This is a genomic window from Bacillus sp. D7-8 (assembly GCF_052055895.1).
In the GTDB taxonomy this organism is placed as follows: Bacteria; Bacillota; Bacilli; order Bacillales; family Bacillaceae; genus Bacillus; species Bacillus velezensis.
Genome location: NZ_CP179922.1, coordinates 3,277,183 through 3,507,868, shown reverse-complemented (window position 1 = coordinate 3,507,868; position 230,686 = coordinate 3,277,183). Strand labels below are relative to the sequence as shown.

Genomic DNA, 230,686 nt, shown 5'->3' with positions numbered 1-230,686 from the left:
CGTCTTGTGGGACGCATTGAAGAAGTCATTGAGAATGCAAAAGAGATGGGTGTAGAAGTTTAATCTGGTCCTAGGAGGGTAAAAGCATGAAGACCGTTAAAGTCAATATCGTTACTCCCGACGGCCCAGTATATGATGCTGATATTGAAATGGTAAGTGTAAGAGCCGAGAGCGGTGATCTCGGTATCTTGCCTGGCCATATTCCGACCGTGGCTCCGCTTAAAATCGGCGCTGTCCGCCTTAAAAAAGACGGACAGACCGAATTGGCGGCTGTCAGCGGCGGATTTTTAGAAGTCCGTCCTGATCAGGTCACTATCCTTGCACAAGCCGCTGAAACAGCGGAAAGCATTGATAAAGAGCGCGCCCTTGCTGCGAAAAAGCGGGCGGAAGACCGTTTGAACAAACGATCAGATGATACTGACATTCGTCGGGCTGAGCTTGCGCTACAGCGGGCTGTAAACAGATTGGATGTTGCAGGAAACTAAAAAAGAATCCTTCTCGGCTGTCTGAGAAGGATTCTTTTTCTATATTAACGCATAAGAGATTCATAGACGCCGATAAGCGGATGATCCTCTTCTTTTTGCAGATATAAATGTTCGCAGCAGTTGTCGGTGTGCCACGTTTTGTTTCCTCTCCGCACACCCGTCGTATAGGCGCCGTCCGTATACGGATAAGGTTTGACGACCCATTCGGCATCGTCATGGTGTCTGATGGCGCAATCGATGACATACACACTGAGCATTTTCTCAAATTCGTCAATCGGCAGGTTCCAATCCGCCAAAAGCAGCTCTTGTATGCTGCGGAAGTAAAGAGCTTCCACTTCCAGCAGGCTGCCGCGTGAATAATCAAGAGAAATGTTGAAAAACTGACATAATTCTTTCAGTTCCTCTGTTTGAGACTGTCTATAATCATAGTAGAATGCTATCGCTTCCCACTCGTGGTCAAATACGGGAAGTGTTTCTCCATACTGCTTTTCCGGATGAAAAAAGGAATGATTCATATTCCCATCTCCTTTCCAAAAAAGTATATCATGCCGGAGAACGGACATTTAAGCGGGGATTGCCCCTAATTTTGGATAAAAATTCTGATGTAAAAATGATCATCTTTCTCTCTTCTTCTTATATAATAAGAGAGGATATGAGGGGCGGAAAAAATGAAAGGAGATGGAATTTGTGAATGTATTGGGGCAGCAGGCCGCAATCAGCATCCTGGTTCACCTGGTATGCATTGCGGTGACATGGTGGGCGCTTCAGGCCGTCAACTTTGATCCGCTGATCCGAAAAGGAAAAATAGTGCAGGCGAGGCTGCTGATCATTCTTCTTACCATTGCGATCGGTACGGCAGTCGCTGACTTCTTTTTAGATTATCTTACCTATTCGAAACAGCTTCCATACTTATTTTAAGATGTTTCGTCTGTTGAAATGAAGGGAATCGCTGGGTGAGAAACCAATTTTTCTTCACCCGCTTGGCGAGTTTTGACGAAGTTTTCCATGTATTGCTTTCCCCGGCTCCGGCAAAAATGGGAGTAAGGGGGAGAGATCGATATGAAGAAAAAAAGAGCTGGCCGCATCATCTTGTTTTTTGTTTTTTTAAGCACCTTAATAGCGGTATTTCATTCCATTCATGCAAGTGAGCTGTCTCCGCTTGCCCAGATTGCCGAAGGAATGGAGCGGCAACAGGTCACTGTAGATGAATGGACGCTTCATGCGAAAAAAAATCTGAACCTGTCACTGAGTGAATTTGATGACAAGGTAAAAGAACTGAAGACGCAGTATCCGCAATATCATTGGGAATCCGCGCGGGAAGATAAAATTGTAAAGGCCGTCGGCACGTATTCTGACAAAAAAAATCACACAACTTTTAAACTGCAGCTCGTCACTACCCTCAAAAACCAGAACCCAACTTCGTATTTATTATATGAGCAAATGAGCCCGGAGCAACCGGAAAACTGGAATGATACATATGAACAGTTTGAACGGCAGGCACATGACATATTTCAAAATAAAGTATTTATTTTTACTTGTCTAAAGGGTCATTTAAATGATAATATGAGTATTGTTTTGCAAAAAAAAGCAGAACAGCTCATGAAAGAATTTGAAGCAAGTCCAGTTGAACATGTAGTTGAGCCTCATTTCGTTTCTGTTTCTGCATTTACATATAAGTGGACAGATTACATCATGACATCGAAACATAAGATGAATGTGCAAGTTGCGCTTAGAAGTGCGGGAATGGGCGAAAAACATACCGTTACGGTTGGCACACCAATCGTGACGACTGAATATTAATATAGAGAATATAGGGACGCGGAGGGGAATACCTTGGAAAAAATCATCGTCCGCGGCGGTCAGAAGTTAAACGGCACAGTGAAAGTTGAAGGAGCAAAAAATGCCGTTTTACCAGTTATCGCTGCATCTTTATTAGCAAGTGAAGAAAAAAGCGTAATATGTGATGTACCTACGCTCTCCGATGTATATACAATTAATGAAGTGTTGCGTCATTTAGGAGCAGATGTGCATTTTGAGAATAATGAAGTTACCGTAAACGCTTCTTACGCTTTAGAAACAGAAGCACCTTTTGAATATGTGCGCAAAATGCGCGCGTCAGTGCTTGTTATGGGCCCTCTGTTAGCCCGTACGGGTCATTCAAGAGTAGCGCTTCCGGGCGGCTGCGCAATCGGCTCAAGACCGATTGATCAGCATTTAAAAGGCTTTGAAGCAATGGGTGCAAAAATCAAAGTAGGCAACGGCTTTATTGAAGCAGAAGTGGAGGGCCGTCTGCAGGGCGCAAAAATCTATTTAGATTTCCCAAGTGTGGGTGCGACAGAAAACTTGATTATGGCAGCTGCTTTAGCTGAAGGAACAACAACGCTTGAAAACGTGGCAAAAGAGCCTGAAATCGTTGACTTAGCGAACTATATCAATGCGATGGGCGGAAAAATCCGCGGAGCCGGCACAGGCACCATTAAAATTGAAGGTGTCGAGAAGCTTCACGGCGTAAGACACAACATCATTCCTGACCGTATTGAAGCGGGTACTTTCATGGTGGCTGCGGCTATCACGGAAGGAAATGTATTAGTCAAAGGTGCGGTTCCTGAGCATCTTACGTCTTTAATTGCGAAGATGGAAGAAATGGGAGTCAAAATTACGGATGAAGGAGAAGGCCTTCGTGTCATCGGTCCTGCCCAGCTGAAGCCGATCGACATTAAAACGATGCCTCACCCAGGATTCCCGACTGATATGCAGTCGCAAATGATGGCGCTGCTTCTCCGTGCGAGCGGAACAAGCATGATTACTGAAACTGTGTTTGAAAACCGTTTTATGCATGCTGAAGAATTCCGCCGGATGAATGGCGACATTAAAATTGAAGGACGTTCTGTGATCATTAACGGTCCTGTACAGCTGCAAGGCGCAGAAGTTGCCGCTACGGACCTGCGTGCGGGCGCGGCGCTGATTCTTGCGGGATTAGTGGCTGAAGGTCATACACGCGTCACGGAACTGAAGCACTTGGATCGCGGTTATGTGAATTTCCATCAAAAACTTGCGGCTCTCGGCGCTGACATCGAGCGTGTCGTTGATGAAACGGCCGCTGAACAAGAAAGTAAAGAAGTCGTAACTGACCTAAACGCATAATGGCTGTAAAAACAGTATGTCAATCTGGCATACTGTTTTTTTATGGTTTATCATCATTATTATGCTCTGATTTCCAAAAAAGAATACGTTTTTCGCGTGAAAAATGGAATAAAGATTCTGTCCAAAAGGAAGTCATATTAGCTTGTCCCTGCCCATAAGATGAAGTAGAGTCGAATCCCAAGCAGGAGGCAGCTGATATATGAAACCGATTGTATTTCTACTATCCGGGCTGTGTATACTTATTCTTCTAGTCCCCACCATTCTCGTCCTTCCGTTTCAGGCAGAAAAAGGAGCAGCCGTAAACAGAGAGCCCGGACACAAAACAGCACACACCACACGAGAAACAAAAGGAGCAGAAACATTGAAAGAATCACCTGTATCCATTCCGGTTTATCGGACATCCAATCATTCTGTAGAAAACATTCCGCTTGAAGAGTACGTGATCGGTGTCGTGGCTTCCGAAATGCCCGCAAACTTTAAACCGGAGGCCTTAAAAGCCCAGGCGCTGGCCGCCCGGACATTCATCGTCAGACTGATGGTCGCTGACTCAGCCGTCCAGGCGCCGAAAGGATCACTGGTGGATGATACGCAAATGTTCCAAGTCTATCAAAGCAAAAGCCAGCTGAAAAAAGAATGGGGTTCTAAGTACGCACACAACCTCAAGAAAATCACAAACGCGGTGGCCGGCACGCAAGGAAAGATTTTAACGTACGATAACAAGCCGATTGAGGCATCTTTCTTCTCTACGAGCAACGGGTATACGGAAAATGCGGAAGCCTATTGGACAAGCGCCATTCCTTATTTAAAAAGCGTGAAAAGTCCGTGGGATAAGCAATCGCCGAAATATCTTGCCACCCAGACCTTCAGTGTGCCGGAGTTTCAGCAAAAGCTCGGCGTACAGCTCTCGGGACAAAACACGGTGGGACAGATTACAGCCAGAACGCCGGGCCATCAAGTGGCAACGGCCGTCATCAACGGCAAAAAGCTGAAGGGAAGAGACATCCGGGAAAAACTCGGACTCCGTTCTGCCGACTTTGAATGGAAACGAAACGGCGGCAGCATCACCATTACGACAAAAGGATTCGGCCACGGCGTCGGCATGAGCCAGTACGGGGCCAATTACATGGCGGAGCAGGGAAAATCAGTGGCGGACATCGTCAAGCATTATTATCAGGGAGTAGACATTTCCGAAGCAGATTCATTTTTAAACAAATATATGGCGAAAAAATAGACGCTTTCATGAGCGTCTTTTTTTTTGAAAACTATTCCATAAACGGTAAAGCAACCAACAGACTCATATAACGAAAGCCTAAAGGCTGACAAATGTCGATTGAAGGCTGAGCGCCGGGTGTAAATCACTGATAAAAATGCCGCTTCTATGTGAATATACGCAAAAATAATGAGGAACGCCGTCCTATTTATTTCCCTTTTCATCTCATTTACGATAAATATTGTTCGGCGTTGAACGTAAATCTATTGAAAAGGGGAAAAAGCAATGAAAAAAACATTTTCACTCATACTCATGCTCGGATTGATGCTGACTGCTGCATCTCCTGCTTTTGCTGCCGAGAATGCAAACGAGAAGACTCTTTCATTTAAAAACAATACCGCCATTTTACTTGATGCGAGCGGCAGTATGGCAAAACGGATTGACGGTGTTTCTAAATACAACATGGCAAAAGAAGAAATTGTCCGTTTTGCGGATCAAATTAAATCTAAATCACAGGTCAGAATGACGGTTTTCGGTTCGGAAGGCAATAATAAAAACTCCGGAAAGGTTCAATCTTGTGAATCCATTCGCGGTGTGTACGGATTCCAAAGGTTTGACAGACAGAGCTTCCTTAACTCTCTTAACGGAATCGGGCCTACGGGCTGGACACCGATTGCAAAAGCATTAGAGGATGCGAAGGCTTCCTTTACCGGTTTGCACAAACTTGGCAGTAAATCCGTTTTCCTGTTGACGGACGGCGAGGAGACATGCGGAGGAGATCCTGTTAAGACAGCGAAAGAACTTCGCAAACAGCATATTAAAGTCAACGTGATCGGCTTTGACTTTAAGGAAGGCTTCAACGGCCAGCTTCACGAGATTGCCAAAGCGGGCGGAGGAAAATATTACGAAGCTCACAGCCAAAAGGATATGAACCGCATCTTTACAATGGCAGCGAGTTCATTAGCGGAATAAGAAAAGGTGCCGTTTATCGGCCCTTTTTTTTATTTTTATTTAACAAAAATTTCAAGAAAAGATGAAGAGAAAACTGTAAAAAGAATCAGATTCCGGACTTATATTACAAAAAGGGCGAAAAAGGCATTAAATCTGTCATCATTTATCCAATCTTTTTAGGATGATGCGCATAATTCTGTTCATTTTTAACGGCGTACCGCCGCTTATACAAAAGGAATCCCGCCCTATATCTTTTTGCATACTCGTCATCTAGCATAGAGAAGAGCCGGGGGCCCATCGGCCAAAAACAAACGGAGAGGAATGAAGGAAATGAAAAAAATGTTCACTGCGGGGATTGTCGGACTTTTGACGCTTTCACTCGGATCACCTGTTTTTGCAGCTGAGAAAAAGCACGAAGAAACAAACGTTGCCGTGCTGTTTGACGCAAGCGGAAGCATGATACAAAAAACAGGGGGAGAGCGTAAAATAGATGTCGCGAAAGAGTCTGTCACTTCTTTTGCGGAAGTTCTTCCTGAAGACACGAATCTGATGCTTCGGGTATTCGGGCATAAGGGCAATAATAAAAACTCAGGCAAAGCCGTATCATGTAATGCGACAGAAACGTTATACGGCCTTCAGCCGTACGCCGTGACTCCATTTGAGCAATCACTCAGCAAGATTAAACCGACCGGCTGGACACCGATTGCGAAAGCGCTCTCTGATACGCGTGAAGAATTTGAGCGGGCCGGCGCCACGGGGAAAAACGTCGTATATCTGATCACAGACGGTGAAGAAACATGCGGCGGTAATCCTCAGGCCGAAATTCAAAAGCTCCGTAAAGCGAACGTCAACACGATCGTCAATATCATCGGCTTCAACTTCGGCATGAAAGGAAGCGAAAGCCTTGAAAAAGCGGCGGAAGCGGGAGGCGGCACATATGTCTCAGCTGACAGCGCGGACGAGTTCAAACAGGCTTGGGAAGACGCTGCAAAGGATTTAGCAAAAGAATAGGTTAAAAAAGGACGCCCGCGCGGCGTCTTTTTTGTTTAGAAAACGGAACCGCGGGAATGATACGGATAAAAGGAGATGAACGCTGTTGTTAAAAGGAGCAGGCATTATATTAGTGCTGGCGGCAGTCGTTTTTGTTCTGATGGGAATTTTTCTGAAGCTTGCCGCCTTCATATTCGTCAGTATATTGGCCATTATCGCCGCAGTTATTTTATTCACCATTCTGAGCAGACATCATCGCAATGAAACATAGAGTCCTAAGAGGGCTCTTTTTTTAAACCGCAAATTCGACAAAATACAGGGATTGTGGAAGAATAAAAGAGAAGGATACTGCGGAGGGGAAAACAGTGGATAAAAGAACAACAGCGGTAAGGGACATATACCGCTATGAAAAAGGGGTATTAACAAAGACGGCGGATCGGATGGTTTCAGAGTATCCGCTGACCGTCATGGTGAACGGACAGGAATTTGTTACGCTCGTCTGCACGCCTGACCATTTAGAGGAACTCGTCATCGGATTTCTCGCATCAGAAGGCGTCATTCGTTTTGAAAAAGAAATCAAAAGCTTTACTATAGATGAAAGTCTCGGGTTTGCATATGTTGAACTGACGAATCCCGGAGTGCTTGAGCAAAAAGACTATACGAAGAGGGTCATCGGTTCATGCTGCGGGAAAGGCCGCCATTTTTACTTTCAGCAGGATGTGAAAACGGCCAAAACCGCCGTCAGCCGTATCACCATAACTCCTGAGACGTGCCTTCGCCTGATGAAGGAGATGCAAAGCGGGAGCGGCACCTTCCAGGAAACGGGCGGCGTCCATAATGCGGCGCTGTGCGATACGGAAAAGCTGCTCTTCATGAGGACGGACATCGGGCGCCACAACGCGCTGGATAAGCTGTACGGCTGCTGTTTGAAAAACGGAATGCCGGTCCGTGACAAGCTGATCGTCTTCAGCGGCCGGATTTCCTCAGAGGTTTTATTAAAAGCCGCAAAAATCGGCGTGTCGATTGTCATTTCAAAATCGGCGCCGACGGAGCTCGCGCTGCAAATGGCGGAAGAGCTGAACATAACCGCGATAGGTTTTGTCAGAAACGGATCATTTAACGTATACACACATCCTGAACGGGTTGAACAATAGAAAGGGGTCTTGGGCTTATGAATACAGAAACGCGCCGGGTGACAGACAAAAGGGAAAGGCCGCTCAGGGATCTTCGTATCTCTGTAACCGACCGCTGCAACTTCAGATGCACGTACTGTATGCCAGCCGAATTATTCGGACCGGATTATCCATTTTTACAAAAGACGGAATTGCTCTCCTTCGAGGAGCTTGAGCGGCTTGCGAAGCTGTTTGTCGGCCGCTTCGGCGTTGAAAAAATCAGGCTGACGGGCGGAGAGCCGCTCATGAGAAAAGATATGCCTGAATTGATCAAAAAACTTGCGCGCATCCCCGGACTTAAAGATATCGCGATGACGACAAACGGCTCTCTTCTTCCCGTGTATGCGGAAAAACTGAAGCAGGCGGGGCTGCATCGCGTGACAGTCAGCCTCGATTCTTTAGAGGATGAGCGGTTTAAGGCCATTAACGGCCGCGGGGTTTCGGTGAACAAGGTGCTTGAGGGCATTGAGGCGGCAAAAGCGGCCGGACTCGGTGTGAAAATCAACATGGTTGTTCAAAAGGGCGTCAATGAAAAAGATATCCTTCCGATGGCCCGCTATTTTAAAGAAAAGGGTCATATTCTCCGGTTTATTGAATTTATGGATGTAGGCAATACGAATCAATGGAATAAAAAAGACGTGATCACGAAGGCCGAGATTATTGATCTGATCAACCAGCACATGCCGACGGAGCCGATAGAAGCGAATTATAAGGGAGAGGTCGCTTCCAGGTTCCGCTATCTTGACGGTTCCGGCGAAATTGGCGTGATTTCTTCCGTCTCGGATGCATTCTGCGCCTCCTGCAACAGAGCGCGCCTGTCGGCGAGAGGCGAGCTGTTTACGTGCCTGTTTGCGTCAAGCGGCTATGATGTTCGGAAACTCGTGCGCGGCGGTCTGACCGATGATGAATTGACGGAATCCATCGCTTCTGTCTGGAGAAATCGCACGGATCAGTATTCAATTGACCGCGCGCTTTCTAAAACGGATGGGAAAAAGAAAGTGGAAATGTCTTATATAGGCGGATGAAGAAAAGCTTGCCCGGACAAGGGCAGGCTTTTTTATTCACAATATGAGAGCGGTCTGTTCAAAAAATACCGGTGACAGCCGAAATATATGATAGGAATTTTGATGCAGGACAATCAAGTTATGCAATTCCAAAGCCATACAATATGTTAAAATATAACCAATAGAAATTAGAAAAGGTTGTGAAAGGGGCATGACCGCATACGAGATTCCGTCATCTCAAGTTGGAGTCAAGATCAACAAATGGTACAAGCACATTTTAGCGTTTCAAGCGGCTGATGCCATAAAGCTGAAAGAGGAAATTGATGAGGATATACAACGTATGGAGGAAGACCAGCTGCTGCTGTTATATTATCAGCTGATCAGCTACCGCCATCATATTATGCTTGATTACGTCAAGCCGGAATGCACCGAACAATCACAGATTCAGTACAGCGAGCTGCAAAAGACGATCGAAAGCACGGACAGCATATCGGGACTGTCTGAGTATTATTTCCATTTGTTCAGAGGGATGTATGAATTCGATCACAATAACTATGTTGCGGCTATTTCTTTTTACCGGAAAGCGGAAAAACTCCTTTCATTTGTCGAGGATGATATAGAGAGGGCGGAATTCCATTTCAAGATGTCTGAAGTGTTTTATGTCATGAAGCAGACTCATTTTTCCATGAATCACGGGATTCAGGCGCTGGATACGTATATGAAACACGATTTCTACAGAGTGCGGAGAATTCAATGCCATTTCGTCATCTCAGGAAACTACATCGACTGCAAAAACTACGACAAAGCGCTTGAGCATTTAGACGAAGCCCTCCGCCTTTCTTTGCTTGAAGGACAGCCCCGCCTGATCGGGTCTTCGCTTTACAATCTGGGGAATTGTTATTCTGAAAAGCGCGATCTGGATGAAGCGGCCCGGTACTTTAGAAAAGCGGTTCCCGTTTTTGAAGAGCATCAGCTTGAACAGCTTCCGAAGGCGCTGTTCAGCTTAACGCACACCCTTTTCAGGCTTCATGATGACCAAGCGGCCCTTACCTATTATGAAAGAGGGGTCATGATCGCGAAAGAACGGGGCGATCGATTCAGTTTAGAGAAGTATAAGTTTTTACAAGCGCTTTATTTGGAGTCACTCAATATGGATTTAATCCATGAAGTGTTTGACTATATGAATGAAAAATCGCTGTATGTGTATATTGAAGATTTCGCCTTGGAGGCCGCCGTTTACACAAGCGCACATGAGCAATATAAAGAAGCGGCGTATTTTTATGAAAAAGCGATTCGCATGAGAGAAAACATTCAAAAAGAACAGTGTTTATACGATATATAATTTTCTTAACCATCTGATCAGCAGATGGTTATTTTTTTATGCACATCATAACGTTTGACCATAGAAAAAAACGGAAAAATCGCAAAAGAGAGAAAAAAGTACGATGGGAAGGAGGGATTTGTTGTTCGGATTCAATGATATGATAAAGTTTTTTGTATCATTTCTCATCATTCTGCCGATGGTGTCTGTCATCCATGTGGCGGGACACAGCTTTATGGCCATGCTGTTCGGAGGCAAGGCATCATTGGATATCGGAATGGGGAAACGTCTTTTAAAAGTAGGGCCGATTCAGGTTCGGCGTATCTACTTCATAGATTCTTTCTGCAAGTTCGGCGAATTGCGGATAGATAACCGTCTGACGAGCGCGCTCGTCTATTCCGGAGGCTGTCTGTTTAATCTCGCTTCTATCTTTTTAATAAATCTGCTGATCATAAAAGATGTCCTCGAGCCAAACTTATTTTTTTACCAATTTGTCTATTTTTCAACTTATTATGTTTTCTTTGCCCTTCTGCCGGTGCAATACGGGGATAATAAGCTGTCAGACGGATTGGCTGTTTACAAAGTGCTCCGCTACGGGGAACGCTGTGAAATCAATAATTGAGAGTTGAAATGTTTGCTATCAGGCTGAAAGGGAAGAAAACAAGTACACAGAACAAAAAAGGAGCTGAAGAGATCATGAGTCAAGATAACGGTTTAAAAGACAAAGTAAAAGGCGGCATGAACAAAATGAAAGGGGAAGCAAAGGACAAAGCAGGCGACATGGCAAACAAGTCCGACTTAAAAGCGGAAGGTAAAAAAGACAAAGCGAAAGGCAGCCTGCAAAAGGGTGTCGGCAAAACGAAAGATAAACTCAGTGATGATTAATTTGATAGTGAAACACAGCAAAAGCCCAAAATATTTTGGGCTTTTTGTTATGAGAAATGACAAAAATTCCAGTTCATTTGGTTAATATTCACTAAATTTTTAAATATTCTATAAATTCCCCGGCGATTTCTTTATAATATTCACATAGAATGTAACCTTTCTTCACATTTGATTAAACGTTTGTTGAAGAAAAAAATGAGAAATCGGTAATTTCTGCAAAAGGAATCGGGTCGTTCACCGTCGAATAACTTTTATCACTTAACATTTCATGAGGTGAAGGGGGTGACGGCCGCCTGCATCGTTTCGGTATGACCATGCGGATTGTGTTTGACTATCACTAAGGGGGAATACAGATGAAACTGACACCGGTTGAACAAGAAAAATTGCTTATTTTTACGGCGGGAGAGCTCGCTAAGCAGCGGAAGGCGCGCGGCGTTCTGCTGAATTATCCCGAAGCCGCCGCATATTTGACCTGCTATCTGATGGAAGGCGCGAGAGACGGAAAAAGCGTTGCTGAGCTGATGGAATCCGGCCGCAATGTATTGACGGAAAAAGATGTTATGGAAGGCGTTCCGGAAATGCTGGACAGCATTCAGGTGGAAGCGACGTTCCCGGACGGGGTTAAGCTTGTCACCGTTCATCAGCCGATCAAAGCGGAGGTGAAGTCATGAAGCCGGGAGCGATTCAAGTCGCAAAGGGGATCATCACCATTAACGAAGGCCGGAAGACGCTGGAGGTGTCAGTCACCAATAACGGAACACGGTCAGTGCAGGTAGGATCGCATTTTCATTTTGCCGAAGCCAACGGCGCCCTTTCCTTCAATCGGGACAAAGCAATCGGCATGCGCCTTGATATCCCGTCAGGCACATCTGTCCGTTTTGAACCGGGAGAAGAGAAAACCGTCACGCTCGTGGAAATCGGAGGGCGAAAAACGGTCAGAGGTCTCAACGGCATGGCCGATACGTATATGGATGAGCGGGGAAAAGAGAAGACTCTGTCAAATCTTAAAAAAGCCGGATGGATGGAGGAGGCGATCCGATGAAAATGTCACGTGAGCAATACGCAGAACTGTTCGGACCGACAACGGGAGACAAAGTCAGACTCGGAGATACGGATTTATGGATTGAAGTCGAAAAAGATTTCACGAATTACGGTGAAGAAATGATTTTCGGCGGAGGGAAAACAATCCGGGACGGCATGGGGCAGAACGGGCGTATCACCGGGAAAGACGGAGCGCTTGATCTGGTCATTACAAACGCCGTTATCCTGGATTATACCGGAATCGTCAAGGCGGATATCGGGGTGAAGGACGGCCGGATTGTCGGCGTCGGAAAAAGCGGCAATCCTGATATCATGGATGGGGTGGACCCGTACATGATTATCGGTGCCGGAACAGAAGTCATTTCCGGCGAAGGGAAAATCGTAACGGCCGGCGGGGTGGATACGCATATCCACTTTATCTGCCCGCAGCAGATGGAAGTCGCGCTTTCTTCAGGCGTGACCACGCTTCTCGGCGGCGGAACGGGTCCTGCGACGGGAAGTAAAGCGACGACTTGTACATCCGGTGCATGGTACATGTCGAGAATGCTGGAAGCGGCCGAGGAGTTTCCGATCAACGTCGGTTTCTTAGGAAAAGGGAATGCATCCGATAAAGCGCCGCTGATCGAGCAGGTGGAAGCAGGCGCGATCGGCCTGAAGCTGCATGAAGATTGGGGATCAACGCCAAGCGCCATTAAAGCTTGCATGGAAGCAGCGGATGAGGCGGACATTCAGGTGGCGATCCACACAGACACGATAAATGAAGCGGGCTTTTTAGAAAATACGCTTGATGCGATCGGCGACCGGGTTATTCATACATATCACATAGAGGGAGCCGGCGGAGGCCACGCACCGGATATTATGAAACTCGCATCTTACGCCAATATCCTGCCGTCCTCTACGACGCCGACGATCCCGTATACCGTCAACACGATGGACGAGCATCTTGATATGATGATGGTCTGCCATCATTTAGATTCAAAAGTGCCTGAAGACGTGGCGTTCAGTCATTCACGCATCAGAGCGGCCACCATTGCGGCGGAGGATATTCTGCACGATATCGGCGCGATCAGCATGACGTCATCTGACTCGCAGGCGATGGGCAGGGTGGGGGAAGTGATTATCCGGACATGGCAGGTGGCCGATAAAATGAAAAAACAGCGCGGCGCTCTATCAGGAGAAAACGGCAATGACAATGTGCGCGCCAAACGCTATATCGCCAAATACACGATCAACCCGGCCGTCACTCACGGCCTGAGCCATGAAGTCGGTTCCGTTGAAAAAGGAAAGCTCGCCGACCTTGTACTATGGGACCCGGTTTTCTTCGGCGTCAAACCTGAACTTGTGCTCAAAGGCGGCATGATCGCCCGCGCCCAGATGGGAGATCCGAATGCTTCCATTCCGACGCCTGAGCCCGTGTTTATGCGGCAGATGTACGCATCATACGGTAAAGCAAACCGAAATACCTCTATTACATTTATGTCCCAGGCCGGTATCGCAAACGGTGTGCCGGAAAAGCTCGGCCTTGAAAAAATGATTTCTCCCGTACGGAATATCCGTAAGCTGAGTAAGCTCGACATGAAGCTGAATGACGCGATGCCGAATATACAAGTCGATCCGAAAACCTATCAGGTGTTCGCCGACGGAGAAGAGCTGGCATGCCAGCCCGTCAGCTATGTTCCGCTCGGACAGCGTTATTTCTTATTTTAATCCCTCTTCGGCCGGTTTCCCGCCGGCCTGTTTACCCTCTATTGCCAACTTGATTTCATCCTGCCGCCCGTTTTAGTGTATATTAGTAGTTGACAAACAAATGAAATGTAACTATTACGGTTACAACGGTGGTGAAAAACATGATTAACAGCCGTCTTGCTGTGGCCATTCACATTCTATCGCTGATCTCAACGGATGAACGGGCGTCATCGGACATGATTGCGGGCAGCGTAAACACCAATCCCGTCGTCGTGCGGAGAACGATCAGCCAGCTGAAAAAAGCGGGTATTCTGACTTCCCGGGCGGGTGTTCCGGGAGCCAGCCTGAAAAAAGATCCGTCGGAGATCACCCTCTTAGAGGTTTACAGGGCGGTGCAGAATAGGGAAGAGCTTTTTGCGGTTCACGACAATCCGAACCCCGACTGTCCGGTCGGCAAAAATATTCAGCGCGCGCTCGATGAGACGTTCGGAAGCGTACAGCGGGCAATGGAGAATGAACTTGCGAGCAAGTCCCTTTATGATGTAATGAATCATCTCTTTTGTTAAAAAGAGATGGGTTCATGCCGCTAGCGGTGTAACAAAAATGGTTACAAGGGATAATGAGGAAATCACGGTTTTGACCCCATATTCAGACAAGCCTGGATGCGGGATTGCGATCTGTTTAATGAAGAAATCCTCCGAAACTAAAGGAGGTGGTTACCGGGATATTTTTATTTTGCTTAAGACTTATGTGAAGGTGTCAGCTGTGAGCAAGTTAAACAAAAAATGATACCCTGCCTCCGGTAATGCCAAAACCGTTCGCCTCTTAACAATCATTATAAAATTTCTCTAGGAACGATCAGCAGCCCGTTAGCTGCCCCTAATTAAAGATGAGCTGTTACCACACTGTTACATTAGAACTTCCGCTGCTTTTATATCCTTCTGTCGCTAAGACTTGATAAGCCCAATTACTGCCTAGATTCATTCCATGGCTCTTCCAGGCGTTAACATGATTGCTGAAAGTGATTGCAGCGTTGCTTCCGGTTGGTCTCTTCGACTGGCGAACACTCCAGTACTGCGTAAAAGTAGTGTTATCGCCATCGATGGAAGGTGCGTTATAACGTGTTGTTGTATATATGTCATATGTACCTCCATCACTCTTTACAGTACCTTTATACGTTCCGGTAGGTCTGTAAGTACCCCATGAATCCACTACATAATATTCGATGAGAGGTGCTCTCGTCCAGCCATATAAAGTCAAATATCCATTGCCATTCGGCGCCCAGACTCCGGCATTATAGTTTATTGTTCTAAATGCCGAGCCTGTAGTCCAGCCTTTACCAACAACGAAATTTCCGGTATTAGACCAATTAACACTGTAATTCCCGCCAGATCCATTGACAGCGTTGACTGTTCCGCCCCCATCAGTCCAATTTTGCCAGTAATCTGTGCCAGCTGCAGAGGCGGTTGCCGAAAACATGCTGATACTCATGAAAGCAGCCGTTAATCCAACTAAGAATTTCTTTTTAAACTTAAACATATGTTACCTCCTATACTATTTTTTCTGACTTTGACATGAGGCAGCACTCGTAAATATTTAACGAACGCCAACGCTTTTGATCGTTCCTTTCAATATAATAGCATGAATACATGAGTGAATATTAAGAACAATTGTAATTTAATTACAAAGACCCAAAAAACTGTATGATAAGTGGTCTTGTTCCGCCATGGCTTTTATCCTTATTTTGCAGAATCACAATTCTTGCTTCTAAACCTGATCAGGAACAGTCGAACAATTGAGTGATTTCAGTTGAAACTCTGAGGAAAAGTTTTTTTGATGTGATGGCGACACGTCTGGCTGAAGCCGAAATGTCCGAAAGAATATTTGCAGACAGCGTCTCAGCTGCGCTATTATGCCATCGCCGTATTGGCAAATCCAGAGCAGAAAAACTTTCCCGTTGTCGAAGAAGCGGAATAAAAAAATCCCGGGCGGATGCGCCGGGATTTTCCTTTTTAATATGTATTGGCATCAATATTATTAAACACGCCGTCCACGATGCCGAGCGTCATGAGGACAATGAAGAGAACAATACCGAGAACGGACAAGCCGATCGTCACAATCAGGTAGATCCCCTGCATTTTCACGAACTTTGCATAATTCTCCAGCATATGTTCCTCTGTCAGTTCATTGAACTGCTCCGCCATCTGTCCCGCTTCATTTGCCGAGCGCATCAGAAAAATGCCGGCAATGATCTGCAAAACGCCGGGAATGGCTCCGATTAAAAAGAAAAACGCGCCCGACAGCGCCGCAAACGCACCCATAATAATAAATAAAATACCTGTCGCTTTTCCCCATTTCGAAATAGAAATAAGCGAACGATTCACTGATTCAGGTTTCAAACTTTGGCACTCCTTTACAAAAAAATACTCACTTTTCATTTATACACTATTCGGTCATTCTTTTGAATATAAAATGTGTTTTTTCATGCCGTGTCCGTTTTTATATCAGAAAATTCCCGAGAAACACCTCGGGAATTACAAAATCGGCGAAAGAAGTCTTGAAATCGATTCTTTAATGCGGATCCACAGCGAACGCTCCTGATATTCTTCATACGTATATTTTCTGGAGACGAGCAGATCTTCTTTAAATGAGGAAATGAGTTTTTTCGCAATGGTGACGTCATAAATAAAGGCGTTGACTTCAAAATTAAGTCTGAAGCTTCTGACGTCGATATTCGCCGTACCGACTGAAGCCGTCTCATCATCGACGACAATCGTTTTTGCATGAATAAAGCCGTTATCGTAAATGTAGACTGAGGCTCCGGCTTTCAAAAGATCGCCGATGTAAGATAAAGTCGCCCAGTAAACGAAAGCGTGATCCGGCTTGTTCGGAATCATGATTTTGACGTCGATGCCTGACAGACAGGCGATCCTGAGGGCATCTAAAAGACTTGAGTCAGGAATAAAGTAAGGCGTCTGAATCAGGATTGACCGTTTGGCCGTTGAGATCATCTTGATATAGCCGTTTTTAATTTGTTCCCATTCTGAGTCCGGTCCGCTCGTGACAATCTGCATCCCGACATTGCCCTTCGGCTCGCATTCCGGAAAATGATTCGGAACGTATGTGAGCGTATGATGATGGGAGGCTTGGTTCCAATCGAGGATAAACCGTGTCTGAATGGCGTGTACCGCCGTGCCTTGAAGCCTGAGGTGCGTATCGCGCCAGTAGCCGAATTTCGGATTCAGGCCGAGATATTCATCTCCGACGTTAAAGCCGCCGACATAGCCGGTTTCGCCGTCAATGATGACGAGCTTGCGGTGATTCCGATAATTGAGCCGCAAATTAATCGGACGAAGCCTGGAAGGAAAAAAGACTTCCACATGGCCGCCGGCGTCCCGCAGCGGTTTGAAGAATTTTTTTCTGAGTGATCTTGAACCGAGTTCATCATATAACACTCTGACTTTTACGCCTTCGCGTGCTTTTTTCACTAAGGCATCGCGCAATTTTTTTCCCAGTTCATCACCTTTATAAATATAGTATTGAAGGTGAATGTGATCTTTTGCGTTGGAAATGTCCTTCATTAAGCGTTTGAACTTATCGCGCCCGTCCGTCAAAATCTCCACCGAATTATCCTCTGTAAAGACTGCGTGGTTGTTCATGACAAGCATATAGATGAGGTCTTTATTATCCACAGTCGCTCTGTTGTTAAATTGGAATTGCCTCGACTTCAGATCCTTCAGCTGAGACTTCAGCAGCTTTTCAATCCCGATTTTTTTACGGTCTTCCCATTGAAACAGATGCTTGCGTCTCAGGTTATGGCCGAATAACAGGTATAAAATAAACCCTAAAATGGGAATAAAAAAAAGAACCAAGAGCCAAGCCCATGAAGCGCTGGCATCGCGTCTTTCTTTGAAAATCATGATGACGGCCAAAAGTATATTTAAAACGAAAAAAAATCCGAATAAAATAAATGAAATGCTCACTTTGCAACCCCGCTATATCATATTTATCAAGACTGTGCCCATTAGTATTCCGACAAGTGCAGCAATCTGATTCCCATTTCAAATTATAACATTGACATTTTGAAAGAATAAAGAGCCGGAATCAAAGATGAATGCAGTTTTCTTTCAAAGAAAGTTCCGGGTGCGGTAAAATATGCATATATGAAAAAGAAGACAAAAATGACAGCAAAGGGGAGAGGGCATGAAGCTGGAGCATGCGGAACAATTGCCGGGATTCATAAAAAAAGAAATTCAGAAAATACAAATCGCCATCGCGCCGCTGATGAAAAAAAGCATCATTTACCGTTTTCTTGCTTTCCCGCTCGCCGCTTTTAGTCTGTTTCATCTGGCATCGCTTTTGATTCAGGCCCCTTCCGGGAGAGGAGCTCTCGTATCGGCCGGCATTTTTGCCCTCCTTGCGGCTCTGGGTCTTGCGTTTTTTAAGGAAGCCGGCTATCAGCGGAAACAGGTGCAAAAAACGATCCGCCTTTATATGCTGAACAGAATCAGAAAAAGCGATATTCTGTCCGAGGAACGGAAAAGCGCCTATACCCGGCTGATTGCCGAGGAGCCGTCTGCGATGAAGAGCTTTATTGAATTTTTAACGGAAGAAGACCGGAAAAAAGAAATGCTTTATTAAAAAAGAGCTGACGCGCGATCAGCTCTTTTTGTCATTCAAACACCGGGTCGTTCTCATAGTAATATGAATCAGGCGTGTCATACGTATCAGTGCTGTGATAAGCGATAATTCCGATGACAGCGAAGATGACGACTAAAATAAAAGCGAGAATGCCCAATACCACACTGGATGCCGCGTAAAAAAACTGCATTTTGATAAATGACGCGTAATGTGCAAGCATATTTTCTTCCGCGTTTTCTTCTAGTCCTTCCTGAAGGGCGGCAGCCGCTTTTGCCGAGCGCATCAGCATGACGCCGGAAATGATGAGCAGAACCCCCGGAATGGCTCCGAGCAGCGTCACAATGGCTGACAGAGCGGAAAGAGAGCCCGTGATGATCAGAAACACGGCGGTGATCTTTCCCCATTTGGCGATGTCGGCAAGGGAACGGGCTTTTTTATTGAGCGGCTGGTTTTCGTCTTTGTCTTTATCGATGGTGATCATGACAGTTCTCTCCCTAAAATGTTCAAGTCATATCGTTTTCCGTCCATTTCGGCGATACCCGGGAATACGCCCCATTCGGTAAAACCGAATTTTTCAAACAGCTTAATGCTCGGCACATTATGTCCGAAGATAAAAGCCATCAGGCTGCGGATGCCGATTGTCGGAGCGAGTGCCAGGGCTTCTTTCAGCAGAAAGCTTCCTGCTCCTTTGCCGCGGCAATCCTGATGCAGATAGATGCTGATCTCCGCCGTTTTGTCATAGGCCGGACGGCCGTAAAACGTTTCAAAGCTGATCCAGGCCGCCACTTTGCCGGTTTCATCTTCCGCGACCATCAGCGGGCGCCGGTCCGTGTGCCGCAAAAACCAATCCATCCGGTCTGCGGGCGTCACTTCTTCCGTATCAGCCGTTACCATCCGTGAGGCAATCGTCGAGTTGTATATGGCCACCACCGCATCTAAATCTTCCAATACGGCTTTGCGCAGGGTCAAATTCATATTCCGGGATCTCCCTTCACATTTCATTACATAATTAAGTGCAATCTGCACATACTATTTCCAAAAAAGTTTTTTATGGATGTGTATATATTTTCAGAAAAGTGTTCAGAATGTTGCTGAGGTGATGAACAAATGAGAGAGGAAGAAAAGAAAACTTCTCAAGTCAAAAAACTTCAGCGGTTTTTTCGCAAACGCTGGATATTCCCTGCAATCTACTTAGTCAGTGCGGCCGTCATTTTAACAGCTGTCCTTTGGTATCAATCCGTTTCGAATGATGTGAAGGACAATCTGACGAACAACGGCGGAAACTCCGCGTATGACAGCGGCAAAGACGATGCCGTCGAAGTAGGCAAGTCAATGGAAAACGTCGCAATGCCGGCTGCTCATTCTGAAAATGTTTCTGTTGTGAAAAAGTTTTATGAAACTGATGCCGCAAAAAAAGAGAAAGAAGCAGCACTTGTTAACTATAATAACACGTACAGCCTCAGTAAAGGAATTGACTTAGCTGAGAAAGACGGAAAATCATTTGATGTTTCTGCTTCTCTGAGCGGTACGGTTGTTAAAGCTGCTAAAGACCCGGTACTGGGATATGTGGTTGAAATTGAACACTCAGACGGCCTGTCTACTGTCTATCAGTCTTTATCTGAAGTCAGCGTGGATCAGGGCGACAAAGTAAAGCAGAACCAGGTCATCGGTAAATCCGGAAAAAACCTTTACAGTGAAGAAAGCGGAAATCACGTGCACTTTGAAATCCGCAAGGACGGCGTAGCGATGAACCCGCTCAATTTTATGGACAAGCCGGTAACATCTATTGAAAAAGCGGCGGCTGAAGAGAAAAACGCTGTGACAGAAGAAACGGAAGGGTCAATTCAGCAGTCTTCCGAGAAAAAAGATGTGACGCCTAAAAAAGAAACCGAAGAAAAACCAGGTGACAAAGAGGACGGCACAAAAGACAAGACAGATGGTAAAGATGACGGCTCAATGAAAGATTCGGGCAAGTAATCTTGATCCCAAAGCGCCTATCAGCTCTGATAGGCGCTTTTCATATTGCCGCATGTGCCTTTATACTAGTAGAAAACGAAGGAGATGCTGAATGAATAAATGTCTGGCGGCCGGGTGGCTCGTCTTTGTTTTCGTTTCGGCTTTGACTGAAAGCTTTCACGATATGATTGTGTCGCAGACGGTGTCCTTCCGTTTCACGCCGCATCCGGATGTGTCCGGTTTCTTTGTGTTCGATATGGCGGAGCTCGCCATACCGGAAGCGGTGATTCAAAAGCTCGGGCACGCGTTTTCATTTTTTGTGCTCGCCTATTTGTTTTTCAGGGAGCGCAGGCGCATGAAGAGGGCGGTGCTGTATGCATTGGCCGCCGCTTTCCTGACAGAAATCGTCCAGCTCTTTTTCGGCAGAAACGGATGCCTCCGCGATGTGCTGATTGACAGTCTCGGCATTGCCGCATTCTGTGCTTTACAAAGGAAAAAGCATACAGCCAAACATACAAAAACCGGCAGTCTGTGACAGACGCCGGCTTTTTTTTATATATTATGGTTTGTCGATTTGCTTTTATGAACGATACTTTCATAGATTCGCACGATCAGATCGACAATCGGACGAAGCACATTTGAAAATCTGAACAGCAGGAATCCGACAATGAGGGAAACGATAATGCTTCCGAGCACATCGATCGGATAATGGTGGCCGACCCAAATTCTTGAGAAGCCGGTCAAAAGGCCGAAAATCACAAGCGGCCAGCCGAGTTTTTTGTTGCGGAACAGAATCGCAATTGAAATCGCCAAAGCGCCTGTCGTATGGTCACTTGGAAATGAAGCATCCGCGGCATGAGGGATCAGCGTATGAACCGTATGCTCGACAAAGGGGCGCGGCTCGATATAGACCTTCGTGATGAGGTAGTTGACGATAAGCGCTGCAACACCCGTGAAGCCCGCGTACAGGGCGTTTTGTCTGCCTTTTGTGCTTCCGAACAGCCACATGGCAAGCAGGAAAAGGGCGTAGGCGTAAATGGCGTATTCCGTAATAAATACCATGATAGAGTCGAGAATGGCACTATGGTGCGACAAACCATTGATCGCTTTAAATAGTTCGTAATTCACAAATATCACCTTTTATCTTTATTTTATATGAACAGTGTAATGCTTTTTTCTATGAGACACAATTGGTATTAAAAATAATCATAAAAAAGTAAACAGAATGAAACGTGACTGTATTACTGTGCGTCAAGTATGCGGGAAAAGAATAGCCGAAGGAGTTTTGTCCGTTGCTGAAACGTTTGAAAAACGCCGATCTGCCGCTTGTGTTTGTCATTATGCTGCTTTGCGGATTCGGCTTGTTAATGGTGTACAGCGCCAGTGATGTGATGGGGTCTCAGCGGTATGGAGATCCATCCTATTTCTTCCATAAACAAAGTACCTCTTTACTGATCGGATTATGCTTATTTCTATTTGCCGCCTGTCTGCCGTATAAGCGGTATGCGCGGCTTGTACCGCTGTTTGTGGTCGGTTCGCTGGTATTGCTGCTGCTCGTATTGATACCGGGAATCGGGCTGGAGCGGAATTTTTCCCGCAGGTGGCTGGGAGCGGGCCCGCTTGTCGTACAGCCGTCTGAATTGGCGAAGATCGCGATGATTTTGTATTTCGCTTCGATTTATACGAAAAAGCAGCCGTACATTCATCAATTTGTGAAAGGGGTTCTGCCGCCTTTAGTGATTTTGGGAACTGCTTTTCTGCTGACATTGGTGGAGCCTGATTTAGGGACGGCTTCCTTAATCCTGGCGGCGTGCGGGTCGATTTTATTATGTGCCGGCTTGAAAAAACGCCATCTGTTCGTGCTCGGCGCGACGGCGGTGTCGGGGGTTGTTTATCTCGCATTTTCCGCTTCCTATCGTGTGAAGCGCCTCGTTTCCTTTACCAACCCGTTTGGTGACGCGAACGGGGACGGCTATCAGCTGATTCAATCCTATTTTGCTATTTCCGGAGGCGGGTTTTTCGGAAGAGGGCTTGGAAACAGTGTTGAAAAAATGAACTATCTGCCTGAGGCGCATACCGATTTCATTATGGCCGTGATCAGCGAAGAACTGGGGATATTCGGTGTTCTGATCGTTTTGGGATTATATTTTGCGTTAATGCTTCTCGGCGTAAAAACGGCCGTGCGGGCTGATGACCCGTTCGGGAAGCTTCTTGCCATCGGAATTACGTTTCAATTAATGTTTCAGGTTGTATTGAATTTGGGAGCGATGAGCGGACTTCTCCCGGTTACGGGTGTGCCGCTTCCGTTTATCAGCTACGGCGGTTCTTCATTAATTATGACGCTGTTTTTGTGCGGCATACTGGTCAATATCAGTACATATGCGAAAAAACAACCCGTACGGCATAAGCGGCCTGTCCCGCATGAAAAAAAGGTTTCTTCTTTTTAATGAAGCTGAAAAAACGCCCGGGACATTTCTGTCTCCGGGCGTTCTGCCTGTTTATAAAGCTCCTGGTCCTTCTTCTCCGGTGCGGATATTAATCGTGTTTCCGATTTCATAGACGAATATTTTGCCGTCTCCGGGCTCTCCCGTTTTCAGCACTTTTTTCGCCGTTTCCACGACTTGATCAACGGGGACCTTGCTGACAACGATTTCCACTTTCAGCCGTTCATACACATTGCTTTCAATTTTGACTCCGCGGTACAGTTCGGTGTGGGCTTTTTGAAGGCCGCAGCCGTGTACGTTGGAGAAGGTCAGCGATGTGACTCCGATTTTACCGAGTTCCTGTTTCAATGTTTCAAACTTAGCCGGACGCGTAACGATTTCTACCTTGAACATTTGACCGCTCATCTAAGCCACTCCTCACTTTATAAGTCCTGATATGCTTTTTCCCCGTGCATCGTTAAATCAAGCCCAAGTGACTCTTCTTCTTCACTGGCGCGAAGGGGAATGAACAGACCTACAATTTTAATGATAACGAAAGTGACAATAAATACAAATACATAGGTTGCCGCAATGGCCGCAATCTGCTTCCAGAGCAGTCCCGGATCGCCGTAAAACAGCCCGTTTGCCCCGCCGTCATTGACGGAAGTGGTGGCGAATAAACCGGTCGCGATGCCGCCCCATGTGCCGCCGATCCCATGCAGGCCGAAAGCGTCAAGCGCATCATCATAACCGAAAGTCTTTTTGAGCCAATAAACGCCCCAAAAGCAGACAAGCCCGCCGATGAAACCGATTACGATGGAAGAGAACGGCGTAACGAACCCGGCAGCCGGCGTAATGGCGACAAGCCCGGCGATAGCGCCTGATACAGCGCCCAGCATAGTCGGTTTTTTATTCAGCATCCATTCGATTAAAATCCAGCCGATAATTCCGGCTGCAGCCGCGGTGTTTGTGTTAATGAAGGCAAACATCGCGATACTGTCAAGCGTGAGGGCGCTTCCGACATTGAAGCCGAACCATCCGAACCAGATGAGCGCTCCGCCCAAGAACGTGTAAATTAAGTTGTGAGGCGAAGCCGCCGTGCCGTCCTTGCGTTTCCCGAGCACAATCGCCAGCACAAGCCCGGCGACTCCGGAAGAAATGTGGACGACGTTTCCGCCTGCGAAGTCAAGAGCGCCCATTTGGCCGATCCAGCCGCCGCCCCATACCCAGTGCGCAACGGGCGTATATACGAGGGAAGCCCACAAAAAGGAAAATACAAGAAAAGCACTGAATCTCATGCGTTCAGCAAATGCTCCGGAAATAATGGCCGTTGTCAGTACGGCAAACGTCATTTGGAACATCATGAACAAGGAATGCGGGATCGTATCACTGTAACTTCCGGGTTCAAAGCCGACCCCCTTCAGCCCGGCCCATTCAATCCCGCCAAGCCATGTATTGCCGGGGGCAAAAGCAAGTGAATATCCGTACAAAACCCAAACGACGGATACGATGGCGAGAGAAGAAAAACTATGCATCGCCGTGCTGAGCACATTTTTGCTTTTTACCATTCCGCCGTAAAACAAAGCCAGCCCGGGGGTCATCAGCCACACGAGTAAAGCGCAAAAGAACATAAATACTGTATCGCCCATCTGCATGTTGTATTCCTCCGTCTCATTCAGAATGTAATTGTGATTAATTCATTATTATAGAGAAAAAAGAACGATAAAACATTTTCATGTAAGGTTATCTGACATGGTTTTTTGCGTTCATAATGCTGCTTTTTCAAATGGGTGTCGTGCGACTTTATATCCATAAAAAGAGCGCCGGAGCACGGCGGAAGAAATCCTGTCCGGGAAAGAGTAAAATAAACGGGGTGAGAAACACTAACTGCATCAGGAGGAATCATTATGACAACATCATTAAATCTGCAATTTGAAAAAACGGCTTTGGTCCTTATTGATTTACAAAAAGGCATTGTGCCGATTGATAAAAGCGGTACCGTTGTGCCGAACGCGAAAAAATTAATTGATGTGTTCAGGGAAAAAGGCGGATTTATCAGCTTTGTGAACGTGGATTTTCATGACGGAGCGGATGCGCTGAAGCCGCTGACGGATGAAGAGGCGGCGGGCCATTCGGCTCCGCCGGCGGACTGGGCTGAATTTGTGCCTGACATCGGAGTGAAAGAAAACGATTATACGGTAACAAAACGGCAGTGGGGCGCGTTTTTCGGCACGGACCTGGACCTTCAGCTCAGAAGACGGGGAATCGACACGATTGTGTTATGCGGGATTGCGACAAACATCGGTGTGGAAAGCACGGCGCGAGAAGCTTTTCAGCTCGGGTATCAGCAAGTTTTCGTAACTGACGCGATGGCGACATTCAGCGATGAACAGCACGAAGCGACACTCAAGTTTATCTTCCCGAAAATCGGCAGAAGCCGGACGACGGAAGAATTTATCGCACAGACAAAATGACAATCTCCAAAAAAAGCCGCGTCCTGTTCTTGACGGCCGTGGCTTCGGGGACGATGCTGAACCCATTGAACTCGTCGATGATTTCTCTTGCGCTTCACAGTATTCAGCATGAATTTCACCTGTCGTTTACAACGGTGTCCTGGCTGATATCGTCCTTTTATCTGGCCAGCGCGGTGGCGCAGCCTGTTACCGGGAAGCTCGGTGATATGCTCGGCAGGAAGAAGCTGTTTTTGATCGGGCTTCTGCTTGTTGCTGTCTCGGCGGTCGGCGCGCCGTTTGCGCCGACTTTTATGACTTTGCTGATCATGCGGCTTTTTCAATCGATCGGAAGCAGCGCGATATATCCGTCCGGCGTCGGATTGATCCGTTCAAATATACAGGAGAAGCAGGCTTCGGCGCTGGCCGTCCTGTCAATCTTTGCATCAGCCATGACGGCGCTCGGTCCGACTCTCGGCGGTTTTCTGATCGTTTGGGGAGGGTGGCCGGCGATCTTTTTCGTCAATCTGCCGTTTATCATTCTCAGCTTTTTTCTCGGAATGTATATGTTTCCGAAAGATGAAAAACGCGAGATCGGCGGCTTGAAAGGCGTGCTCCGCCAGCTTGATACGATCGGGATACTCCTGTTTGCCGGAGCGATTATCCTTCTCCTGTCGTTTTTATTGTCCTTCAGTACGAAGCCTCACTATACAGAAGGCGTATTCGGGCTTTTGTTTGTCGGGCTGTTTATCTGGCGCGAGCTGAAAACAGAGAAGCCGTTTATTGATGTCAGGCTGTTTAAAACGCATCGGAAACTATCGTCGGTGTATATTCAATTTATTTTGCTGAATATATTCTTTTACTGCATCTTTTTCGGGCTTCCGAGCTATTTTCAGGATGAAATGCATTTGTCCGTTCAGACAAGCGGGTTGATTATGCTGTTTATGTCGGGCATGAGTATTCTGGTGTCGCCTCTGACCGGAAAATGGATAGATAAGAAAGGGCTTCTTCAGCCGATTGTTGCCGGAACCTGCCTGACTGCGATCGGGGCGGTGCTGTTAACGTTTTTCTTTCTTCAGGCGCCTATGATAGGAAAAGGGCTGATCCTGTCCGTGCTGGGTGTCGGCTACGGCCTCGGAAATGTCACGTTTCAGGCGGCCATGCTGAAAACGAGCCCTGCCGACATGGTCGGAACAACGTCCGGCCTGTTTCAGACCTGCCGGTATCTCGGTTCGATTTTGTCTTCTGTCATTTTGGGCATTCTTTTCGGAAAAGAAATTACCGCCGGCCATTTTCATATGCTTGGGACGATTCTTATCGTTGTCGGCGCTGTAAGCCTTTTGATGGCGTTCCGGTTTTCGGTTCTCCTCAAAAAAGCCTCTTAACAGGCGCGAAAAAAAGAGACGGGCTCTCCCCGTCTCTTTTTTTGTGTAATGTGCTCAAAAATTAAAACGATTATTGTCGACAGCGACCAATGTTATTTACGGAATTTTCAGTTATATTTTTTTCACATGTGATGTAAGGAAAACGTACATGCGGGAGGGAGAAAATGAAAAAAACAACGAATGATCGGCTAAGCAACAAAGATTTACTGCCTTTAGGAGACGGCGAACGGACATGGAAAGCGGTGAATTTTGCATCCATCTGGATGGGCTGTATTCATAATATCCCGACCTACGCGACTGTGGGCGGGCTCATTGCGATCGGCCTTTCTCCGTGGCAGGTGCTCGCCATTATCGTGACGGCGTCACTGATTTTGTTCGCCGCTTTGGCCTTGAACGGCCATGCCGGAACGAAATACGGCCTGCCGTTTCCGGTCATTATCAGGGCTTCTTACGGAATATACGGGGCTAACATTCCGGCGCTTCTCAGGGCGTTTACAGCCATCATGTGGCTCGGAATTCAAACATTTGCCGGGAGCACGGCTTTACACATTCTGCTTTTGAACATATGGCCGGGCTGGGGGAATCTCGGCGGAGATTGGAATATACTCGGGCTTCATCTGCCGGGTTTTCTGTCGTTCATTTTCTTTTGGAGCATTCATCTGCTTGTACTGCGGCACGGCATGGAATCAATCAAAAAATTTGAAGTGTGGGCGGGCCCGCTTGTTTATCTCGTCTTCGGCGGCATGGTCTGGTGGGCGATAGATATTGCCGGCGGGCTCGGACCGATTTACTCACAGCCGGGAAAGTTCCGCACCTTTTCTGAAACGTTTTGGCCGTTTGCAGCAGGGGTGACGGGCATTATCGGAATATGGGCGACGCTGATCCTGAATATCCCTGACTTCACCCGGTTCGCCGCGTCGCAAAAAGAACAGATTCGCGGCCAGTTTTACGGGCTGCCGGGAACGTTTGCGCTGTTCGCGTTTGCAAGCATCACGGTGACATCCGGATCACAAGTAGCATTCGGAGAACCGATTTGGGATGTGGTGGAGATTTTGGCCCGGTTTGATAATCCTTTTGTTATCGCTCTTTCGGTCATCACACTTTGCATCGCCGCCGTCTCGGTTAACGTGGCGGCAAACATCGTGTCACCGGCCTATGACTTGGCGAATGTCCTGCCGAAGTATATTACATTCAGGAGGGGAGGGTATTTGGCCGCCGTTTTGGCTCTGTTCACAATACCGTGGAAGCTGATGGAGAGCGCCACGAATGTTTATGCGTTTCTCGGGCTCATCGGCGGGATGCTCGGACCGGTGGCCGGGGTGATGATGGCTGATTATTTTATCATCAGAAAAAGGCAGCTCTCAGTTGAAGACCTTTATTCGGAAACCGGACAGTACACTTATTACAAAGGCTATAATTACCGGGCCTTTGCCGCGACTTTTCTCGGCGCGTTTATTTCTTTAATCGGGATGTACGTCCCGGCGTTCGCCGGCATCTATGATATCTCCTGGTTTGCGGGTGTCATTTTGTCATGTCTCGGTTATACGGCGCTTATGTATATTCATCCTCCTTATGTAAAAGCGGCGGGACGAATCGTGCGGGAAAGAGCGGCCGAATAAAAAAAGCCGGGGGCTGCCCCCGGCTTTTTGTCATATCAGTCTGCGATTGAAACGTTTCCGTCCGCTTCAAGCGGCGTTCTTTTTTTCTGGCTCCAGCCATACAGGAGCAAAGCAATCAGGACGAACAGCCCCGCTGCCAGATAAATCGAATGGAATCCGGCCGAAGCGACAAAGAGGCCGAATACATAGGATCCGCCGGCAATCCCGCTGTCAAAGAAAGTGAAGAAGGTAGCCGTCGCAAAGCCTGAACGGTGTCCGGGCGAGTTCTGAATCGCCAGCGTCTGCATGCACGGTACGATAGAGCCGTATCCGAGACCGATTACGGCACCGGACAAGAGAAGCATGAGGGCGCTGTTTGTCATCGCCAGCATGCAAAGCCCCGCGGAGAACACGATAATCGACGGATAGATGACGATTCCCGGCCCCACTCTGTCAAACAGCTTTCCTGTGAAAGGACGGGCGGCCATCATCGTCACTGCGAAACAGACGAAGAAATAGCCGCTGACATCCAACAGGTGGATCGTCTTTGCATAAACGGATAAATATGAAGTCACACTTGAATAACAGAAAGAAATGGACAACCCGACAATCGCGATTTTAAGCGCGCCTTTTTCAAACATGTCGGAGAAAGAAAAACGGAAGACAGTCGTTCCGCTGTTGTTTTGATCCGGCACACGAATCATAAAAGCAATCAGCAAGCCTAAAGAAACAAATACGGCAAAAATCGTAAAGAAAACCGGGAACGAAATGACTTTCACAAGACTCAGCCCGAGAAAAGGACCGATCGCCATGGCAAGGTTCATAGACATCGCAAAATAACCGAGCCCCTCGCCGCGCCGCTTGGCGGGAATAATGTCAGCGGCAATTGCGCCCGTAACCGTCGTTAAAATGCTGAACCAGATGCCTTGGAAAAAACGCAGTCCGAGCAGCAGATAGAAATTGTGTAGCGGCAAATACAAATAAGAAGACAGGGCGAACAGCGCCAAGGATACAATCGTCATTCTTTTCTTGCCGAACCGTTCAATAATCGCCCCTGAAAAAGGACGGGTGATAATAGCAGATAACAGGAACAGGCTGATCAAAAGCCCTCCTTGCGATTCACTGCCGCCAAGCTCCTGAATCATATAGATAGGCAGCACGGCCAAAAATGTATAAAAGAACACAAAGACAAATAAATTCACGAGTACGACCATAATAAAATCTTTGGTCCAGATCGAGTCAGATTTACTCAAAAGTACAGCACTTCCCTTTCTTTTCTATTTCGTTAAAAACACATTCAGAAACTCAGAAAAAGCTTCCTTATCTCCATCTTGGAAATCCGCAAGCATGTCTTCCTCGAACTTCAGCATCTCTTGATTGATGCTGTCGTATTTCAATTCAGCTTCCTTCGTCAGGACGACGAGCTTTTCCCGCTTGTCTTCTCCCTGTTCCCGCTGAATCCAGCCGTTTTCTTCAAGGCGTTTGATCGTTCTGGTAACGGTCGGCGCCTCTACATTCAGATAGGACCAGATTTCTTTTTGGGTCATCGGTCCGATCGTTTTTAAGCAATATAGGATTGACCATTGAGAGGAGTACAGGCCGAATGGTTCCAGCCGTTCATTGGCTTTCTTCGTAATCAGGCGGGCGCATTGATTGATTTGGTGAATGAGGCGTCTGTTGACGTGGATCATTTCCGTTCTCCTTTTCAAAAAACTTACCTAAGTAACTAATTGTGCTGTTTCATTCTACAGCAGGATCGCGCGGATGTAAACCCCCCGATCAAAAAGCAGAAAATTATGACCCGCCCCTTGTCCTTATTGAGTTTTTAGCATATTCCCAATTCATTGCTAATACACTGTTACAAACCTATCAAAGAGAGTGTTTGAGGTGAGGGATCGTGGGCATATTTCTAAAACCTTCTTATATAATCGGACAACGAAGAAGCTGCATCATCAGTGAATCTGTTACAGAATACGGATCTCATTTCACACTTCTCACATCCAACTGGGGAGGTCGAGTGGTGTGCACGATTACATCAAAGAGCGAACAATCAAGATTGGCAAGTATATCGTGGAGACGAAAAAAACCGTTCGTGTCATTGCGAAAGAGTTTGGTGTTTCCAAAAGTACCGTACACAAAGATCTGACAGAGCGCCTGCCTGAAATCAATCCTGACTTGGCGAATGAAGTAAAAGAAATACTCGATTATCATAAATCCATCAGACATTTAAGAGGGGGAGAGGCGACGAAACTAAAGTACAAGAAGGATGAAATTCTTGAAGGGGAGCCCGTTCAGCAGCCGTAGCGCCTGACGTCTGCCGGGCCCTTTTTTCTCCTCCCGGGCGGTTTCGCGAATATCCGCAAAATTTTGTCAAGAACTTATATCGTTCAGCAGCTTTTTTTTGATAAATTATGATAATATATATAATTAGGGCACAATGTGGATATTTTACTGTGAAACAGATATCAAGGAGGATATAAATAGATGTTTGCAAGGGATATTGGAATTGACCTCGGTACTGCAAATGTACTGATCCATGTAAAAGGAAAAGGAATTGTTCTGAATGAGCCTTCCGTTGTGGCACTTGATAAAAACAGCGGCAAAGTGCTGGCTGTCGGTGAAGAAGCCAGACGAATGGTTGGACGTACACCTGGGAATATTGTTGCGATCCGTCCGCTGAAAGACGGCGTAATCGCAGACTTCGAAGTAACAGAAGCCATGCTGAAACATTTCATTAATAAGCTGAATGTAAAAGGACTTTTCTCAAAACCGCGCATGCTGATCTGCTGCCCGACGAATATTACATCCGTTGAGCAAAAAGCGATTAAAGAAGCAGCTGAAAAAAGCGGCGGAAAGCATGTGTACCTTGAAGAAGAACCGAAAGTTGCCGCTATCGGCGCGGGTATGGAAATCTTCCAGCCGAGCGGTAACATGGTTGTTGACATCGGAGGCGGTACGACAGATATCGCAGTTATTTCTATGGGCGATATTGTCACCTCCTCTTCTATTAAGATGGCTGGGGACAAGTTTGACATGGAAATCTTAAATTATATCAAACGCGAGTATAAGCTGCTGATCGGTGAACGTACCGCTGAAGATATTAAGGTGAAGGTCGCAACGGTTTTCCCAGACGCACGTCATGAAGAAATCACCATCCGCGGCCGTGACATGGTTTCCGGTCTGCCGAGAACGATTACAGTAAACAGCAAAGAAGTAGAAGAAGCCCTTCGTGAATCAGTTGCCGTCATTGTGCAGGCCGCCAAGCAGGTTCTTGAAAGAACACCGCCTGAATTGTCCGCTGACATCATCGACCGCGGCGTTATCATTACCGGCGGGGGAGCGCTGTTAAACGGGCTTGATCAGCTTCTTGCCGAAGAGCTGAGGGTGCCTGTTCTTGTTGCTGAGAACCCGATGGATTGTGTTGCGGTCGGAACCGGCGTCATGCTGGATAACATGGACAAGCTTCCAAAACGCAAACTGAGCTGATGATAAAACCTCATTCTGAAAAAGAATGGGGTTTTTTTCTGTCAAACCCTTCACGAACGGGAATGTAAATCCGATAATAAGAAAAAATGCTGATTTTCATTATAGAACAAATGTTCCGGTGAGGCAACTGGAAATAATGCTATTTCAGAGGTGGAAGACTTGTTAAAAGGATTATATACCGCAACGTCCGCAATGATTACACAGCAGAGAAGAACGGAAATGCTGTCAAATAACATCGCAAACGCGAATACATCAGGGTACAAAGAGGATCAAGGTTCAATCCGCGCCTTTCCCGAGATGCTTCTGAGCCGAATAGAAGGCGATAAAAAAACGAAAATCGGTTCCGTCAACACAGGCGTATACATGCAGGAGCTGAAACCGTTGTTTACGCAGGGAAGCCTGAAAACGACCGATCAGCCGACGGATATCGCGCTGATGGAGAATCAGGTTCCCAAGAATGCCGAAACGAATGAAAACGCCGAGCTGTTTTATCCCGTGCAGACCGCAGGCGGCGTCCGCTATTCAAAAAGCAGCACTTTCTCATTAAATGAAAACAATCAGCTTACGATAAACGGAAACCTTGTGTTATCAACAAACGGACAGCCGATTACAGTCGACAATGAAAAATTCACCGTATCAGAAAACGGAACGGTCACGACAAACGGCCGGCCGGCGGGGCAGATTGATATCAGAATGGAAGAAGACGTGCGCAATCTGAAACGGGACGGCAATGACCTATACAGCACGGCCGACGGCTCTGAACTGCCGAGCGCGGCGGCGAATCCCCAAGTCTCGTATTCATTAAAGCAAGGCGTCTCGGAGCTTTCGAACGTGGACGTGACGAGCACGTATACAGAAATGACGGAAGCATACAGATCATTTGAAGCCAATCAAAAAGTCATTCAGGCTTACGATAAAAGCATGGATAAAGCCGCAAATGAAATCGGCAAAGTGTAACAAAATGGGGGACATTCAATTATGATGCTCAGATCAATGCTGACGGCTTCAACAGCCTTACATCAGCTTCAGCAGCAGATGGATACAGTCAGCAGCAACCTTTCAAACAGTGATACGACAGGCTATAAAGCGAGGGACTCCCGCTTTTCCGAGCTGATCAGACAGCAGTATGACCATATAGATGACAAAAAGGAAAATTCGCCGAACATGCGGAAAACGCCGCCCGGTCTGCGTCTCGGCGCCGGAACGGTCATGACTCCGCAGCTGGACTCAGGGCAGGGAAGCATCAAAAAAACCGACCGTGACCTTGATATCGCGTTCACATCACCTTATCAATATCTTCAGGCAGAAGCGGACGGACGGCGGGTGTATACAAGGGACGGCTCACTTTCCCTCAAGCCGGCCGGCGGAAATGACCGGCTGCTTCAGCTGATGACAGCGGGAGGCAATCCCATTCTCGATGAGAACGGTCAGCCCATACAAATTGACAGTTCGCTGACTCAGCTGAAAATCAGCAAAACCGGAACGCTGACTGCTTCAGACCAGGCGGGAACCCGTTCGCAGACGTTTAATCTCGGCATCGTCAATGTCAATAATCCGCAGGCGCTTCATGCGGAAGGGGATAATCTGTTTTCCGTAAACGGCGCGGGGGCTTCAGCGATTGAAGAGCTTACCGGCGCAAACCGGCAGGCAATCGGCATGGAGCAGGGCGCGCTTGAAGGTTCAAATGTCGATATGTCAAAAGAAATGACCGGCTTAATCGTGTCTCAGCGTTCCTATCAGCTGAACAGCCGCACGATTACATTGGGAGACCAAATGCTGGGCTTAATCAACTCAGTCAGATAAAAGAAGGGGCGTTTTGATCAGCCGCGCATGATAAAAAATGCGGCTTTCTCAAAATCGCCCTTTTTTTTGTAGTAATCAGTAATATCCTGAAGCAGCACTTCCAAATCCACCCACGCTTCAATTTTCTGCAGCTCCAGCACAAGCTTCTGCAATCGGTCGTACGGGTCCTCCTGAGCGGTGTACAATATGTTGAGCGCGGTCAGCTTCAATTTCATAATCTTGTTCTGCACTTTTTCAGATATGTATAAACCTTTCTGCAGCACGGTTTGTCCTTCGGCGGCAGATCCGGTTTTAAAAAGTGCTCTGACCGCTTCGTATACACAATGCAGGTAGGAAACGGGAGACTCTTTCTCGAAACGCTGATTGCCCAATACCTTTTTGTAAAAAGGGAGGGCCTCTTTATCTTTTTTCTGGGCGGTCTTTAAAAAACCAAAATTATAATAGGCGTGGCACAGCAGGTTATTGTCATTGATCCGGTCCGTTATCTTTATGGATTCATTGAAGAGCTGTTCTGCGTCGTCATAGCGTGCCTCGTCTATATAATTCACGGCGAGAAGCAGCCGGCAGCTGAGCGTTTTTTTGATGTAGCCGGCTTCATCTTGATAGATTTCCAGCGCTTTATTGACATATTGAATGGAGAGCGCAGGCGACTTCATCATGTAATATGCACCCGCTGTTTTATAATAAAATTCAGCGGCTTCGAAACGGTCCTGAATGGCCGGCAGGTACTGTTCAGCTTCTTTAAAGCGGCAGACAGCACGGTTCGGAGCGCCATTCACCATATGGAATAACCCTTTGAAAAAATAGAAATAATAAGTTAATTCATGATCCATCTCATCTTTGCGCCGCTTCAGCTCGCAGAACAGCTTATTCAGACCGTCTTTTTTCTCAAACAGCAGCTGAAACCGTGCGAAAAACAGCTGATATCTGAGTTTGAGCTTTGCATTCTTTTGTAATTTGGGGAGATGCTGATTGATTTGTTCGTGAAGGGAACGGGCTAGATCGAATTGGCGTTTTCCCATGGCATCATACCACTCATTCAGCATCATCAGCGTACGTTTTTCAGTAAACTTAGCAATCATCTTCCAACCTCTTTGCATAGGGTAAAAATCTTTATTTATCATAACACATTAATGGACGAGGCTCATTGCCAGCTGGTTACAGTTTACAGCGCGGTTGAAAAAGAAATTGATTCATAATATACTTCCAAATGTACAGATTGGTTGCCACATATACCTTCTATACATACTATTGTCGATGAAGGAGATGTCAAGAGAATGCTTGATACTCAGCAAATTAAAGAAATTATTCCCCATCGCTATCCGTTTCTTCTGGTAGACAGAATTACGGAAGTCGAAGAAGGAAAACGGGCGGCGGGATATAAAAATGTGACGGCGAATGAAGATTTTTTCAACGGCCATTTTCCCGAATACCCTGTTATGCCGGGCGTATTAATCGTAGAGGCTTTGGCGCAGGTCGGAGCAGTTGCGATGCTGATTAAAGAAGAAAACCGGGGCAGACTCGCATTTTTTGCGGGGATTGATAACTGCCGTTTCAAAAAGCAGGTAAAACCGGGTGACAAGCTGGAGCTTGAGGTTGATATTACCCGCGCGCGCGGTACGATCGGACGCGGCAAAGGCGTTGCCAAAGTTGACGGCGAGCTCGTGTGTGAAGCTGAATTAACCTTTGCGCTCGGAGAATAAAAGCAAACAAATGGGCTTATAAAAAGCCCATTTTGTATAGAAAGGGGTGAATGTGATGTGGTCAGAATTTAAAAGCTTTGCGATGCGGGGCAATATCATGGATCTGGCTATCGGTGTCGTCATCGGCGGCGCTTTCGGCAAAATCGTGACGTCGCTCGTTGAAGACATCATCATGCCGCTGGTCGGACTGCTTCTTGGCGGTCTTGACTTTTCAGGGCTGGCCGTGACATTCGGTGATGCTCATATCAAGTACGGAAGCTTCATTCAAACGATTGTGAACTTCTTCATTATTTCATTTTCTATTTTTATCGTGATCCGCACAATAGGCAAGCTGAGACGTAAAAAAGAAGCAGAAGAAGAGGCTGAAGAAGCCGAGGAAACAGATCAGCAGACAGAACTGCTGACTGAAATCAGAGATCTGCTGAAACAGCGGGCTCCTCACAATGACTAGGGCACAAAAAAAGGCTGGATGATTAACGTCCGGCCTTTTTCATATGATTATAATTTTTGTTTAAACGCTTCAATCAGCCGGCTGCCCGAGTAGCCTTCTTTCACGAGCGACTCCAGAATGCTTTCTGATCCGGGGTGATTTCTTGACACCATTTGACCGTAAATTAAAACTTGTATACTTCTTTCCAGCTCGACGATATTTTTGATGCTTCCCGTCAGCTGGGCGGGACGGTTGCTTTTTTTCGTAATCGTTACAAACACCTTCGCTTCTTTCTGGCTTTTCATCAGCATGTCAAAAAAAGACAAGTGTTCGGCCGGGACCAGTGCTTCAATTAACCAATGATTTTCTCCGTCCTCTTTGTTGATAATCAATCCGTCTAAAAGGGGAAACTGCTCAATCGGCTGATCGTCTTTATCTAAACGTTCCACATTCAGATCAACCAGTTTAAAGGTTTTCATCTCTTATTTTCACCCCTGTTGTCCATGTTTTTCGTTCATTTATTATAACACATATCATTTTTCCCGGGAAAATGCTGTAAGACATGCTTCATCATTTTTGTAGGCGGTCAACATTTAATCATTTCTATTTTTTCATTATAATGTAAAAGAATATGGTCATGGAGAGATGCTTATGAATCAATTGCGCCTGAAGGAAATCTATATAGAAGACGGTTCAAGGCGAAAAGACGATCATTCCTACTTGGTATGCAAAAAGGAAGATTGTGAGGTGCATCTTAACAGAAGGGGAAATGTCGTCTTTTTATATGAAACAAAAGACCGCATGGAACAGTATAAAATTCAGCTTTCACTGACTGATAAAAAGCTGAGTTTTTACTGGTTCGCATGGGACGGCGGAAAGTTTGTCCGCATGTTTGAGAAAGACTGGCTCAAAACGAAACTTTTCTCGCGGCTGCTCAAAAATACATATTACATAAGCGGTCAAAAACAAAAGTTTTTTTTATCAGAAAGAAAAACGAAAACATAAGAGCAGCCTGAACGAATAACGGCTTTATCCGCTTTTTGCTTTCACGAGCCCTTGTACTACAATGAAGCCAGCCTCGAAAAAGAGAGGAGGATACGGCTTGTTTAACCACGTTATGCTTGTCGGCCGGCTGACGAAAGACCCGGAGCTCCGTTTTACAGCAGCGGGCATTCCCGTCGCACATATTACGTTGGCGGTAAACCGCAATTTTAAAAGCGCGTCGGGTGAAACCGGAACCGACTTCGTCAACTGTACCATCTGGAGAAAAAACGCTGAAAACACGGCATTGTACTGCCAAAAAGGGTCAATGGTCGGTGTAAGCGGCAGAATCCAGACGAGAAGCTATGAAAAGACAGACGGCGTAAAAGTTTATGTGACCGAGGTCATGGCTGATACCGTTCGGTTTATGGATCAAAAACAGAAAGAGCCGCTGGCTGAATAGCATTCTTTTTTCCTCGATTTCCCGCCTTTCAGCGGGCCCCGCAATACCTCCTTCCCACTCGCCAGTCGAAAGACTGGTTTTTTTGTGCGGGAGCTAAAAAATGGTTAAAAAGAAGTGATTTCGCTTATGAATACTTAAAAACATTGAATATATTGGGATAAAAACTTATAATTACTTACAGATAAGTGACGAAAAAGGGAATGAGGACGTGTATCAAGAAGAAAGACTGATTGCGATAATGGAATATTTGAAACAGCATCGGCGGATCACCGCTGAACAGATATGTTCGCTGCTTCATATTTCAAGAGATACCGCAAGAAGGGACCTTGTAAAGCTGAAAGAGCGCGGGGCCATTATCAGAACACGGGGCGGCGCGATTCTGCCGTCGGTGAATCAGGAGGTTCCTGGCTATTCGGGCCGGCTGAAAACTGTTTCTGAAGAGAAAAACAAAATCGGCAAGCTGGCCGCATCCCTGATCCATAAAGGAGACCGGATCATTCTGGACACCTCGACAACCGTGCAGGCCTGCGCGGAGCATTTAAATGTCACCGGCTGCACTGTTATTACAAATTCGATCAATCAGGCCGATATCCTTTCCGCAAAAGAGGGAATTGATATTCACCTGCTCGGCGGAAAGCTCCAGAAGGAACACCGGTTTTTATACGGGGCTTCCGTCGTAGAAAAACTGGGGGATTATCACGCCGATAAGGTGCTGATCGGCGTTGTCGGCATCTCGGAAAACGGCCTGACGATTCCGCATGAAGAAGATGGCATGGTAAAGCGTAAAATGATCCGACAGGCGGAACAGGTGATTGCGCTGAGCGATCACTCCAAGCTTGGCCGTACGAGTTTTTATCAGTATGCAGACCTGCACGAGGTTGACCTGCTGATTACCGATCGGCTGCCTGATCAGGATTTTTGCGATCTGCTCGACCGGCACGGCGTAGAATTGCTTGTAACTGAATCTGAAGAAGAGGATGAGGACATGTGAAACTGATTGCCATAGATCTGGACGGCACACTGCTGAACAGCAGTCATCAAGTAAGCGATGAAAATGAGCGGGCTTTAAGGGAAGCCTGGCAAGCGGGAATTGAAATCGTGGTTTCCACGGGACGCGCGCATTTTGACGTGCACTCCATATTCGAACCGCTCGGCATAAAAACATGGATTATCAGCGCAAACGGAGCCGCCATTCATGCTCCTGACGGCAGCCTGTACCACTGTGATGCGATTGAAGAAACAAGAGCCCGCGGCATTTTGTCCTGGCTTGAAGAGAATCAATATTACTATGAGGTGTTTACAAACAAAGCCATCTATACGCCTGAAACCGGCAGGCAGCTGCTCGATATCGAAATGGACCGGGTGAAAAGCGCAAATCCGGAAACCGATCTTTCCGTTTTGGAACAGGCGGCTTCAGTGCAGTACAGCCAGTCCGGCTTTGCTTACATTCATTCATACCGTGAACTCTTTGAGAAAGAAGAGCATCTGGATTTTTATAATATTCTCGGATTTTCGTTTGATGAGCGGAAGCTGAAAGCGGGCTGGGACCGATTCAGCGGTCAGAAAGATCTCACCCTTGTCAGCTCTGCCGATCACAACTTTGAACTGGCGTCTCGAAACGCCTCTAAAGGGCAGGCGCTCAAACGGCTGGCGCAAAAGCTCGGCATTCCGATGGCTGAAACCGCCGCGGTCGGTGACAGCTTAAATGACTATTCAATGCTTCAGGCGGCCGGAAAAGGCATAGCGATGGGGAATGCGAGAGAAGATATTAAAGAGATCGCTGATGCCGTTACATTGACAAATGATCAAAACGGCGTTGCGCATATGATCAGGAATTTACTGTGAAAGGTATGGCGATACTGTTCATGACTGGCGTGACGCATTCATGGCAAATGCGGCGTAACAGTAAGGACGACATAAAAGACCGGCTCTTCTGAGAGAGCCGGTCTTTTTGCGTTTAATGTGATTGCGCCGATGCGCTGAGGGTGAATAATTCTTCAAGCTCAGCGGATGACAGCTCGGTAATCCAATTTTCACTTTGGATAATCTGATCGTTCAGCGTTTGTTTCGTTTCGAGCATGGCATCAATTTTTTCTTCAATCGTTCCCGTCGTAATGAGTTTGTGAACGTGGACGAACCGTTCCTGGCCGATTCGGTAGGCGCGGTCGGTCGCCTGGTTTTCCACCGCCGGATTCCACCACCTGTCATAGTGAATGACATGATTGGCAGCCGTCAGGTTCAAGCCGGTTCCGCCCGCTTTCAGTGACAAAATCAGCGTCGGGTATTCTTTCTTCTGGAACCGTTCGACGAGAGAATCGCGTTCCTGCTTGGACAGGCTTCCGTTTAAAAACTGAACCGGTTCTCCGAATGTTTTTTCCAGGAGGCGCTTCATCATGTTGCCCATCTGAATGTATTGGGTGAAAATGAGGCAGCTTTCCCCTTGTCCGCGGATCACCGCCATTAAATCAAGCAGCTTTTCCAGTTTGACGGATCTCCCGTTTAACAGCTCTGTCTGTTCTTCCTTCAAATAGAGCGCAGGATGGTCGCAAATTTGCTTCAAGCGGCCGAGCATGCTCAGAATCAGCGCTTTCCGCTGCATCCCGGTCAGAGAAGCCATATGTTCAAATGTATCTTTGACAAGCTGTTCATAAAGGGATGCCTGTTCGGCTGAGAGCGGGATAAACTCTTTTTGTTCCAGCTTGTCAGGAAGATTAAGCGCCACTTCTTCATCCCGTTTTGTCCGGCGCAGTAAAAACGGCCGGATTAACTGCTGAAGCTGGTTGATTCTTTTTTCGTCACGGTCTTTTTCAATCGGCAGCACATAGCGTTTATGAAAGCCGGTCAGACTGCCGAGATAGCCTTTGTTCATAAAATCAAAGATCGACCAAAGCTCTGTCAGGCGGTTTTCCATCGGTGTTCCGCTCAGCGCGATATGATGGACGCCTTTCAGCTTTCTGATCGCGCGGGACTGCTTCGTATGCGCGTTTTTAATATTTTGCGCTTCATCAAGGCAGATGGTGCTCCATGTCACGGAAGAAAGCTCTTCCTGATCGGCGTGCGACAGGCCGTAAGAAGTAAGAACGACATCCGCGTCCTGATAGGCCGGGACAAATGCTTCCCCCTTCGGCCGGCGGGGGCCGTAATGAAGCACGGCCTTCAGCTGCGGCGCGAAGGTCTGGAGCTCACGCTGCCAGTTGCCGAGCACCGATGTCGGCGCAATGATTAAGGCAGGCGCTTTTTGCCGGCCGCTTTCCTTCACATGGAGAAAATAAGCGATCATCTGAATCGTCTTTCCCAGTCCCATGTCATCTGCGAGACAGGCGCCGAAGCCGTTTTCCCGTAAAAACAGAAGCCAGTTCATGCCGTACATCTGATAAGGGCGGAGCTGGCCCTGAAACGCGGCGCTGACTTCATGCTCCGGCAGATCCCGGGCATCCGTCAGTTTGCGGATCAGGCTTCTGAGCTGCTTTGATAATTCGATCTTGATCCCGGCAAATGCCGATGAGTCAATGATGTCTGTGTCCTCGGCTCCGTTTTCCCCGTGATCCATCAGTTCGCGCGCCAGCACGTCGGACATGTGGAGGCCCTCAGATTCCGCTTTTTCCATCAGTTTTTTCATCTGTTTAATAAATTGCGGATCAATTTTCACCCATTGGCCGCGGATGTTGACGAGACGTCTGTTGTTTGCGACAAGCTCATTGAATTCATCCTCTGTCAGCTCAATTCCGTTTGTGGCGAATCTCCAGTTGAAATCAAGCAGAGCGTTCATGCCGACGAAGGACTCGCCCCGCGGGGAGGATGACACTTTCGCCTTGAGCATCATATTGCTGTCCCGGACAATCTGCCACCATGATGGGAGAAGAATCTCCACACCCATATCGACAAGCGTCTCACTCGCTTCCGATAAGAAGATCCAAGCCTCTTCTTCAGAAATCAGCGTCGTTCCTGAATCAAACGAAAGCCAGGGAACCGTTCTGCGGAAGCGGTCCTGTTCGCGCGCGATTTTTCCGCTGTATGCCTGCCACGCTTTTTTCAGTCCCTTCAGTCCGTCAAAAAAGGTGATGGAGCCGGTTTTTTTCTCACGTAAAAACATTTCGATTTTCCAGTCGTCACCGTCGAAATCAGGCTCGTTTAATCGGAGCCCGACGGTAAACGGCGTCAGATCGTCATGCCAGCCGATTCCCTCCAGAAAATCATCTTCATCCAAAAAGGAGCCTTTAAACGTATGAACGGCCGGTGAGCGGGTTTCGATCCGCCGCCATTTTTCCAGCAGGTCATCATTGTACTGAATGTAGTCCTGGACCGCGGCTGAGAACCAGTCTGCCGTAAAGCCTTCCAGCAAAAGCTCGCGGTCTTTGAAGCGCAGGACACCATTTTGCCAAGCCTCATAATCCGGAAGAAAATCGCCGTCGGCAATAAATTCGTATATCGTCGAAGCCGCTTCGATTAACGGTTCCGTTTCCTTTGTCAGCTGCACGGTGCTGAATGAATTGAACGAGTTTTTTCCGAGCAGCTCGACGGTCATCCACGGGCTGAGCAGAACGGCCGGGGTGCCGATGAAGCTGACGTCTTCAAGAAACGTTCCGTAAAAGGTGGACTCATGCCATTGGAACAAATGAGTCTTCATCTGACTGAGAGTAAGCGGCTGCTCCTTCTCATCATGGCTTGACAGCGTAAATGTCCAATCTTCCATTTGTTCTACATGAATGAAAATTTCCTTAAGACTCGCCATCAATCAACTTTCCTTTCTGCAATTCTTCTTGAAGGGCGCGCAGCCTCTTGTAGCTTGCGCTCAGCCGGCTGATATACCGCTCCCATACCTGCTGTTTTTTTGCCTTTTTATAAAGCGTCCGCAGTTTTTTCAGATGGCGCGCAGCCTCTTTATAGGCGCTGCGGTTTTTTTGGTCGATAAAAAAGGCCGCCGCCCGGTGATAGGAGGGGATGAGCGCTTCCGGATCACTGGCGGCAATTTCCTTCAGGATGTCCTTTTCGATTTCCCAGACGGAAAAACCGACGAGGCTGTGAATCTCCACCCACTCCGCGTACCGTCGTTTTTCGTACAGGTACTGGCTGTATTCGGTAAAGGTATAGGGAAGGCAGCCGGAAGCAAACCGTTCAAACAGCTGATCATCCCGTGAGTGCCGCGCATAATCCGCCAATAGCGCAAACAGCTCTCCGATAATGTCGCGCATTTCTTTAAACGGCTTATCAAGCTTCGTATAGTTGACGGCAAGCGGTTCGATCCGGCCATACCATGCTTTCAGCCGTTTCCAGTCTTTTTTCGCGGTGAGTTCACCGAGCCATTGAAAGGTATACGGCAGCGCTTCAGGAGGGAAGCGGGACATATCTTGGAAGACCGCTTCATCATCTTTTTGCAAAAAGGCCAGATGAAGCCGTCCGAACCGCAATTCCGGCGAAAAACGGCGCCCGCTTTCCTGTTCGAGAATCTCCTGTTCACGCGCGACCCATTTCGGCCGGTTCAAAAGCGCGCTCCACATTTCACCGAATACCCGGAGGCGTTCGTATTGAAAAAGCTCTTCTTTCACAAGCAGTCTGCGGAGCACCGGGGGCGTCCGGTCTAAAAAGGGATCGAGTGAAAAAGACAAAGCGTACGTTTTCAGTCTGTCAATGGAGGAATAAATCGTATCCATCAGCTGTTCCACGTATGGATTGATGCTGTAATAATCTTTTTCGGCATCCAATCTGCCTGACTCAATCAAAGTGAACATGTGAAGCCAGACGGCAAGCGCCGAATGAATCTGATACAAGCTTTTAAGCTCGGGTTTTTTCGGGGTGTGTTTTTTGAGCGCTGACAGATAGCCGTAATAAAGGCCCTGCATCGTCTGGCTTCCGGCCGGCGTCCGCGCCTCCCACAGCGAGAATTCCGAATCAAAAAAAGCGAGCCAGCTTGACAGCGACTCTTCATTCGGCAGCACTTTTTCCTGAAACTGCCGGCGGACAAGCTCCCTGCTTTCCTCAAGCTTTTCTCTTTCCAGCCAATGTTCGGTAAAGGTACCGACCCGCTCGAATTGGGCATATACGTAAAGAAAAACGGCCAGCACGTGGCGGCAGATCGCCTCAGACGGGCATGCGCAGCCGCTTTTCACCATGAAAAATAAGTTCAGCGTGACCCTTACAGGCACAACATCCTGCACATATGCGGAAATCTCTGTCGGGGTTTGAACCTGTATACGATAGACGGAATCCTGCCGATATAAAATGAGTGCTTTCTTCATCAGCTGAACATTGTCTTCATTGTAAGGAAGAAGTTCTTTAAGCTGTTCAGCCGCTGCGAGCACATCTTCTTTAGCAATCATATCCTGAAGCATGATTATCGCTCCTAACGAGTCACAAAATAAAAAGATTCCAATTCCTCTATTATATCGCAACACATGGCCCGGAAAAAGTTTTTCCTAAAAAAGGACATAAAAACCCGAATGTGTCGAATGATGTATTAGAGATTGCAAAACAGCACCCGACAGCATATAATAATCTTGTTTTCAATTTAATGGAAGCCGAAAGGAAACGAATGATGAAGAAAACGAAGTTAGATCAAGAGGAGTTTCTGAAGATTTTAATGCATGCGCACGACATTGGTGAGCAGTCCTCTGAGATGACCACAAAAGAAATGCTTGAGAATTTGATTTCTTATATTAAAAATGGATATGCAACATAAAATCCCGCAGGCTCTTGGCCGCGGGATTTTTTAATCTTCCTGTGACACCAGTATTTAAAGCGCTTACAAAGATAAAACAGATTGAAGTGATCGTCTATTTTTGTCGAATTTTGTCATTTGAAAAGGTTAGAAATGACAGTTTAAAACTGTATAATCGTAATTGGAAAAGATCATTGGAGGGAATGGGAATACGCGGAAAGTGATATGGAGGTTATATGGGAGAATCTACAAGCATAAAGGAAATATTCGCAATACTGAGAAAGCGTCTGCTGTTTATACTTATTATTACCGCGGCGGCATCTGCCGCAGGCGGACTCATCAGTTTCTTCGCTCTTACGCCGGTCTATGAAAACTCAACTCAAATTTTGGTCAGCCAATCCAAAAACAATCAAAAAGAAGTCCAATTCAATGATGTTCAAACCAACCTCCAATTAATCAACACGTATAATGTCATCATCAAAAGTCCGGTCATCCTCGATGAGGTGATTAAACAGCTGCATCTGTCCATGACTTCGAAAGAACTTGAATCGAAAATCACGGTGTCCAGCGAGCAGGATTCACAAGTCGTGACGATCGCCGTGCGGGATACGGATGCTAAGCGGGCGGCCGTTATGGCAAATGCGGTTGCAGCCGTTTTTCAGGACAAGATCACCGCCATTATGAACGTGGATAATGTCAGCATCCTTTCAAAGGCCGAAGCGGCGGACAGCCAGTCACCGGCAGAGCCTAACCGTAAGCTGAACATCGCGATTGCGTTTGCCGCCGGACTTTTGGGCGGAATCGGTCTCGCCTTTTTGCTGGAACATCTGGATAATACGATCAAATCGGAAGAACAGCTGGAATCGCTGCTCGGCATCCCGATCCTGGGAACGGTTACTTCAATCAGTACTAAAGACAGCGTTGCCAAAAACTTGAGGATGGCGGAAACCAAACAAGCGGGGGGCGGACATGTTGACGCGTAAAAAAGACAAACCCGGAAAACGAAGCGTGATTGCGATGTCTGAGCCGAAATCCATCAACTCAGAACAATATCGCACGATCCGCACAAACATTGAATTTTCTTCCGTTGATACGGAGGTGAAGTCCCTTTTGATCACATCCGCCGGTCCGGAAGAAGGAAAATCGACAACCGCGGCCAACCTTGCCGTCGTATTTGCACAGCAGGGGAAAAAAGTGCTTTTAATTGATGCGGATCTGCGCAAACCGACGGTTCATTTCACCTTCAAATTGGATAACGGAACCGGATTAACGTCACTGCTGTTAAAACAGATGCCGTTTCAGAAAGCCGTCCTGCCGGCTGATGAAGCAAACCTGGATATTTTAACGAGCGGGCCGATCCCGCCCAATCCGGCGGAGCTTTTATCGACGGGTGCCATGAAAGATCTTCTGTCAGAAGCCGCCGAAGTTTATGATAAGGTGATTTTGGATACGCCTCCCGTTTTGGCCGTAGCCGATACGAAAATATTAGGCAGCTACACTGACGGGGCCATTATGGTGATCTCAAGCGGGAAAACGGACAAGGAAAAAGCGGCCAAGGCGAAAGAAGCGCTCGATTACTGCCCGTGCAAGCTCCTTGGGGCCGTGATGAACGGGAAGAAACAAACGAAACACTCGGACTACGCCTATTACGGACAATAATGTCATAATGGGCGCGGTCCATTCTTTTTAAGGAGGGATTGAAATATGATAGATATCCATTGTCACATCCTTCCTTCCATAGACGACGGCGCGGCGGATGATACAGAAAGCCTGAAGATGGCGAGAGAAGCGGTCAGACAGGGGATTGATACGATCATCGCGACGCCGCATCATGTGAAATACCGCTATGACACGGACCGGCATACGGTCAACGAAGCGGTAAGCCTGTTAAACAAACGTTTGAATAAGGAAGGCATTCCGCTGACTGTTCTGCCCGGCCAGGAAATCAGAACAGACGGAGATCTGCTGGCAGGTCTTCAAAGCGGCTCGCTTGTCCCGCTCCATAATACAAAGTATGTGCTGGCGGAATTTCCGGCGGATCATGTCCCGGCCTACGCTGAAAGGCTGTTTTATGAACTGCAGCTGAACGGATATGTCCCCGTCATCGCCCATCCGGAGCGGAACAGGGAAATTCGCGAAAACCCTTCCGTCCTATACAGTCTTGTGAAGAAAGGCGCGGTCGCCCAAGTGACGGCCGGCTGCATTGCCGGAGCATTCGGGCGGAAAGCGAAATCCTTTTCGCTGCAGCTGATTGAAGCGAATTTGATCCACTTTCTCGCATCTGACGCCCATAATCTCGGACCGAGAAATTTTTATTATCAGGAGGCGCTCGGCGTTCTGAAAAAAGAAGCAGGGGCGGAGCTGATTTACATGCTCACGGAAAATGCGGCGCTTCTCGCTGAAAACAAAGCCGTTTATAAGGAACCTCCGCTGCCTGTGGCCCGCCGTAAGCGCTGGGGTCTTTTTTAATCGTCGTCTCCATCCCGTTTAAATGAAGCGTAAGCGGCTGTTTTGCAAGATGATTCTTTTATGCTTATGCTATTATCAGCGGCCGGCGCCGTTTTTTCCTATCATGACCTCAGGCTTCCGGCATTCAGCCGGCGCCGGGATCATATGATAATAACGGTAAGCTGCCCAGCAGCAATTTCTAAACGGTTGGGGGAACACGATGAAAATAACAGTGATCGGAACAGGCTACGTCGGTCTTGTGACAGGAGTGTCTCTTTCAGAAATCGGCCATGACGTAACATGCATAGACATTGACGAACGTAAGGTTGAGCAGATGAGAAAGGGCTTGTCCCCTATCTTTGAACCGGGCCTTGAAGATATGATGAAACGAAATATCGGCCGGCATCGGCTGGCATTTGAAACGAGCTACGAAAAAGGGCTTGCGGAAGCTGACGTTATTTTTATAGCGGTCGGAACGCCGCAAAAAGAAGACGGGCACGCAAACCTTACTTATATTGAAAATGTCGCCGAACGGATTGCCGAACATATTTGTAAAGATGCGATCGTCGTGACAAAAAGCACGGTTCCCGTGGGAACGAATGACAGGATCAGCGAAGTTATTCATTCACGGCTGAAAGCGGACGTGAACATTTCAATCGCCTCGAATCCGGAATTTCTCCGTGAAGGTTCGGCAATTCACGATACCTTTCACGGCGACCGCATCGTGATCGGGGCTGAAGACCGGCAGACGCGGGAAACGCTTGACCGGGTTTTCGCGCCGCTTGCGATTCCGGTATATCATACGGACATCAGAAGCGCTGAGATGATCAAATATGCGTCAAACGCATTTTTAGCGGCAAAAATCAGTTTTATTAATGAAATTTCTCATATATGTGAAAAAGTCGGTGCGGATGTGGAATCAGTCGCACACGGAATGGGATTGGATAAACGGATCGGCAATCAATTCTTAAGAGCCGGCATCGGTTACGGCGGTTCCTGTTTTCCGAAGGATACAAACGCCCTCGTGCAGATCGCGGGACATGTGGAGCATGATTTTGAATTGCTGAAGTCCGTCATTAAAGTCAACAATAACCAGCAGTCCATGCTGGTTGATAAAGTGCTGAACAGGCTCGGCGGTGTGACAGGGAAGACCATCGCGTTATTAGGGCTGTCTTTTAAGCCGAATACAGATGATATGCGGGATGCCCCGTCCATTGTCATTGCAGATCGTCTGGCGGCTCTTGACGCCCGGATGACAGCGTACGATCCGATCGCTTCATTCCGGGCTTCCGGGCTGCTTCCGGCTGAAGTTTCCTATCGGGAGTCCATAGAAGAAGCCGTCAGGGGAGCGGATGCCGTCCTGATTCTGACAGATTGGGAACAAATTAAACACTTCCCGCTTGAAGCGTACAAAGAGCTGATGGAAACCCCGGTTATTTTCGACGGGAGAAACTGCCACTCGCTTGAGGAAGCGGAACAGGCGGGCGTGGAATATATCTCAATCGGAAGAAGAGCCGTCGTGCCTCAGACTGATTCTGTCACTTGAAAGGCCGGCGGACCGCGCCGGCCTTTTATCATACAATCATTAGAGACGAAGGAGATATTTATCGTGGAAAAAACATGGAAATTGCCGAAGCAAATGGAATCATCCCGCGGTCTGCTGGAAACGTCAGCACGGCGCTTTATCAAACTGCACGTCAAAAAAGCTGAAACGGGGCGGTATGACAGTAAAATTGCCGGAGACCCCTATTTTCCGAAACATGAACCATATCCTAAAGATGAAAGCGGCAGGCCGATGAAGCTTCTCGCTCAAATCAATTTTGCGGATATGCCCGGACTCCCTGATTTTCCGGACACCGGCATTCTTCAGTTTTACATATCGGTCAGTGATGACGTATACGGTCTGAATTTTGACGACGGGTGCGCGCAAACGGGTTTCTGCGTCAAATATTTTGAACATGTGACAGCAGAAGAAGCGGAGCTCATGGATGATTTTTCTTTCGTTCATGTTGAAGAGGCGTACGATTTTCCGATTCAATCAGAAGCGCTGATCACCCCTGAGCTGTCTGCTGAATGGGTGCTCCCGTCTGATTTTCAATTCAGGCAGTATGCCGGGATGGATGCCTTTGACTATTTCGAGCAGTTTGACGATGAGGTGTATGACGAATATACGGCGAACGCATTCGGCCATAAAATCGGCGGCTATGCGTCCTTCACCCAGGAAGATCCGCGGTCTTACTCCCATCAAAACCATACGATTCTGCTTTTGCAAATTGATTCAGATGATGACATTGATTCGATGTGGGGAGATGTGGGAATCGCCAATTTCTTTATCAGACCGGAAGATTTGAAGAGAAAAGATTTCTCAAACGTTTTGTACAACTGGGACTGCAGTTAACGACATTATGATGATCATGATACAAGGCAAAGGAGACGGTTAATCACTGTCTCCTTTTTTTTAGGGAATTTATCATGGATACATAGAGGAGATCGATGAATGGATATGCCGTTTATGTGAGTCTTTTGGCGTTAATGATGAGCATCTCGGCTGTTGAAAATAAGTCATTTAACCTATTTAAGCTGCTTTCTGTCTATTTTAAAATATAATATATGGAAATATAGTATGGAAAAGTCTGTGCTTTTTGTACGACTTTTTGCGTAAGACGAGGTGAAAACAGATGAGCCATTCAAGCACATTAAGCCATATTAACAGCACAATCAGCCATAAACTGGGCGAGGTTGAACACCAAATTGATAAATTAAAAGAAGCGAAAAGAGAGATAGAATCTCTGCAGGAAGAGGGCGTATCTGAAATCAGGGACATCCTCAGGCCGCACCTGGACCATCATTGGACCGGCACTTTTGCTGAAGAATTTGATGACCGGCGCGATCAGGCCCATACAGAAGCATACAGAATCGTCACAGACAAATACGACGGTTATATTTACCGAATCGGCTTAAAGATGACACAGCTTGAAATTGAAAAAGGAGGGCTCCTTGCCGCCAGAAGCATCGCGAGAGAGGCAGAGCACCTGCTGACGCTGGGAGAAGAAGCCCTTGACACGGTCGGAGAAAAAATACAATCAATCAAAAGAAGCTGGAGTTGGTTTTAATGGCAGAAATAAAACTCAAATACGGAGCCGTCATGAAGCAGCTTGAATCCGTCAGCAGCGCTTTGGAGGCTGTTTCGATCGGGAACGCCGGTTCAAACGGAAAAAACAAGCTCGACTATACCTCCAAGTACCAATCCCGCGAGGCAAAGCTTGTATCGATGATCAGCGAATACAAGCAGGCCGTTCATAAGAATATCGCGGACGTTAAAGACAACGTAGATTCTTTGAAAGAACAGGACGAGGCGATCGCCGTAAAATAACGAAAGAAAGGACTTGCCGATGAGCAAAGTGTTTGAATCACAATCGTTAACGGACGAAGCAGATAAGAGAAAGAAACAATACGAAGCCCTTGAAGAGCAGCTGCGTGCGCTCAAACAAGCCTTTCAAGGCGTGGCCGATCTGGGTGATGCTTTGAAAGGGAAAGGCGCAGACAATATAAAAGATTTTTTTCAGGGACAAGCGGAAATCGCCGACAGCTGGCTGACGCTTGTCTCTGCTCAAATTGCGTTTTTAAATGGCATTTCAGGTGACATTAAAGATCAAGAACTCAGCGATACATATGTGGAGACTTCATTTTTGGAGCATGAGCTGCCCAACGCGGATTTGAAAGCTTCAGAGATTGTCTCCGCTCATAAAGCAGAAATCGATTCAATTTTGTCAGGCATCAGCGATATTATTCATCTCGACACATATACGCTGGATGATTACGCTGATAAAATGGGCGATGCCCAGAAAACCAGACGTGACACGATCACGGCAGTCGATACGCTTGATGAATCCCTGACTGCTGAATATCAAAACTTAGAATCTCTGGACAACGCCGTGCTCAGCAAATATTCTGTTCTCATGCAGGCCACCAGCAACGGGAAAAGCGCATCCCCTATGTACTATGACAAAAAAGCCTTCCACAGCAATGAAATCTACAAAAGCGTCACGGCGACAGAAAAACAGGGAACGGACTATATTGACGCAAAAGCCCAGCAGGCCGAAGCAAGACGGCTTCAGGAAAAGGCTGAAGAAGAAGCCAATAAACCATGGTACGAAAAAACATGGGACGGCATCTGCAACTTTACCGGCGAAGTCACCGGCTATTATGATTATAAAAGAGCAGCCGAAGGTGTTGATCCGGTGACCGGAGAAAAGCTCTCCACCGCAGAACGCGTCACAGCAGGAGCGATGGCCGCCGCCGGATTCATACCGGTCGTCGGCTGGGCGGGCCGCGCTTTCAAAGGCGGAAAAGCCATTTACAAAACCGGAAAAACCGTCATTGCCGCAGAACATGCTTTAGATGCCTATAAAACCGGAAAATCCTTAGACATTCTCAAAATGACAGAAATGGGCGCATACGGCCTTGTCGCCTCAAACGGATTCACCGAAGCCGTCACAGGCCGGGATATGTTCGGAAACAAAGTGTCCGAGGAGAAGCGGAAGCAAGGGGCACTGGAAGCTGCGCTGAGTTTGGTTGGAGCCGGGGCGCTGGCGAAGCATGTAAACAAAGGCATACCGCTTGCAAAATCGCCACAAGCATCAAAAGTTGAAAAAGGGAAAAAGATTCTAGACCAAGTAAAAGAATTCAAAGTACCGACGAATGTAAAAATTCGTGTCCACAAGACTGTCACACCGGATGGCGCATCTTTCCCAATCATTTATGCTGATGTGAAAACGACTGCTGTGAAAGATCTTGGGGTTGTGAAGATGGCTAGTGGTGGTAAAGGTATTAAGGGTATTGTTAAACCTGTTTCAAATATGAATGAGTTTTTTGATATGGAATTTGGAAAAAAAATAAGTAACTCCTTATCAAAATCAAAAGTAAAGTACGATGGACAATCAATTTATAAGGTGGAAAAGAAAACTGATAACCAATATCTGAAAAAGGGTTATGGAGTTTATCTTGACGCATTACACAAAGACCATTTAGAAGTAATAGATAAGACGGGAAATGTGAAATACGTATTGAATTTAGATGGTACTTTAAACCCTGACAAGACTAAGAAAGCACTTGGACGAGTAGTTAAGGGGTGGAAATAATAGTGGAGGAATTTATATGGATAAAAAGTTAGAAGGAATATTGGACATACTAGATAAACTTAATTCAAGTATTAATATTGTAAATAAAGAAGATTTAGATGAACAGTACGAGAACCTTGAGGATTTTAGGGTGTTAACTAGAGATTTAGATATTATACTAAACAATTTTGGTTCATTGGATAAGAACGATGGTGATGAAATAGAGAAAATGTTATTTGAACTTCATAGAATTCTAACGACGTTTGAATGGCATTTCTCAGAAATCAGTGATTTAAACACAACAATTTTAAAAGTTTATAAAGACAAAATCAATAACCTCTAGTAATGAAAAGCCTTAAAAGATTTTTATTTTCTTTTAAGGCTTTTTTAGTGGGGGTGAGTGCCGAATAAACTGTTTTCTATTTAGAGAGTAGAGGTGATCCTTATAAGCCTTATATGATGTTTTACCAAATTATAAAGTGCGTACAAATAACTTTAAAATGTATGCCCTATCGTATGAATCAAGGATTAATCAAACACCTGCACAGATCAATCCAAAGATTGAATTTTAAGGAATTAGGGGAGAATCTTTAAGTACGCTTAAACCTCCACCAGACCCTAAATTGAAAAGCATATTAGATGAGGCTGGTGTAAAAGGGATTCAATATAAAAATGGAGTTCCTGATTTTTCACCAATTGCAAAAGCACAAGTTGAAATCAACTATATGCTTGGAGGAAAAGGAACTTATGGGGGGAAAGCAAGACGAGCTAATTTTGTTCAATCAGATCAAAAATTAGCTGACCAAATTAATGGCTCACCTGAGTTAGCAAGTCAATTTGGGATGGAATCTGGTAAAATTAGTGCAAGAGATATAAAAAAATATCGAGAAAAAAATAAATTAACATGGCATGAATTAAATGATGTTAAAACAATGCAACTTGTGCCAACAAAAATAAATAGTGAATTCGGACACCTTGGTGGTGTAGGAGAAATAAACGCAGGAGCTTTTAAACCTGAAACAAAGGCATACCGCTTGCAAAATCGCCACAAGCATCAAAAGTTGAAAAAGGGAAAAAGATTCTAGACCAAGTAAAAGAATTCAAAGTACCGACGAATGTAAAGATTCGTGTCCACAAGACTGTCACACCGGATGGCGCAACTTTCCCAATCATTCATGCTGATGTAAAAACGACTGCTGTGAAAGATCTTGGGGTTGTGAAGGTGGCTGGTAGTGGTAGCGGGAATAGTAAGAAACTTTTCGGTCAATATGGAACTCAAATTGCAAGTAAGACAACATGGCAAAATGGGAAGACAGAAAGAATAGACATTGAAAACCCAAATCCAGGGCAAAGAGAAGGTCAAATTCACTATCACGAGCCAAGTAATAAAAAATGGTATTTTGATGTAGAAACAAAAAAGTTTTATGACCAAAAAACAGGTGAAGATGCACCTAGCAAAATTCAAAAAGTACTTAAAGACAAGAGTGTTCAGAAAGCTATAAATAAGGGATTGAAATTTTTAGGTGAGGATCCTGTATTTTAGTATAGGAGTGAAGATTATATATGGAATATACAAATAAAAATATGAAAAGACTAAAAGAACGACTTGAAGATCGGAGTAATGCAAATAAAGTTGACCTATCTAAATTAAAGGATATTATTTCACCTAATATAGTTAAAGTAGACGATTGCTATATTCTAGATCTAGAGTATGAGTTAACTGATAATACAACGATAAATTGGAATAGAATTTTGAAAATGTACGGGGATAAAACGGGGTATGAAGCATCGTGTAATGAGCTCCGCATAAACGATTATTTAGACAACAGTGATTTGTCTGATGAAGAGATTTCACTTTATGCGTTTCAGGTAGTAGACGGTTGGGAACAACATTTAAAAGAAAAATTTCCTGAGCATAAATTTGTTGTGATTATAAGTATTGATGAAGGTTTTGCGACACTTAGATTTCATAAATATAGAGAAGAGGAAAGCGGTTGGCTAAAGGCCGACATTGAAGAGTACGGAAACGAAGCTATCCTTGTAAAAGAAATTAACTTTAGTAATAAATTTAACTAAAAAAGCAGGTAGTTATATTGGGACTGACCCCTGTTTTTGAGACAGGGATCAAAACACCTTCATACAGCCAATTGCCGATATTGTATCGGCGATTGGCTGTTTAGTTTCGTTTGAATACGAATATTGTTATAATAATGAATGTATTCTATGGCAGTGCGTTCTACGATGGCCGTCGTAGTTCGATCAATGTTAAGATAGAACGTTTAGACTTTAGTGAGGAATGAAACGATTCGATGGAGGCATTATCAGCGGGCGTCCCTTTGCGGGACATGCTCATGGTAATGCCTTTTGTTTTAACAGCTTTCTGATACTCATAAGATGTATAAACAGAACCTTGGTCACTATGTAACAGGCAGTTCTCTGGCAGTGCGGGCAGCTGATCAAGTGTGTGTAAGACAAAGTCTGTGTCCTGTCTATCGCCAATCGTAAAAGCAATCACTTCTCCATTGTATAAATCCAATATACTGGAAAGGTACAATTGTTTCTGCCCATAAGGCAAATATGTGATATCCGTTACTAGCTTTTCCAGAGGGCGATCATACTGAAAGTTTCGATCTAATATATTCTCGGCCACGGCATATGGCTGCCCATTCTTCTTGCGCTTTTTCACCTTAACCCGGCATTGCCACTGATTCTTCTGCATAATGCGCTGAACCGTTTTATGATTCATGCTGATGTGAAAACCAAAGCTGTGAAAGATCTTGGGATTGTGAAGATGGCGGGTAGTGGTAAAGGCACCAAGGGTACGGGTAATGTAAGGCATTTAGATGATGTACCTAGAATAAGTGAAATTGAAGTGAACTTTAAGAGAAATATAAAACATGATCCTGAAGAATTTGCAAGACAACTAAAAAATCAAGAAAAAGGAATGAACGAATTAACAGTTAACGAATATTTGAAAAATAGAGAAAGATATATTGCTAAAGGTAGAGCGATAGAAGGAAATTCTGCTCAAAAAATGGCTAGACAAGAAGCGCTTAAAGATAAAATTGCTGAACTACGAAAGCAAGGACTCTCAAGAGCTGATGCGACTAAACAAGCTTCAGATTGGATGGACACACAAGCAGCGCTTCACAATCCAGATCAAATAGCTGGAGGAAGGGCAGACAGTATTGGTGGTTTAGGGGATAAAAGAGTTAATTCCTCCTTAGGATCACAATGGAAATATAGAATTGATATTGTTGATGAGCAAATTAGGAAAACGGCAGAGAATATGTCACCTGCAGAAATAAAGAATACTTATTTGAATGTAAAGTTGACCCAATATCAAAAGGGGGCATTTTAATTGGATACCTTTGAGAACTATATTAAATACGATACAGTTGATGAAAGAATTACTTTAAGATATAAAGACAAACTTCCTGCAGAACTGATAGAAGTATGGGATAAATATGGTTTGGGAACATTATTAAACGGTTTTTTAAAAGTTATTAACCCAGACGAGTATTTAGATATCTTAGAAAGATGTTATATGAGGTACGAGCAAGCGATTCCTATTTTCACCACCTCAATGGGTGATATTATAGTATGGGAAAAAGATAAATACGTTAATTTATTAAATTTTAGAAAAGGGCATGTTCATGTTGTTTCATCTGGATTTGATTTCTTTTTTGATGATTTAAAAGATAATGATTTTATGAATGATGAATTAATGTGGGAACCTTATCCTGAAGCTAGTAGAATATACGGTAAACCTGATTATGACGAATGTTTCGGATACACTCCTTTACTAGGTTTAGGTGGATCTGAAAAAGTAAAGAATCTAGAAAAGGTAAAATTAAGAGAACATATTCTTATTATTACTGAATTTATGGGCCCAATTGAATAGGATTGGTGTTAAGACAAGCACTTGATTTGCACTTAAGGCATCAAGTGCTTCTTTGTATGTAACAGGAATAGCTGAACGAAAAATGAATGTTTGCTTTCCAAGGAGGTAAAAATAGTTCATGGCTGAATTTGAATTTATAAATCATTTAGAAAATAAAACATATAAGGTACCTGAAGAGGATATATTAAAAGCTGAACAAAGAATGAAAGTAGATATTCCAAATGATTTAAAACAATTATATTTAGAAGTCGGTTATGGTTTTATTAAAGGTGAAAGTGATAATGCAATTAATAGGATATTGGGGCCAGGGGCAGTAGCCGACATTAGACTAAGAGAAGGAATTTTTGAGTTTGACCCAGATTTAGATGAACTTTATGATGATGAAAATAAACTTATTTTTTTGAAGTAAACGAGGGTGTTTATATTTCTATAGATTTACAATTAGAAAACAATCCAATATTTTATTTTGACACTCAAATAGCTGAGTCGTTAGAGGATTTTTTTTAAAAGTTCCTCAATGATAACGAATATTATATTGATTTAATTGAGGATTAGACTTATAAGAGGGAATGGTTAGAAAAATTAATTAAACTTGATGGCTGCTGAAGCCTTTCAAGGTTTTTTTATAGGTGAATTGTTGTTTTCTGTTTTGTAAATTCTGAATAATTTATTTGGCTTTAGGCTGCGTTCCGGTTACCGGAGAGTTGGTAACCCTACGGTTGTACTTAGGAAAGGTGTATAAAGTAATGAAATACGGACATTATCATAATCAGGTAAAAGAAGTTATTGATTTTTCCAAAACCTTTAAAGCAGTTGCATCACATGATATCTCTTATTTTACTAAAATTATTAATGATGAAGAAAAAGCTAAGTACTATGCTTACGAAGATGTAATTGGTGAAGATGAATATGCGTGGAAAGATATAAAAGAAAACGAGATGAGTGAGGTATGGGGAAAATTTTATGAATTAAACGATGATCAAAAACCACAAAACCTAGACATGCTTCTGAAAATTTTTTCGGAAAATGTCAGAAGTGCTACGACTGAATTTAATACTTTTCTTGAAGAGATCGTAGCAGATCTGAATAATTGTGCAATAAATAGAGCAGTAAACGGGAAAACAGACAATTTTTTTGAAAAACTTTTCAAAATTTATAAAGCGGGCTATTTTCCATGTGGCTGGGATGGAGATTATCCTTATGGAAGTTTTATTGCGTTGTATATCGAAATGAAGAACTTGAACTGAAAAGACGATTTTAGAAATGAAAATGAGGAAAACCAATGAAATGAAAATACATCAAATTCACGATTTTGATCTAAATGATGAATCGGATTTTATTCGAACACAACAATCCCTAATACATAAAATCAACCTATCCCCCGTCATCCATCCAGACTCCGTCAACACATGCGCAGGCGTCGACCTCGCTTATTGGGAGCAGGACGGGGAACCGTACGGCGTATGCAGTATCATCGTGATTGACGCTGATACAAAAGAAGTGATTGAAAAAGTGCACAGCATGGGGAAAATCAGCGTGCCGTATGTTTCCGGTTTTCTTGCGTTTCGCGAGCTGCCGCTGATCATTGAAGCGGCCGAAAAGCTGGAGGCGGAGCCGGATGTGTTTTTGTTTGATGGCAACGGGTATCTGCATTACAATCATATGGGCGTTGCCACCCATGCGGCTTTTTTTCTGGGTAAGCCTACAATTGGGATTGCGAAAACCTATCTCAAAATCAAAGGCTGCGATTTTGAGATGCCCGAAAATGAAGTCGGCGCCTACACCGATATTCTCATTGACGGCGAGGTATATGGCCGGGCGCTTCGGACACGGCGGGACGTGAAGCCTATCTTCTTGTCTTGCGGACATAACATTGATTTAGAAAGCAGCTATCAGATCACAATGAAAATGATCAATCGAGACAGCAGGCTGCCGATCCCTGTCCGTCTGGCTGACCTTGAAACGCATGTTTTGCGAACGTTTTATCGGAAAAATCACGTGTAACACTTGCAGTCCGGGAGGCTGCAAATGTTTTTTATTGATCAGGCCATCTGGGAGGATGACAGGAATCACATGTAAGAAGCATAGACGAAGAAACAGTTATCTATATCGAACAACATATCGGGACTGAAACAAAAAGCACCTGTCCAGGTGCTTTTCTTTATAAATGAGGAACCACAAGCCCTCCATACAAAAACGCCGCGATAATCAGGAAGGCCGGATGCATCTTGAATTTTGTCAAGGCAAGGAGGGAAATCCCCGCAATCACTATCGCTTGAACCCAGCCGATCGCTTTGATGCTGTCTGCGCCGATTTGCCAGGTAAGAATGAGCATCATGACGGCGATGACAGGCTGGACGGACAGCGTCATACCTTTGATGACGGGAGATTGGCGGAAGCGCTGAATGATGCGCAAGAGGACGATCAATGCGAGCGCCGACGGTACGACGGTGGCGATCAGCGCAATCAGGAACCCGGGCCACCCGCCTGCGCTGTAGCCGACATACGCCGCGATTTTGGTGGCGATCGGGCCTGGCAATGCGTTCGCAAGCGCGAGCATATTTGAGAATTGATCGTTTGAGAGCCAGCTGTATCTGTTGACGACTTCTTCAAACATCAGCGGGATTGACGCCGGTCCGCCTCCATATCCGAGTGCGTTTGCGACAAAAAACGCCATAAATACATAAATCATGATCATGAGGCCGACATTCCTTTATCTTTTGAACGTTTATTTGTGATTTTGTCTTTCAATTTAAAATGAAACGCGCCGTATGCTAAGAAAATAATAATGACAAAGCCGGGATTGATCTGTAACGTTTGCAGGCCGATAAAAGCGATGATAAAAAACAGAATGCCCGTGACCCAGCCGAAACCTTTAAGCGCTTTTTGGCCAAACTCGTACGCCATAATGCCGAGCATGACGGCGATTACCGGTGTTACGGCGCCAATCATGCCGGCAACAATTGCTGAGTGGCTTAAGACATTGACAGCCGCAAACAAGCCCGCCATAGCAAGGCATGTAGGCAGAATATGGGTAAGGGTTGCCACGATTGCGCCTAACGTGCCTTTCAGCTTAAAGCCCAGATACGCGGCCATTTTTGTGGCAATCGGTCCGGGAAGCGCATTTGCGATCGCTAATATTTCTCCGAATTCATCATCATCTATCCATTTGTATTTATTGACGGCTTCATGGCGGATGAGCGGGATCACGGAAGGTCCGCCTCCGAATCCGAAAATGCCCGTTCGGACCATCGCCGCCGTAATGTCCCAATAGGGATGTTTCATGGCTATGTCCTCCTTACAGCTTCATGCCCGTTCTGCTTTTATACCGTTTAATCAGCATTTGGCAGTCGACGCTGACGACGCCTTTTTGCGTATAGAGCCGTTTTGTCAAAAACTCTTCCATCTCCTGATCATTTGCGAAAATACCGTGCATATGCAGCTTGCTCGGTCCGGTCATATGATAAAGGCTTGTCACGGCCGGCTCCTTTTCAAGCTTTAATGCGGTTTCCTCCAAATACTGCGGCTCCACCTCCACATTAAAAAACACGGACACATGGCGGCCGATTTTCGCCGGGTTGATGACAGCGGTGAATTTTTCAATCACACCGGCATCGAGTAAATGCTGAATGCGGTGCTGAACCGCCACTCGCGACAGGTTAACCCGCTTTCCTACGTCTGTATAGGAAATCCTCCCTTCCTCGTGCAAAATCGAAAGAATCTGTTTATCCGTTTCATCAAGGACAAGATTCGGAATGCTGTATTCATGTTCCAACCCGCTTCACCTTCCTTCATTTGGTAGACATTATTGTATCATGAAACGTTACGGTATGAAGGGAGAAATTTTTTATTGTTTTCGATACGTAATAACTTAGAATTATTTCTTATCGAAAAGTAAATAGTGTGTGAGATTTTCTTTCAGGAATGTGGATGGCCGCGAAGCCGCTTTTTATAATTGAGAAAATTTGTAAAGGGGCTTGCCATGAATACTTCAACCATCGGAACGAAACAAATGGTCGTCAGTCCGCATTATCTCGCTTCTCAGGCAGGGGCCGGCATTCTGGAAAAGGGCGGAAACGCGTTTGATGCGGCAGTGGCGGTCAGCGCCTGTCTGGCAGTCGTGTATCCGCATATGACGGGCCTTGGCGGGGATTCATTTTGGCTCACTTACCATAAAGAAACGGGACGAATCAAAGCTTATAACGGAAGCGGCCGTTCAGGGAAGCATGTGACGAGAGACTTGTATCGGGGCAGAGAAGCGATCCCTCTGCGCGGGACAGAAAGCGCCATTACCGTTCCGGGAATGGCGGACAGCTGGGATGCCGTGCTTTCGGCGTACGGGCGTCTTTCGCTCGCTGAGGTGCTGAAGCCAGCTCTTGATTATGCGGCAAACGGATTTCCGGTGTCCGCCGACCAGTGCGCCCACACAGAACGCAATCTCGCTCTTTTAGCCTCGATGCCTTACACCTCGGCCATTTTTACGAGAAACAAAAAAGCGCCCATGCCCGGTGAACGGTTTGTCCAAAAGGATCTGGCGGCCAGCTTGGAGCAGCTTGCCGAGAAAGGCAGAAGCGCTTTTTATGAAGGAGACCTCGCTCAACGCATCACATCCTTTTTGCAAAACAACGGCAGCCGTCTGACACTTGATGACTTTAAAGCCCACCGCGGCGAGTGGACGAACCCGGTATCCTCCGATTACCGCGGGTGCAAAATCTATCAGGCTCCGCCGAATTCACAGGGCTTTACAGGCTTAATGACGCTCAATATATTGGAAAACTATGATTTTTCTCAGATCGAACACGGTTCCTTTGACTATTATCATCTGCTGATCGAGGCGCTGAAGAAGAGTTTTCTGCACCGGAATGAAGTGTTGACTGATCCGGCATTTTCTCATATTCCGCTGGATCGGCTGCTTGATAAACGGTATGCAAAGCAGCTTGCGGAAGAAATCGGTAACGTGGCTGCGCCGGCGGTAAGCCGGCCGGTCGGAAGCGACACAGCTTATGCCGCCGTCGCCGATGCGGAAGGAAATGCCGTTTCCTTTATTCAGAGCCTCTATTTCGAGTTCGGATCTGCCGTTACAGCGGGGGAGACGGGCATTCTGCTGCAAAACCGCGGGTCATTTTTTTCGTTGGACGAATCCCATGTCAATACACTTGAACCCGGCAAGCGGACGTTCCACACCCTCATGCCGGCGATGGCCTGTAAAGAAGGAAAGCCTCACATCCTGTACGGAACCCAGGGAGGGGAAGGCCAGCCGCAAACTCAGACAGCGATGATTACGCGCATCATTGATTACAAAATGGACCCCCAGCAGGCGATCAATGAGCCGCGCTGGGTCTGGGGACGGACATGGGGAGAGGAGTATGAAGGGCTGAGGGTTGAAAGCAGAATCAGCCCTGAAACGAGAGAAGCCCTAAGGCAGAGCGGCCACCGCGTCGAGACCGTTGGTGATTTTGACGGGCTTATGGGCCATGCGGCAGCGATCGTCATTGATGAAGAAGGCTTTCTCCAAGGCGGGACCGACCCGCGCGGCGACGGAGCGGCCGCAGGAGTATAGAGCTACGCTGACTGATGAAAAAAATAAGCACGCCAAGCGCGGCAGAAAGACCCGCGTAAAACGAATCGTACACATATTGCTTTTCCTCCCGCCGGTGCCGCCATTCCATTATGCCGCTGCAGCAAAATAGAAACAACTCCCGCAAATACGTACATTTCATTGAAAAAAGTCACCGCTGCGATGCCCGTAATAAGCAGTGTGATTTCGATTAATCGATATTGAGAACTTTGACGGCAAATACTTGAAACATAAGGCTGAGCAAAATAAATACGGCTGAAAAAATCAGTAACTGAATGAAATCCATCGTCTGCCTCCTAAAAATGTGTCACTCGTTTCATACGGGTAAGTTTCGGCATTCTATAAGACATTAGGCTGAGTTACATGGTAAAAGACTCAAAAAAGACCCCTTTCGAAAGGGGTCTTTTTGACTAGTTTCTTCTATTATAATGGTCCCTGCTTCAGGTCGGGCGGACAAGCGTATATGTCTTCCCGAGTCTGGCGTATTCATTCCCCGCGAGCCTTGCCGCAGGCTTCAGCTCATCTGTCCGTATGTAGCCTTTATCGGCGTCATATACTTGGTCATTCAAATGAAAACAAACGACTCTGCCGATGATGAGGTCTGTCGTCGTTTCTCCGCTGTCATTTTGGAACGGAAGATGGCGTTCGAGTATACATTCAAACCTCACTTTTGCTTCTTTTATACCGGGAACGCTGATGCAAGCGCTGTCTGTCACAGAAAGGTCTGTCATGCCAAGTTCACTGACATCAGGATCAAGCCTTGCCGCCGTTTTGTTAATGTCTTCAATAATGGACTCATCACTGACGTGCACAACGAATTCCCGATGAGCGAGTGCGTTTCTCGCGGTGTCTTTCTGCCGACCGTCCGCGCGGCTGACTGAGATGGCCAGAAGCGGCGGTTCTGCGGAGACAACGTTATAGAAACTGAAGGGCGCCGCGTTTACGGCGCCGTTGATGGATGACCGCGTCGTGACAAATGCGATCGGCCGGGGAACGACTGTGCCCGAAAGCAATTTGTAAGTGTCTTTTGCGTTCAGTTCGTCTGCTCGTAAGATATGCATGATTTCGGCCGCCTTTCTTTATCGTATGACCTGATTATACAGAAAGAAAATTCGGAAACACAACAAAAGAAAACCGGCTGCATATCTTATCACGTGGCATATATCTGATTGAGGAAAAAGGCTTCCGTTTAGCCGGCAGCCTATTTACGAATGGTGTTACTTGTAGTTTTTCTTTACAACCCAGATGTTCCCGTCTTTCCAGTACTCTGTTTTGCTGCAGTAATCGTCTTTTTTGCAAGGGTCTTTTTTCTGAGGACGATAAGGTTTTTTCTGCGTGCGTTTTTTCTTGCGGCGGCATGATTTCTTGTGGCTGCGAGATTTTTTGTGAGAGCGGCATGATTTTTTACGGCTGCGAGATTTTTTGTGAGAGCGGGATTTTTTATGGCTGCGAGATTTTTTGTGAGAACGGGACTTTTTATGGCTGCGAGATTTTTTGTGAGAACGGGATTTTTTATGGCTGCGAGATCTTTTGTGAGAGCGGCACGATTTTTTATGACTGCGAGATTTTTTGTGAGAGCGGCATGATTTTTTATGACTGCGAGATTTTTTGTGAGAACGGGATTTTTTATGCTTGCGAGATTTTCTCTTCTTACTGCTTTTTGGTTCTTGGTACAAATAATCTTCCAATCCCTCGGTGCTTGCGGACTTTACTGCTTCTTCGATATCAGAATGGGAATAGTGGCCCATTTTGAAACCTCCTCATGATATATGTTTTAAGGATGCGATCCTTACTACCACATAGTACGCATGAATGAAAAAAGTGTATGTGTGATTCGCTGAGTTTTATATAAAAAGCACAGCCTAAATTAATACAGGGAGGTTTACCGATGAAAGACCAATCAACATTGCCTCTATACCAGCTGTTTATTCACCCGAAAGACTTAATGGAGCTGAAAAAAGACATTTGGGATGATGATCCGGTGCCCGCGGTGCTGAGAGTGAATCAAAAACGGCTTGACATTGATCTGGCGTACCGCGGCTCGCATATAAGAGATTTTAAGAAAAAATCGTATCATATCGCTTTTTATTCGCCGAAAACATTTCGCAGGGCGAAAGAGATACATTTAAACGCTGAATACAAAGATCCGTCGATGATGCGGAATAAGCTGTCTCTCGATTTCTTCGCGGAGCTTGGGACGCTGTCACCAAAGGCGAATTTCGTAACCCTGCAAATCAATGGCAGACATGAGGGGGTGTATCTTGAGCTGGAGTCAGTGGATGAATATTTTCTGGCGAAACGGAATTTGGCGGACGGCGCTGTTTTTTACGCGGTTGATGACGACGCCAATTTCTCCCTCGTCAGTGATCTGGAGCGGGATACGAAAACATCGCTCGAACTTGGTTATGAAAAGAAAACGGGAACGAAAGAAGACGATTTATACTTGCAGGATATGATCTATAAAATTAATACCGTGCCGAAGTCAGAGTTCAAGGGGGAGATCGTCAAACACTTGGACGCCGATAAGTATTTGCGGTGGCTTGCGGGCATCGTGTTTACCTCAAACTACGATGGATTTGTCCATAATTACGCTTTGTACCGGAATCATGAAACGGGACTTTTTGAAGTCATTCCGTGGGATTACGATGCGACGTGGGGAAGAGACATTCATGGTGATCGGATGGAGGCCGATTATGTCAGAATACAAGGGTTTAATACCTTGACTGCAAGGCTTCTGGATGAACCGTATTTCCGCAAAGCGTACAAACGGCTTTTGGAAGAGACGCTTCAGACCCGGTTTACCATTGAACATATGAAGCCGAAGGTCATGTCACTGTATGAGCATATCAGGCCGCATGTCGCGAAGGATCCATATAAGAAAGAAGAGATGGATTGCTTTGACCGGGAGCCTGAAGTGATTTGCGAATACATTAAGGAGCGGTCCGCCTTCATCAGCAGTGAGTTAGAGCGGTGGAATATCTGATTTGGAGATGAAGAAAGATTTTTTACAAATAGGCTGGTGAATCAGTTCCCGAAAATAATCGTGATACGTATATATGCATTATGCTTTTTACATTATGAGAAAAATGACTAGGAGGACAATAGATGAAACGCAATACGAAGCGGCAGCGGTCTGATGACAACTTTTTGCATGCAATGGAAGGAAAAGTAATTACTGTCTACCGGGGAGGCCCGGAGTCCAAGACAGGGAGATTAGCAGACATTCAATCGGATTATATCGCTCTTCAGGTTGATAATAAAATCGTTTATTATCAATGGAAACATGTGAAAAGTGTGACGGAAAATACGAGTGAAACCGTATCGCCGGCCGAAGCGGCAGAATGTGAAAAAGCTGATGATTTTCAAGACCTGATCAGCCGGATGACCAATCGCACGGTGCAATTGAATCAGGGAGGTCCGGAATCGAAAAGAGGAAAGCTTCACGAAACAGGGGATGATTTTCTCGTGCTGGAAACGGAAGATGACGGAATTGTATATTTTAACGCCGACCATGTCAAAAGCATCAGCGCGGAACAAGAAGAGGACGGCCAAGAGGAGGAGCGCCCGGAATTTGAAATGGCTGATGATTTTCACGGCATATTTAAACGCCTGATCCACAAATGGGTATCCATCAACCGCGGAGGTCCTGAAGCCGTTGAAGGTATACTTGTGGATAATTCCGACGGCCACTACACTCTTGTGAAAGATAAAGAAGTGCTGCGGATTTATCCTTTTCATATCAAGAGCATCAGCGAAGGGGCAAAAGGAGCAGCTAAAAAAGAGGAGAATAAAGACGAAGAGAATAAAGGTGAGAAAGAGAGCGCCGAAGAAGAAAAGCCGCATGAAGAATCACGCGAAGAGCAGCGTACTTCCTCTAAAAAGTCGAAAAGATCATCAAGATCCGTTCGATCCTCAAAACGGGAGAAAGAGGTCTCTTATAGCTACGCCACTGTATTAAGGACAATAGATTATCGGTGGAAACACGGCCGTAAATGATTGGAAAGATTGTCCGTAAACGCGGGAGAGGGGGGAATGAAATGGCTGGATTAAGCAGATTTCTGGATAAACAAGTCGATATTGAGATATCGGGGAATACGACATTTTCAGGAACTCTTTTGGATATCGGTCAGGATATCATTGTGATTCATGACGGCCGGACGTTTCTTTATATTCCGCTGCTGCATCTTCAGAGGATGACATTGACGCTCCCGGACGAAGAGAATAAAGAACCGTACGCAAGAAAAAAAAGTCCGCATCCCGAAAAACAGGAACATTCCTTTTCTTATCGGAATACCCTCCAGCATATAAAAGGCAGATTCACAGAAATATTTGTTACGGGAGACCGTTCCATTCATGGGTATGTGACAAGTGTTTTAAATGATTATTTTGTTTTCTTCTCTCCGGTTTATAAGACTCTTTTCATCTCGATGCATCATTTGAAATGGCTGACACCCTATTCCGATGAGCAGACGCCGTATACATTAAACAGTTCAGAGCTGCCGGTTGTTCCCGCTAATGTGCCCCTTGTCCGGAATTTTGAGGAGCAATTAAAAAGATATATCGGGAAGCTGATTATTCTGGATTTAGGAGATATACCGAATAAAGTGGGGCTGTTGCAGGATGTCTCAGATAATATTCTTGAATTGACCAATGCAGACGGCGATACTGTTTTTTGGAAATTGAATCATTTAAAAACCATGCACCTGCCATAAATGATAAAACTGCCTCTCTTATACAGCAGGCAGTTTTTTTCATGGGAGCTAAAGGTAAATCCAACTGATCCAGACATATAAAACGGTAATGGTAAATACGACGGTGAGAGGGACAACGATAATGGTCGTTTTGATATATTCTGACCAAGAAACTTTTTCGCCGTGCTGTCTGATGATATGCATCCAGATCAGCGTGGCTAATGTCCCGATCGGCAGAAGCAATGATCCGATATCACTGCCGATAATATTAGCCAGATAAATGATTTTTACGGTTAATGGGTCGATGGACATTTCAGTTAATGTCAAAGTGCTGATCATTAAGGCGGGATGGTTATTGAACAAATTAGAGAGGACGGATGTAGCAATGCCCATAATAGATGCAGCGTGGGCAATGCTTTGTGAGACATAAGGCTCAATAGACTGAACAAGCAGCGCCGTCAGTCCGATATTATGCAGTCCGTAGATGATAATGTACATCGTGAAGGCAAAAATAAAGATATGCCAAGGCGCTTTCCTTAATAAATCTGCCGGTCCGATTTTTAAATAAAACCATCTCCAGCCAAGCAGGATGACTGAACTGATGACAGCCACGAGCGAAACGGATATGCCGTTGTAAGAAGCTGCAAACAGACTGATCCGGACGAACAATACAAATGCCAAAACACAAAACATGATGTTCGTACGGCTGTTTTGGGTCGGGTCTGGCGGAGGCTGAAGCGGATGATATCGTTTGTGTTCCAGGGAATCAAAATGAACCGGAATATCGGGGAGCTGTTTCGGCAAACGGCGGTAAAAAACGGCAAACAGCAGAAAGGCCATAAACACCAGTCCCAGCGTGCCGGGGATAAACATCATATTGGTGTACAAATAAAGGTCCATGCCTATCATTTTGAGAGAAATTAAATTGACGATATTACTGACGCCGATCGGGGTGCTTGCCGCCGTCGCAATTAATACGCCGCTTATTAAATACGGTGTTTTCTGATGTCTTTTAAGTCCGAGATATTGTAAGACCAATAGTAAAATAGGAGTGGTGATTAAGACGCTGCCGTCATTATTCAGAAAGAGCGTCATTGAAAAACAGAGCAGGTTGGTCAGCCAAAAAAGCCGGATGCCCGATCCCTTGGCGCGGTGAAGCAGTTTGGCCGCCGCCCAGTTAAAAAAACCGAAGCTTTCCAGCGCGATCGCCATAATCATTGTGGAGATAATGGTTATTGAGGCTCCGGTGACTTTTGACCCTATATCCCCCAAATCATGAAAGGAAACGGTTCCGCATAACAAAACGAGAATGGCGCCCAGCGACGCCGGAACGGCTTCATTTAATCCCCCGGGTCTCCAAAATATAAAAATAATGGTCACAAAGAAAGAAATCAGGGTCAAAATGACGGTAATATGTGTAATGTGTTCTGCCTCCTTTTAGATGGGTCATTGCCGCCCCGTTATTTTTATCCCTCCTGATCAGTTGTACTGTATGTATACGGGTACAGGTCGTAAGGTGTACTGAGCGTTTCTACCAATTTAGTAAAAATCCATAAAAGCACAAAAAAAAAGAGGCTGCTTTCGGCGGCCCTCTTTTTTATGCATTTTCCTTATCCGCCTGCAATAAAGCCTGGCGTTTATTCATAATATCCAGAAAATGTTTCAGGATCGGATTTTGATTATCCTTGCGGTAGGCAATGACCCATTCGGCCGTGAGCTGCACCTGATTAATGCCGCGATAGGCGACTTCGAGATTAAACAGCTTTTTAGCAGAAGAAGGCACGAAGGTCACACCGATGCCGGCACTAACCAATCCGATCACCATTTGATACTCCGTCGCTTCCTGAACGATTTTCGGTTTGAAGCCCGCCTGCTCGCAGTAGTTTACAAACTCTAGGTATAAAGTCGGCCATGTTTCTTTCGACAGTGTGATAATCGGTTCATTTTTTAAATCCTGAATGTCGATTGTCTGTTTAGCGGTAAGCGGGTGCTGCTTCGGCAAAGCCAGAATGCACGGACTGCTCTGCACCTTTTCCATATGTAACGCGGAATGCTGTAAAGGCGGATGAAGGATGCCGATATCAATGTTCCCCTTCAGAAGTTCTTCCTGCTGTCTGAAAGAAGAAATTTCACGCAGATCAAGCTTGACGGAGGGGAATTTTTCGCGGAATTCCCGAATGATCGGCGGCAGAAATTCATATGTGGCCGAGCCGACAAAACCGACGACAAGGCGGCCGAGCTCTCCCCGCGCCGTTCTCTGCGCCATTTCAATCGCTTTGTCTATTTCTTCGATCGCGTTTCTGCTGTGTTTTAAAAAACTTTCTCCGGCAGCTGAAAGCTCTACAACCCGTTTCGTGCGCTTTAATAAGGTCACGCCGACTTCCTTCTCAAGCTGTTTGATCTGCTGGCTGAGAGGCGGCTGTGTCATATTTAACCGAAGCGCAGCTTTGCCGAAATGAAGTTCTTCGGCAACGGCAATAAAGTATTGAAGATGGCGAAGCTCCATCCTTATCCATTCCTTTCTCTTTGTTAATTATTCGTGAAACATATTAATCATACGGCGAATTGATATTGGAGGTCAATTTCCAAAGAGTGTATAGTGAATAATATCACAAATTACTTAAAATTTTATATTTAATATGCATAATAAGGAGTGAGGGTGTTGGCAAAAGCAACAAATGAACTAAAAACCTCTGAAAAAAATCGGGGGGCGGAGCTTGTTGTTGATTGCTTAGTGGAGCAAGGTGTCACACATGTTTTTGGCATTCCGGGTGCAAAAATTGATGCAGTATTTGATGCGTTAAAAGATAAAGGACCTGAACTGGTTTTATGCCGTCACGAACAGAACGCTGCATTTATGGCTGCGGCTGTCGGAAGACTGACTGGAAAACCAGGCGTTTGTCTCGTTACTTCAGGCCCGGGGGCATCCAACTTGGCGACCGGCTTGTTAACGGCTAATACAGAAGGTGATCCGGTAGTGGCGCTGGCGGGTAACGTAATTCGCGCAGACCGGTTAAAACGGACACACCAATCATTGGACAATGCGGCGCTATTTCAGCCGATTACAAAATACAGTGTAGAAGTACAGGAAACAGGGAATATACCAGAAGCGGTAACAAACGCCTTCAGGGCAGCGTCAGCAGGTCAGGCAGGCGCGGCTTTCGTGAGCTTTCCGCAGGATGTTGTGAATGAAATCACAAATGTGAAAAACGTACGCAGCGTTCCGGCGCCGAAACAAGGCCCTGCACCGGAAGAAGCGGTCAGCGCGGCTATCGCGAAAATCCAGACGGCGAAACTTCCCGTTCTGTTAGTCGGCATGAAAGGCGGGAGACCGGAGGCGGTAAAACAAATCCGCAAACTGCTTGCCAAAACAAAACTGCCTTTCGTAGAAACGTACCAAGGGGCCGGCACATTGTCCAGAGAGCTGGAAGACCAATATTTCGGCCGGATCGGACTGTTCCGCAACCAGCCGGGCGATCTTCTGCTTGAACAGGCGGATGTCGTATTAACGATCGGTTATGATCCGATTGAATACGATCCGAAGTTCTGGAACGTAAACGGTGACCGTGCTATTATCCATCTTGACGAAATCCAGGCCGATATTGATCATGCCTATCAGCCGGAATTAGAATTATTAGGCGATATCGCCGCTACGGTTAAACAAATTGAACACGACGCTGTGACATTTGATATGGGCAGCCGTGAACAAGAAGTGCTGAGCGAATTAAAACAGATGCTCACAGACAGCGAGAAGGCGCCAAGCGACCATAAATCCGACAGAGTGCATCCTCTGCAAATCGTCCAAGAACTGCGCAATGCAATTGATGACGACGTAACCGTCACTTGCGATATCGGTTCGCACGCGATCTGGATGTCCCGCTACTTCCGCGCTTATGAGCCGCTGAAACTGTTGATCAGCAACGGCATGCAGACATTGGGCGTAGCGCTTCCTTGGGCGATTGCCGCCACATTGGTGAATCCGGGTGAAAAAGTCGTATCCGTTTCAGGAGACGGAGGATTCCTGTTCTCTGCAATGGAATTGGAAACGGCAGTCCGCTTAAAAGCGCCGATCGTTCACCTTGTATGGAATGACAGCACATATGATATGGTCGCATTCCAGCAAATGAAAAAATATAACCGTACGTCATGCGTAGATTTCGGAAACATTGACATCGTAAAATATGCAGAAAGCTTCGGCGCCACCGGCTTGCGCGTTGAGTCACCGGAACAGCTGGCAGACGTGCTGCAAAAAGGCTTGAACACAGAAGGTCCTGTCATCATTGACATTCCTGTCGATTACAGTGACAATGTCCATTTATCAAGCGACATGCTTCCGAAGCAATTCAAAGAAAAAATGAAAGCAAAAGCTCTCTAGCACTCTGCGCACCATGACCTGTTTTCTAAAACAGCCCAATTTAAAAGGAGTGAAGGGAATATGAAAAACGCAAGCGACATCCATATGATGAGCCGCGGAGAAAAAGGCTCACCTGAGGATCAGATCTATCAAGTCTCAACAATGACATCTCTGCTGGACGGAGTATATGACGGAGATTTTGATATGGCTGACATTCCGAAGTTCGGTGATTTCGGAATCGGCACGTTCAATAAACTGGACGGCGAATTAATCGGATTTGACGGAGAATTTTACCGTCTGCGCGGCGACGGAACGGCTACGCCTGTTAAAGGCGGAGACCTGTCACCATTCTGCTCATTCACATTTTTCACGCCGGATATGACGCATACGATCGACGGCGAAATGACCCGTGAAGAATTCGAGCAGGAAATCGCCAGCCTTCTGCCTAGTAAAAACTTATTTTATGCGATCCGTTTGGACGGCGTATTTAAAAAGGTGCAGACAAGAACGGTAGAACGCCAGGAGAAACCGTACGTTCCGATGATCGAAGCGGTAAAAACACAGCCTGTGTTCAACTTTGACGACATTCAGGGTACAATCGCCGGCTTCTGGACGCCGGGTTACGCAAACGGCATCGCTGTTTCCGGATATCACCTGCACTTCATTGATGAAGGACGCAATTCCGGCGGACACGTATTTGACTATGTCATTAAAGATTGTAAAGTGACGATTTCTCAAAAAATGAATATGAACCTCAAGCTTCCGAATACGGCGGACTTTTTCAACGCAAATTTAGATAATCCGAATTTTGCGAAGGATATCGAAACAACCGAAGGAAGCCCGGAATAAAATAAAAAGAAAGCCCCATTTTTCTCGGGGGCTTTCTTTTTATTTGGCTGAACCGGCAAAGATTAGGTAAAATACAGTCAAAAGGGAAAGGTGTGGTAGCTGTGAAAGTATTGGTATTAGCGATTCATCCTGACATGAACAACTCAGCGGTCAATAAGGCGTGGACAGAAGAATTAAAAAATCATGATGAAATTACGGTCCGTGAGCTTTATAAAGAATATCCGGACGGGAAAATAGATGCGGAAAAGGAACGGCAGCTGTGTGAACAGTATGACCGGATCGTATTTCAATTCCCGCTGTATTGGTACAGTGCGCCTCCGCTTTTAAAAACATGGATGGATCATGTGCTGGCGTATGGCTGGGCTTACGGCTCCAAAGGAAAGGCGCTGCACGGCAAAGAATTGCTGCTGGCTGTTTCCGTAGGTGCCGGAGAGGATGCATATCAGGCAGGCGGGTCTAACCATTTTTCACTGAGCGAGCTCTTAAGGCCGTTTCAGGCAATGGCTAATTTTACGGGTATGACCTATTTGCCGGCTTTCGCGATGTACGGGGTAAGCAGCGCCGATGCTGCGGCTATCCGTGACAATGCCAAACGCCTGGCGGATTACATAAAGAAGCCATTTTAGAGTCGTATGCATTCATCTTCATCCGACAATATTTCCTGAGAAATATTTCGAACCTTAGACGTTTCTGACTGCTCAAGAAAGAAAAAACGGATTTCGCGCTGAATTTGCGAAATCCGTTTTGATATTATGTCAGTTTTTGCAGATCTTTTGTGCTGATATATCCCGTTGCGCCCCCGTAATCGACAAGCGCCCAGCCGAAGTCAATGCCGCCGCCGGCTGTCTTTTTCCATCCGAGGAAAGAAACGCTCGTGTTTTTAGCAAGGGAAGCTTTGACCGCTTGTTTGTCTGTATATACTTTTGTTTTTTTCGTCGTTTTTACGGTTGTTGCTTCTTTAACAATATAATGAGTAGATACAAATCCTGTTTTTCCGTTTTTATAATGTACTTTTGCCCAGTCAGCGTTCTGGAATGAAACGATCTTTAAGCTGTCGCCCAAATGAAGGGTATCAGCTCTCGGACTGGCTGCTGATGCTTTTGTTCTGACGTTCAATGCTTCCGCGGAAACGAGATAAGAGTCAAGCGGGTAGCTGTACAGATCGTCAATTTTGACCGCTTCTTGTGCGTGTGTCTCGGGAAGAGGCGTTATTCCGGCAGCTGAAGCCGCTGTTATTCCCGCTGCAAGGGTCAGAATGGATGCCGCTTTGGCTGTTTTCTTCATCTGTATCTCTCCTTTTACTTCATCCTTTCACGTTTTACCGGAAGTCTAAACATCGGCCGGTTATTTTTGTGTTTGAAGTTTCAATGGAGCGGAAATGGTTCTTTTGACTTTTTCTCCTTTGAGCACCTGCTCCGCCGCTTCGGCCGCCAGTTTTCCGATCAGCTCCGGCTGCTGGGCGACCGTGGCTGTCAGCTTTCCGTTTTTAATGGAAGAAATCGCATCTTTATTTCCGTCGAAACCGACGACCAAAATGTGTTTGCCCGAGCTGTTAATCGCTTCGAGCGCGCCGAGTGCCATTTCATCATTATGGGCGAACACGGCTTTAATATCCGGATGTCCCTGCAGCAGGTTTTCCATGACGGTCAATCCTTTTGTACGGTCAAAATCCGCCGCTTGCTTTGTTACGACATCCAGCTTTTTGTCGGCAATATGATGAAAGCCCGTTCCGCGTTCCCGTGTCGCGGATGCGCCCGGCACCCCTTGCAATTCCGCTACTTTGGCGCCTTTTCCGAGCTGATCGGCGAGGTAGTCAGCCGCCATTTCTCCTCCTTTGACATTGTCAGAGGCGACAAGCGTTTCGACTTTGCCGTGTTCGGCTGAACGATCAAGCGCAATGACGGGAATGCCGAGGGAATTTGCCGATTCGACGGCTGTTGAAATCGCTGATGAATCGGTCGGGTTGATCAGCAGCGCATCGACTCCCTGCTGGATCAAATCTTCTACGTCATTTGACTGTTTAGATGAATCATTTTGAGCATCGACAATAATGACCTTCATGCCCCGTTTTTTGGCTTCCTTTACAACGCCTTCTTTTAATGAAACGAAGAACGGATTGTTCAATGTGGAGACGGAGAGCCCGATAGTGAATTCTTTTTTATGTTTTGTGTTTGACGGTTTTGCCCATTGTGGCGGTTCAAGTGAACAGGCGGACAGCAAAAACAGTGATAATGCCGCGATCGTGATGATGGCTTTCTTCATAATGGTCCTCCTACTATGCCGATTTTTTGCGGTCCAGCAGCACCGCGATTAAAATGACGATTCCTTTGACGACGAGCTGATAAAAAGATGATACGCCGAGAAGGTTCAAGCCGTTGTTCAGCGTACCGATAATCAAAACCCCGATCAGCGTACCGATGATGCGCCCTCGACCGCCGGACAGGCTCGTTCCGCCGAGAACGACCGCTGCGATGGCGTCCAGCTCGTATGATTCCCCGGCCGTCGGCTGTGCGGAATTTAAGCGTGATGTCAGAATCGCTCCCGCCAGCGCCGATAATAAACCTGTCAGAGAATAGATCATGATCTTGATGCGGGGCACTTTGATTCCCGATATCAGCGCCGCTTTCTCATTGCCGCCGATGGCGTATGTCCGGCGGCCGAACGGTGTTTTGTGCAGAAGAACCCACAGGGCCGCAAACGCAATCAGCATCGTAATGGCAGGTACGGGAATGCCGAGAAAATAACCGCGCCCGAATAATTGAAATGCGTAATTTGAACCGAGCCCCGTAATCGGATTTCCGTCCGTATAGACGAGGGTCAGTCCGCGAAAGACGGTCATTGTCGCCAAAGTGGCGATGAACGGCGCCATTTTTCCTTTTGTGATTAATAATCCGTTTATCATGCCGAGTACGGCGCCGATTACGCAGCCGATGATGACGGCTAAAATCGGGTCGATGCCTGAGACCATCATACCTGCGACCAATGCGCTCGATAAGGCGAGGATGGCTCCGACAGAGAGATCAATGCCTCCCGTTAAAATGACAAACGTCATTCCGAATGCAATCAGAGCGTTAATCGCAACCTGCCGAAGAAGGTTGAGAATATTGAGGGGTTCAAGAAAACTCGGGTTTAAAACGGAAACGATCAGCACAAGAATCAGTAAGCCGAGAAACGGACCGAGTTTTTGTGTGAAGGTGTGAATGGAAAATCGCTTTTGTTCAGTTGATGTCATTGGTTCAGTTTTCATACTGCTGCCCTCCCGTGGCAAGTGTCATGATGTGTTCTTGTGTTGCGCCGGCCGCATTGATTTCTCCGCTGATGCGCCCTTCGTGGACGACGATGATTCTGTCACTCATGCCGAGAATTTCCGGCAGCTCGGAAGACACCATGATGATGGCGACTCCGCGATCGGTCAGTTCATTCATTAATGAATAGATTTCCCTTTTCGCGCCTACGTCAACGCCTCTTGTCGGTTCATCAAGGATGAGAACTTTCGGGCCGATTCCGATCCATTTGGCGATGACGACTTTTTGCTGATTTCCTCCTGATAAATGCCGGGCGGCGGTTTCCGGAGATGCGGTCTTAATGGTCAGACGCTTGATGAGCAGCTCAACGAACTCCGCCTCGCGTTTTCGATCAATGATGCCTTTCGGAGAGAAGCTGGTCAGGTTCGGCAAGGAGATATTTTCACGAATGGACGTATCCAGCAGCAGCCCTTCATCTTTGCGGTTCTCCGTAATCAGGCCGAGTCCCTTGCGAATGGCATCGTACGGACCCCGAATGCCGGTTTTTCGGCCGGAAATCCAGATCTCTCCGGAATCGAGCCTGTCAATTCCGAACAGCGCCCTCATGATTTCTGTCCGTCCGGCACCCATTAAGCCGGAAACGCCGAGGATTTCTCCGGCGCTCACATGGAAACTGATCTGTGAAAAGCTTCCTTTTTTTGAGGCGTTTTTCACTTCGAGCACCTTATCGCCGAGTGACGGCGTGCGAGTCGGATACCGATCGGTCAGCTCCCGCCCGACCATTTTTTTGACCACTTCATCAAAATTAGTGTCTTTCATATGCGCCGTATCGACAGTGAGGCCGTCCCGCATAATGGTGATCCGGTCGCAAATCGAAAATATCTCTTCCATTCGGTGCGAAATATAGACGATGGATACGCCGTCCCGCTTTAACGCCGTCATCACGTCAAACAGTTTGCTGATTTCCCGTTCGGTCAGCGCCGCGGTCGGTTCGTCCATAATAATGACTTCGGCGTTTGTCATCAGCGCTTTGGCAATCTCAATCATCTGCTGCTGTCCGACGGAACATTGTCCGGCTTCCCGGTCAAGAGGAAGAGAGACTCCCAATTTTTCAAGCTGTGATTTTGCTAGCGCTTTCATTTTCTTCGTTTCCAAAACGCCGAACGCCGTCGTCAGCTCTTTGCCGATAAAAAGGTTTTCAAGCACCGTCATGTCCGGCCATATATTCAGTTCCTGATGGATAAAGGCGATTCCGTGCTTTTCGGCTTCCTTTGGATTGGAGAAGCTCATATTTGTTCCGTTTATCGTAATGTTTCCCTTGTCGAGCCGGTAGAGCCCGGTGAGCAGATTCATTAACGTCGATTTGCCCGCTCCGTTTTCTCCCATTAAAGCGTGGATTTCTCCCGGCAGAAGCTCAAATGAGACGCCGGAGAGCACTTGGTTTTTGCCGAATGCTTTATGAATGTCTGTCATGCCGATGTGCATGCTGGATCCCTTCTTTCTAGAAAATCACACCCGCCTGCAGGATGCAGTTGGCGTATGGTGTCATTTCACCCGTTCGGATGACGGCTTTTGCTTTCTGTGTGAGCCGTTTGAATTCCTCATGGGACATGTACTCGATCGTCTGCGCTGAGAAATGGCTTTCTATGAAACTTGCATTCTCAGGGTTTGCGTCTTTGATCTCGGAAGCGGCGATCACCTTTTCGACTGCCATCTCCCCGGCTACCAGGCTGGTCACGTCCCGAAAGGCGGGAACGCCCGCCGTTAAGGACAAATCAATTTTAGGGGCACCGTCAGGGACGGGGAGACCCGCATCGGCGATTGCGATGAGGTCTGTATGCCCGAGATCAGCTAATACTTTGGCAATGTGGCTGTTTAACATTCCGTGTTTTTTCATGACAGCAGCTCCTCAACTTCTTTTCTGGCCGGCATGCCGCCTTGGGCGCCGAAGTGCTGCACGGACAGGGAGGCGGCGCGGTTGGCAAACAGGAGCGCTTGCTCAATGTCCCGCCCTTCCGCGAGTGCGACGGCAAGTGCTGCATTAAAGGTATCGCCGGCTCCTGTCGTGTCGACCGCTTCTGCAGGGAAGGCGGGAATAAGCCGTTCGGCGGTGCCGTCTGAGTAGCGCACGCCTTGTTTTCCTTCGGTAATGAACAGTTTGCCGGGATAGCCGGCGAGCGCTTCTTCTTTCGTCCGGTCAGGAAATAAAATGGACGCTTCATGTTCGTTCGGCGTAAGATATGCGGCATCCTCAATCGTCGATTGTTTCAGCGGCCGGGCCGGCGCGGGATTCAGGATAACCGGAATTTGCTGCGCGCGGCAGTAGCTGCACACTTCTTCAACGGTTTCTTCAGGAATCTCCTGCTGGATCAGCACGATATCAATGCCGGGAAGTTTTGCTAGCGCACTTTTGGCATAATCGGGGGAGATGTCATCGTTTGCGCCTTTTACGACGACGATGCTGTTGTCTCCTTCTGCGAGCACAATATGAGCCGTTCCGCTTTTTTTATGTGTAACCGTTTCCATATGGTCCGTATTGACACCGTTTGCCTTCAGGTTTTCAATAATCGCTTTTCCGTAGCTGTCATTGCCTGCTTTTCCTACCATATATACGTTTGCGCCCAGGCGGGAAGCGGCTACGGCCTGATTTGCGCCTTTTCCTCCGGGCACGGTTTGAAAGTCTGTGCCCAGTACGGTTTCACCGGCTTTCGGACGCCGTTCAGATGTGACGACCAGATCCATAGAACAGCTTCCGATAACACAAATTTCACTCATGGTGATCATCCTTTCTTGTCGTTTGTCTTCTTATGTAAGTCACGGGCATTTGAATGGCCGTCTCTTTCGGCGGCTCTTTCTTTATCAATTGCAGCAGCAGGTTTGCTGCTTGTTTTCCCATCTCATATGCAGGCTGGCGGATGGTTGAAAGCGGCGGAAACAAAAGCCTGCTCTGCGGAATATCGTCGTATCCGATGATCTGAATCTCCTCCGGAACTTTTTTGCCGAGCCGCAGCGCCTCATGGAGGACGGCAGCCGCCGCAATGTCGTTGCTGGCAATGACTCCGTCGGTTTCAGGGTATGCTGCAAACAATTCTTCTGCTAAAATGGCGGCATCCTTGATGGAAAATGAAGCGGCGGAGATGACATTGAACGGCGCGCCCGCTTTTTGCAGCACATCAAGTGCGCCGTTAAAACGTTCCTGAGCGGTCGGAAGGTGGGCTGGGCCTTTGACAAGCGTGATGCTTGTGCTTTTGCCGCGAAGCATTTCCTCAGCCGCCCGTTTTCCGCCTGCCCGCCCGTCACTGAATACGGATGGGGCGCCTTCTTTTGTCCGGTCCAGAAATACGACCGGGTAAAGGCTGCCGCTGTATTCGGGAAGGTCGGGGTAATGGGTGGCCGCCAAAATACCGGCAACTTGATTTTGTTTAAATGTTTGCAGGTAGTCGAGTTCTTTTTCCAATTCTTCATCGCTGTTGCCGATGATCAGCCGGTATCCTTCCCGCTGCAACTCGTCTTCAGCGCCGCGGGCAAGCTGAGGGAAAAAGGGATTCGTAATATCCGGAAGCAAAAGCCCGACCAGTCTGGATTCTCTTTTATAAAGAGAGCGGGCAACTTCATTCGGATAATAATTCAGCTTCTCCATGGCAAGCATGACCTTCGTTCGTGTATCTTCATGCACGTAGCCGTTGTCATTGAGGACACGCGAAACCGTGGCAACAGAGACGCCGGCAGCGCCTGCGACATCTTTAATCGTTGCCAACAAACACTCCTCCTTCAACTATGTAACCGTTTACATAAAAAGAGTAACACGAATTATTTCGGTTGGCAACAAAAAAAGAGACCGCGGTCTCTTTTAGTTCACGATGCCGATTTGTGAGATACTCACTTTGATATCAGGGATTATCTCGATGGAAGGATAGACCCCACGCCAATTGAGCCGCTTGCCCCGCTCATAATAATGGGTTTGATATTTCCGGCCGATGCCGAGGATATCCGAGTTGTGCTCCTGAATATGGCTGATCACCGATCTGGCCTGGCTGTTCAAATTTGCTGAGGCTTGTTTGTTTATTTGGTCGATTGCCGTATAAGAATTCAGCTTGTCCTTTGGATATTCCAAGACGCGTGCATTCAGCTTTAAACGGATTTTCACTTTTATATGCTGCGGATCTGTATCTATAAATACAATCTTTCGCGTGGCATCCGTGATGCCGAGAGAAAGATAATTTTCAATATCCATTTTGTATTTGTCCCACAGCTTCAGATTAATATTAGCCGATTTATTAAATTGCCCGCTTAAAAGGGTCAGGAGGGTCGAATCCTGACCGAGCACCTCAGTCACTTTCCGCTGGCCGCTGAACAGGGCAGAACCCTCTACCTTTATCGTCTGTCCGTTAATCGATAAATAAGGAAGGGCGAAATCCTTATCAGCCGTCAGCATGCTTGAACGGATGGATTGCAAATTTTCCATGCTGATATTTGATTCCGCATTAGCGCTTGTTAATAAATTCGTTAAATACTTGCTGACGATCAATTTCTGCCGGACGATCAGCTTCAGCACTTCAATCGCCTCGCCGTCTTTTACAACCGCCGGATGAGCGAGAAGCGGGCTTTTCGGATCTCTGTAAAAGACATCGAGATAAGGAAAAAGCGGTTTTTCCGCCATTTTCTCACCGATTAATAAGACTCTTTGCTTGGACGTGTCAATACGCTGATCGACAAGCTTATCCAATTGAAACCGCGCTTCACGGATGGTGTGCCCGGAAGCGCTGAGCACCGTCGTAATGAATGAGCCGCCCGTTTCCTGTTCCGCCTGGGAGGACTGAACCTTCCGATAGGTGATGCCGATTTTATTTTTACCGTTATGATCAACATCAAGGCTTGCGGTCAGCACGAGAGAAATATCTTTCAGCAAATTTTGATCCCAGCAGCCCGCAAGTGTCAGGCTTGCGCACATGAGACTGATAAGAACCGCTTTTTTAATGCGCATGGCGGACACCCTTTTTACGTACAAGGACAATCAATACCATAAACAACGGAAACAAATACACAAACACAATATCGGAAATGCGGAAAAACTGATCCAGCTGCTGTATCGTTTTATCTGTGCTTGTGGCCCAAATAGACAGAAGGAAGACGAGCAGGGCCAGCGGATAAACAAACCGGCTGTGATCTTTTTGATTGAACAGCTTGGCGATGCCGGTGCTTGCCAAGTAAAACACGTTGGCCAGCGTTGAAAAGACGGTCACGAACCAAAACGTCAAAAAGAGCAGATCCGTCCGTTCGATAATTCTGAATGAAACGGTTTTTAACAGGTACAGCACAGGCTCCGGGATCATTTTTATTTCTTCGGGGCTGATTGTGACAAAGCAAGTAAGGGTGATATACAGGTAATAAAGGATAATCAAGATGTTTGAAATCGTCAGTATTTTGTAGCGCTGGCTGACGGTGCAGTTGATTAGGGGCCCGATCACGAGCGCCGCCTGAAAGCCGGTAATGCTGACAAGTGTTTGCTGCACCCCGGTAAGCATGTCTTTTGCGGTTCCGTGAAAAATCGGCATAATGTATGTGATATCGGCTTTTCCCAGCGTGTATAAAATCGGCAGAGAGATCAGCAGCAAAAACGGCGTTAAAATAAAGCTGAACCTCGCAATCGCATTCAGCGGGGCCTGGGCGATATAGACAGAACCGAGGATCAGCATTAAGCTGACCACCCAATTCGGAGTCTGAGGGAGCACCCAGATATCCAATATCCGTGTAAATACAGAAAGAATGAGCGTGCAGAGAAACGCGAAATATAAAATATACAGCACCTGCACCCCTTTGCCGGCAAGTGTTCCGAACACCTCCTCCAGCATTTCGTACAGGTTCAGCTTCGGAAACCGGTGAAATAATATCATATACAGGCTGAATGTAAGCTGGACGAGCAATCCGGTAAGCAGAATGGAAATCCATCCGCTGCTTCCCGATTTCATCATCAGTAAATGGGGCAGCGCCAAAATGCCGATGCTGATCTGCGTCTGATTAATGAAAAACACGCCTTGAAGCGGGCTGATTTTTTTAGGCTTCATCTTTTCTCCACCCCCGAACATGTTTCATCTGCTTTGAGTCTTGCGGTCTCAAATAAAAAGGCCTTCTTTTAATAAACCAAGCCGGCAGCCGGATAAATGCATCCTTCAAGTCGCTGAAATGAAACGGCGTCAGAGATGATAAATAAGGAACGCCGAGTGATTCAAGCTTGCACAGGTTCATCAGAATAAGCCCGAAGCCGAGTGCGATGCCGATAAAACCGAACGAGGATGCCAGAAACATAAGCGGAAATCTGAGCGTTCGAATGGACGTGCTCATTTCATATGAAGGAAGCACAAAAGAAGAAACGGCCGTAACGGCTACGACGATAATCATCATATTAGAAATGAGTCCCGCCTGAACGACTGCGTCACCGATCACGAGACCGCCGACAATGCCGATCGTCTGACTGATCGGTCTCGGCAGCCTGATACCGGCTTCGCGGATCAGTTCAATCGTAATTTCCATAATCATGGCTTCTATCAGCGGGGGAAAGGGAATATCAACAATCGAATTTTTCATGGTGATAATCAGATCGTTGGGAATGACTTCAAAATGAAACGCAATCAGCGCGATATAAAAAGCGGGCAGCGTAATCGCGATCATAAAGGCGAAAAATCTCAGCACTCTTAAAAAACTGGCGGAAATCCATCTCGTGCTGTAGTCATCCGGAGATTGAAAAAAAGAAAAGAATGTGATCGGCGCAATCAAAGCCGACGGACTCCCGTCCATCATGATCAGTACACAGCCTTCCATTACGCATGCTTTTGCTTTATCCGGCCGTTCCGTATGAATGATCTGCGGAAAAATGGAAAACGAATTATCTTCTATTGATTCCTCGATAATCCCGGGCGCAAGCACGCTGTCTATACGCAAGTATGACAGGCGCCGCTTCACTTCCTCCACAATCTCCGGATTGGCGATATTCTCAACAAAGATAACCGCAACCTTTGATTTGGCTCTTTCCCCGATATCCATATAATGAACGGAGAGATGGCGGTCCTGTATGTGAAACCGCAGCTGATGAATGTTCGTTTCCAAACTTTCCACAAACCCGTCATGGGCGCCGCGGACGATACTTTCAGATTCGGGTTCCATAATGGAACGCAGCGGATTCTGCCCGACGGAAAACAGCTTCGCTTTCCTCGATGCATCGCTGAGAAAAACAACCTGGCCGGCCAAAATCCCGTCAATGAGTTTTCTGGTTTCATCCGTTTCCGCACTGCTGACGGCATTCATCGTTTCCTCAAGCGGGCCGTTCTGCAGGGTGTCGCTTAACAGAAACTCATTCAGCTTCTGTTCTTCTATCATTTGTTCAATATAAAAGAAAGCGGTATGACGGTCCTGCAGTTTGATCCTTCGTATTTTAAAATCACCGCAAACACACATCAGCTCCTGCATTTCCCGTACAGCCGATTCAAAATCGCCGGGAATCCGTTTGTTTTGTTTATCCGCAGACATCAGACCGCCTCCTTTCCTGGTTATCTGTAGTTTTCAGCGGGTATTCCTTTTTTATGCATTTTATAAAATAGAGGAGCTCCTCGATGTTTTACCAAGAACTTCACAATTATGGATGAATATTTCTTGAACGAATATAAAGATTTATTAAAATTATTTCAAAAGAGTGATAAACGTCCTGTAAATGGTTTAAAAGGAGAAAGGCTTTCCGCATATAAAATGTGTATTTCTTGTAAACACTCCGGACCCGTCTTATTCTGTCATGTACCAGTCATTCCGCTAGTTATTTTGGAATGGGACTGAAAGCAGGATACGGGGGAAAAATGAATGACTTTAAGACCTTATCCTTAACAAAACAGGCAGTCTGCACACAGCGGACAGAGAGTCCCGAAACGTATGCGCAGTGCGAAAAACGCTGATACAAACGGGCTGGAAAAGATGGATTTTCATTACATCTTTTTCTTCCGGAACGCGAATAGTTCCATTGGTCCAAATGAATTTCTGCGTGAAAATGTAAACGCATTCATTTTTCTTTTGAAAAATTGAAGTAAGGTTGAAGTCCTGCCTATTCCCAAAAAAAGCAATTCGATAATAGGAAGAATAGCGTCACTAATAGAGAAGTTTGGCTCAGTGAAAGCGGGAACATTATGTTACATAATGCCGATTGAGAATTCATAGTGAAGCTATATACTGATGAATGAATTTATCAATACAGAAGGAGATGTCAAAAATCAATGTGGTTACTCATTATAGCCTGTGCTGCCGTACTAATCATCGGAATCATTGAAAAAAGGCGGCATCAGAAGAATATCGATGCTCTGCCAGTACGCGTCAATATTAATGGTATCCGCGGAAAGTCAACCGTAACGAGGCTGACGACCGGAATACTGATGGAGGCGGGCTACAAAACAGTCGGAAAAACGACGGGAACAGATGCAAGGATGATCTATTGGGATACACCTGAGGAGAAACCGATCAAACGGAAACCGCAGGGCCCGAATATCGGCGAGCAAAAAGAAGTAATGAAGGAAACCGTAGAACGGGGCGCCAATGCCATTGTCAGTGAATGTATGGCGGTAAACCCGGATTATCAGATTATCTTTCAGGAAGAACTCCTTCAAGCCAACATCGGCGTCATCGTGAATGTGCTTGAAGACCATATGGACGTCATGGGGCCGACGCTTGATGAAATCGCTGAAGCATTTACCGCGACGATACCGTATAACGGTCACCTTGTCATTACAGACAGTGAATACACAGACTTCTTTAAAGAAAAAGCCGCAGAGCGGAATACCGAGGTCATTATTGCGGATAACTCTAAAATTACAGATGAATACCTTCGTAAATTTGAATATATGGTCTTTCCTGATAACGCTTCCCTTGCGCTCGGCGTTGCCCAGGCTCTTGGGATAGATGAAGAAACGGCGTTTAAAGGAATGCTGAATGCGCCGCCTGATCCTGGCGCCATGAGAATCCTGCCGCTGCTCAGCACGAAGGAGCCCGGTCATTTCGTAAACGGCTTTGCCGCAAATGATGCATCTTCTACTTTAAATATATGGAAACGTGTAAAGGAAATCGGCTACCCGACAGATGAACCGATCGTTATCATGAACTGCCGCGCCGACCGTGTGGACAGAACGATTCAGTTCGCAAACGACGTGCTTCCGTACATTAAAACGAAGGAACTCATACTCATCGGCGAGACGACTGAACCGATCGTCAGAGCTTATGAAGAAGGCAAGATTCCTGCCGATACATTGCACGATCTGGAATATAAATCAACAGACGAAATCATGGACGTGCTGAAAACAAGAATGCAAAACCGTGTCATATATGGCGTCGGCAATATCCACGGTTCAGCGGAACCATTAATTGAAAAAATTCAAGAGTATAAGGTGAAACAGCTCGTTAGCTAGGAGGAAAAGGATAAATGTTCGGATCAGATTTATACATCTCACTTATTTTAGGCGTGTTAATCAGTTTAATTTTCGCGGAAAAAACAGGTATCGTACCTGCCGGTTTAGTCGTGCCGGGTTATTTAGGGCTCGTTTTTAACCAGCCGGTCTTTATTTTACTCGTATTGTTAGTGAGTCTTCTTACATACGTGATCGTCAAATACGGTTTATCCAGATTTATGATTTTGTACGGACGCAGAAAATTCGCAGCCATGCTGATAACGGGAATCTGCTTAAAAATCGCCCTTGATTTCCTTTACCCGATCGTACCGTTTGAGATATCAGAATTCCGCGGAATCGGTATCATCGTACCGGGTCTGATCGCCAATACCATTCAGAAACAGGGATTAACGATTACATTTGCCAGCACGCTGTTCTTAAGCGGCGCAACTTTTGCCATTATGTTTGCTTACTACTTAATCTAATGTAAGGTGTGTCAAACGATGAAAAAACAATTAAGCTTTCAAGAAAAACTGCTGAAGCTGACCAAACAGCAGAAAAAGAAGACCAATCTTCACGTTTTTATCGCGCTGCCGATCGTCTTTTGCCTGATGTTCGTCTGCATCCTGACAGGGAAGGCGGAAACGCCGAGTGTGAAAAGAAATGCCGATGACCTTGTATCAGCCTCATTCGTCGGAGATATTATGATGGGCCGGAATGTCGAGAAAGTGACAAAGCATAAAGGCACGGAGAGTGTCTTCCGTTACGCAAAGCCATTCTTCGAAGCATCCGACTATGTGTCGGGGAACTTTGAAAACCCGGTTACATATAAAAAGAACTACAAAGAAGCTGAAAAAAATATCCACCTTCAGTCAAACAAAGATGCCGTAAAAGTATTGAAGGACATGAATTTCACCGTTCTCACGGCAGCCAACAACCATGCGATGGATTACGGCCCTCAAGGAATGCGGGATACGGTTGAAGAGTTTTCAAAGCAAAATCTTGAACTTGTCGGCGCGGGCCTCACGCTGAAGGAAGCCGAGCAGAACATTTCTTATCAAGATGTAAACGGAATCAAAATCGCAACACTGGGTTTCACTGATGTTTCCGGAAAAGGCTTTGCAGCTAAACGAAATGCGCCGGGTGTGCTTCCGGCCGATCCAGAGCTGTTTATTCCGATGATTTCTAAAGCCAAAAAGAAAGCCGATCTTGTCATTGTTCAAACACACTGGGGACAGGAATACGATAATGATCCGAATGACAGACAGCGCCAATTGGCAAGAGCAATGTCAGATGCCGGAGCGGATATTATCGTCGGACACCATCCGCACGTGCTAGAACCGATCGAAATGTACCACGGCACCGTTATTTTCTACAGCCTGGGCAACTTCGTATTCGACCAGGGGTGGACAAGAACGAGAGACACGGCGCTTGTTCAATATCATCTGCAGAAAAACGGCACGGGACGCTTTGAAGTCACGCCGATGAATATTCATGAAGCAACACCTGCACCGGTTAAAAAAGGCAGCATCAATCATAAAACGATCGTACGTGAACTGACGAAAGAATCGAATTTCGATTGGAGCGTCAAGGATGGAAAATTAACGTTTGATGTGGATCACAGCGATATCTTAAAAAAGAAAGCGGAGTGAAAAACAAATGAAAATCATTAAAGCGGGATGGCCGTTTGCCGCGATCATTATGGTATTTATGTTTATGTCAGCGTTTAAATACAATGATCAGCTCACAGATCAGGAAAAACAAAAAATTGACACGGAAATGCAAAAGATTCAGCAAGAGGACACAGCGGGCGCAAAATAAGCGCATGATTCCGCTTGCCGGCATATTGTTTGTTCCGATTCCAGTAAAGAATGCCCATATCGGGCATTCTTTTTTTGTGTGCTCTCCTAAACATTTGTTAAAAGTTACCGATGTAAAAACTACTAAAAATGAGGAGAGTGAATAGAAAACATGCTCACAAGCTGGAGGAAGTACATCCTTGCCGGCCTTATGATTTGTCTTGTGGCACCCGCAGTAACGAGAACGGAAATTGCTGAAGCGGATTCTCAAGTTTCTGTCCTGATGGTTTCAGACGCGCAAAAACTTGTCGGAAATAAATATGTTTACGGAGGCGAAGAGCCTGAGGACGGTTTTGATCCGTCCGGATTGATTCATTATCTTTTCAGCAGACAGAACATCCATCTGCCGAGAACGGTCAGTGATCAATGGAAGGTTGGAACCGCCGTCAAAGAAAATGACCTTTTACCGGGAGATCTTGTGTTTTTCAAAAAGTCAGATTCAACACAAAACGCACCCGTCCATGACGGTCTTTATATCGGAAACGGAGAGATGATACACAGTTCTCCGTCAGAAGGCGTAACCGTCACACGGTTTCAAAAAAGCAGTTATTGGATGAATTTATATCTTGGCGCAAAGCGGATTACAAAAGATCCGGAACTGGCTGATGACCCGATCGTTCAGGAGGCAGCCCGTTACCTCGACATTCCGTATGTATTCGGCGGAAGCACGCCTGAGGAGGGATTCGACTGTTCAGGGCTGGTCCAATATGTTTTTGAAAACAAGCTTCACATTTACCTGCCGAGATCTGCGGAACAGCAGTGGCTGGTCGGTGAGAAAATCAAACTGAGCGGCATAAAGCCCGGGGACGTGATTTATTTCAGCGACACGTATAAAAAAGGAATTTCCCATGCGGGCATTTATGCGGGAGAGGGAAGGTTCATCCAAGCAAGCCGCTCCGCAAAAGTCACCATTTCTTACTTGTCGGAAGATTACTGGAAAAAACATTTTACGGGGGTGCGCCGATTCAGCAATTTAGCCATTTCTAAAGAAAATCCCGTTGTGTCCACAGCGGCCGATCATATCGGAATTTCTTATCTGAAAGGCGGCGTTTCACCGGAAACCGGCTTTGATACGGCGGGATTTGTTCAATACGTCTATCAAAAAGCGAAAGGAATCAGCCTGCCGCGTTATGCGGACAAGCAGATGCAGGCGGGCGTTCCGGTCGATAAACAGGATCTGAAGCCCGGCGATCTGGTCTTCTTTAAAGCGGAAAGCCTGAATCCGGCCATTTATATCGGGAACGGACAAGTGATTCATGTCACCGTGTCCGCAGGCGTTACCATAACAAATATGAACACAAGCGCTTATTGGAAGGACAAATATGCGGGCGGCATCCGGCTTCCGTAAAAAAAGACGTCAGAGAGTGTCTCTGACGTCTTTTTCTTTTACCGTTTCGGCGCTCTGTATCCGGCCGCTACCGCATCCTCTATGGAACAGAACATTTCCGCGGGATCTGTCGTCCGGTCGTAGTATGTACTTCCCGGCGTGTGATAAATGCCGTTCCGGCTGCCTTTAATGTCGCATCCCTGTGAGGTGCCGGCTGCTTTCGTTTCGGCATGTCCGCCGGAGGAAGGGGCGTTGTTTTGCGCCGTTTCCGCGTTTTCGGATGTTTTTGTTTCTGCTTCTGCTTTCTGCCGCTTTAAAGTTTTATTTTCTGACTGAAGCGTTTCAGCGGTCTTTTCGAGCTTCTTTTGTGAATTTTTTAATTTCTCATTGTCTTGTTTGAGTGATTTGTTTGTTTTTTTCAGCTCGCTTATCTCTTGGCTGAGTTTGCTGAGTTTTTCTTCATTGCCGGCTTCGGCTTCGGATTTCTCCTTTTCGGCCGCGGCACTGATGCTTTCATATTTTTTCTCAAGCGCCTGGTGTTCCTTCGTCAATTTTTGATAAGCGGTATCAAGGGTGCTGTATTTCTCCTCTGCCTTCACGGCCGAGGCGTCCGGCTCTGCGAGGGAGGCGCCGGTCAGAAGCAGGATAAATCCGCCGATGAGAAGGGGCCAAAACAGCTTTTTTGAAAAACGTTTTTCTTTTTTGGCCGCTTTGCATATGAGGTGGAATATTCCGTATCCGACTGCGCAGAGAAAAGCTAAACATCCTATAATAGCGATTGCATTCGACATCATGAAACTCCTTTTTTCTTTATCTTACAATTTATTTTCATTTTTGGGAATTTCTTTTTTGGAAAACGTGAAAAGCCAGGCCGTGAAAGACCTGGCTTTTTCCTTTTATTGATCGTTGTCGAGAAGCCGGTTGATGAAATATGCGACGCCGTTTTCATCGTTGCTTTTTGTAATATACGTGCTTTTTTCCTTCAGTTCATCAATCGCATTGCCCATGGCGATGCGGTTTCCCGCCGCTTCAAACATGGAGAAATCATTCGGGCTGTCGCCGATGGCGTAAATATCCTGTTTTTCAATTCCGTACAGTGAGGCAAGCTCCGTCAGAGCACGTCCCTTTCCAGAACCGGCAGGGAGGATTTCGATAATGTGTTTTCCGGAAGATGTCTGGGATAATTTCGGATGATGTGTAATTTCTTCTTTGGCGTTTCTCAGTTTTTCCATATCAAAAGAGAAACAAAGAAGCTTGTAAACATGTTCGTCTCCGTTAAAAATCGCCTGTATATCCTGTACGGGTTTAATGCCGAATTGTTTGAACTGCGTCTTTGCGCCCTCCCATAATGTATGAATATCTTCCTTAGGATTGGCGCTTTTCAGAATATCCAGTTCTGCCTGCAGTTTGGACTCGCCGTCAAATGGGGACAGCAGATGATCATCTGTATAGACCTCAAAGTAAATGTCTTTGTCCGTTAAATAAGCGGCTATATCCTTCCCGGCCTGCTGATCCATTAAGAGCCGGCTGACGAGGCGGTATCCTTTGTCATGGACTGTCCCGCCGTTTGCCGCAATGATCGGAATATCCAAATCCTTCAAGAGCGCTTTTACATCAAACGTGGCTCTGCCCGTGCAGATGGCCACGAGAATGCCCGCTTCATCCGCTCTTTGTAAAGCCGCTCTGTTTTCCGGAGAAATCACACTGTCCGAGTTCAGTAATGTGCCGTCTAAGTCAATGGCTATCAATTTCATATGTATGGATGCCCTCCTTAAAAATAAAGCTGCTTCATGTAGTATGTTCAGCTTTGTGCGAAATCAGCAGAAAGCCTTCAGTTAAAAGGCTATACCTTCATGTCCTTTTTTTCAACAGAAAAACGGCGGGGTTTCTAAAACCCCGCCGTGACGTCTTACGCGTCTAAATCATTTTTTAATTTTGTTTTTACTTCTTGAAGGTTTTCCTCATTCAGCTTGAAGTAATAAATATTTTTGCCGTACTGAGGAGTGTAAATATAGCTGTCTGAACCTGTCAGCTGCAAAGAATCCACCGATTTCAGCGATGTGATAAACGGAAACAGACCGATGGCGTCATTAAGAGATAAGTTCATTTTTAAGTTTTTCCCTAAGCTGTCGACGATATCGTCATAAGATGGGATCGAGCTTAACGATTTAGATTTTTTAATAATGGCGCTCAGCACTTCCATCTGTCTTTGTCCGCGCATCAGATCGGTGTCCGCTTTGCGTGTTCTTACATAAGCCAGTGCCTGCTCACCGTCAAGCGTCTGGACGCCCGGCTTCAGCACGACTTTTCCTTTTGTATCGACTTTAATACGATCGGCAATTTTCTGGCTTTTCACATTTACCGTAACGCCGTTCAACTCATTGACGACATCGCGGAACGCGTCGAAGTTGCTCTCAACCACATAATCTACCGGAATATCAAGCATGTTTTCTACTGTTTTATAAGTTAAATTATAACCGCCGTAAGCATGTGCGTGCGCGAATTTGTCATAGCCGTGTCCCGGGATGTTGACATAGGAATCCCGCGGAATGCTGAGCATCGTCGCTGTTTTCTTTTTCCGGTTGAAGGTGACGAGCACGTTGGCGTCACTTCTTGCGTCATCTACTGATTCGCCCTTATTGTCACGGGCGTCTATTCCTAAAAGCAATACGGTGAAAGAATCCTTCTTCGGGTCAAATTCTTTGATCCGTTTTACGGACTGGTCGCCGCGGTCAAGGCTGACGTGCGCTTCTTTGGTCGCATTATTCAATTTCACAAATGCGTAGGTGCCGACGGAACCGGCGATCACCAATAAGAAAGCGGCGAATACCAGTACAAATTTCACCCATTTTCTGAGGCGTCTTTTCTTTTTTCTGCGTTGAGATCGTTCTTCCATATCATTACCTCTCGTTTCTATTCTTTGTGAAGCGTACCATAATTGTTGACTTGGAGCAACTCTGCAAATGAGAAAATTCCAAATCTTTCTCTCTATTTCGACAACATCTACTGTTATTTTTGCATCAGGTTCACATTATATTGGACGGCAGGAAGCGGGAAATGTTTCGTCGCTTTGTAAAAAATAATTAGTAAAATAATGGATATTAACGGTGCGGAAGGTTTGAAACGGACGGAAACAGGCAAAAGAAGCAGTAGAACAATTCCGCGCGGATACAGCGTTGGATGAAGGGAGTCTATAACATGAAAAGCATACACTCGAATAAATGGCTCTATTTTTTCGGCGCACTCGGCGGCGCGTTATACGGATATGATACCGGAGTCATTTCCGGAGCTATTTTATTTATGAAAAAAGAACTGGGACTGAACGCCTTTACAGAAGGCCTCGTCGTCAGTTCGTTATTGGCGGGGGCGATTCTCGGATCGGGATTCGCCGGCAAACTGACCGACCGGTTCGGCAGGCGGAAGGCCATCATGGGAGCGGCGCTGCTGTTTTGTATAGGCGGTTTAGGAGTCGCTTTTGCCCCGAATACAGAGGTGATGGTTCTTTTCCGGATCATTCTCGGACTGGCTGTCGGAACATCTACAACGATCGTTCCGCTCTATTTATCGGAGCTGGCTCCGAAGCATAAACGGGGGGCGCTTTCTTCGCTGAATCAGCTGATGATTACGGTCGGAATCCTCGTTTCTTATATCGTGAACTATATATTTGCCGATGCAGGCGCTTGGCGCTGGATGCTTGGACTTGCGGTTGTGCCGTCAGTCATTCTGCTGATCGGAATCCTATTTATGCCGGAAAGCCCGCGCTGGCTGTTTACGATCGGCAAAGAAGAGAAAGCAAGAGAAATCCTTTCATCATTGCGGGGAACGAAGAATATTGATGATGAGATTGATCAGATGAAAGAAGCGGAAAAGGAAAACGAAGGCGGCTTGAAAGAATTGTTTGAGCCGTGGGTGAGACCCGCGCTGATTGCCGGCCTCGGACTTGCCTTTTTGCAGCAATTCATCGGGACAAATACAATTATTTATTACGCCCCGAAAACATTTACCAGTGTCGGGTTCGGCAATTCCGCGTCTATATTGGGAACGGTCGGAATCGGCGCTGTCAATGTCATCATGACGCTTGCGGCTATTAAAGTCATTGATAAGATCGGCCGGAAGCCGCTGCTGCTGGCCGGTAATGCGGGCATGGTCATCAGTCTGCTCGTATTGGCCGCGGTCAATCTTTTCTTTGAACATTCAGCAGCCGCATCATGGACAACGGTGATTTGTTTAGGCCTGTTTATCATTGTGTTTGCGGTCAGCTGGGGGCCTGCCGTGTGGGTCATGCTTCCTGAATTATTCCCGCTGCATGTCCGGGGTATCGGGACGGGTGTCTCCACTTTAATGCTGCATGCCGGAACATTGATTGTCTCATTAACCTATCCGATGTTAATGGAAGCAGTCGGCATCAGCTATTTATTTCTCATTTATGCCGCGATCGGGATACTGGCATTCCTGTTCGTCCGGTTTAAAGTGACCGAGACGAAGGGGAAAAGCCTTGAAGAAATTGAGCAGGATCTGAAAAGCCGTAACGGAGGCTCGGGATCAGAATCAAATCGGCGGACAGTTCATCCGTAATATTCAGTTTTAGGGGGCGGTTATTCACCGGCCCCTCAAAACGGATGCCGTGCGGGCGCCCGGTCACATAAATGACGGGGATATGTCATACGTTGTATAAAGTCACGATAAAGGCGGGGATGCCGGTGAAAACGAGTATTATTATCCTTACATATAATGAACTTGAGCTGACGAAAAAATGTCTGGCCAGCATTGAACGATACACCGACAAAGATAAGATTGAACTGATTATAGTTGACAACGGTTCCTCAGACGGAACGAGAGAATACATATCAAATCTGCCTGACGTCAAAGTCATCCTAAATGAAAAAAACCTCGGGTTCGCCAAGGGGTGCAACCAGGGAATCGAAGCGGCAGGGGGAGAAAATCTGCTGTTTCTGAACAACGATACGATGGTCACGAAAAATTGGCTCACCTCCATGCTGAGGGTGCTGTATCAATCTGAAAAAACCGGTATGGTCGGGCCTGTCAGCAACTATGTCAGCGGCGCGCAAATGATCCACGACGCATATCAATCGCTTGATGAGCTGGAGTCATTCGCGGAGGCATATTGCGCACGGGAAAAGCATCATACAAAGCGGGTGCTGCGCCTTGTCGGCTTCTGTCTTCTGGTGAAAAGAAGCGTCATTGAAGACATCGGCCCGTTCGATGAGCAATTCGGATACGGTTCTTTTGAAGATGATGACTTATGTCTGCGCGCCCTGCAAAAAGGCTACAGCCTGCACATCGCCCTCGATGCCTTTGTGCATCACCACGGGCACGCGACGTTTACGGCTAATCAGGATATCAATATCAATCAGTTATATTCGGAGAACCGCCAGCGTTTTACGGAAAAATGGGGCACTGATTTCACGTACTTTACTCATCCGAGACCGGAAATTGCGGAGCTCGTTCCCCGGGAGGCGAAACGGATACTTGATGTCGGCTGCGGTGCGGGAGCTACGGGGCTGGAACTTCAAAACAGACAGCCTTGCGAATTGTACGGAATAGAACTGCACCCGCTGGCGGCGCAAGCGGCAAAAGGATACTATGAAGCGGTGCTGCAGGAAGATGTCGAAGAAGTGAAGCTGCCTTATCCGGAAGGCTTTTTTGATTGCATCATTTTCGCGGACATCCTTGAGCACTTAAAAGACCCGTGGCGCGTCATTGAAACGTACTCATCCTATTTGTCGCCTGCCGGATCAATCGTTTGCAGCATTCCGAATATTTCCCACGCCGAAGCGCTGTTTCCGCTTCTGCTCGGTGACTGGACATACAGAGACGCCGGCATTCTCGACCGCACCCACTTGCGGTTTTTTACGCCGCAGACGGTGCGCACGCTCTTTCCGGAAGAGACATTTGACGTGAAAAAGCAGTCCTATACGTATGTTCACGTGGATGAGCGGGTGCAGCTGTTTTTACAGGAAATCACACGAATGGCGCAATCGATGCAATTTCCGGTGACACAGCTGCCCGAACAAAGCCGGATTTATCAGATTCTCCTCCGTGTCGAAAAAACAGGCTGAAGGCTACCGTCCCATCGTTCCGAAGTTGGTAATCTGAATGGAAACATCATAGTCAAAAGCCGCTTCGGAGAAGGTCTCATCCCAATGATGCTTTACTTTCTTCCAATAGTCGGGATATTGAATGCGGACTCTGTCAGAAAAGAATACAGGGTCCGTTTCATATTGATTCTGCAGCTTATCGATGACTTCTTTCACATCGCTTTTCAGTTTTTTTTCAAAAATCTTTTCCAGCCCGTTTAAATAGTGCTGATCGAATGAATCTTCTCCGGCATATTGATCCTCTGACAAAAGTCCTTTTGTTTTTACCGCTACATGAAATGACAGCTTCCCGTTTTTCAGCCTGGGAGTGATGGAGGATGTTGATTTTTTGATCTCGAAGGTAATCGGGTGCCCCCCTTTATCCAAAGCGGGCAGCACGCCGCCCCGTATCGTCCCCATCAGCCAATTCAGGCTCTGTATTTCGTATGATGACAGAAATCCCGCCAATCTGTTTTGTTTTGCGTTTTTGATAATGGCCGCTCCGTCATACACCGTTTTTCCTTTTTGATTGCTGACGGCCTGAATGAGAAAACTGAGTTTATTATGGCAGTAAATCGAAGCTCTCCCGATTCGGAGCGGTTTTAAAATCTTCCCGTTGTAGCCGCCGTTGTTCGTAAGGTCGATCAGCTTTTCCGCGGCCATGGGCTGCTGCTGATTCGGCGTCGGCTCCGTCAGAATATCGGACGCTTTTCCTCTTGCCGCGAAGAGATAGCTGCTCCGCCGTAATTCATCATCGCGGATAAAATGATTCATCATCTGCAGTATATTTTGGTCGGCCAGCAATTTGTCGCTGAATATCAGCACTTTTAAATGATCGCTGTAAACAGGCGGATCTTTTAAAGAGACTTCACTGACGGCTTCAAGAATGGTATCCCCCCGCGTCGTCACATTGACAAACACGGGCCGGCCGGAAGCCTGGCTGTTTTCGCTTTGGGGCAGCAGGTTTTGATAGGTTAATTTATATCGGCGGTCACTCGTCTCGTCTATCGCCAGCCCCCGGGCGAAAGACAGCTTTTCGACTTCCTTCGCGTCCCAGCATCCTGAAAGCGTCATCAGTATGAAAAGCGCCGCCGCCCATTTTATGAAAAGTGTCATGACGTCTGTTTCCTCCCGACTATTTTTTTCATCCAGCTGACAAACCAGATGAGAAAAGGAATCATAATGACGGCAAAAAACGCATATCCGAGAATATTCGCAAATGCAAACACACTATTGATATCATCGGGGTACATCGAAAGGCCGAATGTCACTGCCAATAAGCTCCCCATCAGCCAGGCATTGTTTTTATTTTTCAGTCTGAAAATGGTGTTTAATCCGAGATGCGCCCCTTTAAAAGAGCCGAGCATACAGGTGAACTGCTGGCATGTCCACGTAATTAAAAGAAAGATATCAAACCGCTCTATGAAAATGCCCCTGATTTCCAAGGCATGAATCAGGGAAATGGTCGGATACGTCACCGTTTTGGCTTCAGCGACCGACATACAGCCGATGACGACAAGCAGCGTAAAGCTGTAAAAAATGCTCGCGCCTGCGATGCCGAAGACAGCCGCCTTTTTCGCCTGCTTCGGGTTTTTCATAAACGGCACCAGATAAAGAATCACCTCAAGTCCCGAAAAATACAGAAGGGTCCGCGGAAACAGCTCAAAAAAGCTTTTGTAGCCTCCTTCCATGACCGGGCGGACGAAATCCAGCTTAAACAGTCTCAAACTGAATATGAGCAGCGTAATCAGAATGACGATCGCAATCGGAAACAGATAGGCATAAAGCTTTGAAATGGGATAGACCCCGCCGGTCACATGGTAAATGCCGACCGCCAGAAAGATGAATATGACGACACCCATCGGCGTATTTTTCAGTAAAAAGTAATTGATGACTTCACCGAGAAAACGGGCTTGAAAACAGACGGTGACGACAAAATAACAGCTGATGAATAAATTCAGAAGAGAACCGATGGCGCGGCCCATGATGCTTTGATTCAGCTCATAAATGGTTTCCCCGCTGTTTTTCTGCAAAAACGGCATAAAGAGCAGGACGATGCCGATAAACACGACACTCTGCACAAGAATAATGATCCATCCGCTCGGACTGTCCGCTGTTGCGGCGGAGCGCGGCAGTGTTAACACGCCCGCTCCGATCATTGTTCCGCTTACCATGAGAAGTGTCTGCATAAACGACAGCTTGTCTTCCGGTTTTTTCATGGGGATCACCTTTGCTTGATTTTATCTTTCGTCTCTTTTCTGGTCGGCCGTTTTTTCAAAAGAGGCGTCGGCAGTCTGACGATCGTATCTTTTAAGTCTTGGCCAGGCTGCGCCATGATCGGAATAAGATAGTCCTGACCGAAGCTTTTCAGGCGCATCAGATGGCCGATGACAAGCAGATAGCACATGATCAGTCCGTATAAACCTAAAATCGCCGACAGAATCATTGAAAAAATACGGATGAGCCTCAGCGGAAAATTGAACGCATAGGAGGGCGCCGTAAAAGAAGCCAATGCCGTAACGGATACGACAATGACCATCATCGCGCTGACGATGTTCGCCTGAACGGCGGCCTGCCCGATCACTACGCCTCCGATCAGGCCGATCGTCTGTCCGATCGGCTTCGGCAGCCTGAGTCCGGCTTCTCTGATCATCTCAATCGTAAAAATCATGATAAACGCTTCAACAAAAGGGGGGAACGGGACATTCAATCTGCTCCCGGCAATCGTAACCGCCATTCTCGTCGGCAAAAGCCCCGTGTGAAACGTAACGAGCGATATGTAAAGGCCGGGTAAATAAATCGTGATTAAAATGCATGTATACCGAAGCAGCCTGAGAAAGGTAACCGGAACCCACCGCTGATTATAATCGTCAGGGGAGTGGATAAATTCATCAACGGTAGCCGGCACCAAAAGGGTAAAAGGCGTTCCGTCTACAAGAATGGAAACCCTTCCTTCCAAAAGAGCGCCCATAACCCGGTCGGGCCGTTCGGTCGTCAAGACGGTCGGGAAAATAGAATACGTGTTATCTTCAATAAGCTGTTCAATCGCTCCTGATTCCGGAATGTCATCAATGGTGATCGAATCCAGTCTTTTCATCACTTCTTTTACAACATCATCAGGGGCAATATCCCGAATGTAGGCAACGGCAATCCGCTTTTTTGTCCGTTCGCCGAGTGTGATCTCTTTGATCTGGAGGTTGGGATCACCGGACTGCTCGCGCAAAAGCGCCGTGTTCGTCCGAAGCTTTTCGACAAAACCTATCCTCGGCCCCCGTTCAAGCACTTCTGAAGACGGTTCTTCAATATCACGCATTTTAAATGTTTCCGTCTCAAACGAAAGGGCTTCCTCCCATCCCTCCGCCAGCAAAACCGATTTGCCGGAGAAAATGTCTGCCTCCGCGTCCTTAAGTGAAGAAAGCCGGGTATGACGATAGCCGAAAGAGATGGATGACGGCGGTATTTCAGCCGGTTCCTCTTGATGCCGGGCGGCCGCCTGCACGGGCGAAATAATATATTCCGCAAGCAATTGATTGTCGGTCAGTCCGTCTATATAGATAAGACAGGCGTCACATTTGCCGTTTCCGTACGTAAACGAATAAAACATCATGTCATCGCTTTGGCCGAACCGTTTTTTCAGCACTTCAAGGTTTTTGCCGAGCTCCGCATGTATCGTCACAATGTTCCCCCCTTTTTCCATCAGTTATTTTAATTTGCGACAAACAAGGAATTTTATTCTGGAATAGGAAATGACTGAGCATCCCGCCCCATCCGAATGGTATAATGAGCAGGTCAGCCATTTTATACATATTGTTTTTAACCGCGGCTCCCTCCGTGTTTTAAAAAAGACACAGGGGGAATGGGATATGAGCCGCTTTTTAAGGGGAGGGGAACGAACATGACGCAAGAGCCGATTTTTTTACAGCCTGTATGTAAAGAAAAACTATGGGGCGGCACGTTATTACGCGAACGATTCGGATATGACATACCTTCAGAAACAACCGGCGAATGCTGGGCGATATCAGCCCATCCGCACGGAATGAGCACGGTCAAAAGCGGTCCGTATCAAGGGAAAACCTTGATGGAACTGTGGGATCAGCATAGAGAATTATTCGGCGGAACGGAAGGGGACCGGTTTCCGCTGCTGACGAAAATACTGGACGTCAAACAACATCTGTCCGTTAAAGTCCATCCTGACGATTATGACGCCGAGGATCATGGACTGGGCGAAACGGGGAAATCTGAGTGCTGGTACATTATTGACTGTAAAGAAAATGCGGAAATCATATACGGTCACACGGCCCGTTCGAAAGCGGAACTTGTCACCATGATTAACAGCGGTGACTGGGAAGGCCTGCTGCGCCGTGTGAAAATCAAACCCGGCGATTTTTATTATGTGCCGAGCGGAACCATCCATGCCATTTGCGCGGGGGCGCTCGTGCTTGAAACACAGCAGAATTCAGAGGCGGCCTACCGGATATATGATTACGGGCGTACAGATCAAAACGGCCAGGCGCGTGAGCTGCATATCCGCGATGCCGTCAACGCAGCCACCGTTCCTCATGTGGACGGATTTTTAGATGAATCAACTGAAACGAGAAAAGGCGTCACCATCAAAACCTTTGTGCAGGGAGAATATTTTTCTGTATACCAATGGGATATCAGCGGGACGGCGGAAATGACCCAGGACGCTCCGTTTATGCTGTGCAGCGTCACAGAAGGAAGCGGCTCCATCATCTGTGAAGGCAAGTCCGCCAAGCTTGAAAAAGGCGCGCATTTCATACTGCCGGATCAGATGCCTGACTTTACGATAAACGGAGATTGCACGATCATCGTTTCTCATATATAAAACCAAACTTAATCCCAGCTCTGGGATTAAGTTTTTTTATTTGGAAAATTGGGTGATTTCTCTCTGTAAAAATGAAGAAGGCCGGCCGATAAATAAACTAGTTTGATAGAAACCAATTGAATCAGAAAGAGGAGAAGGAATGAAAAAGAGATTCGTTGCACCTATGTTATTGTCCGCCGTTTTCCTTGTCTTTTGCACCCTTACACAGCCCGCTGAGGCCGCATACAGCGACTACTCCGTTTACGAGCTGGAAACGAAGCAGCAATTTGCTTCTGAGAACGAGGCGCTTCAAGCGGCAGCGAAATTGAAAAAGGATACGGGATGGCAGGCTGACGCAAAGAAAGCCGGAAATACGCCGCTCACTTATCAAATCTCAGCTTCAGGCTTACACGATGAAACGGATGCGAAAACCGTGCTGAAAGATTTTACGAAGCAGACGGGCGTGTCCGGCACTTACAGCGCAAGCGGAAGCAAACAGCCGTACGTGACCGTCACATCAGGCGTCCTATCAGACGAGCGGCAGACGAAAAATCTTCTTGCCGAACTGACGAAAAAAACGGGCGTGACCGGCGCCGTCAAGCCGGCGGGGACAAAACAGCCGTACATGCAGGTCGTGACTGCTGAGATGGCGGCCGAAGCGGACGCAAAAGCGCTCTCGCAAGCGTTGACGAAGCAGACGGGCGTGAAAGCGTCATACCGTCAGATCAAACGGGAAACAGCCCGGTTTCAGATCCAATCAGGAACAATCTCCGGCGATCAAAAAGCCGCTCAAATCCAAACTGATTTTCAAAAGGAAACAGGATTGCAGGCGTCGCTGAAAGTCACGGCAAAGGCCAGTCCGAATATCACCGTGACAGCCTCTGACATTTCAAATGCAAATGATGCGGCAGGTTTAGCGAAACAGCTGCAGCAGAAAACGGGCGTCAAAGGGAATGTTCAAAAGTATGCCCAAAGCAAAACAGCAACCGTGTACAACGTGCAGTCAGGATATTTTAACGGAGTAAGCGCCGTACAAAATGCTATCACCCAAATCAAGAAGAATACGGGTGTGAGCGTAAGCTATCAAAAAGCCGGCAAGAAAAACAATTACACGGTCGCGATGAGCGGACTGACGGCTAAGCAGCTGCAAAGTGTTCAAGCTTTCTTTAAAAAGAAAAAATGGCATTGCGACGCATCGCCTGTCAAAAAGACAGCATCAGTGTCCGTTTATCGGATCACGGCAGGGCAGCTTACCGCTGCAAAGGCAGATCAAGCGGAGGCGTTTTTCCGCCAGCAGCATGTAAAGACGGCAAGAACAGCGGCGGGAAAAACAGCAGAAAACGAATATCAGCTGCTTTCTCAGCAGACGGCAGACCAGTCGAAGATAAAAAAAGGATTGAATCTGCTGGCGGGATATAAACTGACCGCCATTACAAAAACGATATCCAAGCAGACGGACACAACGTACCAAGTCACAACCGAATCACTGCTTGATACGGCAAAGATCAATCGTTCGCTGGACTTTTTCAAAGGGAAAAAAGTATCCGCCTCCGCGCAGAAAACAGGTGAAGCAGCGTATACACAATTCAGAATTGAAACGGCACCGCTGCTTAAAAAGGAAGACATTGACCGCGTGACTGCTTTTTTCAAGCAAAACAAAGCGGCCGGCACTGTGAAGGAGACGGGGAAAACCGGCTCTGCACAGTACGTCATCAAAACCGAAACATTCAGCAGTAAAACCGTTTTAAATAAAAGCATGAGCTTTTTCAGCGCCAAACAATTACAGGCCGGCTATACGAGTGAAAGCCATCCGGTTTATGAACTCCGCATTCGCGATCAATTCACGGGAGCGCAGTCAGCGGACGCCGCCTCCCAAAAGCTGAAAAAGCTGTACGGATGGACGATGGCTATTTTGAAAATAAAAAACGGACCGCAAATCATGAATACCAATTACAACATCTCGCTGGCAGATATGGTCAAAAAACAAATGACAGTCAGCCCGCAGACTGATGCCGCGGCTTATGCATCGCTTACGTACATCAATACGGCCTCCGGAACTGTCACAGCCGACGTCCTGAACGTCCGGTCAACCCCGGAAGTCAGCTCCGGCAATATTATCGGGCAGTTGAAAAAAGGCGATAAAGTCAGCATCACAGGCCAGACAAACGGCTGGGCCAAACTCAGCATGGGCTGGAGAAACGCCAGCAGTGACGAAGTCGGGCAGTATGTCAATCCGGCTCACTTCGCACAAGACAGCAAGTATTACTTTCAATTTCTGAAGCTCTCTCAGACAGCCGGACTGAACGCATCGGAACTGAATCAAAAAGTGCTGGTCAATAAAGGAATACTGACAGGGAAAGGCCAAGCCTTTATTACAGCTGCCGGCAAATACAGCATCAATGAAGTGTATTTGATTTCGCATGCTTTGCTTGAAACGGGCAATGGCACGTCAGAGCTTGCGAACGGCATTATGTATAATGGTAAAAAGGTTTACAACATGTACGGCATCGGGGCTTATGACAGCAACCCGAATTACTACGGCGCACAATACGCGTATAATCAAGGCTGGTTTACTCCGGAAGCCGCGATTATCGGCGGAGCCCAATTTATCGGTGCGTCTTATATTCACAATCCTTCATACGAGCAGGATACGCTGTATAAAATGAGATGGTCTCCAGCCGCGGCCCATCAGTATGCGACAGATATCGGCTGGGCGTATAAGCAGGTAAACCGCATGTACAGCTTATACTCACTGCTGGATGACTATACGCTTTACTATGATGTTCCCGTGTATATGAAAGTATAAAAAAAGGGCTGAAGTGTATGCTTCAGCCCTTTCTTCATGCAAAAAACACCCGCCGTCGGATTCAGGCAGGTGCTTCAGCACAATTTTTCATTTTTGTTTCCGCAAATTTCAATAACGCTTCACTCGAATTCCCATCTGAATACATATTCCATTTGTCTGAGAACCGCTTCATTTCTTCTGCACGAAATGGCTTTTTCGTCATTTCCTCCAGAAGGGCTTCGCTGTCATGACAAGCCTTTCCGGGAATGACGGACGTATAATTGTTGATTAAACCGCGTTTTCGATCATATTCTTCCAGATCATACGTGAAAAAGAAAATCGGTTTATTTAAGAGCGCGAATTCAAAAGGCACGGAAGAGTAATCCGTAATTAAAATATCAGCCGCTTTCAAGAGATCATGAAGACGCATGTCAGACACGTTCTTGATCAGTTCGCTTTCAAACGAAGCGGAAATCTGATGCAAAACGGCAGGGTGAAGCTTTACAAGCAGCATATACTCTCCGTTTAACGCGTTTGTGAGCTGTTCTTCGGTGAATGGCAGCCGGAAGGATTGCATATCATAATCCCTGAATGTCGGTGCGTACAGGATGATTTTTTTCGGCCATTTGTGCTTCAGTTCCGGCTTGTGTTCTTCATAATAGACGTCAGTCAGGGGGACACCCGTTTTTAACAGCTGGCCGTCCCGTATGCCGAACGACTTTTTAAAAACGTCAGCCATCGCGTCTGAGCCGACGGTGACAAAGTCAAACGAGCGGTACACTTTTTTAAACCGGCTGATATCTGATGCCGGACGGTTTTGATTCGTCACATCCTCAAGGCCGAACTTTTTCAAAGAGCCGTTCGCATGCCACACCTGAATGCATGTCGTTTGCGGCCGGCGGTTTAAGACGCTTGTCATGAGGAAATAGTTATCCGTTATCACCACTTTGCTCTTAAAAAGGATCAAAACAGCCTTCAAAAGATGCAGCGGATGTTTTTCGTTCAGATAAAAAGAGCCGATACCTTCCAGCTCTTTTTTCAGACTGACGGCATGTCTCGTATACAAAACCGTCATTTCATAAGAAAGCGATTCAGCGTGCGCTTTGTAAGAACGGATGAGAGCCTGCGCATTCTCTTCAAAAGATACCAGCAGGGTCAGATGGTTCTTGGGCTTTACAGGCTTGAACAAAACGCCGAGAATAGACAGATATATAGAATAAAAAGCGGCGAATAAAGATCGCAAGTTCATAGATTACCAATCTCTTTTGCTGTTTTATTTGTTTAAAGCTGTTTCGTTTGATCTTCTGCCTGCTTGGAATACAGGCTTTTATTTGATTTATTATTTCTCAAAACGGTAAAAGCATACTTCGGAATGTTCAGCATCCTTTTCCATCTCCACGGATTCGTCAACAGTCTGTACAGCCATTCCAGATTCGTTTTGATCATCCATTCAGGGGCGCGTTTCACCGTTCCGCTGAACACATCAAAGCTTCCGCCCAAACCGATCGATACAGCCTGAGGGAAAAGATGTTTGTATTCATAAATAAATTGTTCCTGATGGGGATATCCTAAGGCGACAAACACGAGATCGGGTTTCGCCCGGGAAATCTGTTTGGCGACGAAGCGTTTATCCGCTTCATAACCGTTGCTGGCTCCGACAACCTCAATATTCGGATACTCTTTGCTGATCCGGTTCAAAACGGCGTCAAGCACGTCTTGCTTAGCTCCGTATAAAAATATTTTTTTAGACTGCCGGTTTGCGAGGCCGAGCAGCGCAAGAAACACATCGAATCCCGCAATTCTTGATTTCAGCGGGTGCTGCGTCAAACGTGACATTAACACGACGCCGATACCATCCGGCAGGACGAAATCCGCGGAAGAAATGACTTGATGATAACCTTTGTCTTTCGCCGCAGCGTATCCGATCTCAGGATTGACCGTCGCAATGACGGCTCCTTGCTTTTGTGCGATATAATAAGTGTCTAAATATGAAATAAACTCCTGTAAATTTCCATTAACATAAGAAAGGTTGTGCACCATTTCAGTCTGCATCTGCCGTCCTCCTTTTTGTACGGGATTTTCTTTCACTTTTTCGTGACTTAGGCTAAGCTTTATTTTAACATAATACCTTCAGAGAAACTTAACAATAGTTTTACAAAAATATAAATAAGATAACAATTTCTTTAATCATACGCGCAAAAACCCTGCTAAACTCCTATTGTAATAACATTTGTTAATAAGTGGATTTTAACTTCGTTTTACATTGGCTTAACCTTTTCAGGGCTATGTGATATAATGAGGTTCCATGAGTACGAAATTGGCACTTTAGTGATTAAGGATACAGCTGCGCAGCATTTCAGGGCAGTTGCTTGTTATACGTATGATGATAGAAAGGAGCTTTTGTTTCATGAAGAAGGTCATTACTTACGGTACGTTTGATTTACTGCATTGGGGTCATATTAAACTGCTTGAGCGCGCAAAGCAGCTTGGAGATTACCTTGTTGTTGCCATCTCAACAGACGAGTTCAACCTGCAAAAACAAAAAAAGGCCTACCACAGCTATGAACACAGAAAGCTGATTCTGGAAACGATCCGTTATGTCGACGAAGTCATTCCGGAAAACAGCTGGGATCAAAAAGTACGTGACGTAGCGGATCACAACATCGACGTGTTCGTAATGGGAGACGATTGGGAAGGCAAATTCGATTTCCTTAAAGATCAATGCGAAGTCATCTACCTCCCTAGAACCGAAGGCATTTCCACCACACAGATTAAAAAAGAAATTGCCGGGGTGTAATTGAAACATTCGGATATACAGATGATAAAGAAGTACTCCCTCCGGATAGGGAGTACTTCTTGTAATATAAGGTTATTTTCGCTATATTTGTTATGCGCTTTTGAAAAAAAGCTAGACAATAAGAGGAGAATTTAAAGATGAATCTTAGTAACTTTTTTAAGTTGAATAAAAAAGAGTCCAAGCCGTCCGTAGAAGAACGCGAATATACCATTTTAAATAAAGAAGCATTGGCGGAAGAGAAGAAGGTAGCGGTAGTCGTTCCTGTTTATAATGCAGAAGAATATGTAAGGAAAACAGTTGATTCAGTGATCCTTCAAAACATCGGCTTTCAGCATATTTCTTTAATTCTGGTCGATGATTGCTCTACTGATGATTCCAGAAACATCCTGACTGAGTACGCCGAGTTGTATGAAAATATTACAGTCGTCTTTTTGAAAGACAACACGGGAACCCCGGCTTATCCGAGAAACTTGGGAATTGAGCTGGCAAATGCAAAGTACATTACATTTTTGGATGCGGATGATTGGTTTGCGCCGAACGGAGTTAAAATCTTATTCGACATGCTTGAAAGAGATCAGGTAAATTATGCGGTCGGAAAAACGATCGAAATGCAGGTAAACGGTCAAAAAACGATCGGGAAACATGAGTCTTCGCTGAACAGAGCGAAGGTATCGCCTTTTTCAATCCGGCATATTTTCTATCATCTCGGCCCGCGGGCAAGAATGATGAACTTACAATTTCTAAAAGATAATGATATCAGATATCCGGAAATGAAATTTGCTGAAGATAAGCAATTTTTTATGGATGTTCTTTTGGCGTGCGGAGATATTTCAACGTCAACCGAACCGGTCTATTATCTGAACAGAATGGACAATAATGAGTCGCTGACAAAGCAGACTAATATAATGGAAAAAACCGACACGAACATAGCCGTAATGAAGTATATTCTGAACAAAAAATTAGATACTGAAAAAGAGAAGATGGCGATGAACCGCCTGATCGAATTTGATTCCATTACGCGTCTTTTCGATCGGATGCACTTCCTGAAAAGCGAAAACAAAGAAGCCTACTACAATAAATTCAATGAAATTCTGAATGTGTTAAAGAAGACGAAATACGATATTTCCGAGACATTTTTTCATCCGATTCATAAAACAGCCTACCGTCTGCTGACTCAAAAACGGTATGATGAGGTCGAAAAGCTGTTCCGCTGGTCCAAAAAAGAGCCCGATAAAAACATCGTGACGCAAGGCGGGCTGGCTTATTTAGAAAGCCCGCTGACGGATGAAGAAAATAAACTGGTCGAACTTCGCATGCACGGAGAAACGGAAAGCGCGGTGTTCGCCGATCATAAATTCACCGTTACGTTCCGCTTGTTCGGACAGGACAGAAATAATGCCCAATATATTCAGTTTCAGCACAGAGATAACATGAAAGTAGTCCACCAGTTTCCGGTTCAGTCACTGGGAGACGGGCGGTACGTCCTTGAAATCCCGTTACGTGACATTGAAAAAGTCGGACTTGGCGGTTATATTATGTATGTCATTTATAACGATTATGAACGTGTCATGTTAAACAGAGACGACGGTGAAAAGGTGACGGCAGAAGCGAACGGACTGCAATATCAATTCTACCGGACGGTGAAGGAGAACCTTTCGCTGAAAGTAACAAAATGATGATTGTGATTGGATATGTTTAATTGAAACAGAGGAGTAGACTTATTTTATGGGTATAGAAAATCCTGTCAGATACAAGTTAAAACATCTTAACATAAAGGAAGAGACATTCAGCATTACGATATCCTGTGAAAATGTCACTGCAGGGGAAGAGCCTTCTCTTCAGATTATAAATCGTAAGACAAAAGCGGAACTTTCCGTCCCTCTGAAACGGTTGGCCGGAGAAGGCGGGGAGTACCATGCTGTTATGAGCACGGATCTGCTTTCTGACCATACGGACGGCAAAGGATGTCTGGATTTCTATGTCTCCTTTATCAATGATGACAGTGATATCAGTAAAAAACGGTTAAAATCCAGCCTTGAACCTATTGAACTGTCTTCTTATAAAGATGAGGCTCATCATATGTTCTTTTTCCCTTACACGACGAAGAAAGGGAATTTCTCCTTAAAGCTGCTGCAGAAAAAGTTCGTCACGCGGATTGATGAAATGGAGCTCGAATCTGACGGCAGCTTACATCTGAAAGGTTTTGCATTCCGGCTGAATGCGGCAGAAACCTTAAAGATAAAAGAAAAAAACCTGATTCTGAAAATGAAAAAAGGAAAAGAAGAGGAGCCTCTCATTCTGAAGTATCCGCTTCACGACGTGCCGAGACACGACCTTGATGAATATGTTCAGGACACAACGATGCTTGACACGATAGGCTTTGATACAAAAATTGATTTGAATGCCGTTTATAAAGAATTGAATCAGCAGCTAACCTTTCAATTCCATATTCAATTCATTTTTGAAGATGCCGGGACGGGTGAAGAGATTATCACCAACAGCAAACCGTTAAAGGTTCTGAAATCTGAACAAGTAAACCCTAACCAATTCACGATCCTGAAAACGGAGAAAGGGCCTGCCAGATTTCACGTTTTCACGAAAAAGAAAACGAAAAATCTCCACCTGAGAATGAACGATTACAGCTTCAGCACCCGCGTGGAGTATTTTGTGAGAGGAAAGCTGAAACGGGGCGCTTCCTTTGTACGCAAGAGAAAGAATAAGCTGAAAAAGTTCATTGAGAAAAGAATACAAAACACTTATAAAGCGGGATTCAGGGTTGCGGGGAAACTGCCTGTCAAACAGAAATTTGTCATGTTTGAAAGCTTTGCCGGAAAACAGTACAGCTGCAATCCGCGGGCGATTTATGAATACATGAGCAAAGAGATGCCGGAATACCGTCTCTGCTGGAGTGTAAACCCCGCTTACTCACAGACATTTAAAGATAAAGGAATTCCTTATATCGAACGCTTTACGTTCAAATGGCTGTTTGCCATGGCAAGAGCCGAGTACTGGGTTGTCAACAGCCGTATGCCGCTGTGGATTCCGAAACCTGAGCATACGACATATGTCCAGACATGGCATGGCACGCCTTTAAAGCGCCTTGCCGTAGATATGGATGAAGTGCATATGCCCGGAACAAACACTGAAAAATACAAGCGCAACTTTACGACAGAGGCTTCAAAGTGGGATTACCTGATTTCACCGAACGCATATTCAACCGAAATATTCGCCCGGGCGTTTCAGTTTAATAAAACCATGATTGAATCGGGATATCCGCGGAATGACTTCCTTCAAACGGATAACAGCCTTTCTGTCATTAAAGCGCTGAAAGAAAAAATGAATCTTCCGCAAGATAAAAAAGTGATTATCTACGCACCGACATGGCGGGATGACCAATTTTATAAGAAGGGAAAATACAAGTTTGACCTTGATTTAGACCTTCATCAATTGAGAGAAGCGATCGGCGATCGTTATGTCATTATTTTACGAATGCATTATCTCGTGGCGGAAAACTTTGATCTCGGACCGTATGAAGGATTTGCTTATGATTTCTCCAGCTACGAAGATATCCGTGAGCTGTATATGGTCTCTGATTTACTCATAACGGACTATTCCTCTGTCTTTTTTGACTATGCAAATCTGAAAAGACCGATGCTGTTTTATGTGCCTGATATCGAAACGTACCGGGATAAACTCAGAGGGTTTTACTTTGACTTTGAAAAAGAAGCGCCCGGCCCGCTTGTCAAAGAAACAGGTGACGTTATCAAATGGGTCAATGAAACGGAATCAGATGATTATAAGCTTCCGGATTCATTCGGGCCTTTTTACGAGAAGTTCTGTTATTTAGAAACCGGAGAATCGTCTGAAAAAGCCGTAAAAGTGATTTTCGGGGACAAGTAAATAGGTGCAAAAAAGCATAATTTAACCACGTTAATTATGCTTTTTTGCTTAAGTGACGGCATGTTGCGTTCAAGGGATTCAGGCTTGTTATGAAGTGAAAAATACATCGTAATCTGTTACAATTATGAGCGGTGCTTTTGTAAGTCAAAGCTATTACCTAAAACTTACGACTAAGGAAGATTAGAATGAATGCATTGGTAAAAATTCTGAAAGAGCAATTCAACTCATTTCCGCTGATTATGCGGCTTGCAGTGTACGAAACGAAATCAAAGTATCAAGTGAACTATTTGGGTATATTGTGGCAGTTTCTCAACCCTATGATTCAAATGCTGGCTTACTGGTTCGTATTTGGTCTCGGGATTCGCGGCGGACATGATATGGTGCTTGGAAATGGAGACAGCGTACCGTTCATCGTCTGGATGCTGGCCGGCTTAATTCCTTGGTTCTTTATCAGTCCGACGATACTGGATGCATCTAACAGCGTTTTTAAACGGATAAATTTAGTGTCGAAAATGAACTTTCCGATCAGTTCACTGCCTTCTGTAGTGATAGCATCGAATTTATTCAGTTACTTTGTGATGATGGCGATTTATATTATTGTGCTGCTGAGCAACGGACTGTTTCCGACGCTTCACTGGCTGCAATATATTTATTACTTGTTTTGCATGATCAGTTTTATGTTTGCTTTCGGCCTGTTTAATTCAACCATCAGCGTTTTAATCAGGGACTATCAGTTTTTGCTTCAAGCCGTCACAAGGCTGCTCTTTTTTCTTCTGCCGATTTTCTGGGACATTGCGGAAAAATTCGGAAACAGACCTGAAGTTTTGACCATCTTGAAGTTAAACCCTCTTTTCTATATTATCGAGGGCTTTAGAGACAGCTTTATGGAAGGGCAGTGGTTTTTCCACGATGTGAAATACACGCTGTATTTCTGGTTCGTCACACTGCTGTTATTAACAGTCGGTTCACTTCTTCATATGAAATTCAGAGATAAGTTTGTTGACTTTCTTTAATATAGTAAGGAGATTATACGATGAAACTAAAAGTTTCGTTCAGAAATGTTTCAAAACAGTATTTTCTATATAAAAAACAGTCTGACAAAATTAAAGGACTGTTTTTCCCAAACAGAAATCAAAAAGGTTTTTTCGCTGTCCGAAATGTTTCTTTTGACGTCTATGAAGGGGAAACGATCGGATTCGTAGGGATCAACGGCTCGGGAAAATCAACGATGTCCAATTTGCTTGCAAAGATCATTCCGCCGACAAGCGGGGAGATTGATATGAACGGGCAGCCGTCTTTAATCGCGATTTCTGCCGGATTAAACAATCAATTAAGCGGTAAAGACAACATTCGTTTAAAATGCTTGATGATGGGTCTCAACAATCGGCAGATAGACGAGCTTTATGAAAAAATCGTTGAATTCGCGGATATCGGCGACTTTATAGATCAGCCTGTTAAAAGCTATTCAAGCGGGATGAAATCCCGTCTCGGTTTTGCCATATCGGCGCATATGGACCCTGATATCCTTATTATTGATGAGGCGCTCTCAGTAGGGGACCAGACTTTCTATCAGAAATGTGTGGACCGCATTACGGAGTTTAAAGAACGCGGCAAAACGATCTTTTTCGTCAGTCATTCCATCGGACAGATTGAGAAAATGTGTGATCGGGTGGCTTGGATGCATTACGGCGAAATGCGCATGTTCGACGAAACGAAAGCCGTTGTGAAAGAATATAAAGCTTTTGTGGATTGGTTCAACAAGCTTTCAAAGAAAGAAAAGAAGAAATATCAAAACGAGCAGATTGAAGGCAGAACGCGGGCAGCCGAGGAACAGAAAATCAGTCAGGCGCAGCAAAAGAAAGCGAAGCCCAAATTCATTGCCAATACGATTCAGATTACGCTGCTTGCATTGCTGGCTGTCGGCGCAGGCGCTTCGATGTTTTCAGACAAGCCTCTGCGTGCGATTACATCTTTCGGTGACGTCAAACAGAGCGATGCCGGCCTTTATGAGTCTGTGAATAAACCTGCTTTGGTAAAAGCTGAAAAGGCGGACCTTTATACTGAAAAAGATATAAAAGGAAAAGCCTCCGCAAGTGTAAGTTTCGGCACGAAGGTGCAGGTAGAAGCCGAAAATAACCAGGCGGCCAAAGTGAAATTAAACGATAAAGAGTACTTTATGAAAAAGACTGATCTGTATAAAGTGAACGCTTTAAAAAAGACGGATGTTCAGCTTAATGATTTCAGCGGCAGTTTATCAAGCCAAACAGCAGAAGAGTTTCTCTCATATCTCAATAAAAGCCGGGACGATGTGCAGAGTAAACTGAAAAATCCAGCTGCCGGACAAACGGCTGACGGACGGAACGTATTAAAAACATCCGATGCAAAAACGGATGTAGTGATTGACAAGGATACAGTCTCCGAAGTGGTTTTTCATTTATCGCGTCCCGCAGACATCTCAGCTTTAAGTGAAAAAGGCGGCAGCAAAATCAATCAGAATTTGCTCATGCTTAAAAACCAGGAATATACTTTTTCTGTGAACAATGCTGATCAAACACTGACCGTAACGTCTAAAAAGTAAAGATCACATAAAAAAAGCTGCCGGATTCGGCAGCTTTTTCTATTCGTCAGCTTCTTCTTTTTCAAGAAGATCCTTCATGAACGGAATTAATTTATGGCGGATATCCTGATCCTGTAAGGCAAATTCAAGCGTCGTCTCGATAAATCCGAGTTTTTCACCGACATCGTAACGTTTTCCTTCGAAATCATAAGCGAAGACACGCTGAATGTCATTGAGCTTTTGGATGGCGTCCGTTAATTGAATTTCTCCTCCTGCACCGACTTCCTGCTGTTCCAGGTACATGAAAATTTCAGGAGTGAAAACGTATCTTCCTAAAATAGCCAAGTTGGAAGGAGCTGTGCCCGGTTCAGGCTTCTCTACAAAATTTTTGACCTGGTAACGGCGGCCTTCATTTGTTAACGGATCGATAATTCCGTAGCGGTGTGTGTCGCTTTCAGGAACTTGCTGAACACCGATGATTGAAGACAATGTTTTTTCGTATTCATCCATCAGCTGACGAAGTCCCGGTTTTTCAGCCTGGACAATATCATCGCCGAGAAGAACGGCGAAAGGTTCATCGCCGATGAAGTTGCGTGCGCACCAAACGGCATGACCGAGTCCTTTTGGCTCTTTTTGGCGAATATAGTGGATATCCGCAATATTTGACGATTTTTTCACTTTTTGAAGCAGTTCGATTTTCCCTTTTTCTTCTAAATTACGTTCCAGTTCAGGGGCATTGTCGAAATGGTCTTCTATTGCTCTTTTTCCTTTTCCGGTTACGATAATAATATCTTCGATGCCGGATTCGACAGCTTCTTCGATAATATACTGAATTGTCGGCTTATCAACGATTGGAAGCATTTCTTTAGGCATTGCTTTTGTGGCCGGCAAAAAACGAGTGCCTAAACCTGCTGCCGGAATAATGGCTTTGCGTACTTTCTTCACTGAATAACACCATCCTTGTTTCTGCAAAATCTTTTTTTCAGAACTATAACCTAGTCTTTTTCCACTTTACCACAATTGATTAAAATTCACACCTTTTAATCCGCTTTCAAAGAGTCTTGGAACGGTTTTTGCTTTGTTTGCCATTAAGCTTTACAATATCTAAGAAACGGCATAAATGTGTTAACATGAAGGGATATCCGACATATAAAACGAGGTGCAGACAAACCGTTGAAAAAACTAAAAGTAATGACCGTATTCGGTACAAGACCTGAAGCAATTAAAATGGCTCCGCTCGTATTAGAGCTTGAAAAATATCAGGAAATTGATTCGCTGGTGACTGTAACCGCACAGCACAGACAGATGCTGGATCAAGTGCTTGAAGCATTCAGCATTACGCCTGATTTTGATTTGAATATTATGAAAGAGCGTCAAACGCTTTCAGAAATTACATCTCATGCTTTGCTGAAATTGGACAAGCTGTTCCAAGAAGTAAAACCAGATATCGTTTTGGTCCACGGGGATACGACGACAACGTTCGCCGGAAGCCTTGCCGCCTTTTACCATCAAATCGCTATCGGCCATGTGGAAGCCGGTCTGCGTACGCATAATAAATACTCTCCTTTCCCCGAGGAAATCAATCGGCAGATGACGGGCGTGATGGCTGATGTGAATTTTGCGCCGACAAGCCAGGCCGAGCAGAATCTGCTTTCTGAAAATAAAAAGCCGGATTCTATATTTGTCACGGGAAATACGGCGATAGACGCGCTTCAAACGACAGTGCGGGAAGATTATTTTCATCCGATTTTTGACAAGCTGGAAGGAAGCAGGATGATTCTTTTAACAGCGCACAGACGTGAAAATTTAGGCAGGCCGATGGAACAGATGTTTAAGGCCGTCAGAAGAGTCGTTGAAGAGTTTGAGGACGTACAAGTCGTTTATCCCGTTCATTTGAATCCCGCAGTTCGTGAGGCCGCAGAAGCCCATTTTGCTGATTCGGACAGGGTGCACTTAATAGAACCTCTGGAGGTCGTGGATTTCCATAACTTCGCTGCGAAAGCAAACTTCATTTTGACCGACTCAGGCGGGGTTCAGGAGGAAGCGCCTTCTCTCGGAAAGCCGGTCTTGGTGCTTAGGGACACAACCGAGCGCCCCGAAGGAGTGAAAGCCGGGACATTAAAGCTGGCGGGTACAGATGAAGAAACGGTGTATCAGCTGACAAAACAGCTCTTAACCGATCAGGCTGAATATGAACGGATGTCAAAGGCGTCAAACCCTTATGGTGACGGATCGGCTTCAAAACGGATTGTGGAAGAACTGCTTTATCGGTACGGCTATAGAAAAACCCGTCCGCAGCCTTTTACAGAATAAAAAACTCTGCATCATATGCAGAGTTTTTTTATTATTTCAGGCTTTCTTTTAATTCTTTTTTGACTGAAGCGAGGCTTGCTTCATCTAATTTGTAATAATAGATATTGTTGATTCTCGTTCCCGTTCCCTTCAGTTCATGCTGAGTGACTTTGCTGCGGGCGTTTTTATAGTCAGTCATAACCGTCCACATATCATCGAATGACATGTTTGTTTTCATATTGTTTTCAATGACCTTAAACATATCTCCGAATTTCGTGACAGACGAGATGTTTGCCCCTTTAGAAATAATCCCTTCAATCACTTGGCGCTGGCGCTGCTGCCTGCCGAAATCCCCCCGGGGATCTTCTTTTCTCATACGCGTGTAGGCAAGTGCTTCTTCGCCGTTCAGGCTGATGTTCCCCGTTCCGAAAGAGTGCCCGTCGTAGTTGAAGGCAAACGTGCTGTTCACCGTAATCCCGCCGAGTGTATCCACGGTATCTTTGAAGCTCTCCATGTTTACTTTCACAAAATAATCTACCGGCACGTCAAGCAGGTCCTCGACGGTATCCGCGGCCATCTGCGTTCCGCCGAAAGCATAGGAGTGGTTGATTTTATCCATCGTACCTTTGCCGGAGATTTTCGTATACGTATCACGCGGAATGCTGACCATTTCTGTTGTATTCGTTTTAGGATTGACGGTCATATAAATCATCGTATCCGCGCGCCCCTTGTCATTTTTCCGCTCATCGACGCCCATGATTAAAACAGAAATCGGATCCTTCTTTCCGAGATCTATATCCGTGTCACGTTTGTCCGATTTTTTCAAGTCTTCCTGAATGCTTGCCACCGTTGAAGCCGCTTTGTGCCACAAGTAGTAGACGTAGCCTCCTGATGATAAAACTAACAGCCCGATGATTGTTACGATTGTCAGAAGAACTTTTTTCTTCTTTCTTTTTCGTTCAGCTCTCATTTGTCATCACCTTTTCTATTAACTTTCCTGATACAATTTACTAATCTTTATAAACCCAGTCATATTTTTACTTATAACCATGTAATAGACGAAATTCTTAAAAAAAGGTTACAAAAAGACCTTAAAATTACCTTAAAAAAAAGTTAGTATAAGACGATACATAAAGATGAGGTGAAAAAAATGAAAAAAACTATTGCAGCTTCGTTCTTAATACTGCTTTTTTCTGTTGTATTGGCAGCGTGCGGAACGGCGGATCAATCAAAGAAGGGAAGCGGTTCTTCGGAGAACCAGGCTCAAAAAGAAACGGCATATTATGTCGGTATGGCGGATACGCACACAATTGAAGTAAAAGTGGATGATCAGCCCGTCAGCTTTGAATTTTCTGATGACTTCTCTGATGTTCTGAATAAATTCAGCGAAAATGACAAAGTCAGCATTACGTATTTCACAAATGATAAAGGCCAAAAAGAGATCAAGGAAATCGAGAAAGCAAAATAATACACCATGATCAGCAAAAGGCGGGATAAAAATTGAAGAAAACAATATGGGCTGTCTGTTTTTCTGTGATATTCAGCCTGGCTTTATTACCGGAAAGCACTTTTGCGTCCAGTTCTGATATCTCAGTAAAACTGACGAATTATATTGGTAATAAATCGACTCTGAATATCGAACCATCAGGAACTTATAAACTGACGGGAAGCGATGTCTCCTCCGTTGCCAGATTGGGAGGCGCGTCCAAATATGATACGGCTAACGCCGCGACATCTAAGTATTGGAAAAACCCGTCCAACGTAGTCGTCGTTAATACGGATGCATATTTTGCAGACACGCTTTCCGTCATTCCTTTAGCGAATAAACTGAAAGCGCCTGTTCTGCTGACTGAAGCGAAAAAGCTGAGCAGCAGCACAGAAGCGCAAATCAAGAAATTCAGTCCGGATAATATTTTAATCATCGGCGGGACGAACAGTATTTCGTCAGCCGCGGAAAAGACATTGAAGAAATACGGCCGTACGAAACGGATCAGCGGAAAAAACAGATATGATCTGTCCAAAAATATTGCGGCCGAAATGGGCAGCTATGACCAGGCGGTCGTAGTAACGGGGGATGTATATACGGATGCGCTGGCAATCGCGCCTTATGCTGCGCAAAACGGCTATCCGATTCTCCTGACGAAAAAAGACTCCCTTCCGAGCTACAATCTGCCTAAAAAAGTGATCATCATGGGAGGCACTTCAAGCGTCAGCAAAGATGTGGAGAATCAAATTAAAAAGAAGGCCTCGGTCACCAAAAGAATTACCGGATCAAACAGATATCAAATATCAGCAAACGCAGTCACTTCGCTCGGCATGGATGCAAGCAAAACGGTGGCTGCCAACGGGACTAAATTAGCGGACATCGTTGTCGGATCAAATATTGCCGCCGCAAATCACATGCCGCTTGTATACATCAAAAAAAGCGAAACACCCGCCGACGAGGCCAGCCTTTTTAAAACGAAAGGCACCTATTCTTATACATTAATAGGTAGCGCGAATTCAATTGCCGATTCAGTTAAGGCTGCTTACGCAAAAGAGTTTTATCTCGTAAACGGAAAGACGTACCGTATTGAAACGTCCGGCGGCAAATTAGGCGTTGCAGGCATTAACAGCGGAAAAACGTCTTTCAAGGCGGTTCCTGAAAAATATTCAACAGCAAACACAATCAGCATTGACGGGAAGCCATATCTGGGGAATATGAGTTTCACTGCGGAATCCGGCAAATATGTAAGACCTGTTAATGAAAACATTCCTTTTGAGGATTATCTGAAAGGTGTCCTGCCGAATGAAATGCCGGGAAGCTGGCCGACAGAAGCGCTGAAAGCCCAGGCTGTTGCCGCCCGCACCTACTCTATCGGCAAGATGGGACAAACAGTCGCGGATACAACGGCCTTTCAGGTTTACGGGGGATACAGCTGGTATCCAAACGCCACCGCAGCCGTTAACGGAACAAAAGGGAAAGTGCTCACTTATTCCGGCAGATTGATAGATGCCACTTACTCATCAAGCAATGGCGGTTACATGGAAGCCGGCGATGAAGTGTGGGGATCGAAAGTGCCGTATTTAGTAGCCAAAAAGGATACAAAAGATCCGGAAATCAGCTGGTCTTTAACATTGCAGAAGCAGCAGCTGCCAGCGGGTCTGGATATGAAAAATCCCGCATCCTGGTGGTCTAAAACAAACGAAGCAAATGCCGCGCAGCTCAACGGAATAAAAAATTGGCTGATGAAAAATAAAGAAACCAATGCAAGTTCCATAAAAATTGCAAGCATCTCTGATCTCTCGCTCACCGGAAAAACAAAAGGCCAGCGCGCGGAAGACGCCGCGGTGAAGGTCACGTACCATGTGAATGACAAGTCGAAAGGCTATGTCATGAACAAGACTGCATCTGTTGAGGTGAAAGCGTCTGAACTCAGGACGATGATCGGAGCTTCATCTTTTAAAAGCACATACGCCAGTGCGTCCGGTAATTCTTCGCAAATCACGATATCAGGAAAGGGATACGGTCACGGCGTAGGAATGAGTCAATACGGAGCAAAAGAAAGAGCGGAGGCCGGAGAGCCGTATACTTCTATTCTTGCGTTCTATTACCCTAATACAGCACTTACAAACTACTAAACTTCTGTGGAGGAGATCGGATTGAAATTCATCATAAAATGTCTCCCCGTCTTTATTCTCGGGGTCATTCTATTTGTCCCTTCCGCTTTGGCTGACAACACGGTTAAAAGGATCGGCGGAAGCACCCGGTATGATACGGCTGTACTGGCGGCAAAACAATCATGGGGTGAAGCGAAAACGGTAATTATCACCGGCGGAACTTCATATGCCGATGCAATTGCCGCTGCGCCGCTTTCATATCAAAAAAATGCGCCGCTGCTGTTTACAAATAAAGATCAGCTGTCTGCCGGCACAAAAAAGGGATTAATTGATTTAAAAACGAAAAATGTGATTATCGTAGGCGGCACACCTGCCGTTTCGAAAAATACTGAAAATCAAATTGCTAAATTAGGCATCAGTGTCAAACGATTATCAGGGAGCACGAGATATGCCACAGCCGCAAAAGTGGCGGGTGAAATGACAAGATCTTCTACAGCCCTTGTGGTCAACGGGTTTGTTGATGCAGATGGAATGGCTGCGATTTCTTATGCGTCCGCTAAAAAATATCCGATTTTATTCACTAATGATTCAACGTTAAATGGTTCTACGTCCAATGCGATCAAAAGCTTAGGGATTAAAAACACGATTGTCATTGGCGGGACAAGCAGCATCAGCAGCTCACTTTACAATAAACTGCCGAACCCTTCAAGAATCAGCGGCAAAAACCGCTATAACCTGTCTGTGAATCTTGCAAAAAAGACAGGCTTAAGCACAGGCTATACGTTTGTTACCAATGGTTTTAAAGAGGCGGATACCATCGTCGGAGGCGTGCTGAGCGCCAAACAGGGAAGAGTTCACCTGCTGACGAATGGAGACAGTCTGTCAAAAGACGTCCGGACGTATATCGGAAGTAAAAACATCACCAGCTTCACCGTCATAGGAAGTGCGTCATCTTTAAGCAACAATGCCGCGTCGCAGCTTAAAAATCCCGTTGTCGGCAAAACGGTCTTTATTGATCCGGGGCACGGCTATCAGGATTCAGGAGCAACCGGCAACGGCTTGCTTGAGAAAAATGTAAATCTTGATATCGCTACGCGTCTTAACAATCAATTATACGGCGCGGGCGCGCTTACTGTAATGTCGAGGAAGGGCGACACCTTTGACTCGCTTGAGGAGAGAGTGAACAAAGGGGCGAAGGCGAACGCCGATATTTTCATCAGCGTCCATGCGAACGCAAATGATAACAGCAGTGCAAACGGTACGGAGACGTATTATGATAAAACGTACCAATCCGCAAACAGTCTGAGGCTTGCCCAAAATATTCAGCCGAGAATGGTTTCTGCTCTCGGCACACGTGACCGCAGTGTGAAAACTGCCGGATTTTACGTCATTAAGTATTCTAAAATGCCGAGTGTCTTGTTAGAAACCGGTTTTGTCACAAGCCCGATTGATGCCAATATTTTAAAACAATCAACGAAAAAGGACAGACTCGCGGCGGGGATCACCCAAGGCGTTTCCTCCTATTTCCGATAATTTTTTCATGGAAACAGACCGGTTCATACCGGTCTGTTTTTTTATTTTTCATTATGCTTTGTCTCAAATATGGATATGAATAGATTTACAATAAAAAAACAATAATCGAAACATTCTAATAAACATTAACGCTTCCTTTACTTCCAATTAACATCCATCTGCTAAACTCACGGCATAGGTCATCAAACATCCCAACAAATCGTGAGGTGTGTGTCAGTGGGAGCAGAGAAAAGCATGAATGTAAATAATAACTATGCAGTGCGGCAGGGGACTTCCGCTGCCGTTACGGAAAGAACGGCCCGTTATTTGGCTTTTAAGCGATTCATGGACATTGTGTTTGCGCTTGCGGGGCTCTTGGCGGCACTCCCGGTGATGGGCCTGTTCTCCATACTGATTCGTTTGGAGTCGCCCGGCCCGGCTTTTTATAAGCAGGAGCGGGTAGGCAAAGACGGGAAGCCGTTTTATTTGTATAAGCTCCGCTCTATGAAAATAGATGCTGAAAAATCGGGGGCGGTCTGGGCGCTGAAAAAGGATCCCCGCGTGACAAAGGTCGGCGCTTTTATCAGAAGGACCCGTATTGATGAGCTGCCGCAGCTGGTAAATGTGCTTCGGGGAGAAATGAGCCTGATCGGCCCGCGTCCCGAGCGTCCCGTGTTTACGGAACAGTTTCAGGCCGAGATTCCGGGGTTTACGGAGCGGCTGGCCGTTAAGCCGGGATTAAGCGGCTGGGCGCAGGTCAACGGGGGATATGACATGACACCGAGGGAAAAACTGATGTTTGACTTATATTATATCCGCAACCTGACCTTTTCATTGGAACTGAAGATTATGCTCAAAACGTGCAAAGTGATCTGGACCGGTGACGGGGCGCGATAAAAATTCTGGTCAGCAGACAAAAAAGTAGGGAAAACGATGCCTAGTATTACAAATCAAATCTTGAGCGGCGCCAAATGGACAAGTATTTCGACAGCGTGTATTACGGTCATTCAAATCATCCAATTCGCCCTGCTCGGGCGGGTCATGTCACTGGCTGAATTCGGCCTTGTCGGCATGATCACAACGGTAGTGGTGTTTGCCCAAATTGCGCTTGATATGGGTTTTGGCGCCGCGCTCATTCAAAAAGATCATGTGACTGATAAACAGATGTCTTCCTTGTACTGGCTGAATATCATAACAGGGCTTGCGCTGTTTGCGCTGCTGTTTTTCAGCAGTCCGCTCATCGCCGATTTTTATCGGCGGGAGGAGCTTGTCTATTTAATCCGCGTGCTGGCCGTCATGTTTTTAATCGCGCCGATCGGTCAGCAATACCAGTATATGCTGCAAAAAGCGCTGGCATTTAACACGTTAAGCAAGATTGAAATCTTTTCAAATGTGCTGTCCTTCGTGTATTTGGCGGCCGCGGTTTTTTATACGGACCCGATTCTCGCCTATGTGATTTCCCAGGTGCTGCTGCAATCGTCAAAAGGCATTCTGTACTGGATGTCCTGCAGAAAAACATGGAGACCGGCGTTCGTTTTTGATCTGAAAGGAATGAAAGGCTTCTTTTCTTTCGGGGCCTTTCAGCTGTCTTCCCGGCTTGTGAACCGGCTCGGAGCGAATATTGATATGATTCTGATCGGCAGTTTTATCGGCGCTGAGGCGCTCGGCATTTACAATCTGGCCTACCAGATTGTCACGCTTCCGGTATTAAAAATTAATCCGATCATTACGAGAGTCGCGTTTCCCGTCTTTGCGAAAAACAAGCATGAAAACAGCGTTATCAGAGAAGGATTTCTCAATATGACCAAAATACTCGCGCTGATATCCTTTCCGCTTTTGCTCGGTTTGGTTTCAGTGTCGGATGCATTCGTGGCTTCGGTATTCGGAGAAAAATGGCTGGCGGCTGTCCCGGTTTTAAACGTTCTCGCCATCGTCGGGATATTAAGGGTTCTGATGAATCCGAACGGATCTGTGCTGCTCGCAAAAGGGCGGGCCGATCTGGCGTTTTATTGGGACGCCGGGGTGATGCTGCTGTATGGTGCATCTTTGTACGCCGCCGTGCTGTCCGGAAATCTCTTGACGGTAGCCTGGACGTACGCTTTCATCAGCATCCTGAATTTCCTGATCGGGCGCTGGCTGTTGGCATATGTCATTAAGCTGCGGCTGTCGGCTTACTTCAAAGCCGTGGCCAAACCGTTTCTGCTTACGGCGGCAATGGGTGTCATCGCCTTTACAGCCAGCTTCGGCACGGAGCGGATCAGCCTTGATGTCAAGCTGCGGCTGGCGATCTCCGTAGCCTGCGGCGCGTTGTGTTATTTATTCCTGTTAGGAAAAGCTTATCCGCATATGAAAAGTAAATTAAGAAAAGGACGTTTGCTATGAAGGTATTGTGGATGACAAGTGTCTATCCGAGCAGTGAGAAGCCGGGGGAAGGCGTTTTTCATGAGACGCAGGCCCAAGAACTGAGAAAGCTTGGCGCGGAGATGACCGTCATTTGTCCGCGGCCGAAACTCGCCGCGCCATTCCGGGTGCTGAAAAAGACGTATCGGCAAAAGGATATCAGGCCGGCGCATGAATGGCGGAAAGGCGTGTCCGTCCACCGGCCGTTTTATCAGGCGGTTCCCGGGCAGCTGAAATGGGCGCAGCCGCATAAAAGAATGGCGGAATCCATTCTTTCCGAAATTAAAAATCATGGCCTGAAGCCCGATCTGATTCACGCGCATTTCGCCATGCCGTCAGGCGGAGCGGCCGCCATTGTGTCAAAGGCTTTAGGCATTCCGTATGTGCTGACCTTGCATGGCAGTGATGTCAATGTCTATCCGCATTACAGCAAAAGCGCTCATCGCGCATTTACATTTGCGGTGCGGGAAGCAGCCGATATTTACGCTGTGAGCGGCAGTCTGCGGGAACAAATGAAAAAGCTTATCGAAGCGGAGTGCACCGTGCTTCCGATCGGCATCACGCTTGACGCCTTTCGAAAAAGGAACGAGACGAAAGAAGCCGTCAGAAAACGCCTCGGCCTTCCTCCGGATAAAAAACTGATCGTGTTCATAGGCAGGCTTGTCAAAGAGAAAGGCGTTTTCGACTTATCAAAAGCTGTTCAATCATTGGATGAAAGATATGAAGCTGTCTTTGTCGGTGACGGTCCCGCCGCATCTTCATTGCGTGAAGCCGCTCATATCGTCACGGGGCAAGTGCCGAACGACAAGGTACAGGACTATCTGCTGGCCTCGGATGTAATGGCGCTGCCGTCCTACAGCGAAGGCATGCCGACTGTGGTCATTGAGGCGCTCGCTCTGAAGGTGCCGGTGATCTGTACCGATGTCGGAGGATTGGCTTCTTTATTCGGGAAACACCGGGGGTTGCTGATCAAGCCGGGTTCACCTGAGACGCTGGCAGAATCGATTCTGCAATATGACGAAGGAGAGGCTTGGACGCCGCAAACAGCCGAGGAACTTTATCAAACCGTCCGCACGTATTTTGACGCAAGCCAAAACGCGAAAACGCTGAAAGAGAAATACCGATCCGTAATGAACCGGGCCGGGCAAGAGGAGAACCTTTCGAAAGAGGGATGAAGCTGTGAAAAAAATCGCTGTATTAGGAACAGGGTATGTAGGTCTTGTATCTGGAACTTGTTTTGCGGAAATCGGCCATCATGTGACTTGCTGTGACATCAATGAAGCGAAAATCAGAAGCTTGCAAAACGGAGTCATCCCGATATATGAACCGGGACTTGAGGAATTAGCCGAAAAAAATGTCAGTGCCGGGCGCTTATCCTTTACGGCCGGCATTGAGCCGGCTGTGAAAGCCGCTGATATCATCTATATCGCCGTCGGTACGCCGATGTCAAAGACGGGTGAAGCCGATCTGACCTACATTAAGGCAGCGGCGCAAACAATCGGAGAACAGCTGAACGGATACAAAATCATTGTCACCAAAAGCACTGTTCCGGTCGGGACGGGAAAGCTCGTTTACCAAATCGTCAGCGAAGCGTCAAAGGGAAAATATCCGTTTGATGTCGCGTCAAATCCTGAATTCCTCCGCGAAGGTTCGGCGGTGCGGGATACGATGCAGATGGAGCGGGCGGTCATCGGCGCCACAAGCGAACATGCCGCTTCGGTCATTGAAGAGCTTCATAAGCCGTTCCGTACGAAGATCGTAAAGACCAATCTTGAAAGCGCGGAAATGATTAAGTATGCCGCAAATGCTTTTTTAGCCGCCAAAATATCTTTTATTAACGATATCGCCAATATTTGCGAACGTGTCGGGGCGGACATTTCCCACGTGTCAGAAGGCGTCGGTCTTGACAGCCGGATCGGGAATAAATTTCTCCAGGCGGGCATCGGATTCGGCGGATCCTGCTTTCCGAAGGATACAACGGCTTTATTGCATATCGCAAACGCCGCCGGCTATCCGTTTCAAATGATGGAAGCCGTCATTGAAACCAATCAGAAGCAGCGGGTCCGTATTACGGAAAAATTGAACCGCGCCATCGGTCCCTTAAAAGGGAAAACCGTGGCCGTACTGGGGCTGGCCTTTAAACCGCACACAAATGACGTCCGCTCCGCCCCGGCTCTTGATATCATCGCAAGCCTTAAAGAGCAGGGCGCTCACGTGAAAGCGTATGATCCGATCGCGATTCCCGAAGCGTCAGCGATATTAGGAGACGGCGGCATTGAATATCACACAGAACTGTACAGTGCCATCAAAAACGCGGACGCATGCCTGATTACAACAGATTGGCCGGAAGTCAAGGAGATGGATCTTCAGAGAGTGAAGCAGCTGCTCAAACAGCCGGTCATCATTGACGGCAGAAATATGTTTCCGCTGGAATATATGAGGGTTTCAGGATTCACTTATCATTCCGTCGGACGTCCGGCGGTTCATGCCGATCGGCAAATAAAAGAACTGGCAAGATAGAAAAAGATTTGTCTTCAGGCTCTCGGCAGCCCGGCTCGGCTGCTGTTTTGGAAAGGGGTTTGCCATGTGAGTATCAAACGTTCAACGGCACATGTTCTTGTGCTGCTTGCCGCTCTCATTACAGGAGGATTCATCATGCTGGAGGCGGTCAGGACGGATGCCGGATTCGGAAAAATCACCGTGCTGCTGCTTGCCGCCATGATCGGTATTGCCGGACTTGCTTTGCTATCCGCCTTTACAACAAACGGTCAGATGTTTATGGGGCTCATTTATATCCTGATCGCGTGTACATTTTTAAACCAGGCCTTCTTTGCGGTCCATCTCGGATTTTTCAGCTTATTTATATACCGGCTGTTATTAATCGGAGCAGGCGCCCTTCACGTCGCCGGCATCCTGACAAACCGCCATCATATTGACAGATGGAATCGGGTGAATGTAAAAGGGGTTCTGATGTTTTTCGCCTTATGGTTTACATACGGTCTCCTATCGTTATTGTGGGCAAAATCCGTGACGTACGGGATTAAATATTTAGCTTTAATGGGAATGGGCATGTTTCTGATTTATCTTATTGTCATGTTCATTCAGCGCTTTGATCAGCTGATGGTTTTTTACGGCATATGGCTTGTGATGACCATTTTTGTGATGGCGATCGGCTTTTACAACCATTTTACACACCACCATCTGCCGAGCTCCACGCTTTATAGCGGCCCGCAGTACAAACAGCATTATCCGACGTCCGTTTTCTTTAATCAAAATGATTTCGCAACGTTTTTGTGCATCAGTTTCTTTCTGTATGCGGCGGCGGTGAAAAATATGAAAAACGGCTATGTGAAGGCCGTCAGCCTGCTCTTTGCGATCTGCGCTTTGTATTTAATCATTTTGACCGGTTCGCGCGCGAGTCTGCTGGGCATATGCGCGGGGGCGGCTGTATACGTCTTCATCCTGCTGCCTTCCCTGTTGAAAAAACTCGCGCTGTACGCAGCGGGAGCGGGTGCGGCGCTGTGTGCGGTTTTATTTGCGGGCCGTATCACCAACGCCGTCTTGAATCTGTTTTCAGCTCCGCAGGCGATGCCGGGACAGCAACCGCTTCCTTCCAACCTCGCGAGGGCGAATCTTTTAAAAAACGCCTTTCACTATGTGATTGATTCCTGGGGGTTCGGAGTGGGTGCCGGAAACGTCTCTTACTATTTAAAAGCGGAGCCCGTTTATGATACGGGCGGCGTAGTTGAGGTGCACAACTGGCTCGTCGAGATTATGGCGAACTTCGGCGTTCTTACGATGCTCGGTTACCTGACAGTCTATTTGTTCCTTTTTTGGACACTTTATAAATGTCATGAAAGAAAATCGGAAAATCAGTCAAGACTGATCACAGAAGGACTTATCACGGCGATGGCCGGTTTTTTGGTAAGCAGCATCAGCCCAAGCTCCGTATCAAATTTATTTTTCCACTGGGTATTTCTCTCGCTCGTGATCGCGGCGGTCAATATATTGAGGCGTTTACAAAAGGAGCCTGCCGTCACGGCGTACTATGAAAAACAGGGAGATGCGAGATGAAGGATATGTTGACAAGAATAACCCGGCGTATCAAAAAGAATATCATTTGGATCATTGCGCTGCCCGTTGTGTTAGGGGCGGCGGGATATGTATTGCCGTCAAAAATCAGCGGAACCAGCAGTTTTACATCAGAAGCCGCGATCGCCGCGGGAAATTATGATCATCCGCTTTATAACAATACAAAAGAAATCCCGCTCCTTTTGACCAGCGATGCCTTTTTAAAGCAGGCTCTGCCTGATAAAACAGACGAAGAAAGAGCGGCCGTGAAAAGTAAACTGACTGTCGAAACACAATCAGATTCATTGATCACGGTCAGCTACAGCGGCCAGAACAAACAGGAGACTGAATCGGTGTTTCAAGCCGTCATAAAAACTTTTCTGAAGAATGATCAGGACCTGTTTGAAAAACGGGCAAAAGTAGTGCGGCAGAGTATTGCTGCGCTTGAAGGAGAAACCGTCAGCGCGGACGCCAAAGTGGATAAGGAACGATTTTTATATGAATTGAATAATACGCAGCTGAACCTGAAAGCGGCCGGCATCATCAATTCAGAGCCGATGAATGAAACGGCGGGACAAGGCATGCCGCCGAAAAAGAAAGCGGTTCTGGGTGTTTTAATCGGCATTGCAGTTGCATTTATGTTCATTGTCATTCCTGAGTTTTTTAGAGAGTCCTTGTAAAAATCTGCGATGGAGATGTGACCATGACAAACTGGAAACCTTTCGTATCTGTCATTACACCGTCTTATAATGCAAGTGAATATATCGAAGACACGATTCAGTCCGTTTTACATCAAAGCCACCCGCATTGGGAAATGATTATCGCGGATGATTGTTCAACGGACGGAACGAGAGATATTTTACGGCAATATGAACAAAAGGATGAGCGGATCCGCGTCGTTTATTTAGAGAAAAACGGGGGAGCCGCGGCTGCCAGAAATACAGCCCTTAAACATGCCAAGGGCCGTTATGTCGCATTTCTGGACAGCGATGACAGATGGAAAAAGGAAAAGCTTCAAAAACAGCTTGCGTTTATGGCAGAGCGGTCCTGCGCTTTTTCATTTACGGGCTACAGCGTCATGGAGCAGGACGGAACGCCGACGGACAAAACGATTCAAGCCCCTGAAAGCCTGTCATATGATGAAGCTTTAAAAAACACGATTATCGGATGTTTAACGGTCATGATTGACAGAGAGCAGACGGGGCAGATTCAAATGCCTGATATCAGAACGCGGCAGGATTTAGCGACATGGCTTTCCCTGCTGAAAAGGGGATTTACGGCTTACGGCCTGAATGAGTGCCTTTCAGAATACAGGCTTGTGCAGAATTCGATTTCAAGCAACAAGTGGAAAGCCGCAAAAAAAACGTGGTTTGTTTATAGAGAAATTGAGCGCCTGCATTTTATCAAGGCTTCGTGGTGTTTTATGCAATATGCAAAAAACGCGGTCTTGAAAAGACTGTAGGCGTCAGAGGAGCTGGGTGATGAAGGTGGAACCGATTATTCACGTAATCGTCGGAGCGGCGGAATGGGGGCATGACCGGCTGAGATACAGACGGCACCGGCTGGCTGAATTTCTCGCCCGGCAAAAAGAAACGAAAAGCGTCATTTGGGTATGCCCGTCTCCGCGAGCCAATGATGGTCAGATGGCCGGGATCGCCGAGGGAATCCGGCAGTTCACTGTAAAGGATCTCATGCGGCAAAAAGCTTTCCGCTTCGGCAGGTATACAGACATGTGCTACAGGCATAAGCTTTCACCATTGGTGAACATGCTGAAGGAAGAAGGAGAAGGGGCCCGCTGCTGCTTATGGTACACCTTCCCCGGTTTTCCGCTTCTGGCAGATCTGTTTCCTTGGGATGAAGTGATTTATGATTGCAGTGATCTGTGGGCCGCTCCGATCAGCGGCCGATCCGGGGTGCTGTCAAACGTTAGAAGAAATATCATTAAACAGGCGGAATTGAGAATCATTCAGCGTGCCGATTCCATTACGTGTACATCTGACTGTCTGCACCAGGAGGTCGGAAAAAAGCTGGAGAATCCGCACCAGAAAGTGTTCACCATTGAAAACGGAGTGGAATATGACCTGTTTTCACGGGAAAATAAACAGCCGGATGAAGACATTTTACGGGGACGGAACGGAACGGTTCTCGGTTTTATCGGCGGAATCAAGCCGAAGCTCGATTTTGCGCTTATGGCGGAAACGGCAGATGTGAGGCCTGACTGGACGATTTTATTGGTAGGCCCGAACACGGCTCAGGACGATCCGGATTTCAAGTCGCTTCTGGAGCGTCCGAATGTCATCTGGACGGGACCTGCCGCGCCGAATGAAGTGCCGTCCTATATGCAGCTTGTCGACATCGGCATCATGCCGTATAAAAATTCACCTTATAATGACGCGGTATTTCCGCTTAAGCTTTTTGAATTTTTAGCCGCCGGCAAACCGGTTGTCGGCTGCAACCTTTCTTCTACGTCAAAAATCAAAAGGCCTTTCGTCTATGAATACGTTGAAGGCAGTGACCCCGCAGATTTCATTGCGGCCTGCGACGCGCTTCTGGCAGCGGACCGCAGCGGATCATACGAGGCTTTGCGCCGTGAATTGGCCCGGAGACGGGATTGGAATGTTTTATTCGGCCGAATGCTCGAATGCACGGGTATATTGAAAAATGCGCAATCCCATTAAAAGGGAAAGCGCATTTTTTGATTTGCGTGTTTCTTTTTGATGATGCTTGTTATAATAACTAGTAAGAATTATAATGGAAGGAACGGTTCAATATCAGAAAAGACTTCATATAATTCCAAAGGAGACTTCTTTATGCTTGACGAACGCATGTTTCGCATAGTTGTTGCGTTTTTTGTCTCTCTGCTAACGGTTTTAATCCTAACTCCTATCGTAAAAAAAATTGCGATCAAAATAGGTGCAGTTGACCAGCCCAGCAACCGAAAAGTACATGATAAAATAATGCCCCGTATGGGCGGCCTGGCCATCTTTATCGGCGTAGCGGCGGGTGTGCTCGCGGCCGGCATATATAATGAAACAAAAATGACCGCCATTACAGTGGGTGCGTTTATTATTGTTATTTTAGGAATCCTTGATGATAAATACCAATTAAGCGCAAAGGTAAAGTTTTTCGTCCAGCTGGCCGTGGCCATTATGATTGTGAGCACGGGACTGAAAATGGACTTTTTCTCCGTACCGTTTTTAACGGAACGTTTAGAATTGGGATGGGTCGCTTACCCGCTGACTGTGTTATGGATCGTCGGTATTACGAACGCGATGAACCTGATTGACGGTTTGGACGGACTCGCTGCTGGCCTGTCGGTCATCGGACTCTCCACTATCGCCGTTATGGCGTTGTCCGGAGGGAAAATCCTTATTCTGTCACTTTCACTTGTCGTGATAGGAAGCACACTCGGATTTTTATTTTATAATTTTCACCCGGCAAAGATATTTATGGGAGATACCGGATCGCTCTTTCTCGGATACGTCATCTCAGTACTCTCATTATTAGGTCTTTATAAAAGTGTTACTTTATTCAGTATCATCATTCCGATCATCATTTTGGGCGTGCCGATTTTTGATACGACATTCGCCGTCATCAGGCGGATTTTAAACAAACAGCCGATCTCAGCGCCTGATAAGTCACATATACACCACCGGCTGATGGCCTTCGGGCTGTCACACCGCACGGCTGTCATTATCATTTATTTAATCGGCTTTATTTTCAGCGTCAGTGCCATCCTGCTGAAAAGCGCGACCATATGGCTTTCGCTGTTTATTATTTTTGTATTGATTGTATTTATGCAAATCATAGCAGAGGTCACAGGGTTAGTAAATGAACAATTTAAACCATTTACCAAGTTTTACAAGAGATTGGTAAAGAAAAATTAAAAAGAGCAGATCATGCGAATGGTCTGCTTTTTTGTGGATTCTGCTATTCTCTTATTATATAAAAAAACCCGATCCTGCTCAAAGGATCGGGTTTACTCTTAATAGCCTGTTGTGCCGCCGGACTGTGTGCTGTCCGTACCGTTTGCACCGGCAGTACCGTTGGTTGAATCAGTGGTACCGCTTGTTCCTGCGCTGCCGGAAGTCGAATCAGCCGTACCGCCTGTTCCTGTGCTGTCAGAAGTCGAATCAGTCGTACTGTCCGTTCCGGTGCTGTCAGAAGCAGGATCGGACGCCGTGCTGCTTCCGGACGGGTAATCCAGGTGTTTCTGCAATTCCTGCCGTACTTTTTCGAGATTGGTCGGATCGGGCTGGAAATAATACGTTCCGCCCGTAGACGCGGTTCCGCCGCCGCCTAAATATAAATCTGATCCTGTTATGGTCAGTGTATCAATCTTTTTGCTGGTAAAGCCGTTGTAAATCTGCTGAAGGGCGAGTCCTTCAGTGATTCGGATATTCGTTTGTACATTATTGCTTGCTGTTTCAGCGATTTTATCGATTTTAGCAATGTTTCCAGCCTTAGACATTTGGTCGATCAGTGCATTTAGGATTTGCTTTTGGCGGTCATTACGGCCGAAGTCTCCGCGTTTATCCTGCTTTCTCATGCGTGCGTAAGCCAGAGCCTGCTCACCGTTCAAATGCATGTTTCCTTTCTTGAAGTAGATCCGTTTCTTTTTACTGACGTCACTCATCTCGTCGAAGTCAAAAGGCACTTTTACATTGACTCCGCCGACTTCATCAATAACATCCTTAAAGCCGTTAAAATCGACAGTGACATACTTATCAATCGGTATGCCTAATAAGTCTTCGACGGTTGAGACGGTTTCATCCGCCCCGCCTTTAGCAAAAGCCGCATTGATTTTTGATTTTTTACCGGTTGTATCGCCGGCAAGCGTCACCCGCGTATCACGCGGAATACTCAGCATTTTCATTGTTTTATTTCTCGGATCAAGGGTAACGACAATAAGAGAGTCTGATCGTCCGCCTTTTCCGCTTGTGGCATAATTTTCGATCCCCATAAACAAAATGGAGAACGGTTTTTTCTTCATATCGATGACTTTATCCCGAAGTTTTGATTTGTCTCCGCGGGAAAGGGCATCATATGCATTATCTGCCGCATTGATCGTTTTGTATACTTTGTATCCGCCAAACCCGGCAGCAACTAACAAAACGAGGGTAAGCAGCAGCAAAATCCGTTTGAATATGATCTTTCGTTTGCTTTTCTTTTTCTTTCGAACACGCACTCTTACACGTTCAGCCATTACATTAGTCTCCTTTAGGGCTGACGTCTGTTTCTAAATACGTCAGTTCTCCCTCTGTATTCTTACTCTTGCCGTTCGTCAGCTCTGTCATCCATTTTATAAACTCGTCTTTGTCTTTTTCTTCAACGTACGTTTCAAATTCGACATGATCCGCATAATGGATATCTTTCAGTAAAAAAACTGATTCTCTCAGTTCGTTCTCTATCTTGCCGAGCCACGTATAATCCGCTGATGTATGCATAATCCGCATCAGCTTCCGCTCCGTAACTCCTATATGATTTAAGCCTTCAGACACTGACTTCCCATATGCACGAATCAATCCGCCTGCACCGAGCTTTATTCCGCCGAAATACCGGGTAACCACCGCGCAGGTATCTTTCAGACCGCGTTTTTTCAGCACTTCCAGCATGGGGACGCCGGCTGTGCCGCTTGGTTCTCCGTCATCATTCGCCTTTTGTATATGGTCGGTTTCGCCGATCAGATAAGCTGAGCAGTTATGAGTCGCATTCCAGTGCTGTTTTTTTATCTTTTGTATAAATTCCTGCGCTTCCTCTTCAGAAGCAGCACGGCTCAGGTGACAGATAAAACGCGATTTTTCAATCACAATCTCATGTTCACCCGTTTCTTTAACTGTTAAATAGCTGTGCAGCATGATTGCTGGACCCTCCTGACAAGCATTAAAAGACTTGTTTCTACAAATTCGAACAGACTTTAGAATTTTTGCGCATATTTTGGTATCATGAAAGAGTAAGATACTATATAAAAATGTTTTTTTCTAGAATATACGCATTCTTTCATTATAATTCGACATAAATTGCAGTTCAATTACATTTATAATAAAAATACATAACAACACCGTTACGGAGGGAGACAGATGAATAAATCGAAGATGGACTCCAAAGTTTTGGATTCTATACTTATGAAAATGCTGAAAACCGTGGACGGGAGCAAGGACGAGGTTTTTCAAATCGGAGAGCAGTCGCGCCAGCAATATGAGCAGCTGGTCGAAGAACTTAAACAGATCAAACAGCAGGTCTACGAAGTCATTGAGCTGGGCGACAAACTTGAAGTTCATACGCGGCACGCACGAAACCGCTTGTCTGAAGTAAGCAGAAATTTCCATAAGTTCAGCGAAGAAGAAATTCGCAACGCCTATGAAAAGGCGCACAAACTTCAAGTGGAACTGACGATGATCCAACAGCGTGAAAAGCAGCTGCGGGAGCGCAGGGATGATTTAGAACGCCGGCTTTTGGGGCTTCAGGAAATCATTGAACGGTCAGAATCATTGGTCAGCCAAATAACCGTCGTTCTGAATTACCTGAATCAAGACCTTCGCCAAGTAGGGCTTCTTCTTGCCGATGCGCAGGCTAAACAAGATTTCGGTTTAAGAATCATTGAAGCCCAAGAGGAAGAAAGAAAAAGAGTTTCCAGAGAAATTCATGACGGTCCCGCGCAAATGCTGGCAAATGTCATGATGAGATCGGAATTAATTGAACGGATCTTCCGCGACCGCGGCACGGAGGACGGATTTCAGGAAATCAGAAATCTGCGGCAGAATGTGCGGAATGCCCTTTACGAAGTCAGAAGGATTATATATGATTTAAGACCGATGGCATTGGACGATCTCGGGCTGATTCCGACACTGAGAAAATATCTTTATACAACTGAAGAATACAACGGAAAGGTGAAAATACATTTTCAGTGTATCGGAGACACGGAGAACCAAAGGCTTGCCCCGCAATTTGAAGTGGCGCTTTTCCGTCTCGCTCAGGAAGCCGTCACAAATGCACTCAAGCATTCAGAATCAGAGGAAATTACAGTAAAAGTGGAAGTAACCGCTGATTTTGTCGTTCTCATCATTAAGGACAACGGAAAAGGCTTTGATATTAAGGATGCTAAACAAAAGAAAAACAAGTCATTCGGCTTGCTGGGAATGAAAGAAAGAGTAGATCTGCTTGAAGGAACGATAACGATAGACTCTAAAATAGGTCTTGGGACATTTATCATGATTAAGGTTCCGTTATCTCTCGGCCTATAATTTGTTAAATAGAGCCAAAAGACATATTGACCGAACAGCGGCGTATATAGAACAATAGGATAAGGAGGCGTAGCGTGTGACTAAAGTAAATATTGTTATTATCGACGACCATCAACTATTCCGTGAGGGTGTAAAAAGAATATTGGATTTTGAACCTACCTTTGAAGTGGTAGCAGAAGGTGACGATGGAGATGAGGCGGCTCGAATCGTCGAGCATTATCATCCCGATGTTGTCATAATGGACATCAATATGCCGAATGTAAATGGAGTAGAGGCTACTAAACAGCTTGTTGAGCTGTACCCTGAATCTAAGGTGATTATCCTCTCCATCCATGATGATGAAAACTATGTGACTCATGCTTTAAAAACAGGTGCAAGAGGCTATCTCCTGAAAGAGATGGACGCAGATACTTTAATCGAAGCAGTGAAAGTGGTAGCCGAGGGCGGTTCTTACCTTCACCCGAAAGTAACCCACAATCTTGTCAACGAATTCCGCCGTCTTGCGACAAGCGGAGTTTCTGCTCATCCTCAGCATGAGGTTTACCCGGAAATCCGGAGACCATTACATATATTAACGAGACGGGAATGTGAAGTGCTGCAAATGCTTGCAGACGGAAAAAGCAACCGCGGAATCGGTGAATCATTGTTTATCAGTGAGAAAACAGTGAAAAACCACGTGAGTAATATTTTGCAGAAAATGAACGTTAATGACCGGACACAAGCCGTTGTCGTGGCCATTAAAAACGGCTGGGTAGAGATGCGTTAGCCATGTGTGAGAAGACTTGCCTGTTATGGCAAGTCTTTTTTTACAGCTGCATATCTATTAAAATACTTATTAAGTACTTAATAAGGCAGGTAAAGTGATGAAGATTGCAGTTGTAACAGACAGTACAGCATATATTCCGAAAGAGATGAGAGAAGAACATCATATTCATATGATCCCTCTCCAAGTGGTTTTCGGTGAAAAAACATTCCGCGAAGAAACAGAACTCGACTGGAGAAGTTTTTATAAAGAAGTAAAAAATCATGATGAGCTGCCGACTACGTCTCAGCCTTCTTTCGGTGAATTAATCGCATTGTACGAAGAACTGGGCAAAACATATGATGCAGTCATAAGCATACATTTGTCCAGCGGAATCAGCGGAACATATAACAGCGCCGCCTCGGCAAACACTATGGTTGATCATATTAAAGTTTATCCCTTTGATTCAGAGATCAGCTGTTTGGCACAAGGTTTTTATGCATTAAAGGCAGCACAGCTCATTAAAGACGGTGTTGACTCACCGGAAGAGATTATAAAAGAGCTGGAAGAAATGAAAAAAACAGTCCGTGCGTATTTTATGGTGGACGATTTATCACACCTCCAGCGGGGCGGGCGTCTAAGCAGTGCTCAGGCTTTTATCGGCGGTCTGTTAAAGGTAAAGCCTATTCTTCATTTTGACAATAAGGTAATTGTTCCTTTTGAGAAGATTCGGACACGCAAAAAAGCGATTTCGAGAATTTTTGAGCTGTTTGGGGAGGATGCAAGTAAAGGAATCCCGATGCGGGCCGCTGTCATCCATGCAAACAGGGAAGAAGAAGCGGCGGATATTATACAGGAGTTAAGCGGTAAATATCCTCATGTCGAATTCTATAACAGCTATTTCGGTGCCGTGATCGGAACCCATTTGGGCGAAGGCGCCATCGGAATCGGCTGGTGCTTTAAAAACTAAGTGAAAATCTCCGTTTTCAAGGGCGGAGATTTTTTTATTTTTTAATTTTCGCAATTCGACAAGTGGGTTCCCGGCAGGCATACTTTGAGCAGAAAGGAGGCAGGGAGATGTCCGAAGGTGCTTCAGAATTTTCAGAGGTGCGGGATTTCTTTTTCGGCCGGCATTTATTGAGATCTGAGGTACCGTTTTCAGATCATCACATCAAGCGTGTTACAGAAAAAGAATATATAACGGCCGAGCCGTCAATCATCCGCCGGAAAAACCGTTACGTCTGCCAACGATGCGGTCAGTCTGATCAAGCCAGCTTTGCGGCATTTTGGGCGCCCTCTGCCAAAAGGCAGATTACCTATTGCCGTGCCTGTGTCGTGATGGGAAGGGCTGATGAACTGACATCATTATATTCTTGGAATCAAGCCCATGAAAACAGCTGGGAGCCTGTAAAGCTTTCTTGGGAAGGAACACTGACAGACGGACAGAAGCGGGCGGCCGCCGCGCTTACAGATGCGATAAAAGAGAGACAAGAGCTGTTAGTATGGGCGGTTTGCGGATCGGGGAAAACAGAGATGCTGTTTCCGGGTATCGAGTTTGCGCTGAATCACGGTTTGCGCGTCTGTGTCGCGACTCCGCGTACAGATGTCGTACTTGAACTGCTGCCGAGACTGAAAAAAGCATTTGAGAAAGTCGAAGTTTCTGCTTTGTACGGCGGCAGCGAGGACAAAGGCCGTCTGACTCCGTTAATGATTTCAACCGCTCACCAGCTGATGCGCTACCGAGACATTTTTGATGTCATGATAATAGATGAAGTAGATGCGTTTCCTTTTTCAGCCGATGAGACATTAAGATTCGCTGTTGATAAAGCGAGGAAGAAAAACAGCGCCCTTGTTTATGTAACGGCAACTCCTTCAGACACATTAAAAAAGAAGGCTGAAGCCGGTTTGCTGAAAAGCGTCCGCATACCGGCCAGATATCATCGGAAACCCCTCCCGGAGCCGCGTTTTTTGTGGTGCGGCAATTGGAAGAAGAAGCTTCAGAAAGGAAAACTGCCGCGCTCTGTAACGGATTGGGTCCGCCAAAAACTTCAATCACATCTGCCGGTTTTCTTATTCGTTCCGTCTGTACACGTATTGAAAAAGACAACGGATTATTTTCAGAAATTAAACATACGGGCAGAAGGCGTACATGCGGAAGACACATTCAGAAAGGATAAAGTGAAACGGTTCAGAAACGGCCGGCTTGACCTGCTGGTAACGACTACGATTTTAGAAAGAGGGGTCACCGTGCCCAAAGTTCAGACATGTGTCCTCGGCGCAGAAGCACCTATCTTTACTGAGAGCGCGCTCGTACAGATCGCGGGCAGAACGGGAAGGCATTATAAACATTTCAGCGGTGATGTCGTCATGTTTCATTTCGGAATCACAAGCGGAATGAAAAAAGCAAAAAAACATATAGAACATATGAACAAATTGGCACAAAAAAGTAAATTGTTGGACTAGTTAATTTCAGAAAACGTGATACAGTATACTCATACTTTCCTATGAGGAGCTGTCAGCATGCTTGTCAATTCAAAAGAAATCGTATTAAAGGAACTTCTCGACCGCCATATGTCTCAGCTTCATATGAAATGCACATGCCGGGTATGCAAAAATGATGTACTGGCACTTTCATTAAACCGGGCTGAGCCGGCATATGTTACAGATAAAAAGAAAGTTGCTTATGCAAAAGCAGAGATAGTTGATAAACAGAAAAATACGGCGCTGCTTGTCATTCTGGCTGAATCAGCGGCGATTGTTTCGGTTAATCCAAGCGAGTTCTGTGAAACTCGGGAAGGAGCGTAATATCTCTGAATTGTTTATTGTGTGACTCACCAATTTCAAGTTCATTGACTTGGAGATCTCTGTTTTCTCTGGCGCCCGAGCAAGAGATATGCAGCATATGCAGCAGCAAATTCGAAAAAATTGAAGGCCCCGTATGCAGTATATGCGGGAGGCCTCAGGAGTCAAATGAAAAATGCGCTGATTGTGCGGCCCGGGAATCAAAAACGGAAAAGCGCTTTTTGCTGCGGCAAAACCGTTCGGTATATTTGTATAATGATGCGATGAAGGACTCATTGGCCCGTTTTAAATTCAGGGGTGATGCGAAAATCATTCAAGCATTTGAACGTGACTTTGCTGCCGGCTTTAAAGCGGCATATCCATCAAATACACATACTCTCATCCCTATTCCGCTGAGCGGCGAACGGCTGGCGGAACGCGGATTCAATCAATCCGAGCTGCTGGCCTCTCTGCTCGGAATGCCCGTCATTTCCCCCCTCATCCGACTGAACAACGAAAAACAATCCAAAAAGAGCAAAACAGACAGGCTGTCTGCAGAAAAAAAGTTTTCAGCAGCCGAAAACTCCGCCACAGGTATGAACGTCATTTTAATAGATGATATTTATACGACGGGCGCCACACTTCACCAAGCCGCCGAAGTCCTGCTGACAGCGGGCAAAGCGTCATCGGTCTCCTCTTTTACTTTAATCAGGAGCTAAATCATTCTTTTTTTCTGCCGATATAATTGATAGAAATATAAGGCAGATTAAAGAAGGAATAGGAGTTAATACGATGGGTGAATTGGCGAATTGTCCAAAATGCAATGCTTTATTTTTTAAAACGAACCTGCAGACCGTGTGCCAGGCATGTATTAAAGAAGAAGAAAAAGCATTTGAAACCGTCTATAAATTTTTGAGAAAGCAGATCAACAGACAGTCGACGATGCAGCAGATCACTGAGGAAACAGGTGTGGATGAAGAGCTGATCCTCAAGTTTATCAAACAAAAAAGGATTCAGATCAGCCAGCTTCCGAATTTGGCATATCCTTGCGAAAGGTGCGGAAATCCAATCAGGACGGGGAAATTTTGCAAGTCCTGTCAGACAGATATTGAGTCGCAATTAGACCATATGAACCAAAAAACAGCCGCTGAATTCGAAGAGAAAAACAGTACAAAAGACACATACTATGCCTATAATACCAAAAACACCTGATTCCCTAAACTAACTGATAACGCAGTCGATAAAAGAATTAGACTGCGAACAGAAAGCGAGAGGAATCCTATGAAAATCAATCAGTACGGAACACAATCCGTTAATCCATACCAAAAAAATTACGAAAAGCAAGCCGTACAAAAAGAGGCTGCAAAGCCGAAGGACAAAGTGGAAATTTCTTCTCATGCAAAAGAGCTTCAAAATGCGTCAGATGCGGTCACTAAAACACGACAGGAAAAAATCGCTCAGCTTAAAGCGGATATAGAGAGCGGAACATATAAAATAGATTCAAACAGCATCGCTGAAAACATAGTAAATTTCTATAAAAAGCAATAAAAAGGAGAAAGCCAATGTCAGCAAAGCCAATTATTGATCAACTGAAGCGACTTTGCGCACTGCATGAACATCTGCTCACGCTGTCTGAGGAGAAAACGGAAGCGCTGAAAGCAGGTAAAACAAAAGAGCTCTCCAACATATTGACCAAAGAGCAAAAGTATATTCAGGCAATCGGGCAGACTGAGGAAGAGCGAATCAGGTTAACTTCTCAGTTTCTCAGCCGCGGTGAGGACAATACAATTGCTGCATGCATCTCCAGAACTTCAGGCAGTGAAAAACAGGAGCTTGAAGGGTTATTTCACTCTTTGTCTGCGCTTCTTGACCGTCTGAAAGAAGTGAATGAGATGAACAAACAGCTCACGATTCAGGCTTTACAATTCATCTCGGGGGCATTCGATATGATCATGCCGGGTGAAAAAGAGAACATGAATTATAAAGAGCCGCAAGCGGCGCGCAAGCCTGTCAGCCGTTTGACATTATTCGATTCAAAAGCTTAGAACGGAGGATTTTCAATGCCATCGACTTTTATGGGGCTCGAAACAGCAAGGCGTGCATTGAGTGCGCAGCAGACTGCATTGAGCACAGTTTCAAATAACGTTGCAAATGCAAATACAGAAGGATATACGAGGCAGCGCGTCACATTACAATCGACAAGCCCTTATCCCGCAGTATCAAAAAACAGTGATCTGACGGCCGGCCAAATCGGAACAGGAGTAAAAGCCGGTTCAGTTGAGCGCGTCAGAGACAGTTTTTTAGACTATCAGTACAGAACTGAAAATACAAAATTAGGGTACTATACAGCCCGTTCCAATTCATTGTCACAAATGGAAGGCGTCATGAAAGAGCTTGACGATAACGGATTAAACGGATCGCTCAGTTCGTTTTGGAATGCCCTTCAGGATCTGGCGACGAATCCGGAAAATACGGGAGCGCGCTCAGTTTTGCAGGAGCAGGGGAAATCTCTTGCCGAAAGTTTTAACTATATATCTACCTCTTTGACTAACATTCAGGGTGATATTAAAAAGAACCTGGATAACACAGCGGATCAGGTCAATTCCATTCTCAATCAGCTGAATGACCTTAACAATCAAATTGCAGCAGTTGAGCCGAGCGGTATGCTCCCTAATGATTTGTATGACCAAAGAGACAGATTGATTGATCAATTATCTTCTATGGCAAATATAAAAGTTTCATATAATAAGTCGGGCGGACATGCCTTGGCGACTGCTGAGGGCACGGTTAACGTCGAATTGCTGAACGGAAACAACAATTCTCTCGGTACGCTGCTCGACGGTAACACAAAAACAGTTTCAGAAATGAAAATCAACTACGACAAGGACAGCGGCCTCGTGTCGAGTGTGTCAGTCGGCAGCAGTACGGTGAATGCGGATGCATTTACCGGAAAAGGCTCACTTTTAGGTCTTATTGAATCATACGGCTATATGTCAAACGGAGAAGAAAAAGGTCTTTATCCTGAAATGCTGACGGCTCTTGACAATATGGCGCTGTCCTTTGCTGACGCGTTTAATGCAGTTCATGAAAAAGGGAAGACCTATACAGGAGAACAGGGTGCAGCATTTTTTGATTTCAGCGGTGTTGAAGCGGTGCCGGCAAAAGGTGCGGCAGCGAAAATAAAAGTCAGTGACAAAATCCTTGCGTCTACTGATAATATCGCAGCGTCGTTAAACGGAGAAAAAAGTGACGGCACAAACGCGACAAATCTTGCAGCCGTACAGAACAGCAAGCTGACTATTAACGGTGAAACCACTACAATTAATGACTTTTATGAATCCCTTATCGGAAAGCTGGGCGTTAATTCACAAAAAGCGGCCAATCTTATGAACAACTCTGAAAGCAACACCCTTTCAGCCGATGAACGGAGACAATCTGTCAGTGCAGTGTCTTTAGATGAAGAAATGACAAATATGATTCAGTTTCAGCACGCTTATAATGCGGCTGCGCGGATCATAACGATGCAGGATGAAATATTCGATAAAATTATTAACGGTATGGGCACCGGAGGAAGATAGGAGATAAGTAAATGAGAGTAACTCAAGGGATGATCGCAAAAAATTCTCTTCGATTTATCGGCTCAAGTTATGACAAGCTCGATCGGCTTCAACAGCAAGTGTCTACGGGGAAAAAAATCACGAAAGCTTCAGATGATCCGGTCGTTGCAATGAAGGGAATGCAGTACCGTACTCAACTTGCGCAGGTAAACCAGTATCAGCGGAATGTTTCGCAAGGCTTTACATGGCTGGAAAACTCGGAATCAAGCGTAAACTCGGAAACGGATATTATGGGAAAAATCCGGGACTTGATGGTTCAGGCGAAAAGTGATTCGAATGGTGAAACAGAATTGAAAGCAATCGGTACAGAAATCGGCCAGCTGAAAAAGCAGCTCGTTTCTGTCGCGAATACTCAGGTAAACGGACGTTATCTGTTTAACGGAACAAATTCAGATGTCCCGCCGATCACTGAAAATGCCGACGGCACATATACGTACAACTATGAGAATTATACAGGTGCTTCGGATGTTAACATCAACATCTCGAACGGAGCAGTGCTGAAAGTGAATTCTGATCCAAACTCAGCTTTCGGAGGCGTCGCACAAAATGGAGATAATGTTTTTGAATTTCTTAACTCCTTAGAAGCTTCTTTAAGCAAAGGCACGCTGTCCGAAGCAGATTCAGATCAAGTTCTGTCAGATATTGACGGTTTTACTGATAAAATGAATGCTGAAAAATCCAATATCGGCGCACGCACAAACCGGTTGGAACTCATTCAGACAAGATTGGAATCACAAGCGGCAACCGCTGAAAAAGTATTGTCCGATAATGAAGATGTAGAAATGGAAGATGTAATTGTTGATTATTTATCTCAACAGACGGTTCATAGAGCAGCGCTGTCAGTGAATGCGAATATCATTCAGCCGTCACTGATTGACTTTCTGAAATAATTTAACTGACCGTCTTCAATATATAAAAAAGCGACTCACACCAGGGAGATCGCTTTTTTTACTAAAATACTATAAACAGGAGGGATCTCTGTGCAGATGCCGAGATTGATTATTGACAGTGTGCCTGCTAAAATCGGTATAACCTTTCAAAAGGAAGAAATCGAGATGGAACAGCCGCCCGCTGACCTGGAAATCGAGCAGCCGCCGGCAGAGCTGAACATTGAAAGCACGCCGACCAAACTGACGATTGACCAGACGAGGGCGTGGGAGAACTTGAATCTCAAATCATTTGAAAAGCTGAACGCTGAAGCCGCCCAGAAAGGCGCGGAAGCCTGCAGCGAGTTTATCGCAAAAACAGTCAGGGAAGGGAAGGAAATGGCGGCTATCGAAAAGAAAACGGGCAATGTGATGGCCCGGCAGGCAGCAGATGTCAGGCCGCCCGATCCATTCGGCGAATTCAGCGACTTTCTGCCTGCGCAGTTTCTCGTCGACATTGACTGCATTCCTTCAAAGCTTACGATTGATATTGAAGCCCGCAAACCTTCAATTGAAGCAGCCGTCAATAAACCTGTATGGAATTATACGCCGGGGAAAGTTCAGATTGATATGATGCAAGACCCTAAGGTGACGATTTCGGTTGATGATGACAACGCAGAATAAAAGATGAAAGTGGTAAAGGATTGTGAAGCATGATAATTAAAACAAAATATCACGGAGAAATCAGAATAGACGAAGGGCAGATTATCTCATTTGAAAACGGCCTGCCGGGATTTAATGACGAGACTCAATTTGTTGTTCTTCCTTTGTCGGAAGATTCACCGTTTTTGGCGCTGCAGTCTGTCAAACAGGAGCACATCGCCTTTATTGTCGCCAGTCCGTTTATTTTCTTTAAAGGGTACGAATTTGACATTGACCATGCGACGCTTGAACTTTTGCATATTGAAGATATAGAGGACGTCGAAGTGATGGCGATTTTAACGCTGGAAGAGCCTTTTGAAAACACGACCGCCAATTTAAAAGCGCCGATTATCGTCAATAAAAAGGAAATGAAGGCGAAACAAATCATTTTACATGATGCTTCCTATGAAACAAAACATCTGATAGGAGGAGGATCATGCTAGTTCTCTCAAGAAAAGTGAATGAGTCCATTCAGATCGGGCCGGATATTGAAATAAAGGTGATCGCCATCGAAGGAGAACAAGTGAAGCTGGGAATTGAAGCGCCTCAGCACGTAGATATTCACAGGAAAGAAATCTACTTGTCGATCCTGGAAGAGAACAACAGAGCTGTATCTTTTAATACTGATTTATTACTTAACCTATCCTCACAAAAAAAGTGAGGATTTTTTTATTTTCAATATAAACAATAGAAACGGCCATCCGATATATATAGTGTAGCCAATGAGAGGAAAAATTTTCTTCAGAATGACGCTGCGCAAATGCACAAGGACGTGCGAAAAACAATTCAGGGAGGAAATACAAAATGAGAATCAACCACAATATCGCGGCTCTTAACACTAGCCGTCAGCTGAATGCAGGTTCAAACTCTGCTGCAAAAAACATGGAAAAATTATCTTCAGGTCTTCGCATCAACCGCGCTGGTGATGACGCTGCGGGTCTTGCGATCTCTGAAAAAATGCGTTCCCAAATCCGCGGTTTAGACATGGCTTCTAAAAACGCTCAAGACGGAATCTCTCTTATCCAAACGGCTGAGGGTGCATTAAACGAAACTCACAGCATTCTTCAGCGTATGAGCGAGCTTGCTACACAAGCGGCTAACGACACGAACACTACTTCTGACCGTGCTGAGTTACAAAAAGAAATGGATCAGCTTTCTTCTGAAGTAACTAGAATTTCTACAGACACAGAATTCAACACAAAGAAATTACTTGATGGTACAGCAACTGACCTGACTTTCCAAATCGGTGCCAATGAAGGTCAAACTATGAAACTTTCAATTAATAAAATGGATTCTGAAAGTCTTGCTGTTGGGACTGCTACTGCAGGAATTGATATCTCTACTTCCGCAGATGCAGCATCTACTGCTCTTACAACAATCAAAACAGCTATCGACACAGTTTCAAGCGAGCGCGCTAAACTTGGTGCGGTTCAAAACCGTTTAGAGCACACAATCAACAACCTTGGTACTTCTTCTGAGAACCTGACTTCTGCTGAATCACGTATCCGTGACGTAGACATGGCTTCTGAGATGATGGAGTACACGAAAAACAACATCCTTACTCAGGCTTCTCAAGCTATGCTTGCGCAAGCTAACCAACAGCCTCAGCAAGTTCTTCAATTGCTGAAAGGTTAATGACGGAAAGATCCTGGTTCTCCAGGGTCTTTTTTTTATTTCTTCAGCTATCTCCCCCTTCAGCAAGCCAAAGAACCCTATTGACAAAATGAAACATTATATTTTGCAGTTAAATTATTGAAAACCTTTTAATATGACCGATATAAGAATAAGATCATACATTTATGGAGCTGTGATATGATAAACAGTCGGAAACTCACTGTTGTCATAGAGCCGTCTACGACTAAACGCCGAAAAGGAGAGGGTACATATGGTCACAAGAATCACAGGCCTTAATTCCGGTCTTGATGTAGATTCTCTGGTGAAAAAAATGATGGATGCCGAAAAGCAGCCGCTTAATAAATTAAACCAGCAAAAGCAGACGCTTGAATGGAAGCGCGATGCTTATCGGGAAGTGAATACCCAGATTGCCGACATGTATTCTACGACATTTAATAATATGCTGATGTCCACAAACTGGAATAAAAAAACAGTAACAAGTTCGGATTCCAGTGTCAGCGCGGTGGCCGTCAGTGCTGAGCAGAATATTTCAACGAGTATGTCTGTACAGCAGCTGGCCACTTCGACGACATATAAATCATCAGGGGCCATCAATTTCACTTCAGGTCAGAGCCAAACATTGAAATTCAATGTCACAAATCCGGGTGAAACGAAGCCGACTGAGGTAAACGTCACGATCGCCGCAACCGATACGATTGACGATGTCATTTCCAAACTGAACAGCTCGGGTCTCGGAGTGACGGCTTTAAAAGAGAAAATTTCCAACGGCACGGATTATGTGGACACGATTGCGTTCACTTCCAATAAAACGGGGGAAGGATTTACCCTTTCAGCAGGTGATGACGCAACCAAAAGCTTTCTGAAAGATCAGCTCGGTTTTGCCGTTGATGATGCAACAAATGAACTGACGGCCAATGCCGAAGGGAAAAACGCGAAGTTTACGTTCAACGGGCTTGAAATGACAAAAACGTCAAATAACTTTACGATCAACGGCATCAAATACACGCTGAACAGCGTGACGGACAGCAATAAAACGGTTACGATTAACAGCACGACTGATACGGACGGCATTTTTGACAACATTAAAGATTTCGTTGATAAATACAATACGTTAATTAAAAGTGCAAACGAGAAGGTAACAGAATCAAAATACCGCGATTATAAGCCGCTAACCGATGAACAAAGAGAAGCGATGACCGATAAGCAGATTGAGCAGTGGGAGGCAAAGGCCAAAAGCGGGTTATTACGGAGCGACAGCACGCTGCAGAACGGTTTGGCTGAAATGCGGCTTGATCTGTACTCAACGGTTACGATTGACGGAAAAAAATATCAGCTTGCCGATTTCGGTATAGAGACGTCTAGTTATGAGGATCAAGGAAAGTTTGGAAAGCTTGTCATTAAAGACGAAGCGAAACTGAAACAGAAAATTACCGAGAACCCCTCTCTCGTGGCTAAGCTGTTTAATGCAGACAGTACAAGTACGATTACAGACAGCTCAACCGGTAAGACTATCAAAAACCCGGAGGAGCAGGGGATTGCCCGGAGATTAAAAGACACTTTAAACAAAATGCAGACTCAAATTTCAAAACAGGCGGGTACGGAAAGCTCGGTATCATCCAGCTTTGCCATCGGAAAAAGCCTGAATGAAATAGAAACAAATATTTCCAATATGAAAACGAAGCTGGATGACATCGAATCGAGATATTATAAAAAGTTCAGCGCACTGGATACGGCATTGGAGAAATTGAACAGCCAATCTTCATATCTCACGTCAATGTTAGGATCTTCAACATCATAACCTTGGAGGTTTTATAAAAATGGCAATAAATAATCCTTTTGCTGCTTATCAGCAGACATCCGTCTTTACAGCCGCTCCGGAAGAGCTGACCCTTATGCTTTATAACGGCTGCCTGCGATTCATTAAGCTGGCCAGGCAGGCGATGAAGCAAAACAACCTTGAAGCCAAAAATGAAAATATCGTAAAGGCGCAAAACATCATTCAAGAGCTCAGCATCACGTTAAACCGGGAGATTGAGATATCTGAACAGATGTCATCCATTTATGATTACATCCGCCGCCGGCTGATCGATGCGAACGTGCAGAATAACGGAGAGTTTTTAGATGAAGCGGAAAAGCTCGTTACTGAATTTCGCGACACGTGGAAGCAGGCCATGCAGAGTGAACGGAAAAACAGCCACGGCGCGGGCGGCCTTGCCTGATGAACAGCAATGTCTTTTCTTTGTATAACGAAACGAAGAACATGTACGCCGCACTGAAGGACGCCCCGGAAAGCGACGATCTCATCAGCAGCGTTACGGCATTTACGGAGAAAAGGGAGGAGATGCTTGCAGGCATAAAGCCGCCTTTTTCCGAAGAAGAAAAAACGCTGCTTCAGCAGGTGGCCGCGATGGACCGCCTGATTACCGGCGAAGTGAAACGGATTCAGGATGGTATACGAAATGAAATAAAAACGCTTAAGAAAAAACGAATCTACCATAATACGTATTTCAATCCGTATCATCAAACGACAAGTGACGGCCGTTATTACGACAAACGCAAATAGGTGAGTGTTTTGAGAAGTTTGAACGATTACCATTTGGTGTCAGCCTATTACCAGCTTCTTTTTACGATTGATGAGGGGCTTTGCTACCTGTTGGACACGCAGGATGATTTTTTTAAGACGGAGGGCGAGCGGATTTACAACGATTTGATTCAGGCTTTTTTTCATCTCGATTCCTCTCATGCGCTTCTGCTGTCTATCATTGAGTGCCGATGCGTGGAGACGGCGATCCGCTCATTTGACGAGATCTTTCAGGATTTCAGCATGTTAAATGATTATGATTTCCCGTCCGCCCCTTTTCAGGAGTTTTTAAAAACCATCTTTCTGCCGCATTATAAGCTGTGGATGGAGCAGACGCACGACTGCATCAAACCGTATGTTCTTCACTAGACCTGCTGCAAGCGGCAGGTCTTTTGCCTGCGTCCTCCGCATATACTTATAATCCTGGCGGAAGCTGCCGGATAAAACCGACACCATTCGTCATCGTTCACCGAATTTACACATTATTTTAACGTTTCAGCAGGGATCAGAAGGGGTAAAAGAGAAATAGTTACATATCCTTAGATAAAGGGAGGCGTTCTTTGATGAACTACAATATCAGAGGAGAAAACATTGAGGTTACACCTGCGTTAAAGGATCATGTGGAGAGAAAAATCGGCAAGCTGGAGCGATATTTCGAGCAGAGCGTCAATGCCGATGTGAACGTCAACTTAAAATTCTATAATGATAAGGAATCCAAAGTTGAAGTCACCATTCCGATGACTGATCTGGCGCTTCGTTCTGAAGTGCATAACGAGGATATGTACAATGCAATTGATCTCGCAACAAACAAGCTGGAACGTCAAATCCGAAAGCACAAAACAAAAGTCAACCGAAAATTCCGCGAGCAGGGTCTTCCGAAACATTATTTCGAGAACGGCAGCGCTGCTGATACGGGCGTAGCGGTTCAGGACGAAATTGAAGATGACAGCCCGGAAATTGTCCGTCAAAAGCGTTTTAATTTAAAACCGATGGATAATGAAGAAGCGATTCTCCAAATGAATATGCTCGGACATAATTTCTTCGTATTCACCAACGCGGAGACGAATCTCACAAACGTCGTTTACCGCAGAAATGACGGCAAATACGGATTAATTGAACCGACTGAATAAACCCATCCAGCCTTCCGTGAACGCGCGGAAGGTTTTTCTCTATCTTTACCTGCAAATTCTTTGGAAATAGCAAAAGGTATGTTATGATAATGAGAGGTATACATGGACAGAAAATTATCATTTATTCCATGCAAAATCTGCATGTGAACATAGAGGAGCGTTATAGATGCTTGGGATTTTAAATAAAATGTTTGATCCGACCAAACGTGCGCTGAACAAATACGAAAAAATAGCAAATGACATTGATGCCGTAAGAGGAGATTATGAAAATCTCTCTGACGAGGCGCTTAAACATAAAACGGCAGAATTTAAAGAGCGGCTTGAAAAAGGAGAAACGACGGATGACCTTCTTGTCGAAGCGTTTGCCGTCGTTCGTGAAGCTTCCCGCCGCGTAACCGGCATGTTCCCGTTTAAAGTACAGCTGATGGGGGGCATCGCCCTTCATGAAGGGAACATCTCCGAAATGAAAACAGGGGAAGGGAAAACGCTGACGTCCACGCTTCCCGTGTATTTAAATGCGTTGACGGGAAAAGGCGTTCACGTCGTAACGGTCAACGAATATCTGGCGAGCCGTGATGCCCAGCAAATGGGAGAAATCTTTGCGTTTCTCGGGCTTACAGTCGGCCTGAACCTGAATTCGATGTCAAAAGACGAAAAGCGTGAAGCTTACGCAGCCGATATCACGTATTCAACGAACAATGAACTCGGCTTTGATTATTTGCGTGACAACATGGTGCTCTATAAAGAACAGATGGTGCAGCGCCCGCTTCATTTTGCCGTTATTGATGAAGTCGATTCAATTTTAGTCGATGAAGCGAGAACGCCATTGATTATTTCCGGACAAGCTCAGAAGTCCACAAAACTGTACGTGCAGGCAAATGCGTTTGTCCGCACACTCAAGAAAGATCAGGATTATACGTATGACGTCAAAACGAAGGGCGTTCAGCTGACGGAAGAAGGAATGACGAAGGCTGAAAAAACGTTCGGCATCGACAACCTGTTTGATGTCAAAAACGTGGCCTTGAACCACCATATCAACCAGGCTTTAAAAGCCCATGCGGCGATGCAGAAAGACGTGGATTATGTTGTTGAGGACGGCCAGGTCGTCATCGTTGATTCCTTCACCGGCCGTCTGATGAAAGGACGCCGCTACAGCGAAGGTCTTCACCAGGCGATTGAGGCGAAAGAAGGCCTGGAGATTCAAAATGAAAGCATGACATTGGCGACGATTACGTTCCAAAACTATTTCCGTATGTACGAAAAGCTGGCCGGTATGACCGGTACCGCAAAAACGGAAGAGGAAGAATTCCGCAATATTTATAACATGCAGGTTGTATCCATCCCGACCAACCAGCCGGTCATCCGTGACGACCGTCCGGACTTGATCTACCGCTCAATGGAAGGGAAATTCAAGGCGGTGGCGGAGGATGTCGCCCAGCGCTACATGACCGGACAGCCGGTTCTTGTCGGCACGGTTGCCGTTGAAACGTCTGAATTGATTTCTAAACTTCTGAAAAACAAAGGGATTCCGCATCAGGTGCTGAATGCCAAAAACCATGAGCGTGAAGCTCAGATTATTGAAGAAGCGGGACAAAAAGGCGCTGTCACGATTGCGACCAACATGGCGGGACGCGGAACCGACATTAAACTCGGCGAAGGCGTAAAAGAGCTTGGCGGCCTTGCAGTCGTCGGTACGGAACGCCACGAATCCCGCCGGATTGACAATCAGCTCCGCGGACGTTCAGGACGTCAGGGAGACCCGGGCATCACACAATTTTATCTTTCAATGGAAGATGAATTGATGCGCCGTTTCGGAGCTGAACGGACGATGGCGATGCTTGACCGGTTCGGTATGGATGACTCCACGCCGATTCAGAGCAAAATGGTGTCACGCGCCGTGGAATCATCTCAAAAACGTGTCGAAGGAAACAACTTTGATTCACGTAAACAGCTTCTTCAATATGACGACGTGCTCCGTCAGCAGCGCGAAGTCATTTACAAGCAGCGTTTTGAAGTCATTGACTCTGAAAACCTGCGTGACATTGTGGAAGGCATGATCAAGTCTTCTCTGGAGCGTGCGATTGCCGCTTATACGCCGAAAGAGGAGCTTCCGGAAGAATGGAATCTTGACGGCCTCGTGGAGCTGGTGAATTCAACGTATCTTGATGAAGGCGCACTTGAAAAGAGCGATATCTTCGGAAAAGAACCGGATGAAATGCATGAGATGATCATGGACCGCATCATGACAAAATATAATGAAAAAGAAGAGAATTTCGGCACAGAGCAGATGCGTGAATTTGAAAAAGTCATCGTATTGCGTGCCGTTGATTCAAAATGGATGGATCATATTGATGCGATGGATCAGCTGCGTCAAGGGATTCACCTCCGCGCTTATGCGCAGACAAATCCGCTGCGTGAATATCAAATGGAAGGCTTCGCAATGTTTGAGCACATGATTGAGTCCATTGAGGACGAAGTTGCGAAATTCGTCATGAAGGCCGAGATTGAAAGCAATCTGGAACGCGAAGAAGTTGTTCAGGGCCAAACGACGGCTCATCAGCCGCAGGACGGCGATGAGGCCAAACAAGCGAAAAAAGCGCCGGTGCGAAAAGTTGTGGATATCGGACGCAACGCGCCTTGCCATTGCGGCAGCGGAAAAAAATATAAAAATTGCTGCGGCCGGACAGAATAGTCTCGACTGTATGAAGCGAACATGACCGGGTCTGCGTCTTATGGCGCCCCGGATCTTTTAATGAGGTGAATGGAATGGAATTATCAGAAATCAGGGCAGAGCTCGAAAATATGGCTTCTCGTTTAGCGGACTTCAGGGGGTCTCTTTGACCTCGAATCAAAGGAAGCCCGCATTGCAGAATTAGATGAAAAGATGGCGGAACCGGAATTCTGGAATGACCAGCAGAAGGCCCAAACCGTCATCAATGAAGCGAACGGTCTGAAAGAATACGTGAACTCCTATCATCAGCTGAGCGAGTCTCACGAAGAGCTGCAAATGACACATGATCTTTTAAAAGAAGAACCTGACCAGGACCTTCAGCAAGAGCTTGAAAAAGAGCTGAAGTCATTAACGAAGGAATTGAATGAATTTGAGCTTCAGCTGCTGCTCAGTGAACCATATGACAAAAATAACGCGATTTTAGAACTTCATCCGGGGGCCGGCGGTACGGAATCCCAGGACTGGGGTTCCATGCTGCTCAGAATGTATACCCGCTGGGCGGAAAGACGCGGTTTCAAAGTTGAAACGCTTGATTATCTCCCGGGAGATGAAGCAGGAATTAAGTCTGTCACACTGCTCATTAAAGGCCACAATGCATACGGCTATTTAAAAGCGGAAAAAGGCGTACACCGCCTCGTGCGGATTTCTCCATTTGATTCATCAGGCCGCCGCCACACGTCATTCGTGTCTTGTGAAGTCATGCCTGAATTCAATGAAGAAATCGACATTGATATTCGTACCGAAGATATTAAAGTTGATACGTACCGGGCGAGCGGTGCCGGCGGACAGCACGTCAATACGACTGATTCAGCCGTTCGGATCACCCACCTGCCGACAAATGTAGTCGTCACGTGCCAGACGGAACGTTCACAAATCAAAAACCGAGACCGGGCGATGAAAATGCTCAAAGCGAAGCTGTATCAGCGCAGAATTGAAGAACAGCAGGCGGAGCTTGACGAAATCCGCGGCGAACAGAAAGAAATCGGCTGGGGCAGCCAAATCCGCTCGTACGTCTTCCATCCGTACTCCATGGTGAAAGATCACCGTACCAATACCGAAATGGGGAACGTGCAGGCGGTTATGGACGGAGATATCGATATCTTCATTGACGCCTATTTACGTTCTAAACTGTCGTAATCCGGGAACACACCTGCCTTTGGCAAGGTGTGTTTTTTTATCCGTTCTCTTTCTCCATTTTTCACAACAGCGCTTTAGCAAATTAATACGGTATTTGGCTGTTATTTACTTCTAAGCCGGGAAGACTTAAAATGCTATCGAGAGAAAATCGGAGAACGGAGGATTTTTCATGGATGTGAATCACAATAAGCCGCTCCGTCTGATCAAAGATTATATCTACATCATGATCGGCGCGGCGATTACGGGGATCGTGTTTAACGTATTTTTGCTGCCGAACCGTATAGCAGCGGGGGGAGTAAGCGGGATCAGCACCATTTTAGAAACGTTTGGTTTTGAACCGGCTTACGTGCAGTGGATTATTAACATCCCTTTGTTTATCGCCGGAGTGATCATTCTCGGCGGGAAGTTCGGAATGAAGACACTGGTCGGTTCCATCGTTCTGCCGCTCGCCGTCTATTTAACAAGAGATCTGCCTGCCGCGACGACCCATGAACTGCTGGCGGCGATTTTCGGAGGCGTCGGGATCGGAACGGGAATCGGCATCGTGTATCTCGGCAAAGGCTCCACGGGGGGAACGGCTCTGGCGGGGCAGATCATTCACAAATACACGGGGCTGTCGCTGGGAACGTGCCTTGCCATCATGGACGGATTAATTGTGCTGAGCGCGATGCTCGTTTTCGGAGTGGAGCAGGGACTGTATGCGATGCTCGGGGTATTTATTTCAAGCAAAACGATTGATGTCGTGCAGGTCGGGTTCAACCGCTCCAAAATGGCTTTAATCATTACGCAGCATGAAGAAGCCGTCAGATCGGCTGTGTTTAAAGAAATCGACAGGGGTGTGACGAAGATTTCCGCAGTCGGCGGGTATACGGAACATGACCGTCCGATCTTAATGTGTGTCGTCGGCCAGACCGAATTCACAAAACTGAAACAAATCGTCAAACAGATTGATGAGTCAGCCTTTGTCATTGTCGCAGACGCAAGCGAGGTGCTCGGCGAGGGTTTCAAACGCGCGTAAACGGGGTTATAATAGCGAAGGGGTGCATCTTACATATGAAATCAAAATGGGCGCTGCTGGCGCTGGTTCTGACCATGTCCGTCCTGCTGGCGGCATGCGGCGGTTCCAATGAATCGAAAAAAGAAAGCTCTGACAGTTCAGGCGGGTCAAAAGCATCTGCGTCAGCAGGAGAAGAGCTTTATCAGCAAAGCTGTATCGGCTGCCACGGAAAAGACTTAGAAGGCGGCGGAGGTCCGAATTTACAGGAAGTCGGCGGGAAGTATGATGAAGCTAAAATTGAAAGCATCATTAAAAACGGACGCGGCAATATGCCGAGCCATCTTGTAAATGATGAGGAAGCCGCGAAGATCGCAAAATGGCTGTCACAGAAAAAATAACAGAAAAACCTTGCCTGTTATAGGGGCAAGGTTTTTTCACGGTCTGGGAATGAAAAGAAACTGTAATAGTAATATGTCTAAATTTGACGTATAATGAAGTGTACTGAGGAAAAGGAACTTTCAGATTTTTTATCTGTTTCCTGACGAATCGGCCATAAACCGCTGTACGTTTGCGAACTCTATGGCTGCAAGACATAATTAAAAGATTAGGTGATTTCATGATAGAGATGAAAGAAGTATATAAATCCTATCCGAACGGTGTAAAAGCGATTAACGGGCTGTCAGTCATGATTCATCCCGGAGAATTTGTATATGTCGTAGGACCGAGCGGAGCCGGTAAATCTACTTTTATTAAAATGATTTACAGAGAAGAAAAACCGACAAAAGGGCAAATATTGATTAATCATAAAGATCTCGCGTCTGTGAAAGAAAAAGAGATTCCTTTCGTGCGGCGTAAAATAGGCGTTGTTTTCCAAGATTTCAAACTTCTTCCGAAACTGACGGTATTTGAAAACGTCGCGTTCGCGCTTGAGGTGATCGGAGAGCAGCAGTCAGTCATTAAAAAACGCGTGCTCGAAGTGCTCGATCTTGTGCAGCTGAAGCATAAAGCGCGGCAGTTTCCCGACCAGCTTTCCGGAGGAGAACAGCAGCGTGTTTCCATCGCGAGATCCATCGTCAACAATCCTGACGTCGTGATAGCTGACGAACCGACGGGCAACCTTGATCCGGTAACATCATGGGAAGTCATGAAGACGCTGGAAGAGATTAATAACCGCGGAACGACCGTCGTGATGGCGACACACAATAAAGAAATAGTAAACACCATGAAGAAACGGGTCATCGCGATCGAAGACGGAATTATTGTGCGTGATGAGTCAAGAGGGGAGTATGGTTCTTATGATTAAAATTCTCGGGCGCCATTTGCGTGAGAGTTTTAAATCTCTCGGAAGAAACACATGGATGACATTTGCATCCATCAGTGCCGTTACCGTTACATTGATTTTGGTCGGCGTGTTTTTAGTCATTATGCTGAATTTAAACAACATGGCTAAAAATGCTGAAAAAGAAGTGGAAATTAAAGTATTAATCGATCTGACGTCTAATAAGAAAACGCAGGATACGCTGCAGAATGAGATTAAAGACATCTCGGGAATCCAAAGCGTAGAGTTTTCATCTAAAGATAAAGAGCTTGATCAATTGGTCAAAAGCTTCGGCGACAGCGGAAAGGCCATGAAAATGCAAGATCAGGAAAACCCGCTGAACAACGCGTTTATCGTCAAAACGACAGATCCGCATGATACGCCGAAAGTCGCGAAAAAAATTGAGAAGCTTGATCATGTGTATAAAGTGACATACGGGAAAGAAGAAGTCAGCCGTCTGTTTAAGATCGTCGGGGTGTCACGCAACATCGGGATTGCGTTAATCATCGGCCTTCTGTTCACGGCGATGTTCTTAATTTCAAATACGATTAAAATCACGATTTTCGCCAGAAGAAAAGAGATTGAAATCATGAAGCTTGTCGGCGCGACAAACTGGTTTATCCGCTGGCCGTTCTTCCTGGAAGGGCTGCTGCTGGGGGTATTCGGTTCTATCATACCGATCGCTCTCGTGCTGAGTACGTACCAATCGATGGTCGCTTGGGTGGCCCCGAAAGTTCAGGGCTCATTTGTTTCACTTCTGCCGTACAGTCCGTTTGTGTTCCAAGTATCACTTGTGCTCATTCTGATCGGCGCGGTTATCGGAGTATGGGGAAGTCTGACTTCCATCCGGAAATTCCTTCGTGTATAAATACAAAAGCCAGTCTGATATAGACTGGCTTTTTTTAATGGTTTCGTTACTGAATGACGGGCAGGGCCGGTGATCCGGGCTTTAATGTAAAGTCATAAGACGATTCGTCACGGTACATCGGGTCCGCATAAATGGAATCCGAATCGTTTGCCGTTCCTTTTTGGTACGCTGTGAATGAATCATATTCTCTGTTCTTCCAATTCCAAATGCCGTCCTTTCCCGCTTCTTTGTGATAGACGTTATGATTAACGGTATTGCCTTCGTTTTTCGTATAATCATTTGCGATAAAAATCCGTGAACCGCTTGCCGTCATGATGTTTTTTTCGATCGTGTTCCCTTTTGTGCCGTACTGCAGCAGCAGCTGGCCGCCGTCAAGGTCCTTCGTGTCATTTCGATACATAATGTTATGAGCGATCACCGAATTGATGGTGCCGCCGCGTTTCGTGTCATAGCCTCCGATTGAAATACCGGTGTAAGCATTGCCGTACACCTTGTTATCCGTAATCCGGATATCTCGTGCGTATTTCCCTTTATGCTCAGAGGTGGCTTCAATCCCAAGATCATTGTTGTAAACGGTGTTATTCTTAATGTCCACATGTTCTGCGCCGTCAACGTAAATACCGCCCGCTGAATATTCATCTCCGTAAGCGGGATTTCCGTAAGAAGAGTTATGGCTCACCGTATTGTTTTCAATGACGCCGTTTCGCGCATAGTCGTTTTGCTTGGACGTTCCTTCGTATCCGATCACGTCAATCCCGATATTGTTATTGTCCCGGATGGTATTGCCGGCAATCTTAAATCCGTCAACATTCCCGTTCAGCACGACCGCTTCGCTTGCGCCGAGCGTCAGTTTTTCAACCGTATTATTTGTGATGCTGACATCCTTCATGGCGCCTGTGCCGTAAAACGCGATACCGTGTGCATTTCCCTCATCAGCCGTGGTTTTAATGTTTCGGATATGGTTGCCGTCAATGTTGATATGACTGCTTGATCCGGTGACGCAGATCCCCATGGCCGTTGCATCTTCTGATGATACGGAGAGATTCTCAAGCGTAACGCCGTGAATGGTAATGTACTGTTTATTGCGGATTTGAATTAACGGAGTTTCAGAATCGCTTTTTGGCGCAGATTTGCCGCTGATTGAGACATGCTCATTCTGATAGTTCCGAAATGTAATCGGCTTTTCGGCCGTGCCGCTATGCTTTACTTCAAACGTTTCATCGTACGTCCCTTCCCGAATCAATACGGTTGTTCCGGCCTCTGCCTTTTCAGCCGCATGTTTTAATGTGCGGAACGGCTTTTCTTTCGTTCCTTCATTTTGGTCGCTGCCTGCGGGAGAAACATACAAGGCGTCCGTCTGCATTTTTTCATTGGCCTCTGTTTTTGGCCAGACAAAGGCGGTAATGCCTGCGGCCAGAACCGCCGCGGATAAAATCGATAATTTTATTTTCATATCGCATTCTCCTGTATATTTAATGAATTGCATACAAAATATTATACGTTACCCATATATATGAAACAATCTCGCATTTTCATTTTTTTGTTGCCGTTACATGAATTCTTTGCAATTTACACATACTATCTCCAGGTTTTCGTAAAAGGACTAAGAGGAGGTAAACGATGAAGCAGAAAATGATCGCAGTGATAGCGGCCGTCAGCATCATGTGCGGCGGAGCTCATATTGCCGGGGCAGTACAGCCGAATTCATCAGACGCAGAAAGAAGCCGGGCAATGGAAAAAATCGAAAAAGCTTATGAGCTGATCTCGAACGAATACGTGGAAAATGTAGATAAAGAAAAGCTTCTTGAAGGAGCGATTCAGGGGATGCTGTCTACATTAAACGACCCTTATTCCGTTTATATGGACAAGCAGACCGCTAAGCAGTTTTCCGATTCTCTTGATTCTTCTTTCGAAGGGATCGGCGCTGAAGTCGGTATGGAGGACAATAAAATCATTATCGTATCACCGTTTAAGCAATCTCCGGCGGAAAAAGCGGGACTCAAGCCGAATGATGAAATCATCAGCATAAACGGCGAGTCAATGAACGGGAAAGGTTTAAACGAAGCCGTGCTGAAAATCAGAGGAAAAAAAGGATCGAAGGTTTCTATTAAAATACAGCGTCCGGGTACTGATAAACAGCTGTCATTCCGGATTAAAAGAGCGGAAATCCCGCTTGAAACCGTATTTGCTTCCCGCAAAGAATCAGGCGGTCATCATGTCGGCTACATCGGCATATCGACATTTTCCGAGCATACCGCCCAGGACTTCGCCGCGGCGCTGAAAAAGCTTGAAAAACAAGGGATTGACGGTCTCGTCCTTGATGTAAGAGGGAATCCCGGCGGCTACCTTCAAAGCGTTGAACAAATTTTAAAGCATTTCATCACAAAAGACATGCCGTATATCCAAATTGCGGAGCGTAACGGCGATAAAAAGCAATATTTCTCAACCTTAAAACATAAGAAGCCGTATCCCGTCAATGTCATTACGGATAAAGGAAGCGCCTCCGCTTCAGAAATTCTTGCGGGTGCGTTAAAAGAAGCGGGACATTATGACGTTGTCGGTGACACTTCTTTCGGTAAAGGAACGGTTCAGCAGGCCGTGCCTATGGGAGACGGGAGCAACATTAAATTGACGCTTTACAAATGGCTGACACCGAAAGGCAATTGGATCCACAAAAAAGGCATTGCTCCGACAATTGCTGTGAGCCAGCCGGATTATTTTGCGGCGGGACCGCTTCAGCTGAAACAGCCGCTTCAGCCTGATATGAACAGCGCGGATGTCAAGCACGCTCAAATCCTGCTGAAAGGCCTAGGCTTCGACCCGGGCAGAGCAGACGGCTATTTCAGCAAAACAATGAAAAAAGCCGTTCTGGCGTTTCAAGACCGGTACAAACTTGATAAAACAGCGGTCATTGATAAAAAGACAGCGGAAAAAATGAATCAGCTGATGAATGAACAGAAATCTGACGAAAAAAATGATTTACAGCTGCAAATGGCGTTAAAATCATTATTTGTAAAATAAATGAAAAGGAGGCGTTTTTTACGTCTCCTGTTTCTTTTGTCACACTCTAAAAATGAACTAAAAGACATATAATTATGTCGGTTTTGACAAGATATTAAAAAAATTTTCACATTTAAACATTTATAAAGGACAAACATTACCCGATATTTATAGAGAAGAGAGACTTTATGCCGAGTTAATATGTATTCAAAATGAAACTTTTGAAAGTTGCCTCAGTCAGTTTTAGTTCTTACAATAAAAGAAGGTTCTAATAGAGAACAGTTTTAGTTTGGCAGCTGCATTTCAGTATCGAAAGCAGAAGTGTTTGCGGCGCTTCAGCACGGCAGCTGTAATCACCCGTGCTTATCTGGATAAAAAAATGGGGGTTCACAATTGAAGAGGGCAAGTATTGTGCGTGAAAAAAAATATTATGAATTAGTGGAACAACTAAAAGACCGAACAAAAGACGTTACATTTTCATCAACAAAAGCACTAAGTCTTCTTATGCTGTTCAGCAGATACCTGGTCAATTACACAAATGTTGAATGTGTTCACGATATCAATGAGGAGTGTGCAAAGCATTATTTCACCTACTTAATGAAAAACCATAAACGTTTAGGAATCAATCTGACGGATATTAAACGGTCCATGCTTTTGATCAGCGGTGTAATCGAGGTGGAAGTCGACCACTATCTGAAAGATTTCTCTCTTTCAAATGTGACGTTGTGGATGACGGAAGAGAGATAGACGTTTGAGATATTCAAGCCAATGATTATTTGGTAGAATAGAATTAAAATGTTTGGCTTGGGGCGGTGAAAGCAATGTCTGTTCAATGGGGAATTGAACTTCTGAAAAGTATCGGTCTGTTTTTTTTGCACCCGATGTTTTGGTTTTTTATCATCATAAGTCTCGCCTGCGGATATTTGCGGATTAAACGTGAACGCCATACGTTTCATACAAAAATCGCAGATATGTATGACGAGCTTATCTTTACATACATAAAAGGACTTATACCGGGTATTCTTCTCTCCATATTATTTTTTGGACTGGGAATTTCGATTCCATTCGGTCTTCTCGGCATAATCGCGGCCGTGACGGCTTTGGCTTCGCTGACGTTCCGTATGAATTGGCTGTCATCAGCTTATATTGTCAGCGCCGGCATGTTCATTGCGTTTATCCTTCAGTATACCCACACAGTGCCGTTTGCGGATCGGTTTCCGCAGGCATTCGGCGTGAATTGGGCATCGGCGGCCGTGTTTATGGGCCTTTTGATTATCACGGAGGGAGCGGCTGCTTACCGTTCAGCGCACCTGAAAACATCTCCGGCGCTTGTCGTCAGCAGCAGAGGCCTGCCCATCGGCCGACAATTGGCGAATCGCGCATGGCTGCTTCCGCTTTTCTTATTGGTGCCGGGCAGCGGGCTTGAGTCACACCTTTCTTGGTGGCCTGTCTTTACCGTGCCGGGCGGCTCTTTCCATTTGATCTGGATTCCTTATATCGCCGGCTTCGGACAGCGTGTGCAGGGGTCACTTCCGGAAGTCAGCATAAGGATAACGGCGAAACGTGTCATGATTCTCGGGGTTATCGTCACCGCATTCGGGGCAGCGGCCCTTTGGTGGACTCCGCTTGCCGGAGCTGCCGCTTGTATTGCGGTGCTCGGACGCCTGTTTTTATCATTAAGACAGCGGCTGAACGATAACGCGGCTCCGTTTTATTTCTCTAAGCGGGATCAGGGCTTAATGGTGCTCGGCATCATTCCGAATACACCCGCGGACGATCTTGAGCTGAAGATCGGTGAGATTATTACGAAAGTAAACGGCATCCCCGTGAAGCATGTATCGGATTTTTATGAAGCACTTCAAAAAAACCGCGCATTTGTAAAAATGGAGATCATCGGCCTGAACGGTGAGATCCGGTTTGATCAGCGCGCGTCCTATGAAGGCGAACATCATGAATTAGGTATTTTATTCGTGCAGGATGAACACGAGCACGAAGAAATGACAGCATTATAAAAGAGCCCGGTGCCGCTAACAACACGGCGGCCGGGCTTTTTTTACGGCCGGATTACGATGTCAGCGCCGAACTTGATCGGAACTCTCAGCCATTTACATTCCCCCTTTTCTCTTGTAAATCAAAAGATTCTCATAGAGCAAACGGCATTGCGGTGACACTTTGAGAGAGAAAATGAAGAAGGAAAACTAGAAAAGGTTCCGGAAAGCAGATGCTTACGGAACCTTTTTCGTTTACGCCGAATGGCTTTTTTTCGTCTGAACGGTTTCCCCGGACTTGATACCAAGCGATACGAACAAGCCGATCACAGAAACTCCGATCAATATGATAAACAGAATATGAAACCCGGAGATTAAACCGATCAGTGCTGAAGAAATAATGCTTCCGAAATAACGGAAGGTGGAGAAAATCCCGGATGCGATGCCGGACATGCCCGGTTCTACCGTCGCAAGAGAAGATACCTGCATGCTCGTCAGCCCCGCACCTGACGCGATGCCTCCGACTATAAGCGATGCCATAAGAAACGGAACGGAATGGGAATAAACCAAAAGCAAAAATAAGAGATTGGCTACGGCCATCAGCCCGAAGGACAGAAAAATCATTCTTCGCGCGCCCCATTTCTGATGCAGCTGAGCTCCGCCCCAGTTGCTGGCGGACATGAAAACAGAAAAGACTGACAGCGCCATGCCGCTGTGCGACGTGTTCATGCTGAAGTGGCCGGTCATAAAGAGCGGCATAATCAATAACACGGCGTACATCATTAAATTGCTTAACAGAACCGACAGATTGGCGCTCGTAAAGGTCGTGTTTTTAAACAGGTCAAAATCAATAATCGGATGTTTCGTGCGCAGCTCCCGCCTGAAAAATAGCGGAACAAATACGAGAATGAGCAGTGCGTACACCCAATAGCCCAAAGAGCTTTCATTTTTCGTCAGAAGAATAATAGATACAATGCTTCCGGCAAGCAAAACGGACCCGATGATATCAAGCGGAGCGTCAGACGTTTCTTCTTTATATTTAGGAAACATCACTAATGCCGTCACGAGTGCGATTGCAAGAAACGGAATGTTGACCCAAAAGATCGAATGCCAGCTGAAGCTCTCAATTAAAAGAGAGCCGATAAACGGACCGAGAGCCGCGCCCAGCCCGGCACCGAGGCCGAAAAAGCCGAATACTTTCGGAAGCCGTTTTTCAGACACGACATGGCGGATGATGGCGATGCTGTTTGGCGTAAGCAAAGCGCCGCCGGCAGCCTGAAGCGCCCGGAAGAAAATCAATAAGAAAAGACTTGGCGAGAGGGCGCACCCCAATGATGCGATGAGAAAAAGGCCGACGCCCCATAAATACATTTTTTTGTTTCCGTACATATCACCGAGTTTGCCGGCAATGGGCTGTGTCACGGCCATCACGATTAAATACACGGTCACTACCCATGTGATGCTGGCAATTGATTCGCTGAATGAGCGGGAAATGGATGAAAGGGCGACTGCGATCATCGTAGAATTGATAGGAACGAGTATGGCTCCCAGCAAAAGCGAAACGATCAGCGCCCATTCTTTCTTTGAACCCATCCTTCATCCTCCTTGGAGCCGGAAAATGACCGGCCGGTAATGCCTTTCATGAAAATCTCAGTGCTGTGTTTCAGCATCGTTTCCTCAGAGAGAGTGATGACTCTTTTCCCCAGCTGCAGCCGGTGTATAAAATAACCGAAAATCATCGTCATAAAGACGTCTGCATTAGCTTCTTCGCTGCCGGGGCTTATCATATTTTTCTTTGTCAGCTCCTTAAAGTAAACGATTAAATGCTTTTTCACGGATTGCGGATATACGACAATATCCTGCAGGACGTCTTCGAATAGTTCCGGTTCGCGCAGGCAGATGCGGAACACTTCTTTTTTTTGTTCCAATTGCTGAAGAAGGGTCGCGGCGAAATGAAGAAGATCCTCATACAGATCGCCTTCCGCCTTAGTGATCATGCTTTCCGGAACCGGCGTCTGCTGTTCAATCATGGCTTTCATTAATCCTTGTTTGTTTTTAAAATTACGGAAAATCGTTGCTTCGCTTACTTTTGCTTTTTCTGCGATTTCTTTTGTTGTCGCTGCGCGGTATCCTTTTTGGATGATCAGATTCATCGCGGCGTCAATAATTCTCTTGTTCGTCGTTCTCAACATGTTTCACCTCGCGTAAATACTGGCAGGACAAGTATACACCCGCCCTGCCCGGCAATAAAGAGGGAAACCTAGCATGAAGCGCGTTTGACAATCGTAATCTTGCCGTTTGTCCCGTCCACCGTGACGATATCTCCGTCGTTGAGCCTGTCAGTCGCGGCACGTGTGCCGAGAACGGCCGGAAGCCCGTATTCCCTCGCGATGATCGCCGCATGTGACAGGATGCCGCCCGTGTCCGTAATGACGGCCTTTGCATCCTGGAACAGACTGGTCCACAGCGGTGTCGTCATTTTGCAGACAAGCACGTCTCCTGTTGAAAAACGGGAAAATTCACTTGCGTCACGAATGACTTTCACCGGGCCGCTTGCGATTCCGCTTGACGCCGCAAGTCCGTAAATTTGATGTTCAGTGTTTTTTTCATCTTCTGTGATGGAGCCGGTAATCTGTTCAGCCGTTTTCAGCTGTTCCGAAGTCGGAGTCCCGAGATAAGCGGGGGCTTCAAGCAATTGATATTGCTGGAAGAGCTGTTTTCGTTCAGCGGCTTTTTCCTGCATCGGAACCGGCGACACGAGCGCTTTCTCGACTTCATCGCTGTATAAGTACCACATATCCTCCCGATCATCGATTACGCCAAGTTTTTGAAGCAGCTCGCCGATTTTCAGAAGGCAAAGGCGCGCTTTGGCGTCCAGCATCGCATCAATATAAAAATGGTGATCATCTTTGATGACGGATGAAGACAATGTCCACTGATAATAGCGGTCAAACGTCTCCCGGAAGCCGTCATCTTCAATTCTATCCATAAAGTCGGCGTAGAGCTGTTTTCGTTTTTCTATCGTTTTATGAAACTCACTGTCAAAATCGTATCCGTTCCGGACATAGTTCTGAATGTTGGCCAAAGCGAAATAAGGGTTTTCCGCCCAAGTTTCTTCAATGAGATCATGACTTTTCACGGATCTCCAGCCGTATTCCTGTAAAAATTCACCGACTTGTTCAAGAAAGCGCTTTCCCTCATTTGATTGCAGAAGCGTCTGATGCAGCTCATCGGCATGAGAAACCGTAAAGACGCGCCGCAGCTCAGGGCTGTCTTTTACTTGTCCGGAAAGAAGCCAGAGCTGTCTGTCGGTCTCCAATGACTTATTCATGACGCCAGCCAGCATTTCGTACAGAAGGGATGTGTTTTCTTTCTCAACCTGTCCGTACATGGATTCCAGTATCATGTTTAACGCAACCTGCGGAAAGACAATATTGAAATGTTCTGCGTATCCTTTTAAATAGAAGTCTTGCAGGTTTCGGAACGCATCAAGGGCAGTCTCCGGCGTATGGTCTGTATGCGCCAGTTCGTCCAGCTTTTGATAAAAAGGCAGAAAGGTTTCCTGAATAATATCGTACATGCGGTCAGCCAAGACGGGGAAAAGCGCTTCTAACTGTTCTGCGGGCAGCTTGTCGTTCGTCTTATGCTGTCTGGAAAAAACACGGCCCTGATGAAGTTTGACACGCTCGATTTCGATGCCCATTACAGGGAATGCCTTCGTGCTCTCTTTGAGGCCGTATTCCAAAGCCGGCACAATGAGTGAGGCGAATAACGGGCTGACGGGACCTTCTATATTGGCCTCCATATTGAGCCAAAACTCTTTCTGATCCCGGGGCGTCATGATAAATTCCCGTTCTTCGTCTGCCGCTTTCTGATCCTGCGCGATCGTTGTAATCGGCCTGGCCTGAAGCAGATACAGCTTATTTTCGGCAAATCCGAATTCGAGATCCACGGGATAACCGTACAGTTCTTCCGTCTTTATCGTCAGCATGGCAAGCTCTTTGATGCTCTCGTCATCAAGGCAGAAGCGGTTTCTCATGTCAGCGGTCGTCTCTTTTTCCGTCACGCCTTCGTCTTTAGAAACGATATACATTTCTTTTAAGCCGATTTCTTTTTCAATCTGAAATGTATCTTTATTGACGATAAATGTGTCAGGCGTCACTCTGCCGGAGACGATTGCTTCTCCGAGACCGTAGCTCGCGCTGATCATCAGCTCTCCGTCATCATGTGTGACGGGGTTTCGGCTGAAAATGACTCCTGAAACCTCGGAATTGATCAGCCCTTGCACGACAACGCCCATTAACGGTTCTGCGGTGTCATTGTTCATTTTCTCTTTATAGCCGCTGACCCGCGCCGAGAAGAAGGAAGCCCAGCATTCTTTCACTTTTCCGAGAAACTCTTCTTCTGTTTTGATATTTAAATAGGTTTCGTACTGGCCCGCGAAAGAAGCCCCTTCAAGATCTTCGGACGCGGAGGAGGAACGTACGGCGACAGAGGCGTATGATTCTCTCAATTCATAAAACGAGGCGGTCAGTTCCTCCCGAAGCTCTTTTGAAAACGTGCCGTTCATAATGGCGCGCTCCATCTGTTCCTGATCTGCTTGAAGCCCGTTGTCTTCCATAAAACGTGTCAGGGCATTCGTCTGAATGATGAAACCGCCGGGAACGGGCAGCCCGTTTTTCGTCAGTTTAATCAGGTTCATTCCTTTTGCTCCTGCAGAGCGGCTCGATTCTTCCGCTTTTTGAAATCGCACTGAATACATGCGGTATGACCCCCTTTTTTTCTTCATCCAAGAAAAATGATAGTAAACACTATCATTACATTGTAAAGAGGAAGGAAGAAACTGTCAAAGATACAAAGACCTAAACCTTCTCATCCTTTCGGCTGAAGAAAGGTAATTCGGTTCATCTGGTTAATGGTTCAATGGATTTATATTCACATTTTTTTTGACAGATGATTGAAGACTGCTGAAAAAGGGTATTGTGATAGCAGGGGAACGATTGTCCGATTCTTCATTTTTTACTATAATCAGATGAGATGAAGAATTCCCGAGGAGGGTTTTTGTGATTACAAAAGCCGTTTTTGCATTATGTTTCCCTTTTATGCTGGTCGTCCTTTTTACGCGCGTCACGTTTAACCACTATGTGGCGATCGCTCTCACAGCCGCACTGCTTTTCGCATCCTATTTAAAGGGTTACACCGAAACGTATTTTATCGTTGGATTGGATGTCGTATCGCTGGTGGCCGGAGGGCTGTACATGGCCAAAAAAGAAGCAGACAAAAAGAAAGACAATGCCTGACATGGTGAATATGAAATAGAATGCCTGCTTTTACGCCATAAAAGCAGGTTTTTTATACAAAAATTGACTTGGTAAAAACAAACCATCGAACTTTAGTTCGTATTTTTAGTGATTTTGTCCGTCATTGTGTTACTATATCAATAGGAAGATTTCGTAAAGAAACGGAGGCTTTTTTGTGAAAGATCGTTTTGAGTTAGTCTCGAAATATCAGCCCCAGGGAGATCAGCCGCAAGCGATTGAGAAGCTTGTCAAAGGCATACAGGAAGGCAGAAAACACCAGACTCTAATGGGTGCGACAGGGACGGGCAAAACCTTTACCGTGTCCAATCTGATTAAAGAAGTGAATAAACCGACACTGGTCATTGCCCATAACAAAACCCTAGCCGGACAGCTGTACAGCGAGTTTAAGGAGTTTTTCCCGAACAATGCTGTCGAATATTTTGTCAGCTATTACGATTACTATCAGCCGGAGGCGTACGTGCCTCAAACGGATACTTTTATAGAGAAAGACGCAAGCATTAATGATGAAATTGATAAACTGAGACACTCCGCGACATCCTCTCTGTTTGAACGGAGAGATGTCATTATTATCGCGAGTGTGTCATGCATATACGGTCTCGGTTCACCTGAAGAATACCGGGAAATGGTCGTGTCGCTCAGACCGGAAATGGAAATTGAGCGGAACGAGCTGCTGAGAAAGCTTGTGGATATCCAGTATGCCCGCAATGATATCGACTTTCAGCGCGGGACGTTCCGCGTGCGCGGAGACGTTGTGGAAATCTTCCCGGCTTCCCGTGACGAACATTGTATCAGAGTGGAATTTTTCGGAGATGAAATTGAGCGGATCAGAGAGGTCGACGCTTTGACCGGAGAAATTCTCGGCGACCGTGACCATGTCGCGATTTTCCCGGCTTCCCACTTCGTCACCCGGGCGGAAAAGATGGAAAAAGCGATTCTGAATATTGAACAGGAGCTTGAGGAGCGCTTGAAAGTGATGCACGAAAACGGCAAGCTCCTTGAAGCGCAGCGGCTTGAGCAGCGGACGAGATACGATCTTGAAATGATGCGGGAAATGGGTTTTTGCTCAGGGATCGAGAACTATTCAAGACATTTGACACTCCGTCCGCCGGGCTCTACGCCATATACGCTGCTTGATTATTTTCCGGACGATTTTATGATTGTCGTTGATGAATCACATGTGACGATTCCCCAGGTGCGCGGCATGTTCAACGGTGACCAGGCGAGAAAACAGGTGCTTGTCGATCACGGGTTCCGCCTGCCGTCAGCGCTTGACAACCGTCCGCTCCGATTCGAGGAATTTGAGAAACACATGCACAATATCGTGTACGTGTCGGCGACTCCGGGACCGTATGAAATTGAGCATACGCCGGAAATGATTGAGCAGATCATCAGACCGACGGGACTCCTCGATCCCCTCATTGACGTCCGTCCGATCGAAGGACAGATTGATGATCTGATCGGCGAGATTCAGGCGAGGATAGAACGGAATGAACGCGTTCTCGTGACGACTTTAACGAAAAAAATGTCAGAGGATCTGACCGATTATCTCAAGGAAATCGGTATCAAGGTCAATTATCTGCATTCCGAGATTAAGACGCTTGAACGGATTGAAATCATCCGTGACCTCCGCCTCGGAAAACATGATGTGTTAATCGGCATCAACCTGCTGAGGGAAGGGCTTGATATTCCGGAAGTGTCACTTGTCGCCATTCTTGATGCGGATAAAGAAGGCTTCCTCCGTTCTGAACGTTCGCTGATTCAGACGATCGGACGGGCGGCGCGAAACGCGGAAGGCCGCGTCATCATGTATGCCGATAAAATCACGAATTCGATGGAAATCGCGATTAATGAAACGAAGCGCCGCCGGGAACAGCAGGAGCGCTTTAACGAAATTCACGGCATTACGCCGCAAACGATCAATAAGGAAATCCGCGATGTGATCCGCGCGACGCAGGCCGCTGAGGATAAAGAAGAATATAAAACAAAAGCCGCGCCTAAACTGGCGAAGATGACGAAGAAAGAACGCCAGAAAGTCGTTGAGCAAATGGAGCACGAAATGAAAGAAGCGGCCAGAGCGCTTGATTTCGAGCGGGCGGCAGAGCTTCGTGATTTACTGTTAGAGCTTAAAGCGGAAGGATGATGAACACATGGCAATTGACCGGATCGAGGTGAAAGGCGCAAGGGCGCACAATTTAAAAAACATTGATGTAACGATTCCGCGGGATCAGCTCGTCGTCGTGACGGGGCTGTCCGGATCGGGAAAATCATCCCTTGCCTTTGACACCATTTACGCGGAAGGACAGAGGCGGTATGTTGAATCGCTTTCTGCCTATGCGCGCCAATTTTTAGGGCAGATGGATAAGCCGGACGTTGATGCGATCGAAGGGCTTTCTCCGGCGATCAGCATTGACCAGAAAACGACAAGCCGCAATCCGCGGTCAACCGTCGGAACGGTAACGGAGATCTATGATTATCTCCGGCTGCTGTACGCGAGAGTCGGGAAACCGCACTGCCCGGAACACGGCATTGAAATTACGTCGCAAACGATTGAACAGATGGTTGACCGGATTCTTGAATATCCGGAGCGGACGAAGCTTCAAGTGCTTGCGCCGATCATCTCAGGCAGAAAAGGCGCCCATGTCAAAGTGCTTGACCAAATCAGAAAGCAAGGTTACGTAAGGGTGCGGATTGACGGAGAAATGGCCGAGCTTTCCGACGATATTGAACTTGAAAAAAACAAAAAGCATTCCATTGAAGTAGTCATTGACCGGATTGTCGTCAAGGAAGGGGTTGCCGCCCGGCTTTCCGACTCACTGGAAACCGCGCTCCGCTTAGGGGAAGGCCGTGTCATGATAGATGTCATCGGTCAGGAGGAGCTGATGTTCAGCGAGCATCACGCTTGTCCGCTGTGCGGTTTTTCTATCGGGGAGCTTGAACCCCGGCTGTTTTCATTTAACAGTCCGTTCGGCGCCTGTCCGACTTGCGACGGTCTCGGCTTGAAGCTGGAAGTGGACCCTGAGCTCGTCATCCCCAATCCCGAGCTGTCATTAAAGGAACACGCCATCGCGCCGTGGACGCCGATCAGTTCACAATATTATCCGCAGCTGCTTCAGGCGGTCTGCCGCCATTACGGCATTGATATGGAGACTCCGGTCAAAGACCTGCCGAAGCATCAGCTTGATAAAGTGCTGTACGGCAGCGGCGATGAACGGATCTACTTTAAATACGAGAATGATTTCGGACAAGTGCGCGAAAATGAAATTGAATTTGAAGGTGTGCTGCGCAATATTGAGAGACGGTATAAGGAGACAAGCTCCGATTATATCCGTGAACAGATGGAGCAGTACATGTCACAGAAATCGTGCCCGACGTGCAAAGGCTACCGGCTGAAGAAAGAAGCGCTTGCCGTTTTGGTCAACGGGCGCCATATCGGAACCATTACGGAGCTTTCTGTCGGCGACGCGCTTGAATTTTTCAAAAACCTGACGCTGTCTGAGAAAGATATGCAGATTGCCGATTTAATTTTAAGAGAGATTGTAGAGCGGCTCAGCTTCTTAGATAAAGTGGGTCTTGATTATCTGACGCTGAGCCGGGCGGCGGGAACGCTGTCAGGCGGAGAAGCCCAGCGCATCAGGCTTGCGACGCAGATCGGCTCTCGTTTGTCTGGCGTCCTGTATATTCTTGATGAGCCGTCCATCGGCCTTCACCAGCGTGACAATGACCGTCTGATCAGCGCGCTGAAAAACATGAGGGATCTCGGCAACACACTGATTGTCGTTGAGCATGATGAAGATACGATGATGGCTGCCGATTATTTGATAGATATCGGTCCGGGCGCCGGTATTCACGGCGGCCGCGTCATATCGGCGGGGACGCCAGAAGAAGTGATGAATGATGCGGACTCTCTGACCGGACGCTATTTGTCAGGGGCTCAATTCATCCCGATGCCTCCGGAGAGAAGAAAGCCTGACGGCCGGTTCATTGAAATCAAAGGCGCTTCAGAAAACAACCTGAAAAAAGCGAACGCCAAATTCCCGCTCGGCACTTTTACGGCGGTGACAGGTGTGTCCGGTTCCGGAAAAAGCACGCTTGTGAATGAAATTCTGCATAAGGCGCTTGCGCAAAAGCTTCATAAAGCCAAAGCGAAACCGGGAAGCCATAAAGAAATCAAAGGCCTTGACCACCTTGATAAGGTGATCGACATCGACCAGGCGCCGATCGGCCGGACACCGAGATCAAACCCGGCAACTTATACGGGCGTGTTTGATGATATCCGCGATGTATTCGCGCAGACAAATGAAGCAAAGGTGCGCGGCTATAAAAAAGGCCGGTTCAGTTTTAATGTAAAAGGCGGGCGCTGTGAGGCCTGCCGCGGCGACGGCATCATCAAAATTGAGATGCATTTCCTTCCTGACGTGTACGTCCCGTGTGAAGTGTGCCACGGCAAACGTTACAACCGGGAGACGCTTGAGGTCACATACAAAGGAAAAAGCATTTCTGACGTTCTGGATATGACGGTGGAAGATGCTCTGTCTTTCTTTGAAAATATCCCGAAAATCAAACGCAAGCTTCAAACGCTTGCCGATGTCGGACTCGGGTATGTGACGCTCGGACAGCCGGCGACGACGCTGTCAGGCGGAGAAGCGCAGCGCGTTAAGCTTGCTTCCGAACTGCATAAGCGTTCCACAGGCCGGACGCTGTATATTCTGGACGAACCGACGACAGGCCTCCACGTTGATGATATCGCAAGGCTATTGGTTGTGCTTCAAAGACTCGTCGATAACGGTGATACCGTTTTGGTCATTGAACACAATCTCGACATCATTAAAACGGCGGACTACATCGTAGACCTGGGACCTGAAGGCGGAGCGGGCGGCGGCACGATCGTAGCCTCCGGGACGCCTGAAGAAGTTGTCGAAGTGAAAGAATCATATACGGGCCGCTATCTGAAACCGGTAATGGAACGTGATAAAAAACGGATGAAAACATTGCTGGCTGAAAAAGAAACGGCAGCCACATAATAGATCAATAAAAACAGCCCAAAACTCACCGGTTTTGGGCTGTTGTGTTACAGGCTTTTTTCTGTTGGGGAAGCTGTTTGCTTAAATGCATTAAGTCCTGCAGAATATGAGTGCTGCTGCTGTCCAGCAGCACTTTTATATATTGGATATCATGGGAAATGGGAAGAGGGGCTGCTTTGATCTGTTCCAATTCAGCCAGCATTTCGCTGTTCATTCTTTTCTGTTCGCGAATTAAATTTCGCAGACTCTCTTCCGTTACTTGGGCGTTTTCGGGATCTTTCTCCATTTGTATGTCCTCCTTGCATACGGTCAGGCTTTGTTACATATTGTAATCGGTTCGGGGAAAAGATTCTATAGTGAAATCTCTGAAATCAAAAATTACGTATAACGAAGCATGTCCTTAGCATGAAAATGAAACCCGCCCATTCGTCATACGTATGTATAAGGAAGGGTTTTTACATCAAGGCACAGGGAGTGTTTTTATTGAACCGAAATCAAGCGATTATCGCATCAATCTGTTATTTCAGCGTGTTTCTCGCGCCGCTCATTCTTCCGATTGTGGCTTACTTTGTCGTCGATGAAAAAGAGACGAAGCGGCATGCCATGCGCGCTCTGATTTCCCATATCATTCCGTTTGCGGGATTGCTGATTGTGACCGCGGGTGTTGTCGGCGGATTGATTACGGCTCAGGGGGAGAGTATGGTGCCCGTTTTTGTTATGATAACAGGAGCAGCTGTTTATTTTCTGATCCTCATCGGAATGGTCATTTGGAATATCGTGCAGGGAATTAAGGTGTTACGCCAGGTGTAAGAAAAGTCGGGGGAGGAGTTTTGTATGAAACAGGAGAAAGAACGGATTTTAAAGCTTGTGGAAGACGGCATGCTGACGGCGCAGGAAGCACTGACGCTCATTGAAAAACTGGATCATGAATATAAAGAAAAAGAAGAGCAGATCACCGCATTATCTGCGGAGGTCCAGGAACCTGCGGAAGATTTCGAAAGCGGGGCAAAAGGAAGCCAAAAGCCGTCGCTCGGGGCGAAGTTGTTCGACTGGATTGATTCTGCCGTCAAAAAAGTGAAGGAAGCGGATCTTGATCTGAATTTCGGCCACGCACACGAAGTGCAGCATATTTTTCAATTTAAAGACAGTGAATTCTCGGCCATTGATATGCAGATCGCAAACGGCAGCGTCAATATCGTGCCGTGGGCGGATGAAGATATCAGAGCGGAGTGCCAGGCGAAAGTGTACCGGGCGGACAGTCAGGAGGCGGCGCGCACCGCATTTCTTCAGCACATTGAGTGTGAAGTGAAGGGCAATAAGTTTTTTGTCCGCACGGAAAAGAAAACGATGAAAACCAATGTCACGCTTTATGTTCCCCAGAAAGAGTACGATAAGATAAGAGTGAAGCTGTTTAACGGACCGATCAGAGGGGAACATTTACATGTAAAAGAATTCTCGGCGAAAACGACAAACGGCGTTCTGTCATTCTCTCATTTGACGGCTGATAAAGCGTCGGCGGAAACGGCTAACGGACAAATCAAGCTGGCCGGACATCAATGCGGCGCGATTGAAGCGGAAACGATAAACGGCTTGATTGATTTGCGCGGATCGAGTGAATCCATTGACGTTCAAAGCTTTAACGGCAATATCATGCTTACCGTGACAGCGCCGCACTGCCGCTCCATCTACACGAAAACGACGACGGGAAACGTGGATATCGCTCTGCCTGATGATTCGGCGGTGAAAGCGGAGCTGAAAAGCAATCTCGGCTCTCTCAGCCATGAGCTGATTGATGCGGAAATTTTAAAGGAAAAGAATGATACCATTCAAAAAGAACTGATGCTGGCATCAAATCAAGGCCATGATCAGCATCTCTCGATTTTCTCAGAATCGTTAACAGGAGCCATTAAGCTCAAGCATACTCAGAGGTGATTGGATGAAAAGACTTTACCGTTCAGAAAAAAACCGTAAAATCGCCGGCGTCGTCGGCGGTTTGGCGGAGTACGTCAATATGGATGCGTCGCTTTTGCGCATTATCACCGTTGTATTAGCGCTTGTCACGAGCGGAATCGTGCCGATTGTATATATTATCTGGTGTTTTGTTGTACCTTTAGAAGGAGATTTGAAATAAATGATCAAATGGGCAGTCAGCATTTTAGTAAATGCTTTATTATTAATCGTTATCGCGGGATATTTTGATTCCGTCCATATCAGCAGTATCGGAGCGGCTGTCATCGCCAGTGTGATTCTTTCTGTGTTAAATGTACTGATCAAGCCGATCATCGTCATATTGACATTGCCCGTCACGGTTGTGACCCTCGGCCTCTTTCTGTTTGTCATCAACGCCATTACGTTAATGATGACCGCAGCCTTGATGGGAGACAGCTTTCAGATTGATGGGTTCGGCACCGCCATTTGGGCATCCGTCGTGCTGTCCGTTTTCCACTTGCTGATCCAAAAAGGCATATTGGAGCCGCTTAGAAAAAGGTAAAAAACGAGCTGTCCCGAGAGGGCAGCTTTTTTATGTGTGATTTACATAAGCGGCAGCCTCCTGACGCAACATAATGTATAGGGAGGTAATGAGATGAAACTTGTGATGACGCTCTTTTTTCTGATTGGTTTGCTTTGTGTGAGTCCTTCTGCGGATGCGGCGCGCAAAGAATCGGCAATCCCCGTGAATCAGCAGGAATTCGGACAGCCGCCTCATTACATACCGCTTCTGGAGAATCCTCCCCAAATCGAAGTAAAGGCGGAAATGAAAAGAAACCTGTTCATACAGGCTCATGTACGGAATGCTGACTATCAAGCGTTTTCGGCGTTTCTTTTTTATAAACAAAGCAATGAGCTGGGGTTTAAAATGGTGCCGATGGAGCCCGCGCCAGGCGCAATCCGGCTGTTTACGGCCCAGGTTTCAAAACGGGATATCTGGAATGGAGAATTGGAATATTACCTCGTTTTCACCAACGGCAGACAGCGGGCGGAATCGGAGAAAAAGCGGCTGAAGCTGGACGGCTATCAAGCCGATTTGAATCATATTCCCGAGCTGATGATTACGGAGCTTGCGGTTGATACGAAAAATGAAGACGGCGCTGATGCCTATGAATTTATCGAGGTGTATAACACGACGGACAGGCCCATTCATTTTAAAGACTATCACATCCGCTACCGCTATCCGAAGGAAGGGCCGGAATCAGACATGATATGGAGGCCGAAAGAAGATACCGTCATTCCGTCAGGCGGGACTTACGTGTTTTGGCTGAGGCGCGCCGCATCAGAACTGACGATAGATGATTTCAACCGCTATTACGGGACACGCCTGAAGGAGGGAGAACATCTCGCCGTCATCGAAGGGACGGACGGAATGTCCAACGGCCGCCCGCGTACGGTGGTGCTGTCGGCAAATACCGGAAAGGGTATCGCCTCAGCGCATTACCGGAAGCACGCTTTCCGCCGGCTGACTTCTTTGCTGTACAAATATCCGCTGAACGGAACGGGAGAATTGCTGAAGATCTCCACGAGCGAGCATAAGCCGTCACCGGGCTCCGTTTTTCAGGCGCAGATCCCGCAGCAGAAAAGGGTGATAAAACCCGACAAGGAAAAACCGGTCATCGAAGACCTTACAGACAGAAAGCCCGTCCGGCCCGCTGAAAGCATTGAATTAAAGGCTGACATAAAAGACAAAAACCTTGTCAAAACAGCCGCGTTTTATTACCGGACCAATGAGAAAAAACCATTCAAACGAATTCTGGCCGAAAAAGACCGCAACGACAGCTTATACCATCACATTCTTTATTCCCCGGAACTGCTCGGCCAGGATCAGCTTGAGTATTATATCGCAGCCAGTGATGGAGAAAATGAAGCAAAAACGCCCGTCAAGATGATTGACATTGAACAGACGAGCAAATCACACGGACTCAGAATGAATGTTGAACCCGAAGATACGATATCCGGCACCTATCTGCTCAAAGCGACTTCCGACGTCAGCGCCGATAAGATAAAGCTGTGGATTGACGGCAAGCGGCAGGAGACCCGGCCGGCGCTGGAAAAAGAGGTCTATTTCGCCTTCGATGCCCGGAAAACGAATCTTTATTTTCAAAACACCGTCATAATGGAAAATGAGGTGCTGCACATTTTTGACGAGCCGTCTCACCGCTACAGAACGCACTCGGTTCTCCTTCCGGAACGTCTGCTGCAAAAAGGGGGCAAAACGCAGAAAGTATCCATCCGTTCGGGCTCAAAGGTTTCTCCGTATGACACGGGAGAGAATCGGGATGATTTTGTCGTGAAACATGCCCGTCTGGTGCTTTCGGACGGAACGGTGATCAAAGACGGGAAGACGGATCCGGCTGAGCAGCTGTTTATCGGTGACGGCAGGCGGGCGAATCAGCAGAAGACCTTCTCATTCAGCCTGCCGGATCATTTGTTTACGTCACGGCTGCTGCCGTGGAACACGGCGAAGCTTTCTGAAGGCTATCACCATATTTTTGTTAGCGACGGTGAGGAGCAGCTGAGCCAATCTGTGCGGGTGGACAATACGGGGCCGAAGATTGTCCCGGGTATCAAAGAAGGCGCGGCGCTGAAAGGTAATGTTGAGCTGAATGCGGACATCCGTGACAAATGGAGCAAAGTGGAAGAGGTCAAAGCGTTTTTGGACGGAGAAAGCATTACGCTCCCGCATCACACGTCATCAGCCGATCTCAAGCCCGGAAAACATACCCTTACCATTATTGCGGCAGACCTTGCCGGAAATGAAACAAGGTCCGTCCGCACCTTCCATATCAAACGGGAGGAGCCGAACCAGCCGGAGCTTGCCGATCAAAAAATCGGCGCCCACAAAGCAAAGCTGTCCGTCCGGGTAAAAGACCCGACGAAGGATGACATGAATGTATCATTTTATCGCGGCTTCCGTTATACCGCGCGGAATCCGGGCAGCGTGAAAGTGTATAAACACGCCTCATTAACGGAACCGCCGAGGGGCATAAAAGAAAATGAAATGCCGTTTACCCTGCCGGAAATGAACCGCATCTCGGCAAATGACGGAAAAACCGTTTCGGCGGAAAGTATGGAGCGTTTTCCTTATCACCGGTTCGAAGTCTCCGTTGACCCGTCTATCGACGAAACGGATCTGGCCGAGGCGGTCTGGAAAGGAAGCTCTCTCCCTGGCCGAAAGGTAACCATGTATATTTGGAATTACCGGACAAGCCGCTGGCAGGAGGCGGACAGCGTTCTTGCCAAAGATAAAAAGCCGTTTACATTAAAAGCAGCCGTTTCCGCAGCGGATGTGGTGAAGAACTCAAAAATGAATGTCATTGTGCAGGATCAAATACCGGCGAAAGGCAATTACACGTTTGTCTGGATGTCGGATACACAGTATTACGCACAAGGGCACCCGCACATTTTTGACAAAATGACGGAGTGGATCAAAGAAAATAAGGAAAAGCACAATATTAAATATGTCTTTCATACCGGTGATATCGTCGATGATTCAATGGTGATGAAACAGTGGAAAAACGCCGATCACTCCATGCGGACGCTTGACAAGGCGGGGATTCCGTACGGAGTGCTTGCAGGCAATCATGACGTCGGTCATAAAGACGGCACATACCGAACATTCGGGGATTTCTTCGGGAGCCGCCGGTTTGAACAGAACATGCATTACGGCGGATCATACAAAAATAACCGCGGGCATTATGACCTGCTGTCGGCAAGCGGGAACGATTTTATTATGATTTATATGGGCTGGGGCATTGCGGAACAAGAGATTGACTGGATCAATCAAGTGCTGAAGAGGTATCCGGACCGAACCGCCATCTTATGCTTTCATGAGTACTTGCTTGTGAGCGGAAATCGAAGCCCGATCGGGGAGACGATCTATCGAAAAGTCGTCAAGCCGAATCGCAATGTGGCGATGGTATTAAGCGGCCATTACCATAACGCCATGAAAAAAACCGATGCGCTTGACGATGACGGGGACGGAAAACCGGACCGCCTCGTCCACCAGATTCTGACCGACTACCAGGACGGTCCGGAAGGGGGGCAGGGCTTTATGCGCATGATGCAATTCGATCAGGCCGCCAATCAGGTTCACATGTTCTCCTACTCGCCGTACACGGATGACATCAATTACTATGACACCGATCTGTTCGCTGATAAAGACGAATTCTCAGCAGAAATGGATTTACAGCCGAAGAGGAAAAGGGTAGCGACCGATTATTTTGAATGCAACGTCTATACGAACGAACTGCTCGGTCATAAAAAACACGTAAAAAGCGGAAAAACCGCAAATTGGGTCTGGGACGGCCTGCAGCCTGATTCCGTTTATTACTGGTACACCGTTGTTAAGGACCCTTACAACGGCAAAACAATATCACCGCTGTGGATGTTCAAAACGGGAAATACGCCGTATCGCCCGGCTCCGGATCAGTTTGATTTCAGGCATGCCTCAAACCCATAACGAAAACATACAGCCTGCTGATCGCTCAGAAGAAAATCTGACGGTCAGCAGGATTTTTTCTGTGCGTAAATGGCGGCGCCCTGCTGTGATAAGTGCTTTTGACTTTTTTTTGTCCCTTTTCTATACTAAAATCGATTGTTTTTCGTAATATGCAGGAGGAAACATAATGAACAGTAAAACCGGGACAAAAGAAAGAATTATTCAGGCCTCTGCATATCTTTTTCAGATTCAGGGATACCATGCGACTGGTTTGAATCAAATTATAAAAGAGAGCGGAGCACCCAGGGGGTCTGTGTATCATCACTTTCCAAACGGAAAAGCAGAACTCGCCATTGCGGCGATCAAATATACGGGAAGATGCGTTGAAAAGCAAATACAGAATAGTATGTCTCAATTCGCGGACCCTGTAGAAGCGATTCAGCACTTTATTCATGTAACGGCTGAACAGTTTAATGATCCGCAGAATATTGAGGGCGTGCCGGTTGGATTGCTGGCGGGTGAGACCGCTCTGATCAATGAAACGTTAAGATGCACATGTGTTGAGGTGTTCAAGAAGTGGACGGATGTGTTTGCGGCAAAATTTCTTGAGCATGGGTTTGAACAAGAGGAAGCGGAGAAGCTCGGGGTGACAATCAACTCGATGATTGAAGGCGCAATCATGTTTTCACTGGCTCATAAAAACAAAGAACCGCTGCTGCTGATTTCAAAGCAGGTTCCGTATATTGTCCAAAACAGAGGGTAGCATTTTATTACTCTTTTCTTTATAAAAATAGATACCAGAACCCCAGCCTCTCCGTTTTGACAGAGTCATAGAGAACATTCCCCGGCTTGATTTGAAAATGGCAGATCAAAAAAACATCTCCAACCCGTAACGGTTGGAGATGTTTCATTTCACCCTGTCCATATAGTGCACGAATGTGTAGCGGTCGCCTCTGTAGGCGGATTTGACGTGCTCAAAGGCAGTGCCGTCCTGCAGATAAGTGGTCCGCTTGATATAGAGGACGGGGGCGCCGGGCTGGATACCGAGCAGCTCAGCTTCTTCCTCGGAAGCGGCTCCCGGTTCAAGCTCTTGTTTTGCCCGTGAGATCGGCATCTGATTGTACGCTTCAATATGCTCATACATGGATGATTGAAAATGGGAGGCGTCCAGTTTTCCCGCCTTGTCAAACGGGATGTACGAGGCCTCAATCGCCATCGGGATATCATTTGCCAGCCGGACGCGGATGATTTTATGAAGCGTTGCCGGATAGCCGCATCCCAGGATAGAAGATAATTCTTCCGTCGCCTGAATCAGCTGGTATTCGGCAAGTCTGCTCCCCGGCTTCATGCCCCGGCTTCTCATATCTTCCGTAAAGCTTGTCAGCCCTTGAAGCGGCTGTTCCATCTTCAGTTTGCTGACGAACGTTCCCCGGCCTTTCTGCCTGTATAAAAATCCTTCATTCACCAGATTGGAAAGCGCCTGGCGCACCGTCATTCGGCTGATGCCGAATTGTTCGGCGTATTCCCGCTCCGACGGAAGCAGCGCATCCGCTTTCAGCTCGCCGTTTTTGATTTGTGTTTTTAATTGTTCCATAATCTGAAAGTAAATCGGAATCGGAGATTGTTTATCAATCTGCATAGGTCAAATCCTTTCAATCGCCGCCCGCAGCCTTTTCATCAATCAAGACCGTCACATCCGGATGCGCGTGCAGGGCGGAGGCGGGGAATGCTTCGCTGATGCGCCCGTCCAGAAGCTGCTTCACCGCTTGGGCCTTGCTTTTTCCGGATGCCATGATCAAAATCCGTTTGCCGGACAAAATCGTCCCGATCCCCATTGTCAGGGCTTTTACAGGGACTTGATCAATTGACGGAAAGTACCGCGCATTCGCCTGTCTTGTCTCTTCATTCAGCTCAACGACATGGGTTCGGGATTCAAATGGCGTCCCGGGTTCATTAAAACCGATATGGCCGTTGTGTCCGATGCCTAAAAGCTGTATATCCGCTCCGCCGAGTGTTTGAATCAATCGGTCATATCGTCCGCATTCGGCATCAAGATCGTCTGCCCGTCCGTCAGGGAGAAAGTGGCGGTCCTTTCGGCTGTCGATATGTGCAAAAAAATGTGTATTCATATAATAATGATAGCTGTTTTTGTCCTCGGGAGAAAGCCCGGCGTATTCATCAAGGTTGATCGTCGTGACATTCCGGAATGACAAGCCTTCTGAGCGGTGCATCCGCACAAGTTCTTTATATACGCCTTCAGGAGTGCCTCCCGTCGCAAGGCCGAGAACGGCATCCGGCTTTTGTTTCACTGTTTCAGCGATAATCGATGCGGCTTTTTCACTTAATTCTTCATAATGTCTGCATGTGATAACGTTCATGTCCAATCAGCCTCCCTTGAGATATATGCGGTGTTTCCGCGGCAAATCGTGGCCAGCACGCCGCACTGTCCGTCCGTCAGAACAACGTCGGCGTCTTTTCCTTCGGCGATGCTTCCTTTACGGTCGAATATGCCGAGGCGGCGGGCCGCATTTGCCGATGTCATATTTGCTATATCCAGCCATGAGCAGTTTGTAAACCTGCGCATGAGCGCCGCGCCTTCATTCATTTTTAAAATGGAACCGGCCAGCGTCCCGTCAGAGAGAAGCGCCGTGTCCCCGCGAACGGTGACTTTTTGTCCGCCGAATTCGTATTCTCCGTCCTTAAGCCCTTTTGCCCGCATGGAGTCTGTGATCATGATCAGGTTTTTGCTTCCTTTCGCCAAATAGGCAAGCTTAACGGCCAAAGGATGGGAATGAATGCCGTCAGTGATCAGCTCCGCCGTGATGCGGCCGCAGGCGAGAGCCGTACCGATGCCCCCCGGCTTACGATGATGAAAGGAGCTCATGGCGTTGAAGAGGTGCGTCATATGCACCGCCCCGGCATCCGCCGCTTTTTGTAAAAGCTCGGCTCCCGCGTCTGTGTGTCCCATTGACGGGATGATGTTTTGGTCTTTTAAATAACGGATCAGGCTGAAATCAGGATCTTCTTCCGGCGCAAGCGTCACGATTTTGATCAGCCCTCCCGAGAGCCGCTCCCATTTCTGAAAGAGCCCGGCATCAGCAGGAGTAATCCATTGTTTCGGCTGTGCTCCCGCCTTTTTCGGAGAGACAAACGGTCCTTCTAAATGAATGCCGATCAACTCAGCGCCTTTTTGGACCTGCGGTGAGGAAGACGCCCATTTTTTGGCGTTGACGAGCGCTTTTTCAATGTTTTCGTGCTGCTGTGTGATCGTTGTCGCTAGAAAAGAGGTTGTTCCTTCTTCGGGCAGCCGGGCGGACATTGTATCAAGAGCTGCAACATCAGCATCCATCGTATCCGCGCCGTATCCGCCGTGAATATGAATATCAATCATTCCGGGAAGCGCATACGAGCCCGCGGGCGCCTTCCATTCCTTCTCATACGTTTCTTGCGGTCTTGTTTTCCCCGCGTAAGAAATGATGCCGTCCTTTATACCGAGAAAACCGTTTCGGATGATTTCTTCTTCTGTTACGATGTCCGCACCGCTGATTAACAAGCTTTCAGCCACTTTAAAACACGCCTTTCTGGTTAGTTGTTAGTTTTATTTTACTCTTTTTCAGACTAGTTATCTAGACCAGTTATGCCGGAATTGTATAAATCTGTTTTGGTTCAGACGGTAAAGTGATAAAATATAACTGTTCAAAGCTCGGAACATCCCAGAACAGGAGGAACATATCTTGGCAAAGGTTCGGACCAAAGACGTAATGGAGCAGTTCCATTTAGAATTGATCAGCGGAGAAGAAGGGATTAACCGCCCGATTACGATGAGTGATTTATCACGGCCCGGTATTGAAATCGCCGGTTATTTTACATATTACCCGAGAGAACGGGTGCAGCTTTTAGGAAAAACGGAGCTGTCATTTTTCGATCAGCTTCCCGAGGAAGATAAGAAACAGCGGATGAAATCGCTGTGCACCGATGTGACGCCGGCTATCATACTTTCCAGAGATATGCCGATCCCGCCGGAGCTTGTAGAAGCTTCCGAGCAAAACGGCGTGCCTGTGCTCAGATCCCCTCTGAAAACAACCAGGCTGTCAAGCAGACTGACGAATTTTCTTGAGAGCCGTCTCGCGCCGACAACGGCCATTCACGGCGTGCTTGTGGATATATACGGCGTCGGCGTGCTCATTACGGGAAAAAGCGGCGTCGGTAAAAGTGAAACGGCGCTGGAGCTTGTCAAACGAGGCCATCGTCTTGTCGCGGATGACTGCGTTGAAATCCGGCAGGAGGATCAGGATACCCTTGTCGGGAACGCGCCTGATCTGATTGAGCATCTGCTCGAAATCAGGGGGCTCGGCATTATAAATGTCATGACGCTGTTCGGAGCGGGCGCCGTCAGAAGCAATAAAAGAATTACAATCGTCATGGACCTTGAGCTTTGGGAGCAAGGGAAACAATACGACCGTCTCGGACTTGAAGAAGAAAAAATGAAAATCATTGATACGGAAATTACAAAACTGACCATTCCTGTCCGCCCGGGGCGGAATCTCGCCGTTATTATCGAAGTTGCGGCGATGAACTTCAGATTGAAGCGGATGGGCTTAAATGCTGCCGAGCAATTTACGAATAAGCTGGCGGATGTCATTGAGGACGGCGAACAAGACGAATAGGAGTTGGCAATGATATGAACGAAGCAGGAACACCAATCAATCCGATTGCCTTTCAGCTCGGGCCATTATCCGTGCACTGGTACGGAATCATTATCGGCGCGGGCGCGTTATTAGGGCTTTGGATGGCCATGAGGGAGAGTGAAAAGCGGGGGCTGAAAAAGGACATTTTTATTGATCTTGTTCTTTTCGCCATCCCGATCGCAATCATTTGCGCAAGGGCATATTATGTGCTTTTCGAGTGGAGCTATTACTCGGAACACCCCGGGGAAATCATTAAAATTTGGAAAGGCGGCATCGCGATTCACGGCGGATTAATCGGCGCGATCGCGACGGGAATCGTCTTTTCAAAAGTAAGAGGCATCTCATTCTGGAAGCTGGCGGATATTGCCGCGCCGAGTATTCTGCTCGGCCAGGCCATCGGGCGCTGGGGGAACTTTATCAACCAAGAGGCTCACGGTGAAGCGGTCAGCCGGTCATTTTTGGAAAGTCTGCATCTTCCGGATTTCATCATTAATCAGATGTACATAGACGGACAATATTATCACCCGACGTTTTTGTATGAATCGCTGTGGAGTTTTGCGGGCGTCGTGATTCTGCTTCTGCTCCGCCGCGTGAACCTGCGCAGGGGCAATCTATTTTTGACGTATGTGATCTGGTATTCGATCGGCAGATACTTTATTGAGGGAATGCGGACGGACAGCCTGATGCTTACGAGCCAGCTTCGGATCGCGCAGGTCATTTCCATTGTGCTGATTGTACTTGCGATTATTTTAATGATTTTCAGACGCATGAAGGGGTATGCCGATAAGCGGTATGCCGACACGGACTGACGCCTGAAATCGGAAAGGACATAAGATGACTGATAAACGTGTAACCGCCATTTTATTTGATCTCGACGGCACGCTGATTGACACGAATGAACTGATTATCGCTTCTTATCTTCATACGCTTGATCATTATTGCCCGGGGCAGTTCAAAAGGGAAGATGTGCTTCCGTTTATCGGCCCGCCTCTGTATGAAACGTTTTCAGGCATTAATGCTGAAAAGTGCGATGAGATGATCAGCATGTACAGAGCATTCAACCATGAAAAGCACGATGAGCTCGTCACGGAGTACGAAACGGTTTATGAAACGCTGGATGAATTGAAAAAAGCGGGATATCAGCTCGGGATTGTCACCACAAAGCTGAGGGATACAGTCAATATGGGATTGAAGCTGACAGGCATCGGGGCGTTTTTCGATACTGTCGTCACGCTTGATGATGTAAAGCATCCGAAGCCTGACCCCGAGCCTGTGCGGCTTGCTCTCAGCCGGCTTGGGTGCGATCCGTCGGAAGCCATAATGGTCGGTGACAATTATCACGATGTCATGGCGGGAAAAAACGCCGGCACGAAAACAGCCGGCGTCGCGTGGACGATTAAAGGCGCACAGACGCTTTCCGCCTATGAACCCGATTATATGCTCGAGAAAATGAGTGATTTATTGCACATCACCGGAGTGAAGTAATCCGTGAGAAAAACAGACCGCCATCCGGTTTCAGGTGCAAATTCATTGTGGCATGTTTATCAGACGGTTCCCTTTCTGAAGGTGATGAAAAATTTCATCATCATTCAGATCGCAAGGTATACGCCGTTTTTAAGCGTGAAAAACTGGCTGTACCGAACCTTTTTGAAAATGAATGTCGGAAAACAGACGTCATTCGCGCTGATGGTGATGCCGGATATCATGTTTCCCGAAAAAATCACTGTCGGAAAAAACAGTATCATCGGCTACAATACGACGATTTTGGCTCATGAATATTTAATACATGAGTACCGGACCGGTTTTGTCACAATCGGTGACGAGGTGATGATCGGGGCAAACACAACCATTCTGCCCGGCGTCACCATCGGGAGCGGAGCCGTTGTATCAGCCGGCACGCTGGTGCACAAAGATGTCCCGGCCGGGGCGTTTGTCGGAGGAAATCCGATGCAGGTGATCTATACGGACGAAGAAATGAAAGAACGAATGGGAAAACCCCGCTGATTAACGTCAGCGGGGTTTTTTTATGACTTGATCACAATGGCCTGGCTGCCCATCTGCTTCCAGGCTTTTTCAAAGTCAGACCGATCTGTTTTTCTGTTTTTATAGCCGTAAGGATCATTGACGTATACATAATCGTGATCATAACCTGTGACGGCTACGCTATGCATGCTGAACGTAACGTCGATCTTTCCGTTCGGCGTATTCCAAGTCTGCATATTATCAACCGGCTTAAAGGATGTGGTGGTAATCACCCAGACCGGCCGCCCTTTTTCAAGCTGGCGGTACACTGAAGAAATGTCTTTTCCCGTCAGATCGTATACTTTGTTTCCCGCATATTCTTTGGCGAGTTTATCAATCGGCTCATGATAAACGCCTAAACCCGGGCCGTTTTCCATATCTCCGGCAAATCCTTCATTCGGATCTCCCTTCAGCCCGCTGCTGTATGTGAGCGGAACTTTATTGATTTTATCCGCCAATGTATTTTTTGATACATGATATCCGGCATTGTTCAAAATCATGGCAAGGCTTGTCACCTCACAGCCATTGTACAGTCTGGGAGAATCCATCTGTCTGTACAGAACGACATTCAGCGGTGACGCGCTCCCTTTTAACGGTGTTTTCTCATCAGGCTCGTCGGACTGCTGATTGAAAAAATTCAAATGAATATCGTTTGTATAGATGTTATATCCCAGATAGACAAGGACGGCTGTCAGAATCAGCACACATAATGTTCCAAGCGTCTTCATTATCAATTCTTCTCCCTTGTTTCTGTTGAAGCTATTCTATGTATTATAGCACTTCTGCTCAATATGATTCGATCGTTCCGATATGTTTACAGGTTTGTTCATTCTTTAGCCATGTTTATGGAAAAGAATAGGCGGACATTGGGCGTTGCAATTCATTCTTTTATCTGCTAACATATTATCATATTAGCGAACTAAAGGATTCTGAATTTTCCTTCAGACAAAGCGGAGGTGTAAAGGCAAATGTTTATGTTTGAGAAACCGCATGGCATGAGAGATACGCTGCCCGGTTTATACGAAGCCAAGAAAAAAGTCCGTTCCACACTGACGGATTTAATTGATAAATGGGGTTATCAGTTTATGGAGACGCCGACCCTTGAATTTTATGAAACAGTAGGCGTCCAGTCAGCCATTGAAGAACAGCAGCTGTTTAAGCTTCTCGATCAGGACGGGAAAACGCTTGTGCTTCGGCCTGATATGACCGGACCGATTGCCAGGGTGGCGGCGTCTAAGCTGCACAAACACAATCATCCGCTCAGAGCGGGGTACGCGGCAAGCGTCTATCGCGCTCAGGAGCGGGAAGGCGGACGTCCGGCAGAATTCGAACAGGTCGGTGCGGAGCTGATCGGCGACGGATCAACAAGCGCGGACGCCGAGGTGATTGCGCTGGCGGCCGGCGCTTTGAAAAACGCGGGATTGCACCGGTTTAAAATCGCGATCGGCCATGCCGGACTCGCTGATGAGCTGTTTGTCGAGGTTCTGGGCAATGCTGAGCGGGCGGATGTTCTGCGGCGCTTTCTCTTTGAGAAGAATTACGTGGGATACAGGGAACATGTCAAATCGCTTCCGCTTTCTTCAATAGACAAAAGCCGGCTGCTGGCACTTCTGGAATTGCGAGGCGGGAAAGAGATCTGCGCCAAAGCGGAGGAGATCATCGGCATCTCCGGACAAAGCTTGATTCAGGAGCTGGAAGACCTGTGGGACATTCTTGAGGATTACGGATGTGCCGAGCATATTCGCCTTGATCTGAATATGGTAAGCCATATGAGTTATTACACGGGAATTTTATTCGAAGTGTATGCGGCAAATGTCGGTTTTGTCATCGGAAGCGGCGGACGCTATAACAATCTTCTCGGCCATTTCGGCAGTCCCGCTCCCGCCACGGGTTTCGGGCTCCGTATCGACAGGCTGATTGAAGCGCTCGGCATCCAGGAAGAAACTAGTGAAGCGGACGCCGTGATTTTCAGCAAGGAGCAGCGGGCGCAGGCCATTTTATTCGCGGAGGAAGAAAGGGCGAGAGGCAGAAAAGTCGTCCTGCAGGATCTGGCGGGCATTGAAAATATCGATCATATGACAAAATCATTCGCAAACGTCACATACTTTATCGGTGCCAGAAAGGAAGAGCAGAATGGGTAAGGTACTCACAATGGCAATGCCAAAAGGACGGATATTCGAAGAAGCGGCCGGGTTGCTGCGGCAGGCCGGGTACAGGCTGCCCGAGGAGTTTGAAGAATCGAGAAAGCTGATCATTGACGTTCCTGAAGAAAATCTCCGCTTTATTCTGGCAAAGCCGATGGATGTGACGACTTATGTCGAGCATGGCGTCGCTGATGCCGGTATTGCCGGAAAGGATGTCATGCTTGAGGAAGAGCGTGACGTGTATGAGGTGCTCGATCTGAAAATCAGCAAATGCCATCTCGCCGTTGCGGGGCTTCCCGGAGCGGATTGGAACGGAGTCGCCCCGAGGATTGCGACGAAATATCCGAATGTTGCGTCAAGTTATTTCAGAGAGCAGGGCGAGCAGGTGGAAATCATTAAGCTGAACGGTTCGATTGAATTGGCGCCTTTAATCGGGCTTGCTGACAGAATCGTAGATATCGTATCAACCGGGCGGACATTAAAAGAAAACGGTCTCGTTGAATCAGAACATATTTGTGACATCACATCGCGTTTTATCGTCAATCCGGTCAGCTACCGTATGAAGGATGATGTAATCGACGAAATGGCGGCCAGGTTGGCCAGGGTTGTGGAAGGAGAAACGGCACAATGAAAATAACCGCAGTAAAAAGAAGCGAGCGGTTTTCACTGAAGCGTTCCATCGACAGCGGAACCGAAGAGCAGCGGAAAACCGTCAGGGGGATTATTGAAGACGTCAGACAAAACGGTGACAAAGCCGTTTTGGCCTATACAAAAACATTTGACGGCATCAGCCTGAACCAAATGGCCGTGAGTGCAGAGGAAGTCACCGAGGCGTACCGTCTGCTTGATGATCAGCTGCTGGCAGTGATCAGACAGGCGATTGCCAATATTAAAGAATATCACGAACGCCAGCTGCAATCTTCTTGGTTTTACCATCGCAAAGACGGCACGATGCTCGGGCAGAAAATAACGGCGCTCGATTCCGCGGGCGTATACGTGCCGGGCGGGACGGCCGCTTATCCGTCTTCCGTTTTAATGAATGTCATCCCCGCTCTCGCTGCGGGAGTGGAACGGATCGTTCTCGTCAGTCCTCCGGGAAAAGACGGCCGCCTTTCGCCGGGCGTTCTGGCTGCGGCGTCTGAGCTCGGCATAAAGGAAATTTACAAAGCGGGAGGCGCGCAGGCGATTGCCGCGCTCGCTTACGGAACCGAAACGATACAGCCTGTTGATAAGATTACGGGCCCCGGCAATATATTTGTAGCACTCGCGAAGCGCGAAGTCTTCGGCGTTGTGGATATTGACATGATTGCCGGGCCCAGTGAAATCGTGGTCCTGGCAGACGATACGGCGGTGCCCAAAGAAGTAGCCGCTGACCTGCTTTCACAGGCAGAACACGATACGCTCAGCTCAAGCGTGCTTGTCACCGACTCACGGAAGCTTGCCGAAGCCGTATCAGATGAGGTGAATAAACAGCTTCAGACGCTGCCGCGCAAAGAAATCGCCGAAGCGTCGATCAAGGATCACGGCCGCATTTATATCGCGGAATCGATGGAAGATGCAGTGGACACGGTGAATGCGCTGGCACCCGAGCATTTAGAAATCATGACGCATTCGCCGGAGGCTTTGCTTGGAAGCATCAGACACGCGGGGGCGATTTTCTTAGGGCGATACAGCGCTGAACCGGTCGGCGATTATTTTGCCGGACCGAATCACGTTTTGCCGACAAACGGAACGGCGCGGTTTTCAAGCCCGTTGAATGTAACAGATTTTCAAAAGAAATCGAGCATCATCTCATACAGCCGGAAGGCATTTGAAACGCACGCGGACAGCATTTCCGCCTTCGCGAGACTGGAAGGGCTTGAAGCGCACGCAAGATCGATTGAAGCGAGAAACGGAGGAATGACCGATGAGAAAAGCGGAACGCGCCAGAACAACAAATGAGACCGATATTAAGCTGGCTTTCGAAATAGACGGAGAAGGAAAAGCCGACATCAGCACGGATGTGCCGTTTATGACTCATATGCTTGATTTGTTCACAAAGCACGGGCAATTCAATTTAACTGTTGACGCAAAAGGCGATACGGAGATAGATGATCACCACACGACTGAAGACATCGGCATCTGCTTAGGGCAGGCTTTTTTGGAGGCGCTCGGTGATAAAAAAGGCATCAAACGGTACGGATCAGCGCTGGTACCGATGGACGAAGCGCTCGCCCAAGTCGCCGTAGACCTGAGCAACCGGCCGCACCTTGAGATGCGCGCTGCATTTCCGCAAGCGAAAGTCGGAACGTTTGATACCGAGCTGGTACATGAATTCCTATGGAAACTGGCGCTCGAAGCGAGAATGAATCTGCACGTCATCGTTCATTACGGCACGAATACGCATCATATGATAGAAGCCGTGTTTAAGGCGCTTGGCAGAGCGCTTGATGAAGCGTCATCCATTGATCCGCGCGTCAAGGGTGTGCCGTCTACGAAAGGAATGCTGTAAATGATCGGTGTAATTGATTACGGTATGGGCAATTTATTCAGCGTGTCGAAGGCGCTGGAACGCGTCGGCGTCCCGTATGTCGTATCAGACCGGCCGGAAGAGCTTGAAAAAGCGGATGCTTTTATTCTCCCCGGTGTCGGATCATTCAGTGACGCCATGGACAATTTACGCCGCGCGAAGCTTGATCAATTCATACACCGTATGGTTGACGAGGGTAAGCTGCTCCTCGGCATCTGCCTCGGCATGCAGCTCATTTTCGAAGAAAGCACCGAAAACGGCTCTGCAAAAGGACTTGGTTTATTAGCCGGAAAAGCTGTGAGACTCAAAGACAGAGATGCCGAAGGAAACAAGCTGAAGGTGCCGCATATGGGCTGGAACCGGCTGACGTTTCACCAAACGTCTCCTTTGCTTTCGGAAGCGGAAGAAGGCTTCGTTTACTTTGTCCATTCCTATTATATAGACGGGATGGAAGACGGCGATCTTCTGGCAAGCGCTGAGTACGGCGTTCGTGTTCCGGCCGTCGTCGGGAAACGCAATGTCTTCGGTGCACAGTTTCACCCGGAAAAAAGCGGTACGGCCGGAATGGCGATCTTAACGCAATTTACAAAAATGGCAGCGGAACAGCAGGTGAAGAAATGAACGCTTTTACATTATATCCGGCAATCGATATGAGAAACGGCAAATGCGTCCGCCTCATCCAAGGCGATTACGGCAAGGAAACGATATACGGTGACTCTCCTTTAGACATGGCAGCGCAATTTGCACAAGAAGGTGCCGAATGGATTCATCTCGTGGACCTTGACGGCGCGAAAGCAGGCAGGAAAGTAAACGACAGGCATGTTCTTGACATTGCGCGGCAGCTTGATGCCAAAGTCGAGATCGGCGGCGGGATCCGTTCTGAAGCGGATGTATACGGTTATTTATCACAAGGTGTTGATCGCGTTATTCTCGGCAGCTCGGCCGTTTCCGATCCGGCATTTGTGAAGAGCATGCTGAAACAATACGGCGGCAAAATCGCGATCGGTCTTGATGCAAGGAACGGATATGTCTCGACGGAAGGCTGGCTGGAAACATCCTCGGTAAGGGCGGCCGATCTGGGCCGTGAATTGGCGGCCGAAGGGGCGGAAACCTTCATTTTCACGGATATTGCAACTGACGGCATGCTGTCAGGACCGAACATCGAAAGCACCGTTCAGCTCGCAAAAGCAACGGGAAAAACCGTCATCGCTTCAGGCGGAGTCAGCTCAGTCGCCGACCTCAAAGCACTGGCCCGCTTCAAAGACGCCGGCGTATCGGGAGCGATTATCGGAAAAGCGCTGTATACAAAACAATTTACATTGGCTGAAGCGCTCAGCGGGGTGAAGGACGCATGATCACGAAACGAATCATTCCGTGTCTCGATGTGAAAGAAGGACGCGTCGTCAAAGGCATTCAATTTCTCGGGCTGAAAGATGCGGGCGATCCTGTCGAGCTGGCCGAAGCTTACGACAGGGAGAGCGCTGACGAACTTGTTTTTCTCGACATTTCCGCCTCTCACGAAGGCCGCAAGACGATGACGGACGTCGTAGAACAGGTTGCGGCAAAACTGGCGATTCCGTTTACGGTCGGCGGCGGAATTAATCAATTAAGCGATATGAAACGAATGCTTCGCGCCGGCGCTGATAAAGTATCCGTTAATACAGCGGCCGTTCTCCGCCCCGAGCTGATTACGGAAGGAGCGGATTTTTTCGGCTCGCAATGCATCGTAGCGGCGATTGACGCAAAGTATGACGAAGATTCGGATTGCTATAAAGTGTACACACACGGCGGCAGACAGAAAACCGAGTGGGAAGTCACGGCCTGGGCAAAAGAAGCCGTCAGCCGGGGAGCGGGTGAAATCCTGCTGACAAGCATGGACGCAGACGGTGAGAAAACAGGCTTTAATCATACGCTCACACAGCTTGTCACACGTGCCGTCCCGGTGCCCGTCATTGCGTCAGGGGGAGCCGGAAGCGCGCGCCATATGCTTGAAGCCTTCACGATCGGTGAAGCGGACGCCGCGCTTGCAGCTTCCATTTTCCATTACAAAGAGACATCTATAAAAGAAGTGAAAGATTATATGAAGAAACACGGGGTGAATGTGAGATGAAACGGGCAGATGAACTGCGGTTTGACGAGGCCGGACTGATTCCAGCCATCGTGCAGGATGCGGCAAGCAAAGAAGTACTGACACTGGCTTATATGAATCGTGAATCCTACGAAAAAACGATAGAAACGAAAGAAACCTGGTTTTACAGCCGTTCACGCGGGGAGCTGTGGCATAAAGGAGCGACGTCGGGGAATACCCAAAAGGTGAAAGCCATCCGCTATGATTGCGATCAAGATGCTCTTGTCGTGCTTGCGGAGCCCTCAGGACCCGCATGCCATAAGGGAAGCTACAGCTGCTTTTCTCCGGAAAAAGCGGATGCGCAGGATCGTTTCGGCATCTTAAATGAACTGGAAAGCGTAATCGCCAAACGGCAGGCGGAGATGCCTGAGGGAGCCTACACAACGTATCTGTTTCGGGAAGGCGTCGATAAAATCCTCAAAAAAGTCGGCGAAGAAGCCGCAGAGGTTATTATCGCCGCGAAAAACCGGGACCATGAAGAATTAAAATGGGAAGCGGCGGATTTGCTGTATCATTTGCTCGTTCTTCTGCGTGAGCAGTCGCTTCCTTTGGACGACGTGCTTGACGTCCTTGCGAAACGCCATTCAGCATCTGAGTAAAACAAACCTCACGGAGAGATCCGTGAGGTTTTTAATCTGTCAAACTTAAACATTCAATTAAATATTCCTTATTTCCGCAACCGGAGGCAGATGAATTTGATAATATTGACTAATAGAGTTTATTTTGGTTTTTGTCAAAAATGTACGTTTTGTTCATATTCCGTTCATGCACATCCGTTATAGTATAAACAGTGATATAGGAGGAAAACATATGCCGAATAAACAACCAAAACCTAAAGGGAAATTCAGCTCATTCTTTTCATTAGTCAAAAAAACAAAACCATCATACGGTATGCTGGCCTTCGCGCTGTCTCTCAGTATTGTGACAACGCTCGTCAGCCTGCTGATTCCGCTATTGACAAAGCAGCTCGTTGACGGCTTTTCCATGTCGTCGCTGTCAGGCGTGCAAATCGGAATCATCGCAGCCGTGTTTATCGTACAGGCCGCATTAAGCGCCTACGCCACCTACGCCCTGAACTACAGCGGCCAGAAAATCATCTCGGGACTGCGTGATTTGTTGTGGCAGAAATTAATTAAACTGCCCGTCTCTTATTTTGACAAAAACGCCACGGGAGAAACGATCAGCCGTGTCACCAATGACACAATGGTGGTAAAAGAGCTGATCACAAACAATATCAGCGGATTTATTACCGGAATCATTTCCGTTATCGGGTCACTGACGATCTTATTTTTCATGAACTGGAAGCTCACATTGCTCGTGCTGATCGTCGTGCCGCTGGCTGCGGTGATTTTAGTGCCGATCGGCCGGAAAATGTTTAAAATTTCTCGGGAAACACAGGATGAAACGGCGAGATTCACCGGATTATTAAACCACATCCTCCCGGAAATCAGGCTTGTAAAAGCGTCAAACGCTGAAGAAGCGGAATACGGACGCGGAAAAGCAGGCATCATGGCACTCTTTAAACTCGGGCTGCGTGAAGCGAAGGTGCAGTCGCTCGTAGGCCCGCTTATTACACTTGTATTAATGGCGGCGCTGGTCGCTGTCATCGGGTACGGCGGGATGCAGGTGTCATCCGGTGAATTGACAGCCGGCGCACTCGTTGCCTTTATCCTGTATTTGTTTCAGATCATTATGCCGATGGGCCAGATCACTTCATTTTTCACACAGCTTCAAAAATCCGTCGGCGCAACGGAACGGATGATTCATATTCTTGCAGAAAAAGAAGAAGATATCCAAACCGGAAAAGCCATTGAAAACGCAGATCAGCCGATTAAGCTTGAACAAGTCTCATTCGGCTACAAAACAGATCAAACCATCTTAAAAGACATTACGGCTACGATTGAAGCCGGCAAAGTCACCGCGATCGTCGGACCGAGCGGCGGCGGAAAAACAACGTTATTTAAGCTGCTTGAACGATTCTACAATCCGACTGCGGGCAGCATCCTGCTCGGAAATGAACCGATTGATGCGTATTCCCTTGAGTCATGGCGGGAGCATATCGGCTACGTGTCGCAAGAAAGCCCGTTAATGTCAGGCACCATCCGCGACAATATCTGTTACGGATTAAAACGCGAGGTGACTGATGAGGAACTGAGGCAAGCGGCTGACATGGCCTACGCCCTGCAATTTATTGAAGACTTACCGAAGAAATTTGAAACAGAGGTCGGTGAGCGGGGAATTATGCTGTCAGGCGGACAGCGCCAGCGCATCGCCATTGCCAGAGCGCTCCTTCGCAACCCGAGCATTCTGATGCTTGATGAAGCGACATCAAGTCTGGACAGCCAATCTGAAAAATGGGTGCAGCAGGCGCTGGAAGTTCTAATGAAAGGCCGCACCACGATTGTGATCGCCCACCGTTTATCCACGGTTGTGGATGCAGATCAGCTTCTCTTTGTCGAACAGGGTGAAATCACCGGACGGGGCACACACCATGAATTAATGGCATCCCATTCGCTGTACCGCGATTTTGCGGAGCAGCAGCTGAAGCTGAATGCCGACTTAGAAAACAAAGCTGTGTAAAGCAAGACTTTATGAATCAAAAGCAGCTGAAAAAGCTGCTTTTTATTTTGCAGCCGGAGTCCTGTTCATACGGGTGTACGGTCGGTGAAGAACCAAGCCTAAGCGTGTATGCCGGTACAGGAGACAATGAAAAAATTCGGTTTATAAACATCATGTCGATTCATGAAAAGAAAAAAGCAGAAGGAGGGATTTTCATGGCTGTCATATTGGTTGCGGATGATGACCGCCATATCCGTGAGCTTGTCCGCCTTATGATGGAGCAGAGCGGTTTTGACGTCGCAGAAGCGGAGGACGGGGAAGCGGCGGTGCGGCTGATCGAATCAGCACCTATAGATCTCATCATACTGGATGTGATGATGCCGAAAATGGACGGGTTTGAAGTCAGTGAAGCCGTCCGCAGCTTTACGGACATTCCGATTTTGATGCTGACGGCAAAAGGCGAAACGCTGGACAAAGTGCAAGGTTTTACTTCCGGAGCGGATGATTATCTCGTCAAACCGTTTGAGCCGCTTGAGCTGGAAGCAAGGGTCAAAGCATTGCTGAAACGGTACCGGATCACCGCTGAAAAACTGCTGACCATCGGAACGGTCACATTAGATAAGCAATCCCGCACCGTAACGCGCGGCGGCGGAGCGGGATTGACATTGCCCCGGCGTGAATTTGAGCTTTTATTTAAGCTCGCCGGTTATCCGAATAAGACGTTTTCAAGAGAACAATTAATAGAAGATATTTGGGGCTTTGATTATGAAGGTGACGAGCGGACCGTTGATGTGCATATTAAAAGGCTGAGAGAACGGTTTCCGGAAAAAGACTATCCGTTTGCCATCCATACGGTGCGGGGGCTCGGGTATCGGTTTGTGGTGACAGGATGAAACGGATCTTCAGAACGGCTGGAAAAATCATCATCCTTCTCACCGTCACCGCATTCTTATGGCTGGCGGCTCACCTGATTGTTCAGGGATTCGGTCTCATATGGCCGATTTTGCTTGTGCCGTACGCCGAGCAGATTCTGACGCTTTGGCTTGTTTTCGGCCTGCTGTTCGTAACGATGTTTATTTTTTCAAAGTCAGCACGTGAAAGACATCATGCGATCTGGGATTCGCTGACCGCCACGATCAAGCAAATGTCGAGCGGCAACTTCACAGCGGCCGCTTCCCGGAAAATGGAGAAGATTGAGCGGAACCATCCCGTGACGAAATTGGCTGATGAACTGTCGACACTCGCCGCGGAACTGAGTGAAATGGAAAAACTGAAACAAGAATTTATTTCGAACGTTTCCCATGAAATCCAAACCCCGCTCACTTCATTAAAGGGCTACGCGCATCTTCTGAAAAAACCGGATTTATCATATGAGGAGCGGGGGCGCTACTTACACATCATCGAAACAGAAACAGAACGATTATCAAAAATCAGTGAAAATCTGCTGAAGCTCACTGCGCTCGAACGCCAAACCGAACCGATACAAAAAAAACCGTTCCGCATTGACAAACAGCTGCGGCGCACCATATTGACCTGTGAGCCTGAATGGTCCGCCAAACAGATTGAGTTTCTCATTGATTTACAGGAGTCGTATGTGTACGGAGATGAAGCGCTGCTCAGCCAAGTATGGATGAATCTGATTCACAATGCCGTAAAATTTACCGGTGAAGGCGGCCGCATTTCCGTTAAAATTGCAGATCTGCCGGGAGCGGCGGCTGTCGAAATCGCCGACGACGGAATCGGAATGGAGCCTGAACAGGCGGAGCGTGTATTTGAACGGTTTTATAAAGCGGACAAGGCGAGAAACGAAGGAGGAAGCGGGCTCGGCCTGTCCATCGCCCAAAAAATCGCAGAGCTGCACGGCGGTTCGATAGAGGTTGAGAGCAAGCACGGCGAAGGAACCCTTTTCCGTGTCATTCTTCCAGCCGAGCCTCGTGAAAAAAACAGCTAAAATCTGGTCGAACCAGCCAGTAAAAAACGAAGCCGATCCTGTCTTTTGAACTATTGAGGTGAAACCGTTTTATGGTATACTACTGACGGTAATACGTATAAAACGGAGGATATTTGTGGGAAAACACACTTCTGAACAGAAAAAGCACGCGCAAATTGTCCAGCTGCTTCAGGATGGACAATATTTTTTTCATAAAGGCTTAAAAGCATATAAAGAGCGGAATTTAAAGCGGGCCAGCAAACTGATTCAGCGGGCCGTCCACCTCGAGCCGAATGATTCCGAAATGCTGTCCCGGCTGGCCGTCATTTATTCTGAAATGGGCCACTACCAGCAGTCAAATGAGCTGTTCGACTTTATTTTGGTGAACCTGAAAGAAGAAATGCCCGAGTGTCATTACTTTAAAGCGAATAATTTCGCGCATTTGGGACTCTTTCAGGAAGCATACAAAGAAGCAGCGGCTTATTCAGATGCCGATCCGGACGGTGAATTCAGCGAAGAAATTGAAAATCTGATGGAGCTTTTGGATTTCGGCGAAGCGGGTGAAAACGAATCGCTCTATGACCAGGATGAGCTGCTGATCAGGCAGGATCGGGCAAAAGCGCTTCTTGAGAGCGGCCAGCTTCATGAAGCGGTTGTCATGCTTGAAGAGATTACGGCCGATTACCCCGAGCTTTGGTCTGCATACAACAACCTGGCGCTCGCTTACTTTTACTCAGGCAATGTCACAAAAGCGAAACAAACAGTATTCGAAGTGCTTGAGAAAAATGAAGGCAATCTCCATGCCCTGTGCAACCTCCTTGTATTCTGCTATTACGAGAGGGAAGATGAAAAAGTCGGAGAATTGAGCGGAAAACTCGCCAATGTGTATCCGATTTTATTCGAACAGCGCTATAAGCTGGGGGCGACGCTTGCGCTTGTCGGCAGACATGATCTCGGTTATAAATGGCTCCGTTCTCTTTACAAAAGCGGATTCGAAGGCGACGAAACGTTTTATTACTGGCTGGCCGCCTCAGCCTACGGGACAGGCCGCACAGAATTTGCGGAAACCATTTGGAAAAAGGCCGAAGCCGAATTTCCCGAATCAGACCGGCCCGCGCCTTGGGCGGAGCGGCAGGAACCGCTGCCTGCTTCACTCGAACAGCGGCTTGCCGCCTATTATATCAGCAGCGCTGAAGGAGAGCGGAACCAGCTTGAAAAAGTTCTGACGGCAAAACGCGCCGTTTCACCGTTTGAACAAGATTTCGTCAAACTGCTGCTTTCCGGTGAAAAAGGCGCTTCAGGCGTCTCCGGTGATGCGCTGTTCACGTATCGGACGGTCAAGCTTCTGGAGAAAGCGGAAGCCGACAGTTTAAAAACTGACGTCATGAGCTGCTGGGTTTTTCACGTCATTCAGCACATCCGCGCCGCCGCTGCCGTACAGAATGAGCGGGCATGGGCCGCAGCCATCGCATATGTATGGAAAGAAGCAAACGGCGAAAAAACGACGAAAAAAGAAACGGCCGCCGTTTACGGTATAACCCCGGCAACCCTTTCGAAATACATCAGACAAATAGATGATATTTTAGAATAAAACCGATTCTTTCTATATAAAGAGTCGGTTCTTTTTTTATCAGAAAGGGGCAAAACAGAACTTTACCGCCGAAAAAAGAGGTATTCATACGTATTTTTTTGCTTTTCGAATCGAAATCAGGCCGTAATCACCGTTTATTTTGCAAAATATGAGAATTGCAATCACATTGAAATATAACTGTAATAAAAATTGTCGAAACATGATGGTATAATGAGTCTCGTACATAAGAGATTAGTTTATTTTACATGTGCTGTATAATCTATACCAATTTAAAAGATTTAAAGATTCATACATAAAAATCATCAGCCTCACGGGTATGTGAGGGAGCGTAACTTTGATGTTCATAATAGAATTCCAAATGAGAACAGGTTTAAAGTAAAAGGGAGGAAAGAAAAAGTGAAAAAGAGTTTATTAACACTTGGTTTGGCTTCCGTCATCGGGACAAGCAGTTTTTTGATCCCGTTTACAAAAACTGCATCGGCGGAAACATTAGACAGCAAAAAAGCGAAAATCGAAAGCAAGCAATCTGAGGTGGCTTCAAGCCTTGAAGCAAAAGAAAGAGAATTGTCTAAGCTTCAGGACAAGCAGGCTAAGATTGAAAAAGAACTGAAAGACATTAACGCTAAAGCGTTGGATACAAGCAATAAAATCGAAGATAAAAAAGCTGAAAACGAAAAAACGAAAAAGCAGATCGCTGATTTGAAAAAAGAAATCAAAGAAACAGAAGCGCGTATTGAAAAACGCAATGAAATCCTGAAAAAACGCGTTCGTTCTTTACAGGAAAACGGCGGTTCTCAAGGATACATAGATGTTCTTTTAGGGGCGACAAGCTTCGGAGACTTCATTTCCCGTGCGACTGCGGTATCTTCTATCGTTGATGCGGATAAAGACCTGATCAAACAGCAGGAGCAGGATAAAGCGAAACTCGAAGACGCAGAAGCTGAACTTAACGTGAAGCTGAAAAAAGTTCAAGATGATCTTGCGAAACTCGAGTCTATGCAAAAAGACCTGAACAAACAGCTTGATCAGAAAGACAAGCTTTTCGACGAAGCGAAAAACGGCCAGAAAAAAGCGGCTTCCGCTATCTCTGATCTGAAAAAAGAAGCATCAAAGCTTGCAAATGAAAAAGCTGACACTGAAAAAGAACAGAAGCGCATTAAAGCTGAGCAGGCTGCAGCGGCTGCCCTGATCAAAAAACAGGAAGAAGCGCAAAAAGCTTCTGAAGACCAAAACCAAAAAGATGACAGCCAGCCGGCACCGGCGGTTAAAACTGTGAAAAAAGCGGCTGTTTCAACATCATCTGATTCATCTGACAGCTCAAGCAAACCGAAGAGCACTTCAGGCGGATCATCTCATAACAGCGGCGGTTCAGATGATTCTGACGGCGGATCTGTTATTTCAAATTCAGGCGGTATTGAAGGCGCCATCAGCGTAGGATCAAGCCTTGTGGGTCAATCCCCGTACAAGTTCGGCGGCGGACGCACTCAATCCGATATTGACAACCGTATTTTTGACTGCTCTTCATTCGTACGCTGGGCTTATGCTAACGCAGGCGTTAATCTCGGACCTGCAAGCGGCACAAACACAGATACATTAATCGGAAGAGGTAAAGCAGTAAGCGCGTCTGACATGAAACGCGGAGACTTAGTATTCTTCAATACGTATAAAACAAACGGCCACGTCGGCATCTACTTAGGTAACGGAACGTTCCTGAACGATAATACATCACACGGTGTATCCATTGATTCTATGAGCAACCCTTACTGGAAGAAAGCATTCAACGGCAATGTAAGACGTGTCGTGCAATAATGAATAAGACAAGGGCCTTCTATCCCGGAAGGCTCTTTCTTTATTTGTATACCCGCTCAGGAGCTGCCTAATCACGGTTTTTCAGAAAAATGAGCAAAAAAATAGCGAATTGCCTTCAGATTTAATAGGATATGGGTAAGGAATACGATTGATGGGGATTCTTAGTCATATAGGGTGCGCCCCATTTCGAAAAGGAGTGAATCATGGTGTCAGAAGAAAAAATTTATGATGTGATCATTATCGGCGCGGGTCCGGCGGGGATGACCGCTGCTGTTTACACATCACGAGCGAACTTATCCACATTAATGATCGAAAGAGGAATTCCGGGCGGCCAGATGGCCAACACGGAGGATGTTGAAAACTATCCGGGTTTTGAAAGCATTCTCGGCCCTGAACTTTCTAATAAAATGTTTGAACATGCGAAAAAATTCGGTGCGGAATATGCGTACGGCGATATTAAAGAAATCGTTGACGGTAAAGAATATAAAACGGTCAAAGCCGGTTCAAAAGAATATAAAGCGCGTGCCATCGTCATTTCTGCCGGAGCGGAATACAAAAAGATCGGTGTTCCCGGCGAAAAAGAACTGGGCGGCCGCGGCGTATCGTACTGCGCGGTTTGTGACGGCGCGTTCTTTAAAAATAAAGAGCTTGTCGTTGTCGGCGGCGGAGACTCCGCCGTTGAAGAAGGCGTCTATCTGACACGCTTCGCTTCAAAAGTCACCATCGTTCACAGACGTGACAAATTGCGTGCGCAAAGCATTCTTCAGGCGCGTGCCTTTGACAATGAGAAAATTGACTTCAAATGGAACAAAACCGTAAAAGAAATCCATGAGGAAAACGGAAAAGTCGGCAGACTTACTCTTGTGGATACCGTGACGGGAGAAGAGGAAGAATTCAAAGCTGACGGCGTCTTTATTTATATCGGTATGCTTCCGCTTTCTAAACCGTTCGAGAACTTGGGCATCACAAATGAAGAAGGCTACATTGAAACAAACGCTCAAATGGAAACAAAAGTTCCAGGTATTTTCGCCGCGGGAGACATCCGTGAAAAAACGCTCCGCCAGATCGTAACGGCGACAGGCGACGGAAGTATTGCGGCTCAAAGCGTTCAGCATTATGTGGAAGAGCTTGAGGAAACGCTCAAAACCGTTAAATAATCACTGTAATGTTCAGTTTTTGAATCGTTACTGTGTTTTAATTACGCTGTAACACGGGTGAAATACTGATGTTTTAAGATGAATGTAGTAATTGACCCCCTTTTTAATGAATACACTTTGGCACGGATTCCAGTATCCGTGCCCTTTTTTTGCGATTTTCTGTTTTCTGTCAAATAAAAGAAAAGGATGTCGGTGTCTCTGCATTGTGAGAGACATGCCGAAACGGTATAATGAAGAGACGATGATTTGTTGAGAAGGTTAGGTGACGTACTTGTGCAAAGAGTGACAAATTGTGTGCTGCAGACAGATGATCAGGTTCTCCTTCTCCAAAAGCCGAGACGGGGCTGGTGGGTCGCGCCCGGCGGGAAGATGGAAAGCGGCGAATCCGTCAGAGATTCCGTAATCAGAGAGTACAGAGAAGAGACGGGCATTTATATATTAAATCCGCAGTTAAAAGGCGTGTTTACCTTTATTATTAAGGAACAGGAACAAATCGTGTCAGAGTGGATGATGTTTACTTTCGTCGCCGACTCGTACACGGGGCGAAATGTCGCTGAATCAGAGGAAGGCGTTCTGAAGTGGCATGACGTAAAAGATATCCACAGCCTTCCGATGGCCCCCGGAGACGGGCATATCCTTGATTTTATGATCAAGGGCCAAGGGCTTTTGCACGGCACCTTTACGTATACGCCGGACTTCGAGCTGCTCAGCTATCGTTTAGATCCGCAGCTTATCAAATAAAAGAAAGACCGCAGGGGGGAGAAAGATGAGTATGAATGAAAACCATGATATTCAGCTCGTCATCATTACGGGAATGTCTGGAGCGGGGAAAACCGTCGCCATTCAAAGCTTTGAGGATCTCGGCTATTTTTGCGTTGACAATCTGCCGCCTTCCTTGCTGCCGAAATTTTTGGAGCTGATGAAAGAATCAAGTTCAAAAATGAGCAAGGTCGCGCTTGTCATGGATCTGCGGGGACGTGAATTTTTTGACAGGCTGATTGAGGCGCTGGATGAAATGGCGGAAAATCCTTGGATTACACCGCGCATTCTCTTTTTAGACGCTAAGGATTCCATCCTTGTGACGAGATACAAAGAAACGAGGCGTTCTCACCCGCTGGCCGCTACCGGGCTTCCTCTCGAAGGAATCGCGCTGGAACGCCAGCTGCTTGAAGAATTGAAAGGGCGCTCTCAGCTGATCTATGACACATCGGATATGAAACCGCGTGATCTGCGTGAAAAAATCGTGGCGCATTTCGCCACGAACCAAGGTGAAACATTTACAGTGAACGTAATGTCATTCGGTTTCAAATACGGGCTTCCGATAGATGCCGACCTCGTGTTTGATGTAAGGTTTCTGCCGAATCCGTTCTACATTGAAAGCATGAGGCCGCTTACGGGGAAAGATGAGGAAGTGTCATCCTATGTGATGAAGTGGAACGAAACACAAAAGTTTATTGAAAAGCTTGTTGATCTGCTCGGCTTTATGCTTCCGTCTTATAAGCGGGAAGGTAAAAGCCAGCTTGTCATCGCGATCGGCTGTACGGGCGGCCAGCACCGCTCCGTCACGCTCGCTGAGTATTTGGCTGACTATTTTAAAAAAGATTTCTATACTCATGTCACTCACCGGGACATTGAAAAGAGAAGCCGGAAATGAATAAGAAGCCGAAAATCGCAATCTTCGGCGGCGGAACGGGTCTGTCCGTGCTGCTTCGGGGATTAAAGCATAAGCCCGTTGATATTACGGCGATTGTGACAGTTGCTGATGACGGCGGAAGTTCAGGCCGTCTGCGGGATGAACTTCAAATTCCGCCGCCGGGTGACATCCGTAACGTACTGGCTGCTTTGTCAGATGTTGAGCCGCTCGTTGAAAATCTGTTTCAGCACCGTTTCAACAAAGGAAGCGACTTAACCGGACATTCGCTCGGCAATTTGATTTTGGCAGCGATGACAAATATAACCGGTGATTTCTTTCACGCTGTCACCGAAATGAGCAAGGTGCTGAATGTCCGCGGCAGAGTGCTGCCTGCTGCCAACACCAGTGTCGTTCTTCACGCTGAAATGGAGGACGGGCAGGTCGTCTCCGGAGAATCGACAATCCCTTCTTACGGCCAGCGGATTAAACGGGTGTTTCTTACGCCTGAAAAAATTGATCCGCTCCCGGAAACGATTGACGTCATCCGTCAGGCCGATTTAATCATTATCGGTCCGGGAAGCCTGTACACAAGCATTCTTCCGAATCTGCTCGTACCGAAAATCGGAGAGGAAGTCGTCAAGGCTGCGGCCAAAAAAGTATATATATGCAACGTCATGACACAGCCCGGAGAGACGCTGCAATACAGTGCGGCCGACCATGTCAAGGCGCTGAACGATCATATGGAGCAGCCGTTTATCGACACGATCTTAATCAACAATGAGGAGATCCCTGACGAAATCAAAAGCAAATATGCGAAAGAGCTGGCCCGGCCCGTCGACTTCAATGTTGAAAAGCTGAAATCCATGGGGCTTGAGGTCATCAGGGATCAGATTATCACGTATAAAAATGGCGTAATCCGTCACGATACACATAAAGTGGCTTCTCTTCTTGTCGATTTATTAAGGGACTAGAGGCCTTTTGAAATGAGGTGGCTAATATGTCATTTGCATCGGAAACAAAAAAAGAACTGACGAATCTGGAAGTGAAGGACTGCTGCGCCAAGGCGGAGCTGTCCGCGCTGATTCGGATGAACGGTTCACTGTCATTTTCAAACCGCCATCTCGTGCTTGACGTTCAAACCGAAAATGCGGCGATTGCCCGCCGCATTTATACATTGCTGAAGAAACAATATGATGTATCGGTCGAACTGTTAGTCAGAAAAAAAATGCGGCTGAAAAAAAACAATGTTTATATTGTGCGCTTTTCTGAAAATGCAAAGCTGATTTTAGAGGAATTGAAAATCCTCGGAGAGAACTTTGTATTTGAACGGAATATTTCTGAGGAACTGGTGGCGAAACGCTGCTGCAAACGTTCTTATATGAGAGGGGCGTTTTTGGCGGGGGGATCTGTGAATAATCCCGAAACATCGTCGTACCACTTGGAAATCTTCTCGCTTTATAAGGAACATAACGATTCATTATGCGCGCTGCTGAATGAATTTCATCTGAACAGCAAAACGCTTGAACGGAAAAAAGGCTATATTACGTATTTAAAAGAGGCGGAAAAAATCACTGAATTTCTGAATGTCATCGGCGCTCACAATTCACTGCTGCGTTTTGAAGATGTGCGGATTGTCAGAGACATGAGAAACTCAGTGAACCGCCTCGTCAATTGTGAAACAGCAAACTTAAACAAAACCATCGGTGCTTCTCTCAGACAGGTGGAAAATATTAAATACATTGATGAACGGATCGGTCTTGAAGCGCTGCCGGAAAAGCTTCGCGAAATTGCGCAGCTGCGGATTGATTATCAGGAGGTCACGCTGAAAGAACTGGGGGAAATGGTTGCAAGCGGGAAAATCAGCAAATCCGGCATCAATCACAGGCTGAGAAAGCTCGATGAAATCGCAGAACAGCTGCGTACAGGACAAAGCATCACTTTGAAATAACCGTACAGAAAAGGGGAGATCTTATGGTTCAGGAGAAAGTGGAAGTGCGTTTAAAGACGGGTTTGCAGGCGCGTCCCGCTGCATTGTTTGTACAGGAGGCAAATCGTTTTGCATCAGATGTGTTTCTTGAGAAAAACGGAAAGAAAGTGAATGCCAAAAGCATTATGGGATTAATGAGTCTGGCGGTCAGCACGGGGACGGAAGTCACTCTGATCGCTGAAGGCGACGATGAAAAGGAAGCGCTGGAAAAGTTGTCCGCTTATGTGCAGGAAGAAGTGTAAACACTTTGTAAGGGGGACGGAACGATGAATGAGTTTCTGAAAGATTGTTATCAAACGATAGGCTGGGAAAAGGATTCCCTCGATTTCAGCAACCTGCCGGAGTTTTTAAAGGCGCTCGCATATCGGTTTCCGTTTGAAAATCGCGCGGTTTTGTCCAAAAAAGAATATGACGTCACGAAAGAAGGACTGTGGCGGCACATGGTGAAGGAACCTCATGGCGGCCTTTGTTATGACTTGAACGGACTGCTTTATTTCATCCTGAAAGATGCCGGATTTGATGTCAAATTGATCCGCGGAACGGTCTGGAAAAACGGCTGGGCGCTGCCCGGCACACATGCGGCCGTACTTCTTTCCGCCGGGGGGAATGAGTACATCGCTGATGCAGGCTTCGGCCTCAATCTCGCCATGCAGCCTGTGCCGATGTCGGGAGACGAGACGGTATCAGCGGCCGGAGCGTTCCGCGTGAGGATAGAAGAGACGGAATTCGGGACATACCTGCTTGAAATGAACAAAGGGGACGGCTGGCAGACAGGTTACGCATTTTCGCTTGAAGAAATCGATGAAAAGGACCTCAAGTCTATGAAACAAACAATCTTTGAACATGAACGCTCTCCTTTCAACAAACGCCTGCTTGCTTCTAAGCGGACACCGGAAGGGCACATGGTTCTGTCTGAACGCAATATAACAATAAAAAAACACGATGGCACGGCGGAAAACAGCAGAATAGACCGGTCAGAGTTTGAAGAAAAATTTACTGCTCATTTTATATGAAGCTCGCAGGTTCTCTGCAAAAAAAACGGCCTCCGCAGGGAAGCCGTTTTTTGTATGTGTTTATCTCATTTTTGTAAAGGTTTTATAATGATCTGTCGTCTTATAAATCAGCCAGTCGCTTGAGTAAAGAATCCGGTCTGAATTTCTGAAGCCTGATGTATAGTTAATATCCGCTTCACGCCACGTCCGTCCGCTTTTGGCAGGGAGTTTGCCTTCCCTGTTTGAGAAGATGTCTCCGCCGATGCTTTTCCCCGGAGCGACGTCTGCAAGATTCCCCTTTGATGCAACCCAGCCGAGGGCCTGCGCTTCTGACTTTGTAATGTAATTATCAGGAAGCTTATGATAGGTCTGAAGATAATCCGCAACCCCGTCAAACGTGTTGATAACCTGTGCTTCAGTGTGCGCCTTGTGAGAAGATGTATCCGTCTTGGCAGCCGTGGAAAACAGCATCCCCGCCGCGGAGAACAGCACCAGTAAACAAACGGAAATCCACGATAATCGTTTTTTCAAAGCAATACCTCCCATTTTTTATCATGTGAAGCTGATTCCTTTTCATTGTATCAGCATCGAGAGAAAGGAATAGAAAGAATTTAAAAATAGTTCTTTTGATCTAGAAAAAAATAAACCCCGGCTGAAACGGCCGGGATTTTTCATCTCATTGAAATTCCTTCGTGAGGTTTTTCGGCGTTTTTCCGTATACGGCGTCAATCATGTTTTGTGCGGCTTGCTTGAACATATTCAAACGGATTTTTGCCGTTGCTGACCCGATATGCGGAAGCAATGTGACGTTTTCCAGCTGCAGGAGCGGATTGTCTTCGGCGATCGGCTCTTTTTCAAACACATCTAAACCGGCGCCTTTTATCCAGCCCTCCTGCAATGCGCGGATGAGCGCTTTCTCATCAACCGTCTTTCCCCGGGAAATATTGACGAAACATGCCGTATCTTTCATCAATTTAAATTCCCGCTCTCCCATCATATGATACGTTTCGTCAGTAAGCGGCGTAATTAACAGCACAAAGTCTGATGTTTTCAGCAGTGTATCTAAGTCGGCATATGTAACCCCGAGTTCCTTCTCAGCGTCCGGTTTTCTGCTGCGATTATAATACAGCACGTCCATATCGAAGCCGAATTTTGCCCGTTTGGCAGCTTGTTCACCGATTCTGCCCATGCCGATAATTCCTAATGTCTGATGGTGGACATCCATACCGAAAAGAGATTCTTCCTCAACGGTTCCCCATTTGCCGGCGCGGACGAATCGATCCAATTCGGCAACCCGTCTGGCGGAAGACAGGATTAATGAAAAAGCCAGATCAGCGACAGTGTCATCTAAGGTGTACGGCGTATGCGTGCCGACAACCCCGCGTCTTTTCATTTCTTCAATATTAAAATTATCATAGCCGACAGAATTATTGCTGACGACCTTCAGCTTCGGCGCGTGATCCAGTAAATCACTGTCAATCGCCGTTCCGGATGTCAGCAGCCCTTCAGCATCTTTCATTTTTTCGTACAGTTCCTCTTTTGGAATGGTATCTTCTTTCCAGATGTCATACCGGCAATGCTCGCCTATCATTTGTTCGACTTCCGGCGGTATCGGTTTCGCGATGAATACATAGGGTTTCAACGGGCTTCTCCTCCTTTGTCTTTCTTCTCTATTTTATTATATAAGAGAAGCGGTAACGTGAGAAATATTCAAACGCATCACGATAAATTTCTGGTTCTTTTGAACTTAAAATGAAAGAAAAAGAAATGTACATGCTTGATTTCTCCAAACAATAACAGAATCCGCCTATATTTCTGAAGGCAAAATGAGCGGAACCGCTGTTTTCAAAAGCTTTATAGGTTGGTGTAAAGATAAATTTTATTATTTTTGAAAGATATAAATGAACATAATCTGAATTTACAGTCAAATTATCGTGTCTTTTTTTGAAAGCGCTTTTGAGGCCTTTTTCTGTGCTATAATTCCTTACTGTAAGCTGGGTAAGAAGGCTTGCAATACAATCGGATGGGAGATGAATAGAAAAATGGTTTCTTTATCAAGCATTTTGGAGCACAACCAGCAGTTTGTCCAAGAAAGGAAATATGAACCTTACCAAACGACAAAATTCCCGAAAAAAAAGCTTGTCATCGTATCCTGTATGGATACAAGGCTGACGGAGCTTCTGCCGCAGGCGATGGGACTCAGAAACGGCGATGCCAAAATCATAAAAAACGCGGGAGCCATTGTTTCTCACCCATTTGGAAGTGTCATGCGGAGCATTTTGGTTGCCGTTTATGAACTGCAGGCAGAGGAAGTCTGCATCATAGGTCACCGCGAGTGCGGAATGTCGGGATTAAATGCGGCTTCCATATTAAATAAAGCAAAAGAGCGCGGCGTTGAGGACAAATGTCTCAGCCTTCTGCAGCATGCGGGAGTCGATTTGGAAACATGGCTGACCGGTTTTCACAGCGTCGAAGAAAGCGTGGCCCACAGCGTGAATATGGTCAGGCATCATCCGCTCTTGCCTGAAGAGGTGCCGGTGCACGGGCTGGTGATTGATCCGGGGACGGGGACGCTGGATGTTGTCGTTGACGGTTATGAAACAGTCAAAGGAGGATGCAGCTGACGATGCAATTTACCGGCAGATATCAGGGATACAATTTGCAGAAATTTCAGAAAGACCTAATCGCGGGAATTGTGGTCGGAATTGTAGCGATTCCACTGGGAATGGCCTTTGCTATCGCCTCGGGGGTCGGTCCGGAATACGGGCTTTACACCGTTATTGTGGCCGGAATTCTGATTTCGCTGTTGGGCGGCTCTAAATATCAGATCGGCGGGCCTACGGGGGCGTTTGTTCCCATTTTATTTGCCATTGTGATGCAGTATGGTTTTGAGAATTTACTTGTAGCCGGTTTTATGGCAGGCGTCATGCTCGTCCTGTTTGGCGTATTTAAGCTCGGAAAGATTATGAAATTCGTGCCGAAGCCGGTGATCGTCGGATTTACGGCCGGAATTGCGGTGCTGATTTTCTCGGAGCAGATTGCCCATTTTCTCGGTCTGCGCGATATCCAAAAGCATGAAAGCTTTATCCTCAACATTGCGGAAATCGGCAAGAAGATCGGAACCCTTAATTTATACAGCATCCTCATCGCGGGAATTGCTTTGGCTATTTTGCTGTTATCAGCCAGGCTGATGCCGAAGATTCCGGGCGCGCTTGTGGCGCTGCTTGTCTCTACAGCCGCGGCGGTCGTGTTTTTTCCTGACAAAATGGCGACAATCGGTTCTGCTTACGGGGAAATTCCGCGGCAGCTTCCGGCTTTACAGCTTCCGGATTTCTCAATCGATAACATGATCATGATGTTTCCGTCGGCTCTGATCATTGCGCTTCTCGGCGGACTTGAGTCCATATTATCGGCGATGGTCGCGGACAATATGAAAGGATCACGGCATGACAGCAATAGGGAGCTTGTCGGGCAAGGCATCGCCAATATGGCCGCGCCGCTTTTCGGCGGCATACCGGCAACGGGAGCGATTGCGCGGACCGCAACAAATATTAAAAACGGCGCAGTTTCTCCGATTTCCGGTGTTGTCCACGGAGTCACCGTCCTCCTCGTCCTGCTCGTCTTCGCCCCGCTTGCCGTTCACGTACCGCTGGCAAGCATGGCGCCGGTATTGATGGTTGTGGCTTGGAACATGAGTGAGCGGAGGGAAGTCGCCAATATGATGCGGCTGAAAAACACTGATTCATTCGTACTGGCGGCAACCTTTTTGCTGACGGTTCTGTTTGATTTAATCATCGGCGTTTCTGCCGGTCTCGTGCTCGCTTTTGTTTTCTTTATCAGAAAAATGAGCGAATCAACAAGCATCAAAACACCGCATGCCGCTGTCAAATCGGTTAAAAATGATTCGTCCGTCAGCACATATTCCATTGAAGGGCCTCTGTTTTTCGGTTCAATTGATTCACTGGAAACATCGCTGCTGGAGAGGCTTCAGGAAAAGCCGAAGACGCTTATTCTGCTGATGAATAATGTACATTACATGGATACCTCCGCAGAAGCGGTGCTGGGGAATGTGATGAACCGGATCAAACGGCATAACGGGAGATTGATGATCGTCGGATTGCAATCACAGCCGAGAGAGCTGATCCGGAAGACGGGGCTGTTTCATAAAATCGGGAAACAGCATTTCTTTGAGCATCAGGACGAGATAACGGGATAAAATTCAGATACGGCCTGTCCATGAAAAAGCGGACAGGCCGTGTTTTTATTCGGTTTCAAAGCGCTTGATCAGTTTTTCCTGATGGGCTTTCATCGCATCTTCTAACGTGATGCCGTACTTATCGGCAAGGATAGCCAGATTTCCGAGGACGTCACCCATTTCTTCAATCAGCTCCTGCCTGCGTTCAGCCTGGGTCGCGTCTTTTTCATCCGGCCGGTCTCTGCCGATTTCATATGCTCTTACCGCTCGGGCGAGCTCACCCGCCTCTTCCATTAAAAAACCGATTCTGATAAATGGCCCGTACGCCGTCCATCCTCGTTTTTCATAAAAATCTTTCGTCCATTGTTCTGCTTTAGCCATCTGCATGTGAAACACTCCTTATGTCCTGTATGATTCTTATTGATATTATCATATAGAGATGGGACAATATATAGTGTATTTTGATTTATTGATGTACATATATAGATATGGAGATGAAAAAATGAAAACCATTTGTGTATTTGCGGGGTCAAACCCGGGGGTAAATGAAGAGTACAAACGCAAAGCGGCCGAACTGGGTGAATATATGGCGGAGCAGGGAATCGGCCTTGTTTACGGCGGTTCACGGATCGGTCTGATGGGAACCGTCGCCGACGCGTTAATGGCAGGCGGCGGAAAAGCTGTCGGCGTCATGCCGAGCGGGCTGTTCAGCGGAGAGGTTGTTCATCAGAATCTGACGGAGCTGATTGAAGTCAGCGGCATGCATGAGCGGAAAGCGAAAATGAGTGAACTTGCCGATGGGTACATTGCCATGCCCGGCGGCTTCGGAACATATGAAGAGTTATTTGAAGTGCTATGCTGGGCGCAAATCGGCATTCATCAAAAACCGATCGGACTGTACAATGTGAACGGGTATTTTGAGCCGATGATGAAGATGGTCAAGTACAGCATTCAGGAAGGATTTTCGAATGAGTCTCATTTGAAGCTGATACACAGTTCCTCCCGGCCGGATGAGCTGATTGAGCAGATGAATCGGTATACATACCCGATTTTAGATAAGAAATGGCGGGAATTGTAAGTCAGAGGTCTGAAATATGTTTCGGCGGTTGCATCTAATCTATTCTGATGGAAAATTCTCCGCCTATAGAATACCTTTTCTTTCTGGAAATCGTTTTCTCTTTCTCATGCGTATCACACCTTTCTTCAGGATAAGACATATGTATGAGAATAAGATGAGAAAGAGAATGCTGTTGGGGTTGAAAGAAGAACATCCATTTCCTCAGAGGAGATGGATGTTTTGCGGTTTGCAGACTGTATGCGTTTACAACTTTTGTTGCACGAATGTTTCCTCCGATATGAAATCATCCTGCTGCATCTTTTGTTTTTTTGAACTGATTCCAAATATACCGACTGTCAGTGCACAAAGAAACCAGCAGCCTGTAAAAAACAAGAAAACACTTAAAAATCCGTAGCCTGAATACAGGGAACTGACGACAAAGGGACCGGCTACATTCGCAAGACGTCCTACGCCGTAAGTGAGACCATTTCCAGACGCCCTGGCTTCAACCGGATATAATTCCGGCGTATAGGCATATGCGATCGAACTGAAAGTACGCTCAAACATATGCATGAGAAATCCGCATATGACAATGACCATCGGCAAAGGATTGATGCCGTAAAAGAATCCAAGCGCCATAATAATTAACGATAAAACAGAAATGGCCCACTTTCGATCCACACGGTCAGAGATTTGCGACGCAATGAGAGCGCCCAGCGGGGCACCGATCGTTCCCAGAGTGACGTATACGATAGACTCATCCATTGATACGCCTTCTTTTACCAAAAGGGTGGGAACCCACGTGCCAAAGCCTTGAATTGCAATCGTGGAAGCTGCCCACATCGTCACTAAAACAAAAGTTCTTCCTGCCAAAGGCTTTTGAAATAACGTCCGATATGGAACGGATTTTACAGCGGTTTGTCTGCTTCGCAGAGCCGGAGCTGGTTCAGGCAGTTCACCCTTTTCTTTTTCTGCTTTTGCCTCCAGTTCAAGCAGAATGCGGTGTGCTTGTTCGCTTTTTCCTTTCGTGTCCAGCCATTTCGGTGATTCTTCCAGTTTTCTGGCGATCAGCGGAAAAAAAATACCGACCGCGCCGAATAGAAAGATAAACCGCCAGCCGTAAGAGGCGGACGGCACGACCAATTTAGCCACCCAGCCGGCTGCAGGAATTCCGCATATGCCGATTGTAATACAGATTGCCTGATACTTACCCTTAGTTGCGGATGGGAAAAATTCGCTGATATACGTACTTGCCACAATCGTTGTGGCGCCGATACCTAAACTCGTAAGAAATCTAAAAACACCGAGTATTTCTGGGTTCCAAGCCAGAGAAGAGAGGAGGGAGAAGAAAGAGAAAAAGGTGACAACCAGAATTAAACCTTTTTTCCTTCCGAAACGGTCTGAAAACCATCCTCCGGCAGAGGCGCCGATAAACATTCCGAAATAGGAGACAGACGTAATAAAAGCGATGGTATGAGTAGAAATGTTCCATTCCTTTAAAAGTGAAGGCGCCGCATATGAAAACGTATTTAAATCGATAAAATCAAAAAAGTAAGCGAATGAAAGGATAACGAGCACTGCTTGATGGGCCCTTGAAAAAGGCAGTCTGTTTAATCGATTAGACGCATTTACATTGATCATCTCGTATTCCTCCGTTTATCTTTGACTTGTCTGAAGACTGGTATTAACCAATGTGATTCAGCGTATTCAGGTTGTAACTTTGCTTTGTAAACACATAGCCTTCAGAGATTTTTCTTGCTGTGCGTACTACTTTAATCGTTGTTCCATCCGGATCAACATCTGCCTCGGTTTCTAAAATGCCGCTTGGATGTCCCAATCGAATCGTTCTGCCATAGAATGAAAATTCAGATAATATTGTATCCTGCAATAGCATGCCGGCAGTCGTACAAACCGCCCCTGTAATGGCTAAAGCTTGATGCGGTTTTTGCATGGACATCATACGAATGACAAGATCCATCTCTTCTGCGTGTCTCTTTATCCCTTTTGTATCGATATAATCCGCTGGAGATGAGATTAATGTTAGTTTTGGTACGGCAGGTGATTTTGCAGCAGCCTCATGTCTCGGAGCGAATCTGCATTTCTCGGCTGCAATCGATCGGATCATTTCGAGCTTTTTCAATATATCCGGAGTATATTCATCCGGAAGTTCTAAGCCGGTAAGCCCCGTGTCCTCTGCTTTTACAAAGACAAGCGGATTAGCGTAATCAATAATCGAGACCGAGATATTTCCATACGGTGTATCGAGAACATCAATAGGCTGACCAGTGGGAAACAGCTTACCGGTCACCGCTCCTTCAGCCTGGTGAAATGAAAGATAAATAGGAGAAGCTGTACCTGGAACCCCGGGGATAGAGCAGTCCCCCTGGTAATGAAATGTTCCATTTCTGACTTCAACTTCTGCTACGATCACTTTTTGAGTGTTTGTATTTAACATTCTGACTTTTGTAACCGGCTCTTCAGCTTGAACGAGCCCTTTCTCAATAGCATAAGGGCCTACGGCAGAAGAGATATTTCCGCAATTGCCTTTGAAGTCGGTAAAATGGTCAGTCAAACTGACCTGAGCAAACGTATACTCAACATCTGCATCCTTTCTGGCGGATTTCTTAATAATGGCTGCCTTGCTTGTGAGAGAATGGCCGCCGCCGAGACCGTCAATTTGTCTCTCGTCAGGGCTCCCCATAATGTCTAAAAGAAAATCGCTCCATAGGTTTGTATCGTCTGGCATGTCTTTTTGATGAATAAAAACGCCTTTGCTGGTGCCGCCTCTCATGACGGTTACAGGAACTTTTTCCATGCTGTCTCATCCTTACATCATTTTGTGTGGATAAAAAGGTACCGGTCCCTTTGGAAAATATCGTATGATAAATAAGGATTATAAGTAAAACATATAATTTTTATAAAGTTGAATAAAAAAAATTTATAATAAGAGAAAATTTTATAGCAGAAAAATATTTTGGGGGATTTCATATGGATGAAAAGGATTGGATTGTGCTCATTACATTATTCGAAGAAAAAAATATGACGAAGGCGGCAGAGCGATTATATATGACACAGCCGGCGTTAAGTTATCGGCTCAAAAACCTGGAAGCACAATTCGGAGTGCGCCTTTTTTATAAAAGAAAAAAAGGGATGGAGTTCACTTCAGAAGGTGAACATCTGGTTGATTATTCGAAAGAGATGCTGCAGGAATTCAGAAGAGTGAAGGATGATATGCTCAATATGAGCCATGAAGTCAGCGGGGTTCTCAGATTAGGAGTCTCAAGCAATTTTGCTCAGTATAAGCTCCCGGCGATTCTAAAACGGTTTTCTGATCAGTATCCGTCTGTTCAATTCCACGTCAATACGGGATGGAGTGCGAAGGTGATGGATCTGCTTCATCATTCGGGGGTACACCTTGGGATTATGAGGGGAAATTATGATTGGCAAGGGGAAAAACAACTGCTAAATGAAGAGCGGCTGTACCTTATTTCAAAAACTGAAATCAACAGTGAGGACCTTCCCAAATTGCCGATGATTTATTATCAAACTGATGCTTCTTTGAAAAGTTTGATTCAAAAATGGTGGAATAACCAATTTACTGAACCGCCTTTCATTGCGATGGAGGTAGACAGGCAGGAAACCTGTAAAGAGATGGTGAAAAACGGTCTCGGTTATTCTGTTGTGCCGGAAATCTGTCTTCAGCCTTCTGATGAATTATACACATTGGCGCTATCCTATAAAAATAACGAGCCTGTGATACGCGATACGTGGCTTATGTATGATTCTTCAGCGTTAGAATTATCTGTCGTCAAAGCATTCATTACTTTTTTGAATGGGAATAAAGCATAAAAAAACCTGCAAGAGACATCAGCTCTTGCAGGTTTTTTTGGCATTACTTCTGGTCTTCTGTATTGCGTGTCAGCACTTTATCGATTAAGCCGTATTCTAAGGCTTCATCAGCTGATTTGAAGTTGTCGCGGTCTGTATCGCGCTCAATGACTTCAAGCGGCTGGCCGGTACGTTCAGCAAGCACTTTGTTTAATTTGTCGCGAAGCAAGAGAATGCGTTTTGCCGCGATTTCAATTTCTGTCGCCTGTCCTTGCGCTCCGCCAAGCGGCTGGTGAATCATAACTTCACTGTTAGGAAGCGCGTAACGTTTGCCTTTTTCTCCGGCTGCAAGTAAAAATGCTCCCATAGAAGCGGCCATACCGATGCAGATCGTGGATACTTTCGGTTTAATGAACTGCATTGTATCATAGATGGCCATACCGGCAGTGATTGATCCGCCAGGGCTGTTAATATAAATGGAAATATCTTTTTCAGGGTCTTCCGCTTCAAGGAATAAAAGCTGTGACACGATGGAGTTCGCAACGTTGTCATCAATCGCAGATCCAAGCATGATAATACGGTCCTTCAAAAGACGGGAGTAAATGTCATAAGCTCTTTCTCCGCGGTTCGTTTGTTCAATGACTGTAGGTATTAAATTCATAATGCTCCTCCTTCACCTTTTAGGTAAGTATGTATTTACATGATACATTTTTGGTCAATAAAGGTCAAACAAAACGCTGACCAAAATGCCAACCTTTTCTTCTAACACCATTTTTCCCATAAAACAAAAAGTTCAAACAGCAAAGTGGAAATGAGGATGATCAATGCCGGCGCTTGAGAAAATGATATGGCGGGAGCGCTCAAAATAGACCGCAATCACGTCGCTACGTACGGCTGAAGGGTCTGACTACGTTGTCCGCCCTTCCAAAAGCCGTACCGGCAAATATGTTTCCAGCGGCAAATCATCAAATTCGCCTTCAATTTCTTTTGCTAAAATCTCGATGGCTGTTTTGGAAATCAATTCAATCGGCTGCTGGATGGTTGCCAAGTCCGGCAGAACCGATTGAACGGTTTCAGTGCCGTCATAACCGATCACTTTTAATTGATTCGGGATGTCTATTCCCCGTTTTTTGGCCTCGGTCATCACTGCAGCCGCCATGATATCATCGCTGGCAAAAATTCCGTCGGTGTCAGGCTGTTCATCGAATAATGTTGAAATAATGTCATGGTAATGCTGATAAAAGGGTACTTCATATGTAATAGGCTTCCGTCCGTGTTCATGCATAACGTCTTCGTATGCTTTTCTTCTGAGGTTTGCCGGTGTTTCGAGTTCAATCGGGCCGTTGATATGGACGATGTGCCGGCACCCTTTTTCAATCAGCAGTTCTGCCGCCTTTTTTCCGCCGTCATAGTTGTCTGAGCCGACGACGGGAATCGTGTCCGATAAGTAATGATCAATGGCGACAATCGGCAGATTTTGCTTGTGATAATTGAGAATTCCCCGGTTGTAAGTCACGGCGATCACGCCGTCCACTTGGTTTCTTATCAGCATCTCCAAATATTTTTCTTCCTTATCCTTTCGATGTAAACTGTTGCAAAGCAGCAGTTTGTAGCCCATGGACGTACAAATGCTTTCAATATGAAAGGCGAGTTCGCCGAAAAACGGATTGCTGGAGTTTGGGATGATAAGCCCTATTAAATTGGTTCGTTTTCGGAATAAAGAGCGGGCCAGATCGTTTGGAAAGTAATTGATTTCTTCCATCGCCTTGTACACTTTTTCTTTTGTTTTTTCGCTGATATAGCCGCGGTTATTTAATACCCGCGAAACGGTTGTAGATGAAACTCCCGCTATTTTCGCAACATCATGAATGTTAGGCTTCATTCCCGTGCCCTCCTGCTTACTGAAATGGCTTACAATTTCCGTCACGCACTTATTTTAGAGAATCAGGCTGACATGTGCAAGGACATTCCATGTTTCTGTTTTCATATAAAGAAGGTGCGTTTTGTTTGATTAAAATAATCAGAAAATTGTATGTCAACCGATTGACATATGGAACCGGTTGACATACAATTCTTTTTGAAAGCGCTTTATTCGCAGAGTGAAGGGAAGTGACGGGTATGGAGAGATGGCTGGCGGCAATAAAGTGAAAGAATCGAGCAACAATGTAAAGTAAGCGCTTACTCAGAGATCGCATGTATGTGATGAAAATGAAGAAGGAAGTATGCGGCTCTAAAACGGCTATTAAAAGGTCCTATTAAAGGAGCGGTGCAAATGAAAAGCTCAAAAAGTCTGTATTGGAAACTGAGTGCTTATTTCTTCTTTTTCTTTTTTACTTGGTCTTCCAGCTATTCTTTATTTGCGATTTGGTTAGGGCAGGAAATCAATTTAAACGGATCAGCGACAGGCATTATCTTTTCTGTAAACGCTGTATTTGCTCTCTGCATGCAGCCTCTTTACGGTTTTATCTCTGACAAATTGGGGCTGAAGAAAAAGATATTATTTATGATCAGCTGTCTTCTCATATTCACGGGTCCGTTTTATATCTTCGTCTATGGGCCGCTTTTACAATACAACGTCTTTCTTGGCGCCGTTGTCGGAGGCTTATATTTGGGAGCCGCTTTTTTGGCGGGGATAGGCGCGATTGAAACGTACATTGAAAAGGTCAGCCGTAAGTATGATTTCGAGTATGGAAAATCAAGAATGTGGGGCTCGCTGGGCTGGGCGGCGGCTGCATTTTTTGCAGGGCAGCTTTTCAATATCAATCCCAATATCAACTTCTGGATCGCGTCTGTTTCAGCCGTCATATTAACGGCCATTATCATGTCTGTGAAAATAGAAATGACCGATCATGAGAAAAACAGAGCGGATTCGGTCCGGTTAAAAGATGTGGGGCGGCTCTTTTTACTAAGAGATTTCTGGTTTTTTATGCTGTACATTATCGGGGTGACTTGCATTTACGGCGTATATGATCAGCAGTTCCCGATCTACTATGCGTCTTTGTTTCCTTCAGTGTCGATGGGTAACCAAGTATTCGGCTATCTTAATTCATTCCAGGTGTTTTTGGAGGCTGGCATGATGTTTCTTGCGCCTTTTATCGTCAATAAGTTCGGGGCGAAAAACAGTTTGATTTTAGCGGGGTTTTTAATGGCTTTCCGCATCGTCGGGTCCGGAATTGCAGTTGAACCTGTAGGCATTTCATCAATGAAACTCATCCACGCACTGGAATTGCCGATTATGCTGATCGCCGTTTTTAAATATTTGGCTGCCAATTTTGATACGCGTCTGTCGTCCGTCCTTTATCTCGTCGGTTTTCAATTCGCATCTCAGGCAGGCGCGTCGATTCTGTCGCCGCTTGCGGGAGGATTATATGACAGTGCGGGGTTCCGTCAAACCTATCTCATCATGGGAATCGTCGTCTTCGGTTTTACCGTCATCTCCATATTTACTTTATTGGGCCCGAAACAAAACAGCAGGCGTGTCCAGCGTCTGCAAAAAATCGGATAGAGAGGATGTTACAAATGGATAGAATTCAGCAGGCGGAAGAAGCTTTGAAGGAAGCCGAGGGTAAAGTGAAACAAAGATATCGATTGGGGTACCATATTATGCCCCGGGCGAATTGGATCAATGATCCGAACGGGCTTATTCAGTTTAAAGGAGAATACCACGTCTTTTTTCAGCATCATCCGTATGATGAGCATTGGGGGCCGATGCATTGGGGACATGTAAAAAGTAAAGATCTCATTCATTGGGAGCACCTGCCGGTTGCCTTAGCTCCGGGGGATGCATTCGACCAAAGCGGCTGTTTTTCGGGAAGCGCGGTCGATGATCATGGAAGATTGGCCCTCATCTATACAGGACATAATATAATTGATCAAGAGAAAGACCTATTCTATCAAACTCAAAATATCGCTGTCAGCCAAGATGGAACGGTGTTTGAAAAGCTTCAGGAAAACCCCGTTATTGCGGAACCGCCGGAAGACAGCGCCCGTCATTTCCGCGATCCGAAAGTATGGAAGCATCGCGATGTTTGGTATATGGTCATCGGCAACTCTTCAAAAGAAAACGTCGGACGGGTCGTTTTATACCGTTCACCTGATTTGCGTGATTGGGAATACGCGGGGGTTCTCGCCCAAAGTGACGGTAATCTCGGCTATATGTGGGAATGTCCTGATTTCTTTGAATTAGGCGGCAAGCATGTCCTGCTGATTTCGCCCCAGGGGATCGAGGCGGACGGTGATTCCTATCAAAATTTACATCAAACCGGTTATTTAATCGGTGACTATCATGATGAAACAAACAAATTTACACACGGTGCTTTTAAAGAACTGGATCACGGCCATGACTTTTACGCCGTGCAAACATTATTAGATGATAAAGGACGCAGAATTGCCATCGGCTGGATGGATATGTGGGAATCTGAGATGCCGACAAAAGCGGACGGATGGTGCGGTGCATTGACTTTGCCGCGAGAACTGACTTTGCGTGATGATCATAAACTTTTGATGAATCCCGTGGAAGAAACCAAGCAGCTGCGGAAAATGGAATACCGGGAATGTGCCGGACGATCGCTTTCAGGGAGTTACTTGGCAAAGACGTCCGAAGACCTGCTTGAAGTCCGGGCCGTGTTTGATGTGAACGATTCTGATGCCGAAACGGCAGGTTTTAAGATTCGCGGCCTTGATGAAGAAGAACTTGTGCTGACATACAATCTAACGGATAAAAAGCTGACGCTTGATTGCACCAAGATGGGGAAAGCGAAAGACGGTGTAAGAAGGGTGCAGACGGAAGCAAACGGCAAGCTGGCGCTGCGTATCTTTATTGACAGATCCTCGATTGAAGTATTCGCCAATCATGGAGAAACAACGATGACAAGCCGTATCTATCCGAATGAAGGCAGATTGGGGATTGAGCTGTTTTCTGAGAAAGGCGCCGTAAAGGTTGAGGAATTCACCTATTGGACGTTAAAGGACATTTGGAAAAGAAGCTGAAACGTGTTTTTTCTGAAGTGACTGGAAATGTACCGATCCGGGGGCAGTCCGCCTGAAATGGGTTTTTTGTGAAAATCAATGTCGGTAAACGATGCAGGATTATGCTGCATGAGGACGCTGCATAATCCTGTTGTGCATTATCAAAAAAGAGTTGCTTTCTGCGCGTTTCTTTATTATAATATAAAGGTATCTGATTGAAAAAACGTGCGCTCGTAGCTCAGTTGGATAGAGCGGTGGTTTCCGGTACCACGTCTGTCGGGGGTTCGAATCCCTCCGAGCGCGTCTCAGTTAAGACGATAGAAAAAAACTCGCAGATGATACATCTGCGAGGTTTTTTTATTTTATCTTGTTTTGAAACTGTTAACGAATGTGTCTCTGTTATGTTCGGTTCCGGCAATCAGCCGCGCACTTTCACTGATCCGCTGCGCGAGAGCTTTTTGCGCCTTGCCTTCAAAGCTGTTCAATAGTGCTGAATACACTTCATATAATTCATCTTTCAACGTATCCATTTCGAATGTCGGTTTCAGCGTTCGGCGCACTGTCTCCAGTTTTGTCCCCGCTGCCTGCGTCATCCCTGTTTTCAGCATCTGCCGCTGCAGCCTTTTCTTCATCGGGTCGTCCTTGTGTTCTAAAAGTTCGTCTAATGTCGGCATTATGTATCCACCTCTATCATCTTAACCAGTTTGCGAGCATCTGGTCTTTTTTCTGAAATTCGTCTGCTATTTTATGTAAGAATCCGCCGATCTCTTCTAGGTCCGTGATCGCCGCCTGCAAAGAATCAATAAACGCCTGCTCAGCCTTAGTGTCATAAAAAATCGGGCCTTTCTCGTAGGATTGCGCAATATCTTCAATGGTATTGGTCACGTCCTGTGCTTGAAGCTGATCAAACAAGCCGTGTCCGACTTGACCGTAAAATTCTGTTTTCAGCTCGGCGATTTTTTCATCGTGCTCCTGATAGGCGTTCTGCGCTTCTTTTTTCATCGTCCGCAAATCCTCAGTCATAGCCTGCACCTTTTCAGCCAGCTTCTTTGCGTTTGTCGGCGTTACTTTTATCGCGTCTCCGCTTCCGATCGCACCGGCCGGCAGAAGAGCGCCGAGGTTTTTGTCAAAGACTAATTCATCTCCGTTCGGATTTGCGATAGTTCCGTTTCTGTCGAACACGAAATTTGCTTCGTTTAAGCCGTGTGTATCCGGATTTCTCAGAATGACGGTAGTGAAGAAATAAGCGAGATTCTTGCTGATCTGCTCGTTTAAGTTCCCATCAAGCCGCTGCTTCCGGCTGAACTGTGAGAGCGAGGGGTTTTTCGTGTAAATTGTGGTCCCGTTGTGGCGGTCGTATTCGTTCCAATAACCCGCCCCGACCATGTCGTCCGGATTGATAATTGACCGGATGTAAGGATTGTAAATGCCGCTGTTGATGTCTTTCTGTGTTTCCTCATCGTGCAGTTTCACGACGGAAGGACTGTTAAACGCGACGGCATACACATCATTATTCACCGCGCTGTATTCGGCCTCAGCGCCGCCGAGTGAATGGCCGGTTGTTGAAATAATCGTTGACGTTCCGGCATACTTTTTCTTTACGCTGCGTACCAGCTGATCGGCTTGATCGATTTGCGATGTTTTCGTTATCAGCTTATACTTTCCGGTTGTGAGCATGGCGTCTTGAGAGGGCGTTCCATTGTATTTTCCGAGTGTTTTCGAGGTATCCTCCGCGTCTTTTTTTACAATATAATACACTTCTTTTTTCGGGTTATTTCCGAAAACAATATTGCCGCCGTCCGCTTTTACGCCGTCATTGATCGGGTCTTTTCCGATATCGGTTCCCGCAAAGGCGACGACCACGTTTTCAGGGTTTTTTGATTTTACCCATTTTCCGTTTTTGGACTTGATGCCTTTTGAGAATACAAAGGCATCAAGACCCGTATCAGAATCCTGCTTCACTTTCTCAACGTACCAATATGACGTCTTACTTATTTTATAAGGAGTTTTATATTTCATATGCAGGGCTAACATTTTATAATTGTAAGCTGCTTGACTCAAACGGTAATATTCTTTATCTGTGACATTAGAGACGGTTATTTCTTTTCCTTTTGGCATATATACATCACCTTTCTTATATTGTAAAATAGTTCCGAAAGGATGATACGCATGAGAAAATACATTATTATCCTAATTGTTATAATTATAGCAGTGGGAGGTTTTTTCGTGAAGCGTCAATATGATAAACATAAAAACGAAGAAAAACTTGTGATTGAGGCGCAAGAGCACATGAAGAATTACTTAAAAAAAGACTATAAAAATGTACAGGAAGTTCATTTTTCAAAAGACTACAATATCGATCCGACAGGCGGAGTTGAAGTTTCAGGCTACATAAATAATAATAAAGAAAAAGAATTTTCCGGTATATATGATCCGACGAACAAGGAGATAGGTATTTCAGTGGTCAATGCCGAAGAAAGGTAAAATACCCACCTCAGGGATGAGTGGGTATTTATTTTGTTTAATTATCTTACAAAATTCGTGATATGTTTCTCATACAGTTCAAACCTATTCCTGAGACCAATCGCCTCTACCGTCTCATTTGTCGAGGTATCCCTGATATTAACGGTACAAATATCATGACAACTCAACGATAGGAAAAACGTCAGATCAGCATTTCACTCGCTTTAAGTTCCAATCTTAACTTGTCAGCAACAATCGCGATGAATTCTGAATTGGTTAGCTTTGCTTTTGACATGCTGAAAGTATATTCATATCAAGTTTTCAGTAGTTGTGTTCACTTAATCCATGAGGGGAAGTCAAAGAAGCACTGCAATATTAAGCTATCAAACATTTATGATGAACCAAATCCTATTGTAGGTTCCGACCGTTCGAGGTATCCTCCGCATCTTCTTTTACAAAATAATATACTTCTTTTCTCGGATCATTTCCGAAAACAATATTCTCGCCGTCATTGATCGGGTCTTTTCCGATATCGGTTCCCGCAAAGGCGACGACCACGTTTTCGGGGTTTTTTGATTTTGTCCATTTTCCGTTATTCTTCACTGCTTGTACTAATACAACCGCATCAAGTCCTGTATTATCGTCTGATTTTATTTGATCGACGTACCAGTAAGTAGGTTTTGAAATGGAAGAATTAATACGTATATAATCGTTCTTCTCTAATTTCCTTTTAAGATAGTCATAGTTATAAGCACGGTGACTCATCCTGTAATATGTTTCATCTGTCAGGCTTGAAGTCCAATTTTTCTTGCTCAAGATATATAGCGCCTTTCTTGTCATGTAAAATAGGGTAAGGAAAGGATGATTTTTTTTGAAAAAATACCTTATTATTGTACTAGTGTTAATTATAACTGTTGGAGGGCTGATTATGAAGCATCAATATGATGTCAAAAAGGAAGAAAATGCTCTTTTCGAAAAAGCCAAAAGTAAAATGACCGAATACTTGCGTAGCGAGTACAAGGGTATAGATAAAATTTCTTATGATGATTATTTTATTGATCCAACCGGCGGAATTACAGTTGAGGGGTATCTAAACGGTGATAAAACTAAAGAATTTGACGGCTTATATGATCCTGTAGGTGACAAAATAGGGAGCTCCTCTGTGGATGCGGAAGAAAAATCTTAAGATGCCTAAATGCACCGGATGTCACCACCATTTTTCTAGTCCGCGAGCTTCATCATAACTGATGGGACGGATGTTTCTGTGAAAAAATATATTATTATCTTCATTATCTTAATAGCAGCCGGAGGTTTTATAATGAAGAGTATGCATGATAAAAATGTTCAGGCTGAAGAGATAAAGATTGCTCAGGAACGAATGGAGAAATTTATCAAAGCGAACTACGACGGAATACATAACGTTACATTTAAAGATAAATACGAAACAGATCCAATGGGCGGGATAGAGGTATTTGGCTATTACAACGATGATACATCGAATAAATTCGATGGTATTTATGATAAGGCCAATGACAAGATCATGGGGCACTCAATAGACGCTGTAAGTAAGAAAGAATGCAGAGATAAAGATTGTGATTACTAAGAAGACGCTCGTCTGGCGTTTTTTGATAGGAGCATACACTAAACGAAAAAGACAAGGGGTCGGCATTTGCCGCCCTTGTCTTTTTTCATTGAACATTGGAAAACATAATCAGAAACAGCTCATTATTTGACAGTCCATTTTAACAGCGTTACAATTAAACGTGTAAATAGTTACATGTTTAAATGAACATAATACCTCGGGAGGTGATACGTCTTGAATGAACCTTCTTTAAAAAAGTCATTTATGAGTCAGTGAACCGCATCATTGATCCCGAGCACGTGTATTTCCGCACTGTGCCTGTGTTTGAAACAAGCAGCGAGGCATATCAGCATCTGCAGGACCGGCTGTTTATCGGGGCTGCGGTCCGATTGCCGGATGACATTCGGTTAGATATTTATGAAGTTCAATAATAATATGGAGAGTGAGTCAACATGGAAAACTTTATCGGAAGCCATATGATTTACACGTATGAAAACGGCTGGGAGTATGAAATCTATATTAAAAATGATCATACCATCGACTATCGGATTCATAGCGGAATGGTGGGCGGCCGCTGGGTGCGCGATCAGGAAGTGAATATCGTCAAACTGACAGAAGGCGTATACAAAGTGTCATGGACTGAACCGACAGGCACAGATGTTTCCTTAAACTTTATGCCGAATGAAAAACGGATGCACGGAATTATTTTCTTCCCGAAATGGGTGCATGAGCATCCGGAAATCACGGTGTGCTACCAAAATGATTACATTGACGTGATGAAAGAGTCACGTGAGAAATATGAAACGTACCCGAAATATGTCGTTCCCGAGTTTGCGGATATTACGTATCTCAACAATGCGGGAATCAATAACGAAGCACTGATTTCAGAAGCGCCGTACGAAGGAATGACCGATGATATCCGTGCGGGAAAATTAAAATAAGAGAAAAAACCCGGCAGCTTGGCCGGGTTTTTTGTATCCTTTTACGACAGGGTTTTGGTCATGATAAAGTCGACTTGTTTATCATCCCCCATATAAAAAGAGTGTTCTCCGGTTTGGACAAACCCCATTTTTTGATAAAAGGCGATTGCATTTTCGTTTTTTTCCCATACGCCCAGCCAGATTTTCTTTTTATTGTGTGCTGTTGCGATTTTCACAGCTTCATTCAGCAGATATTTGCCAAGCCCGTGTTTCTGGTGGTTTTTTCTTATATAAATTCGCTCAATCTCAAGAGAATCTTCACCCATTTTTTCTGATTGTGCTTCGTTCATGTTGACTTTTACATACCCCGCAAGGTCATCATGATAATAAACAAAATAGAATTGAGAAGACAGATTGGATAATTCCTTTTTCAGCTGTTCAGAGCGGAATGCATTTTCCAAATAAGCTTTCATATTTTCTGGTGAATTTTGATCCTTAAATGTATCATTGAATGTTTCAATGCTTATCTCCCGGAGCTCTGTTATATCGTTAAGGCTGCACTTTTTTAATTGAATACTCATGGTCATACAGCTCCTTTCTTCATTTATCATATCAGCTGATTTTTTGTTGTATTTGCAATGAAAATACCGTATAGTAAACATACCGTAATTTTGTTGTATTTGCAACATAAAATAAGAAAATGAGGACGATAAAGTGAAATATGTTTTTTATGTTTTAGGAATCATGATCTTGACCTTTGGTATTTCTGTCACGATTCAATCAGACCTTGGAACGTCGCCTTTTGATGCGCTTATTGTGGGATTATCCGTCCATGCAGGGCTTACCGTGGGAAGCTGGGAAATCATCATCGCTTTCCTGTTAATTTGCTGTAATTCAATGTTAAAAAGGCAAAGGCCGGAATTTTCAGGGATGATGACGGCGTTTATAACGGGAATCGGGATTGATATGTGGCTTTTTTTTCTGCATCGAGTCATAACGCCTGAACTATGGTACGGAAAAGCGGGCTGTTTTGCAATCGGTTTAGTTGTGATAGGGATAGGAACCGCAACCTATCTGCACACAAATTTCGCCCCGATCCCGGTTGATCGGTTAACGCTAATTGTCCGCGATTTAACCGGGAGAAGCATCTTTTTTTCAAGAACGGTCATTTACTTCATATTTTTCATACTGGCCGTGATGCTAAAAGGTCCGGTAGGCATCGGAACGTTATTAACCGTTTGTTTAGGAGGGGTCATTCTCCATTTCTTTATGCCGATTACCGGAAGATGGATAGACGGCATATTAACAGCATCTCCAAAGCAGGAAGAAACGAAAACCCGGTAACGGGGGTTTTTACCCGATTCTATCATTTTTTCATTTCATCCGTATGTTCAAGGTATAATAAAAAAGGGGGAGGGATTTTTATGAGCGGTCAAAGAAAACTCGTTTTTTACGGAGCTGTCAGCGCAGATGGCTATCTTGCGCGGGAAAATCATTCTTTAGATTGGTTAATCGGAACTGAAGGTGAAGACGGCACCGATTATGAAGCTTTCTATGAATCTGTCGATACGATCATCATGGGCAGAAAAACATACGAGGACATATTGGTTTTATTGCCTGAGGAATTTCCGTACAAAGGTAAAGAATGCTATGTGTTTTCGCGGACATTGACCGGGCGTACTGAACATGTGCGGTTTATTCATGAAGAGCCTGCCGATTTTATAAAAGCATTGAAACGCCGAGAAGGCAAGCGGATTTGGATTGTCGGCGGGAGTGATCTGCTGCACCCGGTTTTGGAGGAAAAACTTGTCGATGAGTTTATCATTCAGATCGCCCCCGTTCTGCTCGGCCGCGGAATTTCTTTGTTCAAACCCGGAGACCGGGAGACAGGGCTGAAGCTGACTGATGTCAGGCGCTATAAGCAATTTGCGGAGTTGCATTATGAAGTGAGATGAAAACGAAACGCCAAGGGAGCCGGCTCCCTTGGCGTTTTTTATGCTTGAAACAGGATGCGGCGTTTTGCTGAATCGGGATCACTTTCGACAGCGGTATCCGTGTTGAAAAGCAAAGTTTCGCGTGAATCGGTATCATATTCAGGCCAATTGAAGTGAGAGGTGTTCGGGTTTCCGGTTTTTGCAAAAGCGAGCCATGCGGATTGGATTTGTTTGGAAAGCTGTTCTGCGTCATCACCGAGCGGTTCTTGCAGCGTCTTTCTCAAAGAATCAAAGTTTCCGAACACAAACGGCAATTCCAGAGCGTGAACGGCTTTATGAAACGGCGGTGTTTCGCCATGCCAATCAAAGCGGTACATCCAGACCGGTGCGTGCTGCGACTGTCCTTGTGCGAAAGCGACAGCCGGCCGCCAGAAAATCAGATCCGTCATCATATCGATTTGTCCCTTTAATGAATGCGGATATAAATCTGCTGCTTGCTCGGTGCAGTTCTCTCCGAGGTAATAATGCAAATAATCTTGCTGCTTTTTCTCGGAATGAATGTCTGTATCAGGGGTGAAAAACAAATATGCTTCATCACGATTGGTTCCGATGATCATAGGTATGCCTTCTGCGGCCCCGTCTGCTATGGCTTTCACCGGTTCTGCAGGCAATGTGGCCGGATCGATGGCGGGCTGAAACAAAAGCTGAAAAATGTTTTGATCTAGTGAGCGCCGCACTTTATCCGCAGTCTTAAGCAAGTCATTAACGGAAAGCTCCTGCAATTGATCAGTGCCGGCTTCATGAATAAATGCCGCCGCGATGTCTTTTGCCATGTCCGCCGGGATCGTATGAGAGGCGCCGCTTTCTAAAATGGCTTTATGAAACAGGCCTTTTGCGTCAGGCATTGCCATAAGGGCGGCGATGCTCATGCCGCCTGCCGATTCACCAAATATCGTGACGTTATCCGGGTCTCCTCCGAATTCGGAGATATTGTCCTTCACCCAGCGCAGCGCGGCAATCTGATCGAGCAGCCCGATATTGGCGGAATACGTGTCATGAATAGAAGATAAATGTAAAAAGCCGAATGGTCCGAGCCTGTAATTGAGTGTCACTACAATGACATCTCCGTCAGCGGCAAGGGCAGATCCGTCGTAAAGCGGTTCGCTTCCGGCACCTAAATAAAATGCTCCGCCGTGTATCCATACCATGACAGGCTTTTTTTCGCCCTCTGAATCGGGGGCGAAAACATTGAGGTAAAGGCAATCTTCAGATTGAGGCGGTACATCTCCGGAAAACGATATAGACAGCATATCATCCGGCTGCGGACAAACCGGTCCGAACGAATCGGCATGTTTTACGCCGTCCCAAGGTGCGGGCGGCTCCGGCGCTTTAAATCTGAGCTCTCCGACGGGCGGCTTCGCGTACGGTATGCCCTTCCATGTGCGGGCACCGCGGCCGGCAGTTCCTTTCAGTGCGCCGCAGCGGGTTTGAACGGTAAGTTTTGTCATGATTTCATCCCCTTTTTTCTTTTCATTATAAACAGAGATGAAGACATGAAGCGAATAAAAGCCTTTTCATCAGCATATCATCAGTAACGCTTCCGTTCTAAAAATGATCTGACTTCCTGAACGGACAAGCCGAGTTCTTTGGCTTCCTGCATCAGAGCTTTCCATTCCTCAATGTTGGATTCAGTCAGTTTTCTGTTGCGGTAGGGTGCGGGCTCCGGGCGTTTTTCAGTCAGTTTGTTCGTAAAGGTGAACAGTTCTTCTTTCGGCATGCCCGACTGCACGGCCTGCACAAGGTGGATGCGCCACTCATCTTCCGTGTCTCCCATGTGATGCAGCATCGTTTCGGCATCAAAAAGCTCCGTCAGATCGACCTGCAGGGTGGCAGATACCTTTTTCAGAAATTGGATGGATGGATTTGAGTGAACCCCCCGTTCTATCTTGCTTAAATAAGATTTAGAGACACCTGCTTCAACTGCTAGCTGATTAATAGAGTAGCCTTTTCTTCTGCGGTATAAACGAATTATTCTTCCAATCATTGTGCTGAATTCTCCCCTGTATACTGGCGTTTTTTTGTTCATTATAAGAAATTTTTCGTTCTTTATAAAATTTAAAATTATAAGGTAAGTGCAGTAAATAAGAGGAAAATCATGATAATGTTCTTTAAAAAGAACTAAATGGCTTAATTTGAAATTTTCAAATTTCGACCTTTTCTTTTATAATCCAATCATTAACAGAAGGGGGCGTTTAAGCCTGATGCAATAAGGATGAGGCTGTAATTACATGAATGAGAATATGAGTTTTAAAGAATTATTTGACATTATTAAACACAGATTTTTACTGATTTTTATCATGACAGCAGTTGTAACGCTGGTGACGGGATACATCCAATTCCGGGTGATTTCGCCCGTTTATCAGGCATCAACCCAAGTGCTCATTCATGAAACAAGCGGTGAAAAAAATTCGAATCTCAGCGACGTTCAGCTGAATCTTCATTACAACAATACGTTTCAAACGATAATGAAAAGCCCGGTAGTGCTTGAGAAAGTGAAGCAGACGCTGCATCTTTCTGAGACGGCATCCGCTTTAAAAGCAAAGATCACGACAAGCAGCGAAACCGATTCAGAGATCATAACCATAGCGGTGCAGGACGAAAATCCGAAACAGGCCGCCGCTATAGCGAACACGCTGATGAAGACATTTAAAAAAGAAGTCCGTGACAGGATGAATATAAAAGGCGTCATTGTTTTGTCTGAGGCAAAAGCATCGGAAAGCCCGATGGTCAAGCCTTCGCGCATCAGGAATATCATGATGGCGTTCGGTGCGGCTCTCATGGCGGGTGTGACGCTTGCGTTTTTTCTCCATTTTCTTGATGAAACCGTTAAAAGCGAGCGGCAGCTCAGCGAAAAAACAGACTTGCCTGTTTTAGGGGTTGTGTATGACATCAAAAATCAGCAGACACGGTCTGATGAAAAACATTTCGGGGAGTGAGGCGTTTGGGATTCAGAAAAAAGAAATCAAGAAGGGGACTGGCTCAAATATCCGTTTTACATCACAAATCATTGGTGGCTGAACAATACCGCACCATTCGGACAAATATTGAGTTCTCCTCTGTTCAGACCCATTTGCGCTCTATTCTCGTCACTTCTTCCGTTCCGGGAGAAGGAAAATCATTCAGCGCCGCCAACCTTGCCGCGGTATTTGCGCAGCAGGAAAAAAAGGTGCTGCTCGTCGATGCGGATTTACGAAAACCGACGATACACGAGACCTATCAGCTTGAAAATGTACAAGGCCTTACGAATGTGTTAGTCGGAAACGCTTCCCTCGGCGAAACGGTGCAAAAAACGCTGATTGATAACCTTTACGTCTTAACGAGCGGGCCGACGCCGCCGAATCCGGCTGAGCTTTTATCTTCAAAGGCGATGGGAGAGCTGATTCAGGAGATGTACAGCCGGTACAGTCTGGTTATTTTCGATTCACCTCCGCTTTTAGCTGTGGCGGACGGACAGATTTTAGCGAACCAGACAGATGGAAGCGTTCTCGTCGTCTTGAGCGGAAAAACGAAAATGGATACCGTCCAAAAGGCGAGAGACGCGCTCCAGCAGTCAAAGGCAAAGCTTTTGGGGGCGCTGCTGAATAAAAAGAAAATCAAAAAAACGGAGCACTACTCGTATTGAGCGGTGCAGGTGATGTCTCCTTACCTTTATCAACGGAGGCACTCGGCTCTGCTGTGGGCGGCGCTTTTCGCCGCCTTAGATGCTGGTCGTCGGTGGCGGGGTGTGAGGACGGGTTAAATGCCCAATTTTATCTTAAGATGATGCATTGTTATCGGCTTAGCTGTTATGTCTGTTTTTACGAAAACCGTATCAGCTAAACCGATAAATGAGGAGGGGAAAGATTGACTTACCGGAGAAGACTTTCAATGATTTTTGCATTGGATACGTATCTCGTTTTACTTTCCGTTGTTATAGGATATCAATTTTTTGAGGATTCTTATCACTTTTATGACTCCGGAGCGTTGCTGCTGACTGCCGTGAGCATGCTGATCAGCCATCATGTATGCGCTTTTATGTTTCACCAGTATAAGCAGGTATGGACGTACACGGGAATAGGAGAGCTGCTTGATCTGCTGAAGGGGATCACGCTGTCCGCAGCTGTGACAGCCGCCGTCCAATACGGGGTGTTCCACACGATTTTGTTCCGGCTGTTGGCCGTCAGCTGGATGGTTCAGCTATTGTTCATCGGAGGAAGCCGGATGATTTCACGGGTGCTGAAAGAAACGATCGGCAGGAAGCAAAATGACTCTTCCAGGGCGCTGATCATCGGCGCAGGTGCGGGGGGGACGCTGCTCGTCCGTCAGCTTACCCAGAAAAACGATCTCGGAATCATGCCTGTGGCTTTTATTGATGATGATCAGACGAAGCATAAGCTCGAAATCATGGGCCTGCCCGTCATCGGCGGAAAAGAAAGCATTATGCCGGCAGTGCAGAGGCTGAGAATTCACCATATTATCATTGCCATTCCGTCTCTTTGCACCCATGAGCTTCAGACGTTATACAAAGAATGTGTGCAGACGGGCGCCCATATTAAAATCATGCCGCAATTTGATGAGATCCTGCTCGGAACGCAGGCTGCCGGACACATCAGAGATGTAAAAGCCGAAGATCTGCTCGGCAGAAAGCCGGTCACCCTTGATACGAGCAAAATTTCTGACAGCATCAAGGGAAAAACGATTCTGGTCACGGGCGCCGGCGGCTCAATCGGTTCTGAGATCTGCCGCCAGATCAGCGCGTTTCTTCCGCGGGAAATCGTCCTTCTCGGCCACGGGGAGAACAGCATTCATTCTGTACATACCGAGCTGTCCGCACGCTTCGGCAAAGAGGTGCTCTTTCACGCGGAGATCGCCGATATTCAGGACAGAGATAAAATCTTTACTTTGATGAAAAAATACGAGCCGCACGTCGTCTATCATGCGGCTGCCCATAAACATGTGCCATTAATGGAACATAATCCGGAAGAAGCCGTTAAAAACAACATTATCGGCACGAAAAATGTCGCCGAAGCCGCCGACATGTGCGGAACGGAAACATTCGTGCTGATTTCTTCTGACAAAGCGGTCAATCCGGCCAATGTCATGGGCGCGACGAAACGGTTTGCGGAAATGGTCATCATGAACCTCGGAAAGGTCAGCCGCACCAAATTCGCCGCCGTCCGTTTCGGAAATGTGCTCGGAAGCCGCGGCAGCGTCATTCCGATTTTCAAAAAGCAGATTGAAAAAGGCGGACCCGTCACCGTCACGCACCCGGCGATGACAAGATATTTTATGACGATTCCCGAAGCGTCAAGACTCGTCATTCAGGCGGGGGCGCTTGCAAAAGGGCGGCAGATTTTCGTTCTGGATATGGGAGAACCCGTCAAAATCGTCGATCTGGCCAAAAACCTGATTCATTTATCAGGCTATACGACAGAACAGATTCCCATCGAATTCTCCGGCATCCGCCCGGGAGAAAAGATGTATGAAGAATTGCTGAATCATAATGAAGTACATACGGAGCAGATTTTTCCGAAAATCCATATCGGGAAAGCGGTGGACGGGAATTGGGCCGTGCTCATCCGTTTTATGGAGGAATTCAGCCGTCTGCCTGAAGAAGAGCTGAGAAAAAGGCTGTTTGAGGCAATCGAATCAGTACATGAAGAAGCGGCCGCAGGCGTGTGATGGGAGGACAGAAAGATGACGAAAAAAGTATTATTCTGCGCCACTGTCGATTATCATTTTAAAGCCTTTCATCTTCCGTATTTTCAATGGTTTCAGGATATGGGCTGGGAGGTGCACGTCGCGGCAGGCGGCAATATGAATCTTCCGTTCGTTGATGAAAAGTTTTCCATTCCGATCCGGCGCTCGCCGTTTCATCCCGAAAATCTTTCTGTTTACAGGCGGCTGAAACGGATCATTCAGGACAACGGCTACGACATGATTCACTGTCATACGCCGGTCGGCGGCGTGCTTGCACGCCTTGCGGCGAGACAAGCGCGCCAAAAAGGGACAAAGGTGCTGTACACCGCGCACGGCTTTCACTTCTGCGACGGAGCGCCCCTGAAAAACTGGCTTCTTTATTACCCGATCGAAAAATTTCTTTCTTCTTATACGGATTGTTTAATTACGATTAATGAAGAGGATTACGAACGGGCCAAGCAAATGAAAAAAACAGATTACGGCGCGAAGAAAATACACGGCATCGGCGTGAATACAGACAGGTTTCGCCCTGTGAGCCGGGAAGAGAGTGAACGTCTGAGAGAAAAACACGGCTTCAGCGCCGGGGAATTTATTCTCGTATATCCCGCTGAATTAAACGGCAATAAAAACCAGGGACTTCTCATTGAGACTGCGGCACTGCTGAAGAACCGCATCCCGGAGCTGAAACTCGTATTTGCCGGAGAAGGCGCGATGGAAGAGCCGTACAGAAAAAAGGCTGAATCACTCGGTGTATCTGACATTGTGCGGTTTTACGGTTTTTGCCGCGATATTCATGAACTGATTCAGCTTGCTGATCTGTCTGTCGCCTCAAGCATCCGCGAAGGGCTCGGCATGAATCTGCTTGAAGGAATGGCTGCCGAAAAGCCGGCCGTTGCCGCGGACAACAGGGGGCACCGTGAGATCATCGAAGACGGCGTGAACGGTTTTCTCGTGCCGGCCGGGGACAGCGCGGCGTTTGCCGATCGGATTGAAAAGCTGTACCGCTCCCCGGGTCTGCGAAAAGCAATGGGGCAAAAAGGGCGCAGGACGGCGGAATGTTTTTCGGAAACACGTACGGTAAAGGAAATGGCGCACATTTACGCCGGTTATATGGATAAAAAGGAGAAAAGCGTATGAATGCAGGAGCACAACCGAAAATTTCCGTCATCATGGGAATTTATAATTGCGAAGAGACTTTAGCGGAGAGTATTGAATCCATCCTGAGCCAATCTTATAAGAATTGGGAACTGATTATGTGTGATGACGCGTCAACTGACGGAACGTATCAGATTGCGCGCCGTTACGCGGATCATTACGGCGACCGGATTACGCTGATTCAAAATAAGACAAATCAACGGCTTGCCGCTTCGCTTAACCGCTGTCTGACATACGCAACGGGGGATTATATCGCCAGGCAGGACGGTGATGACATCTCCAACCCGAGGAGACTGGAAAAACAGGCCGCTTTCTTAAACAAGCACGCCCACTATCAAGTCGTAGGCACGGGGATGCTCGTATTTGACGAATTCGGTGTAAGGGGCGCCCGGCTTTTGCCGCCCGTGCCGAAACCGGGAATTATGGCGAAAGGCACACCATTCTGCCACGGCACCATTATGATGCGGGCCGAAGCGTACAAAGCGCTTGGCGGCTACCGGTCAGTCAGGCGGACGCGGCGGATGGAGGATATCGATTTGTGGCTGCGCTTTTTTGAAGCGGGTTTCCGGGGGTACAATCTTCAAGAAACGCTGTATAAAGTCAGAGAGGACAGCGATGCGTTTAAAAGGAGATCGTTTACGTATTCCATTGATAACGCGGTCCTCGTTTTTCAGGCATGCAGACGGCTGAAGCTGCCGCTTTCCCATTACGCGTATATCGCAAAACCGCTCATCCGCGCCATTACGCCGCCCGCGGTCATGAACCGTTATCATAAAAACAGGGACATCCGCCAAAAAGAAGGGCTTGCCGAACATGACTGACAAACCGATGCGGGTGCTGCACATCTTCAGCGGGATGAACAGGGGCGGCGCAGAAACGATGATGATGAATTTGTACCGGAAGATGGACAGAACGAAGGTGCAGTTTGATTTTTTAACCCATAGGAACGATCCGTGCGCTTATGATGAGGAAATTCTCGCTCTCGGCGGACGGCTTTTTTATGTGCCGAGCATCGGCAGCACAAACCCGATTACATTTGTGAAACAGGTCAAGCGGGTGATTCAGGAAAAAGGCCCGTTTGCCGCCGTGCACGCCCATACCGATTTTCAGTCGGGATTCATCGCGCTTGCCGCTCGTTTAGCCGGCGTCCCGGTGCGGATCTGCCATTCGCACAGTACGTCGTGGCGGGGGCGGGCGTCGCGGCTTGCCGGGATGCAGCTGTTTGTTTTCAGACGGCTGATCACGGCAAACGCCACGGCACTGTGCGCCTGCGGAAAAGACGCGGGCCGTTTCTTATTCGGGAAAGAAAAAGACGTGCATCTTTTGCCGAACGGCATTGATCTCGGCTTATTTGCCGGCGGGGGCGCGGACACAGAAGCTGAAAAAAGGAAGCGGGGCATTGCAGACGGCCGTTTGGTGATCGGCCATATCGGCCGCTTTACAGAAGAAAAAAACCATGAATTTCTGCTCCGGCTGGCAGCTGATATGAAAGAGCGGGGCATCGGTTTACAGCTGATTCTCGCCGGAGACGGTCCGCTTCGCACCGACATGGAAAATCTGGCGGCGAAGCTGGGGCTTGATGATGATGTGCGTTTTATCGGCATAGAAGACCGCGTTCATGCCCTGCTGAAAACGCTGGATGTATTTGTCATGCCGTCTCTTTATGAAGGGCTGCCCGTCACGCTCGTTGAAGCGCAGGCCTCCGGGGTGCCGTGCGTGATATCAGACGGCATAACGGAAGAAGCCGATGCCGGGCTCGGGCTGGTCAAAAGGCTCAGCCTCAAAGAACCGCCCGGACAATGGGCATCCGCGGTGTTACGGGCAGCAGAGGCGGCAAAGCCTGACGGGGAGCGCATTAAAGAAACCCTCAGACGGCAGGGATATGACGCGGGAGAAAATGCGGGGGCTGTTATGAAGCTTTACAATATGAATTGGAAAAAGGAACAGTAACGAATGATTGTATATGTAGTCAATATGGGAATTGTTTATATTTGGTCATGGTTCGCGAAAATGTGCGGCGGGCGTGATCAATCGCTTTCGACCGGATACCGGCCGAATCAGCTCGTCATGATCGTTCCGCTGCTATCGCTCGT

Annotated in this window: 231 protein-coding genes, 1 tRNA gene and 7 pseudogenes (2 of these 239 running past the window's edge); 170 read left to right on the top strand and 69 right to left on the bottom strand. The window is 46.4% G+C overall.

Features of this window, described 5'->3' with window-relative positions:
- Positions 1–63 carry the end of a F0F1 ATP synthase subunit beta gene (gene atpD, locus ACKTRM_RS17310; RefSeq protein WP_003151173.1) on the top strand. It extends 1,359 nt beyond the left edge of the window, so 63 of the gene's 1,422 nt are visible here — the last part of the coding sequence; its start codon lies off the left edge, out of view; it ends in the stop codon at positions 61–63.
- Between the two features lie 23 nt (positions 64–86).
- Positions 87–485 (top strand): F0F1 ATP synthase subunit epsilon, encoded by a 399-nt coding sequence (locus tag ACKTRM_RS17305; RefSeq protein WP_003151176.1) that lies wholly within the window; start codon positions 87–89, stop codon positions 483–485.
- Between the two features lie 44 nt (positions 486–529).
- On the opposite strand, the gene ACKTRM_RS17300 is transcribed toward ACKTRM_RS17305, so the two are convergent.
- Positions 530–1,000 carry a hypothetical protein gene (locus tag ACKTRM_RS17300; protein WP_007407595.1) on the bottom strand — a complete coding sequence of 157 codons (471 nt, stop codon included), beginning with the start codon at positions 998–1,000 and terminating at the stop codon, positions 530–532.
- A 172-nt stretch (positions 1,001–1,172) separates the two neighbouring features.
- On the opposite strand from ACKTRM_RS17300, the gene ACKTRM_RS17295 reads away from it, so the two are divergent.
- The 16 genes from ACKTRM_RS17295 to ACKTRM_RS17220 all read left to right on the top strand — a co-directional run bounded on the left by ACKTRM_RS17295 (position 1,173) and on the right by ACKTRM_RS17220 (position 14,455).
- Positions 1,173–1,403, top strand: coding sequence for a DUF1146 family protein (locus tag ACKTRM_RS17295; RefSeq protein WP_007614366.1), 231 nt, complete (start codon positions 1,173–1,175; stop codon positions 1,401–1,403).
- Positions 1,404–1,544: 141 nt separating this feature from the next.
- A complete protein-coding gene (locus ACKTRM_RS17290) occupies positions 1,545–2,285 on the top strand; it encodes a YwmB family TATA-box binding protein (protein ID WP_012118659.1) in 741 nt (246 codons plus the stop codon).
- 33 nt (positions 2,286–2,318) lie between these two features.
- Positions 2,319–3,629, top strand: a complete 1,311-nt coding sequence (murA, locus tag ACKTRM_RS17285) for a UDP-N-acetylglucosamine 1-carboxyvinyltransferase (RefSeq protein WP_007614362.1) — start codon at positions 2,319–2,321, stop codon at positions 3,627–3,629.
- Between the two features lie 199 nt (positions 3,630–3,828).
- On the top strand, positions 3,829–4,860 hold the full coding sequence (spoIID, locus tag ACKTRM_RS17280) for a stage II sporulation protein D (RefSeq protein ID WP_012118658.1): 1,032 nt from the start codon (positions 3,829–3,831) through the stop codon (positions 4,858–4,860).
- Between the two features lie 264 nt (positions 4,861–5,124).
- The gene (locus ACKTRM_RS17275) at positions 5,125–5,811 is read left to right on the top strand and encodes a VWA domain-containing protein (protein ID WP_007407590.1); all 687 of its coding nucleotides are present in this window, start codon (positions 5,125–5,127) and stop codon (positions 5,809–5,811) included.
- Positions 5,812–6,120: 309 nt separating this feature from the next.
- Positions 6,121–6,801, top strand: a complete 681-nt coding sequence (locus ACKTRM_RS17270; RefSeq protein ID WP_012118657.1) for a VWA domain-containing protein — start codon at positions 6,121–6,123, stop codon at positions 6,799–6,801.
- 85 nt (positions 6,802–6,886) lie between these two features.
- The gene (locus tag ACKTRM_RS17265) at positions 6,887–7,051 is read left to right on the top strand and encodes a hypothetical protein (protein WP_007407587.1); all 165 of its coding nucleotides are present in this window, start codon (positions 6,887–6,889) and stop codon (positions 7,049–7,051) included.
- Between the two features lie 94 nt (positions 7,052–7,145).
- A complete protein-coding gene (fdhD, locus tag ACKTRM_RS17260; RefSeq protein ID WP_012118656.1) occupies positions 7,146–7,934 on the top strand; it encodes a formate dehydrogenase accessory sulfurtransferase FdhD in 789 nt (262 codons plus the stop codon).
- A 17-nt stretch (positions 7,935–7,951) separates the two neighbouring features.
- Positions 7,952–8,977: a GTP 3',8-cyclase MoaA gene (moaA, locus tag ACKTRM_RS17255; RefSeq protein ID WP_012118655.1), complete on the top strand. Its 1,026-nt coding sequence runs from the start codon at positions 7,952–7,954 to the stop codon at positions 8,975–8,977.
- 190 nt (positions 8,978–9,167) lie between these two features.
- The gene (locus ACKTRM_RS17250; protein ID WP_007407584.1) at positions 9,168–10,298 is read left to right on the top strand and encodes a tetratricopeptide repeat protein; all 1,131 of its coding nucleotides are present in this window, start codon (positions 9,168–9,170) and stop codon (positions 10,296–10,298) included.
- A 121-nt stretch (positions 10,299–10,419) separates the two neighbouring features.
- On the top strand, positions 10,420–10,899 hold the full coding sequence (locus ACKTRM_RS17245) for a hypothetical protein (protein WP_012118654.1): 480 nt from the start codon (positions 10,420–10,422) through the stop codon (positions 10,897–10,899).
- Between the two features lie 74 nt (positions 10,900–10,973).
- A complete protein-coding gene (locus tag ACKTRM_RS17240; RefSeq protein WP_012118653.1) occupies positions 10,974–11,162 on the top strand; it encodes a CsbD family protein in 189 nt (62 codons plus the stop codon).
- Positions 11,163–11,515: 353 nt separating this feature from the next.
- A complete protein-coding gene (gene ureA / locus ACKTRM_RS17235) occupies positions 11,516–11,833 on the top strand; it encodes an urease subunit gamma (protein ID WP_007407581.1) in 318 nt (105 codons plus the stop codon).
- The gene (ureB, locus tag ACKTRM_RS17230; RefSeq protein WP_012118652.1) at positions 11,830–12,204 is read left to right on the top strand and encodes an urease subunit beta; all 375 of its coding nucleotides are present in this window, start codon (positions 11,830–11,832) and stop codon (positions 12,202–12,204) included. Before ureA ends, ureB begins: the two co-directional genes overlap by 4 nt.
- Positions 12,201–13,910 (top strand): urease subunit alpha, encoded by a 1,710-nt coding sequence (ureC, locus tag ACKTRM_RS17225; RefSeq protein WP_012118651.1) that lies wholly within the window; start codon positions 12,201–12,203, stop codon positions 13,908–13,910. Before ureB ends, ureC begins: the two co-directional genes overlap by 4 nt.
- A gap of 140 nt (positions 13,911–14,050) precedes the next feature.
- Complete coding sequence (locus ACKTRM_RS17220; protein ID WP_007614341.1) at positions 14,051–14,455, top strand: Rrf2 family transcriptional regulator; 405 nt, start codon at positions 14,051–14,053, stop codon at positions 14,453–14,455.
- Between the two features lie 331 nt (positions 14,456–14,786).
- Here the strand turns inward: ACKTRM_RS17220 and xynA are convergent, their stop codons facing one another.
- The 3 genes from xynA to cls form a co-directional block, all read right to left on the bottom strand.
- Entirely contained in the window at positions 14,787–15,428 is a 642-nt protein-coding gene (xynA, locus tag ACKTRM_RS17215; RefSeq protein WP_012118650.1) for an endo-1,4-beta-xylanase XynA, read from the bottom strand.
- A gap of 473 nt (positions 15,429–15,901) precedes the next feature.
- Positions 15,902–16,288: a DUF5362 family protein gene (locus ACKTRM_RS17210; protein WP_012118649.1), complete on the bottom strand. Its 387-nt coding sequence runs from the start codon at positions 16,286–16,288 to the stop codon at positions 15,902–15,904.
- A gap of 135 nt (positions 16,289–16,423) precedes the next feature.
- Complete coding sequence (cls, locus tag ACKTRM_RS17205; RefSeq protein ID WP_012118648.1) at positions 16,424–17,872, bottom strand: cardiolipin synthase; 1,449 nt, start codon at positions 17,870–17,872, stop codon at positions 16,424–16,426.
- A 220-nt stretch (positions 17,873–18,092) separates the two neighbouring features.
- Between cls and ACKTRM_RS17200 the strand changes: the two genes are divergently transcribed.
- Positions 18,093–18,530, top strand: coding sequence for a DUF5392 family protein (locus ACKTRM_RS17200; RefSeq protein WP_007614328.1), 438 nt, complete (start codon positions 18,093–18,095; stop codon positions 18,528–18,530).
- A gap of 31 nt (positions 18,531–18,561) precedes the next feature.
- Here the strand turns inward: ACKTRM_RS17200 and ACKTRM_RS17195 are convergent, their stop codons facing one another.
- Together ACKTRM_RS17195 and ACKTRM_RS17190 are read right to left on the bottom strand one after the other, a co-directional pair.
- A complete protein-coding gene (locus tag ACKTRM_RS17195; protein WP_007407573.1) occupies positions 18,562–19,011 on the bottom strand; it encodes a DUF5362 family protein in 450 nt (149 codons plus the stop codon).
- Positions 19,008–19,499, bottom strand: coding sequence for a GNAT family N-acetyltransferase (locus ACKTRM_RS17190; protein ID WP_101563124.1), 492 nt, complete (start codon positions 19,497–19,499; stop codon positions 19,008–19,010). Before ACKTRM_RS17190 ends, ACKTRM_RS17195 begins: the two co-directional genes overlap by 4 nt.
- A gap of 138 nt (positions 19,500–19,637) precedes the next feature.
- Here ACKTRM_RS17190 and ACKTRM_RS17185 point away from each other — a divergent pair, with 138 nt between their 5' ends.
- Both ACKTRM_RS17185 and ACKTRM_RS17180 read left to right on the top strand, forming a co-directional pair.
- The gene (locus ACKTRM_RS17185) at positions 19,638–20,507 is read left to right on the top strand and encodes a M23 family metallopeptidase (protein ID WP_007407571.1); all 870 of its coding nucleotides are present in this window, start codon (positions 19,638–19,640) and stop codon (positions 20,505–20,507) included.
- A gap of 91 nt (positions 20,508–20,598) precedes the next feature.
- Complete coding sequence (locus tag ACKTRM_RS17180; protein WP_012118647.1) at positions 20,599–21,021, top strand: VanZ family protein; 423 nt, start codon at positions 20,599–20,601, stop codon at positions 21,019–21,021.
- Between the two features lie 17 nt (positions 21,022–21,038).
- Here the strand turns inward: ACKTRM_RS17180 and ACKTRM_RS17175 are convergent, their stop codons facing one another.
- Positions 21,039–21,614, bottom strand: coding sequence for an undecaprenyl-diphosphatase (locus ACKTRM_RS17175; RefSeq protein WP_012118646.1), 576 nt, complete (start codon positions 21,612–21,614; stop codon positions 21,039–21,041).
- 164 nt (positions 21,615–21,778) lie between these two features.
- Between ACKTRM_RS17175 and ftsW the strand changes: the two genes are divergently transcribed.
- A complete protein-coding gene (gene ftsW, locus ACKTRM_RS17170) occupies positions 21,779–22,933 on the top strand; it encodes a putative lipid II flippase FtsW (RefSeq protein WP_012118645.1) in 1,155 nt (384 codons plus the stop codon).
- A 51-nt stretch (positions 22,934–22,984) separates the two neighbouring features.
- Here ftsW and ACKTRM_RS17165 read toward each other — a convergent pair whose 3' ends face one another.
- Together ACKTRM_RS17165 and ACKTRM_RS17160 are read right to left on the bottom strand one after the other, a co-directional pair.
- Positions 22,985–23,335: a P-II family nitrogen regulator gene (locus tag ACKTRM_RS17165; RefSeq protein WP_003151222.1), complete on the bottom strand. Its 351-nt coding sequence runs from the start codon at positions 23,333–23,335 to the stop codon at positions 22,985–22,987.
- 17 nt (positions 23,336–23,352) lie between these two features.
- Complete coding sequence (locus ACKTRM_RS17160; RefSeq protein WP_003151223.1) at positions 23,353–24,564, bottom strand: ammonium transporter; 1,212 nt, start codon at positions 24,562–24,564, stop codon at positions 23,353–23,355.
- Positions 24,565–24,816: 252 nt separating this feature from the next.
- On the opposite strand from ACKTRM_RS17160, the gene ACKTRM_RS17155 reads away from it, so the two are divergent.
- From ACKTRM_RS17155 to ACKTRM_RS17145, 3 genes are all read left to right on the top strand, one after another.
- Entirely contained in the window at positions 24,817–25,383 is a 567-nt protein-coding gene (locus tag ACKTRM_RS17155) for an isochorismatase family protein (RefSeq protein WP_012118644.1), read from the top strand.
- On the top strand, positions 25,380–26,744 hold the full coding sequence (locus ACKTRM_RS17150) for an MFS transporter (RefSeq protein WP_012118643.1): 1,365 nt from the start codon (positions 25,380–25,382) through the stop codon (positions 26,742–26,744). The genes ACKTRM_RS17155 and ACKTRM_RS17150 overlap by 4 nt, the downstream gene beginning before the upstream one ends.
- Before the next feature lie 164 nt (positions 26,745–26,908).
- Positions 26,909–28,363 carry an NCS1 family nucleobase:cation symporter-1 gene (locus tag ACKTRM_RS17145; protein WP_012118642.1) on the top strand — a complete coding sequence of 485 codons (1,455 nt, stop codon included), beginning with the start codon at positions 26,909–26,911 and terminating at the stop codon, positions 28,361–28,363.
- Positions 28,364–28,398: 35 nt separating this feature from the next.
- Here the strand turns inward: ACKTRM_RS17145 and ACKTRM_RS17140 are convergent, their stop codons facing one another.
- Both ACKTRM_RS17140 and ACKTRM_RS17135 read right to left on the bottom strand, forming a co-directional pair.
- Positions 28,399–29,595, bottom strand: coding sequence for an MFS transporter (locus ACKTRM_RS17140; protein WP_012118641.1), 1,197 nt, complete (start codon positions 29,593–29,595; stop codon positions 28,399–28,401).
- A gap of 24 nt (positions 29,596–29,619) precedes the next feature.
- Positions 29,620–30,033, bottom strand: coding sequence for a MarR family winged helix-turn-helix transcriptional regulator (locus tag ACKTRM_RS17135; protein WP_007407562.1), 414 nt, complete (start codon positions 30,031–30,033; stop codon positions 29,620–29,622).
- 331 nt (positions 30,034–30,364) lie between these two features.
- On the opposite strand from ACKTRM_RS17135, the gene spoIIID reads away from it, so the two are divergent.
- From spoIIID to ACKTRM_RS17115, 4 genes are all read left to right on the top strand, one after another.
- Positions 30,365–30,646, top strand: coding sequence for a sporulation transcriptional regulator SpoIIID (gene spoIIID, locus ACKTRM_RS17130; RefSeq protein WP_003151236.1), 282 nt, complete (start codon positions 30,365–30,367; stop codon positions 30,644–30,646).
- 180 nt (positions 30,647–30,826) lie between these two features.
- Positions 30,827–31,828 carry a cell shape-determining protein Mbl gene (gene mbl, locus ACKTRM_RS17125; protein ID WP_003151237.1) on the top strand — a complete coding sequence of 334 codons (1,002 nt, stop codon included), beginning with the start codon at positions 30,827–30,829 and terminating at the stop codon, positions 31,826–31,828.
- 159 nt (positions 31,829–31,987) lie between these two features.
- The gene (locus tag ACKTRM_RS17120) at positions 31,988–32,785 is read left to right on the top strand and encodes a flagellar hook-basal body protein (RefSeq protein ID WP_007614310.1); all 798 of its coding nucleotides are present in this window, start codon (positions 31,988–31,990) and stop codon (positions 32,783–32,785) included.
- A gap of 24 nt (positions 32,786–32,809) precedes the next feature.
- Positions 32,810–33,631, top strand: a complete 822-nt coding sequence (locus ACKTRM_RS17115; protein WP_012118640.1) for a flagellar hook-basal body protein — start codon at positions 32,810–32,812, stop codon at positions 33,629–33,631.
- Between the two features lie 17 nt (positions 33,632–33,648).
- Here the strand turns inward: ACKTRM_RS17115 and ACKTRM_RS17110 are convergent, their stop codons facing one another.
- Positions 33,649–34,713, bottom strand: coding sequence for a tetratricopeptide repeat protein (locus tag ACKTRM_RS17110; RefSeq protein WP_012118639.1), 1,065 nt, complete (start codon positions 34,711–34,713; stop codon positions 33,649–33,651).
- Positions 34,714–34,908: 195 nt separating this feature from the next.
- On the opposite strand from ACKTRM_RS17110, the gene fabZ reads away from it, so the two are divergent.
- Together fabZ and mscL are read left to right on the top strand one after the other, a co-directional pair.
- Entirely contained in the window at positions 34,909–35,334 is a 426-nt protein-coding gene (gene fabZ / locus ACKTRM_RS17105; RefSeq protein WP_003151242.1) for a 3-hydroxyacyl-ACP dehydratase FabZ, read from the top strand.
- A gap of 55 nt (positions 35,335–35,389) precedes the next feature.
- Positions 35,390–35,785, top strand: coding sequence for a large conductance mechanosensitive channel protein MscL (mscL, locus tag ACKTRM_RS17100; protein ID WP_003151243.1), 396 nt, complete (start codon positions 35,390–35,392; stop codon positions 35,783–35,785).
- 47 nt (positions 35,786–35,832) lie between these two features.
- Here the strand turns inward: mscL and ACKTRM_RS17095 are convergent, their stop codons facing one another.
- Positions 35,833–36,243, bottom strand: coding sequence for a YwpF-like family protein (locus ACKTRM_RS17095; protein WP_012118638.1), 411 nt, complete (start codon positions 36,241–36,243; stop codon positions 35,833–35,835).
- Positions 36,244–36,415: 172 nt separating this feature from the next.
- Here ACKTRM_RS17095 and ACKTRM_RS17090 point away from each other — a divergent pair, with 172 nt between their 5' ends.
- From ACKTRM_RS17090 to ACKTRM_RS17075, 4 genes are all read left to right on the top strand, one after another.
- The gene (locus tag ACKTRM_RS17090; RefSeq protein ID WP_003151247.1) at positions 36,416–36,769 is read left to right on the top strand and encodes a hypothetical protein; all 354 of its coding nucleotides are present in this window, start codon (positions 36,416–36,418) and stop codon (positions 36,767–36,769) included.
- Positions 36,770–36,866: 97 nt separating this feature from the next.
- A complete protein-coding gene (locus ACKTRM_RS17085) occupies positions 36,867–37,208 on the top strand; it encodes a single-stranded DNA-binding protein (RefSeq protein WP_012118637.1) in 342 nt (113 codons plus the stop codon).
- 208 nt (positions 37,209–37,416) lie between these two features.
- Entirely contained in the window at positions 37,417–38,199 is a 783-nt protein-coding gene (locus ACKTRM_RS17080) for a DeoR/GlpR family DNA-binding transcription regulator (protein ID WP_003151250.1), read from the top strand.
- Entirely contained in the window at positions 38,196–39,053 is an 858-nt protein-coding gene (locus ACKTRM_RS17075) for a Cof-type HAD-IIB family hydrolase (RefSeq protein ID WP_012118636.1), read from the top strand. The genes ACKTRM_RS17080 and ACKTRM_RS17075 overlap by 4 nt, the downstream gene beginning before the upstream one ends.
- Positions 39,054–39,165: 112 nt before the next feature.
- On the opposite strand, the gene ACKTRM_RS17070 is transcribed toward ACKTRM_RS17075, so the two are convergent.
- A complete protein-coding gene (locus ACKTRM_RS17070; protein WP_012118635.1) occupies positions 39,166–41,940 on the bottom strand; it encodes a DEAD/DEAH box helicase in 2,775 nt (924 codons plus the stop codon).
- A complete protein-coding gene (locus ACKTRM_RS17065; RefSeq protein ID WP_012118634.1) occupies positions 41,927–43,537 on the bottom strand; it encodes an SWIM zinc finger family protein in 1,611 nt (536 codons plus the stop codon). Before ACKTRM_RS17065 ends, ACKTRM_RS17070 begins: the two co-directional genes overlap by 14 nt.
- Before the next feature lie 203 nt (positions 43,538–43,740).
- On the opposite strand from ACKTRM_RS17065, the gene ACKTRM_RS17060 reads away from it, so the two are divergent.
- From ACKTRM_RS17060 to ACKTRM_RS17000, 13 genes and pseudogenes are all read left to right on the top strand, one after another.
- Positions 43,741–43,884: a hypothetical protein gene (locus ACKTRM_RS17060; RefSeq protein WP_003151259.1), complete on the top strand. Its 144-nt coding sequence runs from the start codon at positions 43,741–43,743 to the stop codon at positions 43,882–43,884.
- Between the two features lie 215 nt (positions 43,885–44,099).
- Positions 44,100–44,846 carry a YveK family protein gene (locus tag ACKTRM_RS17055; RefSeq protein ID WP_007407552.1) on the top strand — a complete coding sequence of 249 codons (747 nt, stop codon included), beginning with the start codon at positions 44,100–44,102 and terminating at the stop codon, positions 44,844–44,846.
- The gene (locus ACKTRM_RS17050; protein WP_012118633.1) at positions 44,833–45,522 is read left to right on the top strand and encodes a CpsD/CapB family tyrosine-protein kinase; all 690 of its coding nucleotides are present in this window, start codon (positions 44,833–44,835) and stop codon (positions 45,520–45,522) included. Before ACKTRM_RS17055 ends, ACKTRM_RS17050 begins: the two co-directional genes overlap by 14 nt.
- A 45-nt stretch (positions 45,523–45,567) precedes the next feature.
- Positions 45,568–46,332 (top strand): tyrosine-protein phosphatase, encoded by a 765-nt coding sequence (locus ACKTRM_RS17045; protein WP_012118632.1) that lies wholly within the window; start codon positions 45,568–45,570, stop codon positions 46,330–46,332.
- Between the two features lie 199 nt (positions 46,333–46,531).
- Positions 46,532–47,857, top strand: a complete 1,326-nt coding sequence (locus ACKTRM_RS17040; protein WP_012118631.1) for a UDP-glucose dehydrogenase family protein — start codon at positions 46,532–46,534, stop codon at positions 47,855–47,857.
- A 63-nt stretch (positions 47,858–47,920) separates the two neighbouring features.
- Positions 47,921–48,709, top strand: a complete 789-nt coding sequence (locus ACKTRM_RS17035; RefSeq protein ID WP_012118630.1) for a YwqG family protein — start codon at positions 47,921–47,923, stop codon at positions 48,707–48,709.
- Positions 48,710–48,989: 280 nt separating this feature from the next.
- Entirely contained in the window at positions 48,990–49,424 is a 435-nt protein-coding gene (locus ACKTRM_RS17030; protein WP_007407544.1) for a DUF5082 family protein, read from the top strand.
- The gene (locus ACKTRM_RS17025; RefSeq protein WP_007614257.1) at positions 49,424–49,684 is read left to right on the top strand and encodes a YwqI/YxiC family protein; all 261 of its coding nucleotides are present in this window, start codon (positions 49,424–49,426) and stop codon (positions 49,682–49,684) included. The genes ACKTRM_RS17030 and ACKTRM_RS17025 overlap by 1 nt, the downstream gene beginning before the upstream one ends.
- A gap of 19 nt (positions 49,685–49,703) precedes the next feature.
- A complete protein-coding gene (locus ACKTRM_RS17020; RefSeq protein WP_012118629.1) occupies positions 49,704–51,452 on the top strand; it encodes a ribonuclease YeeF family protein in 1,749 nt (582 codons plus the stop codon).
- Positions 51,453–51,468: 16 nt separating this feature from the next.
- Complete coding sequence (locus ACKTRM_RS17015; RefSeq protein ID WP_012118628.1) at positions 51,469–51,774, top strand: hypothetical protein; 306 nt, start codon at positions 51,469–51,471, stop codon at positions 51,772–51,774.
- Between the two features lie 160 nt (positions 51,775–51,934).
- Positions 51,935–52,516 (top strand): annotated as a pseudogene (locus ACKTRM_RS17010) (HNH endonuclease); the annotation flags it as partial.
- A pseudogene (locus ACKTRM_RS17005) lies at positions 52,450–52,974 on the top strand (T7SS effector LXG polymorphic toxin); the annotation flags it as partial. The pseudogenes ACKTRM_RS17010 and ACKTRM_RS17005, both read left to right, overlap by 67 nt.
- Before the next feature lie 20 nt (positions 52,975–52,994).
- Entirely contained in the window at positions 52,995–53,507 is a 513-nt protein-coding gene (locus ACKTRM_RS17000; RefSeq protein WP_012118626.1) for a hypothetical protein, read from the top strand.
- Positions 53,508–53,566: 59 nt separating this feature from the next.
- Here ACKTRM_RS17000 and ACKTRM_RS16995 read toward each other — a convergent pair.
- A pseudogene (locus ACKTRM_RS16995) lies at positions 53,567–54,177 on the bottom strand (IS3 family transposase); the annotation flags it as partial.
- On the opposite strand from ACKTRM_RS16995, the gene ACKTRM_RS16990 reads away from it, so the two are divergent.
- From ACKTRM_RS16990 to ACKTRM_RS16970, 5 genes and pseudogenes are all read left to right on the top strand, one after another.
- A complete protein-coding gene (locus ACKTRM_RS16990; RefSeq protein ID WP_077411092.1) occupies positions 54,169–54,792 on the top strand; it encodes a polymorphic toxin type 15 domain-containing protein in 624 nt (207 codons plus the stop codon). The pseudogene ACKTRM_RS16995 and the gene ACKTRM_RS16990 sit on opposite strands and share 9 nt — an antisense overlap.
- Complete coding sequence (locus ACKTRM_RS16985) at positions 54,793–55,335, top strand: T6SS immunity protein Tdi1 domain-containing protein (protein WP_012118623.1); 543 nt, start codon at positions 54,793–54,795, stop codon at positions 55,333–55,335.
- Between the two features lie 118 nt (positions 55,336–55,453).
- Positions 55,454–55,842 (top strand): annotated as a pseudogene (locus ACKTRM_RS16980) (SMI1/KNR4 family protein).
- Positions 55,843–56,081: 239 nt separating this feature from the next.
- Complete coding sequence (locus ACKTRM_RS16975) at positions 56,082–56,582, top strand: hypothetical protein (protein WP_012118621.1); 501 nt, start codon at positions 56,082–56,084, stop codon at positions 56,580–56,582.
- 40 nt (positions 56,583–56,622) lie between these two features.
- Positions 56,623–57,339, top strand: coding sequence for an endonuclease V (locus ACKTRM_RS16970; RefSeq protein WP_012118620.1), 717 nt, complete (start codon positions 56,623–56,625; stop codon positions 57,337–57,339).
- Positions 57,340–57,496: 157 nt separating this feature from the next.
- Here ACKTRM_RS16970 and chrA read toward each other — a convergent pair whose 3' ends face one another.
- From chrA to ACKTRM_RS16955, 3 genes are read right to left on the bottom strand one after another with little or no spacing between them, the layout of a single operon-like run.
- Complete coding sequence (gene chrA, locus ACKTRM_RS16965) at positions 57,497–58,033, bottom strand: chromate resistance efflux protein ChrA (protein ID WP_012118619.1); 537 nt, start codon at positions 58,031–58,033, stop codon at positions 57,497–57,499.
- A complete protein-coding gene (gene chrB / locus ACKTRM_RS16960) occupies positions 58,030–58,620 on the bottom strand; it encodes a chromate efflux transporter subunit ChrB (RefSeq protein WP_012118618.1) in 591 nt (196 codons plus the stop codon). The genes chrA and chrB overlap by 4 nt, the downstream gene beginning before the upstream one ends.
- 13 nt (positions 58,621–58,633) lie before the next feature.
- Positions 58,634–59,110, bottom strand: a complete 477-nt coding sequence (locus ACKTRM_RS16955; protein ID WP_007407537.1) for an Lrp/AsnC family transcriptional regulator — start codon at positions 59,108–59,110, stop codon at positions 58,634–58,636.
- A 207-nt stretch (positions 59,111–59,317) separates the two neighbouring features.
- Here ACKTRM_RS16955 and ggt point away from each other — a divergent pair, with 207 nt between their 5' ends.
- A complete protein-coding gene (gene ggt / locus ACKTRM_RS16950) occupies positions 59,318–60,895 on the top strand; it encodes a gamma-glutamyltransferase (RefSeq protein ID WP_012118617.1) in 1,578 nt (525 codons plus the stop codon).
- A 10-nt stretch (positions 60,896–60,905) separates the two neighbouring features.
- Here the strand turns inward: ggt and ACKTRM_RS16945 are convergent.
- The 3 genes and pseudogenes from ACKTRM_RS16945 to cotG form a co-directional block, all read right to left on the bottom strand.
- Positions 60,906–61,199, bottom strand: a pseudogene (locus ACKTRM_RS16945) (hypothetical protein); the annotation flags it as partial.
- 154 nt (positions 61,200–61,353) lie between these two features.
- Positions 61,354–61,974: a flavin reductase family protein gene (locus tag ACKTRM_RS16940; protein ID WP_012118614.1), complete on the bottom strand. Its 621-nt coding sequence runs from the start codon at positions 61,972–61,974 to the stop codon at positions 61,354–61,356.
- Positions 61,975–62,130: 156 nt separating this feature from the next.
- Entirely contained in the window at positions 62,131–62,661 is a 531-nt protein-coding gene (cotG, locus tag ACKTRM_RS16935) for a spore coat protein CotG (protein WP_012118613.1), read from the bottom strand.
- 140 nt (positions 62,662–62,801) lie between these two features.
- On the opposite strand from cotG, the gene ACKTRM_RS16930 reads away from it, so the two are divergent.
- From ACKTRM_RS16930 to ACKTRM_RS16920, 3 genes are all read left to right on the top strand, one after another.
- On the top strand, positions 62,802–63,896 hold the full coding sequence (locus ACKTRM_RS16930) for a CotH kinase family protein (protein ID WP_012118612.1): 1,095 nt from the start codon (positions 62,802–62,804) through the stop codon (positions 63,894–63,896).
- 122 nt (positions 63,897–64,018) lie between these two features.
- Positions 64,019–64,909, top strand: a complete 891-nt coding sequence (locus ACKTRM_RS16925; protein WP_012118611.1) for a hypothetical protein — start codon at positions 64,019–64,021, stop codon at positions 64,907–64,909.
- Positions 64,910–64,950: 41 nt separating this feature from the next.
- Positions 64,951–65,625: a hypothetical protein gene (locus tag ACKTRM_RS16920; protein ID WP_007407530.1), complete on the top strand. Its 675-nt coding sequence runs from the start codon at positions 64,951–64,953 to the stop codon at positions 65,623–65,625.
- Positions 65,626–65,673: 48 nt separating this feature from the next.
- On the opposite strand, the gene ACKTRM_RS16915 is transcribed toward ACKTRM_RS16920, so the two are convergent.
- Entirely contained in the window at positions 65,674–67,005 is a 1,332-nt protein-coding gene (locus tag ACKTRM_RS16915) for an arsenic transporter (protein WP_012118610.1), read from the bottom strand.
- 196 nt (positions 67,006–67,201) lie between these two features.
- Complete coding sequence (gene alsR / locus ACKTRM_RS16910) at positions 67,202–68,110, bottom strand: acetoin biosynthesis transcriptional regulator AlsR (RefSeq protein ID WP_007407528.1); 909 nt, start codon at positions 68,108–68,110, stop codon at positions 67,202–67,204.
- A 156-nt stretch (positions 68,111–68,266) separates the two neighbouring features.
- Here alsR and alsS point away from each other — a divergent pair, with 156 nt between their 5' ends.
- The 3 genes from alsS (at position 68,267) to ACKTRM_RS16895 (ending at position 71,433) form a co-directional block, all read left to right on the top strand.
- On the top strand, positions 68,267–69,979 hold the full coding sequence (gene alsS, locus ACKTRM_RS16905) for an acetolactate synthase AlsS (protein WP_032860108.1): 1,713 nt from the start codon (positions 68,267–68,269) through the stop codon (positions 69,977–69,979).
- Between the two features lie 60 nt (positions 69,980–70,039).
- Positions 70,040–70,807, top strand: a complete 768-nt coding sequence (gene budA / locus ACKTRM_RS16900) for an acetolactate decarboxylase (protein WP_003151318.1) — start codon at positions 70,040–70,042, stop codon at positions 70,805–70,807.
- A gap of 101 nt (positions 70,808–70,908) precedes the next feature.
- The gene (locus tag ACKTRM_RS16895) at positions 70,909–71,433 is read left to right on the top strand and encodes an NAD(P)H-dependent oxidoreductase (RefSeq protein ID WP_023357163.1); all 525 of its coding nucleotides are present in this window, start codon (positions 70,909–70,911) and stop codon (positions 71,431–71,433) included.
- Between the two features lie 124 nt (positions 71,434–71,557).
- Here the strand turns inward: ACKTRM_RS16895 and ACKTRM_RS16890 are convergent, their stop codons facing one another.
- The 10 genes from ACKTRM_RS16890 to ACKTRM_RS16845 form a co-directional block, all read right to left on the bottom strand.
- Entirely contained in the window at positions 71,558–72,091 is a 534-nt protein-coding gene (locus ACKTRM_RS16890; RefSeq protein WP_012118607.1) for an SH3 domain-containing protein, read from the bottom strand.
- A gap of 60 nt (positions 72,092–72,151) precedes the next feature.
- Positions 72,152–73,069 (bottom strand): ribose ABC transporter substrate-binding protein RbsB, encoded by a 918-nt coding sequence (gene rbsB / locus ACKTRM_RS16885; RefSeq protein WP_012118606.1) that lies wholly within the window; start codon positions 73,067–73,069, stop codon positions 72,152–72,154.
- Between the two features lie 13 nt (positions 73,070–73,082).
- Positions 73,083–74,054, bottom strand: a complete 972-nt coding sequence (rbsC, locus tag ACKTRM_RS16880) for a ribose ABC transporter permease RbsC (protein WP_012118605.1) — start codon at positions 74,052–74,054, stop codon at positions 73,083–73,085.
- Positions 74,044–75,537: a sugar ABC transporter ATP-binding protein gene (locus ACKTRM_RS16875; protein WP_012118604.1), complete on the bottom strand. Its 1,494-nt coding sequence runs from the start codon at positions 75,535–75,537 to the stop codon at positions 74,044–74,046. The genes rbsC and ACKTRM_RS16875 overlap by 11 nt, the downstream gene beginning before the upstream one ends.
- Before the next feature lie 16 nt (positions 75,538–75,553).
- Positions 75,554–75,949, bottom strand: a complete 396-nt coding sequence (gene rbsD / locus ACKTRM_RS16870; protein WP_012118603.1) for a D-ribose pyranase — start codon at positions 75,947–75,949, stop codon at positions 75,554–75,556.
- A complete protein-coding gene (gene rbsK / locus ACKTRM_RS16865) occupies positions 75,946–76,827 on the bottom strand; it encodes a ribokinase (protein WP_012118602.1) in 882 nt (293 codons plus the stop codon). Before rbsK ends, rbsD begins: the two co-directional genes overlap by 4 nt.
- The gene (locus tag ACKTRM_RS16860) at positions 76,820–77,809 is read right to left on the bottom strand and encodes a LacI family DNA-binding transcriptional regulator (protein WP_041482222.1); all 990 of its coding nucleotides are present in this window, start codon (positions 77,807–77,809) and stop codon (positions 76,820–76,822) included. The genes rbsK and ACKTRM_RS16860 overlap by 8 nt, the downstream gene beginning before the upstream one ends.
- 93 nt (positions 77,810–77,902) lie before the next feature.
- Entirely contained in the window at positions 77,903–79,036 is a 1,134-nt protein-coding gene (locus ACKTRM_RS16855) for a Ger(x)C family spore germination protein (RefSeq protein ID WP_012118600.1), read from the bottom strand.
- Positions 79,026–80,117 (bottom strand): GerAB/ArcD/ProY family transporter, encoded by a 1,092-nt coding sequence (locus ACKTRM_RS16850; RefSeq protein ID WP_012118599.1) that lies wholly within the window; start codon positions 80,115–80,117, stop codon positions 79,026–79,028. The genes ACKTRM_RS16855 and ACKTRM_RS16850 overlap by 11 nt, the downstream gene beginning before the upstream one ends.
- Positions 80,107–81,576 (bottom strand): spore germination protein, encoded by a 1,470-nt coding sequence (locus tag ACKTRM_RS16845; protein ID WP_023357161.1) that lies wholly within the window; start codon positions 81,574–81,576, stop codon positions 80,107–80,109. The genes ACKTRM_RS16850 and ACKTRM_RS16845 overlap by 11 nt, the downstream gene beginning before the upstream one ends.
- Before the next feature lie 731 nt (positions 81,577–82,307).
- Here ACKTRM_RS16845 and pgsB point away from each other — a divergent pair.
- The 5 genes from pgsB (at position 82,308) to ACKTRM_RS16820 (ending at position 86,675) form a co-directional block, all read left to right on the top strand.
- Complete coding sequence (gene pgsB / locus ACKTRM_RS16840; RefSeq protein WP_003151337.1) at positions 82,308–83,489, top strand: poly-gamma-glutamate synthase PgsB; 1,182 nt, start codon at positions 82,308–82,310, stop codon at positions 83,487–83,489.
- Between the two features lie 14 nt (positions 83,490–83,503).
- On the top strand, positions 83,504–83,953 hold the full coding sequence (pgsC, locus tag ACKTRM_RS16835; RefSeq protein WP_003151340.1) for a poly-gamma-glutamate biosynthesis protein PgsC: 450 nt from the start codon (positions 83,504–83,506) through the stop codon (positions 83,951–83,953).
- Positions 83,954–83,971: 18 nt separating this feature from the next.
- Positions 83,972–85,120 (top strand): CapA family protein, encoded by a 1,149-nt coding sequence (locus tag ACKTRM_RS16830; protein ID WP_007614174.1) that lies wholly within the window; start codon positions 83,972–83,974, stop codon positions 85,118–85,120.
- A gap of 7 nt (positions 85,121–85,127) precedes the next feature.
- Entirely contained in the window at positions 85,128–85,289 is a 162-nt protein-coding gene (locus tag ACKTRM_RS16825; protein WP_003151344.1) for a hypothetical protein, read from the top strand.
- A 150-nt stretch (positions 85,290–85,439) separates the two neighbouring features.
- Positions 85,440–86,675: a C40 family peptidase gene (locus ACKTRM_RS16820; RefSeq protein WP_012118597.1), complete on the top strand. Its 1,236-nt coding sequence runs from the start codon at positions 85,440–85,442 to the stop codon at positions 86,673–86,675.
- A gap of 38 nt (positions 86,676–86,713) precedes the next feature.
- On the opposite strand, the gene ACKTRM_RS16815 is transcribed toward ACKTRM_RS16820, so the two are convergent.
- From ACKTRM_RS16815 to ACKTRM_RS16805, 3 genes are all read right to left on the bottom strand, one after another.
- Entirely contained in the window at positions 86,714–87,445 is a 732-nt protein-coding gene (locus ACKTRM_RS16815) for a sunset domain-containing protein (protein ID WP_041482221.1), read from the bottom strand.
- Positions 87,446–87,550: 105 nt separating this feature from the next.
- The gene (locus tag ACKTRM_RS16810) at positions 87,551–88,408 is read right to left on the bottom strand and encodes a Cof-type HAD-IIB family hydrolase (RefSeq protein WP_007407511.1); all 858 of its coding nucleotides are present in this window, start codon (positions 88,406–88,408) and stop codon (positions 87,551–87,553) included.
- Between the two features lie 155 nt (positions 88,409–88,563).
- Positions 88,564–89,550: an LCP family protein gene (locus ACKTRM_RS16805; protein ID WP_012118595.1), complete on the bottom strand. Its 987-nt coding sequence runs from the start codon at positions 89,548–89,550 to the stop codon at positions 88,564–88,566.
- A gap of 302 nt (positions 89,551–89,852) precedes the next feature.
- Between ACKTRM_RS16805 and ACKTRM_RS16800 the strand changes: the two genes are divergently transcribed.
- On the top strand, positions 89,853–91,229 hold the full coding sequence (locus tag ACKTRM_RS16800; protein ID WP_007407509.1) for a sugar porter family MFS transporter: 1,377 nt from the start codon (positions 89,853–89,855) through the stop codon (positions 91,227–91,229).
- A gap of 92 nt (positions 91,230–91,321) precedes the next feature.
- Entirely contained in the window at positions 91,322–92,734 is a 1,413-nt protein-coding gene (locus ACKTRM_RS16795; RefSeq protein WP_012118594.1) for a bifunctional glycosyltransferase family 2 protein/class I SAM-dependent methyltransferase, read from the top strand.
- 3 nt (positions 92,735–92,737) lie between these two features.
- On the opposite strand, the gene ACKTRM_RS16790 is transcribed toward ACKTRM_RS16795, so the two are convergent.
- From ACKTRM_RS16790 to ACKTRM_RS16780, 3 genes are read right to left on the bottom strand one after another with little or no spacing between them, the layout of a single operon-like run.
- Complete coding sequence (locus ACKTRM_RS16790) at positions 92,738–93,868, bottom strand: Ger(x)C family spore germination protein (RefSeq protein ID WP_012118593.1); 1,131 nt, start codon at positions 93,866–93,868, stop codon at positions 92,738–92,740.
- Positions 93,865–94,971: a GerAB/ArcD/ProY family transporter gene (locus ACKTRM_RS16785; protein WP_012118592.1), complete on the bottom strand. Its 1,107-nt coding sequence runs from the start codon at positions 94,969–94,971 to the stop codon at positions 93,865–93,867. The genes ACKTRM_RS16790 and ACKTRM_RS16785 overlap by 4 nt, the downstream gene beginning before the upstream one ends.
- A 5-nt stretch (positions 94,972–94,976) precedes the next feature.
- Entirely contained in the window at positions 94,977–96,428 is a 1,452-nt protein-coding gene (locus ACKTRM_RS16780; RefSeq protein ID WP_012118591.1) for a spore germination protein, read from the bottom strand.
- A 219-nt stretch (positions 96,429–96,647) separates the two neighbouring features.
- Between ACKTRM_RS16780 and manA the strand changes: the two genes are divergently transcribed.
- Together manA and ACKTRM_RS16770 are read left to right on the top strand one after the other, a co-directional pair.
- Positions 96,648–97,598 carry a mannose-6-phosphate isomerase, class I gene (manA, locus tag ACKTRM_RS16775; protein ID WP_012118590.1) on the top strand — a complete coding sequence of 317 codons (951 nt, stop codon included), beginning with the start codon at positions 96,648–96,650 and terminating at the stop codon, positions 97,596–97,598.
- 139 nt (positions 97,599–97,737) lie between these two features.
- Entirely contained in the window at positions 97,738–100,383 is a 2,646-nt protein-coding gene (locus ACKTRM_RS16770) for an N-acetylglucosaminidase (protein ID WP_012118589.1), read from the top strand.
- 61 nt (positions 100,384–100,444) lie between these two features.
- On the opposite strand, the gene ACKTRM_RS16765 is transcribed toward ACKTRM_RS16770, so the two are convergent.
- Both ACKTRM_RS16765 and ACKTRM_RS16760 read right to left on the bottom strand, forming a co-directional pair.
- A complete protein-coding gene (locus ACKTRM_RS16765; RefSeq protein ID WP_012118588.1) occupies positions 100,445–101,611 on the bottom strand; it encodes a CDP-glycerol--glycerophosphate glycerophosphotransferase in 1,167 nt (388 codons plus the stop codon).
- Between the two features lie 32 nt (positions 101,612–101,643).
- Positions 101,644–102,414: a WecB/TagA/CpsF family glycosyltransferase gene (locus tag ACKTRM_RS16760; RefSeq protein WP_012118587.1), complete on the bottom strand. Its 771-nt coding sequence runs from the start codon at positions 102,412–102,414 to the stop codon at positions 101,644–101,646.
- Between the two features lie 355 nt (positions 102,415–102,769).
- Between ACKTRM_RS16760 and tagD the strand changes: the two genes are divergently transcribed.
- The 5 genes from tagD to tagH all read left to right on the top strand — a co-directional run bounded on the left by tagD (position 102,770) and on the right by tagH (position 109,637).
- Positions 102,770–103,159, top strand: coding sequence for a glycerol-3-phosphate cytidylyltransferase (gene tagD, locus ACKTRM_RS16755; protein ID WP_003151361.1), 390 nt, complete (start codon positions 102,770–102,772; stop codon positions 103,157–103,159).
- Positions 103,160–103,296: 137 nt separating this feature from the next.
- A complete protein-coding gene (locus ACKTRM_RS16750) occupies positions 103,297–104,835 on the top strand; it encodes a glycosyltransferase family 2 protein (protein WP_012118586.1) in 1,539 nt (512 codons plus the stop codon).
- Positions 104,836–104,884: 49 nt separating this feature from the next.
- On the top strand, positions 104,885–107,059 hold the full coding sequence (locus tag ACKTRM_RS16745) for a CDP-glycerol glycerophosphotransferase family protein (protein WP_023357154.1): 2,175 nt from the start codon (positions 104,885–104,887) through the stop codon (positions 107,057–107,059).
- A 185-nt stretch (positions 107,060–107,244) separates the two neighbouring features.
- Complete coding sequence (locus tag ACKTRM_RS16740) at positions 107,245–108,072, top strand: ABC transporter permease (RefSeq protein ID WP_003151365.1); 828 nt, start codon at positions 107,245–107,247, stop codon at positions 108,070–108,072.
- 20 nt (positions 108,073–108,092) lie between these two features.
- Positions 108,093–109,637 carry a teichoic acids export ABC transporter ATP-binding subunit TagH gene (tagH, locus tag ACKTRM_RS16735; RefSeq protein ID WP_012118584.1) on the top strand — a complete coding sequence of 515 codons (1,545 nt, stop codon included), beginning with the start codon at positions 108,093–108,095 and terminating at the stop codon, positions 109,635–109,637.
- A gap of 39 nt (positions 109,638–109,676) precedes the next feature.
- Here the strand turns inward: tagH and galU are convergent, their stop codons facing one another.
- Positions 109,677–110,561: a UTP--glucose-1-phosphate uridylyltransferase GalU gene (gene galU, locus ACKTRM_RS16730; RefSeq protein ID WP_003151367.1), complete on the bottom strand. Its 885-nt coding sequence runs from the start codon at positions 110,559–110,561 to the stop codon at positions 109,677–109,679.
- 228 nt (positions 110,562–110,789) lie between these two features.
- Between galU and wecB the strand changes: the two genes are divergently transcribed.
- Positions 110,790–111,929 carry a non-hydrolyzing UDP-N-acetylglucosamine 2-epimerase gene (wecB, locus tag ACKTRM_RS16725; protein ID WP_012118583.1) on the top strand — a complete coding sequence of 380 codons (1,140 nt, stop codon included), beginning with the start codon at positions 110,790–110,792 and terminating at the stop codon, positions 111,927–111,929.
- Positions 111,930–111,960: 31 nt separating this feature from the next.
- Here the strand turns inward: wecB and tagU are convergent, their stop codons facing one another.
- Positions 111,961–112,878, bottom strand: a complete 918-nt coding sequence (gene tagU / locus ACKTRM_RS16720; protein ID WP_003151369.1) for a polyisoprenyl-teichoic acid--peptidoglycan teichoic acid transferase TagU — start codon at positions 112,876–112,878, stop codon at positions 111,961–111,963.
- Positions 112,879–113,058: 180 nt separating this feature from the next.
- Here tagU and ACKTRM_RS16715 point away from each other — a divergent pair, with 180 nt between their 5' ends.
- From ACKTRM_RS16715 to ACKTRM_RS16660, 12 genes are all read left to right on the top strand, one after another.
- Positions 113,059–113,376, top strand: a complete 318-nt coding sequence (locus ACKTRM_RS16715; RefSeq protein ID WP_007407496.1) for a hypothetical protein — start codon at positions 113,059–113,061, stop codon at positions 113,374–113,376.
- Between the two features lie 32 nt (positions 113,377–113,408).
- A complete protein-coding gene (locus tag ACKTRM_RS16710; RefSeq protein WP_007614131.1) occupies positions 113,409–115,529 on the top strand; it encodes a SpoIID/LytB domain-containing protein in 2,121 nt (706 codons plus the stop codon).
- Positions 115,530–115,550: 21 nt separating this feature from the next.
- Positions 115,551–117,041, top strand: a complete 1,491-nt coding sequence (locus ACKTRM_RS16705) for an N-acetylmuramoyl-L-alanine amidase (protein ID WP_012118582.1) — start codon at positions 115,551–115,553, stop codon at positions 117,039–117,041.
- A 216-nt stretch (positions 117,042–117,257) separates the two neighbouring features.
- A complete protein-coding gene (locus ACKTRM_RS16700) occupies positions 117,258–117,917 on the top strand; it encodes an exopolysaccharide biosynthesis polyprenyl glycosylphosphotransferase (RefSeq protein ID WP_003151373.1) in 660 nt (219 codons plus the stop codon).
- 36 nt (positions 117,918–117,953) lie between these two features.
- A complete protein-coding gene (gene tuaB / locus ACKTRM_RS16695) occupies positions 117,954–119,402 on the top strand; it encodes a teichuronic acid biosynthesis protein TuaB (RefSeq protein ID WP_012118581.1) in 1,449 nt (482 codons plus the stop codon).
- Positions 119,399–120,595, top strand: coding sequence for a teichuronic acid biosynthesis protein TuaC (gene tuaC, locus ACKTRM_RS16690; RefSeq protein ID WP_012118580.1), 1,197 nt, complete (start codon positions 119,399–119,401; stop codon positions 120,593–120,595). The genes tuaB and tuaC overlap by 4 nt, the downstream gene beginning before the upstream one ends.
- Before the next feature lie 4 nt (positions 120,596–120,599).
- The gene (tuaD, locus tag ACKTRM_RS16685) at positions 120,600–121,940 is read left to right on the top strand and encodes a UDP-glucose 6-dehydrogenase TuaD (protein WP_012118579.1); all 1,341 of its coding nucleotides are present in this window, start codon (positions 120,600–120,602) and stop codon (positions 121,938–121,940) included.
- A 66-nt stretch (positions 121,941–122,006) separates the two neighbouring features.
- Positions 122,007–123,494 (top strand): teichuronic acid biosynthesis protein TuaE, encoded by a 1,488-nt coding sequence (tuaE, locus tag ACKTRM_RS16680; protein ID WP_012118578.1) that lies wholly within the window; start codon positions 122,007–122,009, stop codon positions 123,492–123,494.
- A complete protein-coding gene (tuaF, locus tag ACKTRM_RS16675; RefSeq protein WP_012118577.1) occupies positions 123,491–124,171 on the top strand; it encodes a teichuronic acid biosynthesis protein TuaF in 681 nt (226 codons plus the stop codon). Before tuaE ends, tuaF begins: the two co-directional genes overlap by 4 nt.
- 23 nt (positions 124,172–124,194) lie before the next feature.
- A complete protein-coding gene (gene tuaG, locus ACKTRM_RS16670; RefSeq protein ID WP_012118576.1) occupies positions 124,195–124,953 on the top strand; it encodes a teichuronic acid biosynthesis protein TuaG in 759 nt (252 codons plus the stop codon).
- A 19-nt stretch (positions 124,954–124,972) separates the two neighbouring features.
- Entirely contained in the window at positions 124,973–126,169 is a 1,197-nt protein-coding gene (gene tuaH, locus ACKTRM_RS16665; protein ID WP_012118575.1) for a teichuronic acid biosynthesis protein TuaH, read from the top strand.
- Positions 126,170–126,301: 132 nt separating this feature from the next.
- A complete protein-coding gene (locus ACKTRM_RS16660) occupies positions 126,302–127,378 on the top strand; it encodes a glycosyltransferase family 4 protein (RefSeq protein WP_003151382.1) in 1,077 nt (358 codons plus the stop codon).
- 98 nt (positions 127,379–127,476) lie between these two features.
- On the opposite strand, the gene ACKTRM_RS16655 is transcribed toward ACKTRM_RS16660, so the two are convergent.
- Together ACKTRM_RS16655 and ACKTRM_RS16650 are read right to left on the bottom strand one after the other, a co-directional pair.
- A complete protein-coding gene (locus ACKTRM_RS16655; RefSeq protein ID WP_012118574.1) occupies positions 127,477–128,697 on the bottom strand; it encodes an LCP family protein in 1,221 nt (406 codons plus the stop codon).
- Between the two features lie 4 nt (positions 128,698–128,701).
- Positions 128,702–129,349: a YigZ family protein gene (locus ACKTRM_RS16650; RefSeq protein ID WP_007614107.1), complete on the bottom strand. Its 648-nt coding sequence runs from the start codon at positions 129,347–129,349 to the stop codon at positions 128,702–128,704.
- Between the two features lie 222 nt (positions 129,350–129,571).
- Here ACKTRM_RS16650 and degS point away from each other — a divergent pair, with 222 nt between their 5' ends.
- From degS to ftsX, 26 genes are all read left to right on the top strand, one after another.
- The gene (gene degS, locus ACKTRM_RS16645; RefSeq protein WP_007407484.1) at positions 129,572–130,735 is read left to right on the top strand and encodes a two-component sensor histidine kinase DegS; all 1,164 of its coding nucleotides are present in this window, start codon (positions 129,572–129,574) and stop codon (positions 130,733–130,735) included.
- 76 nt (positions 130,736–130,811) lie between these two features.
- A complete protein-coding gene (gene degU / locus ACKTRM_RS16640; RefSeq protein WP_003219701.1) occupies positions 130,812–131,501 on the top strand; it encodes a two-component system response regulator DegU in 690 nt (229 codons plus the stop codon).
- 97 nt (positions 131,502–131,598) lie between these two features.
- Positions 131,599–132,447, top strand: a complete 849-nt coding sequence (locus tag ACKTRM_RS16635; protein WP_003151387.1) for a DegV family protein — start codon at positions 131,599–131,601, stop codon at positions 132,445–132,447.
- 107 nt (positions 132,448–132,554) lie between these two features.
- The gene (locus ACKTRM_RS16630; RefSeq protein ID WP_012118573.1) at positions 132,555–133,940 is read left to right on the top strand and encodes a DEAD/DEAH box helicase; all 1,386 of its coding nucleotides are present in this window, start codon (positions 132,555–132,557) and stop codon (positions 133,938–133,940) included.
- 57 nt (positions 133,941–133,997) lie between these two features.
- Positions 133,998–134,282, top strand: coding sequence for a late competence development ComFB family protein (locus ACKTRM_RS16625; protein ID WP_007407481.1), 285 nt, complete (start codon positions 133,998–134,000; stop codon positions 134,280–134,282).
- A gap of 5 nt (positions 134,283–134,287) precedes the next feature.
- The gene (locus ACKTRM_RS16620) at positions 134,288–134,977 is read left to right on the top strand and encodes a phosphoribosyltransferase family protein (RefSeq protein ID WP_197197403.1); all 690 of its coding nucleotides are present in this window, start codon (positions 134,288–134,290) and stop codon (positions 134,975–134,977) included.
- Between the two features lie 73 nt (positions 134,978–135,050).
- The gene (locus tag ACKTRM_RS16615; protein ID WP_012118571.1) at positions 135,051–135,470 is read left to right on the top strand and encodes a TIGR03826 family flagellar region protein; all 420 of its coding nucleotides are present in this window, start codon (positions 135,051–135,053) and stop codon (positions 135,468–135,470) included.
- A gap of 69 nt (positions 135,471–135,539) precedes the next feature.
- Positions 135,540–135,806, top strand: a complete 267-nt coding sequence (gene flgM / locus ACKTRM_RS16610) for a flagellar biosynthesis anti-sigma factor FlgM (RefSeq protein WP_003151393.1) — start codon at positions 135,540–135,542, stop codon at positions 135,804–135,806.
- A gap of 14 nt (positions 135,807–135,820) precedes the next feature.
- Complete coding sequence (locus ACKTRM_RS16605; protein WP_003151394.1) at positions 135,821–136,303, top strand: flagellar protein FlgN; 483 nt, start codon at positions 135,821–135,823, stop codon at positions 136,301–136,303.
- 15 nt (positions 136,304–136,318) lie between these two features.
- On the top strand, positions 136,319–137,836 hold the full coding sequence (flgK, locus tag ACKTRM_RS16600; RefSeq protein WP_012118570.1) for a flagellar hook-associated protein FlgK: 1,518 nt from the start codon (positions 136,319–136,321) through the stop codon (positions 137,834–137,836).
- Positions 137,837–137,847: 11 nt separating this feature from the next.
- Positions 137,848–138,765, top strand: coding sequence for a flagellar hook-associated protein FlgL (gene flgL / locus ACKTRM_RS16595; protein WP_012118569.1), 918 nt, complete (start codon positions 137,848–137,850; stop codon positions 138,763–138,765).
- Positions 138,766–138,855: 90 nt separating this feature from the next.
- Entirely contained in the window at positions 138,856–139,425 is a 570-nt protein-coding gene (locus tag ACKTRM_RS16590) for a DUF6470 family protein (RefSeq protein WP_023357152.1), read from the top strand.
- Positions 139,426–139,454: 29 nt separating this feature from the next.
- A complete protein-coding gene (fliW, locus tag ACKTRM_RS16585; protein ID WP_007407475.1) occupies positions 139,455–139,886 on the top strand; it encodes a flagellar assembly protein FliW in 432 nt (143 codons plus the stop codon).
- On the top strand, positions 139,880–140,104 hold the full coding sequence (gene csrA / locus ACKTRM_RS16580; RefSeq protein ID WP_003151402.1) for a carbon storage regulator CsrA: 225 nt from the start codon (positions 139,880–139,882) through the stop codon (positions 140,102–140,104). Before fliW ends, csrA begins: the two co-directional genes overlap by 7 nt.
- A 143-nt stretch (positions 140,105–140,247) precedes the next feature.
- Complete coding sequence (hag, locus tag ACKTRM_RS16575) at positions 140,248–141,078, top strand: flagellin Hag (protein ID WP_007614094.1); 831 nt, start codon at positions 140,248–140,250, stop codon at positions 141,076–141,078.
- A gap of 250 nt (positions 141,079–141,328) precedes the next feature.
- Entirely contained in the window at positions 141,329–142,876 is a 1,548-nt protein-coding gene (locus ACKTRM_RS16570; protein WP_012118567.1) for a flagellar hook-associated protein 2, read from the top strand.
- Between the two features lie 19 nt (positions 142,877–142,895).
- The gene (fliS, locus tag ACKTRM_RS16565) at positions 142,896–143,297 is read left to right on the top strand and encodes a flagellar export chaperone FliS (RefSeq protein ID WP_003151407.1); all 402 of its coding nucleotides are present in this window, start codon (positions 142,896–142,898) and stop codon (positions 143,295–143,297) included.
- Positions 143,297–143,641, top strand: a complete 345-nt coding sequence (gene fliT / locus ACKTRM_RS16560; protein WP_012118566.1) for a flagella biosynthesis regulatory protein FliT — start codon at positions 143,297–143,299, stop codon at positions 143,639–143,641. Before fliS ends, fliT begins: the two co-directional genes overlap by 1 nt.
- A gap of 9 nt (positions 143,642–143,650) precedes the next feature.
- The gene (locus ACKTRM_RS16555; RefSeq protein WP_003151412.1) at positions 143,651–144,028 is read left to right on the top strand and encodes a hypothetical protein; all 378 of its coding nucleotides are present in this window, start codon (positions 143,651–143,653) and stop codon (positions 144,026–144,028) included.
- 194 nt (positions 144,029–144,222) lie between these two features.
- The gene (hpf, locus tag ACKTRM_RS16550) at positions 144,223–144,789 is read left to right on the top strand and encodes a ribosome hibernation-promoting factor, HPF/YfiA family (RefSeq protein WP_003151413.1); all 567 of its coding nucleotides are present in this window, start codon (positions 144,223–144,225) and stop codon (positions 144,787–144,789) included.
- Between the two features lie 166 nt (positions 144,790–144,955).
- Positions 144,956–147,481, top strand: coding sequence for a preprotein translocase subunit SecA (gene secA, locus ACKTRM_RS16545; protein ID WP_007407469.1), 2,526 nt, complete (start codon positions 144,956–144,958; stop codon positions 147,479–147,481).
- Between the two features lie 74 nt (positions 147,482–147,555).
- Positions 147,556–148,657, top strand: a protein-coding gene (prfB, locus tag ACKTRM_RS16540) for a peptide chain release factor 2 (protein WP_096034905.1) whose coding sequence is annotated in 2 segments (ribosomal slippage) — positions 147,556–147,627 and positions 147,629–148,657 — 1,101 coding nt in all. Because the reading frame shifts where the segments join, the coding sequence is not laid out codon by codon here.
- Positions 148,658–148,826: 169 nt separating this feature from the next.
- The gene (locus ACKTRM_RS16535) at positions 148,827–149,675 is read left to right on the top strand and encodes a YitT family protein (RefSeq protein WP_012118565.1); all 849 of its coding nucleotides are present in this window, start codon (positions 148,827–148,829) and stop codon (positions 149,673–149,675) included.
- Positions 149,676–149,710: 35 nt separating this feature from the next.
- Positions 149,711–150,052, top strand: a complete 342-nt coding sequence (cccB, locus tag ACKTRM_RS16530) for a cytochrome c551 (RefSeq protein ID WP_003151417.1) — start codon at positions 149,711–149,713, stop codon at positions 150,050–150,052.
- 218 nt (positions 150,053–150,270) lie between these two features.
- A complete protein-coding gene (gene ftsE, locus ACKTRM_RS16525) occupies positions 150,271–150,957 on the top strand; it encodes a cell division ATP-binding protein FtsE (RefSeq protein ID WP_007407465.1) in 687 nt (228 codons plus the stop codon).
- The gene (gene ftsX / locus ACKTRM_RS16520; RefSeq protein WP_007407464.1) at positions 150,950–151,840 is read left to right on the top strand and encodes a permease-like cell division protein FtsX; all 891 of its coding nucleotides are present in this window, start codon (positions 150,950–150,952) and stop codon (positions 151,838–151,840) included. The genes ftsE and ftsX overlap by 8 nt, the downstream gene beginning before the upstream one ends.
- A gap of 46 nt (positions 151,841–151,886) precedes the next feature.
- Here ftsX and ACKTRM_RS16515 read toward each other — a convergent pair whose 3' ends face one another.
- Positions 151,887–153,293, bottom strand: a complete 1,407-nt coding sequence (locus tag ACKTRM_RS16515; protein WP_012118564.1) for a right-handed parallel beta-helix repeat-containing protein — start codon at positions 153,291–153,293, stop codon at positions 151,887–151,889.
- A gap of 209 nt (positions 153,294–153,502) precedes the next feature.
- Between ACKTRM_RS16515 and ctpB the strand changes: the two genes are divergently transcribed.
- From ctpB to ACKTRM_RS16500, 3 genes are all read left to right on the top strand, one after another.
- Entirely contained in the window at positions 153,503–154,861 is a 1,359-nt protein-coding gene (gene ctpB, locus ACKTRM_RS16510; protein WP_371833989.1) for a carboxy-terminal processing protease CtpB, read from the top strand.
- 372 nt (positions 154,862–155,233) lie between these two features.
- On the top strand, positions 155,234–155,587 hold the full coding sequence (swrA, locus tag ACKTRM_RS16505; RefSeq protein ID WP_012118562.1) for a swarming motility protein SwrAA: 354 nt from the start codon (positions 155,234–155,236) through the stop codon (positions 155,585–155,587).
- 74 nt (positions 155,588–155,661) lie between these two features.
- Entirely contained in the window at positions 155,662–156,852 is a 1,191-nt protein-coding gene (locus ACKTRM_RS16500) for a S1C family serine protease (RefSeq protein ID WP_012118561.1), read from the top strand.
- Between the two features lie 231 nt (positions 156,853–157,083).
- Here ACKTRM_RS16500 and ACKTRM_RS16495 read toward each other — a convergent pair whose 3' ends face one another.
- The 3 genes from ACKTRM_RS16495 to ACKTRM_RS16485 all read right to left on the bottom strand — a co-directional run bounded on the left by ACKTRM_RS16495 (position 157,084) and on the right by ACKTRM_RS16485 (position 161,590).
- A complete protein-coding gene (locus tag ACKTRM_RS16495; RefSeq protein WP_007407455.1) occupies positions 157,084–158,421 on the bottom strand; it encodes an MFS transporter in 1,338 nt (445 codons plus the stop codon).
- Positions 158,394–159,017 carry a TetR/AcrR family transcriptional regulator gene (locus ACKTRM_RS16490; protein WP_015240677.1) on the bottom strand — a complete coding sequence of 208 codons (624 nt, stop codon included), beginning with the start codon at positions 159,015–159,017 and terminating at the stop codon, positions 158,394–158,396. The genes ACKTRM_RS16495 and ACKTRM_RS16490 overlap by 28 nt, the downstream gene beginning before the upstream one ends.
- Positions 159,018–159,088: 71 nt before the next feature.
- Positions 159,089–161,590 carry a PEP/pyruvate-binding domain-containing protein gene (locus tag ACKTRM_RS16485; protein WP_012118560.1) on the bottom strand — a complete coding sequence of 834 codons (2,502 nt, stop codon included), beginning with the start codon at positions 161,588–161,590 and terminating at the stop codon, positions 159,089–159,091.
- 301 nt (positions 161,591–161,891) lie between these two features.
- On the opposite strand from ACKTRM_RS16485, the gene ACKTRM_RS16480 reads away from it, so the two are divergent.
- The 3 genes from ACKTRM_RS16480 (at position 161,892) to uvrA (ending at position 167,170) form a co-directional block, all read left to right on the top strand.
- Positions 161,892–162,128: a CsbA family protein gene (locus ACKTRM_RS16480; protein ID WP_003151438.1), complete on the top strand. Its 237-nt coding sequence runs from the start codon at positions 161,892–161,894 to the stop codon at positions 162,126–162,128.
- 175 nt (positions 162,129–162,303) lie between these two features.
- On the top strand, positions 162,304–164,289 hold the full coding sequence (uvrB, locus tag ACKTRM_RS16475) for an excinuclease ABC subunit UvrB (protein ID WP_012118559.1): 1,986 nt from the start codon (positions 162,304–162,306) through the stop codon (positions 164,287–164,289).
- A 7-nt stretch (positions 164,290–164,296) separates the two neighbouring features.
- Positions 164,297–167,170, top strand: a complete 2,874-nt coding sequence (uvrA, locus tag ACKTRM_RS16470) for an excinuclease ABC subunit UvrA (protein ID WP_012118558.1) — start codon at positions 164,297–164,299, stop codon at positions 167,168–167,170.
- A 25-nt stretch (positions 167,171–167,195) separates the two neighbouring features.
- On the opposite strand, the gene ACKTRM_RS16465 is transcribed toward uvrA, so the two are convergent.
- Positions 167,196–167,456: a hypothetical protein gene (locus ACKTRM_RS16465; protein WP_012118557.1), complete on the bottom strand. Its 261-nt coding sequence runs from the start codon at positions 167,454–167,456 to the stop codon at positions 167,196–167,198.
- 197 nt (positions 167,457–167,653) lie between these two features.
- Here ACKTRM_RS16465 and ACKTRM_RS16460 point away from each other — a divergent pair, with 197 nt between their 5' ends.
- The 6 genes from ACKTRM_RS16460 (at position 167,654) to ACKTRM_RS16435 (ending at position 174,366) form a co-directional block, all read left to right on the top strand.
- Positions 167,654–167,980 carry a hypothetical protein gene (locus ACKTRM_RS16460; protein ID WP_003151444.1) on the top strand — a complete coding sequence of 109 codons (327 nt, stop codon included), beginning with the start codon at positions 167,654–167,656 and terminating at the stop codon, positions 167,978–167,980.
- A gap of 24 nt (positions 167,981–168,004) precedes the next feature.
- Positions 168,005–169,102, top strand: a complete 1,098-nt coding sequence (locus tag ACKTRM_RS16455; RefSeq protein WP_007614045.1) for a DUF4097 family beta strand repeat-containing protein — start codon at positions 168,005–168,007, stop codon at positions 169,100–169,102.
- 4 nt (positions 169,103–169,106) lie between these two features.
- Positions 169,107–169,301: a PspC domain-containing protein gene (locus ACKTRM_RS16450; protein ID WP_007407447.1), complete on the top strand. Its 195-nt coding sequence runs from the start codon at positions 169,107–169,109 to the stop codon at positions 169,299–169,301.
- A complete protein-coding gene (locus tag ACKTRM_RS16445) occupies positions 169,302–169,661 on the top strand; it encodes a phage holin family protein (protein WP_007407446.1) in 360 nt (119 codons plus the stop codon). It begins immediately after the preceding gene.
- Between the two features lie 93 nt (positions 169,662–169,754).
- Positions 169,755–173,624: a metallophosphoesterase gene (locus ACKTRM_RS16440; RefSeq protein ID WP_012118556.1), complete on the top strand. Its 3,870-nt coding sequence runs from the start codon at positions 169,755–169,757 to the stop codon at positions 173,622–173,624.
- Between the two features lie 166 nt (positions 173,625–173,790).
- The gene (locus ACKTRM_RS16435; protein ID WP_012118555.1) at positions 173,791–174,366 is read left to right on the top strand and encodes a TetR/AcrR family transcriptional regulator; all 576 of its coding nucleotides are present in this window, start codon (positions 173,791–173,793) and stop codon (positions 174,364–174,366) included.
- A gap of 144 nt (positions 174,367–174,510) precedes the next feature.
- Here the strand turns inward: ACKTRM_RS16435 and ACKTRM_RS16430 are convergent, their stop codons facing one another.
- Genes ACKTRM_RS16430 through nagA form a run of 3 tightly spaced genes read right to left on the bottom strand, consistent with a single transcriptional unit; the run spans position 174,511 to position 177,168 of the window.
- Complete coding sequence (locus ACKTRM_RS16430) at positions 174,511–175,242, bottom strand: GntR family transcriptional regulator (protein ID WP_012118554.1); 732 nt, start codon at positions 175,240–175,242, stop codon at positions 174,511–174,513.
- A 13-nt stretch (positions 175,243–175,255) separates the two neighbouring features.
- Complete coding sequence (gene nagB, locus ACKTRM_RS16425) at positions 175,256–175,981, bottom strand: glucosamine-6-phosphate deaminase (protein ID WP_012118553.1); 726 nt, start codon at positions 175,979–175,981, stop codon at positions 175,256–175,258.
- The gene (gene nagA / locus ACKTRM_RS16420; protein WP_012118552.1) at positions 175,978–177,168 is read right to left on the bottom strand and encodes an N-acetylglucosamine-6-phosphate deacetylase; all 1,191 of its coding nucleotides are present in this window, start codon (positions 177,166–177,168) and stop codon (positions 175,978–175,980) included. Before nagA ends, nagB begins: the two co-directional genes overlap by 4 nt.
- Before the next feature lie 169 nt (positions 177,169–177,337).
- Here nagA and hprK point away from each other — a divergent pair, with 169 nt between their 5' ends.
- The 4 genes from hprK to ACKTRM_RS16400 are packed head-to-tail and all read left to right on the top strand — an operon-like array spanning position 177,338 to position 180,295.
- Positions 177,338–178,270 carry an HPr(Ser) kinase/phosphatase gene (gene hprK / locus ACKTRM_RS16415; protein WP_003151456.1) on the top strand — a complete coding sequence of 311 codons (933 nt, stop codon included), beginning with the start codon at positions 177,338–177,340 and terminating at the stop codon, positions 178,268–178,270.
- Between the two features lie 14 nt (positions 178,271–178,284).
- Positions 178,285–179,100, top strand: a complete 816-nt coding sequence (gene lgt, locus ACKTRM_RS16410) for a prolipoprotein diacylglyceryl transferase (RefSeq protein ID WP_012118551.1) — start codon at positions 178,285–178,287, stop codon at positions 179,098–179,100.
- Positions 179,101–179,125: 25 nt separating this feature from the next.
- Complete coding sequence (gene ppaX, locus ACKTRM_RS16405) at positions 179,126–179,776, top strand: pyrophosphatase PpaX (RefSeq protein ID WP_012118550.1); 651 nt, start codon at positions 179,126–179,128, stop codon at positions 179,774–179,776.
- A gap of 3 nt (positions 179,777–179,779) precedes the next feature.
- Positions 179,780–180,295 (top strand): acyltransferase, encoded by a 516-nt coding sequence (locus ACKTRM_RS16400; RefSeq protein WP_012118549.1) that lies wholly within the window; start codon positions 179,780–179,782, stop codon positions 180,293–180,295.
- Positions 180,296–180,315: 20 nt separating this feature from the next.
- Here the strand turns inward: ACKTRM_RS16400 and ACKTRM_RS16395 are convergent, their stop codons facing one another.
- Positions 180,316–181,041 (bottom strand): C39 family peptidase, encoded by a 726-nt coding sequence (locus ACKTRM_RS16395; RefSeq protein ID WP_012118548.1) that lies wholly within the window; start codon positions 181,039–181,041, stop codon positions 180,316–180,318.
- A gap of 240 nt (positions 181,042–181,281) precedes the next feature.
- Here ACKTRM_RS16395 and ACKTRM_RS16390 point away from each other — a divergent pair, with 240 nt between their 5' ends.
- The 20 genes from ACKTRM_RS16390 (at position 181,282) to ACKTRM_RS16295 (ending at position 200,773) form a co-directional block, all read left to right on the top strand.
- Positions 181,282–182,454: an ATP phosphoribosyltransferase regulatory subunit gene (locus ACKTRM_RS16390; RefSeq protein ID WP_007407436.1), complete on the top strand. Its 1,173-nt coding sequence runs from the start codon at positions 181,282–181,284 to the stop codon at positions 182,452–182,454.
- A complete protein-coding gene (gene hisG / locus ACKTRM_RS16385) occupies positions 182,447–183,088 on the top strand; it encodes an ATP phosphoribosyltransferase (protein ID WP_012118547.1) in 642 nt (213 codons plus the stop codon). The genes ACKTRM_RS16390 and hisG overlap by 8 nt, the downstream gene beginning before the upstream one ends.
- Positions 183,085–184,398 (top strand): histidinol dehydrogenase, encoded by a 1,314-nt coding sequence (gene hisD / locus ACKTRM_RS16380; protein ID WP_012118546.1) that lies wholly within the window; start codon positions 183,085–183,087, stop codon positions 184,396–184,398. Before hisG ends, hisD begins: the two co-directional genes overlap by 4 nt.
- Positions 184,364–184,948 (top strand): imidazoleglycerol-phosphate dehydratase HisB, encoded by a 585-nt coding sequence (hisB, locus tag ACKTRM_RS16375; protein WP_007614023.1) that lies wholly within the window; start codon positions 184,364–184,366, stop codon positions 184,946–184,948. Before hisD ends, hisB begins: the two co-directional genes overlap by 35 nt.
- The gene (hisH, locus tag ACKTRM_RS16370; RefSeq protein ID WP_012118545.1) at positions 184,949–185,587 is read left to right on the top strand and encodes an imidazole glycerol phosphate synthase subunit HisH; all 639 of its coding nucleotides are present in this window, start codon (positions 184,949–184,951) and stop codon (positions 185,585–185,587) included. It begins immediately after the preceding gene.
- Positions 185,584–186,321 carry a 1-(5-phosphoribosyl)-5-[(5-phosphoribosylamino)methylideneamino]imidazole-4-carboxamide isomerase gene (gene hisA / locus ACKTRM_RS16365; RefSeq protein WP_012118544.1) on the top strand — a complete coding sequence of 246 codons (738 nt, stop codon included), beginning with the start codon at positions 185,584–185,586 and terminating at the stop codon, positions 186,319–186,321. The genes hisH and hisA overlap by 4 nt, the downstream gene beginning before the upstream one ends.
- On the top strand, positions 186,318–187,076 hold the full coding sequence (gene hisF / locus ACKTRM_RS16360; protein WP_012118543.1) for an imidazole glycerol phosphate synthase subunit HisF: 759 nt from the start codon (positions 186,318–186,320) through the stop codon (positions 187,074–187,076). Before hisA ends, hisF begins: the two co-directional genes overlap by 4 nt.
- Positions 187,073–187,693 (top strand): bifunctional phosphoribosyl-AMP cyclohydrolase/phosphoribosyl-ATP diphosphatase HisIE, encoded by a 621-nt coding sequence (hisIE, locus tag ACKTRM_RS16355; RefSeq protein WP_012118542.1) that lies wholly within the window; start codon positions 187,073–187,075, stop codon positions 187,691–187,693. The genes hisF and hisIE overlap by 4 nt, the downstream gene beginning before the upstream one ends.
- A gap of 211 nt (positions 187,694–187,904) precedes the next feature.
- Positions 187,905–189,674, top strand: a complete 1,770-nt coding sequence (locus ACKTRM_RS16350) for an ABC transporter ATP-binding protein (protein WP_012118541.1) — start codon at positions 187,905–187,907, stop codon at positions 189,672–189,674.
- A 194-nt stretch (positions 189,675–189,868) separates the two neighbouring features.
- Positions 189,869–190,546 carry a response regulator transcription factor gene (locus ACKTRM_RS16345; RefSeq protein ID WP_012118540.1) on the top strand — a complete coding sequence of 226 codons (678 nt, stop codon included), beginning with the start codon at positions 189,869–189,871 and terminating at the stop codon, positions 190,544–190,546.
- Positions 190,543–191,604, top strand: coding sequence for a sensor histidine kinase (locus tag ACKTRM_RS16340; protein WP_012118539.1), 1,062 nt, complete (start codon positions 190,543–190,545; stop codon positions 191,602–191,604). Before ACKTRM_RS16345 ends, ACKTRM_RS16340 begins: the two co-directional genes overlap by 4 nt.
- Positions 191,605–191,719: 115 nt before the next feature.
- On the top strand, positions 191,720–193,174 hold the full coding sequence (locus ACKTRM_RS16335) for a tetratricopeptide repeat protein (protein WP_012118538.1): 1,455 nt from the start codon (positions 191,720–191,722) through the stop codon (positions 193,172–193,174).
- Positions 193,175–193,570: 396 nt separating this feature from the next.
- Positions 193,571–194,983: a C40 family peptidase gene (locus ACKTRM_RS16330; protein WP_012118537.1), complete on the top strand. Its 1,413-nt coding sequence runs from the start codon at positions 193,571–193,573 to the stop codon at positions 194,981–194,983.
- A 206-nt stretch (positions 194,984–195,189) separates the two neighbouring features.
- Positions 195,190–196,140 carry a thioredoxin-disulfide reductase gene (gene trxB / locus ACKTRM_RS16325; protein WP_007407423.1) on the top strand — a complete coding sequence of 317 codons (951 nt, stop codon included), beginning with the start codon at positions 195,190–195,192 and terminating at the stop codon, positions 196,138–196,140.
- Between the two features lie 273 nt (positions 196,141–196,413).
- Positions 196,414–196,881, top strand: a complete 468-nt coding sequence (locus tag ACKTRM_RS16320; RefSeq protein ID WP_003151491.1) for an 8-oxo-dGTP diphosphatase — start codon at positions 196,414–196,416, stop codon at positions 196,879–196,881.
- Positions 196,882–196,906: 25 nt separating this feature from the next.
- Positions 196,907–197,794, top strand: coding sequence for an RNase adapter RapZ (rapZ, locus tag ACKTRM_RS16315; protein WP_012118535.1), 888 nt, complete (start codon positions 196,907–196,909; stop codon positions 197,792–197,794).
- A complete protein-coding gene (locus ACKTRM_RS16310; protein ID WP_007407422.1) occupies positions 197,791–198,744 on the top strand; it encodes a gluconeogenesis factor YvcK family protein in 954 nt (317 codons plus the stop codon). Before rapZ ends, ACKTRM_RS16310 begins: the two co-directional genes overlap by 4 nt.
- Before the next feature lie 26 nt (positions 198,745–198,770).
- The gene (gene whiA / locus ACKTRM_RS16305; RefSeq protein WP_007407421.1) at positions 198,771–199,721 is read left to right on the top strand and encodes a DNA-binding protein WhiA; all 951 of its coding nucleotides are present in this window, start codon (positions 198,771–198,773) and stop codon (positions 199,719–199,721) included.
- A gap of 23 nt (positions 199,722–199,744) precedes the next feature.
- Positions 199,745–200,002 carry an HPr family phosphocarrier protein gene (locus ACKTRM_RS16300; protein ID WP_012118534.1) on the top strand — a complete coding sequence of 86 codons (258 nt, stop codon included), beginning with the start codon at positions 199,745–199,747 and terminating at the stop codon, positions 200,000–200,002.
- Positions 200,003–200,026: 24 nt separating this feature from the next.
- Positions 200,027–200,773, top strand: coding sequence for an arylamine N-acetyltransferase family protein (locus ACKTRM_RS16295; protein ID WP_007407420.1), 747 nt, complete (start codon positions 200,027–200,029; stop codon positions 200,771–200,773).
- A 60-nt stretch (positions 200,774–200,833) separates the two neighbouring features.
- On the opposite strand, the gene ACKTRM_RS16290 is transcribed toward ACKTRM_RS16295, so the two are convergent.
- Together ACKTRM_RS16290 and ACKTRM_RS16285 are read right to left on the bottom strand one after the other, a co-directional pair.
- Positions 200,834–201,223, bottom strand: a complete 390-nt coding sequence (locus ACKTRM_RS16290; protein WP_223204413.1) for a ribonuclease — start codon at positions 201,221–201,223, stop codon at positions 200,834–200,836.
- A gap of 205 nt (positions 201,224–201,428) precedes the next feature.
- A complete protein-coding gene (locus tag ACKTRM_RS16285; protein WP_012118532.1) occupies positions 201,429–202,394 on the bottom strand; it encodes a 2-hydroxyacid dehydrogenase in 966 nt (321 codons plus the stop codon).
- Positions 202,395–202,794: 400 nt separating this feature from the next.
- Between ACKTRM_RS16285 and ACKTRM_RS16280 the strand changes: the two genes are divergently transcribed.
- Together ACKTRM_RS16280 and ACKTRM_RS16275 are read left to right on the top strand one after the other, a co-directional pair.
- A complete protein-coding gene (locus ACKTRM_RS16280) occupies positions 202,795–203,376 on the top strand; it encodes a beta-class carbonic anhydrase (protein ID WP_003151503.1) in 582 nt (193 codons plus the stop codon).
- Positions 203,377–203,378: 2 nt separating this feature from the next.
- Positions 203,379–204,968 carry a SulP family inorganic anion transporter gene (locus ACKTRM_RS16275; RefSeq protein WP_012118531.1) on the top strand — a complete coding sequence of 530 codons (1,590 nt, stop codon included), beginning with the start codon at positions 203,379–203,381 and terminating at the stop codon, positions 204,966–204,968.
- A 45-nt stretch (positions 204,969–205,013) separates the two neighbouring features.
- On the opposite strand, the gene ACKTRM_RS16270 is transcribed toward ACKTRM_RS16275, so the two are convergent.
- Positions 205,014–205,334: a MazG nucleotide pyrophosphohydrolase domain-containing protein gene (locus ACKTRM_RS16270; protein WP_012118530.1), complete on the bottom strand. Its 321-nt coding sequence runs from the start codon at positions 205,332–205,334 to the stop codon at positions 205,014–205,016.
- A 115-nt stretch (positions 205,335–205,449) separates the two neighbouring features.
- On the opposite strand from ACKTRM_RS16270, the gene ACKTRM_RS16265 reads away from it, so the two are divergent.
- Positions 205,450–206,025 (top strand): TIGR00730 family Rossman fold protein, encoded by a 576-nt coding sequence (locus ACKTRM_RS16265; protein ID WP_007407415.1) that lies wholly within the window; start codon positions 205,450–205,452, stop codon positions 206,023–206,025.
- A gap of 243 nt (positions 206,026–206,268) precedes the next feature.
- On the opposite strand, the gene ACKTRM_RS16260 is transcribed toward ACKTRM_RS16265, so the two are convergent.
- Both ACKTRM_RS16260 and ACKTRM_RS16255 read right to left on the bottom strand, forming a co-directional pair.
- On the bottom strand, positions 206,269–207,645 hold the full coding sequence (locus ACKTRM_RS16260; RefSeq protein WP_012118529.1) for an MFS transporter: 1,377 nt from the start codon (positions 207,643–207,645) through the stop codon (positions 206,269–206,271).
- 43 nt (positions 207,646–207,688) lie between these two features.
- Positions 207,689–208,819 carry a 2-methylaconitate cis-trans isomerase PrpF family protein gene (locus ACKTRM_RS16255; RefSeq protein WP_012118528.1) on the bottom strand — a complete coding sequence of 377 codons (1,131 nt, stop codon included), beginning with the start codon at positions 208,817–208,819 and terminating at the stop codon, positions 207,689–207,691.
- A 173-nt stretch (positions 208,820–208,992) separates the two neighbouring features.
- On the opposite strand from ACKTRM_RS16255, the gene ACKTRM_RS16250 reads away from it, so the two are divergent.
- Positions 208,993–209,853, top strand: a complete 861-nt coding sequence (locus ACKTRM_RS16250) for a LysR family transcriptional regulator (RefSeq protein WP_003151510.1) — start codon at positions 208,993–208,995, stop codon at positions 209,851–209,853.
- Between the two features lie 43 nt (positions 209,854–209,896).
- Here ACKTRM_RS16250 and clpP read toward each other — a convergent pair whose 3' ends face one another.
- Both clpP and ACKTRM_RS16240 read right to left on the bottom strand, forming a co-directional pair.
- Positions 209,897–210,493: an ATP-dependent Clp endopeptidase proteolytic subunit ClpP gene (gene clpP / locus ACKTRM_RS16245; protein ID WP_003151513.1), complete on the bottom strand. Its 597-nt coding sequence runs from the start codon at positions 210,491–210,493 to the stop codon at positions 209,897–209,899.
- A 246-nt stretch (positions 210,494–210,739) separates the two neighbouring features.
- Positions 210,740–211,714 carry a LacI family DNA-binding transcriptional regulator gene (locus ACKTRM_RS16240; protein WP_012118527.1) on the bottom strand — a complete coding sequence of 325 codons (975 nt, stop codon included), beginning with the start codon at positions 211,712–211,714 and terminating at the stop codon, positions 210,740–210,742.
- A gap of 390 nt (positions 211,715–212,104) precedes the next feature.
- Here ACKTRM_RS16240 and ACKTRM_RS16235 point away from each other — a divergent pair, with 390 nt between their 5' ends.
- The 3 genes from ACKTRM_RS16235 (at position 212,105) to ACKTRM_RS16225 (ending at position 215,103) form a co-directional block, all read left to right on the top strand.
- Positions 212,105–213,337 carry an MFS transporter gene (locus tag ACKTRM_RS16235; protein WP_012118526.1) on the top strand — a complete coding sequence of 411 codons (1,233 nt, stop codon included), beginning with the start codon at positions 212,105–212,107 and terminating at the stop codon, positions 213,335–213,337.
- Positions 213,338–213,351: 14 nt separating this feature from the next.
- Positions 213,352–214,821: a glycoside hydrolase family 32 protein gene (locus tag ACKTRM_RS16230; protein WP_012118525.1), complete on the top strand. Its 1,470-nt coding sequence runs from the start codon at positions 213,352–213,354 to the stop codon at positions 214,819–214,821.
- A 206-nt stretch (positions 214,822–215,027) separates the two neighbouring features.
- Positions 215,028–215,103, top strand: a tRNA-Arg gene (locus tag ACKTRM_RS16225).
- A gap of 59 nt (positions 215,104–215,162) precedes the next feature.
- On the opposite strand, the gene ACKTRM_RS16220 is transcribed toward ACKTRM_RS16225, so the two are convergent.
- Together ACKTRM_RS16220 and ACKTRM_RS16215 are read right to left on the bottom strand one after the other, a co-directional pair.
- The gene (locus ACKTRM_RS16220) at positions 215,163–215,474 is read right to left on the bottom strand and encodes a hypothetical protein (RefSeq protein ID WP_012118524.1); all 312 of its coding nucleotides are present in this window, start codon (positions 215,472–215,474) and stop codon (positions 215,163–215,165) included.
- Between the two features lie 16 nt (positions 215,475–215,490).
- Positions 215,491–216,918: a lipase gene (locus ACKTRM_RS16215; protein WP_012118523.1), complete on the bottom strand. Its 1,428-nt coding sequence runs from the start codon at positions 216,916–216,918 to the stop codon at positions 215,491–215,493.
- Positions 216,919–216,969: 51 nt separating this feature from the next.
- Between ACKTRM_RS16215 and ACKTRM_RS16210 the strand changes: the two genes are divergently transcribed.
- The gene (locus tag ACKTRM_RS16210; protein ID WP_012118522.1) at positions 216,970–217,284 is read left to right on the top strand and encodes a DUF1433 domain-containing protein; all 315 of its coding nucleotides are present in this window, start codon (positions 216,970–216,972) and stop codon (positions 217,282–217,284) included.
- A gap of 181 nt (positions 217,285–217,465) precedes the next feature.
- Here the strand turns inward: ACKTRM_RS16210 and ACKTRM_RS16205 are convergent.
- Both ACKTRM_RS16205 and ACKTRM_RS16200 read right to left on the bottom strand, forming a co-directional pair.
- Positions 217,466–217,576 (bottom strand): annotated as a pseudogene (locus ACKTRM_RS16205) (sporulation transcription factor Spo0A); the annotation flags it as partial.
- A 97-nt stretch (positions 217,577–217,673) separates the two neighbouring features.
- Positions 217,674–218,079, bottom strand: a pseudogene (locus ACKTRM_RS16200) (lipase); the annotation flags it as partial.
- A gap of 55 nt (positions 218,080–218,134) precedes the next feature.
- Here ACKTRM_RS16200 and ACKTRM_RS16195 point away from each other — a divergent pair.
- From ACKTRM_RS16195 to ACKTRM_RS16180, 4 genes are all read left to right on the top strand, one after another.
- The gene (locus ACKTRM_RS16195) at positions 218,135–218,449 is read left to right on the top strand and encodes a DUF1433 domain-containing protein (protein ID WP_012118520.1); all 315 of its coding nucleotides are present in this window, start codon (positions 218,135–218,137) and stop codon (positions 218,447–218,449) included.
- Between the two features lie 132 nt (positions 218,450–218,581).
- A complete protein-coding gene (locus ACKTRM_RS16190) occupies positions 218,582–218,866 on the top strand; it encodes a DUF1433 domain-containing protein (RefSeq protein ID WP_049753437.1) in 285 nt (94 codons plus the stop codon).
- Between the two features lie 251 nt (positions 218,867–219,117).
- The gene (locus tag ACKTRM_RS16185; RefSeq protein WP_007407401.1) at positions 219,118–219,276 is read left to right on the top strand and encodes a DUF3237 family protein; all 159 of its coding nucleotides are present in this window, start codon (positions 219,118–219,120) and stop codon (positions 219,274–219,276) included.
- A 21-nt stretch (positions 219,277–219,297) separates the two neighbouring features.
- The gene (locus ACKTRM_RS16180) at positions 219,298–219,786 is read left to right on the top strand and encodes a phenolic acid decarboxylase (protein WP_007407400.1); all 489 of its coding nucleotides are present in this window, start codon (positions 219,298–219,300) and stop codon (positions 219,784–219,786) included.
- A gap of 41 nt (positions 219,787–219,827) precedes the next feature.
- On the opposite strand, the gene ACKTRM_RS16175 is transcribed toward ACKTRM_RS16180, so the two are convergent.
- Positions 219,828–220,346 (bottom strand): GNAT family N-acetyltransferase, encoded by a 519-nt coding sequence (locus ACKTRM_RS16175; RefSeq protein ID WP_007407399.1) that lies wholly within the window; start codon positions 220,344–220,346, stop codon positions 219,828–219,830.
- Positions 220,347–220,479: 133 nt separating this feature from the next.
- Between ACKTRM_RS16175 and ACKTRM_RS16170 the strand changes: the two genes are divergently transcribed.
- Both ACKTRM_RS16170 and ACKTRM_RS16165 read left to right on the top strand, forming a co-directional pair.
- The gene (locus ACKTRM_RS16170) at positions 220,480–221,109 is read left to right on the top strand and encodes a YczE/YyaS/YitT family protein (RefSeq protein WP_012118517.1); all 630 of its coding nucleotides are present in this window, start codon (positions 220,480–220,482) and stop codon (positions 221,107–221,109) included.
- 80 nt (positions 221,110–221,189) lie between these two features.
- The gene (locus tag ACKTRM_RS16165; RefSeq protein WP_012118516.1) at positions 221,190–221,720 is read left to right on the top strand and encodes a dihydrofolate reductase family protein; all 531 of its coding nucleotides are present in this window, start codon (positions 221,190–221,192) and stop codon (positions 221,718–221,720) included.
- Between the two features lie 38 nt (positions 221,721–221,758).
- Here the strand turns inward: ACKTRM_RS16165 and ACKTRM_RS16160 are convergent, their stop codons facing one another.
- Positions 221,759–223,207, bottom strand: coding sequence for a carboxylesterase/lipase family protein (locus ACKTRM_RS16160; RefSeq protein WP_012118515.1), 1,449 nt, complete (start codon positions 223,205–223,207; stop codon positions 221,759–221,761).
- Positions 223,208–223,287: 80 nt separating this feature from the next.
- Positions 223,288–223,743: an HTH-type transcriptional regulator SlrR gene (gene slrR, locus ACKTRM_RS16155; protein ID WP_007407395.1), complete on the bottom strand. Its 456-nt coding sequence runs from the start codon at positions 223,741–223,743 to the stop codon at positions 223,288–223,290.
- A 244-nt stretch (positions 223,744–223,987) separates the two neighbouring features.
- On the opposite strand from slrR, the gene ACKTRM_RS16150 reads away from it, so the two are divergent.
- The 7 genes from ACKTRM_RS16150 to ACKTRM_RS16120 all read left to right on the top strand — a co-directional run.
- Positions 223,988–224,695 (top strand): YveK family protein, encoded by a 708-nt coding sequence (locus ACKTRM_RS16150; RefSeq protein WP_012118514.1) that lies wholly within the window; start codon positions 223,988–223,990, stop codon positions 224,693–224,695.
- Positions 224,696–224,700: 5 nt separating this feature from the next.
- Positions 224,701–225,381 (top strand): CpsD/CapB family tyrosine-protein kinase, encoded by a 681-nt coding sequence (locus tag ACKTRM_RS16145; protein ID WP_007407393.1) that lies wholly within the window; start codon positions 224,701–224,703, stop codon positions 225,379–225,381.
- A gap of 221 nt (positions 225,382–225,602) precedes the next feature.
- On the top strand, positions 225,603–227,420 hold the full coding sequence (locus tag ACKTRM_RS16140) for a polysaccharide biosynthesis protein (protein WP_020954329.1): 1,818 nt from the start codon (positions 225,603–225,605) through the stop codon (positions 227,418–227,420).
- Between the two features lie 15 nt (positions 227,421–227,435).
- Positions 227,436–228,575, top strand: coding sequence for a glycosyltransferase family 4 protein (locus ACKTRM_RS16135; protein ID WP_012118513.1), 1,140 nt, complete (start codon positions 227,436–227,438; stop codon positions 228,573–228,575).
- A complete protein-coding gene (locus ACKTRM_RS16130; RefSeq protein WP_012118512.1) occupies positions 228,572–229,414 on the top strand; it encodes a glycosyltransferase family 2 protein in 843 nt (280 codons plus the stop codon). Before ACKTRM_RS16135 ends, ACKTRM_RS16130 begins: the two co-directional genes overlap by 4 nt.
- Positions 229,407–230,543 (top strand): glycosyltransferase family 1 protein, encoded by a 1,137-nt coding sequence (locus tag ACKTRM_RS16125; protein WP_012118511.1) that lies wholly within the window; start codon positions 229,407–229,409, stop codon positions 230,541–230,543. The genes ACKTRM_RS16130 and ACKTRM_RS16125 overlap by 8 nt, the downstream gene beginning before the upstream one ends.
- Before the next feature lie 3 nt (positions 230,544–230,546).
- Positions 230,547–230,686, top strand: partial view of an EpsG family protein gene (locus ACKTRM_RS16120; RefSeq protein ID WP_012118510.1) — the 5' end (the start) only. 964 nt of this gene lie beyond the right edge of the window; 140 of the gene's 1,104 nt are visible here — the first part of the coding sequence; it begins with the start codon at positions 230,547–230,549; the stop codon falls past the right edge of the window.

Bases quoted from the DNA above. Each gene is read 5' to 3' on its own strand.
- ACKTRM_RS16605 (WP_003151394.1), top strand. From the start codon at position 135,821: ATGTCAGCAAAGCCAATTATTGATCAACTGAAGCGACTTTGCGCACTG.
- rbsK (WP_012118602.1), bottom strand. From the start codon at position 76,827: ATGAGTGAAATTTGTGTTATCGGAAGCTGTTCTATGGATCTGGTCGTC.
- ACKTRM_RS16280 (WP_003151503.1), top strand. From the start codon at position 202,795: ATGGTTTCTTTATCAAGCATTTTGGAGCACAACCAGCAGTTTGTCCAA.
- ACKTRM_RS17060 (WP_003151259.1), top strand. From the start codon at position 43,741: ATGAAGAAAACGAAGTTAGATCAAGAGGAGTTTCTGAAGATTTTAATG.
- tagH (WP_012118584.1), top strand. From the start codon at position 108,093: ATGAAACTAAAAGTTTCGTTCAGAAATGTTTCAAAACAGTATTTTCTA.
- ACKTRM_RS16650 (WP_007614107.1), bottom strand. From the start codon at position 129,349: ATGCTGCACAGCTATTTAACAGTTAAAGAAACGGGTGAACATGAGATT.
- hisB (WP_007614023.1), top strand. From the start codon at position 184,364: ATGAGAAAAGCGGAACGCGCCAGAACAACAAATGAGACCGATATTAAG.
- tagU (WP_003151369.1), bottom strand. From the start codon at position 112,878: ATGAGAGCTGAACGAAAAAGAAAGAAGAAAAAAGTTCTTCTGACAATC.
- flgL (WP_012118569.1), top strand. From the start codon at position 137,848: ATGAGAGTAACTCAAGGGATGATCGCAAAAAATTCTCTTCGATTTATC.
- ACKTRM_RS17250 (WP_007407584.1), top strand. From the start codon at position 9,168: ATGACCGCATACGAGATTCCGTCATCTCAAGTTGGAGTCAAGATCAAC.
- ACKTRM_RS16340 (WP_012118539.1), top strand. From the start codon at position 190,543: ATGAAACGGATCTTCAGAACGGCTGGAAAAATCATCATCCTTCTCACC.
- ACKTRM_RS16135 (WP_012118513.1), top strand. From the start codon at position 227,436: ATGACGAAAAAAGTATTATTCTGCGCCACTGTCGATTATCATTTTAAA.
- ACKTRM_RS16220 (WP_012118524.1), bottom strand. From the start codon at position 215,474: ATGCCGACATTAGACGAACTTTTAGAACACAAGGACGACCCGATGAAG.
- ggt (WP_012118617.1), top strand. From the start codon at position 59,318: ATGAATACTTCAACCATCGGAACGAAACAAATGGTCGTCAGTCCGCAT.
- whiA (WP_007407421.1), top strand. From the start codon at position 198,771: ATGTCATTTGCATCGGAAACAAAAAAAGAACTGACGAATCTGGAAGTG.
- ureA (WP_007407581.1), top strand. From the start codon at position 11,516: ATGAAACTGACACCGGTTGAACAAGAAAAATTGCTTATTTTTACGGCG.
- ACKTRM_RS16275 (WP_012118531.1), top strand. From the start codon at position 203,379: ATGCAATTTACCGGCAGATATCAGGGATACAATTTGCAGAAATTTCAG.
- ACKTRM_RS17090 (WP_003151247.1), top strand. From the start codon at position 36,416: ATGAATCAATTGCGCCTGAAGGAAATCTATATAGAAGACGGTTCAAGG.
- ACKTRM_RS17145 (WP_012118642.1), top strand. From the start codon at position 26,909: ATGAAAAAAACAACGAATGATCGGCTAAGCAACAAAGATTTACTGCCT.
- ACKTRM_RS16395 (WP_012118548.1), bottom strand. From the start codon at position 181,041: ATGAAGACGCTTGGAACATTATGTGTGCTGATTCTGACAGCCGTCCTT.
- ppaX (WP_012118550.1), top strand. From the start codon at position 179,126: ATGACTGATAAACGTGTAACCGCCATTTTATTTGATCTCGACGGCACG.
- ACKTRM_RS16150 (WP_012118514.1), top strand. From the start codon at position 223,988: ATGAATGAGAATATGAGTTTTAAAGAATTATTTGACATTATTAAACAC.
- ACKTRM_RS16210 (WP_012118522.1), top strand. From the start codon at position 216,970: ATGAGAAAATACATTATTATCCTAATTGTTATAATTATAGCAGTGGGA.
- fabZ (WP_003151242.1), top strand. From the start codon at position 34,909: ATGCTTGATACTCAGCAAATTAAAGAAATTATTCCCCATCGCTATCCG.
- ACKTRM_RS16265 (WP_007407415.1), top strand. From the start codon at position 205,450: ATGAAAACCATTTGTGTATTTGCGGGGTCAAACCCGGGGGTAAATGAA.
- ACKTRM_RS16485 (WP_012118560.1), bottom strand. From the start codon at position 161,590: ATGTATTCAGTGCGATTTCAAAAAGCGGAAGAATCGAGCCGCTCTGCA.
- ACKTRM_RS16465 (WP_012118557.1), bottom strand. From the start codon at position 167,456: ATGGAGAAAGATCCCGAAAACGCCCAAGTAACGGAAGAGAGTCTGCGA.
- ACKTRM_RS16655 (WP_012118574.1), bottom strand. From the start codon at position 128,697: ATGGCTGAACGTGTAAGAGTGCGTGTTCGAAAGAAAAAGAAAAGCAAA.
- ureC (WP_012118651.1), top strand. From the start codon at position 12,201: ATGAAAATGTCACGTGAGCAATACGCAGAACTGTTCGGACCGACAACG.
- ACKTRM_RS16800 (WP_007407509.1), top strand. From the start codon at position 89,853: ATGAAAAGCATACACTCGAATAAATGGCTCTATTTTTTCGGCGCACTC.
- hisF (WP_012118543.1), top strand. From the start codon at position 186,318: ATGATCACGAAACGAATCATTCCGTGTCTCGATGTGAAAGAAGGACGC.
- chrA (WP_012118619.1), bottom strand. From the start codon at position 58,033: ATGATCATGATTTATGTATTTATGGCGTTTTTTGTCGCAAACGCACTC.
- ACKTRM_RS16615 (WP_012118571.1), top strand. From the start codon at position 135,051: ATGGGTGAATTGGCGAATTGTCCAAAATGCAATGCTTTATTTTTTAAA.
- ACKTRM_RS17220 (WP_007614341.1), top strand. From the start codon at position 14,051: ATGATTAACAGCCGTCTTGCTGTGGCCATTCACATTCTATCGCTGATC.
- ACKTRM_RS17040 (WP_012118631.1), top strand. From the start codon at position 46,532: ATGAAAATAACAGTGATCGGAACAGGCTACGTCGGTCTTGTGACAGGA.
- ACKTRM_RS16815 (WP_041482221.1), bottom strand. From the start codon at position 87,445: ATGTCGAATGCAATCGCTATTATAGGATGTTTAGCTTTTCTCTGCGCA.
- cotG (WP_012118613.1), bottom strand. From the start codon at position 62,661: ATGGGCCACTATTCCCATTCTGATATCGAAGAAGCAGTAAAGTCCGCA.
- flgK (WP_012118570.1), top strand. From the start codon at position 136,319: ATGCCATCGACTTTTATGGGGCTCGAAACAGCAAGGCGTGCATTGAGT.
- ACKTRM_RS16235 (WP_012118526.1), top strand. From the start codon at position 212,105: ATGAAAAGCTCAAAAAGTCTGTATTGGAAACTGAGTGCTTATTTCTTC.
- ACKTRM_RS16250 (WP_003151510.1), top strand. From the start codon at position 208,993: ATGGATGAAAAGGATTGGATTGTGCTCATTACATTATTCGAAGAAAAA.
- ACKTRM_RS16435 (WP_012118555.1), top strand. From the start codon at position 173,791: ATGAACAGTAAAACCGGGACAAAAGAAAGAATTATTCAGGCCTCTGCA.
- secA (WP_007407469.1), top strand. From the start codon at position 144,956: ATGCTTGGGATTTTAAATAAAATGTTTGATCCGACCAAACGTGCGCTG.
- ACKTRM_RS17150 (WP_012118643.1), top strand. From the start codon at position 25,380: ATGACAATCTCCAAAAAAAGCCGCGTCCTGTTCTTGACGGCCGTGGCT.
- ACKTRM_RS17305 (WP_003151176.1), top strand. From the start codon at position 87: ATGAAGACCGTTAAAGTCAATATCGTTACTCCCGACGGCCCAGTATAT.
- tuaB (WP_012118581.1), top strand. From the start codon at position 117,954: ATGCCTAGTATTACAAATCAAATCTTGAGCGGCGCCAAATGGACAAGT.
- ACKTRM_RS16350 (WP_012118541.1), top strand. From the start codon at position 187,905: ATGCCGAATAAACAACCAAAACCTAAAGGGAAATTCAGCTCATTCTTT.
- fliT (WP_012118566.1), top strand. From the start codon at position 143,297: ATGAACAGCAATGTCTTTTCTTTGTATAACGAAACGAAGAACATGTAC.
- ACKTRM_RS16455 (WP_007614045.1), top strand. From the start codon at position 168,005: ATGAAACAGGAGAAAGAACGGATTTTAAAGCTTGTGGAAGACGGCATG.
- tuaH (WP_012118575.1), top strand. From the start codon at position 124,973: ATGAAGGTGGAACCGATTATTCACGTAATCGTCGGAGCGGCGGAATGG.
- ACKTRM_RS17030 (WP_007407544.1), top strand. From the start codon at position 48,990: ATGAGCCATTCAAGCACATTAAGCCATATTAACAGCACAATCAGCCAT.
- hisH (WP_012118545.1), top strand. From the start codon at position 184,949: ATGATCGGTGTAATTGATTACGGTATGGGCAATTTATTCAGCGTGTCG.
- fliS (WP_003151407.1), top strand. From the start codon at position 142,896: ATGGCAATAAATAATCCTTTTGCTGCTTATCAGCAGACATCCGTCTTT.
- ACKTRM_RS16785 (WP_012118592.1), bottom strand. From the start codon at position 94,971: ATGAAAAAACCGGAAGACAAGCTGTCGTTTATGCAGACACTTCTCATG.
- ACKTRM_RS17110 (WP_012118639.1), bottom strand. From the start codon at position 34,713: ATGATTGCTAAGTTTACTGAAAAACGTACGCTGATGATGCTGAATGAG.
- ACKTRM_RS16180 (WP_007407400.1), top strand. From the start codon at position 219,298: ATGGAAAACTTTATCGGAAGCCATATGATTTACACGTATGAAAACGGC.
- ACKTRM_RS16990 (WP_077411092.1), top strand. From the start codon at position 54,169: ATGATTCATGCTGATGTGAAAACCAAAGCTGTGAAAGATCTTGGGATT.
- ACKTRM_RS16500 (WP_012118561.1), top strand. From the start codon at position 155,662: ATGTCTGTTCAATGGGGAATTGAACTTCTGAAAAGTATCGGTCTGTTT.
- ACKTRM_RS17095 (WP_012118638.1), bottom strand. From the start codon at position 36,243: ATGAAAACCTTTAAACTGGTTGATCTGAATGTGGAACGTTTAGATAAA.
- csrA (WP_003151402.1), top strand. From the start codon at position 139,880: ATGCTAGTTCTCTCAAGAAAAGTGAATGAGTCCATTCAGATCGGGCCG.
- rbsD (WP_012118603.1), bottom strand. From the start codon at position 75,949: ATGAAAAAACACGGAATGTTAAACAGCCACATTGCCAAAGTATTAGCT.
- ACKTRM_RS16890 (WP_012118607.1), bottom strand. From the start codon at position 72,091: ATGAAGAAAACAGCCAAAGCGGCATCCATTCTGACCCTTGCAGCGGGA.
- ACKTRM_RS16830 (WP_007614174.1), top strand. From the start codon at position 83,972: ATGAAAAAACAATTAAGCTTTCAAGAAAAACTGCTGAAGCTGACCAAA.
- hisIE (WP_012118542.1), top strand. From the start codon at position 187,073: ATGAAACGGGCAGATGAACTGCGGTTTGACGAGGCCGGACTGATTCCA.
- ACKTRM_RS17015 (WP_012118628.1), top strand. From the start codon at position 51,469: ATGGATAAAAAGTTAGAAGGAATATTGGACATACTAGATAAACTTAAT.
- ACKTRM_RS16215 (WP_012118523.1), bottom strand. From the start codon at position 216,918: ATGCCAAAAGGAAAAGAAATAACCGTCTCTAATGTCACAGATAAAGAA.
- budA (WP_003151318.1), top strand. From the start codon at position 70,040: ATGAAAAACGCAAGCGACATCCATATGATGAGCCGCGGAGAAAAAGGC.
- ACKTRM_RS16130 (WP_012118512.1), top strand. From the start codon at position 228,572: ATGAATGCAGGAGCACAACCGAAAATTTCCGTCATCATGGGAATTTAT.
- lgt (WP_012118551.1), top strand. From the start codon at position 178,285: ATGAACGAAGCAGGAACACCAATCAATCCGATTGCCTTTCAGCTCGGG.
- ACKTRM_RS17020 (WP_012118629.1), top strand. From the start codon at position 49,704: ATGAGCAAAGTGTTTGAATCACAATCGTTAACGGACGAAGCAGATAAG.
- ACKTRM_RS16255 (WP_012118528.1), bottom strand. From the start codon at position 208,819: ATGGAAAAAGTTCCTGTAACCGTCATGAGAGGCGGCACCAGCAAAGGC.
- ACKTRM_RS16295 (WP_007407420.1), top strand. From the start codon at position 200,027: ATGAATGAGTTTCTGAAAGATTGTTATCAAACGATAGGCTGGGAAAAG.
- ftsE (WP_007407465.1), top strand. From the start codon at position 150,271: ATGATAGAGATGAAAGAAGTATATAAATCCTATCCGAACGGTGTAAAA.
- ACKTRM_RS16230 (WP_012118525.1), top strand. From the start codon at position 213,352: ATGGATAGAATTCAGCAGGCGGAAGAAGCTTTGAAGGAAGCCGAGGGT.
- ACKTRM_RS17185 (WP_007407571.1), top strand. From the start codon at position 19,638: ATGAGAGAGGAAGAAAAGAAAACTTCTCAAGTCAAAAAACTTCAGCGG.
- tuaC (WP_012118580.1), top strand. From the start codon at position 119,399: ATGAAGGTATTGTGGATGACAAGTGTCTATCCGAGCAGTGAGAAGCCG.
- ACKTRM_RS16625 (WP_007407481.1), top strand. From the start codon at position 133,998: ATGCTTGTCAATTCAAAAGAAATCGTATTAAAGGAACTTCTCGACCGC.
- ACKTRM_RS16630 (WP_012118573.1), top strand. From the start codon at position 132,555: ATGTCCGAAGGTGCTTCAGAATTTTCAGAGGTGCGGGATTTCTTTTTC.
- ACKTRM_RS16970 (WP_012118620.1), top strand. From the start codon at position 56,623: ATGAAAATACATCAAATTCACGATTTTGATCTAAATGATGAATCGGAT.
- ACKTRM_RS16850 (WP_012118599.1), bottom strand. From the start codon at position 80,117: ATGAAGCCTAAAAAAATCAGCCCGCTTCAAGGCGTGTTTTTCATTAAT.
- ACKTRM_RS17290 (WP_012118659.1), top strand. From the start codon at position 1,545: ATGAAGAAAAAAAGAGCTGGCCGCATCATCTTGTTTTTTGTTTTTTTA.
- flgM (WP_003151393.1), top strand. From the start codon at position 135,540: ATGAAAATCAATCAGTACGGAACACAATCCGTTAATCCATACCAAAAA.
- ACKTRM_RS16535 (WP_012118565.1), top strand. From the start codon at position 148,827: ATGGATGTGAATCACAATAAGCCGCTCCGTCTGATCAAAGATTATATC.
- ACKTRM_RS17195 (WP_007407573.1), bottom strand. From the start codon at position 19,011: ATGATCACCATCGATAAAGACAAAGACGAAAACCAGCCGCTCAATAAA.
- ACKTRM_RS16810 (WP_007407511.1), bottom strand. From the start codon at position 88,408: ATGAAATTGATAGCCATTGACTTAGACGGCACATTACTGAACTCGGAC.
- ACKTRM_RS17160 (WP_003151223.1), bottom strand. From the start codon at position 24,564: ATGCAGATGGGCGATACAGTATTTATGTTCTTTTGCGCTTTACTCGTG.
- slrR (WP_007407395.1), bottom strand. From the start codon at position 223,743: ATGATTGGAAGAATAATTCGTTTATACCGCAGAAGAAAAGGCTACTCT.
- hpf (WP_003151413.1), top strand. From the start codon at position 144,223: ATGAACTACAATATCAGAGGAGAAAACATTGAGGTTACACCTGCGTTA.
- ACKTRM_RS17050 (WP_012118633.1), top strand. From the start codon at position 44,833: ATGTTGACGCGTAAAAAAGACAAACCCGGAAAACGAAGCGTGATTGCG.
- nagB (WP_012118553.1), bottom strand. From the start codon at position 175,981: ATGAACGTTATCACATGCAGACATTATGAAGAATTAAGTGAAAAAGCC.
- ACKTRM_RS16495 (WP_007407455.1), bottom strand. From the start codon at position 158,421: ATGGGTTCAAAGAAAGAATGGGCGCTGATCGTTTCGCTTTTGCTGGGA.
- ACKTRM_RS16190 (WP_049753437.1), top strand. From the start codon at position 218,582: ATGAAGAGTATGCATGATAAAAATGTTCAGGCTGAAGAGATAAAGATT.
- ACKTRM_RS16260 (WP_012118529.1), bottom strand. From the start codon at position 207,645: ATGATCAATGTAAATGCGTCTAATCGATTAAACAGACTGCCTTTTTCA.
- ACKTRM_RS16930 (WP_012118612.1), top strand. From the start codon at position 62,802: ATGAAAGACCAATCAACATTGCCTCTATACCAGCTGTTTATTCACCCG.
- ACKTRM_RS16825 (WP_003151344.1), top strand. From the start codon at position 85,128: ATGAAAATCATTAAAGCGGGATGGCCGTTTGCCGCGATCATTATGGTA.
- ACKTRM_RS16290 (WP_223204413.1), bottom strand. From the start codon at position 201,223: ATGCTGTTTTCCACGGCTGCCAAGACGGATACATCTTCTCACAAGGCG.
- ACKTRM_RS16745 (WP_023357154.1), top strand. From the start codon at position 104,885: ATGGGTATAGAAAATCCTGTCAGATACAAGTTAAAACATCTTAACATA.
- ACKTRM_RS16855 (WP_012118600.1), bottom strand. From the start codon at position 79,036: ATGCGCATTAAAAAAGCGGTTCTTATCAGTCTCATGTGCGCAAGCCTG.
- ACKTRM_RS16310 (WP_007407422.1), top strand. From the start codon at position 197,791: ATGAATAAGAAGCCGAAAATCGCAATCTTCGGCGGCGGAACGGGTCTG.
- hisG (WP_012118547.1), top strand. From the start codon at position 182,447: ATGGGTAAGGTACTCACAATGGCAATGCCAAAAGGACGGATATTCGAA.
- ACKTRM_RS16450 (WP_007407447.1), top strand. From the start codon at position 169,107: ATGAAAAGACTTTACCGTTCAGAAAAAAACCGTAAAATCGCCGGCGTC.
- ACKTRM_RS16660 (WP_003151382.1), top strand. From the start codon at position 126,302: ATGCTTGACGAACGCATGTTTCGCATAGTTGTTGCGTTTTTTGTCTCT.
- pgsB (WP_003151337.1), top strand. From the start codon at position 82,308: ATGTGGTTACTCATTATAGCCTGTGCTGCCGTACTAATCATCGGAATC.
- ACKTRM_RS16715 (WP_007407496.1), top strand. From the start codon at position 113,059: ATGAAAAAAACTATTGCAGCTTCGTTCTTAATACTGCTTTTTTCTGTT.
- ACKTRM_RS17240 (WP_012118653.1), top strand. From the start codon at position 10,974: ATGAGTCAAGATAACGGTTTAAAAGACAAAGTAAAAGGCGGCATGAAC.
- tuaF (WP_012118577.1), top strand. From the start codon at position 123,491: ATGAAGGATATGTTGACAAGAATAACCCGGCGTATCAAAAAGAATATC.
- ACKTRM_RS17025 (WP_007614257.1), top strand. From the start codon at position 49,424: ATGGCAGAAATAAAACTCAAATACGGAGCCGTCATGAAGCAGCTTGAA.
- mscL (WP_003151243.1), top strand. From the start codon at position 35,390: ATGTGGTCAGAATTTAAAAGCTTTGCGATGCGGGGCAATATCATGGAT.
- ACKTRM_RS16175 (WP_007407399.1), bottom strand. From the start codon at position 220,346: ATGAGTATTCAATTAAAAAAGTGCAGCCTTAACGATATAACAGAGCTC.
- ACKTRM_RS16740 (WP_003151365.1), top strand. From the start codon at position 107,245: ATGAATGCATTGGTAAAAATTCTGAAAGAGCAATTCAACTCATTTCCG.
- moaA (WP_012118655.1), top strand. From the start codon at position 7,952: ATGAATACAGAAACGCGCCGGGTGACAGACAAAAGGGAAAGGCCGCTC.
- ACKTRM_RS16440 (WP_012118556.1), top strand. From the start codon at position 169,755: ATGAAACTTGTGATGACGCTCTTTTTTCTGATTGGTTTGCTTTGTGTG.
- chrB (WP_012118618.1), bottom strand. From the start codon at position 58,620: ATGAAACATCCCTATTGGGACATTACGGCGGCGATGGTCCGAACGGGC.
- ACKTRM_RS16270 (WP_012118530.1), bottom strand. From the start codon at position 205,334: ATGCAGATGGCTAAAGCAGAACAATGGACGAAAGATTTTTATGAAAAA.
- xynA (WP_012118650.1), bottom strand. From the start codon at position 15,428: ATGTTTAAGTTTAAAAAGAAATTCTTAGTTGGATTAACGGCTGCTTTC.
- tuaG (WP_012118576.1), top strand. From the start codon at position 124,195: ATGACAAACTGGAAACCTTTCGTATCTGTCATTACACCGTCTTATAAT.
- manA (WP_012118590.1), top strand. From the start codon at position 96,648: ATGACGCAAGAGCCGATTTTTTTACAGCCTGTATGTAAAGAAAAACTA.
- rbsB (WP_012118606.1), bottom strand. From the start codon at position 73,069: ATGAAGAAAGCCATCATCACGATCGCGGCATTATCACTGTTTTTGCTG.
- ACKTRM_RS16920 (WP_007407530.1), top strand. From the start codon at position 64,951: ATGGCTGGATTAAGCAGATTTCTGGATAAACAAGTCGATATTGAGATA.
- ctpB (WP_371833989.1), top strand. From the start codon at position 153,503: ATGTGCGGCGGAGCTCATATTGCCGGGGCAGTACAGCCGAATTCATCA.
- degS (WP_007407484.1), top strand. From the start codon at position 129,572: ATGAATAAATCGAAGATGGACTCCAAAGTTTTGGATTCTATACTTATG.
- ACKTRM_RS17275 (WP_007407590.1), top strand. From the start codon at position 5,125: ATGAAAAAAACATTTTCACTCATACTCATGCTCGGATTGATGCTGACT.
- ACKTRM_RS17200 (WP_007614328.1), top strand. From the start codon at position 18,093: ATGAAGCTGGAGCATGCGGAACAATTGCCGGGATTCATAAAAAAAGAA.
- alsR (WP_007407528.1), bottom strand. From the start codon at position 68,110: ATGGAGCTTCGCCATCTTCAATACTTTATTGCCGTTGCCGAAGAACTT.
- ACKTRM_RS16770 (WP_012118589.1), top strand. From the start codon at position 97,738: ATGAAAAAGAGATTCGTTGCACCTATGTTATTGTCCGCCGTTTTCCTT.
- ACKTRM_RS16390 (WP_007407436.1), top strand. From the start codon at position 181,282: ATGTTTATGTTTGAGAAACCGCATGGCATGAGAGATACGCTGCCCGGT.
- ACKTRM_RS16940 (WP_012118614.1), bottom strand. From the start codon at position 61,974: ATGCATATCTTACGAGCAGACGAACTGAACGCAAAAGACACTTACAAA.
- ACKTRM_RS16240 (WP_012118527.1), bottom strand. From the start codon at position 211,714: ATGAAGCCTAACATTCATGATGTTGCGAAAATAGCGGGAGTTTCATCT.
- ACKTRM_RS16820 (WP_012118597.1), top strand. From the start codon at position 85,440: ATGCTCACAAGCTGGAGGAAGTACATCCTTGCCGGCCTTATGATTTGT.
- rapZ (WP_012118535.1), top strand. From the start codon at position 196,907: ATGAGTATGAATGAAAACCATGATATTCAGCTCGTCATCATTACGGGA.
- pgsC (WP_003151340.1), top strand. From the start codon at position 83,504: ATGTTCGGATCAGATTTATACATCTCACTTATTTTAGGCGTGTTAATC.
- ACKTRM_RS16805 (WP_012118595.1), bottom strand. From the start codon at position 89,550: ATGGAAGAACGATCTCAACGCAGAAAAAAGAAAAGACGCCTCAGAAAA.
- rbsC (WP_012118605.1), bottom strand. From the start codon at position 74,054: ATGAAAACTGAACCAATGACATCAACTGAACAAAAGCGATTTTCCATT.
- ACKTRM_RS16445 (WP_007407446.1), top strand. From the start codon at position 169,302: ATGATCAAATGGGCAGTCAGCATTTTAGTAAATGCTTTATTATTAATC.
- ACKTRM_RS16300 (WP_012118534.1), top strand. From the start codon at position 199,745: ATGGTTCAGGAGAAAGTGGAAGTGCGTTTAAAGACGGGTTTGCAGGCG.
- hisA (WP_012118544.1), top strand. From the start codon at position 185,584: ATGAACGCTTTTACATTATATCCGGCAATCGATATGAGAAACGGCAAA.
- hisD (WP_012118546.1), top strand. From the start codon at position 183,085: ATGAAAATAACCGCAGTAAAAAGAAGCGAGCGGTTTTCACTGAAGCGT.
- ureB (WP_012118652.1), top strand. From the start codon at position 11,830: ATGAAGCCGGGAGCGATTCAAGTCGCAAAGGGGATCATCACCATTAAC.
- ACKTRM_RS16845 (WP_023357161.1), bottom strand. From the start codon at position 81,576: ATGTCTGCGGATAAACAAAACAAACGGATTCCCGGCGATTTTGAATCG.
- ACKTRM_RS16345 (WP_012118540.1), top strand. From the start codon at position 189,869: ATGGCTGTCATATTGGTTGCGGATGATGACCGCCATATCCGTGAGCTT.
- ACKTRM_RS16635 (WP_003151387.1), top strand. From the start codon at position 131,599: ATGAAGATTGCAGTTGTAACAGACAGTACAGCATATATTCCGAAAGAG.
- ACKTRM_RS16875 (WP_012118604.1), bottom strand. From the start codon at position 75,537: ATGCACATCGGCATGACAGACATTCATAAAGCATTCGGCAAAAACCAA.
- ACKTRM_RS16790 (WP_012118593.1), bottom strand. From the start codon at position 93,868: ATGACACTTTTCATAAAATGGGCGGCGGCGCTTTTCATACTGATGACG.
- hag (WP_007614094.1), top strand. From the start codon at position 140,248: ATGAGAATCAACCACAATATCGCGGCTCTTAACACTAGCCGTCAGCTG.
- clpP (WP_003151513.1), bottom strand. From the start codon at position 210,493: ATGAATTTAATACCTACAGTCATTGAACAAACGAACCGCGGAGAAAGA.
- ACKTRM_RS16160 (WP_012118515.1), bottom strand. From the start codon at position 223,207: ATGACAAAACTTACCGTTCAAACCCGCTGCGGCGCACTGAAAGGAACT.
- ACKTRM_RS17155 (WP_012118644.1), top strand. From the start codon at position 24,817: ATGACAACATCATTAAATCTGCAATTTGAAAAAACGGCTTTGGTCCTT.
- ACKTRM_RS16570 (WP_012118567.1), top strand. From the start codon at position 141,329: ATGGTCACAAGAATCACAGGCCTTAATTCCGGTCTTGATGTAGATTCT.
- ACKTRM_RS16165 (WP_012118516.1), top strand. From the start codon at position 221,190: ATGAGCGGTCAAAGAAAACTCGTTTTTTACGGAGCTGTCAGCGCAGAT.
- tagD (WP_003151361.1), top strand. From the start codon at position 102,770: ATGAAGAAGGTCATTACTTACGGTACGTTTGATTTACTGCATTGGGGT.
- ACKTRM_RS17070 (WP_012118635.1), bottom strand. From the start codon at position 41,940: ATGGCGAGTCTTAAGGAAATTTTCATTCATGTAGAACAAATGGAAGAT.
- ACKTRM_RS16515 (WP_012118564.1), bottom strand. From the start codon at position 153,293: ATGAAAATAAAATTATCGATTTTATCCGCGGCGGTTCTGGCCGCAGGC.
- ACKTRM_RS17165 (WP_003151222.1), bottom strand. From the start codon at position 23,335: ATGAGCGGTCAAATGTTCAAGGTAGAAATCGTTACGCGTCCGGCTAAG.
- spoIID (WP_012118658.1), top strand. From the start codon at position 3,829: ATGAAACCGATTGTATTTCTACTATCCGGGCTGTGTATACTTATTCTT.
- fliW (WP_007407475.1), top strand. From the start codon at position 139,455: ATGATAATTAAAACAAAATATCACGGAGAAATCAGAATAGACGAAGGG.
- ACKTRM_RS16760 (WP_012118587.1), bottom strand. From the start codon at position 102,414: ATGCAGACTGAAATGGTGCACAACCTTTCTTATGTTAATGGAAATTTA.
- cccB (WP_003151417.1), top strand. From the start codon at position 149,711: ATGAAATCAAAATGGGCGCTGCTGGCGCTGGTTCTGACCATGTCCGTC.
- ACKTRM_RS17115 (WP_012118640.1), top strand. From the start codon at position 32,810: ATGCTCAGATCAATGCTGACGGCTTCAACAGCCTTACATCAGCTTCAG.
- ACKTRM_RS17055 (WP_007407552.1), top strand. From the start codon at position 44,100: ATGGGAGAATCTACAAGCATAAAGGAAATATTCGCAATACTGAGAAAG.
- ACKTRM_RS17135 (WP_007407562.1), bottom strand. From the start codon at position 30,033: ATGATCCACGTCAACAGACGCCTCATTCACCAAATCAATCAATGCGCC.
- ACKTRM_RS16925 (WP_012118611.1), top strand. From the start codon at position 64,019: ATGAAACGCAATACGAAGCGGCAGCGGTCTGATGACAACTTTTTGCAT.
- ACKTRM_RS17045 (WP_012118632.1), top strand. From the start codon at position 45,568: ATGATAGATATCCATTGTCACATCCTTCCTTCCATAGACGACGGCGCG.
- ACKTRM_RS16975 (WP_012118621.1), top strand. From the start codon at position 56,082: ATGAAATACGGACATTATCATAATCAGGTAAAAGAAGTTATTGATTTT.
- ACKTRM_RS17270 (WP_012118657.1), top strand. From the start codon at position 6,121: ATGAAAAAAATGTTCACTGCGGGGATTGTCGGACTTTTGACGCTTTCA.
- ACKTRM_RS17300 (WP_007407595.1), bottom strand. From the start codon at position 1,000: ATGAATCATTCCTTTTTTCATCCGGAAAAGCAGTATGGAGAAACACTT.
- ACKTRM_RS17000 (WP_012118626.1), top strand. From the start codon at position 52,995: ATGGAATATACAAATAAAAATATGAAAAGACTAAAAGAACGACTTGAA.
- ACKTRM_RS16750 (WP_012118586.1), top strand. From the start codon at position 103,297: ATGAATCTTAGTAACTTTTTTAAGTTGAATAAAAAAGAGTCCAAGCCG.
- ftsX (WP_007407464.1), top strand. From the start codon at position 150,950: ATGATTAAAATTCTCGGGCGCCATTTGCGTGAGAGTTTTAAATCTCTC.
- ACKTRM_RS16765 (WP_012118588.1), bottom strand. From the start codon at position 101,611: ATGAACTTGCGATCTTTATTCGCCGCTTTTTATTCTATATATCTGTCT.
- ACKTRM_RS17065 (WP_012118634.1), bottom strand. From the start codon at position 43,537: ATGCTTCAGGATATGATTGCTAAAGAAGATGTGCTCGCAGCGGCTGAA.
- ACKTRM_RS17180 (WP_012118647.1), top strand. From the start codon at position 20,599: ATGAATAAATGTCTGGCGGCCGGGTGGCTCGTCTTTGTTTTCGTTTCG.
- ACKTRM_RS16125 (WP_012118511.1), top strand. From the start codon at position 229,407: ATGACTGACAAACCGATGCGGGTGCTGCACATCTTCAGCGGGATGAAC.
- uvrA (WP_012118558.1), top strand. From the start codon at position 164,297: ATGGCAATTGACCGGATCGAGGTGAAAGGCGCAAGGGCGCACAATTTA.
- mbl (WP_003151237.1), top strand. From the start codon at position 30,827: ATGTTTGCAAGGGATATTGGAATTGACCTCGGTACTGCAAATGTACTG.
- ACKTRM_RS16430 (WP_012118554.1), bottom strand. From the start codon at position 175,242: ATGCAGATTGATAAACAATCTCCGATTCCGATTTACTTTCAGATTATG.